Source organism: Bacillus sp. SIMBA_008 (assembly GCF_046535495.1).
Taxonomy (GTDB): domain Bacteria; phylum Bacillota; class Bacilli; order Bacillales; family Bacillaceae; genus Bacillus; species Bacillus subtilis.
The window spans coordinates 230686-461371 of the sequence record NZ_JAWRWL010000002.1 but is presented as its reverse complement, the minus strand read 5'-3'; the positions used below and the strand labels follow the sequence as shown (position 1 = coordinate 461371).

Below are 230686 nucleotides of genomic sequence, written 5' to 3'. Positions count from 1 at the left end.
TCACTGGTACAAGGTATTGATCACATTTACGCGGAAATTCAAAGAATGAGTGAAGAACAGCTTGCGATTTCTGAAGCTATTCAAAGCATTTCAGCCATATCACAGGAATCAGCTGCCGCAGCAGAGGAAGTGAACGCATCAACCGATGAACAGCTTGTCACCCTTGATAAAGTCAAACACTCAACGGAAACACTAAAACATGCAAGCCAAGAACTTATGAACACAATTGCAAAATTCACATTGTAATCCAATTACATCCCCAAACATCATTTGTTTTGGGGATTTTTTATGTTATAAGATGAATAGATATGGTAGTCTAAAAAATGAAGGAAAAATGATAAATTTTAACTAAAATCAAAACGAAACATCAGGGAGGAATGACCTTGAAAAAAACAATTGGTTTTATCGGTCTTGGAGTGATGGGAAAAAGCATGGCATCACATATTCTCAATGACGGCCATCCTGTATTGGTGTACACCCGGACAAAAGAAAAAGCAGAAAGCATACTTCAAAAAGGCGCGATCTGGAAAGATACGGTCAAAGATCTTTCGAAAGAAGCGGATGTTATCATCACAATGGTCGGCTATCCCAGTGATGTTGAAGAAGTGTATTTCGGAAGCAATGGAATTATTGAAAACGCAAAAGAAGGCGCATATCTTATTGATATGACGACATCTAAGCCTTCGCTTGCGAAGAAGATTGCTGAAGCGGCCAAAGAAAAAGCATTGTTCGCTTTAGACGCTCCTGTTTCCGGTGGAGACATCGGTGCACAAAACGGAACACTCGCGATTATGGTCGGTGGAGAAAAAGAAGCTTTTGAAGCCTGCATGCCGATTTTCTCTTTAATGGGAGAGAATATTCAGTATCAAGGACCGGCTGGAAGCGGACAGCATACCAAGATGTGCAATCAGATTGCAATTGCAGCCGGTATGATCGGTGTTGCTGAAGCGATGGCTTATGCCCAAAAATCAGGCCTAGAGCCGGAAAATGTTCTGAAAAGCATCACAACGGGCGCAGCCGGAAGCTGGTCATTGTCAAATCTTGCTCCCCGTATGCTGCAAGGCAACTTTGAACCGGGATTTTATGTGAAGCATTTTATTAAGGATATGGGAATCGCACTAGAGGAAGCAGAATTAATGGGGGAAGAAATGCCAGGCTTGTCGCTCGCAAAATCCTTATATGACAAGCTAGCTGCTCAAGGTGAAGAAAACAGCGGAACACAGAGTATCTATAAGCTTTGGGTGAAATAAAAAAAGATTGCCTGTACGAAACAGGCAATCTTTTTTTTATTATTTTCCGATGAATTGTTGTGTCCAGATGCTTCCAGACTCAACGTAGCCAACACCGATGTGAGTAAAGTTAGGGTTTAGAATGTTTTTTCTGTGTCCTTCACTGTTCATCCAAGCTTTTACTACTTCTTCTGGTGTCTTTTGGCCCTTCGCAATGTTTTCACCTGCTGTTTTGTAGCTGATTCCGAAAGATTTCATCATATCAAACGGTGAGCCGTATGTTGGGCTTTGGTGATCAAAGTAGTTTTTGTCCTTCATATCCTGAGATTTTGCTCGTGCAGATTTGCTTAACGTTTCATCAATTTGAAGCGGCTTTAATCCTTGTTTTTGTCTTTCTGCATTTGTAAGTTCAACAACTTTTTTCTCGTATGCACTTACAGATGAAGGTGCAGATGTTGTTGTGTTTGTTTTTTCAGCAGTTGCGGGTGCTTTAGAAGCAGTGTTTTGATCAGCAGCTGCTTTTTCAGTCGTCTTTTGTGCAGGTTTGGCCGTTTCTGTCTTTTGAACATCCTGAACTTTCACGTTAGATTGCTTCGCATGTTTTTGAAGAAACTGCTTAATCTCTTTTTCGTTTGCAGCGTTTAACGTTTTGATATTTGTGTTAATATGCAGTTTTTTCACTGCATCGTTAAGTGACATGTTTTGTACTGTGTTCCCCGTTTTTACTGTAACCACAGGCTGGCAGGAGAGTTCTTTCGCTGATGCTTGCTGTACGCCCCCGAATGTGAATAATCCAACCGCAGCGGCAGCAGATAAAATAAATGCTTTCTTCATTAGTTCGTAACCTCCTAGAGTTGTTTGTTTCTACAGAAAAATCATAACATAGCTTTTTTGTCATAAAGATTCCAGCACTTTCCTTTGACAAATAGAGATTGTCATTTTCGTAAAGTAAATCCTTGAATCACTGAGAATAAGGGAATCAGCGGTATATATGATTTTATCGTACCGTTACATAGCTTCCTTTTTTTTGAACCGTTAGTTATATTTTAATGTGTTTTTATATTGACAGCTTTTTTTACTCCTTTTCGCTGTAACAACTATTACAAAGGTGTTACAATTAATCTCAGTATATGTAAATATATTGAATGATTTGAGAGGGGTAACCAGAAGTGACTGAAATAGGACGTGAACCAAAGAAAAAGAGCAAAGGAAACAGAGCAATCAGAATGAACCTTTTTTTCCTAGCTGTCTTTGTTCTATTCACTGCATTAATTTTTAAGCTCGGGGTTGTTCAAATTGTTGAAGGCGAACAGCATGAAGAAGACGCTGAGAAATCAAATGCAAAAACAGCTTACTATCCTGCGCCTCGCGGGAAGATGTACGACAGAAATCAGAAAGTTGCTGTCGACAACCAGAGCGTTCCAGAAATTGTGTATGTATCAACATCTAGCACAAAAACAGAAGATAAAATCAAAACAGCGAAGCGGCTTGCTTCTTTCATTCATATTGATACCGAATTTTTGAAGGAAAGGGATCTTCGTGATTACTGGATCGCAGCTCATCCGAAAAAAGCCGCCGCTCTGCTTAAGGAATCAGAAAGCAATCTGAAAGGAGACCAGGCTTACAAGCTTCAAATAGAGCGTGTTCCGGATCAAGAATTAAAGGCTATTCAGCAAGATGACGAAGAAATGGAAACTGCTGCGATATATACAAGGTTTTCAAGCGGAAATGCTTACGAACCTCAAATCGTAAAGGCAATGAATCCAAATAAGAGCAATAGCAATGGAAAAAACGGAGCGCTGCTTGATGAGAAGAAAAACTCCTCGCAAAGACCAAAAAATGACTTAACATATGATGAAATTTCCATTGTTTCTGAGCATTTAGAAGAACTTCCGGGAATCGATATCGTAAACGATTGGACACGAAAATATCCTTATGACAAAACCCTTTATTCTGTTTTCGGGGGCGTCACGACACCTGATCAGGGCCTGCTGAGCGACCGGAAAGATTTCTACTTAACAAGAGGCTATGCGAATAATGACAGGGTGGGAAAAAGTTATTTAGAGTATCAATATGAAGAATATTTAAATTCGCATAAAGAAAAAGTGGAATACGTAGAAGATAATAAAGGAAATGTCGTCAGCCAAAAAACCATTGATAAAGGCAGCAGGGGATACGATCTTCAGCTTTCTTTTGACATGGAGCTTCAGGCAAAGGTAGAAAAGATCATTGAAGAAGAAGTAAGAAACAGCCGTGCACGCGGAAATTACATGCTTGACAGAGCCTTTGTCGTGATGATGGACCCGAATAACGGCGATATTTTATCGATGGCAGGGAAAAAGATAGATTTAAAAACCAACAAAATTGAAGATTATGCGATAGGGGCATTTACCACCCAATATGAAATGGGATCAGCAGTAAAGGGGGCCACCGTGCTAGCCGGCTATCAGGACGGGATCCCGCATTATAAATATTTTGTTGATACACCTCTTTATTTAGCAGGATACGGTAACAAACCGAAGAAATCCTACATGAACATGGGAACCATCAATGAATTAACCGCTCTGCAAAAAAGTTCAAACGTATATATGTTTAATGTTGCCATGCACATTGCCGGTGTCACATACAAGCCGTATGGACCTCTTCCTGCTGACCAGAAGGATTTAAACAAAATGAGAAATTACTACAGCCAATTTGGCCTGGGAGTAAAGACAGGTATCGATCTGCCGCAGGAATCAGCCGGTATGCAAACTACACCTGATGCGGTAGGGGGGTTAATTTTAGACTTGGCCATTGGACAATACGATACATATACACCGCTTCAAATGGCACAGTACATCTCATCAATTGCCAATGGGGGCTACCGTGTTCAGCCAAGAATTGTTACAAGTATCCATGAGCCCAGCAAAAAAGAAGGCCTTGGGAAGACCATTGAACAAAGAAAGCCAAACATTCTCAACAAAATTAACAACTCAGAAAGTGACATTCAGCAGGTGAAGACCGGAATGAAGCTAGTTACCACTTCAGGGACAGCAAAAAATACGTTTACAGAAGATGTATCAGGGAAAACGGGAACAGCGGAAACATTTTACTACGGCACGAATCGCAACTGGTGGGGGAAAAAAACATACAATCTGACTTTTGTCGGCTATTACCCATCGAAAAATCCAAAAGTGGCTTTTAGTGTTGTTGTTCCATCAGTAAATGATGATGATAAGATCAATAAAATTATTGCCAAAAGAGCTATCCACGCCTACGCAGAGCTCGAAAAAAAACACAGTAAAAAATAAAAAACAGGGTGCACAACGAAAAGATTGTGTGCCCTTTCTTTTATTCAAAAATTGACGTTCACCATAAGAATAGAAGGAGAATACTCATTTTCTAGCGAATCATACTAGGTAAAAGTCAATCTGTATATGTCGAAACACGATGATCATGCAAAGGAGGGATTCTGTGGAACAGGATACGCAGCATGTTAAACCACTTCAAACAAAAACCGATATTCATGCAGTCTTGGCCTCTAATGGACGCATCATTTATATATCTGCCAACTCCAAACTGCATTTGGGCTATCTCCAAGGAGAGATGATCGGATCATTCCTCAAAACGTTTCTGCATGAGGAAGACCAATTTTTGGTTGAAAGCTATTTTTATAATGAACATCATCTGATGCCGTGCACCTTTCGTTTTATTAAAAAAGATCATACGATTGTGTGGGTGGAGGCTGCGGTAGAAATTGTTACGACAAGAGCTGAGCGGACAGAACGGGAAATCATTTTGAAAATGAAGGTTCTTGAAGAAGAAACAGGCCATCAATCCCTAAACTGCGAAAAACATGAAATCGAACCTGCAAGCCCGGAATCGACTACATATATAACGGATGATTATGAACGGTTGGTTGAAAATCTCCCGAGTCCGCTATGCATCAGTGTCAAAGGCAAGATCGTCTATGTAAACAGCGCGATGCTCTCAATGCTGGGAGCAAAAAGCAAGGATGCTATTATTGGTAAATGGTCCTATGAATTTATTGAAGAAGAATATCATGATATCGTGAAAAACAGGATTATACGAATGCAAAAAGGAATGGAAGTCGGAATGATTGAACAGACGTGGAAAAGGCTTGATGGCACACCTGTTCATTTAGAAGTGAAAGCATCCCCGACCGTCTACAAAAACCAGCAGGCTGAGCTGCTGCTGCTGATCGATATCTCTTCAAGGAAAAAATTCCAAACCATCCTGCAAAAAAGCCGTGAACGATATCAGCTGCTGATTCAAAATTCCATTGATACCATTGCGGTGATTCACAATGGAAAATGGGTGTTTATGAATGAATCGGGAATTTCCCTGTTTGAAGCGGCTACATATGAGGATTTAATTGGCAAAAACATATACGATCAGCTGCATCCTTGCGATCACGAGGATGTAAAAGAGAGAATCCAAAACATTGCCGAGCAAAAAACAGAATCTGAAATTGTCAAGCAGTCCTGGTTCACCTTTCAGAACAGGGTCATCTATACGGAGATGGTCTGCATTCCGACGACCTTTTTTGGTGAAGCGGCCGTCCAGGTCATTCTTCGGGACATTTCAGAGAGAAAACAAACAGAAGAATTGATGCTGAAATCGGAAAAATTATCAATCGCAGGGCAGCTCGCGGCGGGAATCGCCCATGAGACCCGCAACCCTCTTACAGCGATCAAAGGATTTTTACAGCTGATGAAACCGACAATGGAAGGCAACGAACATTACTTTGATATTGTGTTTTCTGAACTCAGCCGTATCGAATTAATACTCAGTGAACTGCTCATGCTAGCGAAACCTCAGCAAAATGCTGTCAAAGAATATTTGAACTTGAAAAAATTAATTGGTGAGGTTTCAGCCCTGTTAGAAACGCAGGCGAATTTAAATGGCATTTTTATCAGAACAAGTTATGAAAAAGACAGCATTTATATAAACGGGGATCAAAACCAATTAAAGCAGGTATTCATTAATTTAATCAAAAATGCAGTTGAATCAATGCCTGATGGGGGAACAGTAGACATTATCATAACCGAAGATGAGCATTCTGTTCATGTTACTGTCAAAGACGAAGGGGAAGGTATACCTGAAAAGGTACTAAACCGGATTGGAGAGCCATTTTTAACAACAAAAGAAAAAGGTACGGGGCTTGGATTAATGGTGACATTTAATATCATTGAAAACCATCAGGGAGTTATACATGTGGACAGCCATCCTGAAAAAGGCACAGCGTTTAAAATTTCATTTCCAAAAAAATAAAACAACGGCTTAAACGCCGTTGTTTATCGTCTGCATTGCTTCACGTTTTTTTAATACAAATAATTCTAAACGGTCCAGGCCTTCTCTCAGCGTGTCCAGCGAGTACGCAAAAGACAATCTTACATATCCTTCACCATATGTTGAGAACGAGCTGCCCGGCACTAGTGCCACACCAGCGTCTTCCAAAAGAGCCATACTAAAATCAAATGAAGTCATTCCAAATGATTTAATAGAAGGGAAGATATAAAACGCACCGGACGGTTTAACTACGTCAAGTCCCATGGAAACAAGACGGTCATAAACATAGTCGAGACGTTTTTTGTATTGTTCTCTCATAATCAATGCATCGTCAAAGCCGTTTGTGACAGCTTCAAGCGCGGCTTTTTGAGAAATGGATGAGGCGCACGATACATTGTATTGATGAACCTTTAAAATGTGCTTTGCAATGTCTTTCGGTGCAAATAAAAATCCAATTCTCCAACCGGTCATGCTGTGTGATTTTGACAAGCCGTTAATGACAATTGTTTGATCCCGCAAATGGTTTGCGATGGAGTAATGCGGTCTGTCATATGTTAATTCACTGTATATTTCATCGGACAATACGAAGACATTTCTGCCTTTTAAAAGGGCTGCAATGCTTTTCAGTTCTTCTTCAGATAAAGTCACGCCGGTAGGATTTGACGGATAAGGAAGCACGACACACTTGGTGTTGGGTGTCAGAGCGTCTTCAATCAGCCGGGCGGTAAGCTTAAAGCCGTGTGACGTAGTATCAACAATGACAGGCTTGGCCCCGCACAAATTGATAATAGGTTCATAGCCTGGATAAATAGGCCCTGGCATAATGACTTCATCACCGGGAGATAAAATCGTCCGGAATGCAGCATCAATGGCTTGGCTTGCGCCTGTTGTGATGATAATTTCAGATTCAGCATCATAGTTGAAATCCGCTTTTTTCTTCATATAAAGCTGCACAGCTTGTCTCAGCTCCAGGTAGCCGGCATTCGGAGTATATGACGTCACGTTTTCATCAATGGCTTTTTTTGCGGCAGCTTTCACATGATGCGGTGTGAAAAAATCAGGCTGGCCGATTGTAAGTGAAATGACGTCTTCGTGTTGGGCTACAAGATTCGAGAATTTGCGTATTCCTGAAATTTCGATCTCTCTTGCTTTCGGATTCAGCAAATGTTCCATAATTCATCACCTTAACAAATATAATGAGTTTATCCTATTTTACCACTAGCTGATCATTTGTCACCTTTTTAACTGATATATTTCGATTGTATGCGCCTTTTTTCTAAACATACCTTTCTTTTCAGAAAAAAAGAAGACAACCAGCGATTTGATTGTCTTTATTGTATCATGTTCTATTATTGTTTATATGTGCCAATTTCATTAATAGCCATAATCAAAATGAAGGTCTTCGTGCCAAATCAGATACGGAGGATGCTCTTCTTGAAGGTCAGCTGATTCTTTCTTCATATTCAGGTAAGTTTCTTCACTGATATCCTCTAAAACAGTCATTTCGTTTTCTTTAAATATTACTAAGGTACCCATTATTTACACCCTTCTTTGGAAAAATCCTTGACTATTTTATCACTGTTAGTTGGAAAGTCAATGGTTATTAGGAAAAAAGTTTCTTTTTTGAGGAACTCGGCTTGTTGCCTTCGGAATTCGATTTTGAAGAGCTGCCATTCACTTTTTACAAATTACGCCGATATATACAGTACAATACTGAATGCGAATAGCGAGGGATTGAATTGTCGTTACAACAATACGAAATTTTATTGGATTCTGGTACAAATGAATTAGAAATTGTGAAGTTTGGCGTGGGTGAAAATGCTTTCGGAATTAACGTCATGAAGGTAAGAGAAATTATTCAGCCTGTCGAGGTGACATCAGTGCCTCACTCCCATCAGCATGTAGAAGGAATGATTAAACTCAGAGGAGAAATTCTCCCTGTGATCAGTCTCTTCTCATTTTTTGGAGTAGAGCCTGAAGGATCAAAAGATGAAAAATATATCGTGACTGAATTTAATAAACGGAAAATTGTTTTTCATGTCGGCTCTGTTTCTCAAATTCACAGAGTATCCTGGGAAGCGATTGAAAAGCCGACATCGTTAAATCAAGGAATGGAGCGGCACCTTACCGGGATTATTAAGCTCGAAGACCTGATGATCTTTTTGCCTGACTATGAAAAAATTATTTATGACATTGAATCAGATTCAGGTGTTGACACGTATAATATGCATACCGAGGGCTTCGATGAAAGAAGAACTGATAAAAAGCTAATCATTGTAGAGGACTCACCGCTTTTGATGCGCCTCTTGCAGGATGAATTAAAAGAAGCAGGGTACAACAATATCGCTTCGTTTGAAAATGGAAAAGAGGCATATGAATACATTATGAACCTTGCTGAAAACGAAACTGATTTATCAGAACAGATTGATATGATCATCACTGATATTGAAATGCCAAAAATGGACGGACACAGGCTCACAAAGCTGCTGAAGGAAAATCCGAAAAGCTCAGATGTGCCGGTTATGATTTTCTCATCGTTAATTACGGATGATCTGCGTCACCGCGGCGAAGTTGTAGGCGCAGATGAGCAAATCAGCAAGCCTGAGATCAGTGATTTGATTAAAAAAGTGGATACGTATGTTATTGAATAAATAAAAACAGCCGTTGCCAGAAAGAGGCACGGCTGTTTTTATTTTAAAAGTAACTCTCGCCAAGTTTTTTAAAGACCGGTTTATGGTAAGCTGGCTGCCGGCGATTTGGCACTAGCGGCTTTTCTTTCATGCCGACATATTCTTGCAATAGGTGTTTCGCTTTTGTTAAAGACATTTGAGCTTTAGGATTTCGGTACGATTGATTAAGTGTACCTAAATGCGGAAGATGTTCGAAGTCTTCTTTAGTTGGAGGCATGTGAAAATAGTAGTCTCCGATTGAGATAAGCACGTCCGATTGCTGTTGGCTGAACCTTGGATTTTTTGAAAAATGAAGCCCTATTTTCTTTCCTTTACCTTCTTTGACAAGCTTTTGCAAAGCCCGTTTTTTCAGCAGATATAGGTATTTAGGGTTGGGGGCGGTTTTTGCATGGCGGTTCACAGTGTAAACTGCTTTTGAAAGATTTTCTACGGTTGGCTGCAGATCTTTCGTATATGCATGGTCGTCCATTATTTCTCTCCTTTGCTCTTATCAATTTCTATATGTTTAGATTATACTTTTTTAAAGTTGAAATGCAAATATTGAATGTAAAAATGCGCTTTTTTCTAAGAAAAAAAGCGCATTTTTAACCTGCATTATACAGATCTTGCCTTCTTTTTCGGCTGTTCTTGAAATGATTCCTGAACATTCACTTCCACAGCCTGAGCACTGTATTTTGGCAGTGCAATAAAATAAAAAATAAAAACGAGCAGGATAATAACACCCATGCCGTAATAAAGATAATCAATGTTTGAAACAAACTTAGGGAATAACAGCGCGACTAAGCCAAGTGTCAAAGACTGTGCAAACATCATAAAAGGGTCCTGCATGCCGCTTACACGTCCCATCAGTTTTGGATGAACAATTTTTGGCATCCACCCTCCGATTGCAATGTTGATCGGTCCGATACACATTCCCAGTGCAAAAGCTGCCGCGTAATACACCCATAAAATATTGGTGTAGCCGAGGACGAAGATCAGCAAACCTGCAATGAAAATCGGTATCGACATTAAAAAGTGCGGCTTCACTTTTTTAGAGATGAGCGTGCCGATTACGCTTCCTGCCAGAAGCCCAAACCCGAGTGCGATCGTAAATACAGACGTATGCCATTCATAACGGTCAGGCGCCAATCCATATTTCATTGTAAACATCGGCAATACGGCGAATCCTCCATTGACAAATCCAAAAATGAAGAAGCCAAAAATAAGAGATGCCAGCAATTTGTTTTTTAAAATATAGAGGATGCCTTCTCTAAAGTCATTTATTGAATCCTTAACAGAAGTCTTTCTCCAGCTGAATGCACCGTTTGGCTGTCGGGCTTCTTTTGGAATCCGGCAGCTGCGGATCAGCAGCCCGGAAATGATAAAGCTGACAAAATCAAGAATAATGGCGCCTTCAATACCGATGGTGTTGTACATAAACGCGCCTATACCGACCCCAAACACCATAAAAATGCTAAAAAGCATCTGATTAAGTCCTGCCGCTTTCACATAATGCTCCTTCGGCAGAATGGCTTGTACCAAACTGTTTTCTGCCGGAAAGAAAAACTTTGTTACAGCGCTTCTGATAAATAAGATACAAAAAACAAGAGGAATATTGCCGGTAAATAAAGTGAAAAAAAGCACGACAGTCAGGCCTGCTCTGATCCAATCACAATTTTCTGCCACCTTTTTTCTGTCAAACCGGTCCGCGACGACTCCCACGATCAGAAATACAAATATGGTCGGAAGAGAATACATCAGCTCCGCCAAGGTCGTATATGAAGGCTGGCTGCTGAATCGGTCCAGCAAAAAAAAAGCAAAGGCCATGTTGCCTACTGTCGTGCCCATTTGAGAAGCGAGTGCTGCGAAAAATAGACGAACAAAATTACGATTTTTAAATATATCCATAAAAACGCTCCTTACCCTAAAGGTCCCACTTTATCATATTATAAACCGCCTGTTTTTGAAACAAATAAGAAAACATTACCGGTTAATCGTGACTCTCGTTCCGTTTGGCACAATTGAAGCAAGTTCGATCACGTCTTTGTTATGCATGCGAATGCAGCCTTTAGAAACAGCCTTACCAATCGAAGCGGGATTATTCGTCCCATGTATTCCGTAGTGCTGCTTTGAAAGGCTCAGCCAATAAGCGCCAAATGGGCCGCCGGGATTGCGCTGGCGGTTAATAATGTAAAACTCGCCAGTAGGCGTTTGCGTTAGTATTTTACCAACGGCGATGGGATAGGTTTTCATTACCCGATTATTTAGGAACAGCGTAAGGGTCTTCGCTCCGATTGAGACTGCGATATGATACGGAATTGTATAAGGGTCCGGCAGTCCGGGGATGACTATGGACTGTCCTGCGGTGAGCCCTGCCTGCAGTGACGGATTAGCCTGGAGTAATGCAGCCGTGCTGATTCTGAAATCAGCCGCGATGCTGTTCAGTGTATCACCTTGCTTCACCTGGTACGTAAGCAGTTTCCTCATCCTCCTTTTTTACTTATAAGTATTGATGGGGAGCCCATCCTGCTACATTAATTTGCTTTTTAAGGTGAAGACAGTGATTTCAGGCTTGGCCAGAAACCGCAAAGGCAGCCTGGTCATCCCGAGGCCTCGGTTTACGTAAATATGAGTGCTGCCCGTTTGATACATTCCCTCTGTGTAGACTTTTCCATATGGAGGCGTAATAATCGGTCCGTAAAAAGGCAGCTGAATCTGGCCGCCGTGTGTATGGCCGGAAAGCTGAAGGTTCACGGGATAATCTGTTGTTTTCAAGGCCGCATCAGGTTCATGGACGAGAAGAATGGAAAAAAGTCTGTCGCTCAGCCTTGAAAGGGTGCCTTCATAATCTGGGTTTCCCAGCATTAAGTCATCAAGCGAAGCAATCTCGATTTTGCTGCCATCTGCGAGTGACAATGTTTGATAGCCATTGCGATATACCGTGAAACCTCCGGCCGTCATCAGGCTTTTGTAAACGGCAGTTCCATAGCCTCCGTGATCATGATTGCCGTAAATACAAAGCTTGCCGAAGGGAGCATTAAGCTTTCTCAATAATGGAATGACTGCCTGGTGGTGCTGGTACGTATCAGGATTATCGATAATATCACCTGTAAAAACAATGAGATCAGGTTTAGATTCATTAATTGTAAGAATGACAGTTTTTAAATCTTCGAGAGTAAAGTAATCACTCAAGTGTGCATCGCTGAACTGCACGATTTTAAAACCGTCAAATCCGTGCGGGATGAGAGAGCTTTTTATTGTGTGTTCGGTTGTCTCGATCATATGCGGCTCGAGATACCTGGCATAGCCATATCCCCCGCCGGCCGTTAAAGCCCCGGCAGCAAGAGCGCCGAACATTCCTTTTAGAAATTGTCTTCTGGACATCTTTTTCATTTCAAACCAACCTTTAATAGAGTTTTTCTATTATATCATCTGTATCTGATAAAAATCTCATATGAGCATGTGCTGACAGAGGCAGGGATATAATGATAGAATATTATTGAATGAATAATCATTCATAATAGGAGGGATAAACATGGAAAAAAAGGCGGTAATTATTACCGGCGGGTCAAGCGGCATGGGAAAAGCGATGGCAAAAAAACAGGCTGAATTAGGGTGGCACGTTATGGTGACAGGGAGGAACCATGAGGCACTTGAGGAAACAAAAAAAGAAATTCAGACCTTTGAGGGACAGGTCGCTTGTTTTCAAATGGATGTCCGTTCCGATTCCGCCGCTTCAGACATGATTAAAGAAGCGGTAAAAGCCTTTGGCCGGCTTGACGCGCTGATTAACAACGCGGCCGGAAACTTTATTTGTCCGGCAGAAAAGCTGACGCCCAATGGATGGAAAGCCGTTATTGAGATTGTTTTAAACGGCACATTTTTTTGCAGCCAAGCAGCGGCAAGGCATTGGATTGACCAGAAGCAGCAGGGTGTCATTTTAAATATGGCAGCCACGTACGCTTGGGGAGCGGGAGCGGGGGTCGTTCATTCCGCTGCAGCCAAAGCGGGGGTATTGTCATTGACAAGAACGCTGGCCGTTGAATGGGGGAGCAAATACGGCATTCGTACAAACGCGATAGCCCCCGGACCGATTGAACGAACAGGCGGTGCGGAGAAGCTATTTGAATCGGAAAAAGCGATGGCCCGCACGATGAACAGTGTGCCGCTCGGCCGATTGGGCACACCGGAGGAAATCGCCGCTTTGGCAGCGTTTTTGCTTTCTGATGAAGCATCCTATATAAACGGGGATTGTATCACAATGGACGGGGGGCAATGGCTGAATCCTTATCCGTTTTAAAGAATATTAATCTTTGGATTCAATGTGGTATAATCAGACAAAGATAGAGAAGCAGGTGATAACATGTTGGATCCACTTGATATTTTAACGAACATTGATGATGTCCTTCCATATTACCAGGCGATTTTTAGTGCCGAGGAGCAGAAGGTTGTCGGATATGAGGTGCTTGGACGAATTTTGGCAGATTCAGAAATCCAAAGTCTCGGGCCCTTCTTTTTAGATGCGGGGATACCCGAAGAATATAAACTAGAGGTTGATAACAGAATTATCCGCCAGGCTCTTGACCGCTTTTTAGAGGCGGATTCTGATCTGCTGATTTTTATGAATCAGGATGCCAATCTGCTGATGCTGGATCATGGTGAAAGCTTTCTGGAGCTTCTGAAAGAATATGAAGCGAAGGGAATCGAACTCCACCGTTTTGTTCTTGAAATTACAGAGCACAATTTTGAAGGGGATATTGAGCAGCTCTACCATATGCTTGCATACTATCGTACATACGGAATTAAAATCGCAGTTGACAACATCGGAAAAGAAAGCAGCAACTTGGACAGAATCGCGCTGCTCTCACCAGATCTGTTAAAAATCGATTTGCAGGCGCTGAAAGTGTCACAGCCGTCACCGTCATATGAGCATGTGCTGTACAGCATATCTTTATTAGCAAGAAAAATCGGTGCGGCGCTGCTGTATGAAGACATTGAGGCGAACTTCCAGCTTCAGTACGCCTGGAGAAACGGAGGCCGCTATTTTCAGGGCTATTACTTGGTGTCTCCATCTGAAACGTTTCTAGAGAGAGATGTATTGAAACATAGACTTAAAACTGAATTTCACCAATTTATCACACATGAGAAAAAGAAACTGGAAACCGTCTATGAGCACTCTGAACAGTTTTACAAACGAGTGCATCAGGCTGTGACCTCTTTGAGAAAAAACAATCTGTCTTCTGATGATGACTTTATTAAAAAGCTGGCGGAAGAGCTGACAGATTGCAGCTTCAGGATTTACATGTGTGATGAAGAAGGCGATCAGCTGACGGGAAATGTGTTTAAGCAAGACGGAGAATGGATTTATCAGCCGGAATATGCGGAAAAGAACTGGAGCTGGCGCCCTTATTTTCTGGAGAACATTATGAGAATGAGAAATCTCAGAAAAGGTTTTTTCAGTGATCTGTACAGTGATTTGGAAACAGGTGAAATGATCAGAACGTTTTCGTATCCGATGGATGATCAGATGTATTTATTTATAGACTTGCCTTATTCTTATTTATATGAGCAGGACGGACTGATTTAACGGCTGAAAGGCCGTTTTTTTTTTATGAATTGAAAAAAATATCAAAAAACGATTGACATTGATACTGAGAATCATTATCATTTAATTATAGAGAGAAGCTACTCTCTGTTCCCCAACCCCTCTATCAGATCAAGATCCGAAAAAACTTGGCGCTACCCCCGCCAAGTTTTTTATTTGTCAAAGCATAGGACAATCCAATGAAACAATAAACCTAACTAGTGGTAAACGTTTAACACTGGGAGAAACATTCAGTGCCGAACACCCCTGACACTGCTGCACGGGTGAGGAGGAAAATTCGTTCTGAAATGTTTATTTCAGTTCCGTTGTTTGCCTCTATCCAGCATGACTCCCATTGATTATGGCCACGCGGGACTTCACCATAAAATTCAAAAGAAGGTTTTGACAAAGTTGCAAAAAGGCATTCTTAATGCTGCCAAAGATTCGAAAAAAATTATAATTGTGTGCATGACATTCAAAAAAAGCCTCAAACTAAAGAAAAATAGTTTTTTTCACTTTTTTTCTTTGCTTAAATTCAGCAGTGAAAATGCCATCCTGTCCGACTTTATGGTATGATGCTCAATAGAACTTGTATTATAATAAATACTTGTTGATTTGAAGTTGCTTTTTGAAAGGAGTCTTTTTTTAGAATGTCACAATTAATGGGTATCATCACACGGCTGCAAAGTCTGCAAGAAACAGCGGAAGCGGCTAACGAGCCAATGCAGCGCTATTTCGAAGTGAATGGTGAGAAAATATGCAGTGTTAAATATTTCGAAAAAAATCAAACGTTTGAACTGACGGTTTTCCAAAAGGGTGAAAAACCTAACACATATCCGTTTGATAATATCGACATGGTTTCCATCGAAATCTTTGAACTTCTTCAGTAAGATTCCTGAAATAGGGGGAACAAGCTTCCGCCTTTGCAAAAGTAATCGAAATAAACGGTAAGGAACATACTTGTTTCATGGTTGTAAATCCTTGAAAAGGAGTGTCGTGATGGCTGATTCTTTTCTGTTTTATAATCTTTCAGAAGCACAGATGACCTTTCAAGATGTGATGGAACGGCTTAAAGCCTTTGTTCAAAAGGACCCCCGTTCTTCTTATGTGTTATCGATCGGAACCGATTCACAGGTTTACCGCGACTACACAAAGTTTATTACCGCATTGCATTTGCATCGTACAGGCAAGGGAGCTTGGGGCTGCTTGAAAAATCATACAGTCGACAGACCCATACATAGCCTTCGGGAGAAGATTTCGTTAGAAACGGCGTACAGCCAAGAAACGGCCGCTCATATTCTTGATGGACACTTAATGGATATTACCGATCTGCTCCTGCCCTTTACCGGTGAGGGGGCGGATCTTACCTTTGAAGTTCACTTGGATATTGGGAAAAAAGGGCTTACAAAAGATCTGATCCAAGAAATGACTGGACGTATTACCTCCATGGGGATTGAGGCCAAAATAAAGCCGGATTCATACACTGCCTTCAGCTATGCAAATCGTTTCACAAAATAATTTGGCTGAAAAAGCCAAGGTAAATGTCGAATTATGCGGTTGACGTTTGTTATCTGATTACTTATTCTAGCGGTAGAGCTGAAAGTAAGTTGTCTTGCTTTCAGAGGTATTCAGTATAAAACAGGGGGCCTGATTGCGAATGAGTCTTATCGGTGAACGATTTACAGAAGAAGAACAAAAACTTCTGCTGAATATCCTGATCAACCATGAGTATGCCATCGAGCTATTAAGCAGTGAGATCAACGATATAGAGACAGGGACCAAAAACGTTGACGGAACCACCTATAAAAAACTTGTAACGCTATACGACCGATTTCGATTTGAAAATTAATGGGACACCCTATAATTGATACTCCACAAAGAGTATCTTTTTTATTGAAAGGAAACTTTTCGACAAATACTGATAAAGTTTATATTATTGCAATATAGGGAATGTATTGATGATGAAAATGAAAAGGGGTCGAAAACATGATAAGCTTACAATCAGATCAACTTCTTGAGGCAACAGTCGGACAATTTATGATTGAGGCGGACAAAGTAGCGCACGTGCAAGTCGGAAATAACCTTGAGCACGCATTATTAGTATTGACAAAAACCGGATACACAGCCATCCCGGTTCTGGATCCTTCCTACCGTTTACATGGCTTAATCGGGACAAATATGATCATGAACAGTATTTTTGGACTTGAGCGAATTGAGTTTGAAAAGCTTGACCAAATCACTGTTGAGGAAGTCATGCTGACCGACATTCCGCGCCTTCATATCAATGATCCGATTATGAAGGGATTCGGCATGGTCATTAATAACGGATTTGTCTGTGTTGAAAATGACGAGCAGGTATTTGAAGGGATTTTTACGAGAAGAGTCGTTTTAAAGGAATTGAATAAGCATATACGCTCGTTGAATAAGTAGGCTGTACGGCCTATTTTTATTATAGCTAGAGCGAAAAAGAAAGCGCATACATAATTTAAACGAGAATAGGGCTTGAATAAGAAACTAAGATTTTATTAGAATGGGAGATAAGAAAAACTTATTGATAACAAAAAGGAGGACGACATGCAGCTTCAAGAGCTTCATATGCTCGTAGTTTTAGCTGAGGAATTAAATATGAGAAAGGCGGCAGAACGGCTTTTTGTATCTCAGCCGGCTTTATCTCAGCGCTTACAAACCATTGAAAAGGCGTGGGGAACAAAAATCTTTTTAAGATCCCAAAAAGGATTAACGGTAACGCCCGCCGGTGAGAAAATCATTCAGTTTGCGAATGATGTGACATTAGAGCAGGAAAGAATAAGAGAAAATATTGACGAGCTTGAAGGTGAAATTCACGGCACATTGAAGCTTGCCGTCGCCTCCATAATCGGTCAGCATTGGCTCCCTAAAGTCCTGAAGACGTATGTTGAAAAGTATCCGAATGCAAAGATCTCGCTCATAACCGGGTGGAGCAGCGAAATGCTGAAAAGCTTGTATGAGGATCAGGTTCATATCGGCATTATAAGAGGCAACCCTGAGTGGAAGGGGCGCAAAGATTACTTAATGACAGATCATCTGTATTTAGTGGATACTGAAATTTCCTGCATCGAAGATATTGCCCATACAGAACGGCCGTTTATCCAGTTTAAAAGTGACAGCACTTATTTTCAGGAAATTCAGCACTGGTGGCATCAAAAATTTAAAACGTCGCCGAAACAGACGATATTGGTTGATCAGATTGAAACGTGCAAACAGATGGCACTGCACGGAATCGGTTATGCCATTTTGCCGTCTGTTACCCTTCAAAATGAAGATAAAGTGAATAAAATGCCTCTTTTAGACATGAAAGGGCATCCGATCGGTCGGGATACATGGTTATTAGGTTATGAGCCTGCCTTTGAACTGAAACAAGTTCAAGCTTTTGTACAAGTGATAAAGGATATGCTGGACCAGGAAAATCCATTTTAAAGACAGCGAGGTGCTGTCTTTTTTTTTATTTATCTGTTGACAATGAAAATCATTATCATTTAAAGTGATACATATGATATTGAAAATCATTATCAATTAATGGGGTGATAACATGGCTAAAGCCTTGATTACATATGCCAGCATGTCAGGAAATACAGAAGACATTGCCTTCATAATAAAAGATACGCTTCAGGAATATGAGTTGGATATCGATTGTGTCGAGATAGATGATGTGGATGTGTCTTGCTTAACCTCCTATGATTATGTACTGATTGGCACCTATACATGGGGGGACGGCGATTTGCCCTACGAAGCGGAGGATTTTTTCGAAGAGGTCAAACAGCTTCAGCTTCATGGTTTAAAAACAGCCTGCTTCGGGTCTGGCGATTATTCTTATCCAAAGTTTTGCGAAGCGGTGAATTTGTTCAATGCCATGCTGCAAGAGGCGGGAGCTGCTGTTTACCAGGAAACACTAAAAATTGAATTAGCGCCTGAAACAGATGAAGATGTGGAAAGCTGCCGAGCGTTTGCGAGAGGTTTTCTTGCATGGGCAGATTATATGAACAAGGAAAAAAGCCATGTTTCATAAAGGGGCAACTGCTGTTACGGCATCGGCGTTTTCTGGATATTTTGTGGCGGTACAAAGAGAAGGCATTTTTCATTACTCTTTGGAGCAGGGCTGGAGAAAGCTTTTTCGTTTGAAAAGTAAGATACACTGTATCAGCTACATAGGGCCTTACTTATTTGGCGTTGGTGAAAAGGGAACAGTCATTCGTTCGGCTGATGAAGGGAAAACCTGGACGATGTCGAGCTTTCCGACAAATGCAACAGTGTGGGCGATTACCGGCAGAAACAACGGGTTTGTCTGCGCCCACGGTAAGCATTGTATTTATGTATCGGATGATTTTGGTGTCTCATGGCGCGTAGCCAAACCTTTTGCCGAGTTTCATAATCCCCCTGTTATCCGGTCGTTATGCCTTCACGGGGGCAATCTTTTTATCGGCACGCAAATACACGAATATTTTGGCGGCATTTGGGCTTACGACATTAAGCGTGACACTGTCCAAGTTGTCAAAAAAGAAAAAAACCGGATGACGGCATCCATGCTCGTGTTTAATGAAAATTGGCTGGTGGCGGCGATGGGTTCTGTGAAAGGAAAGCACGGTGCTGTCACTGTAAGGAATCTTTTGAATGGTGAAGAATTTATCATTCAATCCAGCATGATCAGAAATGAAGAATCATTTCTTGATCTTTCAGAGGATGATGGCATTATATATGTCACTACAACACAAGATGAAAATGGTTTTTCGAGAATTTACCAGGTTGATCTCGAAGCCCGGTCGTTAAAATGGTTCGATACCATTAAGGGACATGGATGGAGAGTGGCCAATCAGAAAGAGAATTTCTTTTGCGCAGGCTTGTATGAATGTAAATTTGTCCAGCCGTACGAAGTTTCAGCAATGATTCATTAGAGGAGGAACAAGGAATTGGCGAAGATTTTGCTCGTTTATGCAACAATGTCAGGCAACACTGAAGCTATGGCAGATTTGATTGAAAAGGGGCTTCAGGAGGCGTTAGCAGAAGTAGACCGTTTCGAAGCAATGGATATTGATGATGCCCAGCTGTTTACCGATTATGACCATATCATAATGGGAACCTATACGTGGGGAGACGGAGATCTGCCTGATGAATTTTTAGATCTGGCTGAAGACATGGAGGAGATTGATTTTTCCGGTAAAACATGCGCTGTATTCGGTTCTGGTGATACAGCATATGAATTTTTCTGCGGAGCGGTTGATACGCTCGAAGCAAAAATAAAAGAATGCGGTGGCGACATTGTGCTGCCTTCGGTAAAAATCGAAAATAATCCAGAAGGTGAAGAAGAGGAAGAATTAATAAACTTTGGGAGACAATTCGCAAAGAAAAGCGGATGCGCTGTCTGATCACTCACTGGGAACTGCTAAAACGGCTGTTCCTTTTTTTCTTGTCTTTGTATCTTTCCTTTGATACAGTAATGAGGTAGAAAATCAGGAGGAGGACTATACATATGAAAATGATGGACGCAAATGAAATTATTTCATTTATTCAAAATAGTACAAAATCTACACCTGTAAAGGTTTACGTGAAAGGTGAGCTGGAAGGAATCAATTTCGGCGAATCTGCGAAAGCTTTTATCAACGGAAACACTGGTGTCGTTTTCGGTGAGTGGAGCGAAATCCAAACAGCAATCGAAGAAAACCAAAGCAAAATCGAAGACTATGTGGTTGAAAATGACCGCCGCAATTCTGCGATCCCAATGCTTGATCTTAAAAACATCAAAGCGCGTATCGAGCCGGGCGCGATCATCCGCGACCAAGTTGAAATCGGTGATAACGCAGTCATCATGATGGGTGCTTCTATTAATATCGGTTCAGTCATCGGCGAAGGCACAATGATTGATATGAACGTTGTGCTTGGCGGACGAGCTACTGTCGGAAAAAACTGCCATATCGGCGCGGGTTCTGTACTTGCGGGCGTTATTGAGCCGCCATCCGCTAAACCGGTTGTGATTGAAGACGACGTCGTAATCGGCGCAAATGCTGTTGTGCTTGAAGGTGTAACAGTAGGTAAAGGAGCTGTTGTTGCTGCGGGAGCGATCGTGGTAAACGACGTTGAGCCATACACTGTCGTTGCAGGCACACCAGCTAAAAAAATCAAAGACATTGATGAAAAAACAAAAGGCAAAACTGAAATCAAGCAGGAATTACGCCAGCTGTAAGGAAAAGTTTGATAAAAAAGGCGTGGATAATATATCCACGCCTTATTCGTATAGGCAGGAGGAATAGAAATGAAGAAAGAGGAGCTCATCGCAATTCGCAGAGATCTGCATCGTATACCGGAGCTTGGATTTCAGGAGTTCAAAACCCAGCAGTATTTATTAAATGTCTTGGAACAATATCCGCAAGACAGAATTGAAATTGAGAAATGGCGAACAGGGCTTTTTGTAAAAGTGAACGGGACGGCGCCGGAAAAAATGCTGGCGTACAGAGCGGATATCGATGCGCTTTCTATAGAAGAGCAAACTGGTCTTCCATTCGCATCAGAGCATCACGGCAACATGCACGCCTGCGGTCACGATTTGCATATGACGATTGCACTCGGCATTATTGATCATTTTGTTCACCACCCAGTCAAACATGATTTGCTTTTTCTGTTTCAGCCGGCAGAGGAAGGGCCTGGCGGTGCGGAACCAATGCTTGAGAGCGATGTATTAAAAAAGTGGCAGCCTGATTTCATCACTGCGCTTCATATTGCTCCAGAGCTTCCGGTAGGCACCATTGCGACAAAAAGCGGCCTTCTATTTGCGAATACATCAGAGCTAGTCATCGATCTGGAAGGCAAAGGGGGACATGCGGCATATCCGCATTTGGCTGAGGATATGGTTGTAGCAGCAAGTACACTTGTCACCCAGCTGCAAACGATTATCTCTAGAAACACAGATCCGCTAGACAGTGCTGTTATTACAGTTGGTACCATTACCGGAGGCTCGGCACAAAATATCATTGCAGAAACGGCCCACCTGGAAGGCACGATCCGCACGCTTTCTGAAGAATCGATGAAACAAGTAAAGGAACGGATTGAAGATGTAGTGAAAGGAATCGAAATCGGATTCCGCTGCAAAGGAAAAGTGACATATCCGTCTGTATATCACCAAGTTTACAATACGAGCGGATTAACAGAAGAATTTATGTCTTTTGTTGCTGAACATCAACTGGCGACAGTAATTGAAGCAAAAGAAGCAATGACTGGAGAGGATTTTGGCTACATGCTGAAAAAATATCCCGGCTTCATGTTCTGGCTCGGCGCTGATTCTGAACATGGGCTTCATCATGCTAAGCTGAATCCCGATGAAAATGCGATAGAAACAGCGGTTAATGTCATGACAGGTTATTTTTCTGTTTATGCCAATTAAGTACAAATGAAAGAATAAAATTCCATAAAATGAGCACTCTAGTAAACGGAGGTGTTCAAAAATGGCTAAAAAAATAGGAATTGAACAATCATTATCAGATGTAGAAGCTGCTTTAAAAGAAAAAGGATATGACGTTGTAATGATGAAAAGCCCTGCTGATGCTCAAGGCTGTGACTGCTGTGTCGTAACAGGTCTTGATAATAATGTGCAAGGGATAGCCGATACGGTAACACAAGCACCTGTCATTACAGCTTCCGGGATGACGGCTGAAGAAATTTGCAGCGAAGTTGAAAGCAGAATTCAGTAATATAAAAACCGAAGCAAAAAGCTTCGGTTCTTTTATTTATTCTGTTTCTTTAGGGAAAGCGCGGTCGAACGCGTTCTTTATTTCTTTTCTCAACACTCGTTCGACTCGCCACTGTTCCATATTTTCTGTTTTGGCAATGACCCTGATTACAATTTCAGAAGTCCCCAGTTCTTGAATCCCGATGACATTTGGTCCTTCTTTTATTTGTGGAAGAGCCGCTGCCGTTTCATCACAAACCTGCTGTAAAATATGAATCATTTCATCAATATTTCTTTCAGCCGGCACTTTAATGTCAACAAGAGCCTGCATGGTACCACGAGAATGATTGCTTACGTTTGTGATGTTTCTGTTGGGGATGTAATGCAGTGTTCCGTCAAAGCTGCGGATTTGAGTTGTCCTTAAGCCAACCTGCTCGACAATTCCGTCAAAGGTGGAAACGGTAATATAATCTCCGACATCCAATTGTTTCTCAAGCAAAATAAAAAAACCTGTCACGATATCACTGACAAGCCCTTGGGCGCCAAATCCGACAGCCAGGCCGACGATTCCTGCCCCCGCTAAAAGAGCGCTTGGATCATAATGAAACAAATCTAGAACCATGACGAAAAATATGAAAATCAATGTATAAGCAAATATGTTAAGAGTCAGGCTTCGGAGCGTATGTGCACGTCCGATAGACAAGCTATTCTGCTCCTCGAATTTTGCAAACAGATGTTTAATGATTTTCATGCCTAATGATCGAACGATAAAATAGAGCAATATCATAATGGCGAGTTTAATGAGCAGAACACCGGCATTTGTAATCAGTCCCGCCCAATCATATTGTTTAATAAAGTCCATGTTGAGCTCCTTTTCTAATTGATTGCTGCACATTGAGACTAGTTACCCTGTACATGACCATGTTAAACGTTTTATTCAAAAATGTCGAAGCCAAAGACATACATGATTTGTTAAAAATTGACTCAGGAAATCTGCTTTTATATAATGGCATTGCAATATAACTAAAAATGGTTAATCACCCTTTATTTTCATGCGATTTTGACCTTTAAGCCAAACAATAAATTGGAGGGATACATATGGCAGAACGTATGGTAGGTAAACAAGCTCCTCGTTTTGAAATGGAAGCAGTCCTTGCAAGCAAAGAATTCGGCAAAGTAAGTCTTGAGGAAAACATGAAAAACGACAAATGGACAGTGCTATTCTTCTATCCAATGGACTTCACTTTTGTTTGTCCGACAGAAATTACAGCAATGTCTGACCGCTATGACGAGTTCGAAGATCTTGATGCAGAAGTCATCGGGGTTTCAACTGATACCATCCATACTCATTTAGCTTGGATCAATACAGACCGCAAAGAAAACGGTCTTGGCCAGCTGAAATACCCGCTTGCTGCTGATACAAACCATGAGGTATCCCGGGAATATGGCGTTTTAATCGAAGAAGAAGGTGTGGCTTTGCGCGGATTGTTTATTATTAATCCTGAAGGGGAGCTTCAATATCAAACTGTTTTCCATAACAACATTGGGCGTGATGTTGATGAAACGCTTCGTGTTCTCCAGGCGCTGCAAACTGGCGGACTCTGTCCGGCTAACTGGAAACCAGGCCAAAAAACACTTTAATTCTTTCCAAGAACGAAAAGCGGTCTAGCATATTCGTTAGGCCTCTCTTTTAAAATAGGAGGGAAAAAGCAATGAAATTACGTCAGCCCATGCCGGAATTGACGGGAGAAAAAGCTTGGTTAAATGGTGAAGTGACGAGAGAGCAATTGATTGGGGAAAAGCCGACGCTTATTCATTTCTGGTCCATCAGCTGCCACTTGTGCAAAGAAGCGATGCCGCAAGTGAATGAATTTCGTGATAAATATCAAGATCAACTGAATGTTGTAGCTGTACACATGCCCCGTTCCGAAGATGATCTTGATCTTGGTAAAATTAAAGAAACAGCTGCTGAACACGATATCACCCAGCCGATTTTTGTTGACAGTGACCATGCTTTAACCGATGCATTTGAAAATGAATACGTACCTGCGTATTATGTGTTTGATAAAACAGGACAGCTCCGTCACTTCCAAGCCGGCGGGAGCGGTATGAAAATGCTTGAAAAACGTGTGAACCGCGTTCTGGCTGAAACGGAATAGGTATCTGACTAAATAGTATTTCCTAAAAACCTGATCACATCAGGTTTTTTATTTGTGCAAAAAGCAATGGAAGAAGAGTAAGAAGCTTATTTTTCCAAATTTGGGTATAGGAATTGATGGTTTGTTTGATTGATACGCTAGAAAACACAGCTAATTTTTGATGTTTTTCCTCAATTTTAGATAAATCTCATATCTCATAACTCGAAAATTGTAGATATTACACTAAATTTCTTTAAAGAAGTAAGTAAAATATATATTTTCAACATTATACCAAATAAACTAGAAAGCCCCTTAATCCCTTGAGAATAAAGGACTCTTTTGAAAAATAAAACATTTTCAGAAAATAAGGAATTTTTCATAGAGTAAATATAATAGTAAAATGCTAAAATAATAGTTGATAAAATTACTTTTGTAATCTAATATCTTAATTAAAGATGTTAATTTTGATAGGGGGTACATTGAGGAATGTTTAATGAAAGAGAAGCTTTGCGCTTGCGGTTAGAACAATTAAATGAAGCTGAAGTGAAAGTCATTCGTGAATATCAAATTGAACGTGATAAAATATACGCAAAATTAAGAGAGCTGGACAGAAATGGAAGCCCTTCCGAAATCAAAAAGGATTTCCGTTCTGAAAAAAAACCTGACTCTCTGCCGGTTCTCGCTGAGCTTGCGGCTCAGGAAATCAGAAGCTATCAGCCGCAATCACAGCAGCAGTCTGTCCAGCCTCAGCTTCAATCTATTTCCTCTCTTCCTGCCGGTATACCAGACGGAACAACACGAAGAAGAAGAGGAACGGCAAGACCGGGATCAAAAGCAGCTAAGCTGCGTGAAGCTGCTATTAAAACATTAAAACGCCACAACGCGGCGATTAAGAGCTCGGAGCTTCAAAAAGAGATTGAAAAAGAAAGCGGTCTTGAAATCCCTAATATGACAACGTTTATGCAAAGCTTAATTAAAATGTACCCGGAAGTGAAAAAGCCATATCGCGGGCAGTACATTTTAGAGGGTGAAATCGAATCTGCAGAATCAGCAAATGAATAAATATAAAGAAAAACTGCTTGGCATCGCTCAAGCAGTTTTTTTATTGAGGTTTTTTCTGTGAAGGTTTGTTTTCTTTTTCAAGATTAAGCTTATACACCCACTTTTGATAAGGCTTTTCTTCAGCGGCTCTGTTTCTCAGCTCTTCGATTGTATGGCTCTTGGCCTGGTCTGATGATTGGGCGTGGGCAAGCTGTTTTTGAAGCACATGTATCTGTTTGGTGACATCTTCAAGGATAGTCTCTACATGATTTGGCTGCGCGTAGGCCGCTGGAGCTTCTTCTTCCGTTTTTTCTTTTTGTTTCGTGCCGCCATCAATATCGGCAAAATGAGAAGCAATCCAGGCATCGCTTTCATCAAGTTGCCGTTTATACGATATAATAGTTTCGTGAAATAATTTTTCTTTCGTTTTTTCTATGTCTAGCAGTCTTTCTTTCGTTTCTATGATTCGATCTTTCATATGATCAACTTCTATTTTAATATGTTTTAGCTGATATTCTTTTTCTACCATTTGCTCTTTTAGACGCCCGTTTTCGGCTTTTATCAATTCGGCTTGCTGTTTTGCCTGAAGCAGTGCATTTTGTTCCTGCTCAATCGAGGCTTGAAGTTCGCTGATCCGTTTATGAAGATTTTTATTTTCTTCTTCGATTTTGACTTTAGCAATATGAAGTTTATGTTTTTCTTCGATTTCGGCTCTGCGTTTATAGGTTTCAGCAGATAGAAGCTCCTGCAAAACAACGATTTTATCAAGCAGTTCAGCTCTTATTTGATGCAGGGTTTGGCTGGTGTGGGAGGCATGTTTTTCTTTTGTTGACATATGTGTTAATTCGGCAGACAGCTGCTGGAGTTTTTCTTTCATATCGGTATTTTCTTTGAGCAGTTTGTTATTTTTCTGATGAAAGTAGCTTGCTTCAAGTTCAGCAATCAGCTTATGGCACCTTGAAAGCTCGGATTTTAAATAAAGGTTCTCCTGAGACACGTCGTGGAAAAAAGGACCTGATCTTTTCATTCGAACCATCTCCCTCATGATGTTAACACTACAATATGCAAATACTGAACAGCTATTCCTCTTTAATAAACAGACAAGCAGTAGCGTTGAGCCTTTGCTTTTGCTATGCTTTTAACGAAACTAGAGGTGAGATGATATGAAGCATGTAAACGTACTGTTGGCAGGGGGAGCCTCACGTCGCTTTGGAGAACCGAAGGCGTTTGTCAAATGGAAGGGCAGGATGCTTTACGAATGCGCTAAAGAGGCACTTGGAGAACAAACGGTTATCATCAGCCGTCCCGAATTTATTGATAGATTTCAAGAAAACGGTGAAAATGAAGTGTATCAAGATGCTGAGCCATTTCAAGGCATGGGGCCATTGGCTGGTATATATACCGCTTTTAAAAAGACAGACGGTGATCTTTATACTGTTCTTTCCTGTGACACACCGCTGATACAAAGAAGGACGATACTGGAGCTCAAACGTCTGATGACTGCCGGTGCTGACGCGGTAGTCCCAATTTCAGACGGACAAGTGCAGCCATTGATTGCGATTTACCACAAACGTATCATGCCGGTTCTATACGATCAGCTTTCTGAGAAGAGGTTGAGAATATCAGATTTATTAGGCAGAATTTCGGTTTGTTACGTACAGGCTGAAAATATCGGAGCAAACCCGGCAGAGTTTATCAACATTAATACACGTGATGATTTTAGCTGTTTGGAAGAAAAATCGAACTCCCTCAAGCGGGACTGACGGGGCAATAACATGATAAGATGACATAAAAGATAAGGAGAACAGGTTTGATGGAGGAACGTTATTCACGGCAAATCAGATTTAAGCAAATTGGGGAAGAGGGCCAGAAAAGACTGGCAGACAGCCATGTGCTGATTGTCGGAGCGGGAGCGCTCGGCACTGCAGGAGCTGAAGGGCTTTCGAGAGCGGGAGTCGGTACTATTACCATTATTGACCGTGACTATGTGGAGTGGAGCAATCTTCAAAGGCAGCAGCTTTATACAGAAAGCGATGCCAAACTCCGCATGCCGAAAGCCATGGCTGCCAAAGAGCATTTATCAGCGATTAACAGCGAGATACATATTGAGGCGTATGTTACCGAAGGAACAGCCGAAACGCTTGAGCCGCTAATTGAAAAAGCAGATGTCGTGATCGACGCGACAGATAATTTTGAAACCCGCATGCTGATAAACGATCTTGCCCAGAAAACAAAGACACCTTGGGTCTATGGCGCCTGTGTAAGCAGCCAGGGAATGTTCATGACTGTCATTCCCGGAGAAACCCCTTGTCTGTCTTGTTTGTTTGAGCAAATTCCTGTCGGCGGGGCGACGTGTGATACTGCCGGCATTATTCCGCCTGCTGTGCATATCGTTTCAGCATATCAGCAGGCTGAGGCATTAAAGCTGTTAACCGGCCAAAAAGAAGCAATACAGCGGGAGTTTGTGACATTTGATGTCTGGAACAATTCGCATATGAAGATTAACGTTAATCATGTACGCCGTGAGGAATGCCCATCTTGTGGAGCTAATGCGGTATATCCTTATCTTCAGGATTGGAACACACCAAAAGCTGCTGTACTATGCGGCCGTGATACAGTGCAGGTAAGGTCAGAATCATTAAAAAGAATCCCGAAACAGGAGCTCATTAAGCGGCTGAAAACAATCGGCAAGGTCGAGGCTAATGCGTTTTTGCTGTATATTTTTTACGAGGATTTCAGAATTGTCATTTTCAATGACGGACGGGCACTGGTGCATGGAACAAATGATGTGAAAGAAGCCAACTCCGTGTTGGCAAGAGTGATTGGACTGTAATAACAGGAGGGGTCAGAATGCTGGAGAAAAGAACACCGATACCGGTAGACGAGGCAGTTCGGCGTGTCTGCCATTTTCAAAAACAAGGTGAAACAGAATGGGTGGCGCTTGAAGACAGCCTTCATCGGTTTTTAGCCGAAGATATAACTGCGGATCACCACGTACCTGCATTTGATCGTTCGCCATACGATGGTTTTGCTGTCAGAGCGTGCGATACGGCAGAAGCTTCACGTGAAAACCCAGTTCGGTTTGAAGTTATTGACCATATTGGAGCGGGAGCAGTATCTGAAAAAAAACTTGGCCCGTTTCAGGCCGTGCGGATTATGACTGGCGCGCAAATCCCTGAAGGGGCAGATGCAGTCGTCATGATTGAACTGACTCAAACCTTTGAGGAGAATGGGAAGTCATTTATGTCTTTAAAACGCCGCTTTCAGACGGGGGATAATATTTCAAAAACAGGTGAGGACGCTCAAAAAGGGAGTGTTTTACTGACAAAGGGCACCCGGGTGACACCAGGAGTGACGGCTCTTTTGGCAACATTCGGATACGCATCTGTGCCTGTCGTGAGAAAGCCTGTAGTCGGGATTATCGCAACCGGTACCGAATTGCTGAATGTCAGTGATCCGCTGGAACCGGGAAAAATCCGCAACAGCAATGCGAGTATGGTATATGCGCAAGCGATAGAAGCAGGCGCAACACCGCTTTATTTAGGGAAAATCTCTGATGAACTGGATAAAAGCTTTGCTGCAGTTAAAGAAGCGATGAAAAAGGTGGACTTCCTGATCACAACTGGCGGTGTGTCAGTCGGTGACTTTGACTTTTTGCCTGCGATCTATGAAAAACTCGGAGCGGACGTGCTGTTTAATAAAGTTGCCATGCGCCCGGGCAGCGTGACAACGGTGGCGCATGCAAACGATATGCTGCTGTTTGGCCTTTCAGGTAATCCGTCGGCATGCTATGTCGGTTTTGAACTGTTTGTCAAACCGATAATCCAGACATGGCTGCTCAATGAAACACCGCATTCAATTTGTGCGGAAGCTGTTTTGACCAAGGATTTTCCGAAGCCGAACCCATTTACCCGATTTGTTCGTGCGCTCGTGCACCATCAGGAAGGGAAGCTGTTGGCGACACCCGTTGGCTTAGATAAGTCGAGCTCTGTCACATCACTTGCAGATGCCAATGCATTTATTATCCTGCCGGGCGGCACGCGAGGCTACGAATCTGGCAGAACGGTTCAAGTACTGCTCATCAGAGAAGAGAATGGAAGTGAATGGCCTTGGTCCGTCCTTTCCCGATCGTCCAAGTTGTAGGATTTCAAAACAGCGGGAAAACAACGTTTATTGAGCGCATTCTTGAAAAAGCCTCTGAACAGGGAGTCCATTTGGGCTGCCTGAAGCATCATGGTCACGGCGGTGAACCGCAAACGCTCACGGAAGGAAAAGACACGGACCGTTACAAGGCGGCAGGTGCTGATGTAACAGCGGTAGAAGGTGCTGGTGTGTTACAGCTGACTGCCCGCCGCAATTGGGATTTGGCACGGCTGATTGAGTTATACCAATTTCTCGAAACAGACTGTCTTCTGATTGAAGGCTTTAAAAAAGCCCCTTATCCTAAAGTGGTTATCCTAAGTGAAAAGGAAGATCTGGAAGCGCTGCAAGCAGTAAATATAATCGCCATCATCTATAGAAAAAAAGAGCATATGACAGAGCATCAGGGATTACCCGTTTTTCATGCGGATGATCCGGTTGCCGTGGATTTTGTGCTTTCACAGCTGAAGGGGGAATCTGCATAATGGAACGGTTTGAGATTACGAAAACACCCATTAATACTGAAAACATCATCAAAAAAGTGGAGAAACGGGAAGCAGGAGCCATTACAACATTTATTGGTACGGTTCGGGAATGGACAAACGGAAAAAGAACGGTTCGGCTTGAATATGAGGCATATGAACCGATGGCCGTGCAAATGCTTGCTCAAATCGGCGCTGAAATCGAAGAAAAATGGGAAGGTGCCTCAGCTGCGATCACGCACCGTATAGGTGTGCTCGATATCGGTGAAGCAGCGGTAGTGATTGCTGTATCTTCTCCCCATCGAAAAGCCGCATATGAAGCCAATGAGTATGCGATTGAACGCATTAAACAGATTGTGCCGATTTGGAAAAAAGAAATTTGGGAAGACGGTGAGCAATGGATCGGCGACCAGCTAGAAACAACAGCTTATCCGAACGGAAAACCAGACCTAAGCGAGGGAGAGCAGCATGATTAAAATTCTTTTATTTGCAGGACTGGCTGAACAGGCCGGTACACAAGCAATAGAAATAGATGTGGAACAAGCAACCACAGATGAAATAAAGACGAGTCTAAAAGAACAATACGGTCTTGAATCTATTGATACGGCTATGATTGCCGTTAACGAAAGCTATGTAAAAGAAAATACCTCTGTATCTTCGGGTGACACGGTAGCCATCATACAGCCGGTCAGCGGGGGATGAAAACCGGACGGCATTTCAGCCGTCCGGTTTTTCTGTATTTCATTGGCATATCCCCAAGTATCCCCAGCATACAATGATTTTCTGTAAGCGTTTATTCTACATATGTTACTCCCTATAAAGTAAGAGACTCACTCCATAATTAGACTGAAATTTTGAAAAATAATAGAAATTTATTTCGGGTATCGATATAGTGAAGATGATAAATGTTGGAAAGGTGCTGGATATGGAGACATTTAAAAGATTAAAAATGTATTATTGGCCGTACAGAAAAGTGTTTATGTGGTCGCTTCTAGCCATGCTTTTGATGACTGCAATTACTGTCGTTTATCCGATTATCCTGCAAATTACGATTGATGAGATCGTGCTGGGACGGCAGTATCAGCTTGCGGCGTGGGTCAGCTTAGGATTTATTGCGGTAATGGTTTTGAAAGGAATGGCTACCTTTTTTCATCAGTATTTAGGTGATATGTTCGGGATCAAATCCGTTTATCGGCTGAGAAATGGTCTGTATGAAAAACTGCAGCGGCTTTCTTTTTCTTACTATGATAACGCGAAAACAGGAGATTTGATGTCCAGGCTGACTGCTGATGTTGAAGGGCTTCGTTTTTTCTTATCATACGGTCTCGCTGAGCTCATTCGCTTCGGCCTGCTGGTAGCCATCAGCCTGTCGGTTATGTTTTACTATTCTGTTCCTCTCACGCTTGTGACAATAGCTGTTCTGCCATTTCTCGCGGTTGCGGTATACCGGTTTGACAAAAGAGTCCATCCCGCCTTCAGAGGCATCCGCAAATCGTTTGCGAAACTCAATACAAAAGTTCAGGAAAATATCAGCGGCATTAATACGGTTAAATCTCTTTCCAGGGAAGATTTTCAGATCAGCACTTTCAATAAAGCCAATGCAGAATACAGGGCGCAGTATTTACAAACATCATCCATCTGGTCTGCGTATTTCCCTTTAATGGAGTTCATTGGTAACATTTGTATTGTAGCTCTTCTCTCATACGGCGGTTACTTGGTTATGCAAAATCAGCTCAATCCCGGCGAGCTTGTTGCTTTCTTCAGCCTTGTCAATTATATGATGTGGCCCATTATGAACTTAGGTTTTGTCATCAATATGTTCTCTCAAGCAAAAGCGTCAGGGGAACGCCTGCTCGACATTCTGGAAAAAGAAGAAGACATTACAGATCCTCCTCATGCTTTGCATAAACAAAAATTAACCGGAGATGTCCATTTCAAAAATGTTTCTCTTGCATACGGGAAAGAACAAACAAACGCGCTATGCAATGTAAGCTTTGAGGCAAACAGCGGGAAGGTAATCGGACTGTTGGGCCCGACAGGTTCAGGCAAAAGCTCAGTGACACAGCTTCTCACCAGATTTTACAGTCCTGTTGGCGGAATGATTACCATTGATCACAAACCAATCACAGATTATTCGTTAAAAACCCTTCGCTCCAATATCGGGGTCGTACTTCAAGAATCCTTCCTGTTTTCATCTACGATTAGATCAAATATTTCGTATGGGTGGCCGGGTGCCTCAATGGAAGACGTCATCGAAGCGGCAAAAAGGGCGCAGGCTCATAGCTTTATTATGGAGCTTCCTGATGGGTATGACACCATGCTGGGAGAGAGGGGAATGGGGCTTTCCGGCGGGCAGAAACAGCGTATTGCCATTGCGAGAGCCATCTGCTTGAACCCGAGCATTTTAATATTGGATGATGCCACAAGCGCAGTAGATATGCAAACGGAGCACAGCATACAGCTTGCCTTAAAAGAAGTCATGAAAAACCGCACAACCTTTATCGTTGCTCACCGCATTTCTTCACTGAAACACGCCGATGAAATTCTCGTTTTTAATAAAGGACGCATTCGTGAAAGGGGAACACATCACGAGCTTCTTGAAAAAGGCGGCTACTATAAAAAGATTTACGATTTGCAATACCGTGATGTCAAAATGATTAATGAGCCGCATGAGGTTGGATAGGGAGGGGCCAAATGAAACAAACGAAAAAACAGGGGATTTTAGAGCGTTTCTATTACTCTTCAGATGAAATCATTGAAAAGCCGTTTAACTGGGCTCAAATGTGGCGGCTGCTGAGCTATGTCAAACCATATCGAAAAACAATTTTGCCGCTTTCTTTTCTCACCGTATTGATTGGCACTGCTGTGAAGCTTGTGATCCCCATTCTGATCGGCGTTTATGTTCTTGATCAAGCGATTACAGGAAGAAACTCGGAGCTGCTGATTCAGCTCATTTTTATTATTAGCGGTTTATATGTCCTCAATTACGCCGCCAATGTGTTAAGAATCAGGTGGATGAATCAGCTTGGCCAGCATGTCATTTACGATTTGCGACAGCATTTATTTACCCATGTGCAGCGCTTATCCCATCGATTTTTTGATCAGCGGTCGGCGGGATCGATCTTAGTCAGGATCATGAATGATATTAACTCTCTTCAGGAGCTCTTTACAAGCGGAGTCATCAATTTGTTGACCGACTTGCTGCTTCTGGCCGGCGTGATTATCATTTTGTTTACGCTGAGCCCTGAGCTGACTATAGCCATCATGGTGACATTGCCGATTATGTTTTTTATTTCAACAAGTCTCAGAAAAAAAATACGCCGATCCTGGCAAACGGTACGGCTAAAGCAATCGAAGCTCAACTCTCATCTAAACGAAAGCATTCAGGGCATCCGGGTCACACAGGCATTTACGCAGGAAGAAGAAAACATGGCGTATTTTGACGGTGTCAATCAGGAGAACTACGAATCATGGCGGGAAGCAACTAGAAAAAATGCCATGTTCCGTCCGCTTGTAGAAATGACGAATGCGATTGGGACGGCTGTCTTGATTTGGTATGGAGCCACACTCATCATGAATGAAACCATTACGATTGGCGTCTTCGTTTCTTTTGCTTTCTATCTGGGAATGTTTTGGGAACCTATTTCGAGACTGGGTCAGGTCTATAATCAGCTGTTAATGGGGATGGCATCATCAGAACGGATTTTTGAGTTTCTGGACGAACAGCCAAATGTCAAGGAGAAGCCGAATGCCATTCATAAGGAAAAGATAAATGGGGAGATCAGTTTTGAAGAGGTTGAGTTTTCGTATGATGAAAAACGAAAAGCCCTTCACGCCGTTTCTTTCTCTATTCCGGCGGGCTCAACGCTTGCGCTTGTCGGGCATACAGGGAGCGGGAAGACGACGATTGCCAATTTAATCAGCCGTTTTTATGATGCGACCGGAGGCACCATTAAAATAGACGGTATACCGATTAAGGATCTTTCCCTTGCCAGTCTGCGCTCTCAAATCAGCATTGTCCTACAAGATACATTTATTTTCTCTGGGACCATCATGGAAAATATTCGTTTTGGAAGGCCAAATGCTTCGGATGAGGAGGTGATGAAAGCGTCCCAAGCGGTCGGAGCGGATGAGTTTATTTCCGATTTAGCGGAAGGATACGCAACAGAGGTAGAGGAAAGGGGCAGCGTACTGTCTGCCGGTCAGCGTCAGCTCATTTCATTTGCAAGAGCATTGCTCGCCGATCCGGCTATTATCATCCTTGACGAAGCAACGGCAAGCATTGATACAGAGACAGAAGTAAAAATTCAGCAAGCGTTAAAAACACTTCTGAAAGGGCGTACAGCAGTGATGATCGCTCACAGATTGTCTACGATCCGCGACGCCGACCGCATCATTGTTCTTGATCACGGCAGGAAAATAGAAGAAGGGAACCATGATCAGCTGCTCACTAAAGGAGGCATTTATGCCGGGCTTGTGAAAGCGCAATACAGCACAGCGATAGAATAATATGAAAAGCCTTCAATATTGAAGGCTTTTGGAATTTTATTAGAAAAACATGAAACTTTTTGATATCTTTCCCGTACTATTTGTTAGATATTCTCAAGGAGGTTTTGAAATGGAAACGAATGTAGAAAAAAACAGCGGAACGGCGACTGAAAAGCCTTCACTTTTAGGAGTGATCACAAGTCCGTCCGTTCAATTTGAAAGAATAAGAGAAAGGCCGGCTGTATGGGGACCGCTTTTGATTGTTGCAGCAATTATCATCGTCGGTGCCGTGCTGCAATCACTTGGTACGGATTATAGTGAGCTTTTGAAAAGCCAGGATACGCAAGGGCTATCTGCTGAACAAATGGAAACTTTCGCAACAATAACCAAAGTTGGCGGAATGGTAGGCGCTATTATCGGCGGTATCGCAGCATTATTTATTGCCCCTCTTATTTATTGGCTCTGTGTAAAAATATCAGGCGGAGTTACGACATATAAAAAAATGCTTTCTCTCGGTCTGTTTGTCTCTTTAATTAGCAGTCTCGGATTATTGGTTAATGGAATCGTTGCTTTTACGACTGACGTGAATCCTCTTTACAGCACGACGTCACTGGCAGGGATTATCCCATCTGACGGGGCTCTCGCCAGTGTGTTAAATACCTTTGAAATTTTCAGCATCTGGAGCTTTGTATTATTAGCAATCGGACTTCACAAAACGGGAGGCATCTCCAAAAAAGCCGGATGGATTTCAGCAATCATTCTATTCGGAATTTTAGTTGTATTTTCGCTTTTTTCAGGTTTAATCAATTCTGTGGCGGGTGCATAAGCTCATGAAAAAAGTCTGGATCGGAATTGGAATCGCAGTTATAGTCGCTCTTTTTGTTGGAATCAATATATACCGGTCTGCCGCTCCAACAAGCGGCAGCGCCGGCAAGGAGATACAGACGGGGAGCGTTGAAGAAAATGAAATCTCATCAACGGTTATGGTTCCTGGCACGCTAAAATTTTCAAATGAACAGTATGTCTTTTATGAAGTGGATAAAGGGACATTAGAAGACATTAAAGTTAAGGCAGGCGATAAAGTTAAAAAGGGCACGCCTTTAGTCACCTATACAAATGAGCAGCTGAGCCTGGAAAAAGAACAGAACCAGTTAACGTCTGAATCCAACCGGCTTCAAATTGACCAAATTCAAGAAAAGTTAAAAGCCTTAGACAGCAAAGAAAGAGAACTGGAAAAACAGGTAGGAAAGAAAGAAGCAGAAAAACAAATCGAATCTGAACGGACAGAGCTTCAAATGCAGAAAAAAACAGCGGAGATCGAATTAAAACAAACCGAGCTTCAGCGGCAGTCACTTGCCAACCGGGTGTCAGATTTAGAAGTGAAAAGCGAAATTGAAGGCACCGTTATTTCTGTCAACCAAGAAGCGGCATCCAAAAAGTCAGATATTCAAGAGCCTGTCATACATATCGGCAACCCAAAAGACCTTGTCGTCTCAGGGAAATTGTCTGAATACGATACATTGAAAGTCAAAAAAGGCCAGAAGGTCACACTCACTTCAGATGTAATACAGGGTAAAACATGGAAAGGTACGGTTTCCGCAGTCGGGCTTGTTCCGGATCAGCAGGAGAGCGCTGCGGCACAAGGAACAGAACAGGCGGTCCAATACCCGCTTCAAGTGAAAATAAAAGGAAATCTTCCAGAAGGAAAGCCAGGCTTTAAATTTATCATGAATATTGAAACAGATAAACGGAAAGCAAATACGCTTCCTTCAAAGGCAGTCAAAAAAGAAGATGACCAATATTATGTGTATACAGTAAAAGACGGAAAAGCAAAGCGAGTTGATGTCAAAATCGGCGAAGTGACAGATGACCTGACAGAAATTAAAGAGGGGCTTACCCAAGATGATCAAGTCATTTTGAATCCATCTGATCAGGTGACTGACGGAATGGAAGTGAAATCTTAAATGATTCAGCTTTCTAATGTGCGAAAAAGCTACCAGATCGGAAAGGAAACGTTTGATGTTCTCCATTCTATTGATTTGGACATTCATCAAGGTGAATATGTCTCGATTATGGGACCGTCAGGATCAGGAAAATCGACGATCATGAATATTATCGGCTGTCTTGATCGGCCGACTTCCGGTACATATCAATTGGACGGCGAAGACATTTCTTCATATAAAGATAAAGAACTGGCGGCAGTCCGTAACCGGTCCATCGGTTTTGTATTTCAGCAATTTCAGCTTCTTCCGCGGCTGAACGCAAAAAAAAATGTCGAGCTGCCGATGATTTACTCCGGGATAGGCAAAAAAGAACGTCAAGAGCGGGCTGAGAGAGCATTGGAAAAGGTCGGGTTAGCCGATCGAATGCTCCACATGCCCAACGAGCTGTCGGGCGGGCAGAAGCAGCGGGTGGCGATTGCGAGGGCGATCGTGAATGAGCCGAAATTGATTTTAGCTGATGAACCGACCGGCGCGCTGGATACGAAAACAAGCGAGGCGATTATGGATCAGTTTACAGCATTAAATGCCGAGGGAACGACAATCGTTCTGGTTACTCACGAGCCTGAAGTAGCAGATTGCACGAATCGGATCGTCATGGTGCGTGACGGAAACATTGTTCCTGCCAGCTCCGGACAAAGGAGTGTGGGAGAATGAGCCTGTTAGAAAACATCAGAATGGCTCTAAGCTCTGTCCTTGCCCATAAAATGCGTTCGATCTTAACGATGCTCGGCATTATCATTGGTGTAGGCTCTGTCATTGTTGTCGTTGCGGTAGGACAGGGCGGCGAGCAAATGCTGAAGCAGTCGATCAGCGGCCCGGGAAATACTGTGGAGCTGTACTATATGCCTAGCGACGAGGAGCTTGCAAGCAACCCGAACGCCGCAGCTGAATCTACGTTTACAGAAAACGATATTAAAGGTTTAAAAGGAATAGAAGGCATTAAACAAGTCGTTGCTTCGACTTCTGAAAGTATGAAAGCGCGTTATCACGAAGAAGAAACCGATGCTACGGTTAACGGAATAAATGATGGATACATGAATGTCAATTCTTTAGAAATCGAAAGCGGCAGAACATTTACCGACAATGACTTTCTTGCGGGGAATAGAGCCGGAATCATCTCTCAAAAGATGGCTGAAGAACTGTTCGATAAAACCTCCCCTTTAGGTGAAGTTGTCTGGATAAACGGACAGCCCGTTGAAATTATCGGCGTGCTGAAAAAAGAAACAGGCTTGCTTTCTTTCGGTTTAAGTGAAATGTATGTGCCATTTAATATGATGAAATCCTCTTTTGGCACAAGTGATTTCAGTAACGTATCATTGCAGGTCGAATCAGCAGACGACATAAAATCGGCAGGAAAAGAAGCAGCACAGCTGGTAAACGACAATCATGGCACAGAGGATTCGTATCAAGTGATGAACATGGAGGAGATTGCGGCCGGAATTGGCAAGGTAACGGCAATTATGACGACGATTATCGGCTCAATTGCAGGTATTTCCCTTTTGGTCGGCGGAATCGGTGTCATGAATATCATGCTCGTATCAGTCACAGAACGGACACGGGAAATTGGAATCAGAAAATCCCTCGGTGCGACGAGGGGACAGATTCTGACTCAGTTTTTAATTGAGTCAGTCGTATTGACGCTGATTGGCGGTCTGGTCGGGATTGGTATTGGATACGGAGGGGCCGCGCTTGTTTCAGCCATTGCGGGCTGGCCGTCACTCATATCCTGGCAGGTTGTATGCGGGGGCGTGCTGTTCAGTATGCTCATTGGTGTTATTTTCGGCATGCTTCCTGCAAATAAAGCTGCAAAGCTTGATCCCATTGAAGCGCTGCGTTATGAGTAGCCTCATGCAACATGCATGAGGTTTTTTTATGTTTAGTGATTTCTACTATGAATATAAAAGACTTTTTTCATTAAAATAAGAAGAAAATGTCGTACAATTGTCCTTATTTTTGTCGAATTTACAGTTTACAAACCCTATAGACATACGTTAATATGGAGAAACGTGAAAGATTTTGATAGTTATTGAATGAATTTGAATGATTTTAGTTGCCTAAACCGAAAATAGCGTTTACAATGAAATTGTATTCAAAATGAATACGTTTTCATTAGGAGGTGAAGCATGCTAACTCCTGAACGGCATCAATTGATTATTGATCAAATAGAAAAGCATGATGTGGTAAAGATTCAAGAGCTTATAAATCTGACTAATGCTTCTGAATCAACAATCAGAAGAGATTTATCGACACTTGAAGAACGCGGTTTTTTAAAGCGCGTTCATGGTGGAGCGGCCAAGCTTTCCGATATCAGACTTGAACCCGATATGCTTGAAAAATCATCCAAAAACCTTCACGATAAACTGAAGATTGCTGAAAAAGCAGCTTCTCTTTTAGAAGAAGGGGATTGCATTTACCTTGATGCAGGCACGACGACATTGCACATGATTGATTTTATGGATAAAACCAAAGATATTGTCGTTGTCACAAACGGGGTAATGCATATCGATGCATTAATAAGGAAAGAAATTTCTTTTTATCTGCTTGGAGGATACGTAAAGCACAGAACGGGCGCGATTATTGGAGGCGCTTCACTGATTGCCATGGACCAGTACAGATTTGACAAGAGTTTTCTGGGGACAAACGGTGTCCATACAGAGGCTGGATTCACAACGCCGGACCCTGATGAAGCCCTTTTAAAACAGAAAGCGATCAAACAGGCAAAACACGCTTACGTCTTAGCAGACCCTTCGAAGTTCGGAGAAATTTCATTTTCGGCATTCGCCGGAATAGGCGACGCAACAATCATTACGACTGACGCTGAAGAGCTTACATTCGATAATTACCAAGAAAAAACTGTCGTAAAGGTAGTGAAACCATGATTTACACTGTAACACTTAATCCATCTGTCGATTATATTGTTCACGTTGAAGATTTTACTGTAGGAGGCCTGAACCGTTCTTCGTATGATACCAAGTATCCAGGGGGCAAAGGCATCAACGTATCGAGACTGCTGAAAAGACACCATGTGGCGTCTAAAGCGCTCGGATTCGTCGGCGGATTTACCGGAGAATATATCAAAACATTTTTACGGGAAGAAAACCTGGAAACAGCTTTTTCTGAAGTAAAAGGGGATACCCGTATCAATGTAAAGCTGAAAACTGGTGATGAAACTGAAATTAACGGGCAGGGACCGACAATTTCGGATGAAGATTTCAAAGCCTTTTTAGAACAGTTCCAATCTTTGCAAGAGGGAGATATCGTCGTTCTTGCAGGAAGCATTCCAGCTTCACTCCCTCACGATACTTATGAAAAAATCGCAGAGGCCTGCAAACAGCAGAACGCACGAGTTGTTCTGGATATCTCAGGCGAGGCTCTTTTGAAAGCAACAGAAATGAAACCATTTTTGATGAAGCCAAATCATCATGAGCTTGGAGAAATGTTCGGCACGACTATTACATCTGTTGAGGAAGCCGTTCCTTATGGGAAAAAGCTTGTAGAACAAGGCGCTGAACATGTAATTGTATCAATGGCCGGAGACGGAGCGCTTCTGTTTACGAACGAAGCTGTTTATTTTGCTAACGTGCCAAAGGGGAAATTGGTAAACTCAGTCGGAGCAGGGGATTCCGTTGTTGCAGGTTTCCTTGCCGGAATTTCCAAACAGCTGCCGCTTGAAGAAGCATTCCGCTTAGGAGTTACTTCAGGCAGTGCTACCGCGTTCTCTGAAGAACTTGGAACAGAAGAATTTGTCCAGCAGCTTCTTCCTGAAGTTAAGGTCACACGTCTATAGAGGAGGAAACACAAGTGAAAATAACTGAGCTTTTAACGAAGCATACGATAAAGCTTAATATTGAGAGCAAAGAAAAAGAAAATGTTATTGACGAAATGGTCACTGTTCTTGATAAGGCTGGAAAGTTAAATGACCGACAAGCCTATAAAGAAGCCATTTTAAATCGCGAAAGCCAAAGCTCCACGGGTATCGGTGAAGGAATCGCTATCCCCCATGCGAAAACGGCAAGCGTTATCAACCCGGCGATCGCGTTCGGACGTTCAAAAGACGGCGTCGATTATGAATCATTAGACGGCCAGCCGGCTCACTTAGTGTTCATGATCGCGGCGACTGAAGGCGCAAACAACACTCACCTTGAAGCATTGTCAAGACTTTCAACGCTGTTAATGCGTGAAGAAATCCGTAAGCAGCTCCTTGAAGCTGAGTCTGAAGATGCCATCATCGACATTATTAATCAGCACGATAAAGATGATGACGAAGAGGAAGAAGAAGAAGCGGCACCAGCACCTGCCGGAAAAGGAAAAATTTTAGCGGTTACTGCATGTCCGACAGGTATTGCCCATACATTCATGGCTGCGGATGCCCTTAAAGAAAAAGCGAAAGAGCTTGGAGTGGAAATTAAGGTCGAAACAAATGGGTCAAGCGGCATTAAGCACAAGCTCACTGCCCAAGAAATCGAAGATGCCCCTGCAATCATTGTCGCAGCGGACAAGCAGGTTGAAATGGAACGTTTTAAAGGCAAGCGCGTACTTCAAGTTCCTGTAACGGCGGGTATCAGACGTCCGCAAGAGCTTATCGAAAAAGCGATGAATCAAGATGCGCCGATTTATCAAGGCAGCGGCGGCGGTTCAGCAGCTTCAAACGACGATGAAGAAGCGAGAGGCAAGTCTGGAAGCGGTATCGGAAACGCGTTTTATAAGCACCTGATGAGCGGTGTCAGCAACATGCTTCCGTTCGTAGTCGGCGGCGGTATTCTCGTTGCGATTTCATTCTTCTGGGGAATTCACTCTGCTGATCCGAATGATCCTAGCTACAACACGTTTGCAGCAGCATTAAACTTTATCGGCGGCGACAATGCATTAAAACTGATTGTTGCAGTTCTGGCCGGTTTCATTGCGATGAGTATTGCAGATCGTCCTGGTTTTGCGCCTGGTATGGTCGGCGGTTTTATGGCTACTCAAGCGAATGCTGGATTCTTAGGCGGCTTAATTGCCGGATTCCTTGCCGGTTATGTTGTGATTTTACTGAAAAAAGTATTTACGTTTATCCCTCAGTCACTTGATGGATTAAAACCTGTTTTGATTTACCCGCTGTTCGGTATTTTTATCACTGGCGTATTAATGCAATTTGTCGTCAATACACCTGTAGCGGCATTTATGAATTTCTTAACAAACTGGCTTGAAAGCCTTGGTACTGGAAACCTTGTGTTAATGGGTATTATCTTGGGCGGCATGATGGCGATCGATATGGGTGGCCCGCTTAATAAAGCAGCCTTTACGTTCGGTATCGCCATGATCGATGCAGGCAACTATGCGCCTCATGCAGCAATCATGGCCGGCGGTATGGTTCCTCCGCTTGGTATCGCACTTGCAACAACCATTTTCAGAAACAAATTCACTCAGCGTGACCGTGAAGCTGGTATTACATGCTATTTCATGGGAGCTGCTTTCGTAACAGAGGGAGCGATCCCATTTGCTGCGGCTGATCCGCTTCGCGTCATACCAGCTGCTGTAGTCGGTGCAGCTGTTGCCGGCGGATTAACTGAATTCTTCCGAGTAACGCTTCCGGCGCCTCATGGAGGAGTATTCGTAGCTTTCATTACAAACCATCCGATGCTTTACCTTTTAAGTATCGTGATCGGTGCTGTCGTGATGGCAATTATCCTCGGTATCGTCAAAAAACCTGTTACAGAAAAATAAGAAAAAAAGCGTCCTTGGTTCGAAAGGACGCTTTTTCTTATCCGGCCGGCAGGGAGCGCGGTTAAGTTATGTATTTTATTCTTTTTTATGATAAAGTAAAAGAAGAGAAACAACTGACATAGCAATTGTCTAGGAGGAAACACTTTGACCGAGGAAAAAAATACGAATACTGAGAAAACGGCGAAGAAAAAAACCAATACGTACCTGGAATGGGGTAAAGCGATTGTCATCGCTGTTCTGCTGGCTCTCCTGATCCGTCACTTTTTGTTTGAACCGTATTTAGTTGAAGGTTCATCTATGTATCCCACATTACATGACGGAGAAAGGCTGTTTGTGAATAAAACAGTCAACTATATCGGCGAGCTGAAGCGCGGAGATATCGTTATTATCAACGGTGAAACTTCTAAAATCCATTATGTAAAAAGATTGATCGGAAAGCCTGGAGAAACCGTTCAAATGAAGGATGACACGCTTTATATAAACGGTAAAAAAGTAGCCGAGCCTTACTTGTCTAAAAACAAGAAGGAAGCAGAAAAACTTGGTGTCAGTCTGACAGGAGACTTTGGACCGGTTAAGGTTCCGAAAGGCAAATACTTTGTCATGGGAGATAACCGGCTGAATTCTATGGACAGCCGAAACGGGCTGGGACTGATCGCGGAAGATCGAATTGTCGGCACATCGAAGTTTGTCTTTTTCCCGTTTAACGAAATGCGTCAAACAAAATAAAAACGCCTTGCTGGCCTAGGACAGCAGGCGTTTTTATTTTGAAAAAGAAGCGACCAATGCAATGCATAAAACCGTGATGAACACTGAACCGATAATAGCTAGCACACTGAAGAAAAGGTGAACCTGTTTGTTCTCTTTTCCGCGCTTTTCTAAAAGCCGTTTAGAAAAAATGTGTGAAAATATGTAAATAAGGGCTATGCCTATATATAAGCCGATATCTTTGGCGGTAAAGCCTGTTACGGCAAGGTAAAAGCCCGTAAAAAAGATCAGTAAGCAATATTCAGTAAGTGTTAAAAGCCTCAACGTGTTCCTCCATGAGAGTGTGTAATTTTCCGAGCGGATGCATTCTCTCTCTTTAATTGTAACACAGCTGGCTGGTTTGGGTGTATAAGTGTTTTCTCTCTGTTTTATCAGGGAATCATTTCTCTTGCCCTGCATTCATGGTATACTTTTATTGATGATAGACATGATGGAGGATAATAAATGATTGCTGTAAATAATGTAAGCTTGCGGTTTGCGGATCGCAAGTTATTTGAAGATGTTAATATTAAATTTACCCCAGGCAACTGCTATGGGTTAATTGGTGCAAACGGTGCCGGTAAATCAACGTTTCTAAAGGTGCTGTCAGGCGAAATCGAGCCTCAGACAGGCGACGTGCATATGAGTCCTGGCGAGCGTCTTGCCGTCTTGAAGCAGAACCATTTTGAGTACGAAGAGTATGAAGTGCTGAAAGTAGTCATTATGGGCCACAAACGCCTGTATGAAGTCATGCAGGAGAAAGACGCTATTTACATGAAGCCTGATTTCTCAGATGAGGATGGGATTCGTGCTGCTGAGCTAGAAGGTGAATTTGCGGAACTGAACGGTTGGGAAGCGGAAAGTGAAGCTGCGATCCTGTTAAAAGGCCTTGGTATCTCAGAAGATCTGCACACAAAAAAGATGGCAGACCTCGGCGGTTCGGAGAAGGTAAAAGTTCTCTTGGCACAGGCATTATTCGGCAAGCCGGATGTTCTGCTCCTCGATGAGCCGACGAACCACTTGGACCTTCAGGCAATCCAGTGGCTTGAAGAGTTTCTGATTAACTTTGAAAACACAGTTATTGTCGTATCCCATGACCGCCACTTCTTAAATAAAGTATGCACGCACATTGCCGACCTTGATTTTAACAAAATTCAAATCTATGTCGGAAACTATGATTTCTGGTACGAGTCAAGCCAACTGGCGTTAAAGCTTTCTCAAGAAGCGAACAAGAAAAAAGAAGAGCAGATTAAACAGCTTCAAGAGTTTGTCGCTAGATTCAGCGCCAATGCGTCTAAATCTAAGCAGGCTACATCAAGAAAGAAACTTCTCGAAAAAATCACGCTGGATGATATTAAACCGTCTTCCCGCCGCTATCCTTATGTTAACTTCACGCCGGAACGGGAAATCGGAAATGATGTTCTTCGCGTGGAAGGCTTAACAAAAACAATTGATGGCGTAAAGGTGCTTGACAATGTCAGCTTTATTATGAATCGAGAAGATAAAATTGCTTTCACTGGCCGAAACGAACTTGCTGTTACTACGCTGTTTAAAATCATTTCCGGGGAAATGGAAGCTGACAGCGGAACGTTTAAATGGGGTGTTACCACATCTCAGGCGTATTTTCCAAAAGACAACAGCGAATATTTCGAAGGCAGTGATCTGAACCTTGTAGACTGGCTTCGCCAATATTCTCCGCACGACCAAAGTGAGAGCTTTTTACGCGGCTTCTTAGGACGCATGCTGTTCTCTGGAGAGGAAGTCCACAAAAAAGCAAACGTACTCTCCGGGGGAGAAAAGGTCCGCTGTATGCTGTCGAAAGCGATGCTTTCTGGCGCCAATATTTTAATTTTGGATGAGCCAACTAACCATTTAGACCTAGAGTCCATTACAGCGCTCAATAACGGCTTAATCAGCTTTAAAGGCGCTATGCTGTTTACTTCCCATGACCATCAGTTTGTGCAGACCATTGCCAACAGAATTATAGAAATTACACCTAACGGCATCGTCGATAAGCAAATGAGCTATGACGAGTTCCTTGAAAATGCTGATGTGCAGAAAAAATTGACTGAACTATACGCGGAATAAAAAAAGCAGAGATTTCTCTGCTTTTTTTGATACCTAAATATGAAAGGAGATCACAACATGAAATTTTTAGTTGTCGGAGCAGGTGGAGTAGGTGGGTATATTGGCGGACGGCTTTCGGAGAAAGGAAATGATTTGACATTTCTCGTGCGCCAAAAACGAGCTGAGCAGCTGAAAAAAACCGGGCTTGTCATCCATAGTGAAAAAGGGAATGTATCATTTCAGCCCGAACTAATCAGTGCCGGAGAAACAGGGCAATTTGATGTCGTTATCATTGCTTCTAAAGCATACTCGCTTGGCCAAGTGATAGACGATGTCAAACCATTTATCCATCAGGAATCTGTCATTATCCCTTTTTTAAATGGGTACCGCCACTATGAGCAGCTATTTGCGGCATTTTCAAAAGAACAGGTGCTGGGCGGCCTGTGTTTTATAGAAAGTGCTTTAGACAACAAAGGAGAAATTCATCATACGAGCACATCGCATCGTTTTGTATTTGGAGAATGGAACGGCGAGCGTACGGAGCGGATAAGAGCGCTTGAAGAGGCATTTTCAGGTGTGAAGGCTGAAGTCATCATTAGCGGGCATATCGAGAAGGACATTTGGAAAAAGTATCTCTTTATTGCAGCGCAAGCGGGGATCACAACGTTATTTCAACGACCGCTTGGCCCAATCCTCGCCACAGAAGCCGGACGTCACACGGCCCAAACTCTTATTGGGGAAATTTGCGCTGTTTTACGAAAAGAAGGTGTTCCGGCTGATCCGGATCTTGAGGAAGAGAGCTTTCGTACGATGACCAGCATGTCTTACCATATGAAGTCATCCATGCTTCGGGATATGGAAAACGGCCAAACGACAGAAGGCGACCACCTGCATGGATTTTTGCTTGAAAAAGTTAAACGTTTATCTCTCGCTGCACCAGTATTAGAAACCGTTTATGCGAATCTGCAAATGTATGAAGCAGAAAAATAAAAAAAGGAGGCGGAAAAGCCTCCTTTTATTTACTTAAAAAGCCCAATTTCCGTTTCTGAAGATAGGCTCTCTTTTCCCGTCTGCCGTAATTCCGTCAATATTCATATCCTTAGAACCGATCATAAAGTCCACGTGTGTAATGCTCTCATTTAGGCCTTCTTTGACAAGCTCTTCACGAGACATCTGCTTTCCGCCTTCAATATTAAAGGCATAGGCGCTTCCGATCGCCAAATGATTTGACGCGTTTTCATCAAACAGCGTGTTATAGAAAAGAATGTTTGATTGTGATATAGGCGAATCGTAAGGAACAAGTGCCACTTCACCTAAATAGTGAGAACCTTCATCTGTTTCCACCAGTTCTTTTAAAATATCCTCACCTTTTTCAGCTTTAATGTCGACTATACGGCCATTTTCAAACGTCAGGGTGAAATTTTCAATAATATTTCCGCCGTAGCTTAATGGTTTTGTGCTTGATACCACACCGTCAACCCCGTCTTTTTGCGGCAGCGTGAACACTTCTTCTGTCGGCATATTGGCCATAAACTCATGGCCGCTTTCATTCACGCTTCCCGCACCTGCCCAAACATGCTTCCTAGGCAGCTTAATTGTTAAATCAGTTCCTTCAGCTTGATAATGTAAGGCAGCGTAATGTCTCTCGTTCAAATGGTCAACTTTTTCATGAAGATTTTGGTCATGATTGATCCACGCCTGAACCGGGTTGTCTTCATTTACGCGCGTCGCTTTAAAAATTTCTTCCCACAGAAGGTGGATCGCTTCCTCCTCTGATTTGCCAGGAAACACCTTGTGAGCCCAGCCTGCTGATGCCGCACCTACGACAGTCCAGCTGACTTTGTCTGATTGAATATATTGTCTGTATGTATGTAATGCTTTGCCTGCTGCTTTTTGGAATGCCGCAATCCGTTTGGAATCTATACCTTTTAGCAAGTCTGGGTTTGACGACACAACATAAATGAAAGCAGCTCCATTTTTGGCAAGCTCTTCTCTGCCTTTTGCTTCCCATTCAGGATATTCTTCAAATGCTTCAAACGGCGCAAGTTCGTATTTTAATTTGGCGACTTCGTCATCCTGCCAATTCACGGTGACGTTTTTTGCGCCCTTTTCATATGCGTGTTTTACAATTAAACGGACAAAATCCCGAACGTCTGTTGAAGCATTTACGACTACATACTGGCCTTTTTGGACATTAACGCCGACTTCTACCGCCAGCTGTGCATATGTATTTAATTTCTGTGAAAATGAATCCATGAATCATTCCTCCAAGCTTTTTTCTCATCATATCAAATATGATCCTATAAAGGAAAGAAGGAGCCCAAAGTGAAAAACCCAAAACGACACGTCTTGGGTTTTTCAATATTATGGATGATTCAGTTTTACAGTGCCGCCTGCAGGCGAATGAGGCATATTTGCCAAAGAAATGCTCATGCCTCCAAGAATAATTCCGCTTAAAATGGCTGCGATCGCTACTCTTCTTCCTAAATCTCTTAGCATCTGTTTCCTCCTTAACGTTTCTCCATTTCCCACAATATGAAGGAAGTGAGGAAAAAAGAAGCAAGAAATTTGCCGCGTGTGAGAATTTTGCGGGTAAAGACTATTTAATTGCCTTTTGCAGCTTATCAATCACTTCTAAAGAACGGCCTGTGCCGATTGCTACAGATTCAAGCGGGTTTTGCGCCACGTGTACAGGCACGACAATCTCTTCTGTGAGCCATTCTTTAATTCCATTAAGGAGCGCGCCGCCGCCTGTTAAAATAACGCCGCGATCAACAATATCTCCGCTCAATTCAGGCGGACAGTCCTCAAGTGTCGCTCTGATGGCTTCAAGAATATGCAGGAGGGATTCACGCATTGCATCTTGAATTTCGTTGGATTGAAGCATAATGGTTTTTGGAAGACCTGTCACGAGGTCGCGTCCCCGAATTTCCATTGCCTCTGGTATATGTTCAATCAGAGCATGGCCAATTTCCATTTTTACCTGCTCAGCTGTGCGTTCGCCGATCAGCAAATTGTATTTTTTACGGACGAAAGAAACGATATCCTCATCAAGCTGGTCTCCGCCGATCCTGATAGAATGGCAGGAAACAACGCCACCGAAGGAAATAATAGCGACCTCTGTCGTCCCTCCGCCGATATCTACTACCACATTGGCAACCGGCTCATCAACCGGTAAATCCGCTCCGATGGCGGCTGCAACTGGCTCTTCGATTAAATGAACGTTTTTCGCGCCGCAATTTTTCACCGCATCACTGATGGCGCGGCGTTCTACTGCTGTTGAGCCTGATGGTGTGCAAACGACTACGTTCGGTTTTCTGAACGACATGCCGATGCTTTTTGCGGCTTTTTTCATAATGTGCTTTAGCAGGTCAGTTGTCATATCATAGTCTGCGATCACGCCATCTTTCATCGGTCTGACAGCGACAATTTTTCCCGGTGTTTTACCGATCATGTTTTTCGCATCAGCTCCGATTGCAAGCACTGCTTTTGTCGTCGTATCCACTGCGACAACAGATGGTTCATTTAGGATAATCCCTTTATTTTTGCTGTAAACAAGTATATTAGCTGTTCCTAAGTCAATCCCGATTTCAGTTGATTGAAACATGTTTTCACCCAATCTCTATCCTAATTTAATATGATTCTACATTTAAAGTTTCTCAGAAATACTGCGATTTTTGGGGGTGTGCGTCGGTAAAGAAATGTTTTTGTAAAAAATCAAGGAACTGTGTAACAGAAGTAATACATTTTTCAGTTTTATGGAAAAAATATCTTGTAATTCTTATAGAAAGCGGGAAACTTTTTCAAAGTTTCATTCGTCTACGATATATTGAGGTACATCCTTAAAACATTACATGAGAAAAGAAACATTTAAAGGAAGAAGGGTTTTTATGAAATCAATAGGTGTTGTGAGAAAAGTAGATGAATTAGGCCGCATTGTCATGCCGATTGAGTTGAGACGGGCATTGGATATTGCCATAAAAGACAGCATTGAGTTTTTTGTTGACGGAGATAAAATTATCTTGAAAAAGTACAAACCTCATGGCGTTTGTTTAATGACTGGAGAAATCACTTCAGAAAATAAAGAATACGGCAACGGTAAAATTACGCTAAGCCCTGAGGGTGCACAGCTGCTTCTCGAAGAAATTCAAGCCGCTTTAAAAGAATAAAATTATGCTAAAAAAGGCGGAGTGATATCACCTCCGCCTTTTTTGCGTGCCAATTTTTGATTACCGCCGCCTAAGATATGACATCAAGATATTTGGTAATGAATGATTTGGGATACTTTACATATTTTACTCAATTATTTGTCGAAGAATGGTACAATAAGTAGAGAAACACAAGCGGCAGGTGGTCATATGAGAAAATATCAAGCTCGTATCATTTCCATCATTTTGGCAATGATTTTTATAATGTTTTGGGATTATTTATTTTATTTTATAGGCAAAAACCCGATTAATTGGCCTGTTGATATTGTGTATACTGCAGTCACGCTGGTAAGTGTCTGGATGCTGGCTTATTATATTGATGAGAAACAGCAGCTGGTTAAGAAAATGAAGGATAACGAATGGAAGTATAAACAGCTTTCTGAAGAAAAAAACCGCATCATGGATAATTTGCAGGAAATCGTATTTCAAACGAATGCAAAAGGCGAAATTACATATTTAAACCAAGCGTGGGCATCAATAACCGGCTTTTCAATCAGTGAATGTATGGGAACAATGTATAACGATTACTTCATAAAAGAAAAGCACGTAGCCGACCACATTAACACCCAAATCCAAAACAAAGCGTCTTCTGGCATGTTTACGGCAAAATACGTGACAAAGAACGGCACGATTTTTTGGGGAGAAGTTCATTATAAACTTTACTATGACCGGGATGACCAATTTACAGGCAGCCTGGGTACAATGTCAGATATCACTGAGCGGAAAGAGGCTGAAGATGAGCTCATTGAGATTAATGAACGGCTGGCGAGGGAATCCCAGAAACTATCAATCACAAGTGAACTTGCCGCAGGTATTGCTCATGAGGTCAGAAACCCTTTAACATCTGTCAGCGGTTTCCTCCAGATTATGAAAACACAATATCCGGACAGAAAAGACTATTTTGACATCATCTTTTCAGAGATTAAAAGAATCGATTTAGTGCTCAGCGAGCTGCTGCTGCTTGCAAAACCGCAGGCAATCAGATTTAAAACACACCAGCTTAATGAGATCTTGAAACAAGTCACGACATTGCTTGATACCAATGCAATTCTGTCCAATATCGTCATAGAGAAAAATTTCAAAGAGACAGATGGCTGTATGATTAATGGAGACGAAAATCAGCTGAAGCAGGTCTTTATCAACATCATTAAAAACGGAATTGAGGCAATGCCAAAGGGTGGTGTCGTAACCATTTCAACTGCTAAAACCGCCTCTCATGCAGTGATAAGCGTAAAGGATGAAGGAAACGGCATGCCGCAGGAAAAGCTGAAGCAGATTGGCAAACCTTTTTATTCAACAAAAGAAAAGGGCACTGGACTGGGACTTCCCATTTGTTTGAGAATCCTGAAGGAACATGACGGGGAATTGAAAATCGAAAGTGAAGCTGGAAAAGGCAGCGTCTTTCAAGTGGTTTTGCCTTTAAAATCAGACAGCTGAGAGGAGAAAAATAAAGTGAACTCGCTTCTGTTTGTATACGGGACATTAAGAAAGCATGAAAAAAACCATCATTTGCTGGCACAATCGGCATGTATCAATGAGCAGGCGAGAACAAAGGGAAGTTTGTTTGCTGCAAAAGAGGGGCCCACAGCTGTTTTAAATGGTGAAGGCTATATATACGGCGAAGTATATGAAGCAGATGAATTGTGTATACATAAGCTCGATCAATTTTTTCAAGGATATCATAAACAAACGGTGTTTGTAGAAACGGATGTCGGGATTAAAAATGCGCTTATTTATTTTATGAACAAAGACGGGTTTGCCGGCTTTACGAAAATAAGCAGCGGCGACTGGAAAGAACATCAGATGATCAGCAAATCGAAAAATCCCATTTATTATTTTGCCTATGGATCATGCATGGATAATGCCCGCTTTCAAAAAGCGGGAGTCGATCACTATTTTCAAGATACAGTAGGAAGGGCTGTTTTAAAAGGATACACAACCCGCTTCACGCTAAAAAGGGATGACGGTTCAAGAGCGGACATGTTGGAAGACGGAGGAACAACAGAAGGCGTTTTATACCGTATCCCTTATTCTGCTCTCTCCTATCTATATAAAAGGGAGGGCGTCGAATCTCTTACGTATCGGCCGGCATTTGTAGACGTTGAAGCTGGCGGTAGGCACTACAAAGACTGCTTAACCTTTCTCGTCCTCCAAAAAGAAGCGGAAATTGCCCCGCCTCAGCACTATCAGATTGAAATCGAACGCGGAGCGGAGCTGTATTTGTCGCCTGAGTTTACTGAAAAGCTCAAGCGGCATATGAATTCGCTGCCAAAAGGATAACACTGTAACAAAAGAATATGATAAAATTTGATCAATATCATGTCATATAAAGGAGCACCACGATGAAAAAAGAATTTGCGGTAATTGGGCTGGGCCGTTTTGGTGGCAGTATTTGCAAAGCATTAAGCGAAGAAGGCGTCGAGGTTATGGCAATGGATATCGATGAAGATAAAGTCAACGAGTATGCCAAGATTGCATCTCACGCAGTTATCGGTGATTCGACAGACGAATCTGTCCTGAAAAATTTAGGCCTGCGAAATTTTGACCACGTTATTGTAGCAATCGGGGAAAATATTCAAGCGAGTATTTTAACGACACTCATTCTGAAAGAACTTGGCGTCCATACGATTACAGTTAAAGCGCAGAACGATTATCACGAAAAAGTGCTGTCTAAAATTGGCGCGGATCACATCGTCCACCCAGAACGCGATATGGCAAAACGAATTGCGCATAATATCGTGTCCAACAATGTACTTGACTATTTGGAGCTGTCTGAAGAGCATAGTCTTGTTGAAATCGTAGCTAACAGCCGCCTGGCTGGAAATACACTTCTCGATTTAGATATTCGCGCAAAATACGGTATTAATATCGTAGCCATAAAAAGGGGCAAGGAAGTCATCGTATCACCGCTTGCAACCGAAGTCATCCACCAAGAAGATATACTCATTGTTATTGGATCAGTTACAGACATCTCCCGTTTTGAAAAAAGAGTTCTTCATACTAAATAGCAGTCAAATAAGCCGTCCTCAAAGGGCGGTTTTTCATATTATCAGAATATAACAACTTTAATGAACTGAGCGCCAATTTCTTAAAATTTCATTGACTAAGCACAGGCGTTCCGATAGCATATTGTACCATATAATAAAAAAGAGGAGGGGCCTATTTGAATAAAGAAGCGCTAGTCAATAGGCTGAATGCTTCAGCCCAAAGACAAAAAGCTGATATCGTCATTAAGAACGGAAAAATCATGGACGTATATAATCAAGAATGGATATATGAAGATATTGCGATTACAGATGGAGTTATTGTAGGCCTCGGTGAGTATGAAGGTGAAAATACCATTGATGCAGAGGGACAAATGATTGTTCCGGGTTTTATTGATGGACATGTACATATTGAGTCGTCAATGGTTACACCGATTGAGTTCGCTAAAGCAGTGTTGCCTCATGGCGTGACGACGGTTGTTACAGATCCGCATGAGATCGCGAATGTGTCTGGTGAAAAAGGGATTGTGTTTATGCTTGAACAAGCTCGGCATACACCGCTGAATATCCATTTTATGCTTCCTTCCAGTGTGCCTGCCGCAAGTTTTGAGCGATCAGGCGCAATTCTTAAAGCTGCAGATCTCAAGCCTTTTTATGAAGAAGAAGAAGTATTAGGACTGGCTGAAGTTATGGATTATGTGTCGGTTCAGCAGGCTGAAGAAGACATGGTTCAGAAACTGCTCGATGCCCGTGTTGCAGGAAAACGGATAGACGGTCATTTAGCTGGTTTATCAACAGACCTCATTAACATTTACAGAACCGCATTTGTCTTAAATGACCATGAAGTAACATCGAAGGAAGAAGCCCTTGATCGTATCAGAAGGGGCATGTATGTCATGATGCGTGAAGGATCAGTCGCCAAAAACACGCTCAATGTGCTGCCGGCGGTGAATGAAAAGAACGCACGCCGGTTCTTTTTTTGTACGGATGATAAGCATGTGGATGATTTATTGTCAGAGGGAAGTGTAAACCATCAGGTGAAAATGGCGATTCAAGCCGGACTTGATCCGTTTTTAGCCTATCAATTAGGAAGCCTCAATGCGGCCGAATGCTACGGATTAGATACAAAGGGAGCGATTGCCCCGGGTTTTGACGCTGATTTGCTCTTTGTATCTGATCTGGAAAATGTCACTGTCACAATGACGATGGTAAAAGGGCAGACTGTTGCTGAAGACAGCAAAGCGGTCTATCATGATTATGCTTCAACTGCAGCACCAGATCAGGCACTGCTTGATTCTGTTAAGCTTGCTGATCCTCTTAACAAACAGGATTTTCATATGCCAATCGATTCAGAGCAGCAGATCAATGTCATTCAAATCATACCAAATCAGCTTGAAACAAGATTAGTACAAGTTCCGGCTCCTGTTGCCCGCGAATTTGAGCCTGACACTGAGCTTGATTTGTTAAAGATTGCAGTTGTTGAGCGGCATAAAGGATTAAAAGAAACCGGACTTGGTGTTGTGAAAGGTTTTGGATTCAAGAGCGGAGCGATTGCCACAACCATTTCACACGACTCCCATAATATTATTGCTGTCGGAACGAATGATGAGGATATCGCGGCGGCAGTTAATAAGCTGCAGGAAATTGGCGGAGGATTAACGATTATAAAAAATGGGGAAGAGCTCCATTCAGTACCGCTGCCGATTGCAGGGTTATTATCCGACCAATCTGCAGAGCAAGTGAATCAAAGCTTGCTGACGCTTCATGATAAATTGCCGTTAATCGGTTTCACAGGCGGATTTAATCCATTTTTGACATTGTCGTTTTTAGCGTTGCCTGTCATTCCTGATATTAAAATGACGACTACGGGCTTATTCGATGTAAAATCATTTCAACACATATCACTGCAATAAAAAGAGGCACTCCCTTAGGGAGTGCCTCTTTTTTTAAACCTCCATAATGATCGGCAGGATCATTGGACGGCGCTTTGTTTTTTCGTACAAGAAAGGTGCAAGCGTGTCTGTAATCTCGTTTTTGATTTCAGACCATTGAGTCGTTTTTCGTTCCATTACTTTTTGTAAGTGATTTGAAATGAGCTCTTGAGCGTCGTTGATCAAGTCGCCAGATTCTCTCATGTACACAAATCCTCTGGAAATCAAATCTGGGCCCGCTGAAATCTTGAAGTCGTCCATGTCAATGCTGACAACAACGATGACAAGTCCTTCTTCAGAGAGAATTCTGCGATCACGAAGTACGATATTGCCAATATCACCGATACCGCTTCCGTCAATGTACACTGAACCGGACGGGATTTTTCCTGCAACTGAAGCCTCGTCGCCTTTAAGCGCTAATACTTCACCATTATCCATGATAAAGCAGTTTTCCTCTGGGATGCCACAATCTGTTGCAAGTTTGACATGCATCTTTTGCATTCTGTACTCACCGTGAATCGGCATGAAGAATTTAGGCTTGATTAAACGAAGCATCAGCTTCTGTTCTTCCTGTCCGCCGTGACCGGATGTATGGATATCGTTAAGAGGGCCGTGAATAACCTCAGCACCCGCACGATACAGCTGGTTGATTGTTCGACTCACGCTGATTGTGTTGCCTGGGATAGGGGATGAAGAAAATACGACTGTATCCCCAGGATTGATTGAAATTTGGCGGTGTGTGCCGTTTGCAATTCTTGATAACGCCGCCATTGGTTCCCCTTGGCTTCCTGTACATAAAATTGTTACTTTATTAGCAGGCATACGATTGATTTCGTTATGCTCAATAAACGTATTTTTAGGACAGTTAATATAACCGAGTGTCTGTCCAATTTCGATAGCCGATTCCATACTGCGTCCAAATACGGCAACTTTTCTTCCATTTTGTACAGCAGCTTCAATTACCTGCTGCAAGCGGTGAATATTCGACGCAAATGTAGCGAAGATAATTCGGCCGTCCACCTTGCGGAAAATGTCATGAATGCTTTCTCCTACACGGCGCTCAGACATGGTAAACTCCGGATTTTCACTGTTTGTGCTGTCTGAAAGAAGGCACAAAACGCCTTCTTTACCGATTTCGGCCATTTTCGTTAAGTTTGCCGGCTCGCCGACTGGAGTAAAGTCGAATTTGAAATCCCCAGTATGTACGATGTTTCCGGGCGGCGTTTTTACAACAATGCCGTAGGAATCCGGAATACTGTGTGTTGTTCTGAAGAATGACACAGCCGTTTTGCGGAACTTTACAATATCATCCTCGCCGATAATGTTCAGTTTCGTCTGTCTCAATAATCCATGCTCTTCAAGTTTATTCCGAAGTAAGCCGATCGCGAGTTTTCCGCCGTATACAGGAATATTCACTTGTCTGAGCAGGTATGGAATACCGCCGATGTGGTCTTCGTGCCCGTGGGTGATAAAAAGCCCTTTAATTTTATCTTCGTTTTTGACTAAATACGTATAATCAGGGATGACGTAGTCAATTCCGAGCAGTTCGTCCTCGGGAAACTTGATCCCCGCATCAATCAGCACAATTTCATCCTGGAATTGCACCGCGTACGTATTTTTACCGATTTCGCCCAAACCTCCGAGGGCGAAAACAGCAGTCTGATCATTTTTTACAAATTTCATACCGCTCATAACTCCAATACTTTAAAATTTTCGCTCTGTTGTTCATATTCTAAGAATGCACCATCAACAGGTGTAATAAACTCAATATTAAATTTCTTTTCTTTCAGCTTTGTTCTGACGTCACGCTCAGATACGCCTTCAATATAAAGTGAATCTGTCTTTTCCCGAACAGGTACTTCGTCAGCCTTCTCTTGATAAAATACCTTATAAATCATTCCAAATCTCTCCTTAAATGCCGTATGTTAGACTCGCTCATTCTATTATATTCGAAAACGGAATATAAGGAAAGCCTTGAGCAAAATAAGGATCTCTCAAAAAGTGAAAGATCCCTTGTCAGGCAATTGCTTTCTTACGGAGCATTCCGTTCCATTGTCTTCTGAGTTTCTTTCTTAATTTACGCAGCATTAGCCAGTTCCTCCTTTATTAAAATATTTGTCCCAGAGTTCTTTTATACAAATAGTATACGGAGATTGAGGAAGACTTTTCGTGGTTATAAATGGAATTTAATATGATTTTTGAACGAAATTGTTTGCTGAATGACAATCTTTTTGTATGATGAGGGTGGGAATTGCAGACCAAGACGATAAAGGGGAAGTTGCGATGGATTCAAAATTAATCTTTTTTGATATTGACGGCACAATATATGATCATGATAAGAATATACCGGAAAGTACGAGAAAAACCGTGGCGGAGCTGCAGCGCCAAGGGCATCATGTGTTTATTGCCAGCGGCCGATCTCCATTTTTGGTTAAGCCGATTTTGGAGGAGCTGGGCATCCACTCATTTATTTCCTACAATGGACAGTTTGTTGTCTTTGAAAATCAAGTGATTTATAAAAATCCGCTGCCTAAAGATGCAATCAGGCGATTATTAAAGCAGGCGGATGAAGGCAAGCATCCTGTTGTGTTTATGGCTGAGGACACGATGAAAGCGACTGTTGCGGATCACCCTCATGTTCTCGAGGGAATCGGCAGCCTTAAAACCGATTACCCAGAGACCGATGACCTTTTTTATGAAGGAAAAGAAATTTTTCAGCTTCTTTTATTTTGTCAGGATGAAGAAGAAAAAGCTTATGCCGCTTTTCCTGAGTTTGATCTAGTTCGCTGGCATGAGCTATCGACTGATGTTCTGCCGCACGGAGGTTCGAAGGCAGAAGGAATCAAAAAAGTGATTGAGCGTCTTCCGTTTGATATCGGCGATACATATGCTTTCGGCGACGGATTAAATGATCTGCAAATGATTGAATATGTTGGGACAGGCGTTGCTATGGGAAATGCTGTTCCCGAACTGAAAGAAATCGCGGACTTTGTAACAAAACCGGTGGACGAGGATGGAATTGCATACGCTGTCAAAGAATTGGGCCTTTTAAAATAAAGAAACGGCTGGCATTGTGCCAGCCGCTTTTTCTATTAGCGCTCAATTGCGATTGCATTTTCAGGTTCTTTGAAAGGATTTTCCTTATCAATATGATCATAGAACATAACACCGTTCAAATGATCGATCTCATGCTGAAACACAATAGCCGGAAATCCTTTTAAACGAATATCAATATTTTCGCCTTCTAGTGTTGTTCCTTTTACTCTGATGCGAGAATAGCGGGGAACATAACCGGGAATCGCTTCATCCACAGAGAGGCAGCCCTCGCCGCTTGTTAAGTAGCTTTTTTCAACTGAATGGCTGACGATCTTAGGATTAAACAGAGCATAGCTGTATAATTTACCGGAAGCATCTTCCGCATGAACGGCGATCATTCGTTTTTTGATATTAATTTGAGGAGCTGCGAGTCCTACGCCAGGGCGCAGCTTGTATTTTTCGGCTAATTCAGGATTTTGGCTGTTTTTAACAAATTCGATCATGTCGGCCAGCTGCTGTTTTTCTGCATCAGTTGGAGGCAGCTCAACAGGTTCGGCAGTCTCTCTGAGGGCTGGATGGCCGTCACGTACGATGTTTTCCATAGTAATCAAGAAACTTCACTCCTAAAGCTTAATATGTAAATTATATCGGATTTCTTCACAAAGGTGCAACGAAACGAATGACCAGCCGTATATGGCTGGTCAATTTCATGCTGTGTGGTTAGCAACAGCCTCCGCCTAAATAAGCAGCTCCGACAATGATTAACAGAATGAATAAAACAACGATTAGCGCAAAGGTGCGGCCGTAGCCATATCCGCAGCCACCATATCCGTAACCACCATAACTGCAGCAGCCTCCGCCGTAACCATATCCATACATATTACATAACCTCCTCTTTTAATTACGCCAGAGCCTTTATAAGTAGGCATAGCGTCTAATATAACCTATGTAAAAACAAAAAAGTTGTATGGTCATCTGTCCTGATTTTTCACTTTTTTGATTTAATTTCAGTATTGCATTAATACAGCACGACTATTGCCAAATGTCCCCATGGATTCTATAGTAGAAATTGTCAAGATTGGGGGATTTAACGTGAAAGACGCTATAAAACGGAGGCCTGGAATCAAGATCGGAGCTTTTTGTGCCATGGCACTGATATTAACAGGATGCATGGGACAGGACCCGGTTGATTCACTTCATCATTCATTAGAAAAAGCCGCGGAATCGGAAAAGCCGTTTCAAGAAGAACAAAACACACTCAAAGAATTAGAGGCCAAAGAAAATCAGCTTTACGATAGTGTTATGAAGCTCAATATGGATGATTATAAAAAAATTGTTGCTTTATCTAATAAGGCGCTTGAAAATGTCAGCAAGCGCGAAGAACACCTAAAGCTTGAAAATGACAGCATGAAAAAATCGGAAACAGAATTTGAGGAAGCAAAAACGTCAGCGGAACATATTAAGGAAAAAGACATAAAAGAAAAGGCCGATGCCGCAGCAAACCATATGGAGAAAAGATATACATCATATGGCACTATGTATAAAGAGTATAAAAAAGCGCTTGAGCTTAATAAAAAACTGTATATGCAGCTGAAAGACAAAGACTTGACAAGAGATGATCTGGATCAGCAGATCGATAAAGTCAATGCTTCTTATGAAAAGATCCTTAAATATAGCGGAGAATTTAATGAACAAACCGAAAAATATAATAAAGCCCGGGAAGATTTATATGATGCTGCAGGCTATCGTGTGAAAAAGAGCTGACTCGATCAGCTCTTTTTTGAATGAAATGCGATTCGGATTTCATTCAAAATTTTCATTTCTATTGTAGTACAGCATAGTAAGGTATACTAGTACAGTTTTGGGCGCGGTTGGCATCTGTTTTTTTGTTGAAAATGTAAAGCGAATACATTTATTGAAAATCAGCGATGAAAACGATTGACGGTTCTTCTTTATTTGGTGTAAACTAATCCATGTTAAGCGGTGTTGTATTAGTTTTTTACAACTTCGAAATAATACAGTTCAAAGCAGAGTGTAACTATCCTACATAAAAGGTTTTGGCAAACTGGGGATCGGCTAAAATATAATACGACTTACTGCTGATACTTTAGGGTACCCTAAGTTTGTATGTATAAAAGGAATGCACGTCTAATGACTGTTTAAAAGAAAGGAAGAGGTGACTTAGTATGGCTGCAAAAACGAAAAAAGCTATCGTTGACAGTAAGAAGCAATTTGATGCCATTAAAAAGCAGTTCGAAACGTTCCAAATTTTAAATGAAAAGGGAGAAGTCGTGAATGAAGCGGCGATGCCTGATTTAACTGATGATCAATTAAAAGAGCTAATGCGCCGCATGGTATTTACGCGTGTGCTTGACCAACGCTCTATCTCATTAAACCGTCAAGGACGTCTCGGATTTTACGCTCCTACTGCGGGTCAAGAAGCTTCTCAGATTGCAACGCATTTCGCGCTTGAAAAAGAAGACTTTGTTCTTCCTGGATACCGTGATGTGCCTCAGTTAATTTGGCACGGCCTTCCATTATATCAAGCGTTTCTTTTCTCTCGCGGACATTTCAGAGGAAACCAAATGCCTGATGATGTGAATGCCCTTTCTCCACAAATCATTATCGGTGCTCAATACATTCAAACTGCCGGTGTTGCGCTAGGTCTTAAAAAACGCGGTAAGAAAGCTGTCGCAATCACTTACACTGGTGACGGCGGAGCTTCTCAAGGGGACTTCTACGAAGGAATTAACTTTGCCGGAGCTTATAAAGCACCTGCAATCTTCGTGGTGCAAAACAACCGTTATGCGATTTCAACTCCTGTTGAAAAACAATCTGCAGCTGAAACAATTGCACAAAAAGCTGTAGCTGCCGGTATTGTCGGCGTACAAGTAGACGGAATGGATCCGCTTGCTGTATACGCAGCAACTGCTGAAGCACGCGAGCGTGCAATCAACGGCGAAGGTCCAACACTAATTGAAACACTTACATTCCGTTATGGCCCGCACACAATGGCTGGTGACGATCCTACTAAATATCGTACAAAAGAAATCGAAAATGAGTGGGAACAAAAAGATCCGCTTGTACGCTTCCGTGCGTTCCTTGAAAACAAAGGCTTATGGTCTGAAGAAGAAGAAGCAAAAGTGATTGAGGATGCGAAAGAAGAAATTAAGCAAGCGATCAAAAAAGCTGATGCTGAACCGAAGCAAAAAGTAACTGATTTAATGAAAATCATGTACGAAAAAATGCCTCACAACCTTGAGGAGCAATTTGAAATTTATACACAGAAGGAGTCGAAGTAAGCCATGGCGCAAATGACAATGATTCAAGCAATCACGGATGCGTTACGCACAGAACTGAAAAATGACGAAAATGTCTTAGTTTTCGGAGAAGACGTTGGTGTAAACGGCGGCGTATTCCGTGCGACAGAAGGATTGCAAAAAGAATTCGGTGAAGACCGTGTGTTTGACACGCCACTTGCTGAATCTGGTATCGGCGGTCTTGCCCTTGGTTTAGGCTTAAACGGCTTCCGTCCGGTAATGGAAATCCAATTCTTCGGATTTGTTTATGAAGTAATGGATTCAGTTTCTGGCCAAATGGCTCGTATGCGCTACCGTTCTGGCGGACGCTGGACTTCACCTGTAACAATTCGTTCTCCATTCGGCGGCGGTGTTCATACTCCTGAACTTCACGCTGACAGCTTGGAAGGTCTTGTTGCACAACAGCCTGGTATCAAAGTTGTGATTCCATCAACTCCTTACGATGCCAAAGGACTTTTAATTTCTGCGATCAGAGACAATGATCCTGTTGTCTTCTTAGAGCATATGAAGCTTTACCGTTCTTTCCGTCAGGAAGTTCCTGAAGAAGAATACACAATTGAGCTTGGAAAAGCTGACGTGAAACGTGAAGGTACTGATCTTTCAATCATTACTTACGGCGCAATGGTTCATGAATCATTAAAAGCTGCTGAGGAGCTTGAAAAAGACGGCATTTCTGCTGAAGTTGTCGACCTTCGTACAGTAAGCCCACTTGATATCGATACAATTATCGCTTCTGTAGAAAAAACAGGACGCGCGATTGTCGTTCAAGAGGCACAAAAACAAGCCGGTATTGCTGCAAACGTAGTAGCAGAAATTAATGACCGTGCGATCCTGAGCTTGGAAGCACCTGTACTTCGCGTTGCAGCGCCAGATACAGTATTTCCTTTCTCTCAAGCGGAGAGCGTATGGCTTCCAAACCATAAAGACGTTCTTGAAACAGCAAGAAAAGTGCTTGAATTTTAATCAAACTGCATAATCGAGAGGGAAGATGAACGTTTTCCCTCTATTATATATCTGTTTTCAATGCTTACGATGTAAATTTTAAAATTGCTTAATCAAACTAGGAGGTCGAGAACTGTGGCATTTGAATTTAAACTTCCAGATATCGGGGAAGGTATCCACGAAGGCGAAATCGTAAAATGGTTTGTCAAGCCTAACGACGAGGTAGACGAAGATGATGTACTGGCTGAAGTCCAAAATGATAAAGCAGTAGTAGAAATTCCTTCACCTGTTAAAGGAAAAGTATTAGAATTAAAAGTTGAAGAGGGAACGGTTGCAACTGTTGGACAAACGATTATTACGTTTGATGCACCTGGTTACGAAGATCTTCAATTTAAAGGCAGCGACGAGTCTGACGATGCGAAAACTGAAGCACAAGTTCAGTCAACTGCAGAAGCTGGACAAGACGTTGCGAAAGAAGAGCAAGCTCAAGAGCCTGCAAAAGCTACTGGCGCAGGACAGCAGGATCAAGCTGAAGTTGACCCGAACAAACGCGTGATCGCTATGCCTTCCGTACGTAAATATGCTCGTGAAAAAGGCGTAGACATCCGTAAGGTTACTGGTTCAGGCAACAATGGACGTGTTGTAAAAGAAGATATCGACAGCTTTGTAAACGGAGGAGCGCAAGAAGCTGCACCGCAAGAAACAGCTGCACCACAAGAAACAGCTGCTAAACCGGCTGCTGCACCAGCTCCAGAGGGCGAATTCCCAGAAACACGCGAAAAAATGAGCGGTATCCGTAAAGCAATTGCAAAAGCGATGGTTAACTCTAAACACACTGCTCCTCACGTAACGTTAATGGACGAAGTGGACGTAACAAACCTTGTTGCACATCGTAAACAGTTCAAACAGGTTGCTGCTGATCAAGGAATCAAGCTGACTTACTTGCCTTATGTTGTAAAAGCTCTTACATCTGCACTGAAAAAATTCCCTGTTTTAAACACGTCAATTGACGATAAAACAGATGAAGTCATCCAAAAACATTACTTCAACATCGGTATCGCTGCTGACACTGAAAAAGGCTTGCTTGTACCGGTTGTGAAAAATGCAGATCGTAAATCTGTCTTTGAAATTTCTGATGAGATCAATGGCCTTGCAACAAAAGCTCGTGAAGGCAAGCTTGCTCCAGCTGAAATGAAAGGCGCATCTTGCACAATTACAAACATCGGTTCTGCCGGCGGACAATGGTTCACTCCGGTTATCAACCATCCAGAAGTTGCGATTCTTGGTATCGGACGCATTGCAGAAAAAGCGATTGTTCGTGATGGCGAAATCGTAGCAGCTCCAGTCTTAGCTCTTTCTCTCAGCTTCGACCACCGTATGATCGACGGAGCAACTGCGCAAAATGCATTAAATCACATCAAGCGTTTACTGAACGATCCACAATTAATTTTAATGGAGGCGTAATGTTATGGTAGTAGGAGATTTCCCTATTGAAACAGATACTCTTGTAATTGGTGCGGGACCTGGCGGCTATGTAGCTGCCATCCGCGCTGCACAGCTTGGACAAAAAGTAACAGTCGTTGAAAAAGCAACTCTTGGAGGCGTTTGTCTGAACGTTGGATGTATCCCTTCAAAAGCGCTGATCAATGCAGGTCACCGTTATGAGAATGCAAAACATTCTGATGACATGGGAATCACTGCTGAGAATGTAACAGTTGATTTCACAAAAGTTCAAGAATGGAAAGCTTCTGTTGTCAACAAGCTTACTGGCGGTGTAGCAGGTCTTCTTAAAGGCAACAAAGTAGATGTTGTAAAAGGTGAAGCTTACTTTGTAGACAGCAATTCAGTTCGTGTTATGGATGAGAACTCTGCTCAAACATACACGTTTAAAAACGCAATCATTGCTACTGGTTCTCGTCCTATCGAATTGCCAAACTTCAAATATAGTGAGCGTGTCCTGAATTCAACTGGCGCTTTGGCTCTTAAAGAAATTCCTAAAAAGCTCGTTGTTATCGGCGGCGGATACATCGGAACTGAACTTGGAACTGCGTATGCTAACTTCGGTACTGAACTTGTTATTCTAGAAGGCGGAGATGAAATTCTTCCTGGCTTCGAAAAACAAATGAGTTCTCTCGTTACACGCAGACTGAAGAAAAAAGGCAACGTTGAAATCCATACAAACGCGATGGCTAAAGGCGTTGAAGAAAGACCAGACGGCGTAACAGTTACTTTCGAAGTAAAAGGCGAAGAAAAAACTGTTGATGCTGATTACGTATTGATTACAGTAGGACGCCGTCCAAACACTGATGAGCTTGGTCTTGAGCAAGTCGGTATCGAAATGACGGACCGCGGTATCGTGAAAACTGACAAACAGTGCCGCACAAACGTACCTAACATTTATGCAATCGGTGATATCATCGAAGGACCGCCGCTTGCTCATAAAGCATCTTACGAAGGTAAAATCGCAGCAGAAGCTATCGCTGGAGAGCCTGCAGAAATCGATTACCTTGGTATTCCTGCGGTTGTTTTCTCTGAGCCTGAACTTGCATCAGTTGGTTACACTGAAGCACAGGCGAAAGAAGAAGGTCTTGACATTGTTGCTGCTAAATTCCCATTTGCCGCAAACGGCCGCGCGCTTTCTCTTAACGAAACAGACGGCTTCATGAAGCTGATCACTCGTAAAGAGGACGGTCTTGTGATCGGTGCACAAATCGCCGGAGCAAGTGCTTCTGATATGATTTCTGAATTAAGCTTAGCGATTGAAGGCGGCATGACTGCTGAAGATATCGCGATGACAATTCACGCTCACCCAACATTGGGTGAAATCACAATGGAAGCTGCTGAAGTGGCAATCGGAAGTCCGATTCACATCGTAAAATAATTTTCATATCAAAAACAGCCCTCGCTCAAAGCGGGGCTGTTTTTTTATTTTGACAGCACATGCTGTAATGGTTTAATGATGTCTTCTTTCTTTTTCACACATCCCTCGATTTTCACCACGACATGGCGCTGATCAACAACCATAAGGGTAGGGACAGTTTCAATCTCATCTTCCCAGCCTTCTTTTTTATCATAGACCTTCATTTTATCTATTTGCTCGGGATAATCTTTTTCTAAATCAAGCAGTGCATCGTAATAAGGCGCTTCCTGGTCTATTTGGTTCTCATCAGAAAAAAACAGGATTTGTGTATGATGAATGTTGTCAATCCGGCTTTTTTTCATCGGATTGATGGTGGAAAGCGTACAGCCCGATAAAGCAAATACTATTATCAGCATGGGGAATACCGCGCGATATCGCATCTATCTTCTCCTCTGTATAAACAGTAGTTAACTAGCTTTAGTTTATCACGAGAGGCGGCTTAATCTGCTTCTTGTTACCTAATTGTTATATAATTGAAACCGTTTTTAAAGTGAGATTACATATTATATCAATCGTTTAAAATAGCAACCTGGGGTATATTGAATTTTTTGCTGCATTCTTGGATGAAAGTTCAAGAAAACGTGAAATTACATTATGTGCTGTGGCATATATATCGAGTAAAGCTTCTGTATGAAGAAGATATTGTATGAGGGAAAATGGAAAAGCATGGTCTATATGATGATCTAAAATTAAATGTGTTATACAGTTTATTGTTGACATTTTAAATGTGACATATTAATATGATAACAACAAAAGAAATTAAGCGTTTTCAAATTTCAAAGAAATGGGGAATAAGAGATGGGTACGATTGTTTGCCAAGATTGCAACGAAGCCATTCATTACTTTGAAGATGAGAAAGTGACAACATTATACGGAACATGCTGCGGACAATGTCAATGTCCTGTTGATGAAGAGTAAAAAAAGCATGCGGCTTTAAGCCACATGCTTTTTATTTTTTATTGAATTGCTTTTTGTTCTTTGATGACTCGGATCATATGTAAAGTCGAGTCCTCAGGTCCTTGAACAGGGAGGCCTGCGTCAAGGTTTTTAAAAATGTAGCTGATGTTTTCTTCTGTAATAATTTCTCCAGGAATGAAGATTGGAATACCAGGCGGATATACCATGACAAATTCAGCAATAATCCGTCCGGATGCTTCTTTTAATGGGATGACTTCCGTATTTGCATAGAAAGCATCACGCGGAGTCATTGCCAATAAAGGTATTTCTGGAAGCAGAACCTCAGTTTGCTGATGTGTTACATCTTGTTCTGACATTTGCTGTGCGATCTCAGTTAAAGCTTCTACAAGCCGGTCTGCATCATTTTGGCTGTCACCAGGAGTGAAAATACACAAAATATTGTACAGATCAGAAAGCTCAACCTCAATATTAAAGGATTCACGAAGCCATTTTTCCACGTCATGTCCTGTCAGGCCAAGACTTTTCACAGAGATAATCAATTTTGTCGGATCATAGCTGTAAGCTGCTTTCGACCCAAGAATCTCAGAACCGACACAATAAATGCCTTCAATCTGATTGAGGCGATCTCTCGTCTGATTGGCAAGCTTGAGTGTTTCCTCAGCAAGCTGGCGGCCTTCTGTTGCAAGGCGTTTTCTGGCAACATCCAAAGAAGCGAGAAGCAAGTAAGAAGTTGACGTAGTTGTCAGCATGCTCAGGATGGATTGCACTCTGTCTTTAGATACAAGGCCTTCTCTCATGTTTAAAATAGAGCTTTGTGTCAGTGATCCGCCCAGTTTGTGGACACTTGTCGCTGCTATGTCTGCTCCTGCCTGCATAGCTGAAAGCGGCAATTCATCGTGAAAATGAATGTGAACGCCGTGTGCTTCATCAACAAGTACCGGCACATTGAACGAATGAGCGAGTTCTACGATGCTTTTTAAGTCGGCTGCAACACCGAAATATGTCGGGTTGATGACGAGAAGCCCTTTTGCATCCGGATGTTCGGTAATCGCCCGTTTAGCAGATTCAAGTGTAATGCCGTGGGAGATGCCCAACTCATTGTCAATTTCAGGATGAATAAAAATTGGAACCGCTCCGGAAAATACAATAGCTGTCATAATTGATTTATGAACATTTCTTGGAATAATAATTTTATCGCCAGGTCCGCAAACAGCCATTACCATTGTCATAATGGCGCCGCTTGTTCCTTGAACAGAAAAAAATGTATGATCCGCTCCAAATGCTTCAGCAGCCAGGTCTTGTGCTTGTTTAATAATGCCTTTTGGCGCGTGCAGATCGTCTAATGGTTCAATATTAATCAAATCTATGCTTAACGCGTTTTCACCGATAAATTGTCTGAATTCTGGGTCCATTCCTGCCCCTTTTTTATGGCCGGGAATGTGGAATTGAACAGGCTGTCTGCTTGCATGCTTTTTCAGTCCTGTGTATAAGGGTGTTTCATGTTGCGACAATTGTTTTCCCACCTTTGTAATCATACCTATGCATAATAGTGTGTATTAAAATCAGTTTCTCAACCGTTTTTTAGACGTAAAACAAATGAATTATATTATGAACTTGAAAGAATGTAAAGAACAATTTATGATCAAATGAAGATGCTTTCTCTTAAGGGAAGTAAATCTACAAGGAGTGAAGAAAATGGAGTATCAATATCCGATGAATGAAGATTGGACAACCGAAGAAGCAGTGGATGTGATTGCATTTTTCCAGCAGGTTGAGCTTGCATATGAAAAAGGGGCGGATCGTGAAGAACTGCTTAAAGCTTACCGCCGTTTCAAGGAAATTGTACCGGGGAAGGCCGAAGAAAAAAAGCTATGCGGCGAGTTTGAGGAACAAAGTACATATTCTCCTTATCGCACGGTCAAGCAGGCGAGAGAATCTGATCACGCGAAGATTAAGATGTAAGAAAAAGAGCCGGGGGATATCCCGGCTCTTTTTTATGCTTGTGATACTTTTTGGGTGAGACGGTACAGAAAAGCAAGCTGTTTAAAGGCATTGTCGATACGCTGAAGGAATTCCTGGTTATTCATATTCAGCACTTCTTCTTTTTGGAGCTGGATGCCGCATAACAGCTCGGCTTTCTTTACAGTCTGCAAACGCTCAAACAGTGTCTTCAGCTGTTCCTTGTCCATTTCAGACTGTTTATGTACTCCCGGTTTTGTGTGATCTGCAGACCAAACGAAGCTGTCAGGGATATTTTTCGTAATGGTTTCTTGGTTCATTTCAAGCAATTTGCCGTATTCTTCTTTGATAGGGGATTCATAAATAATCGCAAACCACACAAAGACGTGGCTTTCCCATAAACCAATTTGGAAATGCGGCAGTTTTTTATAGCCTCTTTTGCTGTTTGCGAACGCCACCCAGCTGTCAGCAGGGGGATTGACGGATCTTCTTGCATGCTTTGCCACATGCGGAAACATTTCATCTCCGGTTAAAGCTGATAAAGTTGGGGCAAAATGTTCGCCTAGAGCTGTAAGCTTCGGACGGACCGTCTCTTTTAATACTTCCATGCGCGCGTCTAAGCCTTCTATTGTAAATGTGTTAAAGTCTTCTTCAGTGAAACGCATTTGTGTCATGATTTTCCTCCTTCATGCTAAGTATACATATTTTATCACAGTTCATACGAGCTTCAAAAAGATTGAGCGCGTTTGAAGTAAGGGGAAATGTGGTAATAAACGAATAGGTAAACACACAATTTTCAGAATCATGTTGCGCGTAAATAGAACAATCATACGATATAAGAAGTAATCATTGTTGAATGGCAAAATGGGATGCTTTTTTACAAACAAATGATCTCTGGAAGGGGCGAAAGACAATGAGGCAAGTTGTAAAAGAGGGATTTAAGGAAGAGAAAAACAATCGTGTTGCTGTCTGGAGACTAGAGGTTGATTATGAATTGGCAACCCTATATGAAGCAATGCAGAAAGAAAATGAAGAGCAGATTGAACAAAGCAAAAACAAACTTGAGCGACTTAGAAAAGAATGGATTCGTCTTAACGGGTAAAAAAGCGATAGTGAAAACGAACCGCATGAATGGTTCGTTTTTACGTGAGAAGGGATATTTTTCATTTTCCTTGCTTTTTCATTGCCGTTATCAGTATCCTATAAAATAAAAGGTCTACATAGAAGAGAGGTACGAACGAATGACAAATTGGACGGAAATTGATGAGATTGCAAAGAAGTGGATAAGAGAAGCAGGCGCGAGAATTACACAATCCATGCATGAAAGCCTGACAATTGAAACGAAATCAAATCCGAATGATTTAGTCACCAATATTGACAAAGAAACCGAAAAGTTTTTCATTGATCGAATTCAAGAAACATTTCCGGGACATCGGATACTCGGTGAAGAGGGGCAAGGAGACAAAATCCACTCACTTGAGGGAGTCGTATGGATTATTGATCCGATTGACGGGACGATGAATTTTGTGCATCAGCAAAGAAATTTTGCGATTTCCATTGGGATTTTTGAAAACGGTGAAGGGAAAATCGGCTTAATTTATGATGTGGTGCACGATGAGCTGTATCACGCATTTAGCGGCAGAGGAGCTTATATGAATGAAACGAAGCTGGCTCCTTTAAAAGAAACCGTCATTGAAGAAGCGATTCTTGCCATTAATGCAACATGGGTAACGGAAAACAGAAGAATTGATCAAAGTGTGTTAGCGCCACTTGTGAAAAGAGTCAGAGGCACACGCTCCTACGGTTCTGCCGCTTTAGAGCTGGCAAATGTCGCGGCAGGAAGAATAGATGCTTACATCACGATGCGGCTTGCGCCATGGGACTACGCAGCCGGCTGTGTGCTGTTAAATGAAGTAGGAGGCACCTATACGACCATTGAAGGAGAGCCGTTTACCTTTTTAGAAAACCACAGTGTGTTAGCCGGAAACCCATCTATACATAAAACGATATTTGAAGAGTATCTTCATGCTCGGAAGTAGGCCATTTGAGCAGGATGATCTCAGCTTGTTAGAAAAGCTCGCGGAGGCTCATCCTGTATGGAAAGAGGAGGAGTTTGGAGATAAAGATGCAGAAGACTATATCATTTCCTACTCCATGTACAACGGTTTATGGCTTGTATGGGAAAAAGACGGTCTGCCTGTTGCCGTCAGCTACCATCTCGAGTGGTCTCCTTCAAACGGTAAGCCGTGGCTCGGAACGGTTCTGATTGACCCGGCTGAAGAAAAAAAGGGACATGCGAAGATGATCATTGAACAGATCAGCAAATTGCTTAGAGCGAAACATAAAGCGATGTTTGCGGGAGTTCCCATTGAGCGCAGGGAATGGATACTGTTTTTAAGCCAATGCGGCTTTGAACAGCTGAAAACGGAAAAAGATGAGAAAGGCAAATCATTTATGATCCTGGTGAAGCCTTTAGCAGAAGCTGCCATATGATAATGGCAGCTTATTTGTTGCATGCGGGTTCAATAAAAAGCCTCTCAAACATTGAGAGGCTTCTGATAATTTGAAAATTATTTTTTTACCGCATGAATATAATGAATCGTTTCAAACGCTGACAAATTGTCTTTTCGATTACTAAACAAAAGGTCATTAATGTCGTCTGGTGATAGATGTTCATAGATCAGTAAACCAGATGACTCTAACAGATGTTCAATCTCTTGATAAGTGAAACATGATTTCATCGGTTCCCCGCTTGCGGCAGCCATCTTCACCATATGTTCAACTCGATTCGACGTCCCTTTTGCTGTAAAAAGTGTTTCGTCCGCATAATCAAAAACAATAGAGCTTCCAGGCGGGACATGAGAAAATAAATTGCTGATCAAGCTTGCATTTTCTTCCCGTGTTACATAATAAGACACTCCGAGAAGGCTGAAGAATGTTTTTGTGTTTTTAAATCCTTCATCTAAGAGAGGATCATACGAAAACGTTTTGGTGAAATCCATAGGAACAAAATGAAGATGACCCGGAATTGTCAGATTTGCATCCTTCAGCTTATTTTTTTTGAATTGCTGTGTAGCCGGATGGTCAACCTCGAAAACCTGTAAGCTGTTTTCTAATTCTGGATGCCGAAAGCAGAAGGTATCCAGCCCCGCTCCAAGAATGACATACTGTTTTGCCCCCAGGATTAATTCGTTGTGCAAGACTTTTTCACAATAAGAAGCACGTGCTAGTGGCGTGGGAGACAGCTGGATTTGTGCAACCCATTTTAATATTTTTTCAGGATCATTTTGAAGACGTTCGGCGATCTCTTTGTTGAAAAACGATATTCCTTGAATCATATTTTTACTGATGTCGATAAACTCTTTTTCGTTAATGAGATCTTTTGCGATAAAATCATCAAAAATAAGAGGTGTGTCATATTTGCTGTGATAAGCACGGGCAAACGCTGAAATCAAAGACGTTAAGCTGGACTCATTTTTCCTCATGAAATGATCCTCCACAAAAAATAAGATTCTCCTGGCCAGGAGAATCTTATTATACATACAAATATATTAATAGTAAATTTTAGCATAAATAATTTTTTTTGTCAATGTTTTTGCTCTTAACTGGACGCGCGATCCTTCACATAGCCACGTGACCTGTAGCAGAATTCGTCTATCAATTATGTGGACTGAATCATTAGCTTTTATAAAATGCGCACTTGCGGCTGCATCCCTCTTTTTGCAAATCAGAAGCCGTTTCTGTCTCATGGCAGCATCTTTTCGTCATTGCTGCTGAAGAGAGTAATCAAGATATGTAACGAAAAAAAAGCCTGAGATTTCTCAGGCTTTTTCTAATATTACAATCCAACAGCATTCCAGGCTGCTTCAACTTTAGCGGCATCAGTTGAGCCGTAGAGGTCACGGGCAGACTGAATGAGAGCTGCCTTGGCATCTTTGAACGTGGAAGAAGGCGTGAGGTACGTTGTTAACGCACGGTAATAGATTTGCTGTGATTTAGATACACCAAGTTTTGTGATGGTGTTGTAAGCGGCTTTGTTTGGAATTCCGCTGTTTGTGTGTACACCGCCATAATCGCCTTCATCTGTGTTTGGAAGGTTTCGGTAATTGGCGTAATTGTCAGGCTGGTTGTATTTTGTAGGGTTGGACAGGCTGCGAAGAGCAGGCTGGCTGACCGTAATGTCTTCACCGATGTCCCAGTCTTCTGTATCGTTAAAATACCCGAATACGTCAGAGAAAGACTCGTTTAATGCACCTGGCTGATTTTCATAAATCAAGTTGGCTGTTTCTTGGGTGACGCCATGTGTCATTTCATGCGCTGTCACATCTAATGAGCCGGAAAGCGGAGAGAAGAATGAACCGTCGCCATCACCGTAAATCATCTGGTCTCCTGTCCATGCAGCGTTATTGTATTGAGTGCCGTAGTGAACGGAAGAAACGATTTTACTGCCTTTGTTATCATAGCTGTTTCGTTTAAAGTTTGAATAAAAATAATCGTACACTTTACCGAGGTTATAGTGTGCGTCAACGGCTGCCCGCTGTGATGAAGATGTAAATGTTTTCGTTGTGCTTGAGACAAGCGTGCCCGGAAGGCGGCTTTGTCTGTTTTGCAAATCATATGTGATGATTTGGGTGCCTGTTGGTTTTGAAAGATCTCTTAGAACATATTTTCCGCCTTCATAAGAGATGTTCAAAGGAACAGTTGCGCCCTTTAGAGTTGTTCCGCTTCCAGTGGCGGCGGCATGTTCTACTTTATTTTGCTGTTTTAAAATGCTGCCTGTTTCGGCGTCAACTAAGACTTCCCAGTTTGCAGGTTCAGGCTCGACATAGCGAATCGTCACGTCGTAAGCAAGACGATAGCTGCCGTCTTTTGTTTCTATCGCTTTTAATTCGGCTTTATTGCTGTTTTTGGCCGCTCCGTTAGAAACAGCGTCTGGTGATTTGCCGATAGCTTTGAAAGCGAGTGCCAGCGCTTTTTCAGAAGAGACTTTTTGGCTGTTATCTGTTTTTGCAGCAGATTGATTGTGTAATTCACCATTGACCGCATAGACATTATCGGATTTATCGACGTGAACGATCACTTGCGAATCTTTAATTGGCACTCCGTTAACGACAGGCGCATATCGAAAGTGCTTGTATCCAAGGGCATCAGTCGTGCTTTCAACAAGCTTCAGCCTTTTGGAAGGGTCACCTTTAAAAATGTTGCTGTTCTTTTTCAAAAACTGCTTGACAGCCTTGTCATTTGGTGCGGAGAGTTCTGATTGCGCAATTGCATTTTTGGAGAGGAAATTTGTTTGATTCTCTTTAAGCTGATGACCTTCAGCAGCCTGAACACCTGGCAGGCTGATTGATAAACTCATAAACGAAGCAGCGACAGCAACAGACAATTTCTTACCTAAACCCACAATAAATCCCCCTTTTTGAAAATACTGAAAACTTTATATTGTTATATTAAACTAGCATTCTGGAATACTCAACAAAAACTAACATAACTAGACAAAATTGATAGTATTGTCCTGTGTTTGTTTTTGTTGAATAATATCAAGATGAGTCAAGTGTCATGTGATGGTTCACTCAAGAGTTATGTTTTTTACATATCAAGGGGAAGATGAGATATTTTTGTTTCATCTTGAAACTTTTTGAAAAGTCCGCTGTCTAACCGAATGAGGCCTTAATAAGAAGTAAAGGATTGTTGTTCGTGTTGGAGTTATTCAGTCATTATGTATTGCATTTCGAACGTTATTTAATATTAAGCAGACAAAGCACCCTGCTGATTCAATGGTCAATTGTTGTTCTGGCGGGCTTATATCTTTTGGGGCATCATCCCAAAATAAACCGGCAGCGCACAATGTTCATGGCGGGTGTTATATTGCGGATTGTGCTGCTGGCGGGAGTGTCTGTTGAACTTATTCACCAGGTGCAATCAACAAACTTCACCAGCGCTTACTTAAGAGAGGACGGAAAAGAACTGCTGCCGCTGCTGCATTTTTTGTTATACGGATATGTGCTGCTGACGGCTTTTCACTATATGCTGATGCCGCGTGATCATGGCGGAAAGGGTAAGTTTTATACGTTCGACCTTGCCGTTGTCAGTTTGCCAATCGTACAAATGATATTCAGTTTCTTTACGTATTGGAAGGAAAATCCGGATGGAGTCGAGCCAATTGCATTCGTGTTTCTGTTTTTCATTATTACTCTTCCTATTGTGTTGAATGTTGTGTTATTTAAGCTGTATTGGAGAACAAATAAGATTTTACTAGGCTTATTTTATACGCTGATTATCGGACTGCTTGTCTTGCTGCTTGCGCCATATCCCAATCAAATCTCAAAAGATTATGGTGCAGTAATGCCATATACGATTTATTTGGCAATGGCGGGATTTTTGATGAGCTATCATCTGTTCCAAAAGTCAGGAAAGGTTTATGTGCGTGTGAATAAGTGGGTGACGATGGCTGTCCTGGTGTTTTTTGTCCTGCTGTTAAATCCGATATATAACATAGGAACGGCTGCTTTCGCTGTATCAAAGCCAGCAAATGTCCATGATTCATTCAATTTTGTCGGGGAGCACATTTCATCAGAAAAAGCGGAACAGATACTAAAGTCATTTTTTCCTACGGATGAAACACTTTATTTGCACGATACAAACATGGATGTGCATTATTTCTACTCATTTGAAAGCAAAGGTTATAAAGCTGAGGTAGATGAAGTATCGCAGCTGATTCGTAATTATGAATACTTACAAAAAGCACATGGGAAAAAGCTAACGAATCAGGAGTACAAGCGAAAGTCCATCGCTTTCCTTGAGCGACACGGACGTGTGTTACATAAGGATCTTATCGAAACAAAGGTATCGAATGAGGACGACCAGACAGTCGTACGTATATACCTGAAAAATCAACTGCATAAAAAAGATCATGCTGATGATGGCGCGGTATTTTATTGGGAAAAGGAAACCTTAATGGGTTTTAGTGAAGATCCATCGATTTACCAGCTCGACTCTCTTCTGCATGTTCATATAACGGAACAAGACATTCAAGACAAAGTGGAACAAATGTTTACAGCGCTGAACATCTCAAAACAGCCTTATCAGATCACTGATATTGAAAGCAATAGCCTGCTCGGAAGCATGGTGAGAGTGGAAACAAAAGGTGGAATTGTTTTGGAATTTGAGGGCGAATCAGGTTGTTTACATAGTCTTTCGCTTCCGATGAAAAAGAATATCTCAATGGCTAACAGCCGGATGCAGCATCAGATATTATCGATCTTCGATGCTCGTGGATCAGAAAAGAAGAAAAAAAGCAGTCAGGGTGACATGGTGATGTATACTGATTCTTCTAAAACATATGAGTTTTTTGAAGATCAAGGTCAGCTAAACGTTTATGTATATAGCGATACACCTGATCAGTCATTCCCTTATACGTATCGTAATGGAACATTGGCTTACGAAAAAGTAGCTTCTCTATATCAGGATGTCATTTACAAAAAGCGTATGCGTCCGATTATCGTTCAAAGAGGGGATGAACGGCATTATGCATGGCTGATCATTATTCAGCCGTTTGGTTCAAATCGCCATGATGCCTATGTAGTGGATGGAGAAACACAAGAGGTGAAAAGTCTTTATGAATCATAAAGAAAAAGAGTCTGTTTTTGTAGACTTATACGACCTGTATAAAGAAGGAGAGCTAGAGGATGAATCAATGGAATGGATGAAACAGCATGAATCCCTATTTCAAAAGAATGCGGAAGACTTAAAGAGTAAAACTTGTTTAAAGAGAAGTCCCGGTGCTGAAGAAGAAAGCCAAATCAGATATATGAAAGTATACCTGTCTTCCATGTATATCTGTTTCATTTTATTGGCCATTTGGATGACGGTGTGGTTTTACTTTTAATGAAGCATAGGGATTCCATTGAGGACTTGTATCGGCAGTATTATCAAGAAATTTTAAATTATTTATTCAGAAGGACTCATCATCTTGAAACAGCCAAGGACTTAGCGCAGGACACGTTTGTGAAAGCTCTTAATGGTCTGGCTTCGTTTAGGGGGCATTCTTCCATCAGAACATGGCTCTACACCATTGCGCATCATACCTTTATCAATTGGTACCGAAGGGATGTCAAATACCAATTTACTGAAATCAGCAAAAATGAAGGGTTAACGCAAACAACTTATGAGCAGCCTGAACAGTATCTGTCACGAACGGTGAAAAGCGAAACACTGCGGCAGGAGCTCCTGAAGTTAAAAGATCAGCATCAATCCGTTTTGATTTTAAGAAAATTCCAAGAGCTTTCTTATGAAGAAATCGCTGAGATATTGGGATGGAGTCTTTCTAAGGTGAAAACCACATTGCACCGGGCTAGATTAGAACTTAAGAAACACATGACGAAAAGTAGAGAGGAGGAGCGGATATGACCTGCTTTCTAGTAAGAGACCTGCTTCCTCTGTATCTTGAAGGTGATTGTAAAAGAGAAACGGAACACGTTATAGAAGAGCATTTAAAAATGTGCAGCAGCTGCAGAGACATGTATGACACGATGGCTGAGCCATTTGAATTGGAAAGCGAACAGGCCGTTGAGGAGGCTTATCTGCCGGAAGAAGAACTGCGTTTTAAACAGAGGTACTATGGATTACTGATCATGAAAGCTGCCTGCTGGTTTGGAGCGGCGGTTGCCATGATGCTGATCATCAAACTGCTGATATAAAAAAAGCGCTTGTCCGATTCCGGCAAGCGCTTTTTTACATTAAGCCTGGGGATGAATCATATCGTAAATAGCGGCAAGCTGTTCTTGTGACAGGGCACTGAAGAGTTTTTCATAAACGTCAGCTTGCAGTGGCGTTGCACCTGCTTGTAGCGCTGCGTCTTTATCATAGCTGTACACATCATCTTGTAGCACAATGGCTGCTTGAAGAATGTGAATCTTGAGAGAAACAGCGGAGAAAAATTGTTCAAGTGCAAGTGCTTCTTTTTCTGTGAAGCCAAGTTCAACTGCTTTTTCTGTATCAAATTTGTAATTTCCATCCTCGAGATACACACATTGTGAAACAATGCTGAAAAATTCTGATGTCGATTCCCAGAGTGTAGCAATTACCTGAGCCTCTTCTTTTGTCATTCCTAACTCGACAGCTTTTTCGCTGTCAAAATAATATACACCGTCTTGTTCGTAAATACATTGATTTAATATATCAATGAATGTATTGAGATCTTCGTTAGTGCTCGCCTGATGCTGGAGTTGAACAGCAGTGTTATCAACCGGTGTTTTTGCGCTGGCTGCATCAGGACCGAACGTTAATAGAGCAGCTGAGGTCATTGCGGCAGTCGTTAACATAGCTTTTTTTACAAATGTTTTCTTCATGTTTCTTCTCTCCCTTTTATGAATTGTGCTACAAATTCCATTATAGGGAGTAGTTTCCGGTGAAGGAATAGGCGCTATGGTATTTTATGTGTATCGTTGCCGAACTAATTTTTGAAGGCTGCACGTGTGATCGTTAGAACGATTGTCTATGTATGAAGGCTGTTTTGCATCTTCCTGACTAAGAAACAGGGGAGATAAGGCTTAAAGAAATGAAAAACACCGCTTTCTTTGCGGTGTTTTTTGATTACAATGTCGCCGGCGGGGCAATGCTTTTAATCAAGCAAGCCTTGTTCGCGCATTTTCTTTTTTAATGTAAATCCGCCGCCCATGACAGCGCAAACAAGTACAATGCTGGCGATAATGCCTGCAGGGCTTTTTTCAGCGATAAAGACGCCGATCAGCATAATGCTGAAAACCGCTGCAAATGCAAATAATAGTAAAAGCCAATTCATTTTTTTCATAAATTCCATCCCCTTTTACGTCTTATATTAAGTTTACAGAAAAACGTGACGCTTTTAAAGAGGATGTGTGATATAATATGAAAGTTATCTAATTTTTTTAGGAGATGAAAAAGTGAAACTTCGAAATGATCTTCGCAACATCGCGATTATTGCCCACGTTGACCATGGGAAAACGACTCTAGTCGATCAGCTTTTACATCAGGCTGGTACGTTCCGTGCCAACGAACAGGTTGCTGAACGCGCAATGGACTCTAATGATCTTGAACGCGAACGCGGCATTACAATATTGGCGAAAAATACTGCGATTAACTATAAAGATACACGTATCAATATTTTGGACACCCCTGGACACGCAGACTTTGGGGGAGAAGTAGAACGGATTATGAAAATGGTTGACGGCGTAGTGCTTGTCGTTGACGCATATGAAGGCTGTATGCCTCAAACTCGTTTTGTTCTGAAAAAAGCTCTTGAGCAAAACCTGAACCCTGTTGTTGTTGTAAACAAAATTGACCGTGACTTTGCTCGTCCAGAGGAAGTTATCGATGAAGTTCTGGATCTGTTCATTGAGCTTGATGCTAATGAAGAGCAGCTCGAGTTCCCAGTGGTATATGCTTCCGCGATTAATGGAACAGCGAGTCTTGATCCGAAACAACAGGATGAAAACATGGAAGCTTTATATGAAACCATTATTAAGCATGTTCCGGCACCTGTTGATAATGCAGAGGAGCCGCTTCAATTCCAAGTTGCCCTTCTTGACTACAACGACTATGTAGGCCGTATCGGAATCGGACGCGTATTCCGCGGCACAATGAAAGTCGGACAGCAGGTTTCTCTTATGAAGCTTGACGGAACGGCAAAGTCATTCCGTGTTACAAAGATTTTTGGTTTCCAAGGCTTAAAGCGTGTGGAAATTGAAGAAGCAAAAGCGGGAGACCTCGTTGCGGTTTCCGGGATGGAAGATATCAACGTTGGTGAAACGGTATGTCCTGTAGACCATCAAGATCCGCTTCCGGTGCTTCGCATTGATGAGCCGACACTTCAAATGACATTTGTCGTGAATAACAGTCCGTTTGCAGGCCGTGAAGGCAAATATGTAACGGCCCGCAAAATCGAAGAGCGTCTTCAATCACAGCTTCAGACGGATGTGAGCTTGCGTGTTGAGCCAACAGCTTCTCCTGATGCTTGGGTTGTTTCAGGACGCGGTGAGCTGCACTTGTCAATTTTAATTGAAAATATGCGTCGTGAGGGCTATGAGCTTCAAGTATCAAAACCTGAAGTTATTATCAAAGAAATCGACGGCGTACGCTGTGAGCCTGTTGAACGTGTGCAAATTGATGTTCCTGAAGAGCATACTGGCTCTGTCATGGAATCAATGGGTGCCCGCAAAGGCGAAATGGTTGATATGATCAACAACGGAAACGGCCAAGTCCGTCTCATCTTTACAGTTCCTTCCCGCGGATTGATCGGTTACTCTACAGAATTCCTATCATTAACACGCGGATTCGGTATTTTGAACCATACGTTTGACAGCTACCAGCCGATGCAGGCAGGCCAAGTCGGCGGACGCCGTCAAGGTGTACTTGTGTCAATGGAAAACGGAAAAGCAACATCATACGGTATTCAAGGAATTGAAGACCGCGGTGTCATCTTCGTTGAGCCGGGTACTGAAGTATACGAAGGAATGATCGTTGGAGAGCATAACCGTGACAATGACCTTGTTGTTAACGTCAGCAAAATGAAACAGCAAACAAACGTCCGTTCTGCGACAAAGGATCAGACAACTACAATTAAAAAAGCGCGCATCATGTCTCTTGAGGAGTCTCTAGAGTACTTAAACGAAGATGAATATTGTGAAGTAACACCTGAATCCATCCGTTTAAGAAAGAAGATCCTCAATAAGAACGAACGTGAAAAAGCAGCTAAAAAGAAAAAAACAGCAGGATTGTCTTAATTTCGTGCAGAATTTGAAAAGATAGAACCCGTACGTTTACAGGGGAGGGAATCTTTTTGAATGACGTAAGCGAACGCCTGTCGTTCTTCGCCGCTCTATATCAAGTAGACCGGCAGCCTGCGGCAGGCATGTGGCTGCTGTACGGCACGATTTTTGTGTTGGCCGTTATTGTATTTAAGCTTGGATTTGCTAAACGGCTTCCTGTATTAAAATCTGCAGTGGTGTATGTATTTTTGGCTTTGGGCTGCACTGTTTTGACTTTTTTAGGGGTGTTTTTGCCCGTGGCAGAAGGATTGGTCGTCGCTGCGCTGATTTTAATCATTTACAAAATCCGGCTGTATCAGTCGAAAAAAGGACAGTCTGCAAAATCATAAAAGACTCAGCTGAAAGCTGAGTCTTTTTTGTGTTCTGTATGGTTAAGCGGCCGCTTTATTTTTTGACTTTTTCTTTTTTCTGCTGTCCCGGGTGAAAAGTAAATTTTCCCGTTTTCAGCCGTTCCTCTGTTTTTTTGGCAATCCGATCGTGGCATTCCTGGCACATATATGTATGGATCGGGCGGTTTCGAAGCCGTTTCGCGATCAGGGTATCATCATCAATTGTTTCAATTTTATCGCAAATAGAACATTTGACCCTCATCATATCACCTCTTTCACTAACATCTATTATAGCACGGATCAGAAGCTGTCCAAAATAAGAAAAAGCTAAAGCGCAAGGCTATAGCTTAGTCATTGTTGTTCTTTTTCATATGATGATCAGATTGATCGTTTTGCTCCTTCTCCATTTCCTGTTGCTGTTTTCTATTTAATTGGTCATTTTGCTGCTTTGTTTGCGGTTCGTCTTCATTGTCAATCACGTCGTTAGGCACTTCGGGAAGCACTCGGCCGACAATTGCAGCTAATTCATCCAGTATGCCTGTTACCGGATGGCCCTCGCTGATTTCTCTGCTCATTTCGCGAAGGCGGCTGACCGTATCGGGATCAGCAATGACTACTGCGTTGGCGCCATATCGATCATTCTTTAGCGCCTGAGCTACAGAATATTTAATGGTTTCCACTTTGCTTCTGTCCAAAGTATCATCGACATCAATCCCAACAACAGCATAGCCTCCCAGCACAACGGCTGTTGCATCCTTGACGTCGGGGTTTTTTTCAGCAACGCTGACAAGATGCTTGGCAATATCCGTTCTTGTTCCATTGTCTTTTGTTTCTTGAGTTGTGTCCTTTACGTGAATCGGTTTAGTCTCCTGCTGTCTTGTTGATTCTTTTTCAACATTCTGGCCCTGTTTTCCTTGTTGATAGGCACAAGCGGACAGGATAAGTGTCAGCTGTATGATAATGAAAAGAATTCGCACTTGCGGGTTCCCTCCTTAAAATGCTTTCATTAATTTTATTGTTGAATTAACCTTCTATCTTTATGCACAAAAACATATATTTTAGCAGGCATTCACCTTTTTCATCAAAAGAGAAGCAGGAAGAACTTTGACCCTTATATCAGGAGGCTGAGACTTGAGTAAAATTTATGTGTTAGATACGAATGTGTTATTACAGGATCCTAACGCGATATTTTCTTTTGAAGAAAATGAGGTTGTCATCCCTGCTGTCGTTTTAGAAGAGGTTGATTCAAAAAAACGGTATATGGACGAAGTTGGGAGGAATGCAAGGCACGTATCTAAGCTAATCGATGCGCTAAGACAAAAGGGCAGGCTGCATGAGCATGTACCGCTTGACACCGGCGGCACACTGAGAATTGAACTGAATCATCGTTCGTTTCACCAGCTGCAAGAGATCTTTATTGAAAAGACGAACGATAATCGCATATTAGCCGTTGCGAAAAACTTAAGCCTCGAGGAAGAAACCAAGGAAAATGGCAGGCCGGTTATCCTCGTCAGTAAGGATGTACTGGTCAGGGTTAAAGCCGACGCAATCGGACTGCTTGCTGAAGATTTCTTGAATGACCGGGTTGTGGACAATGATGAAATGTACAGCGGCTATAAAGATTTATATATCAGCCAGCAGCTGTTCAGCTCTTTTTACGGAAAAAATCAAATTTCAGTAAACGATGTGAAACAGCATGCGTTTTATCCGAATCAGTTTGCTTTAATGAAGGATGAGCTAGGAGGATCCTCCTCGGCAGTCGGAATTGCAGATAAAACCGGAACGGTATTAAAAAGACTCGTATTTGATGATGAACATATATGGGGAATCAGGCCGAAAAATGTACAGCAGACAATGGCATTAGAGCTTTTGCTGCGGGAAGATATTCCGCTTGTCACCCTGATCGGCAAAGCGGGAACCGGCAAAACGCTCTTAGCTTTGGCGGCAGGGCTATTACAGACAGAAGACTTGGGAATATATAAAAAGCTGGTCGTCGCAAGGCCGATTGTTCCTGTTGGCAAGGACATCGGGTATTTGCCAGGCGAAAAAGAGGAAAAGCTAAAGCCTTGGATGCAGCCGATTTTTGACAACTTAGAGTTTCTGTTTAATGCGAAAAAACCGGGGGAGCTTGATGCTATTTTGGCGGGAATTGGCTCAATTCAGGTAGAGGCGCTGACTTATATCAGAGGGAGAAGCATTCCAGATCAATTTATTATCATTGATGAAGCGCAAAATTTGACCAGGCATGAGGTGAAAACTTTGCTGACGAGAGTCGGTGAAGGCAGTAAAATTGTCTTAATGGGTGACCCTGAACAAATTGATCACCCATATTTAGACAGTCTGAACAATGGTTTGGCCTATGTGGTTGAGCGGTTTAAAGGACAACCCATCTCAGGCAGCGTGAAGCTATTAAAAGGTGAGAGATCAGGTCTCGCCCAGCTCGCAGCTGATTTGCTGTAACATTTAAATGATTTCGATCTCTTTTACATCGGTAATCGGCTGTTTGTGATGGACCGGACCTTCAAAGTAAATATGCACGGGGCCGCCTTCTTGAATCGGCTTGCCTGCCTCACTGAAATGGACAATACTGTTCAGAGCGGTTTCCAGAGAAACGGCGGCCTTTCCCGAACTTGTGACAAATACACATTGTGTCGCAGAGCTGTTCGGCTCAGCATTTTTCAGGACAGTCCCAAGTCTCATTGCGAAACTGCCGTTCATCAGTTTTTGCTTCTCATATTGTTTTTCCGTCTTTAATGTAGGCGGCGCAATTCGCCCCTCTCTGATGACGCGTTCCGGATCAAGGTCGGATTCATCCCCGGCTGATTGTAAATATGTGTCTTGACTGTCCCCTTTGCGGTCAAACGAAAATTTGCGATCATCAAAAATCCATACGCTTGGATCAATGGTAATTGGATATGTAACATTGCCTTTTACTTGGATAACGCTCATGATATGACCCCCTTCTCTCAAAATTATAAAAGTTTTCGCATGAATTGTCACTTTGTGTACAAATTATGTGTATTGAAATGCTGAGGGAACGAGGGTGTTTGCATGGTATGCCGGCATAATGATGAGCTTGAAGCCTTAGTGAAAAAGGCGAAAAAAGTAACGGACAAGGGGGAGGTAGCCAGCTATATTCCCGCCTTGGCAAAAGCTGATAAACACGACCTGTCAGTGGCGATTTATTATTCCAATAATGTTTGTCTGTCAGCAGGTGACGTAGAAAAAACATTTACGCTTCAAAGTATATCGAAAGTCCTTTCCCTTGCTTTGGTGTTAATGGAATACGGCAAAGATAAGGTCTTCAGTTATGTTGGACAGGAGCCGACCGGTGATCCGTTTAATTCAATTATCAAGCTCGAAACAGTGAATCCGAGCAAGCCGTTAAACCCTATGATTAATGCCGGGGCATTGGTAGTGACAAGTCTGATAAGAGGAAGAACGGTAAAAGAGAGACTTGATTATTTGCTTTCTTTTATCAGAAGGCTGACAAACAACCAAGAGATTACATACTGCCGGGAAGTGGCTGAATCTGAATACAGCACTTCAATGATTAATCGGGCGATGTGTTATTATATGAAGCAGTACGGCATTTTTGAAGATGATGTAGAGGCAGTAATGGATTTATACACGAAGCAATGCGCGATTGAGATGAACAGCTTGGATTTAGCGAAAATCGGATCTGTATTTGCATTGAACGGCAGACATCCAGAGACTGGGGAGCAAGTCATCTCAAAAGATGTCGCTAGAATTTGCAAAACATTTATGGTGACGTGCGGAATGTATAATGCAAGCGGGGAATTCGCAATTAAGGTCGGAATTCCTGCGAAAAGCGGCGTATCCGGCGGGATTATGGGCATTTCGCCTTACGATTTCGGGATCGGCATATTCGGCCCCGCATTAGACGAAAAAGGGAACAGCATTGCAGGTGTAAAGCTTTTGGAAATAATGTCTGAGATGTACAGGCTGAGTATTTTTTAATTTATGTCATATGCTTAAATCCTCTTGCATTTTCTGTTGATACCCTTTATGATAAATAGAAGAATTAGGTACTCGCCTGGGGAACGGAGGGATACTTTTGGCTTCAGAGATGATAGTTGACCATCGGCAAAAAGCTTTTGAACTCTTAAAAGTGGACGCTGAGAAGATTTTGAAGCTGATCCGAGTACAAATGGATAACTTAACGATGCCTCAATGTCCTCTATATGAAGAGGTTTTAGATACTCAAATGTTCGGGCTTTCGAGGGAAATCGATTTTGCTGTCCGCCTGGGATTGGTTAATGAAAAAGACGGTAAAGACCTTTTATACACATTGGAGCGCGAATTGTCTGCTTTGCATGACGCGTTTACAGCTAAATAAATGATAAAACTCAAACTTATTAACAGTTTGGGTTTTTTTATAACCGCTATTTTTCTCTCATCTCATAAAAGACGGTCTTTTTTTACACATTCCTTCCGAATCGTATAGAGATTCTTCGTCTCGTTTGATAAATTGTAGTAAAATAAAAAAGATAAATACATAAAAACCATAGATAATGGAAGTTAGAAGCAGGGAAGAGGATGTTATGTTAAAAAAAATGCTAAAATCTTATGATTACTCACTGATATTCGCAATCGTTTTATTATGCGGATTCGGTTTAGTGATGGTATACAGCTCAAGCATGATTACGGCTGTCTCCCGGTATGGAGTAAGCAGTAATTTTTTCTTCATGCGGCAGCTGTTTGCTTTAATTGCGGGTGGCGCTCTATTTATTCTCATGGCGTTGTTTCCTTATAAAGCACTGGCCCATCAAAAGTTTCAGAAGGGGATACTGCTTGTATCTGTTCTTGCGCTTATCTCACTGTTTGTTTTCGGGCATGTTGCCGGAAACGCGCAGAGCTGGTTTAAAATCGGCGGAATGAGTATTCAGCCGGGGGAGTTTGTGAAACTGGTCGTGATTTTATACCTTGCAGCCGTATATGCCAAAAAACAAAGCTATATTGACCATCTATTAACAGGTGTGGCTCCTCCCGTAGTCATGACGCTTGTGATTTGCGGGTTAATTGCCATGCAGCCTGATTTCGGTACAGCCATGATTATAGGGCTGATTGCGACGTGCATGATCTTGTGCTCCGGCTTCAGCGGAAAGACGCTGGTGAGGCTGCTTTTGCTCGGCGGAATTGTTTTCATTTTAGTCAGCCCGATTCTCTATTTAAATCAGGATCAAATTTTAACCAAGGGCCGTTTGGCGCGTTTTGAGAGTCTTGAAGACCCATTTAAGTATGCAAATTCATCAGGTTTGCAAGTGATCAATTCTTATTATGCGATCAGCTCAGGCGGCATTTTCGGCCTGGGGCTCGGTGAAAGTATCCAAAAATACGGATATCTGCCTGAATCACACACTGACTTTATTATGGCTGTCATTGCAGAAGAGCTCGGCATTTTTGGGGTATTGTTTGTGATTTTCTTATTGGGTTTTGTCGTCATAAAAGGTTTTTATATTGCCAGAAAATGCGAGGACCCCTTTGGAAGTCTTCTGGCGATCGGCATTTCAAGCATGATTGCCATACAATCGTTTATTAACCTTGGCGGTGTCAGCGGATTAATTCCGATTACAGGGGTTACGCTGCCATTTATCAGTTACGGGGGCTCTTCTTTGGTGCTGCTGCTGGGAAGTATGGGGATATTAGCGAATATCAGCATGTTTGTGAAATATTCAGAGAATAAGAAAAAGAAAGAGCCCTTGGCGCCGAAGGGAATGAAAAAGAAACAGCTCAAAAAAACTGTTTATCAGTAAAAAACAAGTGTGTACAGGGGAAGGATATTCCGCTATGATAGATTATATTCCATTCGGGTAAGGGGGAGAAAAGTTTGTCTCAGCAATCGATACAAAAAGTATTAGTAGCAAACAGGGGAGAAATTGCAATCCGAATATTCCGGGCGTGTACCGAGTTGAATATTCGTACAGTTGCGGTCTATTCAAAAGAAGATTCCGGTTCCTACCATCGGTACAAAGCGGATGAAGCATACTTGGTCGGTGAAGGGAAAAAACCGATTGATGCTTACCTGGATATTGAAGGTATCATTGATATTGCGAAAAGAAACAAAGTCGATGCAATTCATCCGGGATACGGTTTCTTATCTGAAAATATTCATTTTGCGAGACGATGTGAAGAAGAAGGCATCGTATTCATAGGGCCAAAATCCGAGCATCTCGATATGTTTGGTGACAAGGTAAAAGCGCGTGAGCAGGCAGAAAAAGCGGGAATCCCCGTGATTCCGGGAAGCGACGGTCCTGCCGAAACGCTTGAAGCCGTCGAACAATTTGGACAAGCTAACGGTTATCCGATCATCATTAAAGCCTCGCTTGGCGGCGGCGGCCGCGGTATGCGGATTGTCAGATCTGAAAGTGAAGTCAAAGAAGCATATGAGCGTGCTAAATCAGAGGCGAAAGCAGCCTTTGGCAATGATGAAGTTTATGTAGAAAAATTAATTGAGAATCCGAAACATATTGAGGTTCAGGTCATTGGAGACAAGCAGGGAAATGTCGTCCATCTTTTTGAGAGGGATTGTTCCGTTCAAAGACGCCATCAAAAGGTCATTGAAGTGGCGCCGAGTGTCTCGCTGTCACCTGAATTAAGGGATCAAATTTGTGAGGCGGCAGTTGCGCTTGCTAAAAATGTAAACTATATAAATGCGGGGACGGTCGAATTCCTTGTTGCAAACAACGAGTTCTACTTTATTGAAGTAAATCCTCGCGTACAAGTTGAACACACGATAACAGAAATGATTACTGGTGTCGATATTGTTCAAACTCAGATCCTTGTTGCCCAAGGGCATAGCCTTCACAGCAAAAAAGTAAATATTCCTGAGCAAAAGGACATTTTTACAATCGGCTATGCCATTCAGTCACGGGTTACGACTGAGGATCCGCAAAATGACTTCATGCCTGATACAGGAAAAATCATGGCTTACCGCTCAGGCGGCGGTTTTGGTGTCCGTCTTGATACCGGAAACAGCTTCCAGGGCGCCGTGATCACACCATACTATGATTCACTTCTCGTTAAGCTTTCAACTTGGGCTTTAACGTTTGAACAGGCAGCTGCCAAAATGGTACGAAACCTTCAGGAGTTTAGAATCAGAGGCATAAAAACGAACATTCCGTTCCTTGAGAACGTTGCAAAACATGAGAAGTTCCTGACAGGGCAATATGATACGTCTTTCATTGATACAACGCCTGAATTATTTAAATTCCCTAAACAAAAAGACCGCGGAACGAAAATGCTCACTTACATCGGCAATGTGACAGTGAACGGCTTCCCTGGAATCGGGAAAAAAGAAAAACCGGCGTTTGACAAACCGTTAAGCGTAAAGGTAGACGTTGATCAGCAACCTGCCAGAGGAACAAAGCAAATTCTTGATGAAAAAGGTGCAGAAGGGCTTGCAAATTGGGTTAAGGAGCAGAAATCTGTCCTTTTAACTGATACGACATTCAGGGATGCCCACCAATCGTTATTGGCAACTAGAATCAGATCGCATGATTTGAAAAAAATCGCAAATCCGACGGCTGCGTTATGGCCTGAACTATTCAGTATGGAAATGTGGGGAGGCGCGACCTTCGATGTAGCCTACCGATTCCTGAAAGAAGATCCGTGGAAGCGTTTGGAAGATCTTCGCAAAGAAGTGCCGAATACCTTATTCCAGATGCTGCTTCGCTCATCAAATGCGGTCGGCTATACGAATTATCCGGACAATGTGATTAAAGAATTTGTGAAGCAATCAGCTCAATCCGGTATTGATGTGTTTCGTATTTTCGACAGCTTAAACTGGGTAAAAGGGATGACGTTAGCCATTGATGCTGTTAGGGATACCGGCAAAGTGGCAGAAGCTGCGATTTGTTATACGGGAGATATCCTTGACAAGAACCGGACGAAGTACGACCTTGCATATTATACATCGATGGCGAAGGAGCTTGAGGCGGCCGGAGCCCATATTCTCGGGATTAAAGATATGGCAGGGCTGTTAAAACCGCAGGCTGCATATGAACTCGTTTCTGCGTTGAAAGAAACGATCGACATTCCGGTTCACCTTCATACGCATGATACGAGCGGAAACGGTATTTATATGTATGCGAAAGCTGTTGAAGCCGGCGTTGATATCATAGACGTGGCGGTCAGCTCAATGGCGGGATTAACGTCACAGCCTAGCGCGAGCGGATTTTATCATGCGATGGAAGGCAACGACCGCCGTCCGGAAATGAATGTCCAAGGCGTTGAATTGCTGTCCCAATATTGGGAGTCGGTGCGTAAATATTATAGTGAATTTGAAAGCGGAATGAAGTCTCCGCATACTGAAATTTATGAACACGAAATGCCAGGGGGCCAATACAGCAACCTGCAGCAGCAGGCCAAGGGAGTAGGCCTTGGCGACCGATGGAACGAAGTCAAGGAAATGTACAGACGCGTGAACGATATGTTCGGTGACATCGTCAAGGTAACGCCTTCCTCAAAAGTTGTCGGAGATATGGCACTTTACATGGTGCAAAACAATCTGACTGAAAAAGACGTTTACGAAAAAGGCGAATCTTTAGATTTCCCTGATTCTGTCGTGGAGCTTTTCAAAGGAAATATCGGCCAGCCTCATGGCGGATTCCCGGAAAAACTGCAAAAGCTAATCTTAAAAGGGCAGGAGCCGATTACAGTCAGACCGGGCGAACTGCTTGAGCCGGTGTCATTTGAAGCGATCAAACAGGAATTTAAAGAGCAGCATAACTTGGAAATTTCAGATCAGGATGCTGTGGCATATGCCCTTTATCCTAAAGTCTTCACTGATTATGTGAAAACGACAGAAAGCTATGGAGACATCTCGGTATTAGATACACCGACATTCTTCTACGGCATGACATTAGGTGAAGAGATAGAAGTTGAAATTGAGCGCGGCAAAACGCTGATCGTTAAGCTGATTTCAATCGGTGAGCCTCAGCCTGATGCCACCCGCGTCGTTTATTTCGAACTCAACGGGCAGCCGCGTGAAGTAGTCATTAAAGATGAAAGCATTAAGTCTTCCGTTCAGGAAAGGCTGAAAGCAGACCGGACAAATCCAAGCCACATCGCAGCTTCCATGCCTGGAACAGTTATTAAGGTATTGGCTGAAGCAGGCACAAAAGTCAATAAAGGTGATCATTTGATGATTAATGAAGCGATGAAAATGGAAACAACGGTTCAGGCGCCTTTCTCAGGAACAATCAAGCAGGTTCATGTGAAAAATGGTGAGCCGATCCAAACGGGAGATCTGCTCCTTGAAATTGAAAAAGCATAATAAACAAAGAGTGTATATCATTTGATATACACTCTTGTTTTTTTATATAGAAAATGTGGAGTGAAACAGATGGTTAGAAGAGATATAAGGGGACTTCAGAGATTATACAATACTGTCACAAGCCCAAAATAAATAGAGGCTTATACAGCCAATATTTTAGATGCTTTGTAGTATGCCGTGCATATTTCTTTAAGCACTATCTGATTTAAAAGGCTTTAATACTTATGTTCGCGGGCTATAGATGCATATGAAATTTCTATAATCACGATGAGAAAGGGGACAGCCCGAAGTGAGCCGCTCACTGATCATCAAGTTCAGCGAAGGCTGGCGATTGAAACAATAAAGCGCCAAAACAAGACCTGAAAAAAGACCAAAGCCGCCTAAGGCTTTGGTCTTTAGTCCTTATGATTGACTAGATTCGTAACGGAAACGAGCAATCAATAATAAGAAGTAGCATAGAACGCCAAACAGACAGGCAATAAAGAACGAGTGGGCAAGTGCAAAGCCCAGAGCCAGTTCAGAGTATACGATCATAATCCCGGACAGTGCCTGTAATGTAATGAAAATAAGACATGAGATCCATCCCCAAAAGATCTGTTTTTGATCTTTATAGGAGATAATAGCATGAACAGCGGCAACAATAATCCATACAAATAACAGTAAGGCTGCTGCTCTGTGGCCCATTTGCACCCATTCATGGAATTGGGTCGGAAGCCCATTGTTCAGCGGGCTGCACAGCGGCACATCAGGACATGCCAGACTTGATTCAGTGTGTCTTACATATGCGCCTGTATACACAACGATATAGGAATATATTAAAATTCCTATCATGTGAAATTGCATCTTTTTGCCGATTTGAAGCGGCTTAACCAGTGTTCTGACTGATTTATCAGCTTCAAATATGAGCAATGTTAAAATAAGCACTGAAGCAAAAGAAATTAATGAGATGCCGAAGTGAAGCGCCATAATCAGCGCGTTCGAACCGAATACGACAGCCAATGCGCCAAGCAATGCCTGAAGAAATAAAAAGATAATTGACATGATCGCGAGAAACGTTGTTTCACGAAAAATCGGCGTGATTTTTCTCCATGACCAAAACGCAAGGCTTAACACAAGGACAATAGAGATTCCGCTTGCGAATCGGTGGCTCCATTCAATAATTGAAGCCGGATTCAGTTCAGGGAAAAAACGGCCGTGACACAGCGGCCACTGTCTGCCGCATCCTTGGCCGGAACCTGTTTTTGTAACGAGGGCACCCCCGATTAAAACAATTAGCATGACAAATGTCGTCAGAACACCGAGAGCTTTTAATGCTTTATTCATACAATATTCACCTTCTTAACATACTGCTGCAATTTTATATACGTTCCAAGTGTAAGCGAATATGTGTTTTGTGGCAATTCCCAGAGCCTTTTGTTCACAAAAATATAATAGAATGACGGCTTCTGGAAAATGTACACTTGATTATTCATGCCGGGTCTGATAGAAATAAGGTAAACGCAATGCCGATTTGGAGATTGCCTTCATCTTTGGTAAAATTCATAAAAAGTTCACAAATAAATTCCTGTTTGTCGTTTAATATTTAATAGGATGTTTTTTTACAAGATGTTATCTTGTATGATAGAGTTGCAGGTTATTTTATTCTCCTGCGTTAGGTTTGTAAGGGAGGTTTACGTTATGGCTAACTCCAGAATCTTAAATGATACAGCTATAGACGGACAAATTGAAGAAACAACGGCATGGAAAGATTTTCTGTCCCTTATTAAAATAGGGATCGTCAATTCTAACCTCATCACGACTTTCACTGGAATGTGGCTTGCACTGCATATATCCGGTTTAAGTTTTTTAGGTAATATAAACACCGTTCTTCTTACGTTAATCGGGTCTTCACTGATTATTGCGGGCTCCTGTGCGATCAATAACTGGTATGACCGGGACATTGACCATCTTATGGAGCGTACGAAAGTAAGACCGACGGTTACGGGTAAAATTCAGCCGAGTCAGGCGTTATGGTCTGGAATTTTGCTGGTTGCTTTAGGATTGATCATGCTGCTGATGACAACTGTCATGGCTGCTGTTATCGGTTTTATCGGAGTCTTTACGTATGTTGTATTGTACACAATGTGGACGAAACGCCGCTATACGATTAACACAGTAGTAGGAAGCGTTTCCGGTGCAGTGCCGCCGCTTATTGGATGGACGGCAGTGGAAGGGAATATCGGTGTCGTAGCATGGGTGTTATTCATGATTTTATTTATTTGGCAGATTCCTCACTTCTTAGCATTGGCTATTAAGAAAACAGAGGATTACAGAGCTGCAAATATTCCGATGCTTCCTGTCGTATACGGATTTGAAGTGACAAAAAGACAAATTATTGTGTGGGTTGCGTGCCTGATGCCGCTTCCGTTTTTCCTTGGTAGCCTGGGTCTTCCGATTGTGATTCTCGGCTTGCTGTTAAATATCGGCTGGCTGATTCTTGGCTTAATGGGATTCCGCTCCAAGAATATCATGAAGTGGGCAACACAAATGTTCGTTTACTCGCTTAACTACATGACAATCTATTTCGTTGCCATGGTTGTCTTGACGCTTTTCTAAAAAATAGATATGATGCTTGTTTTATCGCTTCAAAATAAACGATGACAACTAGTAAATGCCGCCTTGACCTCTTGTTTAATCAGGCGGCTTTACTTTTATACATAGATGGCATTTTGAGTAAAAAAACTCATAATTTAAGAGAAGAGGAAATGTAAGTGCTTTATTGGTGATAGGTTGGATGGCGATAGATTTCGATCCGCTTTCCGCCTTTGTATTGACCAGAAAAGGGGTTGGGTGAAATGGTAAAGCATTGGCGTCTTATTTTATTATTAGCCTTAGTGCCGCTTCTATTAAGCGGATGTGGAAAACCTTTTTTATCCACGCTCAAGCCTGCTGGCGAGGTGGCTGATAAACAGTATGACCTGACAGTGCTCAGCACATTGATTATGGTGGTTGTTGTTGCAGTAGTATCTGTTATCTTCTTTTATGTGATTGTGAGATTCAGAAGATCACGGGTCGGTGAGAACACGATACCGAAACAGGTAGAGGGGAATAAATTTTTAGAAATCACATGGACCGTGATCCCGATTTTGCTGCTCATTATTCTTGTGATTCCTGTTGTATTATATACGCTGGAGCTAGCGGACACATCACCAATGGATAAAAAAGGTCGCAAAGCTGAGGATGCTCTTGTAGTCAATGTTAGGGCAAATTTATACTGGTGGGAGTTTGAGTACCCTGATTACGGCATTATCACAAGCCAGGAGCTGATTGTACCGACAGATCAGCGTGTATATTTTAATTTAAAAGCCTCTGATGTAAAACATTCCTTCTGGATTCCTTCAGTTGGAGGAAAACTTGATACGAATACGGATAATGAAAATAAGTTCTTCCTGACATTTGATTCAAAACGAAGCAAAGAGGCAGGAGATATGTTTTTTGGGAAGTGTGCAGAGCTTTGCGGCCCTTCACATGCGCTGATGGATTTTAAGGTGAAGACAATGTCTGCAAAGGAATTTCAGGGTTGGACAAAAGAAATGAAAAACTATAAATCTACAGCAGAGAGCGATTTGGCTAAGCAGGGTGAAGAACTGTTTAAAGAGAAAAACTGCCTGAGCTGCCATGCGGTAGAGCCGAATGATAAGCGTGCAGAAGCCGCTAGAACGGCACCTAACTTGGCGACCTTCGGTGAAAGGACAAAAGTGGCAGGGGTGAAAGAGGCCAACAAAGAAAATGTGAAGGCTTGGCTGAAGGACCCTGACAGTATAAAGCCGGGGAACAAAATGACAGGCACATATCCAAAGCTCTCAGACAGCGAAACAGATGCGCTTTATGAATACTTAAAAGGCTTAAAAGCGGAAAGCAAGTAGGGAAGAAAGGGAGATATTGGGGGAGGTCACATATGTTGAATGCGCTTACAGAAAAGCGGACGCGCGGATCTATGCTTTGGGATTATTTGACGACGGTGGACCATAAAAAAATCGCGATTCTTTATTTAGTGGCAGGGGGATTCTTCTTTCTTGTCGGGGGAATTGAAGCGATGTTTATCAGAATTCAGCTTGCAAAGCCGGAAAATGCGTTTCTCAGTGCTCAAGCGTACAATGAAGTAATGACTATGCACGGAACGACGATGATCTTTCTGGCTGCGATGCCGCTCTTATTTGCCTTGATGAATGCGGTTGTGCCTTTGCAGATCGGGGCTCGGGACGTTTCGTTTCCATTTTTAAACGCGCTTGGTTTTTGGCTCTTCTTTTTCGGGGGCATTTTCTTAAATCTAAGCTGGTTTTTGGGCGGAGCGCCAGATGCGGGCTGGACATCATATGCCTCACTTTCGCTTCATTCTAAAGGGCACGGCATAGACTTTTTCGTCCTCGGACTCCAAATATCGGGGCTCGGGACGCTGATAGCCGGGATTAACTTTTTGGCCACGATTATCAACATGAGGGCTCCGGGCATGACGTATATGAGGCTGCCTTTGTTTACATGGACGACATTTGTGGCCTCGGCATTGATTTTGTTCGCGTTTCCGCCGCTTACGGTTGGATTGGCTCTCATGATGCTGGATCGGCTGTTCGGAACCAATTTCTTTAATCCGGAGCTTGGCGGAAATACGGTCATTTGGGAACATTTATTTTGGATTTTTGGCCACCCGGAGGTTTATATCCTAATTTTGCCTGCATTCGGTATTTTTTCTGAGGTCATCCCTGTGTTCGCCAGAAAGCGTTTGTTTGGCTATTCTTCAATGGTTTTTGCAATCGTGCTCATCGGCTTTCTGGGCTTTATGGTTTGGGTGCACCACATGTTCACGACTGGTCTCGGCCCAATTGCAAATGCGATTTTTGCGGTTGCAACAATGGCTATCGCGATTCCGACCGGGATTAAGATTTTTAACTGGCTGTTGACGATTTGGGGAGGAAATGTGAAGTATACAACCGCTATGCTGTATGCTGTCTCATTTATTCCATCCTTTGTGCTCGGCGGTGTGACGGGAGTCATGCTGGCAGCTGCTGCGGCTGATTATCAGTTTCATGATACGTATTTTGTGGTTGCGCACTTCCACTACGTCATTATTGGTGGCGTTGTATTCGGCCTTTTAGCCGGTGTTCATTTCTGGTGGCCGAAAATGTTCGGTAAAATTCTGCATGAAACGATGGGGAAAATTTCATTTGTATTGTTTTTTATCGGCTTTCACCTCACGTTTTTCATTCAGCATTTTGTCGGCTTAATGGGGATGCCGCGCCGGGTTTATACGTTTTTGCCAGGACAGGGTCTGGAAACCGGCAACTTGATCAGTACAATCGGGGCGTTTTTTATGGCGGCAGCTGTTATTCTTCTGCTGGTCAATGTTATATGGACATCGGTAAAAGGTGAATATGTAGGTGCTGATCCATGGCATGACGGACGTACGCTGGAGTGGACCGTTTCTTCACCGCCGCCGGAGTATAACTTTAAACAGCTTCCTTTTGTCAGAGGACTTGATCCGCTTTGGATTGAGAAGCAGGCAGGGCACAAATCAATGACGCCGGCGGAACCGGTTGATGATATTCATATGCCAAACGGCTCAATCCTGCCGCTCATCATTTCTTTCGGCCTTTTTGTCGCAGCGTTCGGGCTGCTGTACAGAAGTGATTACGCTTGGGGTCTGCCGGTGATCTTTATCGGGCTCGGCATCACATTTATTACGATGCTGCTTCGTTCAGTAATTGATGATCACGGCTATCATATTCATAAAGAGGAACTGCCGAACGATGATAAAGGGGTGAAGGCATAATGCAAGTTCAAGAAAAATTCACCGCAGAAACCTTTCCAGCATCTCCCGAAAAAGTAACCCTGGAAGGGAAAAATAAATTTTTAGGCTTTTGGCTTTTTCTTGGCGGAGAGACTGTTCTGTTTGCGTCTCTCTTCGCCACGTTTCTTGCGCTCCGGAATTCAAATGCCGGTGATCCGCCTACGACGGAAATGTTCGATGTGACACTTGTATTCATTGCCACAATGCTTCTATTAACGAGCAGTTTAACGAGTGTGTACGCGATGTACCACATGAAGAACTTTTCCTTCGGCAAGATGCAGCTTTGGCTGGGAATTACGATTTTATTGGGGGCGGGCTTTTTAGGACTGGAAATCTATGAGTTCAAGCATTACACCCATGAATTTGGCTTTACCATCACAAGCTCTGCCCTTGGTTCTGCGTTTTACACGCTTGTCGGTACGCACGGCGCCCACGTGGCATTTGGGCTTATGTGGATCAGCACGCTTATGATCCGCAATGCCAAGAGAGGGCTGAATCTGTATACGGCGCCTAAGTTTTACGTTGCCAGCCTTTATTGGCACTTTATTGATGTCGTGTGGGTCTTCATCTTTACCGTTGTATATTTAATGGGGATGGTGGGATAAACATGGTCGATAAAAAAAGCAGAGGGCATATTAATAGCGACCTTGAATTTAAGAAAAAAAAGCATGCCCGGGAGATGAAATATCAAGTCCTGTCTTTTGGTTTAATGATCGGTCTTACGATTGTTGCATTTCTGACTGTGGCCACGGACGGTGTCGGCAGCTGGTTTACGATTCCTTTCATTATTTTGCTAGCTGCAATTCAAGTCATCTTTCAGCTGTATTATTTCATGCATATGAATCAGAAAGGGCATGAGGCGCCGGCACTGTTTTTGTATTCAGGGGTGTTTGTCGCGTTTATCACTGTGCTTGCGTTTGTGACAATTATATGGTGGTAATTTGAAACAGCCGCCGGAGGTGAAGAAATGAATCAGTTGGAGATATTCGGGTTTCGCGCGATGTGGAGCCCTTATCTTTTTTGTATCCTGTTAGGCATTACGGCGCTTTATCTCTATTTTTACAGGCGAATGTCTTCAAAGCCAAATCGAATAACTGGTAAAGAGATGGTGTGCTTTCTGTCGGCGATGCTGTTTTTATATGCAGCCGAGGGAAGCCCGGTTGATCTGCTCGGACATATTATGTTCAGCGCACATATGGTGCAGATGGCCGTCCTGTATTTGGTTGTCCCGCCGCTGTTAATCGCGGGGATTCCTGCATGGCTCTGGGAAAAAATCATTTTCAGGCCTTCAATCAAACCGGTTTTTTCCTTTTTTACGACGCCTTTAATTGCTTTGCTTTTGTTTAACGGCATTTTTTCTTTATATCATGTACCGCTTATATTTGATACTGTCAAAACAGATCCGTTTTACCATACATTAATCACTTGGCTTATCTTTGTGCTTGCGTTCTTCATGTGGTGGCCGCTTGTTCATAAGGTTGAGCGTCTACGGCAGCTCAGCGGCTTGATGAAGCTGGGTTATATTATGGCGGACGGTATGCTGCTCACACCTGCTTGCGCCTTGATCATGTTCAGCGGTGCACCGTTATACGCCACCTATACAGATCCGGCTTTATGGGCTGAGGCAATGAGGCTTTGCGTGCCAGCGGATATGATGGGGCAGGTCCCATTAACAGGGCCAGAGATGTTGAATACACTGCCTTTGTTAGAGGATCAGCAGCTCGGAGCAGTCATGATGAAAATCATTCAGGAAATTGTGTACGGTACTTTTTTGGCCGTTATTTTTTTCCAATGGGTGAAGAAAGAAAGGGAAAAGGACGGGCAGGAGGAGCCGCCGTATATTCAGCAGACGATATCATAAAAGGTACAGCGAAATATGCTGTACCTTTTCGTTACATTTGAACTGTTTTTAACATGTTGGCTATGTCCTGAATCAGTGCCTTGCTTTTTGTCACAACCTGTACAGGAAACTCTTCCGTTTCTCCATATTCTACTCCATGAGGGTAGTAATGCTTTCCTAGGAGAGGGGACATTAATTGAATCACGGCGCGCCCGCTTCCGACATCGCCTTCTGCCGCAATACCTTGTATCCGCAGGTAAAACGTACCCTCAATCGTCGAAAACTTCTTGTCATAGGTGACTCTCTCGTAATCCCATTGACCCGCTCTGATAAGACCTTTGCTTTCCATTAAGTCGTCTAGCCAGCTGAGCTCAGCCTTAACCCCTTCAAGTCCGCTTTCAGTAAACTTCAACACTGACCCCTCCTTATAAAAATTACCTTTCCTGACAATCATAGTATGAAAGCGTTAAACTTTCAATGAATCTTCTTCTTTTGAAAGTATGCAAAAATTAAATTTTGACGACAATAGCACTAGACTAAAGGAGGTTAAACGGATGACAAAAATAAAAGATCTGATGACAGCCGACTTGCAATATTGCACGGTATTAGATAATGTATATGAAGCTGCAGTAAAGATGAAGGACGCAAATGTAGGAGCGATTCCGGTAGTTGATGAGGACGGGGAAACATTGGTCGGCATCGTAACCGACCGCGATCTCGTATTAAGAGGAATCGCCATCAAAAAACCGAACTCGCAAAAAATCACTGACGCGATGACCGAAAAACCTGTCAGTGTGGAGGAAGATGCTTCAGTCGATGAGGTTCTTCATTTGATGGCATCGCATCAGCTCAGAAGGATACCAGTTACAAAAAATAAAAAACTGACTGGAATTGTCACGCTTGGTGATCTTTCTTTATCTGAGCAAACGAATGAACGTGCCGGCAGCGCCTTATCGGATATTTCCGAAGGTGATAATAGAGAAGAAGGCTTTTTTCATTAACACATAAATCTTTGACATGTTAAATAGGCTGTATTGTAATGGGATGTAAGCAAAAGATTGTGAATCGCCACGGGGGTGATAGATTGAAAAATATATTGAGAGCAATGGTTATCCTTTTGATTATCTGCGGAACTTACGTTCTGTTTATTCAATATGGATCTGTTCCTGAAAAGAAATCAAATGACAGCGAGCCTCAGGTGTCGAATGAGGAAGCGCAAAGCGGCAAACGAATACATATGCCGACTTCAGGGTTATTGTCCTTCATGGGCAAGCCCGCCGATGAAGTAACGAAAAAGCTTGGGGAACCTGAACGTATTGACCCTTCGGCTTATGATTACGATTGGTGGGTATACAATCAAGGTAAGGATCAATATATCCAAATCGGGGTATTAAACAATAAAGTGGTCACATTATTCGCGGCGGGTAATGATATTAACGCCAAGCCTTTCAAAATTGGAGAATCAACTGGCGAAGTATTCAAGACCACCCAGGTGGCACCATTTGTGAATGTAGAGTATAAAGGAAATTCCTATCGGTTTGAATTTTCTGAAGAAGATATCAATACAAGACCGACTGTAAAGGTAGGAAAGATGTATGTCCAGCTGTATATGGACAAATTTGAAGGGAAGCTATCCAGCATCAGGGCGTTTGATGCGCAGACCTTTGTAAAGCAAAGACCTTATGAGGTAGTGTACCGCGGGGAATTAATTAAACCGAAAGCCGTTTCAGATGAGAAATGGAAAAAGATCCAAACAACGAGCGAAAAGCAAATCCTTGATTTGACGAATGTCATACGCGTTAAACATGGACTTGCGAAGCTTGAGTGGGATCAGCCAACGGCGGAAGTGGCATTTGGGCATAGTGAGGATATGAAGGAAAATAATTATTTCTCCCATGTCTCTAAAAAATACGGCTCGCTGAAAGACCGCTTAGAAGAAGGGCATGTTGACTTTCAGCAAGCTGGAGAAAATATCGCATACAATTATGTGGACGGTCCGGCTGCTGTAGAAGGCTGGCTGAATAGCGAAGGCCATCGAAAAGCGCTTCTGAATTCAGATTATACGCATCTTGGTGTCGGAGTAGACCGGAAATATTACACCCAAAATTTTATTAAGCGATGGTAATGAAAGCCGCGGACGAATGGTTCCCGGCTTTTTCTATTTCCATACAAGCTGGTCTGAATGAATGTGCTGATAGCTTACAGATAAGGCCGTTTCCCATCCCTTCAGTCAGGCTTTTTCACCAGTGTATAGGGATATCGCTAAAAATTCATTTGGGAATGAATATAGGCGAACACAATGCCCGACAAAACGATACATTGTAGTAGGTAACGATTTTCGGAGGGGGTGAGGATTGTGGCGAATCAACATGCCAATCATTCAATCAATGACTTTAAACAATTCGTCAAAAAGCATCCCAAGCTGATAAAAGAAGTGCGCAAAGAACAAAGAAGCTGGCAGGACGTATATGAAAATTGGGTCCTCTTCGGGGAGAGCGACCCGATTTGGGATCCGTATCGGGAACCGGAAGAAGCTTCTGAAGCTGTGCCTGAAACACCGCAAAAAAATGATTTTGTCTCGAAAATGGTGACAGCGGTGAAAAAGATGGATGTCAATCAAATGAACGAACAAATCAATAAAATGAGCCAGTCGATCTCATCGTTGCAAAGCCTTCTTAATACATTTTCCGGAAGCGGACAGAAGCATTCTCAGCCAGGCTCTGGACAGCATCCTTTTTCTTTTCGAAAGGATTAAAAAAGGGGAGCTCATATGCGCAAAGAGGTTCAGGAATATATTTTAGCAAACGAAGAACGGAAACGATTCATCAGAGAACAGCCGATATGGTACCGCAGGCTTTCAAGAAAACCGGATGATCTGTCCTCCTTTCAGCTTGAAATGATGAATTTTTATGAAAAAACCATTCCGCATCGGGTGAATCAGTTTACGAACGGGATTCAAATGGCGCAAATGATGATGCAAATGTTTCAAGCGATGCGGACAAAAGATTAAAAGGCCCCGAAAAAGGGTCTTTTTTCATGCGGACATAAGGTTTTGTATACGGCTGCGGTTAAGCATTTTCCAATTGGCTGGTTTCATGGTAAACTAACAACTGGAGGTGCATGTTATGTATGCGACGATGGAATCCGTGCGGCTTCAAAGTGAAGCTCAGCAGCTTGCCGAGATGATTCTGCAGTCGGAGACGGCTGAGAACTACCGCAATTGTTACAAGCGTCTCCAGGAAGATGAAGAGGCAGGTCGGATTATTCGTTCTTTTATCAAAATAAAAGAGCAGTATGAGGATGTACAGCGTTTTGGCAAATATCATCCTGACTATAGAGAAATATCCCGGAAAATGAGGGAGATCAAACGTGAGCTGGACCTGAACGATAAGGTGGCTGACTTCAAGAGAGCTGAAAATGAGCTCCAGTCCATTCTTGATGAGGTCAGCGTTGAGATTGGGACAGCTGTTTCGGAGCATGTGAAAGTTCCGACTGGGAACCCTTATTTTGACGGTTTGTCTTCATGCGGAGGCGGCTGCGGTTCAGGCGGAAGCTGCGGATGTAAAGTGTCCTGACGAGACTGGCCGTCTCGTCTTTTACATATAAGAGAAAACAGGCAGGTGATTGTATTGGAGAATAGGCGCCAGGGCATGGTTGTGTATCTGCACTCCCTAAAGCAGAGCAAAATGCTGAGGAAGTTCGGGAATGTGCACTATGTATCAAAACGATTAAAATATGTCGTACTGTACTGTGATATGAACCAAATTGAAAAAACAATGGACAAGATTGCGTCTTACTCATTTGTGAAAAAAGTGGAGCCTTCTTATAAACCGTTTTTAAAATTGGAATTCGAGTCAAAGCTTGATAAGGCAAAAGAATACGATTATAAAATCGGCATATAGCTATAAAAAAATCCCCGCAGGCATCTGCGGGGTCCTTCTATTCCTTAATATGTTAAGGAGAAGGCAAAGGGAGAGGAGAAACCGGAGGAAGAACTTATGGGGAAACGTAAGTCTTCTCCGCGGTTGGCAACAACATCCTCTAGATGCTGTTGCTTATAGTATGGACAAGGATCATGCTGCCTATACACCTGTTTATCAAGATTAGCGTTCATTGTTTGGAAGAATGCTTTATGTTAAGATAGGATTGATTTTTTTCTATGTACATAGCGGCGTCCGGCCGAATAAAGAAACAAAATAGCTTTTAGAAAAAGTGGTGTGGAACATGAGAGTAATTTCTGGATCAAAAAAAGGCCGTTCACTAAAGGCTGTACCCGGAACATCAACAAGACCGACAACCGACAAAGTGAAGGAATCCATTTTCAATATGATCGGCCCTTATTTTGACGGGGGCAGGGGACTTGACTTATTCGCAGGGAGCGGAGGTCTTGGAATCGAAGCGCTTTCACGCGGGTTTGAGCATTGTATATTCGTTGACCGTGATTTTAAAGCGATTCAAACGGTAAAATCTAATTTGAAAACGCTGGAGCTTACAAAACATGCACAGGTATACCGCAATGATGCGGAACGTGCTTTGCACGCTGCTGCTAAAAGAGAAACCGGCTTTCGCGGAATTTTTCTCGATCCGCCGTATAAGGAACAAAAGCTGAAAGCACTTTTAACGCTGATTGACGAATATCAAATGCTGGAAGAAGACGGCTTTATCGTCGCTGAGCATGACAGAGAGGTCGAGCTTCCCGAAACCGTAGGAGATCTTGTGATGACAAGAAAAGAAACCTATGGGTTAACAGGTGTGGCGATTTATAAAAAGAGGGGGTAGTGAGGTGGCGAGTATAGCTGTCTGTCCCGGCAGTTTTGATCCGGTGACCTACGGGCATCTGGACATCATCAAACGCGGGGCGCATATTTTTGAACAAGTGTATGTATGTGTGCTGAATAATTCTTCAAAAAAGCCTTTGTTCAGTGTGGAAGAACGGTGTGAGCTTCTGAGAGAAGTGACAAAAGACATTCCGAACATAACAGTTGAAACATCGCAAGGCCTGTTAATTGATTATGCAAAAAGAAAAAATGCGAAAGCGATTTTAAGAGGCTTGAGAGCTGTATCTGATTTTGAATACGAGATGCAGGGGACATCAGTAAACCGTGTGCTTGATGAATCTATTGAGACATTTTTTATGATGACAAACAATCAATATTCGTTTCTAAGTTCAAGCATCGTAAAAGAAGTGGCAAGATACAACGGCTCGGTATCAGAGTTTGTACCGCCGGAAGTAGAGCTGGCGCTTCAGCAAAAATTCAGACAAGGATGAGGGTTTTGACTCATCCTTTTTTTGTTCCGTTTGTCAGTCTGTAAGAAAAAATGATAATGTACGTAAACAGCGCGCATAGTGTGACTGCAGGTCCGATCTGCACAAGTAGATTCCAGCCGTTTATAAAGGCAGTTGGCATGTCACTGCTGTTAAGAGATTTAAATACATACTGATATGGATCATGCCATGCCGTGTAAAGAGGTTTCCATAAAAGCATGACGAAGACAGCGGCATAAACGCCCTGCAGCAAACGTGCGATAAAGAATGGTTTAAATCTAATGTCGGTTTCCGATAAAATACCTGCCACCTGAGCTTGTACGGAAAAGCCGCTAAACCCGAGAATAAAGCTGACGATAATGGCTTTTTGCAGAAGAGAAACATCTGTCTCGCTGACAAGCTTGCTGCCTAATGTAATTTCAAACATCCCTGATAAAAGCGGAATGTCCAATTGAGTCGGAAGCTGAAACAAAGTCAGTGCTCCTTTTGTGAAAACAGACAAAACATCAGTCAGCTGGACCACTGACAACAGTCGATTGAAGACAGAAAATAAAATAATAAAGCCGCCTACCATAAGAAGCGTTTGAACAGAAGACGTCACGGCGTCGCCTAAAATTTTCCCCAAGGGCCGTTTTTCTGCAAGTCTGGCGGTATGAAGAGCGTGTAAAGCATCTTTGACTGAAGGGAAAGGTATCGTTTTCTTTCTTCTGAGTTGCTGCTCTTCCTTGCGGCCATAGGAACGCATTGTTAAACCGACGGCAAGATTCCCCAAATAGTGTGCTGAAGCTAATAAAATGCCTAGTGACGCGTTTTGAAAGAAACCGACGGCAACAGCGCCGAAAATAAAGAGCGGGTTTGAAGAATTGGTAAACGACGCGAGCCGTTCTGCTTCTACTCTTGAAATCTGATTTTCCTGCCGCAGACGGGCAGTGAGTTTTGCGCCCGCTGGGTTTCCTGATGCCATTCCCATAGCAAGAACGAAGCCGCCGACACCCGGCACGCGAAAGATCGGCCGCATAAAAGGCTCAAGCAAAACACCGACAAACCGCACAATGCCAAAGCCGATTAAGAGTTCGGACAGAATAAAAAATGGCAGCAATGACGGAAACACAACCTCCCACCACATAGACAGCCCGGTTTTAGAGGCTTCGAATGAAGCCTGTGGATGTGAGATGACAGTCGCTGTTAAAAAAAGAAAAAACGAGGCAATCAAAAGTGTATTAATCTTCGACAAGTTCATTCTTACCTCCCCGATGCTAAAAATGCCCAATGACATGTATATCATGATAAAATAATGTATGATGTAAAACGGCCAAGCAGTACCTGTCCTCTTGATTCTTTGTACTAATATACGAGCATAGGGGTTCAGTTTAGACCATAGAATTCGGTATACAGGGAATTCAGGCAGGAGGTTAACGCTTTGGCCAAACCTAAAATCGGGTTAGCGTTAGGATCGGGAGGGGCCAGAGGGCTCGCTCATCTCGGTGTGCTTTCCAGTTTACATAAGCACCAAATTGAAGTGGATATGATTGCAGGAAGCAGCATGGGCGCTTTGGTGGGCAGTTTTTACGCCGCCGGACATGACGTGGCAACGATGAAAAAAGTAGCCAAAGCCTTTAAACGAAGGCTTTATGCTGATTATACGGTTCCGAAACTCGGTTTTTTAAAAGGTGACCGCGTCAGACAGCTTGTGCATGCTTATACATTCGGAAAACCGATTGAAGAGCTCCAAATCCCGCTGGGCATTGTTGCGTGTGATCTACAGACGGGAGAAAAGATTGTGTTCCGAAAAGGATCAGTGTCAGATGCAGTGAGGGCCAGCATCAGCATCCCGGGTATCTTTATTCCGCAGCGGCTGGACGGACGCCTTCTTGTAGACGGCGCGGTCGTCGATCGAATTCCGGTTTCTGTTGTGAAAGACATGGGAGCTGATATTATCATCGCTTCGGATGTTTCCAGGGTTCGAAAAACTGAAACAGCAGTGCATATTTTTGATGTGATTATGCAAAGTATGGATATACTGCAAAATGAATTAGTGCGGCATCAAACAATTGCCGCAGATATCATGATTCGCCCTTCCCTTGAAACATACAGCTCAAGCTCGTTTGCCAATATTGAAGAAATGATATCGGCAGGCGAAGAGGCGACAAACCGAATGATCAGCAAGATAAGAAAAGAAATAGAGAATTGGGAGGGCTCATAATTTGCTACGTAAAAAACATTTTAGCTGGATGCTCGTCATCCTCATACTGATCGCCGTTTTATCATTTATAAAACTTCCATACTATATTACAAAACCGGGAGAAGCGACAGAGCTTGCTTCATTGATAAAAGTGGAGGGAGGCTACCCGGAAAAAGGAAGCCTGTCCTTAATGACTGTTAAAGTGGGACCGGCTAATCCGTTTACATATGTGTGGGCAAAGATGCACCCTTATTATGAAATTGTTCCTGATGAGAGCATTAAGGAGGAAGGCGAGTCAGATAAGGAGTATATGAAAAGACAGCTCCAAATGATGAAAAGCTCGCAAGAAAATGCGGTTATAGCCGCCTATCAAAAGGCAGGAAAAAAAGTCAGCTATTCCTTTAACGGCATATACGCAAGCTCTGTTGTAGAAAACATGCCGGCAAAAGGGAAAATAGAAGTCGGTGATAAAATCATCAGCGCAGACGGCAAAAACTATCAGTCTGCTGAAAAGCTGATTGATTATATCAGCAGCAAAAAAGCGGGAGATAAAGTCACGTTAAAGATCGAAAGAGAAGAAAAAGAAAAGCGTGTCATCCTTACGTTAAAACAATTTCCTGATGAGCCGGATCGGGCAGGAATCGGAGTTTCGCTTTATACAGACAGAAACGTGAAGGTAGAGCCTGATATTGATTTTGAAATTGAAAATATTGGCGGCCCGTCAGCAGGGTTAATGATGTCCCTTGAAATCTATAATCAGCTGACAAAACCAGACGAAACAAAAGGCTACGATATTGCGGGAACAGGTACCATTGATGTTGATGGGAAAGTAGGCCCGATCGGCGGCATTGATCAAAAAGTCGTCGCCGCAGACAAAGCCGGAAAAGACATTTTCTTCGCGCCAAATCAAAACGGCGCCAGCAATTCCGATTATAAGAACGCAGTAAAAACAGCAAAAGATATTGATTCAAATATGAAGATTGTGCCTGTTGATACCATGCAGGATGCGATTGATTATTTGAATAAGCTGAAAGCGAAAAGCACCTGATTCTCAGGTGCTTTTTCTATACATTTAAAAAGTGTTGTTCATCTTCATCATATCGAATCGGTGCATGTCCGTATTCCTGCAGGTCAAACTCAGTTCTCAGCGGCTCTTCTATTGGCAGGCTGTAAATCCTGCTTGCTTTTACGTCCAGATCGAGAGCTGGATGGGAGAAAGAGGACAGTTTGCTGACAAGCGGAACAGACAGTGCTTTTTTCTTTTCGGATAAATAAGCCTGTCCTTTTTTCGTCATGCCGAGAAGCCTGATATACGGCGCCTTATCGTTGTCAAGCAGCTTTTGCATATCCTGTTTTTTTGTTCTGGTTAAAATGTGTGTATTCATCCGCTGGAGCCTTGTCCACGTATAGCGTTTTGTTTTCAGCAGTTCCATAAATTCCTGATAGGAGCTGGATTTTCTGATCGAACGAAGAATTCTGTGCTCTAAACCTTCCTCCACCTCGTATACTTGCTGTAATTCCTGTGCCGTTACAGTTGAAAGGCTGTATTTTAAGTAAGAAAAGTAGCTCTCAGGTGTATGCCACAATCCGAAAGATTTGCGGTAAGCTGCTAATTCACGTGCAGATGCAGCAGGGAGAAAACGAAGGCAGGCTTCGAGATTCTGGCCAGTCATCGCTTTTCTGATGCTTGTGGCGCTTGCGATGTGGTTTTCGCCTTCAGGGAGATCGGCATCATGATAGTCCGAAGAGATGCGTGCCGTGGTATAAGGTTTCATAGGGTATCCCCCGGTTAGAATCGAAGTCACATACTGGTATCCCAAAATGTTATTTGGTTTTGACAAGTCAAGTGCACTTTCGGTATGCAAAATGGAGCTGAAGGCGCTAGCCGCCGCTGCTGGGTAACTCGTCCCCGTTTTAAGTTCTTCTTTAATTCGGTCATCAAATATATGTTTATGCTCATCAATAAGCTGTGCTGTTTCTAAAAACGGCTTGATATCCCCATTTTCACTCCCGAAAAACAGCGCCTCACATTCAAGTTCGTTCAGGATGGAAACACTGCCGCGTGCAAAAATGTCTGCTTTTTGCACGGCATAAAGATAAGGCAGCTCAATGACAAGATCAACTCCGCTTTGCAGCGCCATTTTTGTTCGGGCCCATTTTGACACAACAGCCGGTTCCCCGCGCTGTAAAAAATGCCCGCTCATGACCGCGATAGCCGTGTCACATCCGGTTTGCCGCTTTGCTGTTTGGGCATGATAAAGGTGACCGTTATGAAAGGGATTATATTCAACCACCAATCCGACAGCTTTCATATTTTTTCCGCCTTTCTTGCTATGTTTAAAAACGTATGGTACATTTGCAAATGAAAACTCTTACGCCTTATTTTTGTTTTAAGTGTATGCATAGCATATTTCGCTGTCAACGATACTTCAATGGCAGCATTATGCTGTAAAGAAAAAATATTGACAAAAACAATCTTAAAAGCTATAATCATGTTTGTTGCTTTCCTGAGGTGATACAAATGAAATGGACGATTTATCAGCTGCATCAAATGCCAAAACAAAGTTTTGAGTTTGATGAAACAGTTGAGTTAAATGAGCTGACAAAGCTGAATTCTGACATTCGCCGCATTTCTCCCGTCCGGGTGAAGGGCAGAGCGGATATCAAATCCAAACAGGTTTCGTTTGATTTTACAATTTCAGGCGAAATGATTTTGCCATGCTCAAGAACACTCGTTGATGTCCCGTATCCATTTGAAATTTCAACAAAAGAACTGTTTATATTTCATCACACGGATGATATAGAAGATGATGACGTTCATATTGTTGAGGACGATACTATCGACTTAACTCCGATCGTGAAAGAAGAAATTCTTTTAGAAATCCCTATGCAAATCTTTTGTGAATCTGAACAAGAAAAAGGAGCTGCTCCTCAAGAAGGAAAGGATTGGCAAGTCATTTCGGAAGAAGACAAGAAGAATCAAGTTGATCCGAGACTTGCAGCCCTTGAAAAGCTCTTAAAACAAGATGATGAATCTTAACTCTTTAAGGAGGTGGGAATAATGGCTGTACCTTTTAGAAGAACTTCTAAAATGAAGAAAAGATTGCGCCGTACACATTTCAAACTTAATGTACCTGGTATGACAGAATGTCCGTCATGCGGAGAGATGAAGTTGTCTCACCGTGTATGCAAAGCATGCGGATCATACAACGGCAAAGACATAAATGTAAAAAGTAACTAATAAGAAAAGCGCGGGGTGAAAGCCCTGCGCTTTTTCTTTTTCTCTTCCTGTCAGCTTGCGGAAAATTTGTGAGTGCAAATAGTCTATCTAATCTATTACCGGCATATGTATGAGATAAATAAGCTGACATGGAGGGAGATTGAATTTGACCATTACAAGACAAGATGCTTGGACTCAGGATGAGGATTTGCTGCTGGCAGAAGTGGTGCTTCGTCATATTCGAGAGGGAGGAACACAGCTTTCAGCCTTTGAGGAGGTTGGAAGGGCGCTGACCAGAACCGCGGCAGCCTGTGGTTTCAGGTGGAACTCGTATGTGAGAAAACAATACCAGTCAGGTATAGAGCTTGCAAAAAAGCAAAGGAAAGAACTGAGAAAGCAAATCGGCGTTCATTCGGTCAATATGCCGAATTCCATGAAGCAGACTGCCTCGGCATCGTCAGAAGGAAAACGAGATTTGTCCATTCAGGATGTCATTCAATTTCTCGAACAATTCAAAGAAGCACCGTCTGCACAAGAATTTCAGCTTGAAAGGGAAAAATTGAAGGAGCAAATCCAATCGCTGCAAAAAGAGCTTGAGGATTTGCGGAGTGAAAATCAGACATTGCGGAATCAGCTAGAGATGACAGAAGAGGATTACAAGGCACTGATCGATATCATGGATCGGGCCAGAAAAATGGTTGTTTCGAAGGAAGACGGAAGAATGAAAAAAACGGCTCAAGAAACATAAAGAAACGCCTGAAATGAACCGGCCCTATAGTAAGAATAGGCCGGTTGTTTTGATTTCTATGCAGACTCTCCTGGTGTCATTTCGCGATCCATATCAGGATGCCAGATGAGCGGGTTTTCCCCTTTGTCCCGCGCCATATCATACTTAACAGTTTTAAAGTTCATTTTGTTCCAAAATTCCGCTGATTTCATTCTCGGATTTGTCCGGATCGGCATTTTGAATGATTTTGCAAATTCAACCAAGGCTCTCCCATATCCCCTGTTCTGGTAGCCCGGAAGAACCTCAAGCTTCCACAGCTCCAAATAATCCTGGCGGTTGTCAAAATAGGGATTCGATTTGCCGTTAACTTGATACAGACTCATTCGTGCTACAAGTTTATCGCCAAAATAAATCCCGTAAAAAGGCGAGGTGCTGTCATTTTCAATAATATTATCCTGAAGTTCTTCAAGCATTGAAAGCTCCTGAATGCCGTATTCTTTGAATTTCTTGAATTCTTCCAGCGTTTTATAGTTGATAAGCAGACGTTCTACCTTTGTCAAACAAATCTCCCCCTTTGTTGTTTCTACATATATTGTAAACGCTTTATTTAAAAAATCCAAATATTTAAACTTTAATTTTAAGCACATGGGATCTTTGAGAAGTAATTTCTTCTTACTTCTGCTATGATAATACGTAAATGCTAAATTGGGTGTGACATCATGAAAATTGGAATTATCGGCGGAGGCTCCGTCGGTCTTTTATGCGCCTATTATTTGTCACTTTATCACGACGTGACTGTTGTGACGAGGCGGCAAGAACAGGCTGCGGCCATTCAGTCTGAAGGAATCCGGCTTTATAAAGGCGGGGAGGAATTCAGGGCTGATTGCAGTGCGGACACGAGTATCAATTCGGACTTTGACCTGCTTGTCGTGACAGTGAAGCAGCATCAGCTTCAATCTGTTTTTTCGTCGCTTGAACGGATCGGGAAAACGCATATATTATTTTTGCAAAACGGCATGGGGCATATCCACGACCTAAAAGACTGGCACGTTGGCCATTCCATTTATGTTGGAATCGTTGAGCACGGAGCTGTAAGAAAATCGGATACAGCTGTTGATCATACAGGCCTAGGTGCGATAAAATGGAGCGCGTTCGACGATGCTGAACCAGACTGGCTGAACATCTTGTTTCAGCATAACCATTCGGATTTTCCGATTTATTATGAGACGGATTGGTACCGTCTGCTGACGGGCAAGCTGATTGTAAATGCGTGTATTAATCCTTTAACTGCGTTATTGCAGGTAAAAAATGGAGAACTGCTGACAACGCCAGCTTATCTGGCTTTTATGAAGCTGGTATTTCAGGAGGCATGCCGCATTTTAAAACTTGAAAACGAAGAAAAGGCTTGGGAGCGGGTTCAGGCCGTTTGTGGGCAAACGAAAGAGAATCGTTCATCCATGCTGGTTGACGTCATTGGAGGCCGGCAGACGGAAGCTGACGCCATTATCGGATACTTATTGAAGGAAGCAAGTCTTCAAGGTCTTGATGCAGTCCACCTAGAGTTTTTATATGGCAGCATCAAAGCATTGGAGCGAAATACAAACAAAGTCTTTTGAGCTTTTTCGGTAACATGCTATACTCATTTCGGATCACTAACTATTTATTGGAGAAAGGAAGTTCTAGAAGATGCAGCTAACTGAACTTTCCATCAAAAATCAGAATGTGTTTGTACAGCACTATATAGATGGCAAAGAAGAAATGTCTTCTTTTTTTGATTACAGTATTCATCATAAGGACATGTGGCGAGAAAGACTGGAAGACTTATCTTCTCGGTTTTTCGCAAGAGAGGAATTGGCGGCGTACTTAACCTCTTACCATAATAAATTCGGTTCAAGTGCGATGCAGTCTGCTATTGAGAAGCTGAAGGACCCGTCAAGTGCCGCTGTAGTCGGCGGACAGCAGGCAGGACTTTTAACAGGACCGCTTTACACCATACATAAAATCATTTCAATCATTGTTTTAGCAAAGCAACAAGAAAAGGAACTGCAAGTGCCTGTCATACCAATCTTCTGGGTGGCTGGAGAAGACCACGATTTGGATGAGATTAATTTTGTTCACACATCTGAAGAGAATGGGCCTGTGAAAAAAAAGCTGCCTCAGTCTTATTGGAAGAAATCATCAGCAGCGAGTACATCGCTTGATCAGGAAAAGTGTGCCGCGTGGATAGATGATGTTTTTGCCGCTTTTGAAGAAACAGACCATACGAATACACTTCTCGACAATGTGAAACGATGTTTAAGGGAATCTGTTACGTTTACTGACTTCTTTGAGCTGTTGATCGCGGATTTGTTCCAAGAAGAGGGCTTAGTTTTATTAAATTCTGGAGATCCGGGGATTAAAAAGCTGGAAACGGCCATGTTCCAAAAGATTCTTCGAGAAAATGATGAACTCGCCCGCGCTGTATCAGATCAGCAGGCCTTCATGCGTCAAGCAGGCTACAAACCGATTATCGAGTCCGGAAAAGAGCAGGCGAATCTGTTTTATGAATACGAAGAAGAGCGTTTTTTAATTGAAAAAGACAACGGCCGATTTGTCATCAAAGAGCTTGATCTAGGATGGACGAGGGATGAACTTCATACACATATGGAAGAACATCCAGAGCGTTTCAGCAACAATGTTGTAACGAGACCGTTAATGCAGGAATTTCTCATTCCGACTTTAGCATTTATTGCAGGGCCTGGGGAAATCAATTATTGGGGCGAGCTCAAACAGGCATTTGCGGTGATGGGCTTCAAAATGCCTCCTGTCATGCCAAGGCTGAACATTACGATACTTGAGCGGCATATTGAGAAAAAACTGGTTGAACGGAATATCTCATTACAAGACGCGATTGAGCGCGGAACGGAGAATCAAAGAGAGACATACTTCGAGCGCCAGATTCCGGAAGAGTTTACGGCGGTGATGGATCAGGCGAAAAGCCAAATTGAAGCGATTCACAAAACGGTCCGGCAGGAGGCGTTAAAGGTTGATCAAAGCTTGGAACCTTTACTCCTGAAAAATGCCGCTTTTATACAGGATCAGCTTCAATTCTTAGAGCGCACGGTGATGAAGCGAATTGAAGAAAAAGAAGGCTACGTCTTGAAGGATTATGAAAGAATTCAAAATAGCATTAAGCCGCTTCTTGCGCCGCAAGAAAGGATTTGGAATATCATGTATTATTTGAACAGGTACGGTCCAAAATTCTTCACGACATTCAAGAATCTGCCATTTTCTTTTCAAAATCAACATCAAGTTGTCAAACTTTGAAATAAAGTTTTAAAGAACCCTGACTAGTTCAGGGTTTTTTTTTATGGGTAAACAGTGTAAAATGAAGTTGTGGAGCGAAGTGGTGAATAGTGGTGAGTTAAGGAGAGAAAGTGGGGCAAGAGATCATGTTTATGGGTGAATATCAGCATACCATCGATGCGAAAGGCCGCATGATCGTACCCGCTAAATTCAGAGAAGGCCTAGGTGAGCAATTTGTGCTGACTAGAGGACTTGACCAATGTCTCTTCGGCTACCCTATGCACGAATGGAAACAAATTGAAGAAAAACTAAAAGCTCTTCCTCTCACAAAGAAAGATGCCCGCGCGTTTACCCGTTTCTTCTTTTCAGGGGCGACTGAATGCGAACTGGACAAGCAAGGCAGGGTAAATATCGCATCATCTCTATTGAATTACGCCAAACTGGAAAAAGAATGTGTTGTTATCGGGGTTTCTAATCGAATTGAATTGTGGAGTAAAGTAATTTGGGAACAATACACAGAAGAGCAAGAAGATTCATTTGCTGAAATTGCTGAAAACATGATTGGGTTTGATATATAATGATTCTTCGTGTATAACACTCTAAAAACAATTTCAATTCATCCTGATAAAAGGTGGGACCAACACAATATGTTTCAACACAAGACAGTACTTCTTCGTGAAACCGTAGACGGACTTAATATTAAACCAGACGGTACATATGTAGACTGCACACTCGGCGGAGCTGGGCATAGTACATACTTATTGCAGCAGTTATCCGAGAAGGGGCGTTTAATCGCTTTTGACCAAGATGATACGGCATTACAGCATGCTAAAGAAGTGTTGTCCGATTATAAAGGACAGCTCATTCTGATTAAAAGCAATTTCAGGTATTTAAAAGAATGTTTGAATGAACAAGGCATTACAGAAGTAGACGGCATTTTATTTGATTTAGGGGTGTCCTCTCCGCAGCTGGATACACCGGAGCGCGGATTCAGTTACCATCATGACGCACCGTTGGACATGAGGATGGACCAGTCGGCTACGCTTTCGGCGAAAGAAGTCGTTAATGAGTGGCGCTATGAGGATCTCGTCCGTATTTTCTTTAAATACGGAGAAGAGAAGTTCAGTAAACAGATCGCCAGAAAAATTGAGGAGGCAAGAATGAAGTCTCCTATTCAAACTACGGGCCAACTGGTCGATCTAATAAAAGACGCGATTCCCGCTCCAGCGAGAAGGAGCGGCGGACATCCCGCTAAACGCGTGTTTCAGGCAATCAGAATTGCCGTAAACGATGAACTTAGGGTGTTTGAAGAAGCTTTGGAGCAGGCAATTGAGGTTCTGAAGCCAGGGGGCAGGGTATCGGTCATTACCTTCCACTCGCTAGAAGACAGAATTTGCAAAACCACTTTTAAAGAAAAGTCGTCGCTTCCGGAACTTCCTCCGGGGCTTCCTGTTATACCGGAAGAGTTTGAACCGGAGCTGAAGCTCATCACACGAAAACCGATTACGGCATCTCAAGAAGAGCTTGAAGAGAACAACCGGGCTCGTTCTGCCAAGCTTCGGATTGCTGAAAAAAGAAAATAACGAAACGCGAACGCAAAATTAAAAGGAGGTCATCAGCCTATGAGCAATTTAGCTTACCAACCAGAGAAACAGCAGCGGCATGCGATCAGTCCTGAGAAAAAAGTGATTGTCAAGAAAAGGGCTTCCATTACTCTCGGAGAAAAAGTGCTTCTTGTCCTCTTTGCTGCGGCGGTGCTCAGCGTATCGCTTTTGATCGTATCGAAGGCGTATGCGGCATATCAAACCAATATTGAGGTTCAAAAGCTTGAGGAGCAAATTTCATCCGAAAATAAGCAAATTGGTGACCTCGAAAAAAGCGTTGCTGATTTAAGCAAACCGCAGCGCATTATGGACATTGCGAAAAAGAACGGCTTGAATTTAAAAGATAAAAAAGTGAAAAACATACAGGAATGATTCAAATGCCAAAAAAGAATAAATTTATGAATAGAGGAGCAGCGATTCTAAGTATTTGTTTCGCTCTCTTTTTCTTTGTCATCCTGGGGAGAATGGCATATATTCAAATAACCGGAAAAGCGAATGGCGAAGTGCTTGCGACAAAAGCGACAGAGCAGCATGAAAAGAAACGGACCATCGAAGCGAGCCGCGGCTCGATTTTAGACCGAAAAGGAAAAGTCATTGCCGAGGACACAGCGACGTATAAATTGATTGCGATTCTCGATAAAAAAATGACCACTGATGTCAAGCATCCTCAGCATGTTGTAAACAAAGAAAAAACGGCGGAAGCATTGTCTAAAGTGATAAACTTGGACAAGGCCGACATCCTTGATATCTTAAATAAAGATGCAAAACAAGTCGAGTTTGGCTCAGCTGGCCGGGATATTACGTATTCACAAAAGCAAAAAATTGAAAAAATGAAACTCCCGGGCATTTCATTTTTGCGGGATACAAAACGCTACTATCCAAATGGTATTTTTGCATCCAATTTAATCGGCTATGCCGAGGTTGATCAAGACACAAATGAAATTTCCGGCGCGATGGGGTTAGAAAAAGTGCTGGATAAGTATTTGAAGGAGCGCGACGGATATGTGACATATGAAAGCGACAAATCCGGCTGGGAGCTCCCGAACAGCAAAAATAAAATTACAGCGCCAAAAAATGGTGACAATGTATATTTAACCATTGACCAGAAAATTCAAACCTTTTTGGAAGACAGCATGACAAAAGTGGCGCAAAAGTATAATCCGAAAAAAATCATGGCCGCAGTCGTTGATCCGAAAACGGGCAAAGTCCTTGCCATGGGACAGCGCCCAAGCTTTGATCCGAACAAGCGCGATGTGACAAACTACTATAATGATTTGATTTCATATGCGTATGAGCCCGGATCAACGATGAAGATCTTTACACTCGCTGCTGCGATGCAGGAAAACGTGTTTAATGCGAACGAAAAATATAAATCAGGTACGTTTGAAGTTGGCGGGGAACCTGTCAGGGACCATAATAGAGGTATAGGCTGGGGGCCGACAACCTATCATGACGGCGTCCTTAGATCGTCAAATGTTGCATTTGCGAAACTGGCGAAAGAAAAGCTGGGATATGACCGTCTTAATCAATATTTACACAAATTCAATTTTTATCAAAAAACAGGTATTGATTTGCCAGGAGAAGTCTCCAGTAAAATCAACTTTAAATATGAATTTGATAAGGCGTCAACCGCATACGGACAAGCGTCTGCAGTCACACCAATTCAGCAGCTTCAGGCCGCAACGGCAATTGCGAATGACGGCAAAATGATGAAACCTTATGTGATTGACCATATCGTTGATCCCGATAAAGATAAAACCATCTATCAAAATAAGCCAGAATCAGCCGGAACCCCAATTTCTGCAAGCACAGCGAAAAAGGTGCGGGATATATTGGGAGAAGTTGTTACGTCGAAAATCGGAACAGGGCAAGCCTATAAAATCGAAGGATTTGATGTTGCCGGGAAAACAGGTACTGCGCAAATAGCCGGTAAAGGCGGATATCTAGACGGAACAGATGACTATATCTTTTCGTTTATGGGTATGGCACCAAAAGATGATCCTGAGCTTTTAATTTATGTTGCTGTACAGCAGCCGCAACTCAAAGCAGGACAAAGCAGTTCAGATCCGGTATCAGAAATCTTCAACCCGACAATGAAAAACAGCCTGCACTACCTGAACATTGAACCAACTGAAAAATCTGACTCAGATAAGGAAGAAACAAAAGCGCAGACAATGCCTGATTTAACAGATCAAACGGTAGCTGCTGCTCAAAAGAAAGCAAAAGAGGAGAATCTCACACCAATTGTCATTGGCAGTGATGTCGCTGTAAAAGAACAGTATCCGAAAGCGGATGAGGAAGTTCTCACCAATCAAAAGGTCTTCCTGAAAACGGGCGGCAAAATCAAAATGCCTGATATGACAGGGTGGTCGAGAAGAGAGGTTCTTCAGTACGGCGAGCTCGCGGGAATTCATATTGAAGTAAGCGGACAAGGCTACGCTGTCAGCCAAAGTGTTAAGAAAGACAAAGAAATCAAAGACAAAACCGTAATCAAGGTTAAGTTTAAAAATCCTGATTAAAAAGAAAGCCTGCGTTATGCAGGCTTTCTTTTTTTATGCCTTCAGGGGAGCATCGTTCTACCTGTCCAATTTCAGGCATAAAATGAAACAAGCCTAAATAAGGAGTGAACGGTCTCTTGCGCGTCTCGAATGTAACGGTTAGAAAACGTTTATTATTTGTTTTGCTTTTTGGCGTGATCGTGTTTCTGATCATTGATACAAGGCTGGGGTATGTTCAGTTTGTGATGGGCGAAAAACTGACTTCGCTAGCGAAAGATTCCTGGAGCCGGAACTTGCCGTTTGAGCCGGAGAGAGGCGAGATTCTGGATCGGAATGGTGTGAAGCTCGCAACAAACAAAAGTGCGCCGACCGTATTCGTCGTGCCGCGCCAAGTTCAGAATCCGATGAAAACGAGCAAGCAGCTTGCGGCGGTGCTCAATATGTCAGAAGAAAAAGTATATAAACATGTGACAAAAAAAGCGTCAATCGAAAAGATCACTCCTGAAGGGAGAAAAATTTCAAATGAGAAGGCGAAAGAAATCAAAGCGCTTGATTTAAAAGGTGTGTATGTTGCGGAGGACAGTATCCGTCATTACCCGTTCGGCAGCTTTTTATCTCATGTGCTTGGATTTGCAGGAATTGACAACCAAGGGCTCCTTGGACTTGAAGCCTATTACGACGATGATTTAAAAGGGGAAAAAGGTTCTGTTAAGTTTTATACAGATGCCAAGGGTAAAAAAATGCCTGATGAAGCGGATGACTATACGCCGCCTAAGGATGGGCTTGATATGAAGCTGACGGTTGATTCAAAGGTCCAGACGATAATGGAAAGAGAGCTTGATAACGCTGAGGCCAAATATCATCCGGACGGCATGATTGCCGTAGCCATGAATCCGAAAAACGGAGAAATTTTGGGGATGTCTAGCAGGCCTGATTTCGACCCTGCTGATTACCAATCTGTTGATCCGTCCGTCTACAATCGAAATCTGCCAGTATGGAGCACGTATGAACCGGGATCTACCTTTAAAATTATTACACTTGCAGCAGCCCTTGAAGAGCAAAAAGTAAATTTGAAACGGGATCAATTTTATGATAAAGGGCATGCGGAAGTGGACGGAGCGAGACTGCGGTGCTGGAAAAGAGGCGGGCACGGGCTGCAGACGTATCTGGAAGTTGTGCAGAACTCCTGCAACCCAGGGTTTGTTGAATTAGGCGAGCGCTTAGGAAAGGAAAAGCTTTTCAAATATATCAAAGACTTTGGTTTTGGACAAAAAACGGGGATTGATCTCCAAGGCGAGGGAACAGGCATCTTATTCCCGCTTGAGAGAGTGGGCCCGGTGGAGCAAGCAACTACGGCTTTCGGACAGGGAGTATCCGTCACGCCGATTCAGCAGGTTGCAGCAGTATCCGCCGCTGTAAACGGAGGAACCCTCTACACACCTTATATTGCAAAGGAATGGATCGATCCTGTTACGAAGAAAACGGTCAAAAAACAATCACCAATCGCAAAGAAACAAGTCATTTCTGAGGAAACATCCAAACAAATCCGCTATGCTCTAGAAAGCGTCGTCGCAGAAGGAACCGGCCGCAATGCATTTGTAGAAGGATATCGTGTCGGAGGAAAAACGGGGACTGCGCAAAAGGTTAAAGATGGAAAATACCTTGAAAACAACCATATTGTATCATTTATCGGTTTCGCGCCAGCTGATGATCCGAGTCTAGTCGTCTACGTTGCGGTGGATAACCCGAAAGGCACGATTCAATTTGGCGGAACGGTTGCAGCGCCTATTGTCGGAAATATTATGAGAGACAGCCTGCCGGAACTTGGTGTGAAGCCCCGGAAAAATCAAATCGAGAAAAAATACCAATGGAACGACACAAAAACAATAGAAGTTCCGAATGTTGTAGGGATGTCTGTCTCAGATCTTGAGTCACTATTGGTGAATCTCAATGTGGATGCTTCTGGGAAAGGGAGCAAAATCGTTAAACAATCGCCAGCTGCCGGAACGAAAGTAAAAGAAGGCTCAAAGATACGCGTGTATTTGACTGAAGAAGATGAAAAGGAGGCAGCCGATTGATTCGGACTGCCTATTCTTTTATTGCAGAAAAAATGCTGATATCTTTCAAGATTAGCTGGATGTATCCTTTTATTTACGCTAAAATATGAACTGTATGCTTAAAATCATTACCACATCATTTGATGTGACTTCAATGATAAAAAGAACGAATTAGAATGTTGAGAGGTTTGATACGATGAAACTTACAAAGCTGCTTACATACTTAACAACCGAACCTTCTGTAAACGACTCACAAGACCCTGAAATAACTTCAATTGAGATGGACTCCAGAGAAGTAAAGAAAGGGAGTCTTTTTGTATGTGTAAAAGGGTATACGGTGGATGGCCACGATTTTGCGCAAAAAGCAGTAGAAAACGGCGCAGCGGCTATTGTGGCAGAAAGAAAGGTCGATGTGGATGTTCCTGTTATTATTGTCCGGCAGTCCCTTCGCGCGCTCAGCGTTTTGTCTGATGCGTTTTACGGACAGCCGACGAAGAAGCTTCAGCTGATTGGGATAACGGGAACAAACGGCAAAACATCAACGACCCACATGGTCGATGAGATTCTGAAAAAAGCGGGAAAACGCACAGGCTTGATCGGTACAATGTACATGAAAATCGGAGACGAAACACTTCCTGTTAAAAACACGACTCCGGAAAGCGTCACGCTGCAGAAAACGTTTAAGAAAATGAATGACAAGCACGTTGACACTGCAATCATGGAGGTTTCTTCCCACGCTTTGTCTTTAGGACGCGTCCATGGCTGTGATTATGATATTGCCGTGTTTACAAATTTAACACAGGACCATCTGGACTATCATAAAACGATGGATGAGTACCGGCATGCAAAAAGCTTGCTCTTTTCCCAACTTGGCGGGGCTTTCAACCATGAACATCCAAAGCGTGCCGTCCTGAATGCTGACGATGAGGCGAGCGCTTATTTTGAAAAGGTAACAGCTGCGCATATCTCTACATACGGAATTAAAAACGATGCTGATGTGATGGCGAAGAACATCAGTATCACTGCACAGGGCACAAGCTTTGATCTCGTGACAAACAAAGGCACCAAACACATCACGATGTCTCTCGTCGGACAATTTAATGTGTATAACGTGCTGGCCGCTGTTGCGACATGTATTGCAGCAGGCATACCGTTTGAAATCATCACTGAGGCTGTTGAAGAATTGCATGGTGTAAGAGGCCGTTTTGAATTGGTCAATCAGCAGCAGGAGTTTCCTGTCATTGTAGACTACGCGCACACACCGGACAGCCTTGAAAATGTGCTGGAGACATGTAGAGATATGACGGAAGGAAAGCTATTTGTCGTTGTCGGCTGCGGAGGAGACAGAGATAAGACGAAGCGCCCGAAAATGGCTAAAATTGCTGTGGAGCTGGCTGACGAGCCGATTTTCACGTCAGATAACCCGAGAAGCGAAGATCCTCGCGCGATTTTAAGAGATATGGAAGCCGGAGTAGAGAACGCATACTATCACAGTATTGCAAACCGCGAGCAGGCGATCTTTTTCGCAATTGCCAATGCCAAAAAAGGCGACGTTGTCCTCATTGCCGGAAAAGGACATGAAACCTATCAGCAGATCGGAAATGAAACTTTCGATTTTGATGATGCTGAAGTAGCGGCGAGAGCCATTGTTGAACTCAATAAGAATAAGACGAATTCATAGAAAAGAGATGTTACTGAATAATGGAGCTTGAAAAGATTTTTCATATGGAAAAAAATCATGAATATGATAACTACGTATGTCGTTTGAAAGAAACAGGAGGAGAAAAGGACAATGCTTGAGCAAGTCATTCTGTTTACAATTTTAATGGGGTTTTTAATTAGTGTTCTGCTCTCTCCGATTCTTATTCCGTTTTTAAGAAGATTAAAATTCGGCCAGAGTATTAGAGAAGAAGGACCGAAATCACATCAGAAAAAATCAGGGACACCGACAATGGGCGGGGTCATGATCATACTTTCTATCATAGTGACAACAATTGTTATGACACAGAAGTTTTCAGAAATAAGCCCCGAAATGGTGCTGCTTCTGTTTGTTACGCTAGGCTACGGTTTGCTTGGCTTTTTAGATGATTACATCAAGGTTGTCATGAAGCGCAATCTTGGATTGACATCAAAGCAAAAGCTGATCGGACAAATTATTATTGCAGTTGTATTTTACGCCGTGTATCATTACTACAATTTTGCGACGGATATTCGCATTCCTGGAACTGACTTATCATTTGATCTTGGCTGGGCTTACTTTATCCTTGTGCTCTTTATGCTTGTCGGCGGATCAAACGCAGTTAACCTGACTGACGGCCTTGACGGGTTATTATCCGGTACTGCGGCGATTGCCTTTGGCGCCTTTGCCATTTTGGCATGGAATCAGTCTCAATATGACGTAGCGATTTTCTCAGTTGCCGTTGTCGGTGCAGTTCTGGGCTTCCTTGTATTTAATGCTCATCCGGCTAAAGTTTTTATGGGAGATACGGGATCGCTTGCATTGGGAGGAGCCATCGTTACCATTGCCATTTTAACGAAATTAGAGATCCTGCTGGTTATCATCGGCGGTGTATTCGTTATCGAGACATTATCCGTTATTTTGCAGGTCATCAGCTTTAAAACGACAGGTAAACGAATCTTTAAAATGAGTCCGCTTCATCACCATTATGAGCTTGTCGGCTGGTCTGAATGGAGAGTAGTCGTGACGTTTTGGGCTGCGGGACTTTTGCTTGCCGTTTTAGGAATTTACATCGAGGTGTGGTTATAAGTGGGAAATGATCAATTTTTACAGAAACAGCATTTTTTAATCCTTGGGCTTGCGAAAAGCGGATATGCGGCGGCCTCCATTCTTCATGAAAAAGGCATTTATGTTGCAGTCAATGACCAAAAGCCTTTTGAAGAAAATGAACCGGCACAAAAGCTTTCTGAAAAAGGAATCGAAGTTGTTTGCGGAGAGCATCCAGTTTCTCTGTTCGATCAGCATCAAATCACGATTCTGATCAAAAACCCGGGAATTCCTTATGAAAATATTATGGTTCAGGAAGCGGAGAAAAGAGGCATTCCGGTTTGGACGGAAATTGAGCTCGCTTACTACCTGACCAGCGCCAAGTTTATCGGGATTACCGGATCGAACGGTAAAACGACCACGACAACGCTAATTTACGAAATGCTCAAAGCTGGCTCGCAAAAAGCACTGATTGCCGGAAACATCGGCACAGTCGCAAGTGAGGTTGCCTATCATGCTGATGGAGATGAATGGATCGTTACTGAACTGTCTTCGTTTCAGCTGATGGGAACACACGCTTTCAGACCGGAAATCAGCCTGATTTTAAATGTATTTGACGCCCATCTGGATTATCACCATACGCGCGAAAACTATGAAAAAGCGAAACAGAAAGTATACCTTCATCAGACTGCTTCAGATAAAGCCATTGTCAACCAGGATGATGAAACCGTCGTGCGTCTTGCTGAAGCCGGAAAAGCCGAAATCGTCCCATTTTCAGTCAGCAAAACGCTTGAACAGGGCGCATATGTAAAAGACAGTATGATTATGTTTAACGGCGAAGCCATTCTTCCTTTGGAAGAGGTTGTGCTGCCCGGTGCTCATAACCTGGAGAACATTTTAGCAGCTATTGCAGTTGTGAAAACGGCAGGAGCATCCAATGAGGCGGTTAAAAAGGTGCTGACAAGCTTTACTGGTGTGAAGCACCGCCTCCAATATGTCACAACTGTGAATGGCCGCAAATTTTATAACGACAGTAAAGCAACAAACATTCTGGCGACAAGCAAGGCGCTTTCAGCTTTTGATAAGCCGGTCATTCTGCTTGCGGGCGGACTGGATCGCGGAAATGGTTTTGATGACTTGAAACCTTATATGAAGCATGTCAAAGCAGTGCTTACATTTGGCCAGACGGCGCCAAAACTCGAGAAACTCGGCAATGAACTGGGAATACAACATGTCAAACGTGTCGATAATGTTGAACAAGCAGTATCTGCGGCGTTTGCGCTCTCAAATGAAGGAGATGTCATCCTGCTGTCACCCGCGTGTGCGAGCTGGGATCAATTCAAAACATTTGAAGAACGCGGTGACATGTTTATAGATGCCGTGCATATGCTTAAGTAAGGGCTTGTCTTGAAGTAAATCGGCAGCCCTAATGACTTTAAGCTTGGGGTGTCGATTGCTTTGACTACTAAAAAAACATCGCCTGATTTGTTATTGGTCATCATTACGTTATTATTATTAACAATCGGATTAATTATGGTGTACAGTGCGAGTGCGGTATGGGCGGATTATAAATTTGACGACTCATTCTTTTTCGCGAAACGGCAGCTTTTGTTTGCGGGAATCGGCGTCATTGCTATGTTTTTTATCATGAATGTCGATTATTGGACTTGGAGGACATGGTCCAAATTGCTGATGGTTATCTGCTTTTTCCTTCTGGTGCTTGTTTTGATACCGGGCGTCGGAATGGTGCGGAACGGTTCAAGAAGCTGGATCGGAGTCGGAGCATTCAGCATACAGCCTTCAGAGTTTATGAAGCTTGCGATGATTGCATTCCTTGCTAAATTTCTCTCTGAAAAACAAAAAAACATCACATCGTTCAGACGGGGGTTCGTCCCTGCACTTGGCATCGTGTTTTCAGCATTTTTGATTATCATGTGCCAGCCTGACCTCGGAACGGGGACAGTAATGGTCGGAACTTGTATTGTCATGATTTTTGTAGCCGGTGCGCGGATCGCCCATTTCGTCTTTCTCGGCCTGATCGGCCTCAGCGGATTTGTCGGGCTCGTACTATCAGCTCCATATCGGATTAAGCGGATTACCTCATACTTAAATCCATGGGAAGACCCGCTCGGAAGCGGATTTCAGATCATTCAATCGCTTTATGCAGTGGGGCCCGGTGGGTTGTTCGGAATGGGGCTCGGACAAAGCAGACAGAAGTTCTTTTATCTGCCTGAGCCGCAAACAGACTTTATTTTCGCCATCTTGTCAGAGGAGCTGGGCTTTATCGGGGGAACACTTATTTTGCTCCTCTTCAGCGTCCTGCTGTGGAGAGGAATCAGAATTGCGCTTGGTGCCCCTGATCTGTACGGAAGCTTTGTCGCAGTCGGCATTATTTCAATGATTGCCATTCAAGTCATGATCAATATCGGCGTAGTCACGGGCCTGATTCCTGTAACAGGCATCACGCTCCCGTTTCTGAGCTACGGAGGCTCTTCATTGACTCTAATGCTGATGGCAGTTGGTGTGCTGCTGAATGTAAGCCGCTACTCGAGGTATTAACGAATGTATGTCCAAGCTTCCTGTCTAACATGAAGCTTGGAAACAATTGATGCGATAACCCTGTCCAACAAAACAGGGTTATCGTTATGTTATAGAGAAACTTAGACTGGGGGAAAAAAGAAATGCGAATTGCAATAAGCGGAGGCGGTACAGGGGGACATATTTATCCTGCTCTTGCTTTTATTAAAGAAGTGCAAAGACGTCATCCTAATGTGGAATTTTTATATATCGGAACAGAAAACGGGCTAGAGAAAAAAATTGTTGAGCGGGAGAATATACCGTTTCGTTCAATTGAAATTACAGGATTTAAAAGAAAATTGTCATTTGAAAATGTCAAGACTGTGATGCGTTTTCTGAAGGGCGTCAAAAAGAGTAAATCGTATTTAGCGGAATTTAAGCCCGATGCCGTAATTGGAACGGGCGGTTATGTATGTGGGCCGGTTGTCTATGCCGCTGCGAAAATGGGAATTCCGACTATTGTCCACGAACAAAACAGCCTGCCGGGCATCACGAATAAGTTTCTTTCAAAATATGTTAATAAAGTAGCGATTTGTTTTGAAGAAGCGAAATCACATTTTCCTAGCGAGAAAGTTGTATTTACGGGAAACCCGAGAGCCTCTGAAGTCGTCTCAATAAAGACGGGACGATCAATGGCTGAATTTGGGCTTTCTGAAGTCAAAAAAACGGTCTTAATTTTCGGCGGAAGCCGAGGCGCTGCACCGATTAACCGCGCTGTCATTGACATGCAGGATGCGCTGAAAACAAGAGACTATCAAGTGCTGTATATCACCGGTGAAGTTCACTATGAAAAAGTAATGAATGAGCTGAAAAGCAAGGGTGCCGCTGATAATATGGTCACAAAGCCGTTTCTTCATCAAATGCCTGAGTATTTAAAGGCCATTGATGTCATTGTGGCTAGAGCCGGTGCGACAACGATTGCCGAAATTACTGCTCTCGGAATCCCAAGTGTTCTGATCCCGAGTCCATATGTGACAGCGAATCACCAGGAGGTCAATGCGAGGTCTCTTGGCCAGCATGATGCGGCGATTGTACTGAAAGAAACAGAGCTCAGCGGGGAGAAGCTGATTGAAGCGCTAGACCGGATTGTACTGAATGAGCAAACGTTAAAGGAAATGAGCGAACGAACAAAGTCACTCGGTGTTCCTGACGCGGCTGCCCGTTTATACAGCGTACTCGAGGAATTAAAAAAATAGTAGAAAAGCAAATGGAATGCGGAGGTTTACGATGGAGAAAGTGATACAGGAATTAAAAGAACGCGAAGTCGGCAAGGTTCTTGCAAATGAACCACTCGCGAATCATACAACGATGAAAATCGGCGGACCTGCGGATGTATTGGTCATTCCAAGCAGTGTGGATGCTGTTAAAGACACCATGGACGTGATTAAAAAATATGATGTGAAGTGGACAGTCATCGGCCGCGGATCAAATCTTCTTGTTTTAGATGAAGGAATTAGAGGCGTAGTAATCAAGCTGGGTGCGGGTCTTGACCATTTGGAGCTTGAAGGGGAGCAAGTAACAGTCGGAGGCGGTTATTCAGTGGTCCGCCTTGCTACATCATTGAGCAAAAAAGGCCTGTCCGGTTTGGAATTTGCTGCCGGCATTCCAGGATCAGTCGGCGGAGCGGTTTATATGAATGCCGGCGCTCACGGTTCTGATATGAGCGAGATCCTCGTCAAAGCGCATATTTTGTTTGAAGACGGAACGATTGAGTGGCTGACAAATGAGCAGATGGATTTCAGCTACAGGACATCTGTACTGCAAAAGAAACGCCCGGGCGTTTGCCTTGAAGCTGTTTTGCAGCTGGAGCAGAAGGATAAGGAATCAATCGTTCAGCGAATGCAAAGCAATAAAGACTATAGAAAAAATACACAGCCGTATTCAAGTCCTTGTGCGGGAAGCATATTCAGAAATCCGCTTCCCAATCATGCCGGGAACCTTGTAGAAAAAGCAGGCTTGAAAGGATATCAAATCGGCGGTGCAAAGATATCGGAGATGCACGGAAACTTCATCGTCAATGCGGGGGGAGCATCAGCAAAAGATGTGCTTGATCTCATTGACCATGTGAAAAAGACAATCCGTGAAAAATACGAGATTGATATGCACACAGAGGTTGAAATCATCGGCGGAAATCGCTGATTCAAGTTCTGACTGAAGCTGTTCATATGATATACTGTAAGCAAACGACAAACGGCATCATAGTATGCCGTTTGTTTTGGAATAGACAGACTTTTAACAGCTGTTTCATTTGAATGAGGTGAACAGGCAATGAACCCGGGTCATGACCGAGAAAAAATCGTTAACATTGAAGAGCGGATCCCTAAAATTAAAGAGCAGAGGAAACAAAAGGCAAACCGCCGTCTCATTTCATTTATTATGCTCTTTTTTATTATGGTGCTGATCATTGTGTACCTGCAAACACCAATCAGTAAAGTATCAACAATCTCTGTTACAGGGAATGAAAATGTATCAAAAAAGGAAATTATCGACCTTTCCGATATTAACAGCGGAGATACTGAGTTTTGGAGTTTGGACAAGCAAAAAACAGAAAAGAAGATTCAGCAAAATAAATTAGTGAAAAAAGCGGAGATCAGCAAATCGCTTCCTAATAAAATCAACATTGCAATCGAAGAATATAAAGCGATTGCTTATTTAGAAAAAGACGATGTGTACTATGAAGTGCTTGAAAACGGCTCAGTTCTGCCAAACGAAGTAACGCCGGATGATGCCGGACCGATTTTAGTGAATTGGACAAACGCGAAGAAGCGGTCTCAAATGGCCAAGCAGCTCGATGCGTTGTCAAATTCGTTAAAACAGTCGATTTCAGAGATATATTATACGCCTGTAAAAATGGATGAAAACCGTATTAAGTTGTACATGAACGACGGTTATGTTGTCACTGCATCTATTAAAACGTTTGCAGACCGAATGAAGACGTATCCTTCTATCATTTCTCAGCTAAGCAGCAATAAAAAAGGAATCATTCATTTAGAAGTTGCCACCTATTTTGAAGAGTTTGGGAAAAACGATAAAGCTGCTAAAAAGGAAGATGAAAATTGAGGGGCAAATCAGCAGTCCTTCTTTCCTTGATTATGCTTATCGCAGGCTTTTTGATTTCATTTTCTTTTCAAATGACAAAAGAAAACAACAAAAGCGCGGCTGAGACGGAAGAGTGGAAAAAAGAATATGCGCTGAGAGATGAACTTCTGAAACAAGAGAAAGAAAATAAGAAGCTTGAAAAAGAATTATATCAAAAGCAAAACAAAGTCCGCCAGGCGGAAAATAAGCTGAAGAAAGAGAAGACGGAATACTATAATGTCCTCGAAGATACAGAAAAATACAGGATGTATATTGGGGAAGTCGGTGTGCAGGGAGAAGGCGTTGAGGTGACATTGGAAGATGCGTCATACATACCGGAAGGGGAGAATGTGAATAGTTACATCGTTCACGAAAGCCATATCTTCCAAGTAGTAAACGAACTGTATATCTCAGGAGCGGCAGCTGTCGCCGTTAATGGACAGCGTTTGACGCATGATTCGTATATCAAATGCAATGGTCCTGTGGTAACGGTAGACGGGGTGCAGCATCCCGCTCCGTTTACGGTATCCGCTATTGGAGATCCAGATGTCCTGCTGCCCTCGTTAAATATCGCAGGAGGCCTAATTGATCAGCTGTCAATGGATCATATTTCTGTGTCGGCAGAAAAAGAGAAAAACGTACAAATGAAACCGATTCTGAAAACGAAGGAATGACTGAAAAAGCGGGTGAAATAGATTGAAAATAAAGCGTTCCTTCATAAGCATCAGTGTGCTTATGGTCATCTTCGGCCTGATGATATCTGTTCAGTTTAATTCGTTAAAGCACCCCAAAGTCCGGGATACAAGAGATATGTGGGATATTAGGGAAGAGCTGACATCAGAGCAGAAGAAGCAGGAAAAGCTGCTGGCTGAAATAAACAAATATGACAAACTGCTGAATAGCTATTCGCAAACGAAAGAAATGACAAAAGAAACCGCGCTAAATAATACCTTGCAATCCTTAAAAAAAACAGCCGGCATGACCGATATAACAGGTAGCGGAATTGTCATTACGATTTCCCCGCTTTTTTCTGAAAGCTTAACAGGAGAGCCGGTCGAAAATCCGCCTCCGGATTTGCTGAAAAAGCTGATTAATGAACTCAACTCCTACGGTGCAGAGCATATCTCGATTAACGAGCGAAGAGTTGTGAATCATACAGTCATCAGAGATATAAACGGCACTACAAAAATAGACGGATACGCCCTTGACGATTATCCTTTAACAGTAAAAGTGCTTGCCAAAGATCCGGACATGTTACACAGCAGAGTGAAGGGGTCAGGCCTTGAGGATCTTTTTGCATCTGAAAATTTAGCATTAAAAGCCGGTAAATCTGAAAGCAAACTAACATTAAAAGCATATGACAGACCACTGGACGTACAACAGCTGAAACTGCTTAAAGACTGAAAAGGAGGAGAATTGTCATGTGGCTGCCCGTGTTGGGACTGGTGCTCGGAATAGCGATTGGACTAATGACAAACTTAACGATACCGAGTGAATACTCAAACTATTTATCGCTTGCGGTGCTTGCCGCACTTGATACATTAATCGGCGGAATCAGGGCGCATTTACAAGGTACATATGATGAAATGGTATTTGTTTCCGGTTTCTTTTTTAATATTATATTGGCAATAAGTTTAGCTTTTCTGGGAGTCCATCTTGGTGTAGACTTGTATTTAGCAGGTATATTCGCATTTGGAGTCAGATTATTTCAGAATATAGCCGTTATCAGAAGAAATCTACTAACAAAGTGGACTCTTTCTAAAAAAAATAAAAAAAATGTGATATAAAAGAGGATATACATAGGATATAACGAATATTTTCAATAAACATAAAATGTGAAAAGCACATAAAAATATTCTGTTGTTATTTTTTGTTACACACTTGTAAAGCCACATTCATTGTATTGTTGTTCCGCAAATAATAGAATAGAAATGATCGAAATGTGAGGAGGTGCCATAGAATGAACAACAATGAACTTTACGTCAGTCTTGACATCGGTACGTCCAATACAAAAGTGATCGTCGGAGAAATGACAGATGATTCCCTTAATATTATCGGTGTGGGAAATGTACCGTCTGAAGGGTTGAAAAAAGGCTCAATCGTTGATATAGATGAGACCGTTCATTCTATAAGAAAAGCGTTTGACCAAGCTGAAAGAATGGTAGGTTTTCCGCTTAGAAAAGCTATTGTCGGCGTTAATGGAAATTATATCAATATTCAAGATACAAACGGTGTTGTAGCAGTTTCCAGTGAAAATAAAGAAATTCAGGTTGAAGATGTACGCCGTGTCATGGAGGCGGCACAGGTTGTTTCCGTACCGCATGAACAGCTGATTGTTGACGTCATTCCTAAACAGTTTATCGTAGATGGAAGAGATGAAATCACCGACCCGAAAAAAATGCTGGGTGTGCGTTTAGAAGTAGAGGGCACCTTGATCACCGGTTCAAAAACAATCTTACATAACTTACTCCGCTGCGTTGAAAGAGCTGGTATTGAAATAACTGATATTTGCCTTCAGCCGCTGGCAGCCGGTTCTGCTGCATTATCAAAGGACGAGAAAAACCTTGGTGTGGCTCTCATTGATATAGGGGGAGGGTCAACAACCATTGCCGTATTCCAGAACGGACATCTCACTTCTACCCGTGTCATTCCTCTCGGAGGCGAAAATATCACCAAAGATATCTCCATCGGATTGAGAACGTCAACAGAAGAAGCAGAACGCGTGAAAAAGCAATTTGGACATGCCTACTATGACGAAGCCTCGGAAGATGAAATATTTGAGGTAACCGTTATAGGCACCAATCAAAAACAAACATTTACACAGCAAGAAGCAGCGAATATCATTGAAGCGAGAGTAGAGGAAATTCTTGAAATTGTTTCAGAAGAGCTTCGCAGTATGGGAATTACCGATCTGCCGGGAGGCTTCGTGCTGACAGGAGGACAAGCAGCTATGCCGGGTGTCATGTCTTTGGCACAGGATGTGCTGCAAAACAATGTCAGAGTGGCAAGCCCGAATTATATCGGTGTAAGAGATCCTCAATATATGACGGGAGTGGGCCTGATCCAATTCGCCTGCCGGAATGCAAGAATCCAAGGCAGAAAAATAGGCTTTAAGATGCCTGAAGAAGCGATACAGGAAATCGCAGTCTCATCATCTGAGGAACAAGAGCAGCATCATCACCAAAATGAGGTGCAGCAGCGGCCAAAAGGAAAACAAAAAACACAAGCCGAACATAATAAACAGAGCAAAATGAAAAAACTATTAAGCATGTTTTGGGAATAGATAGATAGTCATTCGGCAGATTAGGAGGATTTAGCATGTTGGAGTTCGAAACAAACATAGACGGCTTAGCATCAATTAAAGTAATCGGAGTAGGAGGCGGCGGTAACAACGCCGTTAACCGAATGATTGAAAATGAAGTGCAAGGAGTAGAGTATATCGCGGTAAACACGGACGCTCAAGCTCTTAACCTGTCAAAAGCAGAAGTGAAAATGCAAATCGGCGCAAAGCTGACTAGAGGATTGGGAGCAGGTGCGAATCCGGAAGTCGGGAAAAAAGCCGCTGAAGAAAGCAAAGAGCAGATTGAAGAAGCACTTAAAGGTGCTGACATGGTATTCGTGACAGCTGGTATGGGCGGCGGAACAGGAACAGGTGCCGCACCGGTTATCGCACAAATCGCGAAAGACTTAGGCGCATTAACAGTCGGCGTTGTGACAAGACCGTTTACCTTCGAAGGACGCAAAAGACAGCTTCAGGCTGCAGGCGGAATCTCGGCAATGAAAGAAGCGGTGGATACACTGATCGTGATCCCGAACGACCGTATCCTTGAAATTGTTGATAAAAACACACCGATGCTTGAAGCATTCCGTGAAGCGGATAACGTACTTCGCCAAGGGGTTCAAGGTATTTCTGACTTAATTGCTACACCTGGTCTTATCAACCTTGACTTTGCTGATGTGAAAACAATCATGTCAAACAAAGGATCTGCTTTGATGGGTATCGGTATTGCTACTGGGGAAAATCGCGCGGCAGAGGCAGCAAAAAAAGCAATTTCCAGCCCGCTTCTTGAAGCGGCCATTGACGGTGCGCAAGGTGTCCTCATGAACATCACTGGGGGAACTAACCTCAGCCTATATGAGGTTCAGGAAGCAGCAGACATCGTCGCTTCGGCATCTGATCAAGACGTAAACATGATTTTCGGTTCTGTTATTAATGAGAATCTAAAAGATGAGATTGTGGTGACAGTGATTGCAACCGGCTTTATCGAACAAGAGAAGGACGTGACGAAGCCTCAGCGTCCAAGCTTAAATCAAAGCATCAAAACACACAATCAAAGTGTTCCGAAGCGTGAGCCAAAACGTGAGGAGCCTCAGCAGCAGAACACAGTAAGCCGTCATACTTCACAGCCGGCTGATGATACGCTTGACATCCCGACATTCTTAAGAAACCGTAATAAACGCGGCTAATGTAAAGGACAAAATCGTTTTCGATTTTGTCCTTTTTTGTTTTTCTCTTCACACTTTCCTTCTTATAAAGTCTTTTTCCCTATTACTTCCTTCGCTTAGTAACAAAACAGATAATTAGACCTATTTATTTTTGTGACATTTTTATCATTTTCATATATATGGAAATTGAATGACATGAAACGACAATATCTGTAATTCAGATTGTCTACAGTTAATATACAGCGATGTTCTGACAAACCATTCATTATTAAAAGGAGGGACGACACTTTTTTTAAAAAGCATGTTGAAAAAGGGGGATGAAAATGAAGAAAAAAACGAAAAACAGACTCATCAGCTCTGTTTTAAGTACAGTTGTCATCAGTTCACTGCTGTTTCCGGGAGCAGCCGGGGCAAGCAGTAAAGTCACCTCACCTTCTGTTAAAAAGGAGCTTCAATCTGCGGAATCTATTCAAAACAAGATTTCGAGTTCATTAAAGAAAAGCTTTAAAAAGAAAGAAAAAACGACTTTTCTGATTAAATTTAAAGATCAGGCTAACACAGAAAAAGCGGCAAAAGCGGCTGTTAAAAAAGCGAAATCGAAGAAGCTGTCTGCCGCTAAGACGGAATATCAAAAGCGTTCTGCTGTTGTGTCATCTTTAAAAGTCACAGCCGATGAATCCCAGCAAGATGTCCTAAAATACTTGAACACCCAGAAAGATAAAGGAAATGCAGACCAAATTCATTCTTATTATGTGGTGAACGGGATTGCTGTTCATGCCTCAAAAGAGGTTATGGAAAAAGTGGCGCAGTTTCCCGAAGTGGAAAAGGTGCTTCCTAATGAGAAACGGCAGCTTTTTAAGTCATCCTCCCCATTTAATATGAAAAAAGCACAGAAAGCTGTTAAAGCAACTGACGGTGTGGAATGGAATGTAGACCAAATCGAAGCCCCAAAAGCTTGGGCACTTGGATATGATGGAACTGGCACGGTTGTTGCGTCCATTGATACCGGGGTGGAATGGAATCATCCGGCATTAAAAGAGAAATATCGCGGATATAATCCGGAAAATCCTAATGAGCCTGAAAATGAAATGAACTGGTATGATGCCGTAGCAGGCGAGGCAAGTCCTTATGATGATTTGGCTCATGGAACCCATGTGACAGGCACGATGGTGGGCTCTGAACCTGATGGAACAAATCAAATCGGTGTAGCGCCTGGCGCAAAATGGATTGCTGTTAAAGCGTTCTCTGAAGATGGCGGCACTGATGCTGACATTTTGGAAGCTGGTGAATGGGTTTTAGCACCAAAGGACGCGGAAGGAAATCCCCACCCGGAAATGGCTCCTGATGTTGTCAATAACTCATGGGGAGGGGGCTCTGGACTTGATGAATGGTACAGAGACATGGTCAATGCCTGGCGTGCGGCCGATATTTTCCCTGAGTTTTCAGCGGGGAATACGGATCTCTTTATTCCCGGCGGGCCTGGTTCTATCGCAAATCCGGCAAACTATCCGGAATCGTTTGCAACTGGAGCGACTGATATCAATAAAAAGCTCGCTGACTTTTCTCTTCAAGGGCCATCTCCATATGATGAAACAAAGCCGGAAATATCTGCACCGGGCGTAAATATTCGTTCATCCGTTCCCGGTCAGACATATGAGGATGGATGGGACGGCACATCAATGGCAGGGCCGCATGTATCCGCTGTTGCTGCACTGCTAAAACAGGCGAATGCCTCACTTTCTGTTGATGAGATGGAGGATATATTAACCAGCACGGCTGAACCGCTCACGGATTCAACATTTCCTGATTCACCGAATAACGGATATGGCCATGGTCTGGTGAATGCTTTTGATGCTGTATCCGCTGTTACAGATGGTTTAGGGAAAGCGGAAGGACAAGTTTCTGTAGAGGGGGATGACCAAGAGCCTCCTGTCTATCAGCATGAGAAAGTAACTGAAGCCTATGAAGGTGGCAGCCTGCCATTGACTTTGACAGCTGAAGACAATGTGAGTGTGACATCTGTAAAGCTGTCCTACAAGCTTGATCAAGGTGAATGGACAGAAATAACAGCTAAACGAATCAGCGGTGATCATCTAAAAGGAACGTATCAGGCAGAGATCCCAGATATAAAAGGAACTAAACTAAGCTATAAGTGGATGATTCACGATTTTGGCGGTCATGTCGTTTCGTCTGACATATACGATGTAACAGTGAAACCAAGCATCACGGCGGGATATAAGCAGGACTTTGAAACTGCACCCGGCGGCTGGGTTGCGAGCGGAACAAATAATAACTGGGAATGGGGAGTTCCGTCAACTGGCCCAAATACAGCAGCATCCGGAGAAAAAGTATATGGAACGAATTTGACAGGAAATTATGCCAACTCAGCAAACATGAACCTTGTTATGCCTCCTGTTAAAGTACCTGATTCAGGAAGTCTGTTCCTTCAATTTAAAAGCTGGCACAATTTAGAGGATGATTTTGATTACGGCTACGTTTTTGTTCTTCCGGAAGGTGAAAAGAATTGGGAGCAGGCTGGTGTCTATAACGGAAAGACATCAAGCTGGACGGACGAAGAAATTGATTTATCGGCTTATAAAGGTCAAAACATTCAAGTGATGTTTAACCTTCAATCAGATGAAAGCATTGCAAAAGAGGGCTGGTACATTGATGATGTAGTGCTTTCTGACAAATCAGCCGGAAAAACAGTCAAAAAGAATAAGCTGGGCGTCGAAAAGCCGTCTGGAAAGCAAAAGAAAAAGCCAGTAAATCCGAAAAAGGCTAAGCCATCTGCAAACACAGCGGTAAAACATCAGAACAAGGCTATACAGCCTCAAGTTTTGCCGCTCAGGGCACAAGTCAGTGTAGTGGAAACAGGAAAATCAACATATTCAGATCAATCCACAGGGCAGTACACGCTGAAGCACAAAGCGGGAGACTATACGCTTATGGCAGAAGCATATGGTTATCAGTCGAAAACACAAAAAGTGTCTTTAAAGACGGATCAGACGACACAAGCTAATTTTACGTTAGAAGAGATGAAGAAGGGCACATTAAAAGGCACGGTCATCAATAAAACGACAGGAGAGCCGGTAAAAGGCGCTTCCGTTTATGTTGTAGAGGATGCTGCGGTGGAACCGGCTATGACAAACGATAAAGGTGAATATACGCTGGAGGCCTATGAAGGCGCTTATACGATTAAAGTCGCTGCACCGGGTTATTACAGTGATGAATTTTCCGTTGAGTTAAAAGGTGATGTTACAAAAGAAACTGCATTGAAGCCTTTCGTCGGTTATCCGGGTGAAATTGCATATGATGACGGAACAGCGGAGAATGCCAATTCCTATTTTGCTGCCGGTAACGGATGGGCGGTAAAAATGACGCTCGCTGACGGCAAGGACAAAGGCATGCTTACAGGAGGGCTGTTCAGATTCTGGGACACAGAGTTCCCTGATCCCGGCGGCACAGAGTTTAAGGTTGAGGTATACGATGCCACAGGAAAAGACGGAGCACCGGGCAAGAAAATTGCAGGGCCATTTAACGCGGAAGCTCTTCGCAATGGCGAGTGGACTAAGGTAGATCTCAGTTCAAAAGGGATTATGGTCGATAAAGATTTTTATCTCGTATATATCCAGTCGAAACCTGACCCGTATTCACCTGGACTGGCAATGGATGAAACCGGCAAGAATTCCGGCCGCAACTGGCAGTATATAGGTGGACAATGGGAGCCGGGTGACGAAGCAGACGGCAACTATATGATTCGCGCATTAGTTAATTATGAAGCTGCTGTACCTGAGATTACTTCACCGACAGACAAATCATACACAAATAAGGATAGCGTCACTGTAAAAGGAAACGCTTCTCCTGGTACAACGGTACACATTTATAATGGAGAGAAAGAAGCAGGAGAAACAAAAACTGCCGCGGATGGCACGTTCCATGCAGGCATCACACTCAACAAGGGTGAAAATGAGCTGACGGCAATTGCATCAACTGACAACGGAACAACAGATGCCTCCAGCCCAATCACGGTCACGCTTGATCAAGAAAAGCCTGAGTTAACGCTGGACACTCCAAAGGATGGCGGGAAAACAAATAAAGAAACGCTGACTGTCAAAGGGGCTGTATCCGATGACAATCTGAAAGACGTCAAGGTGAATGGCAAAAAAGCAACAATAACCGATGGTTCATACTCAGCCCGGATTCTTTTGGAGAATGGAAGCAATGAAATCAAGGTGATTGCTACAGACTTAGCAGGCAACAAAACGACGAAAAAGGCTGTCATTGATGTCAATTTTGATAAGCCTGTCATTTCCGGCTTAATTCCGGGAGAGGATAAAAACTTAAAAGCCGGTGAATCTGTGAAAATCGCTTTCTCAAGCGCTGAGGATTTAGATGCAACGTTTATCATTCGTATGCCGCTGACAAATGCAAGAGCGAGTGTGCAAAACGCCACCGAACTCCCGTTAAGAGAAATTTCTCCGGGAAGATATGAAGGCTATTGGACAGCCACTTCTTCTATTAAAGCAAAAGGAGCAAAAGTAGAAGTGATCGTAAGAGATGATTATGGAAATGAAACAAGAAAAACTGCGAATGGAAAACTTAATATCAACACAGAAAATTAAGTGGAAAAAAGCTGCCGTCATTGGCAGCTTTTTTATATATCCTCTCATTACACTTCCTCGACAAATTAAGCAGATTTCCCTGAAAAATTGTATTTTCCTCTCAACATTAATTGACAGACTTTCCCACAGAGCTTGCTTTATACTTATGAAGCAAGCAGGGAACAGCGTGAGGCAAGAAAGAAAGGAGTCAGATGTGAAAATCTATTTAGATGTCATTTGGCTGTTAAACTTTTGTTTTGATGCACTTTTGCTTTTGCTCACGGCATTTATTTTAAAAAGGCATGTAAAAAAAAGAAGACTGGTAGGCGGAGCGTTCATCGGTTCCAGTATTGTCCTTTTGATGTTTACTCCTTTTTCGCCGATTGTTGAACATCCGGCTGGGAAGCTAGCTTTTTCAGTTGTGATTGTGGTGGTGACATTTGGCTTTAAAAGATTTCGGTTTTTCTTTCAAAATTTGTTTTCCTTTTATTTTGCCACTTTTTTAATGGGGGGAGGAATTATAGGAGCCCATTCTTTGCTGCAGTCAAATTCTATTGTTCAAAACGGTGTCATGATTACCAATCAAACAGGGTTTGGAGACCCGATCAGCTGGTTGTTTATTGTTGGTGGCTTTCCAGCATTATGGTTTTTTTCTAAAAGAAGAATTGAAGATATTGAAACAAAAAACATTCAATATGAGGAACGAGTCAGCGTGCAGGCAGATTTGGGCAGCCAAACACTTCATGTCAGAGGCCTGATTGATTCCGGTAATCAGCTGTACGATCCTCTTACAAAAACACCGGTAATGATCATTTACATTGATAAACTGGAGCCGATTTTCGGAACAGCCGAAACGATGATCATTCGAAACACAGACCCATTGGAAGCCATCGAACAGCTCGATGATTCCTTTCGCTTTTTAGATAAAATGAGGTTGATTCCATACAGGGGAGTTGGTCAGCAAAATCAATTTTTATTATGCGTTAAACCGGATCACGTAACGATTATGACAAAAGAAGAAATGATCTCTGCAGATAAATGTTTAATCGGCATCAGCACAACAAAGCTGTCGGCAGATGGAGAGTTTGACGCGATTATTCATCCGAAAATGCTTTCGGGCAAGGCTGTCAAACACGTTTCATAATGTTCGCAAATGTCCGTTACTTATCATACTCAAACGGCGTGACATTTAGAAGGGAGAGGAAGATGAAAAAACTGAAATTACGGTTGACGCACCTCTGGTATAAGCTGCTGATGAAACTTGGGCTGAAAAGTGATGAAGTCTATTACATAGGCGGGAGTGAAGCCCTGCCGCCTCCATTATCTAAAGATGAGGAGCAGGTTTTGTTAATGAAGCTCCCAAACGGCGATCAGGCGGCGCGCGCCATTCTAATTGAACGCAATTTGCGTCTGGTCGTATATATCGCCCGTAAATTTGAAAATACGGGAATTAATATAGAGGATTTAATCAGCATCGGTACCATCGGTCTAATCAAAGCTGTGAATACATTCAATCCAGAAAAGAAAATCAAGCTTGCTACCTATGCCTCCCGGTGTATAGAAAATGAAATCCTGATGTATTTAAGAAGAAATAACAAAATCCGTTCAGAGGTTTCCTTTGATGAACCGCTTAATATTGATTGGGACGGCAATGAGCTTTTGCTTTCTGATGTGCTCGGCACTGACGATGACATCATCACTAAAGACATAGAAGCTAACGTCGATAAAAAGCTTTTGAAAAAAGCGCTTGAACAGCTTAATGAGAGAGAAAAGCAAATTATGGAGCTGCGGTTTGGGCTTGTCGGTGAAGAAGAAAAAACCCAAAAGGATGTAGCGGATATGATGGGGATTTCTCAGTCTTATATTTCGCGGCTTGAGAAAAGAATTATAAAAAGATTGAGAAAAGAGTTCAACAAAATGGTGTGAAAAATTTTATGGTTAGAACCCCTTGATTTTACAGGGATTTCCTGATTTCGACAGTTTTTCGGTCTGAGTGCAGTGCATATTTTTCCCACCCAAGGAGATACTTAACGTTGTACAGCAGCTCCTGTAGGGAGGGAAAAAAGTGTCGAGAAATAAAGTCGAAATCTGCGGGGTGGATACCTCCAAATTACCAGTACTCAAGAATGAAGAGATGAGAAAGCTGTTTAGGCAGCTGCAGGATGAAGGCGATGATTCAGCAAGAGAAAAGCTTGTAAACGGGAACTTGCGTCTTGTCTTAAGTGTCATTCAACGATTTAATAACAGAGGGGAGTATGTTGATGACTTATTTCAAGTCGGCTGCATCGGACTAATGAAATCCATTGATAATTTTGACCTAAGCCACAATGTTAAGTTTTCAACATACGCTGTACCTATGATTATCGGAGAGATCCGCAGGTATTTACGTGATAATAACCCGATCCGTGTCTCAAGATCACTCCGGGACATCGCTTACAAGGCGCTTCAGGTAAGAGAGCGGTTAATCAGTGAGACAAGCAAGGAGCCGACTGCAGAAGACATCGCAAAAGTTCTTGAAGTACCGCATGAGGAAATTGTATTTGCGCTTGATGCCATCCAGGATCCGGTTTCTCTATTTGAACCGATCTATAACGACGGCGGAGACCCGATCTATGTGATGGACCAAATCAGTGATGAGCGTAATACAGATTCACAATGGATTGAAGAGCTGGCTTTAAAAGAGGGCATGAGAAGGCTGAACGATAGGGAAAAAATGATTTTGAGAAAGCGATTCTTCCAAGGGAAAACCCAAATGGAAGTCGCCGAGGAAATCGGAATTTCTCAAGCGCAGGTGTCCAGACTTGAAAAAGCGGCTATCAAACAAATGAATAAAAATATTCATCAATAATGAAAAGCCTTTAAAACGATGTTGTTTTAAAGGCTTTTCTATTGATTACGGATGGTTTACGTTTTGGGAAAAGTAAGGTATCCTAGTTCGTACAAAGTTTTATGAAAATTAAAACAATTATAAAAGGCAATAAAGAGGAGGACCACGATGATTTTGCAGCTTGACAATGTCTCACTAAAACGGAATGGGAAATGGATACTGAGAGATATTCATTGGAAGGTGGAAGAAAAGGAAAATTGGGTGCTTTACGGCCTAAATGGCGCCGGGAAGACAGCGCTGTTAAATATGCTTTGCTCTTATTATTTTCCAACATCAGGCGAGATGCAGGTGCTTGGCCATGAATTTGGCAAAACAGAGCTTGGGGAAAAGCTCAGACGTAAAATTGGCCTCGTCTCAGCAGCTCTTCAGCAAAAATTGTATCCGGCAGATTCAGCCTTTGAAATTGCTTTGAGCGGAGCTTACGCTTCGATTGGGTTATATGAAACGCCAAGTAAGAAAACCAGGGAAAAAGCGATTGGTTTGTTAGAGGACTTGGGAGCAATTGAATATGCCGATCGCCGCTATGAAACCCTTTCTCAAGGGGAAAAACAAAGAGCGTTGATTGCTAGAGCACTAATGGCCGATCCGGAGTTGCTGATACTGGATGAACCAGTCACAGGATTGGATTTTATTGCCCGGGAAAAGCTGTTAGATACGATTACATACATTGCAAACAAAGAAAATGCACCATCTATCCTTTATGTGACTCATCATGCTGAAGAAATTTTGCCTGTCTTTGATAAAGCCCTTTTATTAAAACAGGGAGAGGTCTTTGGATCCGGAGAAATAAAGGAAATGCTTACTGATCAAATACTTTCCGCTTTTTTTGATACGCCAATCCATGTATTATGGAATCAGGATCGGCCGTTTTTAACTAGAGCTGAGCCGATAACGAATGCCTGACAAATATATATAGATTCATCCTAGGGGTGCTTTGCGAAGCTGAGAGAGACTTTGTCTCAACCCTTTTGACCTGATCTGGATCATGCCAGCGGAGGGAAGCGGTGAAAAGGGGAGTACATCGGACTCCGATTGTTTTTATTAAGCCGTTTCATCACATTTGAAACGGCTTATTTGATTTTAAAGAATAGGAGCGGATTTACATTGGATCAACAAATAGACTCTTTGCAAAAAAAAGTGGAAGAACATAAGGAGGAGCTTATTCAGCTTGCGAAAACGCTAATTTCTTATCAAACACCTGCTCCGCCTGCAAGAAATACAGAGGGCATTCAGTCATGGATTGCGGGATATTTAAATGAATTGGGATTCTCGATCGACAAATGGGATGTGTACCCTGGAGATCCCAATGTTGTAGGGAAGCTAAAAGGAACAGATTCAGCAGATTATTATAGCCTGATTATCAATGGCCATGTAGATGTGGCAGAGGTAAAAGAGGATGAAGAATGGGAGCATGATCCATTTCATCCAATTGAAAAAAACGGTCTCTTAATCGGTCGAGGCGCTTCCGATATGAAGGGCGGAATGGCTTGTGTGTTGTTTGCTGTCAAATTGATTCGTGAAGCAGGCATTGAACTTCCCGGTGATCTGATTCTGCAATCGGTTATCGGGGAGGAAGTTGGAGAAGCCGGCACGCTTGAATGCTGCAAGAGGGGCTACCACGCTGATTTTGCAATTGTCGCGGATACGAGCGATATGCATATTCAAGGCCAAGGCGGTGTCATTACAGGCTGGATCGAAATCAAAAGCAGTCAAACATTTCATGATGGAACGAGACGGAATATGATCCACGCAGGGGGAGGAACATTCGGAGCAAGCGCAATTGAAAAAATGGCGAAAATCATTGCGGGGCTCGGTGAACTTGAGCGCCACTGGTCTATTATGAAAAGTTATCCCGGCTTTAAACCTGGAACAAATACAATTAACCCGGCTGTTATAGAAGGCGGCAGACATGCGGCTTTTATAGCGGACGAATGCCGGCTGTGGATCACAGTCCATTTTTATCCGAATGAAACTCATGACCAAGTGGCAGCGGAAATAGAAGATTACGTCAATCGGCTGAGTGACAGTGATATTTGGCTTAGGGAAAACCGCCCTGTATTCAAGTGGGGAGGCTCATCTATGATAGAAGACAGAGGAGAAATTTTTCCGGCATTGGAAGTTGACCCTGGCCACCCAGGCGTCTTAGCGCTAACTGCCTCTCATGAGAAAGTGAAACGGGAGTGTCCAATTATTGACGTTTCTCAATCAGTTACAGATGGCGGATGGCTGTATGATGCCGGTATTCCATGCGTAATATACGGTCCTGGAGATCTGCACAATGCACACTCTGTGAACGAGAAGGTATCGATTGAGCAGCTAGTAGAGTATACAAAAATTATACTCGATTTTATCATCAGCTGGTGCAGCCGGAAAAAAGAACAATGACATGAAAATTTCTTCTTGCTGACAAGGTTCAGCCTGCCCGTTCATATACTTGAACAAAAGGACGGAAAAAGGACGTGATGGAATGATCAGCATTTCAGAATTTCAGGTAAAGGATGTCGTCAATGTCTCAAACGGAAAAAAGCTGGGGAGTATTGGTGATATTGATATCAATGTGACCACTGGTAAAATTCAGGCGATCATACTAGGAGGAAATGGGAAAGTTCTCGGATTTTTTGGAAAAGAAGAGGAATTGGTCATTCCATGGCGAAATATAGTAAAAATCGGGGAAGATGTAATCTTGGTCCGATTAAGTGAACCACATGCATAAACCTGCTTGTCTGCCGCAGATTGGCAAATGCCGGAAGTCTCGATTCTTCCGGCACATTTCATTTAGAAATATGCAAATCGGCGCTCAACGTATGCAGTAAGATGTGGTAAAATAAGTGGGAAATTCCGCTTTTTTAAATGTTTGTCGAAAGGTTGGATCATCATGAATACATATCACCCATTCAGTCTTACCACACCCTCGACACTCATGATACAAGACTGGGCTCAAACGAATCAAAACAACAAAGAGGTCATTGCCGGATTTACGACAAAAAACGGCGGTGTCAGCCAAAAGCCTTTTGAATCGTTAAATACAGGATTGCACGTTCATGACAAAGATGCAGATGTAGTTAAAAATCGTGAATATATTGCCGATATGTTTAATACTGATTTGCAGTCTTGGGTATTCGCTGATCAGACACATGATAATCGCGTTCAGAAAGTGACGCAGAGGGATAGGGGAAAAGGCGCCCGTGAGTATCACACGGCTCTAAAAGCAACGGACGGGCTCTATACAAATGAAAAAAATGTATTTTTAGCATTATGCTTTGCTGATTGTGTGCCTCTTTTCTTTTATGATCCGGTTAAGTCGCTTGTCGGAGTCGCCCATGCCGGGTGGAAAGGCACCGTCAAACAGATTGGCAGAGAAATGGTGAAACAATGGACTGAGAAGGAAGGTTCAAATCCCTCAGATATTTACGCTGTTATTGGCCCGTCTATCAGCGGTGCATGCTATACGGTAGACGACCGCGTAATTGATGCTGTCCGCGCATTGCCGGTTTCAGCAGACCTTGCCGTTAATCAGACGGCAAAGGCACAATATCAGCTTGATCTGAAAGAGCTGAACCGTCTTATACTGATGGACAGCGGTTTGGCAAGTGAACAAATTTCTGTCAGCGGTTTATGCACGGAAAGCGAGCCGTCTCTTTTCTATTCTCACCGCCGCGATCAGGGGAAAACTGGACGGATGATGTCCTTTATCGGAATGAAGGAGGCATAAAAGATCTTGCGTGTTGTTGATAATTTACGACATATAAACGAACGAATAAACGAAGCATGTAACAGATCGGGCCGCAGCTCCGATGAAGTTACGGTTATTGCAGTCACTAAATATGTATCGCCTGAAAGAGCACAGGAGGCAGTAGATGCTGGCATCACCTGCCTCGGAGAGAATCGGGATGCGGAACTGCTCCGCAAACAGGAATTGATGAAAGGGAATCCGGAATGGCATTTTATCGGCAGTCTGCAATCAAGAAAAGCAAAATCTGTCGTCAATTCGGTTTCCTATATCCATTCCCTAGACCGGCTCTCATTAGCGAAAGAAATTGAAAAACGGGCTGAAGGTACTGTACGATGCTTTGTGCAGGTCAATACCTCTCTTGAGCCTTCTAAACACGGCATGAAAAAAGAAGAAGTCATTCCATTCATACAGGAGCTTTCCGGTTTCGAACATATCCTTGTTGCCGGGCTGATGACAATGGCTCCGCTGACTGATGATCAAGATCAGATCAGAAGCTGTTTCAGGTCGCTGAGAGAACTCCGTGACCAGGTTCAGAAGCTGAACCAGCCGAACGCTCCGTGTACTGAACTGTCGATGGGCATGTCAAATGATTTTGAAATTGCAATTGAAGAAGGAGCTACTTATATTAGAATCGGCTCATCGTTAGTCGGAAATGAAACAGGGGGTGTACAGCAATGAGTATGAAAAATAAACTGAAAAACTTTTTCTCAATGGAAGATGAAGAATACGAATATGAATATATTGAGACAGAGCGGGAATCTCATGAGGAGCATGAGCAAAAAGAAAAGCCGGCTTACAACGGGAATAAACCTGCGGGCAAACAGAATGTAGTGAGCTTGCAAAGTGTTCAGAAATCCTCTAAAGTGGTGTTGAGTGAGCCGCGCGTTTATGCGGAGGCGCAGGAAATAGCCGACCATTTGAAGAACCGGCGGGCAGTTGTCGTCAATCTTCAGCGGATACAGCATGACCAGGCGAAGCGGATTGTTGACTTTTTAAGCGGAACCGTTTATGCCATCGGCGGCGATATTCAAAGAATCGGCTCAGATATTTTCCTCTGCACGCCTGACAACGTAGATGTATCAGGCACAATTTCTGAGCTCATATCTGAAGACGAACATCAGAGGTGGTAAAGCGAGATGATCCTTTATCAAGTTTTTTCGGTTTTAAGCTTATTAATCACAATATACTCATTTGCCCTGATCATATATATTTTTATGTCATGGGTGCCGAGTACGAGGGAAACAGCAGTCGGGCGTTTTTTGGCTTCGATTTGTGAACCATATCTCGAACCATTCAGAAAAATCATTCCTCCGATTGCAATGCTGGATATTTCACCAATCGTAGCAATACTTGTGCTTCGGTTTGCGACAACCGGCTTGTGGGGGCTTTATCGCATGATTGCGTTTTAATGTGACAGTTTGATAGGGGCTTGGCAGCAGCCAAGCCTCTTTACATAGAAGGGAAAGACGATGAGCGATATATATCAGCACTTCAGAAAAGACGAGCGGGCCTTTATTGATCAAGCGCTCGAATGGAAAAGAATTGTCCAGGAGCAGTACAGGATGAAGCTGACCGACTTTTTAGATCCCCGAGAGCAGGTCATCCTCTCTGCTGTTACGGGACAGGCAGATGTCGGGCTTGCCTTTTCCGGCGGCTATGACAGAGCGGAGCGGAAACGGGCGATTCTGTATCCAGAGTACATTACTCCGGAAGAATCAGATTTTGAACTGCAGGCGTTTAACGTCCGTTATGCTGACAAGTTTGTCTCAGTAGATCATCGTTCTCTGCTTGGTGCATTAATGGGCATAGGATTAAAGCGGCAAAAATTCGGTGACATCGTGTTTTCTGAGACAGCAGTGCAATTGATTGTCTCAGCCGATACCGCTGATTTTGTGGCTGCACAGCTGACCCAAGCAGGCAAAGCGGCGGTCAGCCTAGAGAAAATCGACTTGTCAGACCTTAACATTCCAGCAGTTGATGTCGAAATAAGAGATGACACGGTTTCTTCTTTAAGGCTTGACGCCGTCTGCGCCTCTATGAGCAGGCAATCCCGCCAGAAATCACAGACGCTTGTGAAAAACGGCCTTGTGAAAGTGAACTGGAAGGTGGTTGAAGATCCTTCATACATAGTCGCGGAAGGGGACATGCTGTCAATCAGAGGTTTTGGCCGGTGCAGCTTAACAAAAATCGAAGGGAAAACCAAAAAAGACAAATGGAGAGTTACGTTTGAACGACAAAAATAGTCGGTTTTTCAGTTTTTTTCTCCATCTGTGCGAAATTTGTTTTATAATGTGAACTAGATAACCGTACTGAAATGTAAAAATGGAGGTGGCATCATGCCATTAACGCCAAATGATATTCACAACAAGACGTTTACAAAAAGTTTTCGCGGATATGATGAAGATGAAGTAAATGAATTCCTAGCCCAAGTCAGAAAAGATTACGAAATTGTTCTCCGCAAGAAAACTGAGCTTGAAGCGAAAGTCAATGAACTAGATGAAAGAATCGGACACTTTGCCAATATTGAGGAAACATTGAATAAATCAATTTTAGTTGCTCAAGAAGCGGCTGAAGACGTAAAACGCAATTCTCAAAAAGAGGCAAAGCTGATTGTTCGGGAAGCGGAGAAAAACGCTGATCGCATTATCAACGAATCGTTATCAAAATCAAGAAAAATTGCAATGGAAATTGAAGAGCTGAAAAAACAGTCTAAAGTGTTCAGAACACGTTTCCAAATGCTGATTGAAGCTCAGCTTGATCTTCTGAAAAATGACGATTGGGATCATCTCCTTGAGTATGAAGTCGACGCTGTATTTGAGGAAAAGGAATAAATTCTCTGATTATCTTGACATTTTCTTAGCTTGTCGAATATAATACGTTCATAAATTCAGATGAAAAAACGGTTGAAAGGGACAGTCATGTTTCCTTCAGGCCTTCATAGCGACCCGGAGATGGTGAGAGTCCGGGATGGCCGGAATCATGTAGATCAGCCCTTTAGTTTCCTTGCTGAACTCACAGTAGGTTAGGACGTTCATCACGTTACGATGCTCAAGAGGAAAAAGTGTATGCTTGCTTTTTCTAAAAGGGTGGTACCGCGAGATAAGCTTTCTCGTCCCTTATGGGATGAGAGGGCTTTTTTTATTTTCTGAAAAAATGCAGTGGAGGAATGAAAATGGATTTTAAAGACACGCTCTTAATGCCGAAAACAGATTTCCCGATGCGTGGAAATTTGCCAAACCGTGAGCCTGACATTCAAAAAAAATGGGAGGAAGAGGATATCTATCGTCTTGTTCAGGAACGGACGAAAGACCGCCCGAAATTTGTTTTACATGACGGACCTCCGTATGCAAACGGCGACATCCATATGGGCCATGCACTTAACAAGATTTTGAAAGACTTCATTGTCCGCTATAAATCAATGAGCGGCTACAACGCACCGTATGTGCCGGGCTGGGATACACACGGATTGCCAATTGAAACAGCTCTGACAAAAAACAAAAAGGTCAACCGCAAAGAAATGTCAGTAGCGGAATTCCGCAAACTATGCGAAGAGTACGCTTGGAAGCAAATCGAGGGACAGCGTGAGCAATTCAAACGTCTTGGTGTCCGCGGTGACTGGGAAAACCCATATGTGACATTAAAACCGGAATACGAAGCGCAGCAAATCCGCGTATTTGGTGAAATGGCAAAACGAGGCTACATTTACAAAGGCCTTAAACCGGTTAACTGGTCACCTTCAAGTGAGTCTGCTCTGGCTGAAGCCGAGATCGAATATCAAGACAAACGTTCAGCATCTATTTACGTCGCTTTTGGTGTAAAAGACGGAAAAGGCGTTCTTGAAAACGGCGAGCGCATCATCATTTGGACAACAACGCCTTGGACAATTCCGGCGAACCTCGGAATCTCAGTGCACCCTGATCTTGAGTACAGCGTGATTGCAGTAGGTGATGACCGCTTTGTCGTAGCAAGTGCATTAGTCGAAAATGTTGCATCGGCATGCGGATTTGATCAGTATGAAGTGACAAGAACGGTCAAAGGGAAAGACCTTGAGAACATTATCGCTGAACACCCGCTATATGGCAGAGACTCTCTCGTTATGCTTGGTGAACACGTAACAACTGATGCCGGAACAGGCTGTGTTCATACAGCGCCAGGACATGGGGAAGATGACTTTATCATCGGCCAAAAATATGGTTTAGATGTGCTTTGCCCGGTCGATGAAAAAGGTGTAATGACAAGCGAAGCTCCTGGCTTTGAAGGCATGTTCTATGATGATGCAAACAAAGCGATCACACAGCAGCTTGATGAAAAAGGCGCACTTGTGAAGCTTGAATTCATTACTCATTCTTATCCGCATGATTGGAGAACGAAAAAACCAACCATTTTCAGAGCGACAGCGCAATGGTTTGCGTCTATTAAAGATTTCAGATCAGACCTGCTGGATGCCATTAAAGAAACCAAATGGGTTCCTGAATGGGGCGAGCAGCGTTTGCACAACATGGTTCGGGACCGCGGAGACTGGTGTATTTCCAGACAGCGTGCGTGGGGTGTGCCGATTCCAGTATTTTACGCTGAAAACGGAGAACCGATTATTACAGATGAAACCATTGAACATGTTTCTGAATTGTTCAGACAGCACGGATCAAACATTTGGTTTGAAAAAGAAGCAAAGGATCTTCTTCCGGAAGGCTTTACGCATCCTGGCAGCCCGAACGGCACATTTACAAAAGAACAGGATATCATGGATGTTTGGTTTGATTCAGGCTCTTCACATCAAGCAGTGCTTGAAGAACGTGATGACCTCGTTCGCCCGGCTGATTTATACCTAGAGGGATCTGACCAATATCGCGGCTGGTTTAACTCTTCTCTTTCTACAGCAGTAGCCGTAACAGGGAAAGCGCCGTATAAAGGTGTGCTCAGCCATGGGTTCGCACTGGATGGAGAAGGACGCAAGATGAGTAAATCAATCGGTAACGTTGTTGTTCCGGCTAAAGTCATGAAACAGCTTGGTGCCGACATCTTAAGATTATGGGTATCTTCGGTGGATTATCAGGCGGACGTTCGCGTGTCTGACGCTATTCTGAAGCAAGTTGCGGAAGTATATCGTAAAATCCGCAACACGTTCCGTTTCCTTCACGGCAACCTTTTCGATTTTGATCCAAAAACAAATGCGGTGGCTGTCGAAGATCTTCGTGAAGTGGATCAGTATATGCTGATTAAGCTGAACAAGCTGATTGATAAAGTGAAAAAAGCGTATGATGAGTACGAATTTGCGGTTGTGTATCACAGCATTCATAATTTCTGCACAATCGAATTGAGCTCATTCTACCTTGATTTTGCAAAAGATATTGTCTACATCGAGCATGCGGATCATCCGGATAGACGCAGCATGCAGACAGTATTCTACGAAACGCTTCTTGCATTAGTGAAGCTTTCAGCGCCTATCCTTCCACATACGGCAGACGAATTGTGGTCTCATTTAACATTTGTTGAAGAGCAGAGCGTTCAGCTGACCGATATGCCGGAAACAATCGCGGTTCCAAACAGTGAAGCGACTGAAGAAAAATTTGACCGCTTTATGGCTCTTCGTGATGACGTGTTGAAAGCATTAGAAACTGCGCGAAATGAAAAAATTATCGGTAAATCTTTGGAAGCAAACCTGAAATTGTATCCAAACAAAGAAAACAAGGAGCTCTTGGCTTCCATAAAAGAAAACCTTTCTCAGCTGTTTATTGTGTCTGAACTGACAATCAGCGAAGAAAATGAAGCGCCGAACGATGCGCAAAGCTTTGCGACGGGTAAAATCGCTGTCGAGAAAGCGGAAGGCGAAATGTGTGAGAGATCTCGTGTGATTTCAAAAGATGTAGGGGCAAATCCGAAATATCCTACACTTTCATTACGCAACGCTGAAATCGTTGAAAAATACTATCAAAAATAATGCAAAAGAGCCCGGCGTAAAAGCCGGGCTTTTTTTGTGCCAAGAGTGACATCCTTTAGAACGAAAGGAAAAATCTTATGGGCTTTAGATCATCATTCACAGGCAACAATAAAGATACTACGTTAAGAGCAGGAGTTGTGAAGAATGAATGATCAACTGACCGCAATTTATACGGAACTTCTTCTGATGAAAGAAGAATTACAGTCGAGATTATTTGAGTATTCTTGCTTTCAGGTTTCTACAAGCCCGCAAGCAGCAATCAATCAAAAACAAAAAGCAACTCTGATCTATCATATTAAAGAAGAACTTCAAGACGTTCTCCTTGCATTGTCCAAAATCGAAAACGGCACATTCGGATACTGTGAAGAAACTGGGGCCCCCATTCCTCTTGCAAAGCTGGCAGTGCTGCCGACGGCCCGAACAGCAAACGATTTTCTTTATTCTGTCCAATTTGAGAAAAAAACGCTTCCGATATGGAAATCAACGGATATCGAATATGGTCAGGCACTGTATGAATAACAGTGTCTGTCCGGTTAATATGCCTGATATTTCTTTACTCCAGTGCTTTTTATTGATAAAATGCATAATGGATTAAAGTAACCGTAAACTGGAGGAACGTTTGTGCTGTATTATATGATTGCACTACTTATTATTGCAGCCGATCAATTGACAAAATGGCTAGTTGTTAAGAACATGGAACTTGGCCAAAGCATTCCGATCATTGATCAGGTATTCTATATCACCTCCCATCGCAATACGGGTGCTGCATGGGGGATATTAGCGGGTCAAATGTGGTTTTTCTACCTCATAACAACCGTTGTTATTATTGGTATTGTTTATTACATACAGCGTTATACAAAGGGACAAAGGCTTCTTGGCGTTGCCCTCGGACTTATGCTTGGCGGTGCCATCGGCAACTTTATCGATCGGGCTGTCAGACAGGAAGTTGTGGATTTTATCCATGTTATTATTGTCAATTACAATTACCCGATATTTAACATCGCGGACTCTTCACTATGTGTCGGCGTAATGCTTTTATTTATACAAATGCTGTTGGACAGCGGGAAAAAGAAAAAGGAGCAATAGCATGAATCAAATTGATATAACCGCTTCAGAAGAACAAAAAAGTGAGCGGATTGATAAATTTTTGGCATCGACTGAGAATGATTGGTCAAGAACCCAGGTTCAGCAATGGGTAAAAGACGGACAGGTTGTCGTGAACGGAAGCGCGGTGAAAGCGAATTATAAAATTCAGCCGGGTGATCAGGTGACCGTCACTGTACCTGAACCGGAAGCGCTCGACGTCCTGGCAGAGCCTATGGATCTGGATATTTATTATGAGGACCAGGATGTGCTGGTCGTCAACAAACCTCGCGGAATGGTTGTTCACCCAGCACCCGGGCATCTTACGGGCACACTTGTAAACGGTCTTATGGCTCATTGCACAGACCTTTCCGGAATAAATGGTGTGATGCGCCCGGGTATTGTTCACAGAATCGATAAGGACACGTCCGGTTTATTAATGGTGGCGAAAAATGATATGGCGCACGAGTCACTCGTAAACCAATTGGTCAACAAAACGGTCACGCGGAAATATACGGCGGTTGTCCACGGGCTTATTTCTCATGATGACGGCACAATTGACGCGCCGATCGGACGGGATAAAAAAGACCGTCAAAGCATGACTGTGACACGTGATGGCAAAAACGCTGTCACTCATTTTCATGTGCTTGAGCGTTTTCAGGATTTTACGTTAGTGGAGTGCCAGCTTGAAACAGGGAGAACCCATCAAATTCGTGTTCATATGAAATATATCGGATTCCCATTAGCAGGCGATCCGAAATACGGCCCAAGAAAAACAATCGACTTTAATGGCCAAGCGCTTCACGCGGGAGTTTTAGGTTTTGACCATCCACGAACAGGAGAATATGTCGAATTTGAAGCGCCGCTTCCCGAGGATATGGCAGAATTAATCGAAAACCTCAGAAAAAACGGTTGACAGAGGGTTTCTTTTCTGAAATAATAAACGAAGCTGAATAGATTCTTTAAAACAGTCCAGAGAGGCTGAGAAGGATAACGGATAGACGGGATGCGTGTATAGGCGCGCACCTTGTCCTAAAACCCCTCTATGCTCTGGCAGGAGGGGTTTTTTCTTCTATATGAACTGTGAGGTGTCACACATTGAATCAAAAAGCTGTCATTCTCGACGAACAGGCAATTAGACGGGCGCTGACCAGGATTGCTCACGAAATGATCGAACGCAATAAAGGAATGAATAACTGCATTCTTGTCGGCATTAAGACAAGAGGGATTTACCTGGCAAAACGCCTTGCGGAACGCATTGAACAGATTGAGGGAAATCCTGTTACAGTCGGTGAAATTGATATTACTCTTTACAGAGATGATCTTTCTAAAAAAACAAGCAACGATGAACCGCTTGTAAAAGGTGCAGATATTCCGGTAGATATTACAGATCAAAAAGTCATTCTCGTTGATGATGTTCTGTATACCGGAAGAACAGTCAGAGCAGGAATGGATGCGCTTGTTGATGTAGGCAGACCTTCCTCCATTCAGCTTGCAGTGCTTGTGGACAGAGGACACCGGGAGCTGCCGATCCGAGCGGATTATATCGGGAAAAACATCCCGACATCAAAGTCTGAAAAGGTTATGGTACAGCTTGATGAGGTAGACCAAAACGATCTCGTCGCCATTTATGAAAACGAATAATAGATCACCTTTTTAAGGGCAATCCAGAGAGGTTGCAAAGAGGTGCACAACAAAGGCCCAAAAAGTATTCGGCAGGTCTTTGTATGCCTCTTTGCGTAAAAAAGCAAAGAGGTTTTTTTATACAGTCATTGAGTCATCCTAAAATGAAAGTCAACAATCAGGGGGAAATCATCATGAGTAAGAAAAAAGTAAATTTAGGGGTCAGGGATGTCCCGACACCTTTCTCTTGGGTTTCATTCAGCCTTCAGCATTTGTTTGCCATGTTTGGCTCAACCATTTTGGTTCCGAAGCTCGTCGGAATGAGTCCTGCTGTGGCGTTGGTGACAAGCGGCATCGGAACACTGGCGTACCTTCTTATTACCAAAGGACAAATTCCGGCGTATCTCGGTTCATCCTTCGCCTTTATTTCTCCGATCATTCTGGTAAAAGCGACCGGCGGGCCGGGAGCGGCAATGGTTGGAGCGTTTCTTGCAGGGCTGGTGTACGGGCTGATTGCCTTATTGATTAGGCAGCTTGGAACAGGATGGCTGATGAAGATTCTCCCGCCTGTAGTCGTAGGGCCTGTTATTATCGTCATCGGGCTGGGACTGGCAAGCACTGCAGTAAACATGGCGATGTATGCTGATCCGAACGCGAGTGAGTTGGTCTACAGCTTAAAGCACTTTAGTGTCGCAGGAGTTACGCTGGCAATTACGATTATTTGTGCGATTTTCTTACGAGGGTTTTTAAGCCTGATTCCGGTTCTGATCGGAATCATCGGCGGATACCTGTTTGCCCTTACTCAAGGGATTGTCAACTTCCAGCCGGTGCTTGACGCGAAATGGTTTGCAGTGCCTGAATTTATCATTCCGTTCAAAGATTATTCACCGTCAGTTACGCTCGGCATCGCAGCCGCAATGGTTCCTGTCGCATTTGTCACAATGTCAGAGCATATCGGCCACCAAATGGTGCTGAGCAAGGTTGTCGGACAAGACTTCATTAAAAAGCCAGGTCTTCATCGCTCTATTATGGGTGACAGTGTGGCGACAATCCTCGCTTCCCTGATCGGCGGCCCTCCGACAACGACTTACGGAGAAAACATTGGCGTGCTGGCCATCACAAGAGTATTCAGCGTCTTTGTCATCGGGGGCGCGGCAGTGATTGCCCTTTGCTTCGGCTTTATCGGCAAAATTTCAGCGCTGATCAGTTCAGTGCCGTCAGCGGTCATGGGAGGCGTCTCCTTCCTGCTGTTCGGAATCATTGCTTCAAGCGGCCTGAGAATGCTGATTGACAACAAAATTGATTATGAAAACAACAGAAACCTCATTATTACATCAGTTATCCTTGTCATCGGTGTAGGAGGCGCTTTTATCCAAGTGTCTCAGGGCGGATTCCAAGTGTCAGGAATGGCGCTTGCCGCAATTGTCGGTGTCATCTTAAACCTGATTCTTCCGCAGGCGAAGGAAGAGCAGGCAGACACATCTGAACAACATCATATTTAAAACCTTTTAATGAAAGTCCAGAGAGGCTTGGAAGGGTTATGAAGAGAAGGAAGCTTCAATGCTGCCCTCTATTTAACCATACCCCGAGTCTATCTTAGACCGGGGTTTTTTTTCAGCCTTAAGTTGAAAAGAGAGGGGAAAGAACATGAAGCATTTAACGACGATGAGTGAACTTAGCACTGAGGAAATCAAAGATTTGCTTCAAACAGCACAAGAGCTCAAAAGCGGAAAAACAGACAATCAGCTTACAGGAAAGTTTGCAGCAAACCTGTTTTTCGAACCGAGCACGAGAACGCGGTTCAGCTTTGAGGTCGCAGAAAAAAAGCTGGGCATGAATGTGCTTAACCTTGATGGAACAAGCACAAGCGTGCAAAAAGGCGAAACCTTATATGACACGATCCGGACGCTTGAATCAATCGGTGTGGACGTCTGCGTCATCAGGCACAGTGAGGATGAGTATTATGAAGAGCTTGTCAGCCAGGTGAACATTCCGATTCTGAATGCGGGAGACGGGTGCGGCCAGCATCCAACACAATCACTGCTTGATTTAATGACGATTTATGAAGAGTTCAATACGTTTAAAGGGCTTACCGTCTCCATTCACGGCGACATCAAGCATAGCAGAGTGGCAAGGTCAAATGCGGAAGTGTTGACAAGATTGGGTGCCCGGGTCCTATTTTCCGGCCCTTCGGAATGGCAGGATGAAGAAAATACATTCGGCACGTATGTCTCAATGGATGAAGCAGTTGAGTCTTCCGATGTTGTCATGCTGCTGCGCATTCAAAATGAACGACATCAGTCCGCTGTCAGTCAGGAAGGCTATTTAAACAAATACGGCTTGACCGTAGAACGGGCTGAGCGTATGAAGCGGCATGCGATCATCATGCATCCTGCTCCGGTAAACAGAGGAGTGGAGATTGATGACAGCTTAGTAGAAAGCGAAAAATCAAGAATCTTCAAGCAAATGAAAAATGGCGTATTTATCAGAATGGCAGTGATACAGCGTGCCTTACAAACCAATGTGAAAAGAGGAGAAGCAGCGTATGTCATATCTCATTAAAAACGGCTGGATACTAAACGAAAATGGTGAAAAAACACAAGCGGATATCCGAGTGACTGGAGAAACCATCACCGCAATCGGCAAGCTTGATGCAACGGATAATGAAACGGTAATTGATGCAAAAGGTTTGCTCGTTTCACCTGGGTTTGTTGATCTCCACGTGCATTTCAGAGAGCCGGGCGGAGAGAAAAAAGAAACTATTGAAACCGGGGCAAAAGCAGCGGCGCGCGGCGGCTATACTACAGTAGCAGCAATGCCGAATACGCGGCCGGTTCCTGATACAAAGGAGCAGATGGAATGGGTGCAAAACAGAATTAAAGAAACATCATGCGTAAGAGTTCTTCCATATGCATCCATTACGATCAGACAAATCGGCGATGAAATGACAAACTTTGAAGCGTTAAAAGAAGCCGGGGCATTTGCTTTTACAGATGACGGCGTTGGTATACAGACAGCAGGAATGATGTATGAAGCGATGAAACGGGCAGCCGCAATTGACAAAGCGATTGTTGCACATTGCGAGGACAACTCCTTAATTTACGGAGGGAGCGTACATGAGGGGACATTCTCCAAAGCGAACGGGCTAAACGGCATTCCTTCTGTGTGTGAATCGGTTCATATTGCTCGCGATGTGCTGCTGGCTGAGGCGGCAAACTGCCATTATCATGTATGCCATATCAGCACAAAAGAATCTGTCAGAGTTGTACGCGATGCGAAAAAAGCGGGAATCAGAGTGACAGCAGAAGTATCGCCGCATCATTTGCTGCTTTGTGATGAGGACATCCCGGGGCTGGACACAAACTATAAAATGAATCCTCCGCTCCGCAGCCCAGAAGACAGAGCTGCTTTAATTGAAGGTCTTTTAGACGGAACAATTGATTTTATCGCAACAGACCATGCACCGCATACGGAAGAAGAGAAGAACACAGAAATGAAGCTGGCGCCATTCGGAATTGTCGGCTTAGAAACAGCATTCCCGCTTCTTTACACACACTTTGTCAAAAATGGCAGCTGGTCACTGAAGCAGCTGATTGACTACATGACAATCAAGCCATGCGAAGCGTTCGGTCTCCCATATGGAACATTACAAACGGGGCAAGCTGCGGACATTACGTTAATCGATTTAGAAAAAGAAGCAGTTATAGACAAAGACACGTTTTTATCAAAAGGAAAAAATACACCATTCAACGGCATCAGCTGCACCGGCTGGCCGGTCGCTACAATTGCGGCAGGGAAGCTTGCTTATGAAGAGGGGAGACTTGTCAAATGAAGAGACGATTAGTACTGGAAAACGGAGCGGTATTCGAGGGGGAAGCCTTCGGAAGCTTAGAACACAACATGGGAGAAGTCGTTTTTAATACTGGGATGACAGGCTATCAGGAAATTTTATCTGACCCTTCTTACTGCGGACAGATCGTAACATTAACATACCCGCTTATCGGAAATTACGGCATTAACCGTGATGATTTTGAATCTATTACCCCTTTTGTGAAAGGGCTGATCATCAAAGAATTATGTGAGCTGCCTTCCAACTGGCGTTCAGCATACACCTTAGACGAGTATTTAAAAATGAAAAACATTCCCGGACTCCAGGGGATTGATACAAGGAAGCTGACAAGAATGATCCGCACGGCAGGCGCGCTAAAAGGAACATTCGCTTCATCTGATGAAGATATCGAAGCAGTGCTGAAAAGACTGAACGAATCGGAATTGCCAAGAAATCAAGTATCCCAAGTATCAGCAAAAACAGCATATCCGAGCCCGGGAAGAGGCAAACGCATCGTCTTGGTTGACTTCGGCATGAAACACGGAATTCTAAGAGAGCTGAACAAACGGAAATGTGACGTCATCGTTGTGCCTTACAACATTACAGCGGAAGAGGTGCTTCAGCTGAAACCGGACGGTATCATGCTTTCTAACGGACCTGGAGACCCGAAGGATGTGCCTGAAGCGATTGAAATGATTAAAGGTGTTCTTGGAAAAGTGCCATTATTCGGAATATGTCTTGGCCACCAATTATTCGCGCTGGCGTGCGGGGCGAATACTGAAAAAATGAAATTCGGACACAGGGGCTCAAACCACCCGGTAAAAGAGCTGGCTACAGGAAAAGTTGCCTTAACATCTCAAAACCATGGATATACAGTTTCGTCTATCAGTAAAACAGAACTGGAAGTGACGCATATCGCAATTAACGACGATACGATTGAAGGGCTGAAGCATAAAACATTGCCGGCATTTACGGTTCAATATCATCCCGAAGCCTCACCTGGTCCTGAGGATGCCAACCACCTATTTGACAGATTCATCGAAATGATCGAAACAACAGAGAAAGAAGGGGAAGCGGTATGCCAAAACGCGTAGACATTAACAAAATTTTAGTAATCGGATCTGGACCGATCATCATCGGCCAAGCAGCAGAATTTGACTATGCGGGAACACAAGCCTGTCTTGCTTTGAAAGAAGAAGGTTATGAAGTCATCCTTGTCAACTCAAACCCTGCCACGATCATGACAGATACAGAAATGGCTGACCGGGTTTATATCGAACCGCTCACACCTGAATTCCTGACACGAATCATCAGAAAAGAGCGCCCAGATGCCATTCTTCCTACACTCGGAGGCCAAACCGGTTTGAATCTTGCGGTTGAGCTTTCTGAAAGAGGTGTTCTGGCAGAATGCGGCGTCGAAGTGCTTGGCACAAAACTGTCTGCGATTCAGCAAGCTGAAGACCGTGACTTGTTCAGAACATTAATGAATGAACTGAATGAACCGGTGCCTGAAAGTGAGATTATCCACTCCCTCGAAGAAGCGGAAAAATTCGTCAGTCACATTGGATTCCCTGTCATTGTCCGCCCGGCATATACACTAGGCGGAACAGGCGGAGGCATCTGCTCGAATGAAACAGAGTTAAAAGAAATCGTTGAGAACGGCTTGAAATTAAGCCCGGTACACCAATGTCTGCTTGAAAAAAGCATCGCCGGCTATAAAGAAATTGAGTATGAAGTCATGAGAGACAGCCAGGATCACGCCATTGTCGTTTGTAACATGGAAAACATTGATCCGGTTGGAATCCATACTGGTGACAGTATTGTTGTCGCGCCGAGCCAAACGCTCAGCGATCGCGAATATCAGCTCTTGCGGAATGTATCGTTAAAACTGATTCGCGCGCTTGGGATCGAAGGCGGATGTAACGTGCAGCTCGCTTTAGACCCAGACAGCTTCCAATATTACATTATTGAAGTAAATCCGCGTGTTAGCCGTTCATCTGCCCTTGCATCAAAAGCAACGGGGTACCCGATTGCAAAGCTCGCTGCTAAAATTGCAGTCGGACTTTCATTAGATGAAATGATGAACCCGGTGACAGGAAAAACATATGCAGCATTTGAACCTGCTCTTGACTATGTCGTATCCAAAATTCCGCGCTGGCCGTTTGATAAGTTTGAATCAGCAAACAGAAAGCTTGGCACGCAAATGAAAGCGACTGGTGAGGTCATGGCGATCGGCCGCACGCTTGAAGAGTCATTGCTGAAGGCTGTGCGTTCACTGGAAGCTGATGTGTATCATCTTGAATTGAAGGACGCCGCTGACATTTCAGATGAACTTCTTGAAAAGCGAATTAAAAAGGCTGGTGATGAACGCTTATTCTACTTAGCTGAAGCGTATAGAAGAGGCTACACGGTAGAAGACCTCCATGAATTTTCCGCTATCGATGTCTTCTTCTTGCATAAGCTGTTCGGAATCGTACAGTTTGAAAAAGAATTGAAGGCGAATGCGGGCGATACAGATGTGCTGAGACGGGCAAAAGAACTCGGCTTCTCTGATCAGTACATCAGCCGCGAGTGGAAAATGAAAGAATCCAAGCTTTACAGCTTGAGAAAACAAGCGGGGATTGCGCCGGTATTCAAAATGGTAGATACATGTGCGGCGGAATTTGAGTCAGAAACGCCATACTTCTATAGCACATATGAAGAAGAAAATGAATCTGTCGTTACAGATAAGAAAAGTGTGATGGTGCTTGGTTCGGGTCCGATTCGAATCGGTCAGGGTGTCGAGTTCGACTATGCGACGGTTCACTCTGTATGGGCAATTAAACAAGCAGGCTATGAAGCCATTATTGTCAATAACAACCCGGAAACCGTTTCAACAGACTTCAGCATCTCAGACAAGCTGTATTTTGAACCGCTTACGATTGAAGATGTTATGCACATCATTGACCTCGAACAGCCAATGGGCGTTGTCGTACAATTTGGCGGACAAACTGCGATTAACCTTGCTGACGAGCTTTCTGCACGCGGAGTGAAAATCCTTGGAACTTCATTAGAAGATTTAGACCGTGCGGAAGACCGGGATAAATTTGAACAAGCGCTTGGAGAACTTGGTGTTCCTCAGCCGCTTGGCAAAACAGCGACATCAGTTGATCAGGCGGTAAGCATCGCGAGTGATATCGGTTATCCGGTACTGGTGCGTCCTTCCTATGTACTTGGCGGCCGGGCGATGGAGATTGTGTACCATGAAGAGGAGCTGCTTCATTACATGAAAAATGCAGTCAAAATCAATCCGCAGCACCCTGTATTAATTGATAGATACTTGACTGGAAAAGAAATTGAAGTCGATGCAGTATCCGACGGTGAAACAGTCGTCATTCCGGGAATTATGGAGCACATTGAACGTGCGGGCGTTCACTCCGGAGACTCAATCGCTGTTTATCCGCCTCAGTCTCTCACAGAGGACATTAAGAAAAAAATTGAACAATACACGATCGCATTGGCTAAAGGGCTGAATATTGTCGGTTTGCTCAATATTCAATTCGTCTTGTCGCAAGGTGAGGTGTACGTGCTAGAAGTGAATCCGAGATCAAGCAGAACCGTACCGTTTTTAAGCAAAATTACGGGTATCCCAATGGCGAATCTCGCAACAAAAATCATTCTTGGTCAAAAGCTGGCTGCGTTTGGCTATACAGAGGGCCTTCAGCCTGAACAGCAAGGTGTATTTGTAAAAGCGCCGGTCTTCTCCTTTGCCAAGCTGAGAAGAGTGGACATTACGTTAGGGCCTGAAATGAAATCAACAGGTGAAGTCATGGGGAAAGATTCGACACTTGAAAAGGCGCTCTACAAAGCCTTGATTGCTTCAGGTATTCAAATCCCGAACTACGGTTCCGTGCTTTTAACAGTAGCTGATAAGGACAAAGAAGAAGGGCTTGCCATTGCTAAGCGGTTCCACGCGATCGGCTACAACATTTTAGCGACGGAAGGAACGGCAGGCTACCTGAAAGAAGCTTCCATTCCAGCGAAGGTCGTCGGAAAAATCGGTCAGGATGGCCCGAACTTGCTTGACGTCATCAGAAACGGAGAAGCGCAGTTTGTCATCAATACGCTGACAAAAGGAAAGCAGCCGGCAAGAGACGGTTTTAGAATCAGACGTGAATCAGTAGAAAATGGTGTTGCCTGCCTAACATCTTTAGATACGGCAGAGGCGATATTACGAGTGCTGGAAAGCATGACATTCCGTGCTGATCAAATGCCGGCAGTCAACACAAATCAGGAGGCGGCAGTCACTATATGAAAAAAGCGTATTTGACAGTATGTTCTAACCAGCAAATTGCAGACCGGGTGTATCAAATGGTTCTGAAAGGGGAGCTTGTCCAAGGGTTTACAACCCCGGGACAGTTCCTTCATCTTAAAGTGAGCGAAGCGGTTACGCCTCTTTTGAGAAGGCCGATCAGCATCGCAGATGTCAACCTTGAAAAAAATGAAGTCACCATCATTTATCGGGTAGATGGGGAAGGGACAAGACTCTTGTCACTGAAGCAGCAGGGAGAACTTGTGGATGTCCTCGGGCCTTTGGGAAATGGCTTTCCTGTTAATGAAGTTCAACCCGGAAAGACGGCTTTGCTGGTAGGAGGCGGAGTAGGTGTGCCGCCTCTCCAAGAGCTGTCGAAACGCTTGAATGAAAAAGGGGTTAATGTCATCCACGTTTTAGGATTCCAATCGGCAAAGGATGTTTTTTACGAGGAAGAATGCAGGCAGTACGGAGACACGTATGTGGCAACAGCTGACGGAAGCTACGGGGAAACCGGATTTGTCACAGATGTGATTAAACGGAAAAATCTAGAGTTTGATATCCTCCTCAGCTGCGGGCCGACACCGATGCTCAAGGCGTTAAAACAGGAATATGCCCATAAAGAAGTATATCTGTCCATGGAGGAACGAATGGGCTGCGGAATCGGCGCATGCTTCGCGTGTGTGTGCCATACAAACGAAAGTGAGACATCCTATGTAAAAGTATGTCTCGACGGGCCTGTATTTAAAGCTCAGGAGGTGGCGCTGTAATGCTAGAGGTGAAATTGCCGGGACTTGATTTGAAAAATCCAATCATTCCTGCATCAGGCTGCTTCGGGTTTGGAAAAGAGTTTTCACGTTTTTATGATTTGTCTTGTCTTGGAGCTATCATGATTAAGGCTACGACAAAGGAGCCGCGCTTCGGGAATCCGACGCCGCGGGTAGCTGAGACTGGTGCTGGAATGCTCAATGCGATCGGTCTCCAAAATCCGGGGCTGGATAGCGTGTTGCATAATGAGCTGCCGTGGCTTGAGCAGTTTGATACGCCGATCATTGCCAATGTCGCAGGTTCTCAAGTCGAGGATTATGTTGAAGTCGCAGAGCATATCAGCAAAGCGCCTAATGTTCATGCTCTTGAATTGAATATTTCCTGCCCGAATGTGAAAACAGGCGGAATCGCTTTTGGCACGAATCCTGAAATGGCTGCCGATTTGACAAAAGCGGTGAAAGAGGTTTCGGATGTACCCGTTTATGTAAAGCTTTCCCCGAACGTGGCTAATATCACAGAAATTGCCTTAGCGATCGAGGAAGCGGGAGCGGACGGTCTTACGATGATCAACACACTAATCGGCATGAGACTCGATTTAAAAACCGGCAAACCGATATTAGCGAATAAAACAGGGGGACTTTCAGGCCCTGCTGTGAAGCCGGTTGCCATTCGCATGGTGTATGAAGTCAGCCAGGCGGTCAACATCCCGATTATCGGAATGGGAGGCGTGCAAACGGCTGAAGATGCCCTGGAATTTCTTCTCGCGGGAGCAAGCGCAGTCGCTGTCGGAACAGCAAACTTTGTGAATCCTTTTGCATGTCCAGAGATTATTGAACAGCTCCCATCTGTTTTGCTCCAATACGGCTATCAATCAATTGAAGAATGCATCGGAAGGAGCTGGAATCATGAAAAACAACCTGCCCATCATCGCGCTTGATTTTGCGTCAGCTGAAGAAACACTTGCGTTCTTAGCGCCTTTTCAGCAAGAACCGTTATTTGTAAAGGTTGGGATGGAGCTTTTTTATCAAGAAGGGCCATCTATCGTGAAACAACTAAAAGAAAGAAACTGCGAGCTATTTTTAGATCTAAAGCTTCATGACATCCCGACTACTGTAAACAAAGCGATGAAGCGCCTTGCCAGTCTTGGAGTAGACCTCGTCAATGTTCATGCTGCTGGGGGCAAAAAAATGATGCAGGCAGCTCTCGAAGGCTTAGAAGAAGGTACGCCGGCTGGAAAAAAACGTCCGTCACTTATCGCGGTAACCCAGCTGACAAGCACATCTGAACAAATCATGAAAGATGAACTGCTGATCGAAAAGTCTCTGATTGATACGGTTGTGCACTACAGCAAACAGGCGGAAGAAAGCGGACTGGATGGAGTGGTCTGCTCTGTTCATGAAGCAAAAGCCATTTACCAAGCGGTGTCGCCTTCATTTCTGACTGTCACTCCGGGGATCAGAATGTCAGAGGACGCTGCGAATGACCAAGTCCGCGTAGCGACGCCTGCCATTGCAAGAGAGAAAGGTTCATCAGCGATTGTAGTAGGACGCTCGATTACAAAAGCGGAAGACCCGGTAAAAGCCTATAAGGCTGTCAGACTTGAATGGGAGGGAATCAAATCTTGAAACAAATCATCGCAAAACATCTATTAGACATCCAAGCTGTATTTTTACGCCCGAACGAGCCGTTCACATGGGCAAGCGGCATTTTATCACCGATCTACTGTGACAACCGCCTTACGCTATCTTTCCCAGAGGTCAGAAACGATGTTGCTTCAGGTATCAGCAAGCTTGTCAAAGAGCATTTTCCTGAAGCTGAAATGATTGGGGGAACAGCAACTGCCGGTATTCCTCATGCTGCTCTTGCGGCTGACCGTTTGAATCTTCCGATGTGTTATGTGAGGAGCAAGCCGAAGGCGCACGGAAAAGGCAATCAGATTGAGGGAGCTGTGCAAGAGGGGCAAAAAACAGTTGTCATTGAAGACTTAATTTCCACAGGAGGCAGTGTGCTTGAAGCTTGTGCAGCTTTACAAGCGGCCGGCTGTGAAGTGCTTGGTGTCGTCTCAATCTTTACGTACGGACTTCCTAAAGCGGAGGAAGCCTTCGCAAAGGCAGAACTGCCATACTACTCATTAACTGATTATGATACGCTCACAGAGGTCGCGCTTGAAAACGGAAATATTCATTCAGATGATCTAAAAAAGCTGCAAACATGGAAACGAAATCCCGAGTCAAAAGATTGGTTTAAAAAATAAAAAATAAATTCAAATGATGTAAAGAGGCTTCAAAGCCTTGATGTACTTGAAAACAGGCTGTGAGGCCTGTTTTTTTATTAATCCTATAAAAAAAGTCGGGTTGACTTATGTTAGAATTGTGCTAAAATTTACTACAAATCTAAAAACTTATCAAGAGCGGCTGAGGGACTGGACCTATGAAGCCCGGCAACCTGCATAGTTTGTAAGGTGCTACTTCCAGCAAAATGAATTCCATTTTGAAAGATAAGGGCTACATGCTGTTCCTGTCTTTCTTTCCGCCGGATTGAAAGTTTTTTATTTTAAGAGGTAAAAAGGCTATCTGTATATCAGCAGCCGCGAATCACATTACATGGGAAAAGACAACCGGCAGAAAGCTACTGTTTGTTTGTCTCCGAAAGGAGGAAAGAAGAAATGTTAACGTATGATAATTGGGAAGAACCAACGATTACATTTCCGGAAGACGATCCTTATAAAGGAGCGCTGTCAGTTTTAAAATGGGCATACGGCCATTACGGCGATCAGCTTGTTTATGCCTGCAGTTTCGGAATTGAGGGAATCGTTCTGATTGACTTAATTTATAAAGTGAAAAAAGACGCAGAGATTGTGTTTCTTGATACAGGACTTCATTTTAAAGAAACCTATGAAACAATTGAACGAGTGAAAGAGCGTTATCCGGGTCTTAATATCATCCTGAAAAAACCAGACCTCACCCTTGAGGAACAAGCCGAAGAACATGGTGACAAACTATGGGAAAGAGAGCCGAATCAGTGCTGCTATCTTAGAAAGGTCGTTCCTTTAAGAGAGGCGCTTTCAGGACATCCAGCCTGGCTTTCCGGCCTGCGCCGTGATCAAGGGCCAAGCCGTGCCAATACGAATTTCTTAAACAAAGATGAAAAATTCAAGTCAGTAAAAGTTTGCCCGCTTATCCATTGGACTTGGAAAGACATTTGGAGATACACATCCCGGAATGAACTGGACTACAATCCGCTTCATGACCAAGGATATCCAAGTATTGGCTGTGCGCCTTGCACTGCTCCCGCTTTTACAGCAGAGGATTTGCGCTCAGGCAGATGGAATGGTATGGCGAAAACAGAATGCGGACTGCATGAATAAGGAGCTGCAAAATGGAATTAGCCGCTATTTTATTTAGCTTGTTTTTCGCGATGAATATTGGTGCAAGCGGCGCTGCAGCTTCGATGGGGGTTGCTTACGGCTCCGGAGCCATCAAAAAGAAAACCTACGCTTTGATCCTATGCGCAGTCGGTGTCTTTGCCGGGGCGGTCATTGGCGGAGGCGAGGTTGTAAAAACAATCAGCTCCGGCATTATTCCTGAGCAGACGATTACACTGACGATTGTTTGCATCATTATTGGAGCTGCTGCCCTGTCGCTCTTTACTGCTAATCTGCTCGGCATTCCTTTGTCGACAAGTGAAGTAACAGTCGGCGCGGTTGTCGGCGTGGGAGTGGCTTATAAAGTATTGTTTGTGAACAATCTTCTGATCATTGTGTCATTTTGGGTTTTTGTCCCGCTGTTCGCTTTCGGCTTCACCTATTTCGTATCTAAGCTGTTTCGTTATTTTAAGATTGAAGTAAAATCTTCTAAAAAACAAAAAATCCTCGGCATTGTTTTGTTAGTTGCCGGATTTTTCGAAGCATTCTCTGCCGGCATGAATAACGTGGCGAATGCTGTTGGCCCGTTAGTAGCTGCCGATGTGCTTGATGTCGGAAAAGGAACCTTGTATGGAGGAGCTTTTGTTGCTCTTGGCGCACTGTTATTAGGCCGGCGTGTGCTAGAAACAAACGGGAAGAAAATTACGAGATTCTCCAAAGGGGAAGGCATACTCTTATCCGGCACAGGAGCGGGACTGGTGATCATCAGTTCTGTATTTGGGATGCCGGTGCCCTTGGCGCAAGTCACATCATCGTCTATTATCGGAATAGGCATGGCAAAAAACGGTCCGAACGTGTTCCATAAACAAGTTGTTCAAACGATGCTGAAGGTATGGATCGTATCGCCGTTTTTATCTTTATCGATTTCTTATCTGCTTGTATCCTTGTTTTTAAAAGCAGATTATTATTCGATCTTTATCATGGTAAGTGTGCTTTTAGCGGCGGGCGGTGCCGTCAGCCTGACAAAGGCCATTCGCAAAGAGAGACGCTCAGTCCACGAACAAGGCGGGGGAATCTGATCATTAATCTGAGTAATTTTATAAGTTAACTAGGAGGAGATGGATATTATGAGCTTAGCACCACACGGAGGAACATTAGTAAACAGAGTAGATGAATCATATGATGTGAGCGGCATTCAAAAAGAAATTGAACTTGATTTAATTTCTTTCGCGGATTTGGAATTGATCGGTATCGGTGCATACAGCCCGATTGAAGGTTTCTTTAATGAAAAAGATTACGTATCTGTAGTCGAAAACATGCGTCTTTCTTCCGGCGTTGTCTGGTCTCTTCCGATCACGCTTCCGGTCGATGCGCAAAAAGCAGCGGAACTGTCACTTGGTGAAACGGTAAAGTTAACGTATGAAGGAGAAACATACGGCGTTATCCAAATCGAAGACCTGTACGTGCCTGACAAACAAAAAGAAGCTGTCAATGTGTACAAAACAGATGAACAGGAGCATCCTGGTGTTAAAAAGCTGTTCAGCCGCGGCAATACATATGTCGGCGGGCCGATTACGTTGATTAAAAAAGCTTCAAAACAGTTCCCTGAATTTACATTTGAACCGTTAGAAACGAGACGCCAGTTTGCGGAAAAAGGCTGGGAAACCATTGTCGGTTTCCAAACAAGAAACCCTGTTCACAGAGCGCATGAATACATTCAAAAAACGGCTCTTGAAACAGTAGACGGCTTGTTCTTGAATCCGTTAGTAGGTGAAACAAAATCTGATGACATTCCAGCTGATGTACGGATGGAAAGCTACCAAGTGCTTCTTGATCATTATTACCCGAAAGATCGCGTTTTCCTTGGTGTCTTTTTAGCGGCGATGCGTTATGCAGGCCCAAGAGAAGCAATTTTCCACGCGCTTGTCAGAAAGAACTACGGCTGCACACATTTCATCGTCGGCCGTGATCATGCAGGTGTAGGTGACTATTACGGAACATACGAAGCACAGGAGCTGTTTGACACATTTAAACCTGAAGAACTCGGGATTACGCCGCTGAAATTTGAGCACAGCTTCTTCTGTAAAAAATGCGGAAATATGGGAACAGCGAAAACATGCCCTCATGGCAGAGAGCATCACGTCATTTTATCAGGCACTAAGGTAAGAGGTATGCTGAGAGACGGTGTGCTGCCGCCTGCTGAATTCAGTCGAAAAGAAGTCGTAGAAGTGTTAATCAAAGGGATGAAGAAAAAAGAAGAAGTAGGCGTATCTTAAGGAGGACTGGCAGTGACAAATCGCGATATTGTATGGCATGAAGCCTCTATCACAAAAGAAGAGTACCAGCAAAAAAACAAGCATAAAAGCTCCATTCTCTGGCTGACAGGGTTAAGCGGCTCAGGCAAATCAACCATTGCCAACGCCGCTGCGAGAGAATTGTTTGAGCAAGGCTACCAAGTGATTGTGCTGGACGGGGATAATATCCGTCACGGCTTAAATAAGGATCTTGGTTTTTCTGATGAAGACCGAAAAGAAAACATCCGCCGAATCGGAGAGGTGGCAAAGCTTTTTGTTCAGCAGGGAACCATTGTGATTACTGCTTTTATCTCTCCTTTCCGCGAGGACAGACAACAGGTTCGCGAGCTTGTGGAAGCGGGCGAATTTAATGAAGTCTACATTAAATGCGACCTTGATATTTGTGAACAAAGAGATCCGAAAGGACTTTACAAAAAAGCAAGAAACGGAGAGATTCCGTTCTTTACAGGAATTGATTCACCTTATGAAGAACCGGAAGCACCAGAGCTCGTTCTTGATTCAGGACAGCATGACCGTGAAGCGTGTAAAAATCAGCTGATCGAGTTTGTTAAACAAAAATTGAGCTGAATATGATCTGCTGCGTTCTTCTCAGATGCCGGAATGCAAGCGAGAACATCATCACAGCGAATGCTCTGGAAGAACTCGAATAGATCGGGGGAAATACGATGGGGAAAGTATATATTGTAGGAGCGGGTCCCGGTGACCCTGATCTGCTGACAATTAAAGCGCTGAAAGCCATTGAAAAAGCTGATGTCATCTTATATGACAGATTAGTAAATAAAGAGATTTTACAATATGCCAAAGAGCAAGCAGACCTGATCTACTGCGGGAAGCTTCCAGATTTTCATACGATGAAGCAGGAAACCATCAATCGATTTCTTGTGAAGTATGCGCAAAAAGGGAAAATGGTTGTCAGACTGAAAGGCGGAGACCCTTTTGTGTTCGGCAGAGGAGGGGAAGAAGCGGAATGCCTCTCTGAAAATGGAATTCCGTTTGAAATCATCCCCGGCATTACGTCTGGAATCGCGGCAGCCGCTTATGCCGGGATTCCTGTTACTCATCGGGAGGCGGGCTCTAACGTCGCTTTTGTAACGGGTCATTATAAAAAAGAAGAAGATTTTGAGGAAAAGTGGAAAGCGCTGGCTACAGGAATTGATACACTTGTCATCTATATGGGTATCAAAAACGTGCAGCAGATTGAAAGAAAACTCCTTGAAAACGGCAGGGACGGTTCTACGCCGGCAGCCTTTATTCATTGGGGAACAACGGACAAGCAAAAATCTGTTTTTTGTACAGTTGAAACCCTTTCAGAAACGGTGATAAAAGAAAACATTACAAATCCGAGTTTAATTGTCATTGGAAATGTTGTAAATTATCACTATAAGCTGGAATGGTTTGAATCTGAACTGAAAAAACAAGATTTAAGCGAGGCGTTGTAAAAATGAAACAAGCAATTTTATATGTCGGCCACGGCAGCCGGGTCAAAAAAGCGCAGCAAGAAGCCGCAGCCTTTTTGGAAGGATGCAAGGCTCACATCTCTGTGCCAGTACAAGAAATCAGCTTTTTAGAGCTTCAGGAGCCGACAATTGAGACAGGATTTGAAGCATGTGTGAAGCAAGGCGCCACTCATATCGCAGTGGTGCCTCTGCTTCTTTTAACAGCTGCGCATGCAAAACATGATATTCCGGAAGAAATTGCCCGTGCTGCATCTCGATATCCGTCAGTCCGCATTTCATACGGAAAGCCGATCGGGATTGACGAAGAAGTAGTCAAGGCTGTATATCACCGAATGAAAGACATAGGTGTTCCATATGAAAATGCCAGAGTGGTACTCATCGGAAGGGGAAGTTCAGATCCAGATGTCAAAAGAGACGTAACCGGTATTGCTAAGCTTCTTCAGGAAATGATTCCAGTCAAGGAAGTCATTCCGTGCTTTTTGACAGCATGCGGCCCTAATTACAAAGAGGTTTTTTCAGAACTTAAAAAAGATGACGGCATAACAACCTTTATCGTTCCATATTTGCTCTTTACGGGTATGCTGATGAATGAAATCGAACGAGAGGTTCAGAAATTAAAAGCTCATAATCCGAACGTCTACCTCTCTTCCTATATCGGTTTTCATCCTCATGTGAAAAACGCATTTTTGAACCGTGTGAGAGAAACTGCGGCAAATCCTGAGGGGCAATTTGATTTTGATGGAGGTTCATATGCTTCCGCTGCACATTAGCCTGGAAAAGAAGAAGGTTGTGATTGCGGGGGGCGGCAGCATCGCTCTCAGAAGGCTGAAAACGGTGATTTCTGAGGGAGCTGATATAACGCTCGTCAGTCCGGATGTTGAACCGGAAATCAAGCAAATGGCAGAAGAGCGACGTATCAAATGGGAAAAACGGACAATTGAAAAAGAAGATTATCTCAATGCTTTCTTAATTATTGCTGCGACGGATAATGCGGCAGTGAACAAAGAAATTGCCCAATCCGCTTCGCCTTTTCAGCTTGTCAATTGTGTCAGTGACGCTGAGCTTGGCAATGTATATATGCCGAAAATCGTCAAAAGAGGGCATGTCACTGTGTCTGTTTCTACAAGCGGAGCCAGTCCAAAGCACACGAAAGAGCTTGCTGAAAACGTGGATAAGCTGATTGACGGCGATTTTATTGCTGAAGTGAACAGGCTTTATCAGGTGAGAAGAAAGAAATAAGCCAGAGCATACAAATGCTCTGGCTTTTCTTTATGCGGCTCAGCTTTTTTTGAGCTTGATGACAGTATCAGCATCAGGCGTGACAAAGACGGTATGCTGGCTGTCATAGGTGACGAAACCGGGTTTCGCGCCGTTTGGTTTTTTGACATGTCTGATTTTTGTATAATCTACAGGCACTGAACTTGAATCTTTAGCTTTTGAAAAATAAGCTGCAATTGTCGCGGCTTCCATGATTGTTTGCTCATCCGGTTCGCTGCTTCTGATCACAACGTGGGAGCCTGGAATGTCCTTCGTGTGAAGCCAGATATCGTCTCTGGCCGCCACTCTTGTCGTTAAATATTCATTTTGACGATTGTTCTTACCCACTAAAATTGTCAGCCCTGAGGTGGATTCATATGTTTCTAACACCGGATTGTGCGGTTTTTGCTTTTTCTGGCCTTTTTGCTGCTTAGGGCGTAAATATTTGCCCTCTACAAGCTCTTCCCTGATTTCGCTGATATCCCGGGGAGAAGCGGACGAAAGCTGCTGAATCAGCTGATCAAAATATTCGATCTCTTCCTGTGCCAGCCTGATTTGCTCCTCGACAACCGCGACCGAATTTTTCGCTTTCTGATACTTCGTGAAATAGGCCTGTGCGTTTTCAGAAGGCGTTTTGTTCGGGTTTAAAGGAATCGTGATTGTCGGGCTTTCTTCATCATAATAATTGATGACCTCAGCCTGTTTATCACCTTTTTTCAGCATATATAAATTAGCGGTTAAAAGCTCCCCGTAAAGCTGAAATTCCTTCGCGTTTTCCGAATACTCCAGGGTTTTCTCTAATTTTTTAATTTTGTTGGCATTCTTCTTCCGTTCGTTCACAACAAAACGCTCAAGATCCTGAGCCTGCTGTTTGACCCGGTCTCGTTCAGCTTTTCCGAAATAAAAACGGTCGAGCAGTTCGCTTAATGAATCAAAACGGCGCGCTTCGCCCCTTAGATGAGTCAGCTCCAGCAGATAAAAATATTCCTTTCCGTTTACAGTCGTAATGTTGGGAATGAAACGGTGCTCTTTCACTTCGGCAAACAGTGCCAGCAACGCTTTTGGCAGTGTGACTTTGTTGGCAAGGCCTGCTCTGTGAACTGCTTCTTTGGCGAAAAGCGGAGACACGCCTGAAAAGTGGTCGACAATTTGTTTATCAAGCCTTCCTTCTTGAAAGCTGAGGTGACGCAAAATATCATCTTCTGACACCTCAAGAGGCGATATTTTGTCCTGAGCAGGCGGAAGCTTATAATCTTGGCCGGGCAGTACTGTACGGTAGCTGTTCATTGACGGTGATAAATGCTTAAGTCCGTCGATAATCACATTTTCTGCTGCGTCAGTCAAAATGATATTGCTGTGGCGGCCCATAATTTCTACATAAAGCTTTCGTACGGTTTCATCGCCAATTTCGTTTCGGCTTTTGATATGAAAAATCATAATGCGGTCTAAGCCCGCTTGTTCAATTTTCTCAATGAATCCGCCTTCGATATGCTTTCTCAGCAACATGCAAAACATTGGCGGTTCGCTTGGATTTTCATAAGCTTGTGCCGTGATATGCACCCGTGAATAGCTCGGATGTGCCGATAATAATAGTTTTTGGTTTTTTCCCTTGGCACGGATGTGGAAAATCACATCGTGCTTATATGGCTGATGGACTTTTGTAATTCGTCCGCCCATTATTTTCTCGTTAAGTTCGTGAGTCATTCCGTATGTAAACATGCCATCAAACGACATATGCAATACACCCTCTCATTCTTCCTGCATTCGATAATTATAGCATGAAATGGGACGAGTCAGAATAAGCATGCTTATAGAGTGATATCTCTATAAGAGAGCAGGGGAGTGGACGAGCGGAATGAAGTTTCATGAAATGGGACAAACAGATTTACTAGAGGCAACCAATACGTCCATGAAACAAGGATTAACAGAAAAAGAGGTAAAAAAACGCCTTGACAAGCATGGACCAAACGAGCTGCAAGAAGGGAAAAAAACTTCAGCGCTTCTCTTGTTTTTCGCGCAGTTCAAAGATTTTATGGTGCTTGTGCTTCTGGCGGCAACGTTAATCTCAGGATTTCTTGGTGAATATGTAGATGCGGTTGCGATTATTGCGATTGTGTTTGTGAATGGCATACTCGGTTTCTTTCAAGAAAGGCGTGCTGAGCAATCTCTTCAGGCTTTAAAAGAGCTTTCAACACCGCATGTCATGGCACTCAGGGAAGGAAGCTGGACAAAGATTCCTTCTAAGGAACTGGTGCCGGGTGATATTGTGAAATTTACGAGCGGGGACAGAATTGGCGCAGACGTTCGAATTGTTGAAGCGAGAAGCCTTGAAATAGAAGAATCAGCGCTGACCGGGGAATCAATCCCGGTTGTGAAGCATGCTGATAAATTGAAAAAACCTGATGTTTCACTTGGCGATATTACCAATATGGCATTTATGGGAACGATTGTGACCCGCGGCAGCGGTGTCGGGGTTGTCGTCGGGACAGGAATGAATACGGCTATGGGGAAAATTGCCGACATGCTTGAATCGGCAGGGACATTGTCAACCCCGCTGCAAAGAAGACTGGAGCAGCTCGGGAAGATTTTGATTGTTGTTGCATTGCTTCTGACCGTACTTGTCGTTGCTGTCGGTGTTATTCAGGGTCATGATCTATACAGTATGTTTTTAGCAGGTGTCTCGTTAGCGGTAGCCGCTATTCCAGAGGGGCTGCCGGCGATTGTGACAGTGGCGCTTTCGCTTGGTGTACAGAGGATGATTAAACAAAAATCCATTGTTAGAAAGCTTCCTGCTGTTGAAACGCTTGGGTGTGCGTCTATCATTTGCTCAGATAAAACAGGGACAATGACCCAAAACAAAATGACAGTGACGCATGTCTGGTCCGGAGGGAAAACATGGAGAGTGGCAGGGGCCGGCTATGAACCGAAAGGAAGCTTCACACTAAACGAAAAAGAGATCAGTGTCAATGAACATAAGCCGCTTCAGCAGATGCTTCTGTTCGGAGCGCTTTGTAACAACTCCAATATTGAGAAAAGAGACGGCGAATATGTGCTTGACGGAGATCCGACAGAGGGAGCGCTGCTCACCGCGGCAAGAAAAGGCGGTTTTTCAAAGGAGTTTGTTGAATCTAATTACAGAGTGATTGAAGAATTTCCGTTTGATTCCGCACGGAAAATGATGACTGTCATCGTAGAGGATCAAGACAGAAAGCGCTATATCATTACAAAAGGTGCGCCGGATGTACTGATGCAGCGATCTTCCCGTATTTATTATGATGGCTCAGCGGCTCTTTTTTCAAATGAAAGAAAAGCAGAAACAGAGGCGGTATTAAGACATTTGGCATCACAGGCGCTCAGAACGATAGCGGTCGCCTACAGGCCGATAAAAGCAGGCGAAACACCGTCAATGGAGCAGGCGGAAAAAGATCTGACCATGCTTGGCCTTTCAGGTATCATTGATCCCCCGCGGCCGGAAGTCAGACAGGCGATAAAAGAATGCCGTGAAGCGGGAATTAAGACCGTTATGATAACAGGTGATCATGTAGAAACCGCTAAAGCGATAGCGAAAGACTTGCGCCTCCTTCCGAAAAGCGGCAAAATCATGGACGGCAAGATGCTGAATGAACTTTCTCAAGAAGAGCTTTCTCATGTGGTGGAGGATGTATATGTATTTGCCCGCGTTTCCCCTGAACATAAACTAAAAATCGTAAAAGCCTATCAGGAGAACGGGCATATTGTGGCGATGACGGGAGACGGCGTCAATGATGCTCCTGCCATTAAACAGGCTGATATCGGCGTCTCTATGGGCATTACCGGGACAGATGTGGCCAAAGAAGCATCATCTCTTGTTCTCGTAGATGATAATTTTGCGACGATTAAATCAGCGATAAAAGAAGGCAGGAACATCTACGAAAATATCAGGAAGTTTATCAGATACCTGTTGGCGTCTAACGTCGGAGAAATCCTTGTCATGCTGTTTGCGATGCTGCTGGCCCTTCCTTTACCGCTCGTTCCGATTCAGATTTTGTGGGTCAACTTGGTGACGGACGGATTGCCGGCAATGGCGCTCGGCATGGATCAGCCGGAAGGAGACGTCATGAAGCGCAAGCCCCGTCATCCGAAAGAAGGGGTATTTGCCCGCAAGCTAGGATGGAAGGTCGTTTCCAGAGGATTTTTAATCGGAGTTGCCACTATTTTAGCGTTTATCATTGTGTACCACCGCAATCCGGAAAACTTGGCTTATGCCCAGACGATCGCGTTTGCCACATTGGTGCTCGCTCAGCTTATTCACGTGTTTGACTGCCGCAGCGAAACTTCTGTTTTCTCTAGAAATCCGTTTCAAAACCTGTATTTAATCGGCGCGGTATTGTCATCCATTTTGCTGATGCTTGTAGTAATCTACTATCCGCCGCTTCAGCCGATTTTCCATACTGTAGCCATCACGCTGGGGGACTGGATGCTCGTCATCGGTATGTCCGCCATCCCTACTTTTTTGCTGGCGGGGTCACTTTTAACAAGAAAAAAATAAATTCATATGATATAATCTTAGGGGTAATAGCGTGTCTATTGCCCTTTTATTATGAGAACAGGGAAGAATTGGGTGTTTTAAAATGATACGAAGTATGACAGGCTTCGGCAGTGCAAGCAAAACACAAGACGATCTCTCTGTAAGCGTTGAACTTAAATCTGTGAACTACAGATTTAAAGAAGTGAACGCTCGTTTGCCAAGGCCTTTGCTATATTTTGAAGATAAGCTGAAACAGACCATTCTGCAGCATATTCAGCGCGGAAGAATTGAGCTTTTCGTATCCGTTGACAGCGATATGCTTGTTGAGAAAAGGCTTGAAATTGATTGGCCGCTGCTCGATGAGTTTGTCGCAGCCGCGAGAGATATGAAGAAGCGGTATCAATTGTCTGCAGAGCCCGATGTAATGGATTTCTTTAAGCTTGATCATGTCGTCCAGGTTCATGAAGAACAGACGCAAAATGACAAGCTGGAGGCGTTGATCATCGATGCTGCAGAAGAAGCGGTAAAAGGTCTCTGTGAAATGCGTGAAAAAGAGGGGCTGCTCTTAGCGAAAGACTGCCTGATGCATATTGATCAGCTTGAAGAGCTGGTGAGAGAAACTGAATTGCTGGCTGCAGATGTCGTATCTCGTTACCGGGAACGGCTGTACGCCAGAATCAAAGAATGGACTGAAGACGTATTAGACGAGAGCCGGCTTGTAACAGAATGCGCTATTTTTGCAGACCGCTCTGATATCACTGAAGAGATTACAAGACTGAAGAGCCACTTCGCCCAGTTTCGTGATATATTAGCTAGTGGCGGAGCTGTCGGGCGCAAACTCGACTTTCTTGTTCAGGAGCTCAATCGGGAAGCAAATACGATCGGCTCAAAAGCAAATGATCATCAGATCACAAAGCTTGTCGTTGAAATGAAAAGTTCTATTGAAAAAATAAAAGAACAAGTGCAAAATATAGAATAGTGACTGTGCGTATTGTTTACAGACGGTCTTACTAGGCTAAACTAGAGACGTCTATTTTACAGGGGGAACGTAGAAGATGACGATTAAACTGATTAATATCGGATTTGGCAATATCATCTCCGCCAATCGGATGATTTCGATTGTCAGCCCGGAGTCTGCGCCAATCAAACGGATGATTCAGGATGCAAGAGACCGCGGAATGCTAATTGACGCTACATACGGACGAAGAACCCGTGCAGTTGTCGTCATGGATAGTGATCACATTATCTTATCTGCCGTCCAGCCTGAGACAGTTGCACACAGACTTTCTGTTAAAGAAGAAATTATGGATGAAGGGCAGGGGTAATTGCCGCATGAAAGAAAGAGGGTTATTAATCGTTCTCTCAGGTCCCTCAGGAGTTGGTAAAGGAACGGTTCGACAAGCGATCTTTTCGCAGGAAGACACAAAATTTGAATATTCGATTTCAGTAACCACAAGAAGTCCAAGAGAGGGCGAAGTGAACGGAGTCGATTATTTTTTCAAAACAAGAGACGAATTCGAGCAAATGATTGCGGACAACAAGCTGCTTGAATGGGCAGAGTATGTCGGCAATTATTACGGCACGCCAGTCGATTATGTTGAACAGACGCTTCAAGATGGAAAAGACGTCTTTTTAGAAATTGAAGTTCAAGGGGCTCTTCAAGTGAGAAATGCTTTCCCGGAAGGCCTGTTTATTTTCCTTGCGCCTCCAAGCCTTTCTGAACTGAAAAACAGAATCGTGACACGAGGCACAGAAACAGACGCTCTGATTGAAAATCGAATGAAAGCCGCAAAAGCTGAGATCGAAATGATGGATGCTTATGACTATGTCGTTGAAAACGATAATGTCGAAACGGCTTGCGATAAAATCAAAGCAATCGTTCTTGCTGAACATTTGAAGCGTGAACGCGTTGCACCAAGATATAAGAAAATGCTGGAGGTTGAATAATCAATGTTAGATCCGTCAATTGATTCTTTAATGAATAAATTAGATTCAAAATATACGCTGGTGACTGTTTCTGCGAGACGCGCACGTGAAATGCAAATCAAAAAAGACCAAATGATTGAACATACGATTTCACACAAATATGTAGGCAAAGCTTTAGAAGAAATTGATGCAGGCCTGCTTTCGTTTGAAAAGGAAGACCGCGAATAGTAGCACAAGTAGCAACCTATATCATGTAGGTTGTTATTTTTTTCCGTGTGGTTTTGTAAAGTGCAGAGGGGGAGAATTCATTGCTTAACAATCGAAATGTGTTACTTTGCGTGAGCGGAGGCATCGCTGTTTATAAAGCCTGTGCGTTAACGAGCAAGCTGGTTCAGGCAGGAGCAAATGTCAAAGTGATTATGACTGAATCCGCTTGCCGATTCGTTTCACCGCTGACATTTCAGGCATTGAGCCGCCACGAAGTCTATACAGATACATTTAAAGAACAAAATCCAAGCGTTATTTCTCATATTGATGCTGCAGACTGGGCTGACTTGATTATCGTAGCGCCGGCTACGGCTAATGTGATTGGAAAACTGGCAAACGGCATCGCTGATGATATGCTGACGACAACATTGTTGGCAGCAACGGCTCCCGTTTGGATCGCGCCGGCGATGAACGTTCATATGTATGACCACCCGGCAGTCAAACGAAACATTTCTGTTCTTTATCAGGACGGTTATCGTTTTATTGAGCCAAGTGAGGGCTATTTAGCATGCGGTTACGTAGGAAAAGGCAGATTGGAAGAGCCGGAAAACATCGTAAAGCTGGCCGAAAAACATTTTGCTGAAGAAACATCCGCTCCTTTAGAAGGCAAGCATGTGGTCATTACAGCCGGTCCAACGCGGGAAGCGGTTGATCCTGTCCGGTTTTTTACCAATAAATCGACGGGCAAAATGGGCTACGCACTAGCGGAGGCTGCTGTTCAGCTCGGCGCACGGGTAACCTTAATTTCTGGGCCTGTTTCACTTGATCAGCCTAAAGGCCTTGCTGAGTTTATCACTGTTCAATCGGCTGCGGATATGCGCGAAGCTGTGCTCTCTGTGTATGACGCAAGCGATATAGTCATTAAAACAGCTGCGGTAGCCGATTTTACGCCGAAAACAGTATTTGACCATAAAATGAAAAAACAAGAAGGCGGCATGACCTTAGAACTGAAAAGAACAGTCGATATTTTGAAAGAATTGGGCGAGAAAAAGAAAGAGCAAATCTTGGTCGGATTTGCCGCCGAAACACAAGACATTGAACACTATGCACGTAAAAAGCTCGCCGCTAAAAACCTTGATTTGATTGTGGCAAATGATGTGAAAGCAAATGGGGCCGGTTTTGGTGCTGATACGAATATCGTGACAATCTTTTTCAAAGACGGGCATAAACGCGAACTCCCGATTATGTCTAAGCTCGATGTTTCTTTTGAAATCCTTCAGGAGATCGCAGCCCTCTCAAAACAAACCGGAGAGCGCTCATGAATTTTGCAGAAGTCATCGTTGATGTCAGCACCAAAAATATAGACAGGCCTTTTGATTATAAAATCCCAGACCATCTGAAGGGCATGATCAAAACGGGGATGCGGGTCATTGTTCCGTTTGGCCCCCGTAAGATTCAAGGGTTTGTGACAGCAGTCAAAGAAGCATCTGACCTATCGGGAAAATCTGTCAAGGAAGTAGAGGATTTATTAGATCTTACACCTGTTCTGACAGAGGAGCTTATGGATCTGTCATCATGGCTGTCAGACAAAACGCTGTCTTTTAAAATAACGGCGCTTCAAGCAATGCTGCCTGCCGCCTTAAAAGCGAAATATGAAAAAGAATTAAAAATTGCACACGGCACCGATCTTCCGCCGCAAGTGGAACGGCTGTTTTCTGAAACAAAGACGCTGCTGTATTCAGATATATCCGATCATGATACGCTGAAACTGATTCAAAGGCATGTTCAAAAAGGGGCCATTGACGTGACGTATAAAGTCGCGCAAAAAACCAATAAAAAAATGGTCAGGCATATTCAGGCAAATGCGAGTAAAGAAGAGCTTGCTAAGCAGGCTGAGGGATTGTCCCGACAAGCAGCAAAACAGCAGGCGATTCTTCACTTTCTCATTTCTGAGCCGGAAGGTGTGAAAATTCCTGCAACGGAATTGTGCAAAAGAACGGACACGAGCTCTGCAACCATCAAAAACCTTATCCAAAAAGGGCTTTTGAAGGAAAGCTATGAAGAGGTTTACAGAGATCCCTATCAGGACAAAATGTTCAAAAAAACAGAGCCCCTGCCGCTGACAGACGAACAGAGGGCTGCCTTCGAGCCCATACGCGAGACATTGGACAGCGATGAGCACAAAGTGTTCCTCCTTCACGGCGTGACAGGAAGCGGAAAAACCGAAATTTATCTGCAATCAATTGAAAAAGTACTGGCGAAAGGAAAAGAAGCCATCGTCCTCGTACCCGAAATATCGCTGACGCCGCAAATGGTCAACCGCTTCAAGGGCCGCTTCGGCTCCCAGGTGGCAGTCATGCACAGCGGTTTATCCACAGGAGAAAAATATGACGAGTGGCGTAAAATCCACCGGAAGGAAGTACGGCTTGTCGTCGGTGCCAGATCCGCGATTTTTGCTCCGTTTGAAAATCTCGGAATGATAATCATCGATGAAGAGCACGAGTCTTCCTATAAACAGGAAGAAATGCCGCGCTATCATGCGAAAGAGGTGGCAATCAAGCGGGCTGAGCATCACAGCTGCCCGGTTGTATTAGGGAGTGCTACGCCGACATTAGAGTCATATGCAAGAGCGCAAAAGGGCGTATACGAGCTTCTTTCACTGAAGCACCGTGTTAACCACCGGGTGATGCCTGAGGTTTCGCTTGTCGATATGAGAGAGGAGCTTAGAAACGGCAATCGCTCGATGTTTTCAGTTGAATTGATGGAAAAGCTTGAAGAAACGATTGCCAAGGGTGAGCAGGCGGTGCTGTTTTTAAATAAGAGGGGCTATTCTTCCTTTGTGATGTGCAGGGATTGCGGCTATGTCCCGCAATGCCCGCACTGCGACATTTCCATGACGTATCATCGTTACGGCCAAAGGCTGAAATGCCATTATTGCGGACATGAAGAGCCTGTTCCGCACACTTGTCCTGAATGCGCAAGCGAGCATATCCGCTTTTTCGGAACGGGAACACAGCGAGTGGAGGAAGAGCTGACAAAAGTGCTGCCAAGTGCGAGAGTGATTCGGATGGATGTTGACACGACATCACGGAAAGGCGCCCATGAAAAATTACTGTCAGCTTTCGGAGAAGGAAAAGCGGATATTCTTCTCGGAACGCAAATGATTGCGAAAGGGCTTGATTTTCCGAATGTCACGCTTGTCGGAGTGTTAAGTGCTGATACAACACTTCATATTCCTGATTTCAGATCGGCTGAAAAAACATTTCAGCTGTTAACGCAAGTCAGCGGCCGGGCAGGCAGGCATGAAAAGCCCGGCCATGTCATCATTCAAACATATACACCGTCTCATTACAGTATCCAGCTGACGAAGACACACGATTATGAAACGTTCTATCAGCATGAAATGGCCCACAGGAGAGAGCAATCCTATCCGCCATACTACTATTTGGCTCTTGTGACTGTTTCTCATGAGGAAGTGGCGAAAGCAGCGGTTACAGCTGAAAAGATCGCTCATTTTTTGAAAGCAAACTGCGGAGCTGACACGAAAATTCTCGGACCTAGTGCGTCGCCGATAGCCAGGATCAAAGATAGATATCGCTATCAATGCGTGATAAAATACAAACAGGAAACCCAGTTATCCGCTTTATTGAAGAAGATACTGGAACATTATAAACGCGAAATTGAACAAAAACATGTAATGATTTCAATTGATATGAATCCTTATATGATGATGTAAGATCTCACGTCTTGGAGGGTAACAAATTGGCGGTAAAAAAGGTCGTCACACATCCTGCGGAGGTTTTGGAAACACCTGCGGAAACCGTGACTGTTTTTGATAAAAAATTAAAAAAACTGCTTGACGATATGTACGACACCATGCTTGAAATGGATGGAGTCGGACTGGCAGCGCCCCAGATCGGCATTTTAAAAAGAGCGGCCGTCGTAGATATCGGGGATGACAGAGGGAGAATTGATCTCGTTAATCCTGAAATTTTAGAAAAAAGCGGCGAGCAAACCGGAATTGAAGGATGCTTGAGCTTTCCTGGCGTCTATGGTGATGTCACACGTGCCGATTATGTCAAAGTGCGCGCGTTTAACCGTCAGGGAAAACCATTCATTCTGGAAGCGCGAGGCTTTTTAGCAAGAGCCGTGCAGCATGAAATGGACCACTTAGACGGTGTGCTGTTTACATCTAAAATAAGTAAATACTATACAGAAGATGAACTAGCGGATATGGAAGGATGATTTGATGACGAGAATCGTATTTATGGGAACGCCGGATTTTTCAGTTCCTGTTTTAAGAACCCTGATTGAGGACGGATATGAAGTAGTGGGGGTCGTCACACAGCCGGACCGTCCGAAGGGCAGAAAAAAAGTCATGACACCTCCTCCGGTAAAGGAAGAGGCATTGCGTCACGGCATCCCGGTTCTTCAGCCGGAAAAAGTCAGATTGACAGAAGAAATTGAGAAAGTGCTGGCCTTAAAGCCTGACCTGATTGTAACGGCGGCATTCGGACAAATTTTGCCTAAAGAGCTTCTCGACAGTCCAAAATACGGCTGCATTAACGTTCACGCATCCCTTTTGCCGGAACTGCGCGGCGGTGCTCCGATCCATTATTCCATTCTGCAGGGAAAGAAGAAAACCGGGGTTACCATTATGTATATGGTAGAAAAATTGGATGCGGGCGATATGATCTCAAAAGTGGAAGTGGACATTGAAGAAACCGACAATGTCGGAACACTGCACGATAAATTAAGCGAGGCTGGCGCGAAGCTGTTGTCTGAAACGGTTCCAAACGTCATTGCCGGCAGCATATCACCTGAAAAGCAGGATGAAGAGAAAGCGACATACGCGCCTAATATCAAAAGAGAGCAAGAGCTTCTCGATTGGTCCAGAACGGGCGAAGAGCTTTACAACCAGGTCCGCGGCTTAAATCCATGGCCTGTTGCTTATACGACGCTAAACGGACAAAACTTGAAAGTATGGGCGTCGAAAAAAATACCGGCACCAACAACAGCTGAGCCCGGCACAGTCGTTGCGGTTGAAAAGGAAGGGATTATCGTTGCCACAGGTAACGATACGGCTCTGTTATTAACCGAACTCCAGCCGGCAGGCAAGAAACGAATGAAAGGCGAAGACTTTGTGCGAGGAGCTCATGTTGAAGCCGGTGATGTGTTAGGAGTAAACAATGAAAAAAACTAGTGTTCGTGACATCGCCCTTGAGGCGCTGATCAAATTAGAACAAAACCAGGCATACAGCAACCTGCTGCTGAAATCGGTCATTAAATCAAATGAACTGAGTGATCAGGACAGAGGGCTTTTGACTGAACTTGTCTATGGTACATTACAAAATAAGATCGCGCTTGATTATATGCTTAAACCGTTTATCAATAAGCCTCAAAAGGTAAAGCCGTGGGTGATTCAGCTTCTTCGCCTATCCTTATATCAAATGGAGTATTTAGAGAAGATTCCAGACAGGGCAGCCATCCATGAAGCGGTTGAGATTGCTAAAATCCGCGGACACAAAGGCATTGCTTCTTTTGTCAATGGCGTGCTTCGTTCTATCCAGCGCGAAGGTGTTCCATCCTTTGACGCCATCGAAGATCCTGTACGCAGGCTGGCGACAGAAACAAGCCATCCGGAATGGCTTGTGAAAGAGTGGGCGGATGCGTATGGGTTTGACGCGGCCGAAAAGATTTGCCGTATCCACCTCATTCCGCCGAAGCAGACGCTGCGTGTCAATCAAATGAAAGCAGACAGAGCTGAGCTGCTTGACCAAATGGCTGCTGAGGGAATCGAAGTTGAAAAAGGCGATCTCGCTGAAGATGCTGTGAAGCTCTTAAAGGGATCAATTGCCGGAACTCATTTCTTCCAAAACGGCGAAGTATCCATCCAGGATGAGAGCTCCATGCTCGTCGCCCGCGCCCTTGATCCTAAGCCTGATGAAACAGTGCTTGACGCGTGTGCGGCGCCTGGCGGCAAGTCAGCTCATATCGCAGAATTAATGAAGAACAAGGGGAGCGTTACGTCGCTTGATCTTCACAAACATAAAGTGAAGCTGATCAAAGAAGCGGCAAACCGTCTTGGCCTGACAATCATTCATGCGGAGACAATGGATGCGAGAAAAGCGGGGGAAACGTTTGAAAACGAACAGTTTGACCGGATATTGGTTGATGCTCCGTGCTCAGGTTTCGGTGTTATCAGAAGAAAGCCGGACATGAAATACACGAAAAAGCCTGACGACAGCGCGCGTCTAGCTGAAATCCAGCTGTCGATCCTGAGGGAAATCGCACCATTAGTAAAAAAAGGTGGCACTCTTGTCTACAGTACGTGTACAATGGACCGGACAGAAAATGATGAAGTAATACATGCGTTTATACAAGAACATCCTGATTTTGAACCCGATTTGTCTCTTGAAAAGCGGCTGCCTGAAAAGGTGAGACCCTTTGTTCGGGATGGAAGGCTTCAAATCCTTCCTCATTATTTCGGAACAGATGGTTTCTTTATTTGCAGCATGAGAAAGAAGGGATAAGCAATGGCAGAACTTAATAAAACAAAAGTAAGAAAAGAATTGCGGACAGATCGTCCGTCGATTTATTCTTTTGAATTAGATGAAATTAAACAATGGCTGACAGACAACGGAGAGAAACCGTTCCGTGCGGCTCAGATCTTTGAATGGCTATATGAAAAACGCGTATCTTCTTTTGAAGAAATGACAAACCTCTCAAAGGATCTGCGTGAGAAATTAAACACTCACTTTGTGTTAACAACGCTGAAAACGGCTGTTAAACAAACCTCTCAAGACGGTACGATGAAGTTTTTGTTTGAGCTTCATGACGGTTATACCATCGAAACCGTTTTAATGAGACACGAGTATGGCAATTCTGTATGTGTAACGACACAAGTCGGCTGCCGTATTGGCTGTACATTCTGCGCGTCAACGCTTGGAGGCTTAAAACGAAACCTTGAAGCGGGGGAAATTGTCGCTCAAGTAGTCAAAGTGCAAAAAGCTCTTGATGAAACGAATGAACGTGTCAGCTCTGTCGTGATCATGGGAATCGGCGAACCTTTTGATAACTTTAACGAAATGCTCGCTTTCTTGAAAATTATTAACCATGACAAGGGCCTGAATATCGGTGCTCGCCATATTACGGTCTCTACGAGTGGAATCATCCCGAAAATTTACGAATTTGCTGATCAGCAAATGCAGATTAACTTTGCAATTTCTCTGCACGCGCCGAACACAGAAATCAGAAGCCGTTTGATGCCGATTAACAGAGCATATAAACTGCCTGATCTAATGGAAGCCGTTAAATATTATATTAATAAAACAGGACGCCGCATCAGCTTTGAATACGGGCTGTTCGGAGGCGTAAACGACCAGGTGGAACACGCCGAAGAGCTTGCCGACTTGCTGGAAGGAGTCAAATGCCACGTGAACTTGATTCCGGTAAACTACGTGCCTGAACGGGACTATGTGCGCACACCGCGTGATCAGATTTTTGCTTTTGAAAAAACGCTGAAATCCCGCGGAGTAAATGTCACAATCCGAAGAGAGCAAGGACATGACATTGACGCAGCCTGCGGTCAGCTTCGCGCGAAGGAGCGTCAAGACGAGACGAGGTGATGAGGGTTGTTAACAGCCTTAAAAACAGATACAGGAAAAATCCGCCAGCATAATGAAGATGATGCGGGGATATTCAAGGGGAAAGATGAATTTATATTAGCGGTTGTCGCTGATGGCATGGGCGGCCATCTTGCTGGAGATGTTGCGAGCAAGATGGCTGTGAAAGCCATGGGGGAGAAATGGAATGAAGCAGAGACGATTCCAACTGCGCCCTCGGAATGTGAAAAATGGCTCATTGAACAGATTCTTTCGGTAAACAGCAAAATATACGATCACGCTCAAGCCCACGAAGAATGCCAAGGCATGGGGACGACGATTGTATGTGCGCTTTTTACGGGGAAAACGGTTTCTGTTGCCCATATCGGAGACAGCAGATGCTATTTGCTTCAGGACGATGATTTCGTTCAAGTGACAGAAGACCATTCGCTTGTAAATGAACTGGTTCGCACTGGAGAGATTTCCAGAGAAGACGCTGAACATCATCCGCGAAAAAATGTGTTGACGAAGGCGCTTGGAACAGACCAGTCAGTCAGCATTGACACCCGTTCTTTTGATATAGAACCCGGAGACAAACTGCTTCTATGTTCTGACGGACTGACGAATAAAGTGGAAGGCACTGAATTAAAAGACATCCTGCAAAGCGATTCAGCTCCTCAGGAAAAAGTAAACCTGCTTGTGGACAAAGCCAATCAGAATGGCGGAGAAGACAACATAACAGCAGTTTTGCTTGAGCTTGCTTTACAAGTTGAAGAGGGTGAAGATCAGTGCTAATCGGCAAGCGGATCAGCGGGCGTTACCAAATTCTCCGCGTTATAGGCGGCGGGGGAATGGCCAACGTTTATTTAGCTGAGGATATCATTCTAGACCGTGAAGTCGCAATTAAAATCCTGCGGTTTGACTATGCAAATGACAATGAATTTATCAGACGTTTCCGCAGAGAAGCCCAATCCGCATCAAGCCTCGATCACCCGAATATTGTCAGCATTTACGATTTGGGCGAGGAAGATGATATTTATTATATTGTCATGGAATACGTTGAAGGCATGACGCTTAAAGAATACATAACAGCAAATGGGCCGCTTCACCCTAAAGAAGCGCTGAACATCATGGAGCAAATTGTCTCAGCCATCGCTCATGCCCATCAAAACCAGATTGTTCACAGAGACATCAAGCCGCATAACATTTTGATTGATCATATGGGAAATATCAAAGTAACGGATTTTGGAATTGCGACGGCACTAAGTTCGACCACAATCACCCATACCAATTCAGTTCTGGGCTCGGTCCATTACTTATCACCTGAACAGGCCCGGGGTGGCTTAGCCACAAAGAAATCGGATATTTATGCGCTTGGAATCGTTCTATTTGAGCTTTTAACCGGCCGTATTCCGTTTGATGGAGAGTCAGCAGTCAGCATCGCCTTGAAGCATCTTCAAGCGGAAACTCCTTCGGCAAAAAGGTGGAATCCATCGGTCCCCCAAAGCGTTGAAAACATCATACTCAAGGCAACTGCCAAAGATCCTTTTCATCGCTACGAAACGGCTGAAGACATGGAAGCAGACATAAAAACAGCTTTTGATGCCGACAGACTCAATGAAAAGAGATTTACGATTCAAGAAGATGAAGAAATGACAAAAGCGATACCTATCATTAAAGATGAAGAACTTGCTAAAGCTGCTGGCGAAAAAGAAGCTGAAGTGACAACCGCACAAGAAAACAAGACAAAGAAGAACGGCAAAAGAAAAAAGTGGCCGTGGGTTTTGCTCACGATATGCCTCGTTTTTATCACAGCTGGAATTCTTGCTGTCACTGTTTTTCCGTCGCTTTTCATGCCTAAGGATGTCAAAATACCTGATGTCTCCGGAATGGAATACGAAAAAGCCGCAGGGCTATTGGAAAAAGAAGGTTTACAGGTTGATTCCGAGGTGTTGGAAATCTCAGATGAAAAAATTGAAGAGGGCCTGATGGTAAAAACGGATCCTAAAGCGGATAGCACAGTCAAAGAAGGCGCCACGGTCACCCTTTATAAGAGCACCGGAAAAGCAAAAACGGAGATCGGTGATGTGACAGGCCAAACGGTCGACCAGGCAAAAAAAGCGTTGAAGGACCAAGGGTTTAAACATGTAACAGTAAATGAAGTGAATGACGAGAAAAATGCGGGCACTGTCATTGACCAAAATCCTTCAGCAGGGACTGAGCTTGTCCCGAGTGAAGATCAAGTCAAACTTACAGTCAGTATCGGACCCGAAGACATTACGCTTAGAGACTTGAAAACCTATAGTAAAGAAGCAGCGTCTGGATATCTGGAAGACAACGGATTGAAGCTTGTAGAAAAAGAAGCATACTCAGATGATGTTCCAGAAGGACAGGTTGTCAAACAAAAACCAGCAGCAGGTACGGCAGTAAAGCCGGGAAACGAAGTTGAAGTGACATTCTCTCTCGGACCAGAGAAAAAACCTGCGAAAACAGTGAAAGAAAAGGTCAAGATCCCCTACGAACCAGAAAATGAAGGGGACGAGCTTCAAGTGCAAATCGCGGTTGACGATGCAGATCACAGCATCTCTGACACTTACGAAGAATTTAAGATAAAAGAGCCGACTGAACGAACGATCGAACTAAAGATTGAACCCGGCCAAAAAGGGTACTATCAAGTAATGGTAAACAATAAAGTTGTCAGCTACAAAACCATTGAGTATCCGAAAGATGAATAACAAGGAGGGAAAATATGCCTGAGGGCAAAATTATTAAGGCGCTAAGCGGCTTTTACTATGTACTGGATGAATCAGAGGATTCAGATAAAGTAATACAATGCAGAGGAAGAGGCATTTTCAGAAAAAACAAAATTACCCCTCTTGTCGGTGATTACGTTGTGTACCAGGCTGAAAATGACAAAGAAGGATATCTTATGGGAATTAAAGAAAGAACCAATGAGCTTATCAGGCCGCCAATTTGCAACGTTGATCAAGCGGTCCTTGTTTTCTCAGCGGTTCAGCCTTCTTTCAGCACGGCATTGCTTGACCGCTTCCTGGTTCTCGTTGAGGCCAATGATATTCAGCCGATTATATGCATTACTAAAATGGATCTGATTGAAGATCAAGATACAGAAGATACGATACAAGCCTATGCAGAAGACTATCGGAATATTGGTTATGACGTATACCTTACCTCCTCTAAGGACCAAGACAGTTTAACGGACATCATCCCGCATTTTCAGGATAAAACAACGGTATTTGCCGGTCAGTCCGGTGTTGGGAAATCCTCGCTTCTCAACGCGATCAGTCCGGAGCTCGGATTGAGAACCAACGAGATTTCCGAGCATTTGGGCCGCGGGAAACACACAACCCGCCACGTGGAGCTGATTCACACGTCCGGAGGTTTGGTTGCAGATACGCCGGGATTCAGCTCGCTTGAATTTACAGACATTGAGGAAGAAGAGCTGGGCTATACCTTCCCTGATATCAGAGAAAAAAGCGCTTCATGCAAATTTAGAGGCTGTTTACATCTGAAAGAGCCGAAATGCGCGGTGAAACAAGCTGTTGAAGACGGGGAATTAAAGCAGTATCGCTATGACCATTATGTTGAATTTATGACGGAGATTAAAGACAGAAAGCCGAGGTATTAGCATAATGATAAAGGTTGCACCATCTATTCTTTCCGCTGATTTTGCCGCTTTAGGCAATGAGATTAAAGATGTAGAAAGAGGCGGAGCCGATTGTATTCATATTGATGTTATGGACGGCCATTTTGTCCCGAATATCACAATCGGTCCGCTGATTGTAGAAGCGGTCCGACCGGTAACGGATCTGCCGCTTGATGTCCATTTAATGATAGAAGAACCGGATCGTTATATCCCGGCTTTTGCGAAAGCAGGCGCAGATATCCTGTCTGTGCATGCTGAGGCATGTCCGCACCTGCACCGTACCATCCAGCTCATTAAAGAGCAAGGAGTGAAGGCCGGAGTAGTTCTAAACCCGCATACCCCTGTACAAGTCATCGAGCATGTTTTCGACGATCTCGATCTTGTTCTTTTAATGACGGTGAACCCGGGCTTCGGCGGGCAGAAATTTATTCATTCAGTCCTTCCTAAAATAAAAGAGGTTAAGCGAATGGCGGATGAAAAAGGAAAAAAAGATCTGTTAATTGAAGTAGACGGCGGCGTCAACAAAGAAACCGCTCCGCTCGTCATTGAAGCGGGCGCAAATTTACTCGTTGCCGGTTCAGCTGTTTATGGGCAGTCTGACCGCAAAAAAGCAATTTCTGAAATCAGAGGAAGCAAATAAGCAGCTTTAGAAAAGAGCTGGGCATACAATAGCCTAAGCTCTTTTTCCTGTATGCAGAGAAAGGAATCAGAGATGAAAACAATTAATATCGTTGCGGGAGGCCCGAAAAATCTCATCCCCGATCTAACCGGCTATACGGATGAACACACGCTTTGGATCGGTGTTGACAAAGGCACCGTCACTCTCTTAGATGCAGGGATCATACCTGTTGAAGCCTTCGGAGATTTTGACAGCATAACCGAGCAAGAACGCCGGCGAATAGAAAAAGCCGCTCCCGCCCTTCATGTGTATCAAGCAGAAAAAGATCAAACAGATTTAGACCTCGCCCTTGATTGGGCGCTGGAAAAGCAGCCGGATATTATTCAGATTTTCGGCATTACAGGCGGCAGAGCTGATCATTTTTTAGGAAACATTCAGCTTCTGTATAGAGGTGTAAAAACGAACATAAAAATTAGGCTGATAGACAAACAAAATCATATTCAAATGTTCCCTCCTGGTGAATATGATATTGAGAAGGATGAAAATAAGCGATATATCTCCTTCATACCGTTTTCCGAAGACATACATGAGCTGACCCTGACCGGTTTTAAATATCCTCTAAATAATTGTCATATTACGCTCGGTTCAACACTATGTATTAGTAACGAACTCATTCATTCACGAGGTACTTTTTCGTTTGCAAAAGGCATATTAATAATGATAAGAAGCACGGATTAAGCATGTGCTTTCATTCAATTGCTGAAAACAATGAACAAGGCGGTTACGGGACGTTATAGGAGGGGACAAAAATGAAATTTTACACCATTAAATTGCCGAAGTTTTTAGGAGGAATTGTCCGGGCGATGCTGGGCTCATTTAGAAAAGATTAAGGCCCAGGGGTTCAAAGCCCTCTTTCACCACATAAAAACGCCTGCCACATATCGGGGCAGGCGTTCATTTTGTTATACACGCTCAACTTTACCGGATTTCAAAGCTCGAGCAGATACATATACTTTTTTAGGTTTTCCGTTCACAAGGATACGAACCTTTTGAAGATTCGCGCCCCAAGTGCGCTTAGAAGCGTTCATTGCGTGAGAACGGTTATTCCCAGCTGTTGTTTTTTTACCTGTGATAACGCATTTACGTGCCATTTGTTTCCCTCCTCACTTGCACAAAACATCTACTTTTTAACATTCATATAATCTTAGATGCTTTCGATATGGATACTTTAAATAATTTACCACAGCTAAAAAACGTTTGCAACTATTGTTTCATCATCTTTCAAGAAAATTCACTTGACATCTTGCGGAAACAGCAGCGCTATAGTATATGTAGAGGTACGGCCAGCGATTATTGCCTGGTCTTTTCATAATGGAAACCATATAGTAGAATAGCTGTAACTCTATGCATTCGAAGGAGGAACTAGTGTGTCCATTGAATTAAGAACGAAGTACGGACAGATTGATATATCTAATGAAGTCATCGCGATGGTTGCAGGAGGCGCGGCGGTTGACTGTTACGGCATTGTCGGCATGGCCTCTAAAAACCAGATTAAAGACGGACTGACTGAAATCCTTCGGAAAGAGAATTTCAGCAGGGGTGTCCAAGTTCGCCAAGAAGGAGAACAGATACATATCGACATGTATATCATTGTCAGCTACGGCACGAAAATTTCTGAAGTGGCACATAATGTCCAAACAAAAGTAAAGTACACAGTAAATCAAACCATCGGACTGGCAGTGGATTCTGTCAATATTTATGTCCAAGGCGTACGAGTGACGAACCCGTAGTTAGGAGGAGTAGGATTGTCTATCAGAACATTAGACGGCAGAACCTTTGCCGAGATGATTCTTGCGGGAGCGCAGAATCTGTCTCAAAACGCCAGTGCAGTTGATGCACTGAACGTGTTCCCGGTGCCGGACGGTGATACGGGAACAAATATGAACCTGTCGATGACTTCCGGAGCAAGAGAAGTTGAACAAATGGATACGGATGATATCGGGAAGGTGGGCTCCGCGTTATCTAAAGGGCTGCTCATGGGAGCACGCGGAAATTCAGGAGTTATCCTATCCCAATTGTTCCGCGGATTTAGCAAAAACATTGAAACGAAAAAAGAAATTAATGCACTTGAGTTTGCCGCTGCGCTGCAAGCAGGTGTAGACATGGCGTATAAAGCTGTCATGAAACCTGTAGAGGGCACCATTTTAACAGTTGCAAAAGACGCTGCAAAAAAAGCAATGATCTTAGCAGAAAAAGAAACCGATATCACTGCGCTGATGACTGCAGTGACAGAAGAAGCAGAGGCGTCTTTAAACCGCACCCCTGAATTGCTACCTGTCCTAAAGGAAGTAGGAGTTGTCGATAGCGGGGGCAAAGGCCTGCTCTGTGTGTATGAAGGTTTCCTTGCTTCATTAAAAGGTGAAACTGTACCTCAGAAAGCAGTTCTTCCGTCACTTGACGACATGGTCAGCGCAGAGCATCACAAGAGCGCGCAAAGCATGATGAATACCGAAGATATTGAATTTGGATTCTGTACCGAAGTGATGGTTAGGCTTGATCAGACAAAAAGAGAGTTCGACGAAGGCACGTTCAGGCAAGACCTCAGCCAGTTCGGAGATTCTCTGCTTGTGATTGCGGATGAATCGCTGGCGAAGGTTCATATTCATGCTGAAGAGCCGGGAAACGTGTTAAACTACGCCCAGCATTACGGTGAATTGATCAAAATAAAAATAGAAAATATGAGAGAACAGCATACCTCTATCATCAGTCAAGAAAGCAAACCTGCAGACAACGAAACACCGCCGGCAAAACAGCCGTATGGCATTGTGACTGTAGCGATGGGAGAAGGAATTGCAGACCTATTTAAAAGCATTGGCGCTTCTGTTGTGATTGAAGGCGGCCAGACCATGAACCCAAGCACTGAGGATATTGTTGATGCCGTGAAGTCTGTAAATGCAGATACGGTATTTATCCTGCCTAACAACTCCAACATTATCATGGCTGCTAACCAAGCGGCCAGCGTAGTGGATGAACAGGTTTTTGTCATTCCTGCTAAAACGGTTCCGCAAGGGATGTCAGCTCTGCTGGCTTTTAACCCGGATCAAGAAGCTGAAGCGAACGAGGCCAATATGCTAAGCGCCATTCAGCAAGTAAAAAGCGGACAGGTGACGTTCTCAGTCAGAGATACTCATATTGACGGTAAAGACATTAAAAAAGGCGACTTTATGGGCATTCTGAATGGAACGATTATCGGCACTTCTGAAAATCAGCTGTCAGCCGCGAAAATGCTGCTGTCAGAAATGATCGGAGAAGATGATGAAATCGTGACCATTCTATATGGTGAGGATGCGTCTCAGGAAGAAGCTGAGCAGCTTGAAGCGTTTCTCAGTGAAAAGTACGAGGAGATTGAGGTTGAGATCCACAATGGGAAACAGCCTCTGTATTCGTATATAGTTTCAGCAGAATAGAAGGGCAATTTGCCCTTCTATTCTTATGTCTGCTTTTAAGTGCGGCAGCGCTGTAACGCGCCCGCTTGCCATTTTATATCTGATCAATTAGTCTAGAAGCAAAGCGCTAATAAGCTCTGGTTCATAAGGAGGAATAGCATGAAATACAGAAGCGTTTTTGATATTATCGGCCCGGTTATGATCGGTCCGTCCAGCTCTCATACAGCGGGAGCTGCTAGAATCGGGAGAGTGGCCAGAAGTTTATTTGGCAGAGAGCCTGAGCGCATCATTGTATCTTTTTACGGCTCGTTTGCGGAAACGTATAAGGGCCACGGCACAGATGTCGCGATTATCGGCGGATTGCTTGATTTTGATACATTCGATGAACGGATTAAAACCGCTATACAAATTGCAGAAGCTAAAGGAATTGATATAGAGTTTCGGGTAGAAGATGCAGTCCCGGTCCATCCGAACACAGCAAAAATCACCATTTCTGATGAAAAGGGTGAGCTGGAACTGACGGGTATTTCGATTGGCGGAGGAAAGATTGAAATCACAGAATTGAATGGTTTTGAGCTCCGGCTGTCAGGAAATCATCCGGCCATATTAGTTGTTCATAATGACAAGTTTGGCACAATTGCCGGTGTTGCCAATGTTCTGGCGAAATTTTCAATTAACGTAGGACATATGGAAGTAGCCCGGAAAGATATCGGCCAGCTTGCGCTGATGACAATAGAGGTCGATCAAAATATTGACGACCACATTCTCGACGAGCTGTCGAAGCTGCCGAATATTATTCAAGTGACAAAGATTGCTGACTAGCGAAAAGGGTCAGGAGGAGCCAGTTATGTTTCGTAATGTAAAAGAATTAATTGAGATTACTAAAGAAAAACAAATATTGATCTCTGATGTGATGATAGCTCAAGAGATGGAAGTAACAGAAAAAACAAAAGAGGACATTTTTCAGCAGATGGATCATAACCTGTCTGTTATGGAAGCGGCGGTTCAGAAAGGACTCGAGGGAGTTACGAGCCAAACGGGCTTAACAGGCGGAGATGCCGTTAAATTGCAGGCCTATATTCGATCAGGAAAAAGCCTGTCTGGCCCGCTGATTTTAGATGCTGTATCGAAAGCCGTTGCAACAAATGAAGTAAATGCAGCCATGGGAACCATCTGTGCGACACCGACTGCAGGTTCTGCCGGTGTGGTGCCCGGTACGTTATTTGCTGTAAAAGAAAAGCTGAATCCAACAAGAGAACAAATGATCCGCTTTTTGTTTACAGCCGGGGCTTTCGGATTTGTCGTGGCTAATAACGCAAGCATTTCCGGCGCCGCCGGAGGATGTCAGGCAGAGGTTGGATCAGCTTCAGGCATGGCGGCTGCGGCCATTGTTGAAATGGCAGGAGGAACACCCGAACAAAGCGCGGAAGCCATGGCCATTACATTAAAAAATATGCTAGGCCTCGTGTGCGACCCTGTTGCAGGGCTTGTTGAGGTGCCTTGCGTGAAACGGAATGCGATGGGCGCGTCAAATGCGATGATTGCCGCTGATATGGCATTGGCGGGCATTACAAGCCGTATTCCATGTGATGAGGTTATCGATGCCATGTATAAAATAGGCCAAACGATGCCAACTGCACTTAGAGAAACAGGCCAGGGCGGTTTAGCGGCAACACCGACAGGAAGAGAATTAGAGAAAAAAATTTTCGGAGGAGCGCTAGGTTCACGTGAAACAACATCAGCAAACTAGTATAGCTAACATTAAGGGTATTGGGCCGGAAACAGAAAAAACATTACACGAACTTGGTATTTATGACATTTCTGATCTTCTGAATTATTTCCCTTATCGCTATGATGACTACGAGCTGAGGGATTTAGAAGAAGTAAAGCATGATGAAAGAGTCACAGTCGAAGGGAAGGTTCATTCAGAGCCTTCTCTTACCTATTACGGAAAAAAACGAAACAGGCTGACATTCAGGCTTCTGGTCGGCCACTATTTAATCACAGCCGTATGTTTTAACAGGCCTTACTTGAAGAAGAAGCTTTCGCTCGGTGCTGTTGTGACGGTCTCAGGTAAATGGGACAAGCACCGCCAAACCATCTCTGTTCAGGAGTTGAAAAACGGGCCGCATCAAGAAGACAAAAGCATTGAACCAGTGTATTCTGTGAAAGAAAATGTTACCGTCAAAATGATGAGGCGCTTTATTCAGCAGGCGCTGACCCAATATGCAGACTCACTTCCTGATCCTCTTCCGGAAAAGCTAAGAAAAAGCTATAAACTGCCTGACTATTATCAGGCGTTAAAAGCAATGCACCAGCCTGAAACAAGGGAAGCATTAAAGCTTGCCAGACGGCGGTTTGTTTATGAAGAATTTTTGTTGTTTCAGTTGAAAATGCAGGCGTTCCGAAAGGCGGAAAGAGAGCAGACACAAGGGATACGGCAGCGTTTTTCAAACGAAGAACTCATGAGATTTATCAAAAGCCTCCCGTTTCCCCTCACAAACGCCCAGTCACGCGTTCTTCGCGAAATAACAGCAGACATGTCTTCTCCATACAGAATGAACCGTCTTCTTCAAGGGGACGTTGGATCAGGAAAAACGGCAGTCGCCGCCATTGCACTGTATGCCGCGATCCTATCCGGATACCAAGGAGCGCTCATGGTGCCGACAGAAATTCTGGCCGAGCAGCATGCTGATTCGCTCGTTTCGCTATTTGAAAAATGGGATGTCAGCGTTGCTCTTTTGACAAGCTCTGTTAAAGGAAAGCGGCGAAAAGAACTGCTTGAGCGTCTTGCGGCGGGTGAGATTGATATTCTTGTAGGAACCCACGCTTTAATCCAAGACGAGGTGGAGTTTAAGGCGCTGAGTCTCGTTATTACAGATGAACAGCACAGATTTGGAGTTGAGCAGCGCAAAAAGCTTCGGAACAAAGGGCAGGATCCCGATGTTCTCTTTATGACAGCCACTCCAATCCCAAGAACATTAGCGATCACAGTGTTCGGTGAAATGGATGTATCTGTCATTGATGAGATGCCGGCTGGACGAAAGCGAATCGAAACCTATTGGGTAAAACATGACATGCTGGATCGTATTTTGGCATTTGTCGAAAAAGAATTAAAGCAAGGCAGGCAGGCTTATATCATCTGTCCGCTGATTGAAGAATCAGACAAGCTTGATGTGCAAAACGCCATTGACGTGTACAATATGCTTTCTGATATTTTTCGGGGAAAATGGAAGGTCGGCCTTATGCATGGGAAGCTGCATTCCGATGAAAAAGACCAGGTCATGAGAGAATTCAGCGCAAATCACTGTCAAATTCTCGTATCAACCACTGTTGTGGAGGTTGGCGTGAATGTTCCGAATGCAACGATTATGGTGATTTATGACGCCGACCGTTTCGGACTATCACAGCTTCACCAGCTGCGCGGCCGTGTTGGACGGGGTGAGCATCAATCTTTCTGTATTCTGATGGCTGATCCAAAATCAGAAACCGGGAAAGAACGGATGAGGATCATGTCGGAGACCAATGACGGTTTCGAGCTGTCTGAAAAGGATCTGGAACTGAGAGGTCCCGGTGATTTCTTCGGGAAAAAACAAAGCGGAATGCCGGAATTTAAAGTGGCGGACATGGTTCATGATTACAGAGCGCTTGAAACGGCAAGGCAGGATGCTGCGAATCTTGTGGCTTCTGACGCGTTCTGGAAGGAGCCGGAATACGCTGTGTTAAGAGATGAATTGCTGAAGAGCGGAGTAATGGACGGGGAAAAATTAAGCTGAGTATCAGAAGTTTTTGGTGTTCAGCCAGAAACAATCGTTGCATTCCAATCTATGAAATTATATACTACTATTAGTACCTAGTCTTAATTGTCCGGATGGTGTTTAGATATGAGAAGAAATAAGAGAGAACGCCAGGAATTACTTCAGCAGACGATTCAAGCAACCCCCTTTATTACAGATGAAGAACTAGCGGGTAAATTCGGGGTGAGCATCCAGACGATACGTTTGGACCGCTTAGAGCTTTCCATACCTGAACTGAGAGAAAGAATTAAGAACGTGGCAGAGAAAACACTTGAGGACGAAGTGAAGTCCCTGTCACTTGATGAAGTTATCGGAGAAATTATTGACCTTGAGCTGGATGATCAGGCGATATCCATTTTAGAAATAAAACAGGAGCACGTGTTCAGCCGGAATCAGATTGCGAGAGGACACCATTTATTTGCACAGGCGAATTCTTTGGCCGTTGCAGTCATTGATGACGAGCTGGCGCTGACTGCCAGTGCAGACATCCGCTTTACAAGACAGGTAAAGCAGGGTGAACGTGTCGTAGCAAAAGCGAAAGTGACGGCTGTCGAAAAAGAAAAAGGAAGAACGGTTGTCGAAGTGAACAGCTACGTTGGCGAAGAAATTGTTTTTTCTGGACGCTTTGACATGTATCGTTCAAAACATTCATAAAGGTGGAGCATGCATGAGAATAGCTGTAGATGCAATGGGAGGAGACCACGCTCCCAAAGCTGTTATTGACGGAGTTATAAAAGGTATAGAGGCATTTGATGATCTCCATATCACACTTGTCGGTGACAAAACAACGATAGAATCACATTTAACAACTACATCAGATCGCATCACGGTGCTGCACGCAGATGAAGTGATTGAGCCTACGGATGAACCTGTCCGTGCCGTGCGAAGAAAAAAGAACTCATCTATGGTTCTTATGGCGCAGGAGGTTGCGGAAAACAGAGCTGACGCCTGCATTTCAGCAGGAAATACCGGTGCATTAATGACAGCCGGTCTCTTTATTGTCGGAAGAATTAAAGGAATTGACCGTCCGGCGCTTGCCCCGACACTTCCGACTGTTTCGGGAGACGGATTTCTTCTCCTTGATGTCGGCGCCAATGTCGATGCCAAACCGGAGCACCTCGTTCAATATGCCATCATGGGTTCTGTTTATTCTCAGCAAGTGCGCGGTGTCACTTCACCGAGAGTCGGACTTTTAAATGTCGGAACAGAAGATAAAAAAGGAAACGAACTGACGAAGCAGACGTTTCAAATTTTAAAAGAAACAGCAAACATCAATTTTATCGGAAACGTGGAAGCGCGAGACCTTTTAGATGATGTGGCGGACGTTGTAGTAACAGACGGCTTTACCGGGAATGTTACACTCAAAACGCTGGAAGGCTCTGCGTTGTCTATTTTTAAAATGATGAGAGACGTAATGACGTCTACTTTGACATCCAAGCTTGCAGCAGCTGTGCTGAAACCAAAATTGAAAGAAATGAAAATGAAAATGGAGTATTCGAATTATGGCGGAGCAAGTCTTTTTGGCTTAAAAGCGCCTGTGATCAAGGCGCACGGCTCTTCAGATTCAAATGCTGTATTCCATGCGATTCGGCAAGCAAGAGAGATGGTCAGCCAAAATGTGGCTGCGCTCATTCAGGAAGAAGTGAAAGAAGAAAAAACAGATGAGTAGTCTGGAGGTTTTTACATCATGAGTAAGATTGCATTTTTATTCCCTGGTCAGGGATCACAATTTATCGGCATGGGAAAAGAGCTTTATGAGCAGGTGTCTGCTGCAAAGCGTCTGTTTGATGAAGCCGATGAAACGTTGGAAACAAAACTCAGCTCGCTTATTTTTGAGGGGGATGCTGAAGAATTAACACTTACATACAATGCGCAGCCTGCTTTGCTTACGACAAGCATCGCTGTTCTTGAGAAATTTAAAGAATCTGGCATTACACCTGATTTCACAGCAGGACACAGCCTTGGTGAATATTCTGCACTGGTTGCGGCTGGCGCTCTGTCTTTCAAAGATGCTGTTTATACCGTCAGAAAACGCGGAGAGTTTATGAATGAAGCGGTACCGGCTGGCGAAGGAGCAATGGCTGCGATTCTCGGCATGGATGCTGAAGCATTAAAGCAAGTAACCGATAAAGTCACAGAGGAAGGCAACCTTGTACAGCTTGCGAATCTCAACTGTCCTGGCCAAATCGTCATTTCCGGAACAGCTAAAGGGGTTGAGCTTGCATCTGAACTGGCAAAAGAGAACGGCGCAAAACGCGCAATTCCGCTTGAAGTAAGCGGTCCGTTCCATTCTGAACTGATGAAACCGGCTGCTGAAAAGCTGAAAGAGGTATTGGACGCCTGTGACATAAAAGACGCTGACATTCCGGTCATCTCAAATGTTTCTGCTGACGTGATGACTGAAAAAGCAGATATCAAAGAAAAACTTATTGAGCAGCTTTACTCTCCGGTTCGTTTTGAGGAAAGCATTAACAAGCTGATCGCAGAGGGTGTTACGACTTTTATTGAAATCGGTCCCGGAAAAGTGCTTTCAGGCCTTGTGAAAAAAGTAAATAGACGGTTAAAAACAATTGCTGTATCAGATCCGGAAACGATCGAGCTGGCAATTCAAACGCTTAAGGAGGAGAATGATAATGCTTAATGATAAAACGGCTATTGTCACTGGCGCATCCCGCGGAATCGGCCGCTCAATCGCCCTTGATCTGGCAAAAAGCGGAGCAAATGTTGTCGTGAACTACTCCGGCAATGAAGCGAAAGCAAATGAAGTGGTAGATGAAATCAAATCAATGGGCAGAAAAGCAATTGCTGTAAAAGCGGATGTATCAAATCCCGAAGATGTACAAAACATGATAAAAGAAACATTGTCTGTTTTTTCTACGATTGACATTCTAGTTAATAATGCGGGAATTACAAGAGACAATCTCATCATGAGAATGAAAGAAGACGAATGGGATGACGTCATTAACATTAACCTGAAGGGTGTTTTCAACTGCACAAAAGCTGTTACAAGACAAATGATGAAACAGCGTTCAGGCCGCATTATTAACGTATCGTCTATCGTCGGCGTCAGCGGAAACCCTGGACAGGCCAACTACGTGGCTGCAAAAGCCGGCGTCATCGGTTTAACCAAGTCTTCTGCTAAAGAGCTCGCCAGCCGAAATATTACGGTAAACGCAATAGCGCCAGGATTTATCTCAACTGATATGACAGATAAACTTGCAAAAGACGTTCAAGACGAAATGCTGAAACAAATTCCGCTCGCGCGCTTTGGCGAACCTAGCGATGTCAGCAGTGTTGTCACGTTCCTAGCTTCAGAGGGAGCCCGTTATATGACAGGCCAAACGCTTCATATTGACGGCGGAATGGTGATGTAAGTTTTTTCTCGAAAATTTCATCATAGTTTCTCTAGTTTTTTAAAAACGAATCCACTATAATACTTGAGGGGAGGTGAATTGCTATGGCAGACACATTAGAGCGTGTAACGAAAATCATCGTAGATCGCCTTGGCGTTGATGAAGCAGACGTCAAACTTGAAGCTTCTTTCAAGGAAGACTTAGGTGCTGATTCCCTAGATGTAGTTGAGCTTGTTATGGAACTTGAAGACGAGTTTGATATGGAGATTTCTGACGAAGATGCTGAAAAGATTGCAACAGTCGGCGACGCTGTGAACTACATACAAAACCAGCAATAAGCTGATGCTAAAAGTCCCGCCGAAACGCGGGGCTTTAGCCCTTTATTCGTGCAGTTATTACAGCATGCCGCTTTTACGCGCGCTGTATCCGGTTTAGTCAGAGAAGCGCGGTGAACCTGATGTGCCTATGGAGGTTACTATGTCAAAACACTCACATTATAAAGATAAAAAAAAGTTCTATAAAAAAGTAGAACAATTTAAAGAGTTTCAAGAACGGATTTCGGTTCACTTTCAAAATGAAAAGCTTTTGTATCAAGCATTTACACATTCATCTTATGTGAATGAGCATCGGAAAAAGCCGTATGAAGATAATGAAAGGCTTGAATTTTTAGGTGACGCTGTTTTGGAACTGACGATCTCCAGATTCTTATTTGCCAAATACCCGGCTATGAGTGAAGGAGATTTGACGAAATTGAGAGCCGCAATTGTTTGCGAACCGTCTCTCGTTTCATTGGCTCACGAGCTGTCATTCGGCGATCTTGTCCTGTTGGGTAAAGGCGAGGAAATGACAGGCGGAAGAAAGCGTCCTGCTCTATTGGCGGATGTTTTTGAGGCATTTATCGGAGCCTTGTACCTTGACCAAGGATTAGAGCCGGTCGAAAGTTTCTTAAAAGTTTATGTGTTCCCTAAAATTAACGATGGTGCTTTTTCTCATGTGATGGATTTCAAAAGCCAGCTGCAGGAATACGTGCAACGGGACGGCAAAGGCTCTCTGGAGTATAAAATCTCTAACGAAAAAGGACCTGCGCACAACCGTGAATTTGAAGCCATCGTATCTCTAAAAGGTGAACCACTCGGAGTCGGAAACGGCCGTTCAAAGAAAGAAGCCGAACAGCACGCTGCTCAGGAAGCTTTAGCTAAATTGCAAAAACACCATACGAAACAATAAAATCCCCCTTATGACTCAGGGGGATTTCAGTATGTATGCCGTCTTATTTCACCAATGTTTATGATAGAATTGAAATACTTATTACATAAGGAGGATCGCTATGTTCCTCAAACGTTTAGACGTTATAGGATTTAAATCATTTGCAGAACGGATTTCCGTAGACTTCGTTAAAGGCGTGACAGCGGTTGTCGGGCCGAACGGAAGCGGAAAAAGCAACATCACGGATGCCATTCGCTGGGTTCTCGGCGAACAATCGGCACGCTCTCTTCGGGGCGGAAAAATGGAGGACATTATTTTTGCCGGGAGTGATTCAAGAAAGCGATTAAATCTAGCTGAAGTTACGCTTACTCTTGATAATGATGATCATTTCTTGCCAATTGACTTCCACGAGGTGAGTGTCACAAGACGTGTGTACAGATCAGGTGAGAGTGAGTTTCTGATTAACAATCAGCCGTGCCGCTTGAAGGATATTATTGATTTATTTATGGATTCTGGCCTTGGTAAAGAAGCATTTTCTATTATCAGCCAAGGGAAAGTGGAAGAGATCCTGAGCAGCAAAGCGGAGGATCGCCGCAGTATCTTTGAAGAAGCGGCCGGGGTGCTTAAATATAAAACGAGAAAGAAAAAAGCAGAAAATAAACTGTTTGAGACACAGGACAATCTAAATCGGGTAGAAGATATATTACATGAGCTTGAAGGACAGGTTGAACCTCTAAAAATTCAAGCTTCAATAGCGAAAGACTACCTTGAGAAAAAGAAAGAGCTGGAGCATGTTGAAATTGCGCTGACTGCCTATGATATCGAAGAGCTGCATGGTAAATGGTCGACTCTTAAAGAGAAAGTGCAGATGGCAAAAGAAGAAGAGCTTGCTGAATCGTCTGCTATTTCTGCGAAAGAAGCAAAGATTGAGGATACAAGGGACAAAATACAAGCGCTTGATGAGTCAGTAGATGAGCTCCAGCAAGTTTTACTGGTAACTAGTGAGGAGCTGGAAAAGCTTGAAGGCCGTAAAGAAGTCCTGAAAGAACGAAAGAAAAACGCTGTGCAAAACCAAGAACAGCTTGAAGAAGCCATCGTTCAGTTTCAGCAAAAAGAAACGGTTCTGAAAGAAGAGCTTTCGAAGCAGGAAGCTGTCTTCGAAACGCTTCAGGCTGAGGTGAAGCAGTTAAGGGCGCAAGTAAAAGAAAAACAGCAGGCTCTCAATCTTCACAATGAAAATGTCGAAGAGAAAATCGAGCAGCTGAAAAGTGATTATTTTGAGCTGTTAAACAGCCAGGCTTCGATACGCAACGAACTCCAGCTTCTTGATGACCAGATGTCCCAATCCGCTGTCACATTGCAGAGACTCGCGGACAACAATGAAAAGCACCTGCAGGAACGGCGTGATATTTCTGCGCGTAAAGCCGCATGTGAAACGGAATTTGCCCGAATTGAGCAGGAGATTCACAGTCAAGTCGGTGCATATCGTGATATGCAGACAAAATATGAGCAGAAAAAGCGTCAATACGAAAAAAATGAATCCGCTCTGTATCAGGCATACCAATACGTTCAGCAAGCGAGATCAAAAAAGGACATGCTTGAGACGATGCAGGGAGATTTTTCTGGCTTTTATCAAGGTGTTAAAGAAGTGCTAAAAGCGAAAGAGCGCCTTGGTGGAATTCGCGGAGCGGTTCTTGAGCTGATTTCTACAGAACAGAAGTATGAAACGGCCATTGAAATAGCGCTCGGCGCTTCTGCTCAGCATGTCGTGACCGACGATGAACAATCTGCCCGAAAAGCGATTCAATATTTAAAGCAGAATTCCTTCGGCCGGGCGACGTTTCTGCCTCTTTCTGTTATTAGAGACCGCCAGCTTCAAAGCCGTGACGCGGAAACAGCCGCCCGACATTCATCATTTCTCGGGGTTGCCAGTGAACTTGTCACATTTGATTCTGCGTATCGAAGCGTCATCCAGAATCTTCTTGGAACCGTTCTGATCACAGAGGACTTAAAGGGTGCAAACGAGCTTGCAAAGCTTCTCGGGCACCGGTACCGCATCGTAACCCTTGAGGGAGATGTTGTGAACCCCGGTGGTTCAATGACGGGCGGCGCGGTTAAAAAGAAAAATAACTCCCTCCTTGGAAGAAGCCGGGAGCTAGAAGATGTGACGAAACGGCTCGCTGAAATGGAAGAGAAAACAGCACTGCTTGAACAAGAGGTCAAAACCCTTAAGCAATCCATTCAGGATATGGAGAAAAAACTGGCTGACTTAAGAGAAACCGGGGAAGGCTTAAGGTTAAAGCAGCAGGATGTGAAAGGCCAGCTGTACGAACTTCAAGTTGCCGAGAAAAATATCAATACCCATTTAGAGCTCTATGACCAAGAAAAATCTGCTCTGTCTGAAAGCGATGAAGAGAAAAAAGCACGCAAACGCAAGCTTGAAGAAGAGCTCTCTGCCGTATCTGAAAAGATGAAACAGCTTGAAGAGGACATAGACAGACTGACAAAACAAAAACAAACGCAATCCTCAACGAAAGAGTCTCTCTCCAACGAGCTGACTGAGCTGAAGATCGCTGCGGCCAAAAAAGAGCAGGCTTGCAAGGGGGCAGAGGACAACCTTGCCAGATTAAAGAAAGAGCTCACTGAAACAGAGCTTGCGTTAAAAGAAGCAAAAGAAGACTTAAGCTTCTTAACGTCAGAGATGTCATCTAGCACCAGCGGCGAAGAAAAGCTGGAAGAAGCAGCAAAACATAAATTGAATGACAAAACGAAAACGATCGAACTGATTGCATTAAGGCGCGATCAGCGCATCAAGCTTCAGCATGGGCTTGATACGTATGAGCGTGAGCTGAAAGAAATGAAACGTCTGTATAAACAAAAAACAACGCTCTTAAAAGACGAAGAAGTCAAACTCGGACGGATGGAAGTCGAGCTTGATAATTTACTCCAATACTTACGGGAGGAATACAGCTTGTCCTTTGAGGGGGCAAAAGAGAAATATCAGCTTGAAACTGATCCAGAGGAAGCCAGAAAGCGCGTGAAGCTGATTAAACTCGCAATTGAAGAGCTGGGTACCGTGAACCTCGGAAGCATAGATGAGTTTGAGAGGGTCAACGAACGGTACAAGTTTCTGTCGGAACAAAAAGAAGATTTAACAGAAGCGAAAAATACCTTGTTCCAAGTGATTGAAGAAATGGATGAAGAAATGACGAAGCGCTTTAACGACACATTCGTCCAAATCCGCTCACACTTTGATCAAGTTTTCCGCTCCTTATTCGGAGGAGGGCGAGCTGAACTGAGGCTCACCGATCCTAACGATCTGCTTCATTCAGGAGTCGAGATTATCGCTCAGCCGCCGGGGAAAAAGCTGCAAAACTTAAATCTCCTGTCAGGCGGAGAGCGTGCGCTTACTGCTATAGCGCTCTTATTCTCAATCCTAAAGGTTCGTCCAGTGCCGTTTTGCGTTCTTGACGAAGTAGAGGCTGCGCTCGACGAAGCGAATGTGTTCCGATTTGCGCAGTATTTAAAAAAATACAGCAGTGATACCCAGTTTATTGTGATTACCCACAGAAAAGGAACGATGGAGGAAGCGGATGTGCTTTATGGCGTAACCATGCAGGAATCCGGTGTTTCCAAGGTAATCTCCGTTAAGCTGGAAGAAACAAAAGAATTCGTTCAGTAACGAGGAAAGAGGTTAAAAGATGAGCTTTTTTAAAAAATTAAAAGAGAAAATCACAAAACAGACAGATTCCGTATCTGAAAAGTTTAAGGATGGCCTTGAAAAAACAAGAAACTCCTTTCAAAACAAAGTGAATGATCTTGTATCCCGTTACCGTAAAGTGGATGAGGATTTCTTCGAAGAGCTTGAAGAGGTTCTTATCAGCGCGGATGTCGGTTTTACAACCGTTATGGAATTAATAGATGAACTGAAAAAAGAAGTCAAACGCAGAAATATTCAAGATCCAAAGGAAGTCCAGTCAGTGATTTCTGAGAAACTGGTCGAGATTTATAACAGCGGAGATGAGCAAATTTCAGAACTGAACATCCAGGATGGGCGTTTAAACGTAATCCTTCTGGTAGGTGTAAACGGCGTCGGGAAAACAACAACGATCGGAAAGCTTGCCCATAAAATGAAACAAGAAGGAAAATCTGTCGTACTTGCCGCCGGAGACACTTTTAGAGCGGGAGCCATTGAACAGCTGGAAGTATGGGGAGAGCGTACAGGAGTGCCTGTCATTAAGCAGACGGCCGGAAGCGATCCGGCAGCGGTCATCTACGATGCTGTTCATGCTGCGAAAGCAAGAAATGCCGATGTATTAATTTGTGATACGGCAGGGCGTCTCCAAAACAAAGTAAATCTCATGAAAGAGCTTGAAAAAGTGAAACGTGTTATCGAAAGAGAAGTTCCTGAAGCTCCGCATGAGGTGCTGCTTGCCCTTGATGCCACGACCGGCCAAAATGCAATGGCTCAGGCAAAAGAATTCTCTAAAGCAACAAATGTTACCGGCATTGCTTTAACGAAGCTTGACGGTACGGCAAAAGGCGGTATCGTCCTTGCGATTCGCAACGAACTTCACATCCCGGTTAAACTAGTCGGTTTAGGAGAAAAAGTTGATGATCTCCAGGAATTTGATCCAGAATCCTATGTGTACGGACTCTTTTCAGATTTAGTGGAAAAAGCCGACGATTAAGAAAAAGGCCCCAACATCTTGGGGCCTTTTTCTTTTTTATCTTCTTACTTGATAGGCGAAATGATAAAGGCTGTTATCAGTGGATACCAGTCTTGACTCACCAGAAAAAACTCTGAATGGGATGATGTCATAGTAATGAACGGAAACAGATGTGTAATACGTATAGTAACCAGCAGCTGGCCCCAAATACATTGGAACCTCAAATGTTCCGTTTGCATCAGTCGTTCCTGAAGCAGTTTGTGTTGTGTTTCCGACCTTCGTGTCCGCTTCAAATCTTACGGGCGCGTTTGGCACTGGCTGTCCGTTTTGGTCGAGTAATTTGCCGCTTACTGTAATATTGTACTTGACTCGCCAATATTGACCTTGTCCGTAATTGATTTTACCGTATACCCCTCCATCTGTGCTGATATTTGTGATTGAGGCCTTATAAGGTGCCTCAGCAGCGTCTGCTTGCTGTGCCGGGAAACCTATTGTAAACAGGGCTGCCAGACATAACATAAACAATAAACCGATTTTTTTCATAAAAATCCTCCTTAAAATAGGGTTCATATACAATATCGGAATAAATTGGATGATATTTAGCGTATTTTGGAAAAGTTAATCGCGGCTTTGACAAGATAAAAACTTGACAGTGTCATTAAAACCGTGTAAACTAAGTTATCGTAAAGGGATTTGACTTAACAAAGGGGAGAGCTCAAATGTCACTCGAAAAGACAACGAGAATGAATTATCTGTTTGATTTTTATCAGTCGTTGTTGACGTCAAAACAGAAGAGCTATATGTCGCTTTATTATTTGGACGATTTCTCCCTAGGCGAAATAGCCGAAGAATATGAGGTTTCAAGACAAGCTGTTTATGATAACATCAAACGAACAGAAGCAATGCTTGAACAATATGAAGAAAAGCTGCTCCTTTTGAAAAAGTTTCAGGAGCGTAAAGAGATGTTTAATAAGCTGAAGGAGCTTGCTTCCGGTTCAAAAGAAGAGGAAGAAATTACAGCTCTGATTGAAGCGCTTGAGAAATTAGATTAGGAGGCGGCAAACTATGGCATTTGAAGGATTAGCCGACCGACTGCAGCAGACGATTTCTAAAATCCGCGGAAAAGGGAAAGTCAGCGAACAAGATGTAAAAGAGATGATGCGTGAGGTCCGTCTTGCGCTGCTTGAGGCTGACGTTAACTTTAAAGTAGTCAAGGATTTTGTCAAAAAAGTAAGTGAACGCGCTGTAGGCCAAGACGTCATGAAAAGTCTGACGCCCGGCCAGCAGGTCATTAAAGTTGTTCAAGAGGAACTGACTGAGCTGATGGGCGGCGAAGAGAGCAAAATCGCCGTCGCAAAAAGGCCGCCGACTGTTATTATGATGGTCGGTCTCCAAGGTGCCGGTAAAACGACAACAAGCGGTAAGCTTGCGAATCTGCTGCGCAAAAAGCATAATCGCAAACCGATGCTGGTTGCTGCCGATATTTACCGCCCAGCCGCAATTAAGCAGCTGGAAACACTCGGCAAACAGCTTGATATGCCTGTTTTCTCTCTTGGCGATCAGGTCAGTCCTGTAGAAATAGCTAAACAGGCTATTGAGAAAGCCAAGGAAGAACATTATGACTACGTCATTTTGGATACGGCAGGGCGCTTGCATATCGACCATGAACTGATGGATGAACTGACCAACGTCAAAGAAATCGCGAATCCGGAAGAAATTTTCCTGGTTGTCGATTCAATGACCGGTCAGGACGCTGTGAATGTTGCCAAAAGCTTTAATGAACAGCTCGGTTTAACCGGTGTTGTGTTGACTAAGCTGGATGGAGACACACGCGGCGGGGCTGCGCTTTCTATTCGCGCTGTCACAAACACGCCAATTAAGTTCGCAGGTTTGGGCGAAAAGCTTGATGCGTTAGAGCCGTTCCATCCTGAACGCATGGCATCAAGGATTCTCGGCATGGGCGACGTGCTGACATTGATTGAAAAAGCACAGGCCAGCGTTGATGAAGACAAAGCCAAAGAGCTGGAACAAAAAATGAGAACGATGAGCTTCACATTGGACGATTTTCTGGAGCAGCTCGGGCAAGTCAGAAACATGGGGCCGCTTGATGAGCTTCTGCAAATGATGCCGGGTGCAGGTAAAATGAAAGGCCTGAAAAACATCCAAGTTGATGAAAAACAGCTGAATCATGTGGAAGCAATCATTAAATCAATGACTGTTCTTGAAAAAGAACAGCCGGATATCATCAATGCCAGCCGGCGGAAGCGGATTGCAAAAGGAAGCGGGACATCCGTACAGGAAGTCAACCGTCTGCTTAAGCAGTTTGATGAAATGAAAAAAATGATGAAGCAGATGACAAACATGTCAAAAGGCAAGAAAAAAGGGTTTAAGCTACCTTTTATGTAATCGGTTATACATGATAAAACCGTTGTTAAGAAAAAACACTTTACAAACACTTTTATCATTGTTAATATACTATCTTGTTGAAATATTTTCGGAGGTGCTAGTAAAATGGCAGTAAAAATTCGTTTAAAACGTATGGGAGCAAAAAAATCTCCTTTCTATCGTATTGTTGTAGCAGATTCTCGTTCACCACGTGACGGCCGTTTCATCGAAACAGTCGGAACTTACAACCCGGTTGCAAAACCAGCGGAAGTAAAAATTGACGAAGAGCTTGCTCTTAAATGGCTTCAAACTGGAGCGAAACCATCTGATACAGTTCGCAACTTGTTCTCTAGCCAAGGAATCATGGAAAAATTCCACAACGCTAAACAAGGCAAGTAATGACTGATCAACACTTGGAAGATTTGATTGTCCACATTGTGACGCCGCTTGTTGATCATCCAGATGACATTCGCGTCATAAGAGAAGAAACCGATCAAAAGATTGCGCTGCGCTTATCTGTCCATAAGTCAGATACCGGTAAAGTTATCGGAAAGCAAGGCCGGACTGCAAAAGCGATTCGAACAGCTGTATTTGCAGCTGGCGCACAGTCTTCTAAGAAAGTTCAATTTGAAATATTTGACTAAAAGGGAGAGGGCCGGCACCTCCCCTTTTTTTACACGCAAAAAAAGGGTAAACTGATAGAAGCTTAGGCAAAATAGAAAAGCCTGGGCGAGTAAAAGTTTTAAAAGCGGGGAGCTTGGTGCGATGCAAATTATTCACCGTGTAGCCGTTATGCAAGTCTTAACCGAGCGCAGTAAAGAAAAGCTTTTAGCTTCTTTTGCCGAAAAGAAACAAATGCTTGAACGAGAATGCAGCCAGCTCTATTTTCAGCTTAGAAAACATGAGAAAGAACAGCAAAACCCTGATATGATTGAACAATTTAAAAAGGCAATAGAAAAGCGAAAAGATGATATAAAAATCATTGATTTTCAAATTGCTCAAGTACATACATTGCCGCTTGGCAGTGAGTTGAAAGAAAAGGAAGTCGATGCGCTGCTGACGATTGAAGCCGGGGATGACTGGCATGAGAAAACAGCAGCGAACACCATCGTCATAAAAGACGGAAAAGTAATTGAAATTCGCCAGAGGTGATCATATGACAAAGCGATGGTTTAATGTAGGCAAAATCGTAAATACCCACGGAATCAAAGGCGAAGTGCGGGTGATTTCAAAAACAGATTTTGCCGAAGAACGATACAAGCCGGGAAACACGCTGTATTTGTTTATGGACGGCCGTAACGAACCAGTGGAGGTAACGGTAAACACACATAGACTGCATAAGCAATTTCATCTCCTGCAGTTTAAAGAAAGACAAAACCTAAATGAAGTAGAAGAGCTGAAAAACGCAATCATTAAAGTTCCTGAAGAAGAATTAGGAGAGCTGAATGAGGGTGAATTTTATTTCCACGAAATTATTGGGTGTGAAGTATTTACTGAAGAAGGCGAACTCATCGGAAAGGTCAAAGAAATTTTGACGCCTGGAGCCAATGACGTTTGGGTCATCGGAAGAAAAGGAAAAAAAGACGCACTCATTCCTTACATTGAATCAGTGGTCAAACATATCGATGTCAGGGAAAAGAAAATTGAGATTGAACTGATGGAAGGGTTAATAGACGAATGAAAATCGACTTTTTGACGCTGTTTCCCGAAATGTTTGAAGGCGTGCTCGGCTCATCGATTCTTCAAAAAGCCCAGGAAAAAGATGCGGTGCAGTTTCAAGTCGTAAATTTCCGGGAGTACTCTGATAACAAGCACAATACTGTTGATGATTATCCTTATGGCGGAGGGGCAGGCATGGTTCTCAAGCCCCAGCCTGTTTTTGACGCGGTCGAGGACCTGACATCAAAGGCAGCCGCTGCTCCGCGTATTATCCTCGTATGCCCGCAAGGTGAGCGTTTTACCCAAAAAAAAGCCGAGCAATTAGCTAAGGAAGAGCATTTGCTGTTCATTTGCGGCCACTATGAAGGCTATGATGAACGCATTCGCGAGCACTTGGTAACGGATGAAATATCAATTGGCGACTTTGTTCTGACGGGCGGTGAGCTCCCTGCAATGATGATCGCAGACAGTGTGGTCAGACTGCTTCCGGGTGTACTGGGTAAAGAGGCTTCCCATATTGAGGATTCCTTCAGCACCGGACTTTTAGAGCACCCGCATTATACAAGACCGGCAGATTACAAAGGTTTAAAAGTGCCTGAAACACTCTTGTCAGGAAACCATGCAAAAATTGAAGAATGGCGGAATAAAGAATCGATCAGAAGGACCTACCTAAGACGTCCGGATCTGTTGAAAGACTACCCGCTTACAGAGCAGCAAAGAAAGTGGATTTCTGAATGGGAAAAAGAATAGATTTTATTGCATAGGCTATGAAATTGTGATAAGATACTACTTGTGGCTTAAGCGGGCTTATCCGCTGCAAGCTTGAAAACGATGTTCCGCTGTGCCGGTTTTTGTGGCCAAGAGCATCTGTTGGAAGGAGTTGAAAACGATGCAAAAACTAATTGAAGATATCACAAAAGAACAGCTTCGTACTGATCTTCCTGCGTTCCGTCCTGGTGACACTTTACGTGTACACGTTAAAGTTGTTGAGGGTAACCGTGAGCGTATCCAGATCTTTGAAGGTGTTGTGATTAAGCGTCGTGGTGGTGGAATCAGCGAAACGTTCACAGTTCGTAAGATTTCTTACGGTGTTGGCGTTGAACGTACTTTCCCAGTACACACACCAAAAATCGCGAAAATCGAAGTTGTACGTTACGGTAAAGTACGCCGTGCTAAACTTTACTACCTGCGTGAACTTCGCGGAAAAGCGGCTCGTATTAAAGAGATCAGACGATAATGATAACGAACGAAAAGAGCTTGTTACCTGTAACAAGCTCTTTTTTTATACAGAATTTGAAAATGCCGGACAGGCATCGTAAAATACATAAAGGACAACAATGAATCATGCATACTGAAGATAAAGGCGGTGTTCGTGTCACATGACAATTCAATGGTTCCCGGGCCATATGGCAAAAGCAAGAAGGGAAGTAACCGAAAAATTAAAATTAATCGATATCGTATATGAATTGGTAGATGCCAGAATTCCAATGTCATCAAGAAACCCAATGATTGAAGATATTCTAAAAAACAAGCCGCGAATTATGCTGTTAAACAAGGCTGACAAAGCAGATGCGGCAGTTACACAGCAGTGGAAAGAGCACTTTGAGAAGCAGGGGATCCGCTCTCTGTCTATTAATTCTGTAAATGGACAAGGGTTAAATCAAATTGTGCCTGCATCAAAAGAGATCCTCCAAGAAAAATTTGACCGGATGCGTGCGAAAGGTGTGAAGCCGAGAGCGATTCGCGCTTTGATTATCGGCATTCCAAACGTCGGAAAATCAACGCTCATCAACCGGCTTGCAAAGAAAAACATAGCAAAAACGGGAGACAGACCTGGTATTACGACTTCTCAACAGTGGGTCAAAGTTGGGAAAGAATTAGAGCTATTAGATACACCGGGAATTTTGTGGCCTAAATTTGAGGATGAGCTTGTCGGTTTGAGACTGGCAGTCACCGGGGCTATTAAAGACTCGATTATCAATTTGCAGGACGTGGCCGTGTTTGGTCTTCGTTTTCTCGAAGAACATTACCCAGAACGGCTTAAAGAGCGTTATGGCCTTGATGAGATCCCAGAGGACATTGCCGAGCTGTTTGATGCAATAGGTGAAAAGCGAGGCTGTCTCATGAGCGGTGGGCTCATCAACTACGATAAGACGACTGAAGTCATCATTCGCGATATTCGCACTGAAAAGTTCGGCAGGCTGTCATTTGAACAGCCGACGATGTAAAGGCGCGCAGAAATGCGGGTCTTTATTTTTTCTTGGCTGAACCGATACATACAGTAAGGGAGAAGAGAAAGTGAATACATTAACCGTAAAGGACATTAAAGACCGTTTGCAGGAAGTGAAGGATGCACAAGACCCATTTATTGCCCAGTGCGAAAACGACCCGAGAAAAAGCGTTCAAACGCTTGTAGAGCAATGGCTTAAAAAGCAAGCGAAAGAAAAAGCGCTGAAAGAACAATGGGTGAATATGACTTCCTATGAAAGGCTGGCAAGAAACAAGGGATTTCGCTTGATTGCAGGTGTTGACGAGGTCGGCCGGGGGCCATTGGCAGGACCAGTTGTCGCCAGCGCAGTCATCCTTCCAGAGGAATGTGAAATACTTGGGCTGACAGACTCCAAAAAGCTTTCAGAGAAAAAACGCGAGGAATATTACGAGCTTATTATGAAGGAAGCACTGGCGGTCGGGATAGGAATTGTAGAAGCTACTGTGATTGATGAGATCAATATATATGAAGCTTCAAAAATGGCAATGGTGAAAGCGATACAGGATTTGTCGGATACACCTGATTATTTGCTTGTTGACGCAATGACACTTCCGCTCGACACGGCTCAGGCGTCAATTATAAAAGGCGATGCCAAAAGCGTGTCTATTGCGGCAGGTGCGTGTATCGCAAAAGTGACGAGGGACCGAATGATGAGCGCTTATGCCGAAACGTATCCCGTGTACGGCTTTGAAAAAAATAAAGGCTATGGGACAAAAGAACATTTGGAAGCTCTTGCTGCATACGGCCCAACTGAATTGCACCGCAAAACTTTCGCTCCTGTTCAATCTTTCAGATAAATCACCATGGACAAGGAGGCACCTTTTTAAAATGAACATACGAAATGATGTGCAAAAGGCGCTGCAGCACCTTTTCGGGCGTACAGCCGTCCCGCAGGAAACATCAAAAGTAAACGAAGCGCTAAACGGGGAGAAGCGTCTCCTCTTAGGAAAAGTGCTTCGTTTACTAGGAGATCAGCATGCCCTGATCCAAGTCGGCAATCAAACTGTTCAGGGAAAACTTGAAACTCAGCTTCGTCCTCAGGCATACTATTGGTTTTCCTACGAAAAAAAAACGGCAGAGCAAACAGGCCGTCTTCAGGTCGTTCAAAGCTTTGATCAAAATCCTAAAACCATTCAGGATGCAGCTGGCAAACTTTTAAATGCTATTTCAGTGAAGACGTCAAACGCAGCTCTCATGATGACAGGAGCGATGCTGAAAAGCAAAACACCCGTAACAGAAAATGATATCAAAACAGCTGTCCGCTGGATGGACACGCTGCCTTCGCAAGACACAAAAAAAGCAGTTGAAACGGTTCTCTTCGCTTTAAAGCGTGATCTTCCCATTCACTCCGAGATTTTGAATGGTGTTCACGCTGTGAAATCGCCTGTTCCGTTGCATCAGCACGTATCCCAGCTGCTACAGGCAATCGACCAAAACCCTCAGCAGAGCCAAATGATGTCAAAGCTAAAGGAAGCAGTTAAGGTGCTTTTAAATAGTGAAATCGATGTCCATGCAGAACGGCTGATTGATAAGCTTATTTCTTTAACCGACAATACGAAAGCACCTTCTCCGACGAATACAGCTGGAAGTAGGGAGCTTAGCACACCAGCTGGCTCCCCCGGAAAAGCCAGCCTGCCGATTGCAAATCACACAGCAGAACAGGGAAGCATACAAGAAGAGCCTGTTAAAACAGCAGCAGACATTCCAATTAAAGAAGCCCGCCAGCTGCTCGTGAAGCTGACGGAATCTGCTGAAAAAAACAGTCTCCAAATTGTGAAAGAAGCAGCAAATTGGATTAAAGCGGCTGCTTCATCGGGTGATAGTAAGTCACTTGCAGCTTCAGCTGTTTTACAAGCGGCACAAGTCACAGACCAGGAAGCCGAAGTCTTTTTAAAGGCTGTTCAGCAGACAGCACCCCATTTGGCGGATAAGGCAGATGTTCTTTCTTTCTTATCCAAAGTGAAAACGGCAATCGGCGCAAGGGACGAGGTTGGGTTCATTAAAGCGTTTGAACAAGGAAGCGCAGTCACATCTGGCGAAATGCAATCCATCAAGCTGGCTCTTTCTGCCTTAAGAGCATCGCATGAGGTAGCCGAACCAGTCAAACAAGAAGCCGATCAGCTTTTTCATAAATTAAATGGCCAGCTTTTCATGCAGCAGGACCATCCATCATACAGCCAAATTGTAATGTCATTTCCGATGTTTTCGAAGTCAGGGGTTCAGGACATGACTGTTCTGTTTAAAGGAAAGAAAGAAGCGGATGGAAAGCTTGATCCTTCCCATTGCCGCCTTTTGTTTTTGCTGCAGCTTGATACACTAAAAGAAACCGTCGTTGATTGCTTGGTACAACAAAAAGTCATGACCATTACAATAGAGACTGATTTCGAGCTGCAGGCTGCGATCGATCCGATGGTGCCCGCGCTTAAACAGGGGCTAAAGGAAATGGGGTACAGCCTTTCAGGGGTAAACGCTAAAAAAAGGGTTCACACCGAAGAAAAGGCTTCAATCGATCAATATATAACAAGTATCAGTGATCAGGAAGTGGATGTGAAAATATGAAAGAGCAGACACCGATCAGAAAAGCTGTTGCTCTCCATTATGACGAACAAAAAGACAAGGCGCCGAGAGTGATTGCCACAGGGAAGGGCCATGTAGCTGACAACATTATCAAAGAAGCGAAAAAAGCAGGGGTCCCGATTCAAGAAGATCGGACCCTTGTCGAATTAATGCGCCATTTGACGGTAGATGATCAAATTCCTGAAGCTCTTTATGAAACGGTAGCCGAGATTTTTTCATTCATTTACAAATTGGACGAAAGCGTAAAAAACAAAAAATAGCTAAAATATTCCCCATCCTCCTTTGAAATTTATGTTTTTAATAAAGTAAAAGTTTGAATGTTTAGAAGGATTAAAAGATTTTGCATCGAACTGTAGACAATTCTTCCAGTATTATTATAGAATGAAAGCGCAGTCTATTTTAGTTTTGTTACATAAGTTAGGAGGATGGGAAATGAATATCCATGAGTACCAGGGAAAAGAAGTCCTCAGAAAATATGGGGTATCTGTTCCTGAAGGTAAAGTGGCTTTTACAGCAGAAGAAGCAGTTGAGAGTGCAAAGAGCTTATCCAGCTCGGTTTATGTCGTAAAGGCTCAAATTCATGCTGGCGGTCGAGGCAAAGCTGGTGGGGTAAAAATAGCAAAATCATTAGACGAAGTAAAAGCGTATGCCGAAGAACTATTAGGGAAGACCCTAGTTACACATCAGACGGGTCCGGACGGCCAAGTAATAAAACGCTTACTTATTGAAGAAGGCTGCGATATTAAAAAAGAATATTACATCGGTCTAGTGCTTGACCGCGCCACTTCAAGAATCGTTTTGATGGCTTCTGAAGAAGGCGGAACGGAAATTGAAGAGGTTGCGGAGAAAACACCGGAAAAAATCAAAAAAGCTGTCATTGATCCGGCTGTTGGCCTTCAAGGCTATCAAGCCAGAGAAATTGCATTCGCTATTAATATTCCAAAAGAGCTCGTGGGAAAAGCTGCTAAATTTATGCTTGGACTATATAAAGCGTTTGTTGAGAAAGACTGCTCAATCGCCGAAATCAATCCGCTTGTTGTTACCGGCGACGGAAATGTGATGGCGCTTGATGCAAAATTGAATTTTGACAGCAATGCGTTGTACCGACAAAAGGACATTATGGAATACAGAGATTTGGATGAAGAAGATCCGAAAGAAATTGAAGCGTCCAAATATGATCTAAGCTACATTTCCCTTGATGGAAATATCGGCTGTATGGTAAACGGCGCGGGACTTGCAATGTCTACGATGGATATTATCAAGCATTATGGAGGAGAACCGGCCAACTTCCTTGATGTGGGCGGCGGTGCAACCGCTGAAAAAGTCACGGAAGCATTTAAAATCATTCTTTCTGATCAAAACGTTAAAGGGATTTTTGTCAACATTTTCGGCGGCATTATGAAATGTGATGTCATCGCAGAAGGGGTTGTTGAAGCGACTAGACAAGTTGGTTTGACATTGCCGCTTGTCGTCCGTCTTGAAGGCACAAACGTGGATCTAGGGAAGAAAATCCTTAGTGAATCAGGATTAAACATTACATCTGCGGAATCAATGGCTGACGGCGCGCAGAAAATCGTATCCTTAGTTTAAGAAAGAATGAAAGGCAGGGGACCAAATAATGAGTGTTTTCATTAATAAAGATACAAGAGTTATTGTGCAAGGGATTACAGGTTCTACCGCTTTATTTCATACGAAGCAGATGCTTGAATACGGCACAAATATCGTTGGCGGTGTAACACCTGGAAAAGGCGGAACAGAAGCGGAAGGTGTTCCTGTATTTAATACAGTGGCTGAAGCAGTTCAAACAACCGGCGCTAACGCGTCTGTTATATATGTGCCCGCACCGTTTGCAGCTGATGCGATTATGGAAGCGGTAGATGCGGAGCTTGATCTCGTGATTTGTATCACAGAACATATCCCGGTTTTGGATATGGTGAAGGTCAAACGCTTCATGGAAGGCAAGAAAACGAGACTGATAGGGCCGAACTGTCCTGGTGTCATTACGCCTGAAGAATGTAAAATCGGCATTATGCCCGGATACATCCATAAAAAGGGTCATGTAGGCGTTGTATCACGTTCAGGAACATTAACATACGAAGCGGTGCACCAGCTCTCAGAAGCGGGTGTAGGGCAATCTACAGCTGTTGGAATCGGCGGCGACCCTGTAAATGGAACAAACTTTATTGACGTTTTAAAAGCGTTTAACGAAGATCCTGACACACACGCAGTCATCATGATTGGCGAAATCGGCGGTACGGCCGAAGAGGAAGCGGCAGAGTGGGTAAAAGCCAACATGACAAAACCGGTAGTCGGTTTTATTGGCGGTAAAACAGCACCTCCTGGGAAGCGCATGGGGCATGCAGGCGCCATTATTTCCGGCGGGAAAGGGACAGCTGATGAAAAAATCAAAACCCTTAATGCATGCGGAATCGAAGTTGCAGAGACACCTTCTGTCATGGGTGAAACCTTAATCAAGGTGCTGAAAGAGAAGAACTTGTTCGAAACTTGTAAAACGCATTAATAAAAAAGGGACAGCCGTCAAGGCTGTTCCTGCTTTTTCTAACAAAAGGAGGTCAATCTATTGGATCAGGCCGCTGTCTGCCTAACGATTTGCAGAATCAATCAATTATTATCCCCATCCCTTCTATTAAAATGGTGGAAAGCCGATCCGTCTATGTCGCTGACATCACCCGTGTTACAAACGGTTACTCGTGATCAAATAAAAGCAGCTGCATTAAAAAACGAAATAGAACAATTTTATCCAAAGCTCCCGCGTGTACTTGCTGCTTATCGTGAGCAAGGCATTAACACCATCCCTATTTCTTCAAAGCAATATCCTTTCTGGCTTAAAAGCATTTATGATCCCCCTGCCGTACTGTTTGCAAAAGGTGATATGACTCTTCTTTCGAAAGGGAGAAAAATTGGAATTGTAGGCACAAGAAATCCAACAGCTTATGGGAAACAAGTTGTCAATCATCTTACAAAAGAGATCTGTCGTAAAGGTTGGGTGATTGTCAGCGGACTGGCGTCTGGGATAGACGGAATGTCCCATGCTGCAAGTATTAAGGCGAAGGGGCGGACAATTGGCGTCATTGCAGGCGGATTTCAACACATTTATCCCCGAGAAAACCTTCAGTTAGCAGATCACATGGCTAAACACCATATCCTGCTGTCAGAGCACCCACCTGAAACTAAACCCCAAAAATGGCATTTCCCTATGAGAAACCGTATTATCAGCGGACTAAGTGAAGGCGTTATTGTCGTTCAGGGCAAAGAAAAAAGCGGTTCGCTGATTACTGCCTATCAAGCATTGGAACAAGGGAGAGAGGTATTTGCCGTACCCGGTTCATTGTTTGACCCTTACGCCGGAGGTCCTATAAAACTGATCCAGCAGGGGGCTAAAGCCATATGGTCAGCAGAGGATATTTTCGAGGAACTTCCTGAGAGAAACGTTCAATATACGGAACCCTTTTGAATTATCGTTTGACAAACGGTATTGTAATATTTAATAATAGTGAGGATTTAAAGTTGCATATTGTTTTCTATTTAATTAATGACGTTCATGATAAAGAATGAAATGTTGAAAGCCAAATAAAGACAGCTGCAAAAATAAAATTGAAATATCTTGAAAAGAGAGAGAACACCTCTTGAGGGGGATGAAAATGTCTGATTATCTAGTCATCGTGGAATCGCCCGCTAAGGCGAAAACGATTGAACGTTACTTAGGTAAAAAATATAAAGTAAAAGCATCAATGGGACATGTCCGGGATCTTCCAAAAAGTCAAATGGGAGTTGACATAGAACAGAATTTTGAACCGAAATATATTACCATTCGAGGTAAAGGCCCGGTATTAAAAGAGCTGAAAACGGCTGCGAAAAAAGCCAAAAAAGTGTATCTCGCAGCTGACCCCGACAGAGAAGGGGAAGCGATTGCATGGCATTTGGCACACAGTCTTGATTTAGATCTCAACTCAGACTGCCGTGTGGTGTTTAACGAAATTACAAAAGACGCTATTAAGGAATCGTTTAAGCATCCCCGCATGATCAATATGGATTTAGTGGATGCACAGCAAGCGAGACGTATTTTAGACAGGCTTGTCGGATATAAAATCAGTCCAATCTTATGGAAAAAAGTCAAAAAAGGGCTTAGCGCAGGACGCGTGCAATCCGTTGCCCTCCGTTTGATTATTGACCGTGAAAAAGAGATTAACGACTTTAAGCCTGAGGAATATTGGACAATTGACGGTACGTTCTTAAAAGGTCAAGAAACCTTTGAAGCGAGCTTTTTCGGGAAAAACGGCAAAAAACTTCCTTTAAATAGTGAAGCTGATGTAAAAGAGATTCTTTCTCAGCTCAAAGGGAATCAATATACAGTTGAAAAAGTAACCAAAAAGGAACGCAAACGTAATCCTGCTTTGCCTTTTACCACTTCTACCCTGCAGCAGGAAGCGGCTCGCAAGCTCAATTTCAGAGCGAAGAAAACGATGATGATTGCACAGCAATTATATGAAGGAATTGATTTAGGAAGAGAAGGAACGGTTGGTCTGATCACGTATATGAGAACGGATTCAACCCGTATTTCAAATACGGCTGTTGATGAAGCAGCTGCATTTATTGATCAGACATATGGAAAAGAGTTCCTAGGCGGAAAACGGAAGCCTGCGAAAAAGAATGAAAATGCCCAGGATGCCCACGAAGCAATTCGGCCGACATCAGTTCTTAGAAAACCAAGTGAATTAAAAGCAGTCCTCGGCAGAGACCAAATGAGACTGTATAAATTAATTTGGGAGCGTTTTGTTGCCAGCCAAATGGCACCGGCTGTTCTCGATACAATGAGTGTCGACCTGACAAACAACGGTTTGACATTTCGTGCAAATGGAAGTAAAGTCAAGTTTTCCGGGTTTATGAAGGTGTATGTTGAAGGAAAAGACGATCAAATGGAAGAAAAAGACCGGATGCTGCCTGACTTACAAGAAGGCGACACGGTATTATCAAAAGATATAGAACCTGAGCAGCATTTTACCCAGCCGCCTCCGCGATATACTGAGGCCCGGCTTGTTAAAACCCTTGAAGAACGCGGTATCGGCCGTCCATCCACATATGCTCCGACACTTGATACTATTCAGCGGCGCGGCTACGTGGCATTGGATAATAAACGTTTCGTTCCGACTGAATTAGGTCAGATCGTTCTTGACTTGATCATGGAGTTTTTCCCTGAGATCATTAACGTTGAGTTTACAGCTAAAATGGAGAGAGATCTTGATCATGTTGAAGAAGGAAATACCGAATGGGTCAAGATTATCGATAATTTCTACACCGATTTTGAAAAACGCGTGAAAAAAGCCGAATCGGAAATGAAGGAAGTTGAGATTGAACCAGAGTATGCTGGAGAAGATTGTGAATTGTGCAGTTCTCCAATGGTATATAAAATGGGACGGTACGGTAAATTCTTAGCTTGCTCCAACTTCCCTGACTGCCGGAACACGAAACCGATTGTGAAACAAATTGGTGTGAAGTGCCCGAGCTGCGGAGAAGGAAACATTGTTGAGCGAAAATCGAAAAAGAAACGGGTGTTTTACGGCTGTGACCGTTATCCGGACTGTGAATTCGTATCATGGGACAAACCAATTGAACGAAAATGCCCGAAATGCGAAAAAATGCTCGTCGAGAAAAAACTCAAAAAAGGTATACAAGTCCAATGCGTGGAATGCGATTATAAGGAAGAACCACAGAAGTAGCGGTGAGCAGGGTCTTGCTCACCTTCTTTGTGTGTTAAAAGAAGGCCTTGAATAATAAACTAGGAGATGTGAAAGATGAACCAACAAACAGTGAATGTAATCGGAGCCGGACTCGCAGGAAGTGAAGCAGCATGGCAGCTTGCCAAACGTGGGATTCAAGTCAAATTGTATGAAATGCGGCCAGTTAAACAAACGCCTGCGCACCATACAGATAAATTTGCTGAGCTTGTCTGCAGCAACTCTCTTCGCTCTAATACACTTGCTAACGCTGTCGGTGTATTAAAGGAAGAAATGCGTGCGCTTGATTCAGCCATTATCGCTGCGGCTGACGAATGTTCGGTGCCTGCCGGGGGCGCTCTTGCAGTAGACCGTCATGAATTTGCCGCAAGTGTGACAAATCGGGTGAAAAATCATCCAAACGTAACCGTTATTAATGAAGAAGTGACTGAAATTCCTGAAGGCCCTACTATCATCGCAACGGGTCCGTTAACATCTGAATCGCTGTCTGCCCAGCTGAAGGAGCTGACTGGAGAGGACTATTTATATTTTTATGACGCAGCGGCGCCAATTGTAGAAAAAGACAGCCTTGATATGGATAAAGTGTACCTAAAATCCCGTTATGATAAAGGTGAAGCAGCATATTTGAACTGCCCGATGACAGAAGAAGAGTTTGACCGTTTTCATGAAGCATTAACATCAGCAGAAACAGTGCCGTTAAAAGAATTTGAAAAAGAGATTTTCTTTGAAGGCTGCATGCCGATTGAAGTTATGGCAAAACGGGGTAAGAAAACAATGCTTTTCGGTCCGATGAAACCGGTTGGTCTAGAGCATCCTGTTACAGGAAAACGCCCTTATGCCGTCGTTCAGCTCAGACAGGATGATGCTGCGGGAACACTTTATAATATTGTAGGATTCCAGACTCATTTAAAATGGGGAGACCAAAAGGAAGTTCTCAAGTTGATTCCAGGACTTGAAAATGTAGAAATCGTCAGATATGGCGTGATGCACAGAAACACATTTATTAACTCTCCAAGCCTGTTAAAGCCGACTTATCAATTTAAAAACCGCAGTGATCTGTTCTTTGCAGGCCAAATGACGGGAGTAGAAGGATATGTGGAATCAGCTGCCTCAGGACTTGTAGCAGGCATTAATGCGGCGAAGCTTGTATTGGGAGAAGAGCTTGTGATCTTCCCTCAGGAAACAGCAATTGGCAGTATGGCACATTATATTACAACAACAAACCAGAAGAACTTCCAGCCGATGAATGCAAACTTTGGGCTTTTGAAAGAATTGCCAGTTAAAATTAAAAATAAAAAAGAACGAAATGAACAATACGCGAACCGTGCGATTGAAACAATTCAAACAATTTCGAAAACAATATAGGTATTGATTGCAACCTGAGCGCGATTTGTGATACCATTTAAAAGCCCTTCCTGGGGAGGTATTAGGCATGGAGAATGTTAAGAATTTCGTAAAGTTATTCGTTGAATATTTACAAATTGAAAAAAATTATTCACAATATACTATTGTGAATTATGTGGATTCAATTGAAGAATTCGAGACTTTCCTGCGCGTTCAAGGTATAAATGGATTTGAAGAAGCTGCATATCAAGATACTAGGATTTTTTTGACAGAAGCCTATGAAAAAGGTTTATCGAGAAGAACAATAAGCAAAAAGATATCTGCATTAAGAAGCTTTTATAAGTTTCTGATGCGGGAAAAGCTTATTGAAGAAAATCCGTTTCAGCTTGTTCATCTGCCAAAACAGGAGAAACGGATACCGAAGTTTCTATATCAAAAAGAGCTTGAGGAGCTGTTTGAAGTTTCAGATATAAGCCAGCCGGCCGGAATGAGGGATCAAGCTCTGTTAGAGCTGCTCTATGCCACTGGAATGAGGGTCAGTGAATGCTGTTCCTTAACTATTAACGACGTTGATTTATTTATGGACACTGTGCTTGTTCACGGTAAAGGCAAGAAGCAGCGTTATATCCCCTTTGGGTCTTATGCCCGCGAAGCGTTGAAGGTATACATGAATAGCGGAAGACAGTGCTTGCTGATGAAGGCAAAAGAACCTCATGATCTATTATTCGTAAATCAAAGAGGCGGACCGCTTACAGCCCGTGGCATCAGACATATTTTAAGCGGGCTTGTTCAAAAAGCGTCAAGCACTTTACATATCCATCCGCATATGCTTCGACATACGTTCGCCACGCATCTGTTAAATGAAGGAGCGGATTTGAGAAGCGTTCAAGAACTGCTCGGGCATTCCAATCTGTCTTCTACACAGATATACACGCACGTTTCGAAGGAAATGTTGAGAAACACATATATGTCTCACCATCCAAGAGCATTTAAGAAAAATTAAAGGAGGCCCTTTATGTCATCTTTTCATGCGACCACAATATTTGCCGTACAGCATAAAGGACGAAGCGCTATGTCCGGAGACGGCCAAGTAACATTTGGTCAGGCTGTTGTCATGAAACACACGGCACGGAAAGTGAGAAAACTGTTTAACGGCAAAGTTCTTGCTGGCTTTGCGGGATCTGTTGCAGACGCTTTCACTTTATTCGAAAAGTTTGAAGCTAAGCTTGAAGAATATAACGGCAACTTAAAACGGGCGGCTGTTGAGCTTGCGAAGGAATGGCGCAGTGATAAAGTGCTAAGAAAGCTCGAAGCCATGCTGATTGTTATGAATCAGGATACTTTGCTTCTCGTATCGGGAACAGGCGAGGTGATCGAACCAGATGACGGCATTCTCGCGATTGGATCAGGAGGCAATTACGCTTTGGCAGCGGGAAGAGCACTGAAAAAGCATGCCGGTGAAAGCATGTCTGCAAGTGAGATTGCCAGAGCCGCGTTAGAAACAGCAGGCGAAATTTGTGTTTACACGAACGATCAAATCATACTGGAAGAGCTTGAATAGAAAGGACTTGAGGCGCATGGAAAAAAAACCGTTAACTCCTAGACAGATTGTAGATCGGTTAGACCAATATATTGTCGGTCAGCAAAATGCGAAAAAAGCTGTCGCCGTGGCATTAAGAAACCGCTATAGAAGAAGTCTTCTGGATGAAAAGCTGAAGGACGAGGTCGTTCCGAAAAACATTTTAATGATGGGTCCTACCGGCGTCGGGAAAACTGAAATTGCCAGACGAATCGCTAAGCTTTCAGGTGCGCCATTTATCAAAATTGAAGCTACTAAATTTACCGAAGTCGGCTATGTAGGCAGAGATGTTGAATCAATGGTCAGAGATCTTGTGGAGACTTCTGTTCGGCTTATAAAAGAAGAGAAAATGAATGAAGTAAAGGAACAGGCAGAAGAAAATGCAAACAAACGCATTGTTCGTCTGTTAGTTCCCGGGAAGAAAAAACAATCTGGCGTTAAAAATCCGTTTGAAATGTTTTTTGGAGGCAGCCAGCCGAATGGTGAAGATGAGGCGGAGAGCCAGGAAGAAGCAAACATCGAAGAAAAAAGAAAACGAATGGCACATCAGCTGGCTTTAGGAGAGCTCGAAGACTACTATGTAACAGTAGAAGTCGAAGAACAGCAGCCTTCTATGTTTGACATGCTGCAGGGCTCAGGTATGGAGCAGATGGGTATGAACATGCAGGATGCGCTGAGCGGATTAATGCCAAAGAAAAAGAAGCGGCGCAAAATGACAGTCAGAGAAGCCAGAAAAGTCCTGACGAATGAAGAAGCAAGCAAACTCATCGATATGGATGAAGTCGGCCAGGAAGCTGTTCAGAGAGCAGAAGAGAGCGGGATTATCTTTATTGATGAGATTGATAAAATCGCAAAGAACGGCGGTGCATCTTCTTCTGCCGATGTTTCAAGAGAAGGCGTTCAGCGGGATATCCTGCCGATTGTTGAGGGTTCAACCGTTGTCACAAAATATGGTTCTGTAAAAACAGACCATGTATTATTTATTGCAGCAGGAGCGTTTCATATGGCCAAACCGTCTGATTTGATTCCTGAGCTGCAGGGGCGTTTCCCGATTCGTGTAGAACTGAACAAACTCACGGTAGACGACTTCGTGAGAATTTTGGTTGAGCCGGATAATGCGCTGCTGAAACAATATCAGGCATTATTGCAGACAGAAGGTATATCTCTTGAATTTTCTGACGAAGCTATTCATAAGATTGCTGAAGTTGCTTATCATGTGAACCAGGACACAGATAATATCGGTGCGAGACGCCTTCATACAATACTTGAACGCCTATTAGAAGATTTGTCGTTTGAAGCTCCAGATGTAACGATGGAGAAAATAACGATTACACCACAGTATGTCGAAGAAAAGCTCGGAACGATAGCCAAAAACAAAGATTTAAGTCAATTTATATTGTGAAAAATTTAATATGAGGAATGTTTAGGAGGATTATTTATCATGGCTTTATTACAAAAAACAAGAATTATTAACTCCATGCTGCAAGCTGCGGCAGGGAAACCGGTAAACTTCAAGGAAATGGCGGAGACGCTGCGGGATGTAATTGATTCCAATATTTTCGTTGTAAGCCGCAGAGGGAAACTCCTTGGGTATTCTATTAACCAGCAAATTGAAAATGATCGTATGAAAAAAATGCTTGAGGATCGTCAATTCCCTGAAGAATATACGAAAAATCTGTTTAATGTCCCTGAAACATCTTCTAACTTGGATATTAATAGTGAATATACTGCTTTCCCTGTTGAGAACAGAGACCTGTTTCAAGCTGGTTTAACAACAATTGTGCCGATCATCGGAGGCGGGGAAAGATTAGGAACACTTATTCTTTCACGTTTACAAGATCAATTCAATGACGATGACTTAATTCTAGCTGAATACGGCGCAACAGTTGTCGGAATGGAAATCCTAAGAGAAAAAGCAGAAGAAATTGAAGAGGAAGCAAGAAGCAAAGCTGTCGTACAAATGGCTATCAGCTCGCTTTCTTACAGTGAGCTTGAAGCAATTGAGCACATTTTTGAGGAGCTTGACGGAAACGAAGGTCTTCTTGTTGCAAGTAAAATTGCTGACCGTGTAGGCATTACCCGTTCTGTTATTGTGAACGCACTCAGAAAGCTGGAGAGCGCCGGTGTTATCGAGTCTAGATCATTAGGAATGAAAGGTACTTATATCAAGGTACTAAACAACAAATTCCTAATTGAATTAGAAAATCTAAAATCTCATTAATCACAAAAAGAACCCTTTTTGAGGGTTCTTTTTTTATTTCAAATAAAGGAAATCAATAAGCTTTATTTCCTGGGTTGAAAGTCTTTCTATGTAATACTTTTAATAAATTTTGCATTTTTCTTCAAAAAGTTTCAAAAATGCCGAAAAGAAAGGAGAAAAAACAGAAATTCTGTTATTTTCAGGCTTATATCAAGGCGAGAAATGTAGTTCTAACAATCTAGGACTTTATACCTAGTTGCAAAATAGATAATTGTGAGGACATTTTTTTACACGAACTTCATAGACTTTATGCCTGTTATTTCTTACAATAAGCATATAGTTTTACAATTCTCGACAAGGATATTGAGGGTGAAAAAAACTGAAATGGAGGTAAGTGGATTTGAGCTTATTTTCTGGAACGATACAAAATCTTGAAAATGCCTTGAGTAGAGCGGATATTAAGCAAAAAGTCATAACTAATAATATCGCCAATATAGATACACCGAACTATAAGGCGAAAAAAGTCTCTTTCCAAAATTTATTAGATCAAGAATCCTCGCGTCTTGAAGCGATAAAAACAGACTATCGTCATGTTGATTTTTCTAATACTGATTCGAATTATTCAATTGTTGCGAGAGGAGATACATCGTATCAGCAAAACGGAAACAATGTTGATGTTGACAAAGAGATGACAGAATTGGCGCAAAATCAAATCAACTATCAAGCTTTGGTTGAAAGAATGAACGGTAAATTTAATTCGCTGAAGACCGTATTAACAGGAGGAAAATGATGACAGCTTTTCATAGCTTAAATGTTTCAGCATCGGCTTTAACAGCTCAGCGAGTCAGAATGGACGTTGTATCATCTAACTTAGCAAATATGGATACGACAAGAGCTAAGCAGGTGAATGGAGAGTGGGTGCCTTACAGAAGAAAAATGGTCTCCCTTCAGTCAAAAGGTGAATCGTTCTCTTCCATTCTCAATTCTCAAATGAGCGGAAGCGGGAATGCTGGAAACGGTGTGAAGGTTTCAAAAATTACGGAGGATGATTCGGATTTTAATCTTGTCTATGATCCGACAGACCCTGATGCAAACGCTGAAGGATATGTACAAAAGCCTAATGTTGATCCATTAAAGGAAATGGTTGATCTTGTCAGCAGCACCAGATCATACGAGGCGAATGTCACGGCGATGAATGCCACAAAGGGAATGCTGATGAAGGCGTTAGAAATCGGAAAGTAGGTGAATGAATGTGATTAATGCAATTTCTCCTTTTCAGGTTCAAAATACTCAAAACACTCAAAATGCAACAAATCAAGTAAACAATAGCCAAAAAACAGATTCTTCAAATCAAACAAGCTTTTCGGAGCTTTTAAAAAACTCTATTAGTTCGTTAAATGAGTCCCAAGTAGCTTCTGACAACATGACTAATGCCTTGGCTGCAGGAAAAGATGTAAATCTTGATGAGGTCATGATCGCTGCTCAAAAAGCCAGCATCTCTCTAACTGCAGCAACAGAGTTCCGCAATAAAGCTGTGGAAGCTTATCAGGAGATTATGAGAATGCAAATGTAGGGGGTCTGACGATTTAGAGAAAGAGTGGAATGACCGGGGGTTAACATGAATCGTACTCTAATGCAAATGAAAAACAAAACGAGTGAGTTTTGGAAAAATAGATCTAAATTACAAAAGATTTTAATGGTTAGTGCTTTAGCGGCAATTATTATTATTGGAATTATTATTAGTGTTTTTGCTTCGAATTCTAAAATGGCGCCGCTGTACAAAGATTTGTCTGCCGAAGAAGCAGGACAAATCAAAGAAGAATTGGATGCAAAAAAAGTGCCAAACGAACTTTCGAATGGCGGTACAGTGATTAGTGTTCCGGAGGATCAGGTTGATTCTTTGAAAGTGCAGATGGCTGCAGAAGGACTTCCTAAAACGGGATCAATTGATTATTCGTTTTTTGGACAGAATGCCGGCTTTGGTTTGACAGACAATGAGTTTGATATGGTGAAAGTGAAAGCTACACAGACAGAACTGTCAAACTTGATCAATGAAATGGACGGTATTAAAAATTCAAAAGTAATGATTAATCTCCCGAAAGACGCTGTGTTTGTCGGTGAGGAGCAATCTGCAGCATCTGCATCAATCGTTTTGCAGATTCAACCGGGTTATACACTTGATCAAAGCCAAATCAACGGATTATATCATCTGGTATCTAAAAGCGTGCCAAACCTAAAAGAAGATAACATCGTCATCATGGACCAAAATTCTACATACTACGACAAATCAGACAGCGATGCAGGGTCCTACGCGGATAGTTATTCTTCTCAGCAAGGAATTAAGTCTCAAGTTGAAAAAGACATTCAAAAACATGTACAGTCATTGCTGGGTACGATGATGGGCCAAGATAAAGTCGTTGTCTCCGTTACAGCAGACATTGATTTCACAAAAGAAAATCGGACAGAAGACATTGTCGAGCCTGTGGATAAAGAAAACATGGAAGGTATTGCAGTCAGCGCTGAAAAGGTATCTGAAACATATCAGGGCGACGGTGCAGCCAACGGCGGAACTGCCGGAACCGGCGAGGAAGATGTTACAAATTATAAGGCTGACGGTGAAAATACCGAAAGCGGGAACTACGAAAAAAACAGCAACAAAATCAATTACGAGGTTAACCGAATTCATAAAGAAATCGCTGAAAGTCCTTATAAGGTCAGAGATTTAGGGATTCAAGTAATGGTAGAGCCGCCTGATGCCAAAAACACTGCGTCGCTATCAACTGAAAGACAGGATGATATACAAAAAATCCTTTCAACTGTAGTCAGAACATCTTTGGATAAAGATGAAACGCAAAATCAGAATTTATCTGATGCTGATATCAATAATAAGATTGTTGTTTCCGTTCAGCCATTCGACGGAAAAGTCAATTTGGATACAAATACGGAAGAATCCTCAGGTATCCCGCTGTGGGCATATATTGTAGGCGGTGTTTTAATCGCAGCGATCATTGTTCTGATCATTATGCTTATCAGAAAGAAACGGGCGCAAGAGGATGAATTTGAGGAATATGAGTATGAGGTTCCTCAAGAACCAATCAATTTGCCTGATATCAACGAAGAGGAAAATGAAACAGCGGAATCAGTCAGACGAAAACAGCTTGAAAAGATGGCGAAAGACAAGCCGGAAGATTTTGCAAAACTGCTGAGAAGCTGGCTGGCCGAGGATTAGGAGGAATTAGAAATGGCGAGACGTGATCAAGATAAGCTTACAGGAAAACAAAAAGCAGCCATTCTCATGATTTCCTTGGGGTTAGATGTGTCAGCTTCTGTCTATAAGCACTTAACCGATGAAGAAATTGAAAGGCTTACTCTGGAAATATCAGGTGTTCGAAGCGTCGATCATCAAAAAAAGGATGAAATCATAGAAGAATTTCATAATATAGCCATTGCGCAAGATTATATTTCTCAAGGCGGTTTAAGCTATGCAAGACAAGTTCTGGAAAAGGCGCTTGGAGAGGATAAGGCGGAGAACATTCTAAACAGGCTGACTTCTTCTTTGCAGGTTAAACCATTTGATTTTGCCAGAAAAGCGGAGCCTGAACAAATTTTGAATTTTATCCAGCAAGAGCATCCGCAGACGATGGCGTTAATCTTGTCTTATTTGGATCCAGTGCAGGCTGGGCAAATTTTATCCGAGCTGAATCCTGAAGTACAGGCTGAGGTTGCGAGAAGAATCGCGGTCATGGATAGAACGTCTCCAGAAATAATTAATGAGGTAGAACGGATTCTGGAACAAAAATTATCTTCTGCATTTACTCAGGATTATACACAAACAGGCGGAATTGAAGCTGTTGTGGAAGTGTTAAACGGGGTAGACAGAGGGACAGAGAAGACGATCTTGGATTCATTGGAAATTCAGGATCCCGATCTTGCTGAAGAGATTAAAAAGCGGATGTTTGTCTTCGAAGATATTGTCACACTTGATAACCGTGCCATTCAGAGAGTCATTCGCGATGTTGAGAACGACGATTTGCTCCTTTCATTAAAGGTTGCAAGCGAGGAAGTCAAAGAAATTGTATTCAACAATATGTCACAGCGTATGGTTGAAACCTTCAAAGAAGAAATGGAATTTATGGGCCCTGTACGCTTGAAAGATGTAGAAGAAGCTCAATCGAGAATTGTAAGCATCGTCAGAAAGCTTGAAGAAGCCGGTGAAATTGTGATAGCAAGAGGCGGAGGGGATGATATTATTGTCTAATATCATTAAACAAGAATCATCTATTTCTCCACAAAAGGAAAAAAGAAAACTTTCTATACAAGAGGTGCGTATTGATCATTCTCACCTTTTGCAGGCTGAAGAGAACCCGGAGGCGCTTATGGCCCGAGTGAAAGAGGAAGCTGATCGGATTTCTGAGCAGGCAAACAGTCATATAGAAAATATTCGCCGTCAAATTGAACAGGAGAAAAACGATTGGGCGGCTGAAAAACAGAAGCTTATTGAAGAAGCAAAAGCCGAGGGCTTTGAACAAGGAGTAGCGCTGGGCAAAGCTGAGGCAATGAAACAGTATGCAGAACTGATCGGCCAAGCAAACAGTATAACTGAAATGTCCAGAAAAGCTGTTGAGGACAAGCTTGAAGACGCTAATGAAGAAATCGTTGAGCTTGCCGTTGCCCTAGCAAAAAAAGTTTGGCAGCAAAAGTCTGATGATAAAGAGGCTTTCCTCCTGCTTGTACAACAGGTTATAAACGAAGTGAAGGAATATGACGATATATCAATTTATGTTGATCCATATTACTATGAGACAATCTTTCAGCAAAAAGATGAAATCCAGCAGCTTCTTTATAAAGAATGCCGGCTTGGCATATATGCTGATGAAAAAGCTCAAAAAGGAACCTGTTATATTGAAACTCCTTTTGGCAGGGTAGATGCGAGTGTTGACACACAATTGATGCAATTGAAAGATAAACTTCTGACAGCGCTGGAAGCAGGTGCAGCTGAATGAAGACACAGAGTCTGATAGATTGTATAGAAATGACAGACTCGTATAAACGGTACGGAAAAGTCAAGCGGGTCATCGGCCTGATGATTGAATCAAAAGGGCCAGCAAGCTCAATTGGCGACGTGTGCCTGATTTATGCAAAAGGACAATCTGGGAAAGTCATTAAAGCTGAGGTAGTCGGCTTCCAGGAAGAAAATATTTTGCTTATGCCTTATTTAGAGGCTGCGAGCATTGCACCTGGCAGCATTGTAGAAGCTACTGGGGAATCACTTCGGGTTAAAGTTGGAACCGGACTGATTGGACAAGTCATCGATGCTTTTGGAGAACCGCTTGACGGAAAACTTCTGCCTAAAGGGCTTTCGCCTGTATCAACGGAGCAATCACCGCCCAACCCGATGAAACGGCCGCCTATCCGTGAAAAGATGGGTGTTGGAGTCAGATCAATTGACAGCTTGCTGACAGTCGGTAAAGGCCAGCGGATTGGAATTTTTGCAGGAAGCGGTGTCGGAAAAAGCACCTTAATGGGGATGATCGCCAAGCAGACAGAGGCTGACTTAAACGTCATTGCACTTGTCGGAGAACGCGGACGAGAGGTTCGGGAGTTTATTGAAAAAGATCTGGGGAAAGAGGGGCTGAAACGATCGATTGTAGTCGTTGCCACCTCAGACCAGCCAGCATTAATGAGATTGAAAGCGGCATATACAGCGACTGCAATTGCCGAGTATTTCCGAGATAAAGGCCAAAATGTCATGTTTATGATGGATTCTGTTACAAGGGTGGCAATGGCGCAGCGAGAGATTGGACTGGCTGCAGGAGAGCCTCCGACGACAAAAGGTTATACACCTTCAGTGTTCGCTATTTTACCTCGTTTACTAGAACGAACAGGTGCAAACGAGCATGGAACCATTACGGCATTTTATACAGTGTTGGTAGACGGGGATGACATGAATGAGCCGATTGCCGATACCGTACGCGGAATTTTAGACGGACATATTGTGTTGGACAGGGCGCTTGCCAATAAAGGCCAGTTTCCTGCAGTTAACGTACTAAAAAGCATCAGCAGGGTGATGTCAAACATTTCAACAAAACAGCATCTGGATGCGGCAAATAAATTCCGTGAACTTTTATCGACATATCAAAATTCGGAAGATCTCATTAATATCGGAGCTTACAAAAGAGGATCATCCAGAGAAATTGATGAAGCGATACAATTTTATCCGCAGCTTATTCAATTTTTAAAGCAGGGAACAGACGAACCGGCTTTATTGGAAGAAAGCATTGCTGCATTAACTAGTTTGACAGGAAATGAGGAATAAACGTGGCTTATCAATTTAGATTCCAAAAGCTGCTGGAACTAAAAGAAAATGAAAAAGACCAATCCTTATCCGAGTATCAGCAATCAGTTTCTGAATTTGAAAACGTTGCTGAAAAATTATATGAGAATATGAGCAAAAAAGAATTGCTGGAACAAAATAAGGAAAAGAAATTAAAAAGCGGCATGAGTGTACAAGAAATGAGGCACTACCAACAATTTGTCTCAAATCTTGATAATACGATCTATCACTATCAAAAGCTTGTCATTATGAAAAGAAATCAAATGAATCAAAAACAAGAAATTTTGACAGAGAAAAACATTGAAGTGAAAAAGTTTGAAAAAATGCGTGAAAAACAGTTTAAAATGTTTGCTCTTGAAGATAAAGCTGCAGAAATGAAAGAAATGGACGATATTTCGATTAAGCAGTTTATGATTCAAGGCCATTAGGAGCGAATGTAATGTCCGGCAAAAAGAAAGAATCAGGTAAGTTCCGTTCGGTTTTGCTTATCATTATCCTCCCGCTGATGTTTCTATTAATCGCAGGGGGGATTGTTCTTTGGGCTGCTGGTATCAATGTCTTAAAGCCGATACAGGATGCTGCGGCAAAAACGCCGGTTCTTAAAGAATTGGTCCCTGAAACCGAAAATAAAAAAGGCGCAGCATCAAGTAAGGATAGCAGTAATACGGCAGCTCTGGAAAAGACCATTAAGGATCAAAAAAGTGAAATCAGTATATTGAATAAAGATTTAGAAACAAGTAAATCAGAAATCGATAGGCTCAATCAAAAGATCCGTTCACTTGAAAAGACGGCTGAGGATCAAAAAAAGTCATCAGAAGATCATACTGAAGGATCAGCAGACTCGAAAGCTTCTTCTGAAAATGACAAAGTGATCAGTGTGTACAAAAGCATGGACAGCGGAAAGGCTGCTAAAATTATTGCCCAATTAAAGGAGCAAGAAGCACTGAAAATATTGAATGGCCTAAGCAAAAAGCAGCTTGCTGACATATTGGCGAAAATGACTCCTGAGCAAGCAGCAACCTATACAGAAAAAATTGCTGCCAGCCAAGAATAGGGGGAATGAAAGGTGAAGCTGCTTGAATTAGCCGGACCTTTGCTGCAAACCACAACGGGTTCTGCCGCTAAAAACATGAAAAGTAGCCAAGGAGTTTTTCAAAACTGGCTTATGTCTGAGGCTGGATTGAAGGAACTTTCAGAACAAGGAAAGGGTACTCCTAATTCCGAAGATCAGCTTTTAGCAGATGCGCTTAAAAAGATCGGTGACTGGCTAAATGCAAGTCCTGAAGATCAAGACAAACAAAATGCGGATCTTTTGCAAACATTAAGCAAACTGACAGGGAAGCAATTGGATGCGAATGCTCTGCAAATGTTGCAAAATCTTTTGCAAGCAGTTGAATCAAAAATGTCAGGCGGGACGGATCAATTGCTCACAGAAACGGAGAAAATCTTTTCAGAAGCTAAAACGGCTCTGAGTGCCAATGCTTCTGCTTCTGACATTAATGGAGCACTGAAGTCTGATACAGAGCAATCAAATCAGGAAAATGAAGTATCCGAGCCTGCTAAAGAGCTTATCTATATCCAGATGTTCATTAGCCAGCTCGTAGAAGGGAATAAGCTGACTGATCGCGGGAATGGCAATGAAGCTCATGCCATTTACCAAAATGGAGATCAATTCCTTTCTGCATTAGAAAAGAAGGGTGTATCTCAACAACTAATTCAGGATCTTAAACAGCAAATATTCACTAAAGCTGAGTCAAGTTCAAAACTTTACTCGATGACAGCGTCAGAGCTGAAAAGTTTTCAAAGCTTAATGGATCAAATGTCTATGCTTCCTCAAAAAGGGACCAAAGAATGGAGTTTAGCTGAAAGCCAGCTGAAAGCCTTCTTGTTATCGAAATCATCCGAATCATCACAAGACTTTGGGAAGAGTGTTCTCACACCGCTCTCGCAGAGTTCATCCAGCAAAAATGCATCGGATGTTTCTGGAAGTATTCAGCCTGTAGATAGTAAATCAGGACTCCAAATGCTGTTTTCGGGGTATCGGGGCATAGGAGGAGTTCAAACACTTGATCTGCAGCAGATGTCATCTGATATACCAAATGCCGAAACAAAAACGGTGGCTGATCAAGTGATTAATGCGTGGAAGCAGATGAAATATACGCCTTTCGGCAGATCGAC

235 protein-coding genes, 2 riboswitches and 1 other annotated feature (2 of these 238 running past the window's edge) are annotated in these 230686 nt (G+C 43.3%); of the genes, 199 read left to right on the top strand and 36 right to left on the bottom strand.

Going from position 1 to position 230686, the window contains the following annotated elements:
* Together mcpC and SB658_RS07760 are read left to right on the top strand one after the other, a co-directional pair.
* A protein-coding gene (gene mcpC, locus SB658_RS07765; RefSeq protein WP_032677375.1) for a methyl-accepting chemotaxis protein McpC crosses the window boundary here: on the top strand, positions 1–246 show its end. The gene continues 1722 nt to the left of window position 1, outside the view; only the last 246 of its 1968 coding nucleotides appear in the window; its start codon lies beyond the left edge, outside the window; its stop codon occupies positions 244–246.
* A gap of 137 nt (positions 247–383) precedes the next feature.
* Positions 384–1250 carry an NAD(P)-dependent oxidoreductase gene (locus SB658_RS07760; protein ID WP_003245029.1) on the top strand — a complete coding sequence of 289 codons (867 nt, stop codon included), beginning with the start codon at positions 384–386 and terminating at the stop codon, positions 1248–1250.
* Positions 1251–1289: 39 nt separating this feature from the next.
* On the opposite strand, the gene SB658_RS07755 is transcribed toward SB658_RS07760, so the two are convergent.
* A complete protein-coding gene (locus tag SB658_RS07755; RefSeq protein WP_003232419.1) occupies positions 1290–2063 on the bottom strand; it encodes a CAP domain-containing protein in 774 nt (257 codons plus the stop codon).
* A 335-nt stretch (positions 2064–2398) separates the two neighbouring features.
* On the opposite strand from SB658_RS07755, the gene SB658_RS07750 reads away from it, so the two are divergent.
* Together SB658_RS07750 and kinA are read left to right on the top strand one after the other, a co-directional pair.
* Positions 2399–4519 (top strand): peptidoglycan D,D-transpeptidase FtsI family protein, encoded by a 2121-nt coding sequence (locus SB658_RS07750; protein ID WP_032725601.1) that lies wholly within the window; start codon positions 2399–2401, stop codon positions 4517–4519.
* 163 nt (positions 4520–4682) lie between these two features.
* The gene (kinA, locus tag SB658_RS07745) at positions 4683–6503 is read left to right on the top strand and encodes a sporulation histidine kinase KinA (protein WP_410601430.1); all 1821 of its coding nucleotides are present in this window, start codon (positions 4683–4685) and stop codon (positions 6501–6503) included.
* A gap of 9 nt (positions 6504–6512) precedes the next feature.
* On the opposite strand, the gene SB658_RS07740 is transcribed toward kinA, so the two are convergent.
* Both SB658_RS07740 and SB658_RS07735 read right to left on the bottom strand, forming a co-directional pair.
* A complete protein-coding gene (locus SB658_RS07740) occupies positions 6513–7694 on the bottom strand; it encodes an aminotransferase A (protein WP_014476653.1) in 1182 nt (393 codons plus the stop codon).
* A 201-nt stretch (positions 7695–7895) separates the two neighbouring features.
* The gene (locus SB658_RS07735; RefSeq protein ID WP_003245246.1) at positions 7896–8057 is read right to left on the bottom strand and encodes a hypothetical protein; all 162 of its coding nucleotides are present in this window, start codon (positions 8055–8057) and stop codon (positions 7896–7898) included.
* Between the two features lie 203 nt (positions 8058–8260).
* On the opposite strand from SB658_RS07735, the gene cheV reads away from it, so the two are divergent.
* Positions 8261–9172: a chemotaxis protein CheV gene (gene cheV, locus SB658_RS07730; protein WP_014476655.1), complete on the top strand. Its 912-nt coding sequence runs from the start codon at positions 8261–8263 to the stop codon at positions 9170–9172.
* Between the two features lie 43 nt (positions 9173–9215).
* Here the strand turns inward: cheV and SB658_RS07725 are convergent, their stop codons facing one another.
* The 4 genes from SB658_RS07725 to SB658_RS07710 all read right to left on the bottom strand — a co-directional run bounded on the left by SB658_RS07725 (position 9216) and on the right by SB658_RS07710 (position 12583).
* Entirely contained in the window at positions 9216–9680 is a 465-nt protein-coding gene (locus SB658_RS07725) for a YkyB family protein (protein WP_085186138.1), read from the bottom strand.
* 125 nt (positions 9681–9805) lie between these two features.
* Positions 9806–11098, bottom strand: a complete 1293-nt coding sequence (locus tag SB658_RS07720; protein ID WP_144500795.1) for an MFS transporter — start codon at positions 11096–11098, stop codon at positions 9806–9808.
* Positions 11099–11173: 75 nt separating this feature from the next.
* Positions 11174–11668 (bottom strand): L,D-transpeptidase family protein, encoded by a 495-nt coding sequence (locus tag SB658_RS07715; protein WP_072174092.1) that lies wholly within the window; start codon positions 11666–11668, stop codon positions 11174–11176.
* 51 nt (positions 11669–11719) lie between these two features.
* Positions 11720–12583: a metallophosphoesterase gene (locus SB658_RS07710; RefSeq protein ID WP_029727008.1), complete on the bottom strand. Its 864-nt coding sequence runs from the start codon at positions 12581–12583 to the stop codon at positions 11720–11722.
* Between the two features lie 142 nt (positions 12584–12725).
* Between SB658_RS07710 and fadH the strand changes: the two genes are divergently transcribed.
* The 13 genes from fadH to SB658_RS07645 all read left to right on the top strand — a co-directional run bounded on the left by fadH (position 12726) and on the right by SB658_RS07645 (position 22489).
* A complete protein-coding gene (gene fadH / locus SB658_RS07705; RefSeq protein ID WP_003232398.1) occupies positions 12726–13490 on the top strand; it encodes a 2,4-dienoyl-CoA reductase in 765 nt (254 codons plus the stop codon).
* A gap of 63 nt (positions 13491–13553) precedes the next feature.
* Positions 13554–14777 (top strand): EAL domain-containing protein, encoded by a 1224-nt coding sequence (locus tag SB658_RS07700; protein WP_021479390.1) that lies wholly within the window; start codon positions 13554–13556, stop codon positions 14775–14777.
* Positions 14778–15424: 647 nt separating this feature from the next.
* Positions 15425–15664 (top strand): YkuJ family protein, encoded by a 240-nt coding sequence (locus SB658_RS07695; protein WP_003218671.1) that lies wholly within the window; start codon positions 15425–15427, stop codon positions 15662–15664.
* 109 nt (positions 15665–15773) lie between these two features.
* Entirely contained in the window at positions 15774–16292 is a 519-nt protein-coding gene (locus SB658_RS07690; RefSeq protein WP_003232389.1) for a ribonuclease H-like YkuK family protein, read from the top strand.
* Positions 16293–16425: 133 nt separating this feature from the next.
* Positions 16426–16623 (top strand): AbrB antirepressor AbbA, encoded by a 198-nt coding sequence (gene abbA, locus SB658_RS07685; protein WP_010886502.1) that lies wholly within the window; start codon positions 16426–16428, stop codon positions 16621–16623.
* Positions 16624–16760: 137 nt separating this feature from the next.
* Complete coding sequence (gene cbpB, locus SB658_RS07680; RefSeq protein ID WP_003218674.1) at positions 16761–17204, top strand: cyclic-di-AMP-binding protein CbpB; 444 nt, start codon at positions 16761–16763, stop codon at positions 17202–17204.
* A 144-nt stretch (positions 17205–17348) separates the two neighbouring features.
* A complete protein-coding gene (gene ccpC / locus SB658_RS07675) occupies positions 17349–18230 on the top strand; it encodes a transcriptional regulator CcpC (protein WP_003232387.1) in 882 nt (293 codons plus the stop codon).
* Positions 18231–18342: 112 nt separating this feature from the next.
* Positions 18343–18819: a flavodoxin gene (locus SB658_RS07670; RefSeq protein WP_029727011.1), complete on the top strand. Its 477-nt coding sequence runs from the start codon at positions 18343–18345 to the stop codon at positions 18817–18819.
* Positions 18809–19702 carry a hypothetical protein gene (locus tag SB658_RS07665; RefSeq protein WP_029727013.1) on the top strand — a complete coding sequence of 298 codons (894 nt, stop codon included), beginning with the start codon at positions 18809–18811 and terminating at the stop codon, positions 19700–19702. Before SB658_RS07670 ends, SB658_RS07665 begins: the two co-directional genes overlap by 11 nt.
* A gap of 15 nt (positions 19703–19717) precedes the next feature.
* Positions 19718–20173: a flavodoxin gene (locus SB658_RS07660; protein ID WP_144500794.1), complete on the top strand. Its 456-nt coding sequence runs from the start codon at positions 19718–19720 to the stop codon at positions 20171–20173.
* A gap of 104 nt (positions 20174–20277) precedes the next feature.
* On the top strand, positions 20278–20988 hold the full coding sequence (dapD, locus tag SB658_RS07655) for a 2,3,4,5-tetrahydropyridine-2,6-dicarboxylate N-acetyltransferase (protein ID WP_003218680.1): 711 nt from the start codon (positions 20278–20280) through the stop codon (positions 20986–20988).
* A gap of 69 nt (positions 20989–21057) precedes the next feature.
* Positions 21058–22182 carry an N-acetyldiaminopimelate deacetylase gene (locus SB658_RS07650; protein WP_021479383.1) on the top strand — a complete coding sequence of 375 codons (1125 nt, stop codon included), beginning with the start codon at positions 21058–21060 and terminating at the stop codon, positions 22180–22182.
* A gap of 61 nt (positions 22183–22243) precedes the next feature.
* Positions 22244–22489: a YkuS family protein gene (locus SB658_RS07645; protein WP_003232382.1), complete on the top strand. Its 246-nt coding sequence runs from the start codon at positions 22244–22246 to the stop codon at positions 22487–22489.
* Between the two features lie 36 nt (positions 22490–22525).
* Here the strand turns inward: SB658_RS07645 and mscT are convergent, their stop codons facing one another.
* Entirely contained in the window at positions 22526–23329 is an 804-nt protein-coding gene (gene mscT, locus SB658_RS07640) for a small-conductance mechanosensitive channel protein MscT (protein WP_003244994.1), read from the bottom strand.
* Between the two features lie 236 nt (positions 23330–23565).
* On the opposite strand from mscT, the gene ahpA reads away from it, so the two are divergent.
* From ahpA to rok, 3 genes are all read left to right on the top strand, one after another.
* Positions 23566–24108, top strand: a complete 543-nt coding sequence (gene ahpA / locus SB658_RS07635; RefSeq protein WP_003245371.1) for a biofilm-specific peroxidase AhpA — start codon at positions 23566–23568, stop codon at positions 24106–24108.
* A 71-nt stretch (positions 24109–24179) separates the two neighbouring features.
* On the top strand, positions 24180–24626 hold the full coding sequence (ykuV, locus tag SB658_RS07630; RefSeq protein WP_015252187.1) for a thiol-disulfide oxidoreductase YkuV: 447 nt from the start codon (positions 24180–24182) through the stop codon (positions 24624–24626).
* Positions 24627–25091: 465 nt separating this feature from the next.
* Entirely contained in the window at positions 25092–25667 is a 576-nt protein-coding gene (gene rok / locus SB658_RS07625; RefSeq protein WP_003232378.1) for a transcriptional regulator Rok, read from the top strand.
* A gap of 40 nt (positions 25668–25707) precedes the next feature.
* Here rok and cse15 read toward each other — a convergent pair whose 3' ends face one another.
* Positions 25708–26673, bottom strand: coding sequence for a spore protein Cse15 (gene cse15, locus SB658_RS07620; protein WP_029727015.1), 966 nt, complete (start codon positions 26671–26673; stop codon positions 25708–25710).
* A 136-nt stretch (positions 26674–26809) separates the two neighbouring features.
* On the opposite strand from cse15, the gene SB658_RS07615 reads away from it, so the two are divergent.
* The 16 genes from SB658_RS07615 to sipT all read left to right on the top strand — a co-directional run bounded on the left by SB658_RS07615 (position 26810) and on the right by sipT (position 43191).
* The gene (locus tag SB658_RS07615; protein ID WP_021479380.1) at positions 26810–27409 is read left to right on the top strand and encodes a molybdenum cofactor guanylyltransferase; all 600 of its coding nucleotides are present in this window, start codon (positions 26810–26812) and stop codon (positions 27407–27409) included.
* 50 nt (positions 27410–27459) lie between these two features.
* The gene (locus SB658_RS07610) at positions 27460–28479 is read left to right on the top strand and encodes a molybdopterin-synthase adenylyltransferase MoeB (protein WP_410601423.1); all 1020 of its coding nucleotides are present in this window, start codon (positions 27460–27462) and stop codon (positions 28477–28479) included.
* 17 nt (positions 28480–28496) lie between these two features.
* Positions 28497–29789: a molybdopterin molybdotransferase MoeA gene (locus tag SB658_RS07605; RefSeq protein ID WP_021479378.1), complete on the top strand. Its 1293-nt coding sequence runs from the start codon at positions 28497–28499 to the stop codon at positions 29787–29789.
* On the top strand, positions 29750–30271 hold the full coding sequence (gene mobB / locus SB658_RS07600) for a molybdopterin-guanine dinucleotide biosynthesis protein B (RefSeq protein WP_003232370.1): 522 nt from the start codon (positions 29750–29752) through the stop codon (positions 30269–30271). The genes SB658_RS07605 and mobB overlap by 40 nt, the downstream gene beginning before the upstream one ends.
* Positions 30271–30744 (top strand): molybdenum cofactor biosynthesis protein MoaE, encoded by a 474-nt coding sequence (locus tag SB658_RS07595; RefSeq protein ID WP_003232367.1) that lies wholly within the window; start codon positions 30271–30273, stop codon positions 30742–30744. Before mobB ends, SB658_RS07595 begins: the two co-directional genes overlap by 1 nt.
* Positions 30737–30970: a molybdopterin converting factor subunit 1 gene (moaD, locus tag SB658_RS07590; protein ID WP_144500793.1), complete on the top strand. Its 234-nt coding sequence runs from the start codon at positions 30737–30739 to the stop codon at positions 30968–30970. Before SB658_RS07595 ends, moaD begins: the two co-directional genes overlap by 8 nt.
* Before the next feature lie 223 nt (positions 30971–31193).
* Positions 31194–32951, top strand: coding sequence for an ABC transporter ATP-binding protein (locus SB658_RS07585; protein WP_072175383.1), 1758 nt, complete (start codon positions 31194–31196; stop codon positions 32949–32951).
* Between the two features lie 11 nt (positions 32952–32962).
* Entirely contained in the window at positions 32963–34777 is a 1815-nt protein-coding gene (locus SB658_RS07580; protein ID WP_144500792.1) for an ABC transporter ATP-binding protein, read from the top strand.
* Between the two features lie 109 nt (positions 34778–34886).
* Positions 34887–35582: a YknW family membrane protein gene (yknW, locus tag SB658_RS07575; RefSeq protein WP_021479374.1), complete on the top strand. Its 696-nt coding sequence runs from the start codon at positions 34887–34889 to the stop codon at positions 35580–35582.
* Positions 35583–35586: 4 nt separating this feature from the next.
* On the top strand, positions 35587–36720 hold the full coding sequence (locus SB658_RS07570; protein ID WP_032725618.1) for an efflux RND transporter periplasmic adaptor subunit: 1134 nt from the start codon (positions 35587–35589) through the stop codon (positions 36718–36720).
* Positions 36721–37413, top strand: coding sequence for an ABC transporter ATP-binding protein YknY (yknY, locus tag SB658_RS07565; protein ID WP_003232356.1), 693 nt, complete (start codon positions 36721–36723; stop codon positions 37411–37413).
* Positions 37410–38603: a sporulation-delaying-protein transporter subunit SkiZ gene (gene skiZ, locus SB658_RS07560; protein ID WP_015252177.1), complete on the top strand. Its 1194-nt coding sequence runs from the start codon at positions 37410–37412 to the stop codon at positions 38601–38603. Before yknY ends, skiZ begins: the two co-directional genes overlap by 4 nt.
* 279 nt (positions 38604–38882) lie before the next feature.
* Positions 38883–39638: a DeoR/GlpR family DNA-binding transcription regulator gene (locus tag SB658_RS07555; RefSeq protein WP_014476685.1), complete on the top strand. Its 756-nt coding sequence runs from the start codon at positions 38883–38885 to the stop codon at positions 39636–39638.
* Positions 39635–40546 carry a 1-phosphofructokinase gene (pfkB, locus tag SB658_RS07550; RefSeq protein ID WP_021479372.1) on the top strand — a complete coding sequence of 304 codons (912 nt, stop codon included), beginning with the start codon at positions 39635–39637 and terminating at the stop codon, positions 40544–40546. The genes SB658_RS07555 and pfkB overlap by 4 nt, the downstream gene beginning before the upstream one ends.
* 14 nt (positions 40547–40560) lie before the next feature.
* Positions 40561–42465: a PTS fructose transporter subunit IIABC gene (locus SB658_RS07545; protein ID WP_043857425.1), complete on the top strand. Its 1905-nt coding sequence runs from the start codon at positions 40561–40563 to the stop codon at positions 42463–42465.
* 144 nt (positions 42466–42609) lie between these two features.
* A complete protein-coding gene (gene sipT / locus SB658_RS07540; protein ID WP_003232348.1) occupies positions 42610–43191 on the top strand; it encodes a signal peptidase I sipT in 582 nt (193 codons plus the stop codon).
* Positions 43192–43224: 33 nt separating this feature from the next.
* On the opposite strand, the gene SB658_RS07535 is transcribed toward sipT, so the two are convergent.
* Positions 43225–43494 (bottom strand): hypothetical protein, encoded by a 270-nt coding sequence (locus SB658_RS07535; RefSeq protein ID WP_003232345.1) that lies wholly within the window; start codon positions 43492–43494, stop codon positions 43225–43227.
* A 180-nt stretch (positions 43495–43674) separates the two neighbouring features.
* Between SB658_RS07535 and SB658_RS07530 the strand changes: the two genes are divergently transcribed.
* Positions 43675–45297, top strand: a complete 1623-nt coding sequence (locus SB658_RS07530) for an ABC-F family ATP-binding cassette domain-containing protein (protein WP_003232344.1) — start codon at positions 43675–43677, stop codon at positions 45295–45297.
* A 57-nt stretch (positions 45298–45354) separates the two neighbouring features.
* Positions 45355–46266 (top strand): ketopantoate reductase family protein, encoded by a 912-nt coding sequence (locus SB658_RS07525; RefSeq protein WP_144500791.1) that lies wholly within the window; start codon positions 45355–45357, stop codon positions 46264–46266.
* 33 nt (positions 46267–46299) lie between these two features.
* Here the strand turns inward: SB658_RS07525 and SB658_RS07520 are convergent, their stop codons facing one another.
* The 3 genes from SB658_RS07520 to mreBH form a co-directional block, all read right to left on the bottom strand.
* Positions 46300–47532, bottom strand: coding sequence for an aminopeptidase (locus SB658_RS07520; RefSeq protein ID WP_144500790.1), 1233 nt, complete (start codon positions 47530–47532; stop codon positions 46300–46302).
* Between the two features lie 108 nt (positions 47533–47640).
* The gene (locus SB658_RS07515) at positions 47641–47775 is read right to left on the bottom strand and encodes a protein YkpC (protein WP_003238865.1); all 135 of its coding nucleotides are present in this window, start codon (positions 47773–47775) and stop codon (positions 47641–47643) included.
* 100 nt (positions 47776–47875) lie between these two features.
* Positions 47876–48883 (bottom strand): cell shape-determining protein MreBH, encoded by a 1008-nt coding sequence (mreBH, locus tag SB658_RS07510; RefSeq protein WP_003245743.1) that lies wholly within the window; start codon positions 48881–48883, stop codon positions 47876–47878.
* A 283-nt stretch (positions 48884–49166) separates the two neighbouring features.
* Between mreBH and abhA the strand changes: the two genes are divergently transcribed.
* From abhA to ade, 5 genes are all read left to right on the top strand, one after another.
* Entirely contained in the window at positions 49167–49445 is a 279-nt protein-coding gene (abhA, locus tag SB658_RS07505) for a transcriptional regulator AbhA (protein WP_003244728.1), read from the top strand.
* Between the two features lie 189 nt (positions 49446–49634).
* The gene (kinC, locus tag SB658_RS07500) at positions 49635–50921 is read left to right on the top strand and encodes a two-component sensor histidine kinase KinC (protein ID WP_021479369.1); all 1287 of its coding nucleotides are present in this window, start codon (positions 49635–49637) and stop codon (positions 50919–50921) included.
* Between the two features lie 15 nt (positions 50922–50936).
* Entirely contained in the window at positions 50937–51764 is an 828-nt protein-coding gene (locus SB658_RS07495; RefSeq protein ID WP_046160350.1) for a gamma-glutamylcyclotransferase family protein, read from the top strand.
* A gap of 62 nt (positions 51765–51826) precedes the next feature.
* The gene (gene ktrC / locus SB658_RS07490; protein ID WP_003222311.1) at positions 51827–52492 is read left to right on the top strand and encodes a Ktr system potassium transporter KtrC; all 666 of its coding nucleotides are present in this window, start codon (positions 51827–51829) and stop codon (positions 52490–52492) included.
* Positions 52493–52647: 155 nt separating this feature from the next.
* Complete coding sequence (gene ade / locus SB658_RS07485) at positions 52648–54381, top strand: adenine deaminase (RefSeq protein ID WP_015715822.1); 1734 nt, start codon at positions 52648–52650, stop codon at positions 54379–54381.
* Between the two features lie 33 nt (positions 54382–54414).
* Here ade and rnjA read toward each other — a convergent pair whose 3' ends face one another.
* The gene (gene rnjA / locus SB658_RS07480) at positions 54415–56082 is read right to left on the bottom strand and encodes a ribonuclease J1 (protein ID WP_003245660.1); all 1668 of its coding nucleotides are present in this window, start codon (positions 56080–56082) and stop codon (positions 54415–54417) included.
* A gap of 5 nt (positions 56083–56087) precedes the next feature.
* On the bottom strand, positions 56088–56297 hold the full coding sequence (rnpZA, locus tag SB658_RS07475) for an RNA polymerase subunit omega 1 (protein ID WP_003222303.1): 210 nt from the start codon (positions 56295–56297) through the stop codon (positions 56088–56090).
* Positions 56298–56682: 385 nt separating this feature from the next.
* Between rnpZA and SB658_RS07470 the strand changes: the two genes are divergently transcribed.
* Positions 56683–57456 carry a Cof-type HAD-IIB family hydrolase gene (locus tag SB658_RS07470; protein ID WP_015715823.1) on the top strand — a complete coding sequence of 258 codons (774 nt, stop codon included), beginning with the start codon at positions 56683–56685 and terminating at the stop codon, positions 57454–57456.
* 35 nt (positions 57457–57491) lie between these two features.
* Here SB658_RS07470 and def (SB658_RS07465) read toward each other — a convergent pair whose 3' ends face one another.
* Together def (SB658_RS07465) and SB658_RS07460 are read right to left on the bottom strand one after the other, a co-directional pair.
* Positions 57492–58046, bottom strand: a complete 555-nt coding sequence (def, locus tag SB658_RS07465) for a peptide deformylase (protein ID WP_015715824.1) — start codon at positions 58044–58046, stop codon at positions 57492–57494.
* Between the two features lie 109 nt (positions 58047–58155).
* Positions 58156–58314, bottom strand: a complete 159-nt coding sequence (locus SB658_RS07460) for a YjcZ family sporulation protein (protein WP_003232317.1) — start codon at positions 58312–58314, stop codon at positions 58156–58158.
* Positions 58315–58527: 213 nt separating this feature from the next.
* Here SB658_RS07460 and SB658_RS07455 point away from each other — a divergent pair, with 213 nt between their 5' ends.
* The 5 genes from SB658_RS07455 to lpdA all read left to right on the top strand — a co-directional run bounded on the left by SB658_RS07455 (position 58528) and on the right by lpdA (position 64578).
* Positions 58528–59199: a YkyA family protein gene (locus SB658_RS07455; protein WP_009967146.1), complete on the top strand. Its 672-nt coding sequence runs from the start codon at positions 58528–58530 to the stop codon at positions 59197–59199.
* Between the two features lie 422 nt (positions 59200–59621).
* Positions 59622–60737 (top strand): pyruvate dehydrogenase (acetyl-transferring) E1 component subunit alpha, encoded by a 1116-nt coding sequence (pdhA, locus tag SB658_RS07450; protein ID WP_003222294.1) that lies wholly within the window; start codon positions 59622–59624, stop codon positions 60735–60737.
* A 3-nt stretch (positions 60738–60740) separates the two neighbouring features.
* Complete coding sequence (pdhB, locus tag SB658_RS07445) at positions 60741–61718, top strand: pyruvate dehydrogenase complex E1 component subunit beta (protein WP_014113660.1); 978 nt, start codon at positions 60741–60743, stop codon at positions 61716–61718.
* A 114-nt stretch (positions 61719–61832) separates the two neighbouring features.
* Complete coding sequence (gene pdhC / locus SB658_RS07440) at positions 61833–63161, top strand: pyruvate dehydrogenase complex dihydrolipoyllysine-residue acetyltransferase (protein WP_003232311.1); 1329 nt, start codon at positions 61833–61835, stop codon at positions 63159–63161.
* A gap of 4 nt (positions 63162–63165) precedes the next feature.
* Positions 63166–64578, top strand: coding sequence for a dihydrolipoyl dehydrogenase (gene lpdA / locus SB658_RS07435; protein WP_003232309.1), 1413 nt, complete (start codon positions 63166–63168; stop codon positions 64576–64578).
* 44 nt (positions 64579–64622) lie between these two features.
* On the opposite strand, the gene slp is transcribed toward lpdA, so the two are convergent.
* Positions 64623–64997 (bottom strand): peptidoglycan-associated lipoprotein Slp, encoded by a 375-nt coding sequence (gene slp / locus SB658_RS07430; protein ID WP_003245672.1) that lies wholly within the window; start codon positions 64995–64997, stop codon positions 64623–64625.
* 418 nt (positions 64998–65415) lie between these two features.
* Between slp and SB658_RS07425 the strand changes: the two genes are divergently transcribed.
* The gene (locus tag SB658_RS07425) at positions 65416–65535 is read left to right on the top strand and encodes a GapA-binding peptide SR1P (protein ID WP_003232305.1); all 120 of its coding nucleotides are present in this window, start codon (positions 65416–65418) and stop codon (positions 65533–65535) included.
* 38 nt (positions 65536–65573) lie between these two features.
* On the opposite strand, the gene speA is transcribed toward SB658_RS07425, so the two are convergent.
* Complete coding sequence (speA, locus tag SB658_RS07420) at positions 65574–67046, bottom strand: arginine decarboxylase (protein WP_015715827.1); 1473 nt, start codon at positions 67044–67046, stop codon at positions 65574–65576.
* A 184-nt stretch (positions 67047–67230) separates the two neighbouring features.
* Here speA and SB658_RS07415 point away from each other — a divergent pair, with 184 nt between their 5' ends.
* Positions 67231–67497, top strand: coding sequence for a UPF0223 family protein (locus SB658_RS07415; protein WP_003245382.1), 267 nt, complete (start codon positions 67231–67233; stop codon positions 67495–67497).
* 32 nt (positions 67498–67529) lie between these two features.
* Here SB658_RS07415 and SB658_RS07410 read toward each other — a convergent pair whose 3' ends face one another.
* Positions 67530–68168 (bottom strand): YktB family protein, encoded by a 639-nt coding sequence (locus tag SB658_RS07410; RefSeq protein ID WP_015715828.1) that lies wholly within the window; start codon positions 68166–68168, stop codon positions 67530–67532.
* A 239-nt stretch (positions 68169–68407) separates the two neighbouring features.
* Here SB658_RS07410 and SB658_RS07405 point away from each other — a divergent pair, with 239 nt between their 5' ends.
* From SB658_RS07405 to SB658_RS07395, 3 genes are all read left to right on the top strand, one after another.
* Entirely contained in the window at positions 68408–68596 is a 189-nt protein-coding gene (locus tag SB658_RS07405) for a hypothetical protein (protein WP_009967148.1), read from the top strand.
* A 139-nt stretch (positions 68597–68735) separates the two neighbouring features.
* The gene (gene suhB, locus SB658_RS07400) at positions 68736–69533 is read left to right on the top strand and encodes an inositol-1-monophosphatase (RefSeq protein WP_003232297.1); all 798 of its coding nucleotides are present in this window, start codon (positions 68736–68738) and stop codon (positions 69531–69533) included.
* 25 nt (positions 69534–69558) lie between these two features.
* Positions 69559–69987 (top strand): GNAT family protein, encoded by a 429-nt coding sequence (locus tag SB658_RS07395; protein ID WP_074794300.1) that lies wholly within the window; start codon positions 69559–69561, stop codon positions 69985–69987.
* A 77-nt stretch (positions 69988–70064) separates the two neighbouring features.
* On the opposite strand, the gene SB658_RS07390 is transcribed toward SB658_RS07395, so the two are convergent.
* Both SB658_RS07390 and nprE read right to left on the bottom strand, forming a co-directional pair.
* Positions 70065–70979: a class I SAM-dependent methyltransferase gene (locus tag SB658_RS07390; protein WP_015715830.1), complete on the bottom strand. Its 915-nt coding sequence runs from the start codon at positions 70977–70979 to the stop codon at positions 70065–70067.
* A 353-nt stretch (positions 70980–71332) separates the two neighbouring features.
* A complete protein-coding gene (nprE, locus tag SB658_RS07385) occupies positions 71333–72898 on the bottom strand; it encodes a neutral metalloprotease NprE (RefSeq protein WP_003245026.1) in 1566 nt (521 codons plus the stop codon).
* A 284-nt stretch (positions 72899–73182) separates the two neighbouring features.
* On the opposite strand from nprE, the gene SB658_RS07380 reads away from it, so the two are divergent.
* Genes SB658_RS07380 through ylaD form a run of 4 tightly spaced genes read left to right on the top strand, consistent with a single transcriptional unit; the run spans position 73183 to position 76193 of the window.
* Positions 73183–75123, top strand: a complete 1941-nt coding sequence (locus SB658_RS07380; RefSeq protein WP_080010587.1) for a hypothetical protein — start codon at positions 73183–73185, stop codon at positions 75121–75123.
* Positions 75113–75382, top strand: a complete 270-nt coding sequence (locus SB658_RS07375) for a hypothetical protein (protein ID WP_003232287.1) — start codon at positions 75113–75115, stop codon at positions 75380–75382. The genes SB658_RS07380 and SB658_RS07375 overlap by 11 nt, the downstream gene beginning before the upstream one ends.
* Positions 75382–75903, top strand: coding sequence for an RNA polymerase sigma factor YlaC (gene ylaC, locus SB658_RS07370; RefSeq protein ID WP_003232285.1), 522 nt, complete (start codon positions 75382–75384; stop codon positions 75901–75903). The genes SB658_RS07375 and ylaC overlap by 1 nt, the downstream gene beginning before the upstream one ends.
* Complete coding sequence (ylaD, locus tag SB658_RS07365) at positions 75900–76193, top strand: anti-YlaC sigma factor ylaD (RefSeq protein ID WP_003232283.1); 294 nt, start codon at positions 75900–75902, stop codon at positions 76191–76193. Before ylaC ends, ylaD begins: the two co-directional genes overlap by 4 nt.
* Before the next feature lie 39 nt (positions 76194–76232).
* Here ylaD and SB658_RS07360 read toward each other — a convergent pair whose 3' ends face one another.
* Positions 76233–76844, bottom strand: coding sequence for a hypothetical protein (locus tag SB658_RS07360; RefSeq protein ID WP_003232282.1), 612 nt, complete (start codon positions 76842–76844; stop codon positions 76233–76235).
* 272 nt (positions 76845–77116) lie between these two features.
* Positions 77117–77305 carry a YlaF family protein gene (locus SB658_RS07355; protein WP_003245500.1) on the bottom strand — a complete coding sequence of 63 codons (189 nt, stop codon included), beginning with the start codon at positions 77303–77305 and terminating at the stop codon, positions 77117–77119.
* Between the two features lie 112 nt (positions 77306–77417).
* On the opposite strand from SB658_RS07355, the gene typA reads away from it, so the two are divergent.
* The gene (gene typA, locus SB658_RS07350; protein ID WP_003232278.1) at positions 77418–79256 is read left to right on the top strand and encodes a translational GTPase TypA; all 1839 of its coding nucleotides are present in this window, start codon (positions 77418–77420) and stop codon (positions 79254–79256) included.
* Between the two features lie 56 nt (positions 79257–79312).
* On the top strand, positions 79313–79630 hold the full coding sequence (locus SB658_RS07345) for a YlaH-like family protein (protein WP_003232274.1): 318 nt from the start codon (positions 79313–79315) through the stop codon (positions 79628–79630).
* 55 nt (positions 79631–79685) lie between these two features.
* On the opposite strand, the gene SB658_RS07340 is transcribed toward SB658_RS07345, so the two are convergent.
* Complete coding sequence (locus tag SB658_RS07340) at positions 79686–79895, bottom strand: YlaI family protein (RefSeq protein WP_003232271.1); 210 nt, start codon at positions 79893–79895, stop codon at positions 79686–79688.
* An 82-nt stretch (positions 79896–79977) separates the two neighbouring features.
* Positions 79978–80607 carry a YhcN/YlaJ family sporulation lipoprotein gene (locus SB658_RS07335; RefSeq protein WP_003232269.1) on the bottom strand — a complete coding sequence of 210 codons (630 nt, stop codon included), beginning with the start codon at positions 80605–80607 and terminating at the stop codon, positions 79978–79980.
* A 154-nt stretch (positions 80608–80761) separates the two neighbouring features.
* Here SB658_RS07335 and SB658_RS07330 point away from each other — a divergent pair, with 154 nt between their 5' ends.
* Entirely contained in the window at positions 80762–82090 is a 1329-nt protein-coding gene (locus tag SB658_RS07330; protein WP_003245272.1) for a PhoH family protein, read from the top strand.
* Between the two features lie 3 nt (positions 82091–82093).
* Here the strand turns inward: SB658_RS07330 and SB658_RS07325 are convergent, their stop codons facing one another.
* Positions 82094–82579: a hypothetical protein gene (locus tag SB658_RS07325; protein ID WP_003232265.1), complete on the bottom strand. Its 486-nt coding sequence runs from the start codon at positions 82577–82579 to the stop codon at positions 82094–82096.
* Between the two features lie 102 nt (positions 82580–82681).
* Here SB658_RS07325 and glsA point away from each other — a divergent pair, with 102 nt between their 5' ends.
* The 4 genes from glsA (at position 82682) to pyc (ending at position 88928) form a co-directional block, all read left to right on the top strand.
* Complete coding sequence (glsA, locus tag SB658_RS07320) at positions 82682–83611, top strand: glutaminase A (protein ID WP_003232263.1); 930 nt, start codon at positions 82682–82684, stop codon at positions 83609–83611.
* Between the two features lie 97 nt (positions 83612–83708).
* Positions 83709–83990 carry an Fpa/YlaN family protein gene (locus SB658_RS07315; RefSeq protein ID WP_029726524.1) on the top strand — a complete coding sequence of 94 codons (282 nt, stop codon included), beginning with the start codon at positions 83709–83711 and terminating at the stop codon, positions 83988–83990.
* Positions 83991–84195: 205 nt separating this feature from the next.
* Positions 84196–85407 carry a cell division protein FtsW gene (gene ftsW / locus SB658_RS07310; protein ID WP_029726523.1) on the top strand — a complete coding sequence of 404 codons (1212 nt, stop codon included), beginning with the start codon at positions 84196–84198 and terminating at the stop codon, positions 85405–85407.
* Between the two features lie 74 nt (positions 85408–85481).
* Positions 85482–88928, top strand: coding sequence for a pyruvate carboxylase (gene pyc / locus SB658_RS07305; RefSeq protein ID WP_029726522.1), 3447 nt, complete (start codon positions 85482–85484; stop codon positions 88926–88928).
* A gap of 402 nt (positions 88929–89330) precedes the next feature.
* Here the strand turns inward: pyc and ctaA are convergent, their stop codons facing one another.
* Complete coding sequence (gene ctaA, locus SB658_RS07300; RefSeq protein ID WP_029726521.1) at positions 89331–90251, bottom strand: heme A synthase CtaA; 921 nt, start codon at positions 90249–90251, stop codon at positions 89331–89333.
* Positions 90252–90605: 354 nt separating this feature from the next.
* Between ctaA and cyoE the strand changes: the two genes are divergently transcribed.
* From cyoE to ctaG, 6 genes are all read left to right on the top strand, one after another.
* Positions 90606–91523 (top strand): heme o synthase, encoded by a 918-nt coding sequence (gene cyoE, locus SB658_RS07295; protein WP_003232250.1) that lies wholly within the window; start codon positions 90606–90608, stop codon positions 91521–91523.
* A gap of 239 nt (positions 91524–91762) precedes the next feature.
* On the top strand, positions 91763–92833 hold the full coding sequence (coxB, locus tag SB658_RS07290) for a cytochrome c oxidase subunit II (RefSeq protein WP_014663859.1): 1071 nt from the start codon (positions 91763–91765) through the stop codon (positions 92831–92833).
* Between the two features lie 32 nt (positions 92834–92865).
* Positions 92866–94734, top strand: coding sequence for a cytochrome c oxidase subunit I (gene ctaD, locus SB658_RS07285; RefSeq protein WP_003232245.1), 1869 nt, complete (start codon positions 92866–92868; stop codon positions 94732–94734).
* Complete coding sequence (gene ctaE / locus SB658_RS07280; protein ID WP_003232244.1) at positions 94734–95357, top strand: cytochrome c oxidase subunit III; 624 nt, start codon at positions 94734–94736, stop codon at positions 95355–95357. Before ctaD ends, ctaE begins: the two co-directional genes overlap by 1 nt.
* Positions 95358–95359: 2 nt before the next feature.
* Positions 95360–95692 (top strand): cytochrome c oxidase subunit IVB, encoded by a 333-nt coding sequence (gene ctaF, locus SB658_RS07275; protein WP_003232242.1) that lies wholly within the window; start codon positions 95360–95362, stop codon positions 95690–95692.
* A 27-nt stretch (positions 95693–95719) separates the two neighbouring features.
* Complete coding sequence (gene ctaG / locus SB658_RS07270; RefSeq protein ID WP_003244967.1) at positions 95720–96613, top strand: cytochrome c oxidase assembly factor CtaG; 894 nt, start codon at positions 95720–95722, stop codon at positions 96611–96613.
* Positions 96614–96644: 31 nt separating this feature from the next.
* Here ctaG and SB658_RS07265 read toward each other — a convergent pair whose 3' ends face one another.
* Positions 96645–97007, bottom strand: coding sequence for a YugN family protein (locus SB658_RS07265; RefSeq protein WP_003232238.1), 363 nt, complete (start codon positions 97005–97007; stop codon positions 96645–96647).
* 139 nt (positions 97008–97146) lie between these two features.
* On the opposite strand from SB658_RS07265, the gene SB658_RS07260 reads away from it, so the two are divergent.
* From SB658_RS07260 to coaD, 8 genes are all read left to right on the top strand, one after another.
* Positions 97147–97593, top strand: a complete 447-nt coding sequence (locus SB658_RS07260) for a CBS domain-containing protein (protein ID WP_003221362.1) — start codon at positions 97147–97149, stop codon at positions 97591–97593.
* An 83-nt stretch (positions 97594–97676) separates the two neighbouring features.
* On the top strand, positions 97677–98717 hold the full coding sequence (locus SB658_RS07255) for a CAP domain-containing protein (RefSeq protein ID WP_015483195.1): 1041 nt from the start codon (positions 97677–97679) through the stop codon (positions 98715–98717).
* Between the two features lie 231 nt (positions 98718–98948).
* Positions 98949–99347, top strand: a complete 399-nt coding sequence (ylbD, locus tag SB658_RS07250; RefSeq protein ID WP_003232233.1) for a YlbD family protein — start codon at positions 98949–98951, stop codon at positions 99345–99347.
* 15 nt (positions 99348–99362) lie between these two features.
* A complete protein-coding gene (locus tag SB658_RS07245; protein ID WP_003232231.1) occupies positions 99363–99602 on the top strand; it encodes a YlbE-like family protein in 240 nt (79 codons plus the stop codon).
* A gap of 115 nt (positions 99603–99717) precedes the next feature.
* A complete protein-coding gene (ricF, locus tag SB658_RS07240) occupies positions 99718–100167 on the top strand; it encodes a regulatory iron-sulfur-containing complex subunit RicF (RefSeq protein ID WP_003221370.1) in 450 nt (149 codons plus the stop codon).
* Positions 100168–100221: 54 nt separating this feature from the next.
* Positions 100222–100494 (top strand): YlbG family protein, encoded by a 273-nt coding sequence (locus SB658_RS07235; RefSeq protein WP_015715839.1) that lies wholly within the window; start codon positions 100222–100224, stop codon positions 100492–100494.
* A gap of 322 nt (positions 100495–100816) precedes the next feature.
* Positions 100817–101371, top strand: coding sequence for a 16S rRNA (guanine(966)-N(2))-methyltransferase RsmD (gene rsmD / locus SB658_RS07230; protein ID WP_015483196.1), 555 nt, complete (start codon positions 100817–100819; stop codon positions 101369–101371).
* 4 nt (positions 101372–101375) lie between these two features.
* Positions 101376–101861: a pantetheine-phosphate adenylyltransferase gene (coaD, locus tag SB658_RS07225; RefSeq protein ID WP_003245283.1), complete on the top strand. Its 486-nt coding sequence runs from the start codon at positions 101376–101378 to the stop codon at positions 101859–101861.
* Positions 101862–101871: 10 nt separating this feature from the next.
* On the opposite strand, the gene spoVV is transcribed toward coaD, so the two are convergent.
* Positions 101872–103098 carry a dipicolinic acid transporter SpoVV gene (spoVV, locus tag SB658_RS07220; protein ID WP_014479716.1) on the bottom strand — a complete coding sequence of 409 codons (1227 nt, stop codon included), beginning with the start codon at positions 103096–103098 and terminating at the stop codon, positions 101872–101874.
* Positions 103099–103278: 180 nt separating this feature from the next.
* Between spoVV and SB658_RS07215 the strand changes: the two genes are divergently transcribed.
* Both SB658_RS07215 and ddcP read left to right on the top strand, forming a co-directional pair.
* Entirely contained in the window at positions 103279–104061 is a 783-nt protein-coding gene (locus SB658_RS07215; RefSeq protein WP_003232221.1) for a patatin family protein, read from the top strand.
* 1 nt (position 104062) lies between these two features.
* The gene (ddcP, locus tag SB658_RS07210; RefSeq protein ID WP_032725643.1) at positions 104063–105088 is read left to right on the top strand and encodes a protease DdcP; all 1026 of its coding nucleotides are present in this window, start codon (positions 104063–104065) and stop codon (positions 105086–105088) included.
* Between the two features lie 16 nt (positions 105089–105104).
* On the opposite strand, the gene SB658_RS07205 is transcribed toward ddcP, so the two are convergent.
* Together SB658_RS07205 and SB658_RS07200 are read right to left on the bottom strand one after the other, a co-directional pair.
* The gene (locus SB658_RS07205) at positions 105105–106352 is read right to left on the bottom strand and encodes a nucleotidyltransferase (RefSeq protein WP_144500789.1); all 1248 of its coding nucleotides are present in this window, start codon (positions 106350–106352) and stop codon (positions 105105–105107) included.
* Complete coding sequence (locus SB658_RS07200; protein WP_103803451.1) at positions 106349–106534, bottom strand: hypothetical protein; 186 nt, start codon at positions 106532–106534, stop codon at positions 106349–106351. The genes SB658_RS07205 and SB658_RS07200 overlap by 4 nt, the downstream gene beginning before the upstream one ends.
* 27 nt (positions 106535–106561) lie before the next feature.
* Here SB658_RS07200 and SB658_RS07195 point away from each other — a divergent pair, with 27 nt between their 5' ends.
* The 3 genes from SB658_RS07195 (at position 106562) to gerR (ending at position 108008) form a co-directional block, all read left to right on the top strand.
* On the top strand, positions 106562–107080 hold the full coding sequence (locus SB658_RS07195) for a YceD family protein (RefSeq protein ID WP_014479718.1): 519 nt from the start codon (positions 106562–106564) through the stop codon (positions 107078–107080).
* A 21-nt stretch (positions 107081–107101) separates the two neighbouring features.
* Positions 107102–107281 (top strand): 50S ribosomal protein L32, encoded by a 180-nt coding sequence (rpmF, locus tag SB658_RS07190; RefSeq protein ID WP_003154457.1) that lies wholly within the window; start codon positions 107102–107104, stop codon positions 107279–107281.
* Positions 107282–107426: 145 nt separating this feature from the next.
* Entirely contained in the window at positions 107427–108008 is a 582-nt protein-coding gene (gerR, locus tag SB658_RS07185; RefSeq protein ID WP_014479720.1) for a sporulation-specific transcriptional regulator GerR, read from the top strand.
* Positions 108009–108064: 56 nt separating this feature from the next.
* Here the strand turns inward: gerR and SB658_RS07180 are convergent, their stop codons facing one another.
* A complete protein-coding gene (locus SB658_RS07180) occupies positions 108065–108547 on the bottom strand; it encodes an N-acetyltransferase (RefSeq protein WP_003244940.1) in 483 nt (160 codons plus the stop codon).
* Between the two features lie 159 nt (positions 108548–108706).
* Between SB658_RS07180 and SB658_RS07175 the strand changes: the two genes are divergently transcribed.
* From SB658_RS07175 to sirC, 53 genes are all read left to right on the top strand, one after another.
* Entirely contained in the window at positions 108707–109603 is an 897-nt protein-coding gene (locus tag SB658_RS07175) for a 2-dehydropantoate 2-reductase (protein ID WP_015252144.1), read from the top strand.
* A 70-nt stretch (positions 109604–109673) separates the two neighbouring features.
* The gene (gene bshC, locus SB658_RS07170) at positions 109674–111293 is read left to right on the top strand and encodes a bacillithiol biosynthesis cysteine-adding enzyme BshC (protein ID WP_046381003.1); all 1620 of its coding nucleotides are present in this window, start codon (positions 109674–109676) and stop codon (positions 111291–111293) included.
* A gap of 125 nt (positions 111294–111418) precedes the next feature.
* Entirely contained in the window at positions 111419–111850 is a 432-nt protein-coding gene (gene mraZ, locus SB658_RS07165) for a division/cell wall cluster transcriptional repressor MraZ (RefSeq protein WP_003221402.1), read from the top strand.
* 69 nt (positions 111851–111919) lie between these two features.
* Positions 111920–112855, top strand: a complete 936-nt coding sequence (gene rsmH / locus SB658_RS07160) for a 16S rRNA (cytosine(1402)-N(4))-methyltransferase RsmH (protein ID WP_014479723.1) — start codon at positions 111920–111922, stop codon at positions 112853–112855.
* Positions 112856–112894: 39 nt separating this feature from the next.
* Positions 112895–113248: a cell division protein FtsL gene (gene ftsL, locus SB658_RS07155; RefSeq protein WP_003232200.1), complete on the top strand. Its 354-nt coding sequence runs from the start codon at positions 112895–112897 to the stop codon at positions 113246–113248.
* A 5-nt stretch (positions 113249–113253) separates the two neighbouring features.
* Positions 113254–115395 (top strand): penicillin-binding protein 2B, encoded by a 2142-nt coding sequence (gene pbpB / locus SB658_RS07150; protein ID WP_434781020.1) that lies wholly within the window; start codon positions 113254–113256, stop codon positions 115393–115395.
* Between the two features lie 116 nt (positions 115396–115511).
* Entirely contained in the window at positions 115512–117452 is a 1941-nt protein-coding gene (locus tag SB658_RS07145; RefSeq protein WP_003245048.1) for a stage V sporulation protein D, read from the top strand.
* 175 nt (positions 117453–117627) lie between these two features.
* On the top strand, positions 117628–119112 hold the full coding sequence (locus tag SB658_RS07140; protein ID WP_041850857.1) for a UDP-N-acetylmuramoyl-L-alanyl-D-glutamate--2,6-diaminopimelate ligase: 1485 nt from the start codon (positions 117628–117630) through the stop codon (positions 119110–119112).
* A 111-nt stretch (positions 119113–119223) separates the two neighbouring features.
* Positions 119224–120198, top strand: coding sequence for a phospho-N-acetylmuramoyl-pentapeptide-transferase (mraY, locus tag SB658_RS07135; protein ID WP_003232192.1), 975 nt, complete (start codon positions 119224–119226; stop codon positions 120196–120198).
* Positions 120199–121554 carry a UDP-N-acetylmuramoyl-L-alanine--D-glutamate ligase gene (gene murD / locus SB658_RS07130; protein ID WP_015715846.1) on the top strand — a complete coding sequence of 452 codons (1356 nt, stop codon included), beginning with the start codon at positions 120199–120201 and terminating at the stop codon, positions 121552–121554. It begins immediately after the preceding gene.
* A 60-nt stretch (positions 121555–121614) separates the two neighbouring features.
* A complete protein-coding gene (gene spoVE, locus SB658_RS07125) occupies positions 121615–122715 on the top strand; it encodes a stage V sporulation protein E (protein WP_003244810.1) in 1101 nt (366 codons plus the stop codon).
* A gap of 122 nt (positions 122716–122837) precedes the next feature.
* Positions 122838–123929 (top strand): undecaprenyldiphospho-muramoylpentapeptide beta-N-acetylglucosaminyltransferase, encoded by a 1092-nt coding sequence (murG, locus tag SB658_RS07120; RefSeq protein WP_080529286.1) that lies wholly within the window; start codon positions 122838–122840, stop codon positions 123927–123929.
* A 31-nt stretch (positions 123930–123960) separates the two neighbouring features.
* Positions 123961–124872, top strand: coding sequence for a UDP-N-acetylmuramate dehydrogenase (murB, locus tag SB658_RS07115; RefSeq protein ID WP_144500786.1), 912 nt, complete (start codon positions 123961–123963; stop codon positions 124870–124872).
* A 129-nt stretch (positions 124873–125001) separates the two neighbouring features.
* Complete coding sequence (gene divIB, locus SB658_RS07110; protein WP_021479335.1) at positions 125002–125793, top strand: cell division protein DivIB; 792 nt, start codon at positions 125002–125004, stop codon at positions 125791–125793.
* Positions 125790–126485, top strand: coding sequence for a DUF881 domain-containing protein (locus tag SB658_RS07105; RefSeq protein ID WP_014476745.1), 696 nt, complete (start codon positions 125790–125792; stop codon positions 126483–126485). The genes divIB and SB658_RS07105 overlap by 4 nt, the downstream gene beginning before the upstream one ends.
* 22 nt (positions 126486–126507) lie before the next feature.
* Positions 126508–127215: a DUF881 domain-containing protein gene (locus SB658_RS07100; protein ID WP_032725658.1), complete on the top strand. Its 708-nt coding sequence runs from the start codon at positions 126508–126510 to the stop codon at positions 127213–127215.
* Between the two features lie 17 nt (positions 127216–127232).
* Positions 127233–127598, top strand: a complete 366-nt coding sequence (locus SB658_RS07095; RefSeq protein WP_003238683.1) for a small basic family protein — start codon at positions 127233–127235, stop codon at positions 127596–127598.
* A gap of 173 nt (positions 127599–127771) precedes the next feature.
* A complete protein-coding gene (gene ftsA, locus SB658_RS07090; RefSeq protein WP_003232169.1) occupies positions 127772–129094 on the top strand; it encodes a cell division protein FtsA in 1323 nt (440 codons plus the stop codon).
* A 35-nt stretch (positions 129095–129129) separates the two neighbouring features.
* Entirely contained in the window at positions 129130–130278 is a 1149-nt protein-coding gene (gene ftsZ / locus SB658_RS07085; protein WP_003232167.1) for a cell division protein FtsZ, read from the top strand.
* Positions 130279–130580: 302 nt separating this feature from the next.
* A complete protein-coding gene (locus SB658_RS07080) occupies positions 130581–134882 on the top strand; it encodes a bacillopeptidase F (RefSeq protein WP_124059835.1) in 4302 nt (1433 codons plus the stop codon).
* Between the two features lie 193 nt (positions 134883–135075).
* Positions 135076–136005, top strand: a complete 930-nt coding sequence (gene spoIIGA, locus SB658_RS07075; RefSeq protein ID WP_003232163.1) for a sigma-E processing peptidase SpoIIGA — start codon at positions 135076–135078, stop codon at positions 136003–136005.
* Between the two features lie 62 nt (positions 136006–136067).
* Entirely contained in the window at positions 136068–136787 is a 720-nt protein-coding gene (gene sigE, locus SB658_RS07070) for an RNA polymerase sporulation sigma factor SigE (RefSeq protein WP_003221446.1), read from the top strand.
* Positions 136788–136926: 139 nt separating this feature from the next.
* Entirely contained in the window at positions 136927–137709 is a 783-nt protein-coding gene (gene sigG, locus SB658_RS07065; protein WP_009967190.1) for an RNA polymerase sporulation sigma factor SigG, read from the top strand.
* Between the two features lie 147 nt (positions 137710–137856).
* On the top strand, positions 137857–138651 hold the full coding sequence (locus tag SB658_RS07060; RefSeq protein WP_021479328.1) for an ABC transporter ATP-binding protein: 795 nt from the start codon (positions 137857–137859) through the stop codon (positions 138649–138651).
* Between the two features lie 12 nt (positions 138652–138663).
* Positions 138664–138765, top strand: a riboswitch (TPP riboswitch).
* An 87-nt stretch (positions 138766–138852) separates the two neighbouring features.
* A complete protein-coding gene (gene ylmB, locus SB658_RS07055) occupies positions 138853–140133 on the top strand; it encodes an N-formyl-4-amino-5-aminomethyl-2-methylpyrimidine deformylase (protein WP_072175967.1) in 1281 nt (426 codons plus the stop codon).
* A gap of 82 nt (positions 140134–140215) precedes the next feature.
* Positions 140216–140461 carry a YlmC/YmxH family sporulation protein gene (locus SB658_RS07050; protein ID WP_003232153.1) on the top strand — a complete coding sequence of 82 codons (246 nt, stop codon included), beginning with the start codon at positions 140216–140218 and terminating at the stop codon, positions 140459–140461.
* Between the two features lie 162 nt (positions 140462–140623).
* Positions 140624–141460 (top strand): peptidoglycan editing factor PgeF, encoded by an 837-nt coding sequence (gene pgeF, locus SB658_RS07045; protein WP_072174067.1) that lies wholly within the window; start codon positions 140624–140626, stop codon positions 141458–141460.
* 6 nt (positions 141461–141466) lie between these two features.
* A complete protein-coding gene (locus SB658_RS07040) occupies positions 141467–142159 on the top strand; it encodes a YggS family pyridoxal phosphate-dependent enzyme (RefSeq protein WP_003245324.1) in 693 nt (230 codons plus the stop codon).
* On the top strand, positions 142156–142611 hold the full coding sequence (gene sepF, locus SB658_RS07035; RefSeq protein WP_003244791.1) for a cell division protein SepF: 456 nt from the start codon (positions 142156–142158) through the stop codon (positions 142609–142611). The genes SB658_RS07040 and sepF overlap by 4 nt, the downstream gene beginning before the upstream one ends.
* Before the next feature lie 6 nt (positions 142612–142617).
* Positions 142618–142890: a YggT family protein gene (locus tag SB658_RS07030; protein ID WP_003221463.1), complete on the top strand. Its 273-nt coding sequence runs from the start codon at positions 142618–142620 to the stop codon at positions 142888–142890.
* 60 nt (positions 142891–142950) lie between these two features.
* Complete coding sequence (locus SB658_RS07025; protein ID WP_015383612.1) at positions 142951–143724, top strand: YlmH family RNA-binding protein; 774 nt, start codon at positions 142951–142953, stop codon at positions 143722–143724.
* Between the two features lie 93 nt (positions 143725–143817).
* Entirely contained in the window at positions 143818–144312 is a 495-nt protein-coding gene (divIVA, locus tag SB658_RS07020; RefSeq protein WP_003221468.1) for a septum site-determining protein DivIVA, read from the top strand.
* Between the two features lie 62 nt (positions 144313–144374).
* Positions 144375–144601, top strand: a binding site (T-box leader).
* A gap of 52 nt (positions 144602–144653) precedes the next feature.
* Positions 144654–147419 (top strand): isoleucine--tRNA ligase, encoded by a 2766-nt coding sequence (gene ileS / locus SB658_RS07015; protein WP_015715852.1) that lies wholly within the window; start codon positions 144654–144656, stop codon positions 147417–147419.
* Between the two features lie 144 nt (positions 147420–147563).
* On the top strand, positions 147564–147938 hold the full coding sequence (gene ylyA / locus SB658_RS07010; RefSeq protein WP_003245479.1) for a sporulation-related RNA polymerase-binding protein YlyA: 375 nt from the start codon (positions 147564–147566) through the stop codon (positions 147936–147938).
* Positions 147939–148040: 102 nt separating this feature from the next.
* The gene (gene lspA, locus SB658_RS07005; protein WP_144500783.1) at positions 148041–148505 is read left to right on the top strand and encodes a signal peptidase II; all 465 of its coding nucleotides are present in this window, start codon (positions 148041–148043) and stop codon (positions 148503–148505) included.
* Position 148506: 1 nt separating this feature from the next.
* The gene (locus tag SB658_RS07000) at positions 148507–149418 is read left to right on the top strand and encodes an RluA family pseudouridine synthase (RefSeq protein ID WP_003245307.1); all 912 of its coding nucleotides are present in this window, start codon (positions 148507–148509) and stop codon (positions 149416–149418) included.
* Between the two features lie 182 nt (positions 149419–149600).
* On the top strand, positions 149601–150146 hold the full coding sequence (gene pyrR, locus SB658_RS06995) for a bifunctional pyrimidine operon transcriptional regulator/uracil phosphoribosyltransferase (RefSeq protein ID WP_003232127.1): 546 nt from the start codon (positions 149601–149603) through the stop codon (positions 150144–150146).
* Positions 150147–150319: 173 nt separating this feature from the next.
* The gene (gene pyrP / locus SB658_RS06990; protein WP_003221479.1) at positions 150320–151627 is read left to right on the top strand and encodes a uracil permease PyrP; all 1308 of its coding nucleotides are present in this window, start codon (positions 150320–150322) and stop codon (positions 151625–151627) included.
* A 145-nt stretch (positions 151628–151772) separates the two neighbouring features.
* Positions 151773–152687 carry an aspartate carbamoyltransferase catalytic subunit gene (locus tag SB658_RS06985; protein ID WP_003245123.1) on the top strand — a complete coding sequence of 305 codons (915 nt, stop codon included), beginning with the start codon at positions 151773–151775 and terminating at the stop codon, positions 152685–152687.
* A complete protein-coding gene (locus SB658_RS06980; protein WP_144500782.1) occupies positions 152671–153957 on the top strand; it encodes a dihydroorotase in 1287 nt (428 codons plus the stop codon). Before SB658_RS06985 ends, SB658_RS06980 begins: the two co-directional genes overlap by 17 nt.
* Complete coding sequence (locus SB658_RS06975; protein ID WP_144500781.1) at positions 153954–155048, top strand: carbamoyl phosphate synthase small subunit; 1095 nt, start codon at positions 153954–153956, stop codon at positions 155046–155048. Before SB658_RS06980 ends, SB658_RS06975 begins: the two co-directional genes overlap by 4 nt.
* The gene (carB, locus tag SB658_RS06970) at positions 155033–158248 is read left to right on the top strand and encodes a carbamoyl-phosphate synthase (glutamine-hydrolyzing) large subunit (protein WP_124059837.1); all 3216 of its coding nucleotides are present in this window, start codon (positions 155033–155035) and stop codon (positions 158246–158248) included. Before SB658_RS06975 ends, carB begins: the two co-directional genes overlap by 16 nt.
* Entirely contained in the window at positions 158245–159015 is a 771-nt protein-coding gene (pyrK, locus tag SB658_RS06965; RefSeq protein WP_124059838.1) for a dihydroorotate oxidase B electron transfer subunit, read from the top strand. The genes carB and pyrK overlap by 4 nt, the downstream gene beginning before the upstream one ends.
* On the top strand, positions 159015–159950 hold the full coding sequence (locus SB658_RS06960; protein ID WP_029317780.1) for a dihydroorotate dehydrogenase: 936 nt from the start codon (positions 159015–159017) through the stop codon (positions 159948–159950). The genes pyrK and SB658_RS06960 overlap by 1 nt, the downstream gene beginning before the upstream one ends.
* Positions 159919–160638 (top strand): orotidine-5'-phosphate decarboxylase, encoded by a 720-nt coding sequence (gene pyrF / locus SB658_RS06955; RefSeq protein ID WP_003232107.1) that lies wholly within the window; start codon positions 159919–159921, stop codon positions 160636–160638. Before SB658_RS06960 ends, pyrF begins: the two co-directional genes overlap by 32 nt.
* On the top strand, positions 160635–161267 hold the full coding sequence (gene pyrE / locus SB658_RS06950) for an orotate phosphoribosyltransferase (protein ID WP_284690837.1): 633 nt from the start codon (positions 160635–160637) through the stop codon (positions 161265–161267). The genes pyrF and pyrE overlap by 4 nt, the downstream gene beginning before the upstream one ends.
* A 144-nt stretch (positions 161268–161411) precedes the next feature.
* Positions 161412–161517, top strand: a riboswitch (SAM riboswitch).
* Positions 161518–161678: 161 nt separating this feature from the next.
* Positions 161679–162380, top strand: coding sequence for a phosphoadenylyl-sulfate reductase (locus tag SB658_RS06945; RefSeq protein WP_029317783.1), 702 nt, complete (start codon positions 161679–161681; stop codon positions 162378–162380).
* An 11-nt stretch (positions 162381–162391) separates the two neighbouring features.
* The gene (cysP, locus tag SB658_RS06940) at positions 162392–163456 is read left to right on the top strand and encodes a sulfate permease (protein ID WP_041351107.1); all 1065 of its coding nucleotides are present in this window, start codon (positions 162392–162394) and stop codon (positions 163454–163456) included.
* Positions 163457–163504: 48 nt separating this feature from the next.
* Positions 163505–164653: a sulfate adenylyltransferase gene (gene sat / locus SB658_RS06935; RefSeq protein ID WP_014479751.1), complete on the top strand. Its 1149-nt coding sequence runs from the start codon at positions 163505–163507 to the stop codon at positions 164651–164653.
* A 12-nt stretch (positions 164654–164665) separates the two neighbouring features.
* Complete coding sequence (cysC, locus tag SB658_RS06930) at positions 164666–165259, top strand: adenylyl-sulfate kinase (protein ID WP_015252120.1); 594 nt, start codon at positions 164666–164668, stop codon at positions 165257–165259.
* Positions 165260–165357: 98 nt separating this feature from the next.
* Entirely contained in the window at positions 165358–166131 is a 774-nt protein-coding gene (cobA, locus tag SB658_RS06925; protein WP_014479752.1) for a uroporphyrinogen-III C-methyltransferase, read from the top strand.
* Between the two features lie 2 nt (positions 166132–166133).
* Complete coding sequence (gene sirB, locus SB658_RS06920) at positions 166134–166919, top strand: sirohydrochlorin chelatase (RefSeq protein WP_124059840.1); 786 nt, start codon at positions 166134–166136, stop codon at positions 166917–166919.
* Entirely contained in the window at positions 166900–167388 is a 489-nt protein-coding gene (gene sirC, locus SB658_RS06915; protein ID WP_041335922.1) for a precorrin-2 dehydrogenase, read from the top strand. The genes sirB and sirC overlap by 20 nt, the downstream gene beginning before the upstream one ends.
* Before the next feature lie 39 nt (positions 167389–167427).
* On the opposite strand, the gene rqcH is transcribed toward sirC, so the two are convergent.
* On the bottom strand, positions 167428–169140 hold the full coding sequence (gene rqcH, locus SB658_RS06910; protein ID WP_185157706.1) for a tRNA modification protein RqcH: 1713 nt from the start codon (positions 169138–169140) through the stop codon (positions 167428–167430).
* 121 nt (positions 169141–169261) lie between these two features.
* Here rqcH and SB658_RS06905 point away from each other — a divergent pair, with 121 nt between their 5' ends.
* The 17 genes from SB658_RS06905 (at position 169262) to spoVM (ending at position 186823) form a co-directional block, all read left to right on the top strand.
* A complete protein-coding gene (locus SB658_RS06905; protein WP_124059842.1) occupies positions 169262–171934 on the top strand; it encodes a calcium-translocating P-type ATPase, SERCA-type in 2673 nt (890 codons plus the stop codon).
* 82 nt (positions 171935–172016) lie between these two features.
* Positions 172017–172892: a YicC/YloC family endoribonuclease gene (locus SB658_RS06900; RefSeq protein WP_009967215.1), complete on the top strand. Its 876-nt coding sequence runs from the start codon at positions 172017–172019 to the stop codon at positions 172890–172892.
* 76 nt (positions 172893–172968) lie between these two features.
* Positions 172969–173238, top strand: coding sequence for an extracellular matrix/biofilm regulator RemA (gene remA, locus SB658_RS06895; protein ID WP_003154355.1), 270 nt, complete (start codon positions 172969–172971; stop codon positions 173236–173238).
* 7 nt (positions 173239–173245) lie between these two features.
* Positions 173246–173860: a guanylate kinase gene (gene gmk, locus SB658_RS06890; RefSeq protein WP_003232083.1), complete on the top strand. Its 615-nt coding sequence runs from the start codon at positions 173246–173248 to the stop codon at positions 173858–173860.
* A 3-nt stretch (positions 173861–173863) separates the two neighbouring features.
* Positions 173864–174067: a DNA-directed RNA polymerase subunit omega gene (gene rpoZ, locus SB658_RS06885; RefSeq protein ID WP_003221520.1), complete on the top strand. Its 204-nt coding sequence runs from the start codon at positions 173864–173866 to the stop codon at positions 174065–174067.
* 80 nt (positions 174068–174147) lie between these two features.
* Positions 174148–175368, top strand: a complete 1221-nt coding sequence (gene coaBC, locus SB658_RS06880) for a bifunctional phosphopantothenoylcysteine decarboxylase/phosphopantothenate--cysteine ligase CoaBC (RefSeq protein ID WP_041519285.1) — start codon at positions 174148–174150, stop codon at positions 175366–175368.
* Positions 175365–177782, top strand: coding sequence for a primosomal protein N' (gene priA, locus SB658_RS06875; protein ID WP_144500780.1), 2418 nt, complete (start codon positions 175365–175367; stop codon positions 177780–177782). Before coaBC ends, priA begins: the two co-directional genes overlap by 4 nt.
* A 26-nt stretch (positions 177783–177808) precedes the next feature.
* Complete coding sequence (gene def, locus SB658_RS06870) at positions 177809–178291, top strand: peptide deformylase (protein ID WP_015383630.1); 483 nt, start codon at positions 177809–177811, stop codon at positions 178289–178291.
* Positions 178292–178295: 4 nt separating this feature from the next.
* Entirely contained in the window at positions 178296–179249 is a 954-nt protein-coding gene (gene fmt, locus SB658_RS06865) for a methionyl-tRNA formyltransferase (RefSeq protein ID WP_144500779.1), read from the top strand.
* On the top strand, positions 179236–180579 hold the full coding sequence (gene rsmB / locus SB658_RS06860; RefSeq protein WP_021479311.1) for a 16S rRNA (cytosine(967)-C(5))-methyltransferase RsmB: 1344 nt from the start codon (positions 179236–179238) through the stop codon (positions 180577–180579). Before fmt ends, rsmB begins: the two co-directional genes overlap by 14 nt.
* Positions 180580–180582: 3 nt before the next feature.
* Positions 180583–181674, top strand: a complete 1092-nt coding sequence (gene rlmN, locus SB658_RS06855) for a dual-specificity RNA methyltransferase RlmN (protein ID WP_144500778.1) — start codon at positions 180583–180585, stop codon at positions 181672–181674.
* 6 nt (positions 181675–181680) lie between these two features.
* Complete coding sequence (gene prpC, locus SB658_RS06850; RefSeq protein ID WP_014479762.1) at positions 181681–182445, top strand: protein-serine/threonine phosphatase PrpC; 765 nt, start codon at positions 181681–181683, stop codon at positions 182443–182445.
* On the top strand, positions 182439–184385 hold the full coding sequence (prkC, locus tag SB658_RS06845; protein WP_144500777.1) for a serine/threonine protein kinase PrkC: 1947 nt from the start codon (positions 182439–182441) through the stop codon (positions 184383–184385). Before prpC ends, prkC begins: the two co-directional genes overlap by 7 nt.
* A gap of 14 nt (positions 184386–184399) precedes the next feature.
* Positions 184400–185296, top strand: a complete 897-nt coding sequence (rsgA, locus tag SB658_RS06840; protein ID WP_144500776.1) for a ribosome small subunit-dependent GTPase A — start codon at positions 184400–184402, stop codon at positions 185294–185296.
* A 4-nt stretch (positions 185297–185300) separates the two neighbouring features.
* Positions 185301–185954 carry a ribulose-phosphate 3-epimerase gene (gene rpe / locus SB658_RS06835; protein ID WP_014476784.1) on the top strand — a complete coding sequence of 218 codons (654 nt, stop codon included), beginning with the start codon at positions 185301–185303 and terminating at the stop codon, positions 185952–185954.
* Between the two features lie 72 nt (positions 185955–186026).
* Complete coding sequence (locus SB658_RS06830) at positions 186027–186671, top strand: thiamine diphosphokinase (RefSeq protein WP_014479765.1); 645 nt, start codon at positions 186027–186029, stop codon at positions 186669–186671.
* Positions 186672–186742: 71 nt separating this feature from the next.
* Positions 186743–186823 carry a stage V sporulation protein SpoVM gene (gene spoVM, locus SB658_RS06825; RefSeq protein WP_003221545.1) on the top strand — a complete coding sequence of 27 codons (81 nt, stop codon included), beginning with the start codon at positions 186743–186745 and terminating at the stop codon, positions 186821–186823.
* A gap of 72 nt (positions 186824–186895) precedes the next feature.
* Here the strand turns inward: spoVM and rpmB are convergent, their stop codons facing one another.
* On the bottom strand, positions 186896–187084 hold the full coding sequence (gene rpmB / locus SB658_RS06820; protein ID WP_003221548.1) for a 50S ribosomal protein L28: 189 nt from the start codon (positions 187082–187084) through the stop codon (positions 186896–186898).
* Between the two features lie 276 nt (positions 187085–187360).
* Between rpmB and SB658_RS06815 the strand changes: the two genes are divergently transcribed.
* The 13 genes from SB658_RS06815 to ftsY all read left to right on the top strand — a co-directional run bounded on the left by SB658_RS06815 (position 187361) and on the right by ftsY (position 202426).
* Positions 187361–187723 carry an Asp23/Gls24 family envelope stress response protein gene (locus SB658_RS06815; protein ID WP_003232054.1) on the top strand — a complete coding sequence of 121 codons (363 nt, stop codon included), beginning with the start codon at positions 187361–187363 and terminating at the stop codon, positions 187721–187723.
* Positions 187724–187738: 15 nt separating this feature from the next.
* Positions 187739–189400: a DAK2 domain-containing protein gene (locus SB658_RS06810; RefSeq protein WP_003245033.1), complete on the top strand. Its 1662-nt coding sequence runs from the start codon at positions 187739–187741 to the stop codon at positions 189398–189400.
* A 138-nt stretch (positions 189401–189538) separates the two neighbouring features.
* Positions 189539–190201, top strand: coding sequence for an L-serine ammonia-lyase, iron-sulfur-dependent subunit beta (gene sdaAB / locus SB658_RS06805; protein ID WP_003232050.1), 663 nt, complete (start codon positions 189539–189541; stop codon positions 190199–190201).
* Positions 190202–190226: 25 nt separating this feature from the next.
* Positions 190227–191129, top strand: a complete 903-nt coding sequence (gene sdaAA, locus SB658_RS06800; RefSeq protein ID WP_003232049.1) for an L-serine ammonia-lyase, iron-sulfur-dependent, subunit alpha — start codon at positions 190227–190229, stop codon at positions 191127–191129.
* Positions 191107–193155, top strand: a complete 2049-nt coding sequence (gene recG, locus SB658_RS06795; protein ID WP_021479307.1) for an ATP-dependent DNA helicase RecG — start codon at positions 191107–191109, stop codon at positions 193153–193155. Before sdaAA ends, recG begins: the two co-directional genes overlap by 23 nt.
* 108 nt (positions 193156–193263) lie before the next feature.
* The gene (fapR, locus tag SB658_RS06790) at positions 193264–193830 is read left to right on the top strand and encodes a transcription factor FapR (RefSeq protein ID WP_003232044.1); all 567 of its coding nucleotides are present in this window, start codon (positions 193264–193266) and stop codon (positions 193828–193830) included.
* Between the two features lie 13 nt (positions 193831–193843).
* A complete protein-coding gene (plsX, locus tag SB658_RS06785; RefSeq protein ID WP_003232041.1) occupies positions 193844–194845 on the top strand; it encodes a phosphate acyltransferase PlsX in 1002 nt (333 codons plus the stop codon).
* An 18-nt stretch (positions 194846–194863) separates the two neighbouring features.
* Positions 194864–195817, top strand: a complete 954-nt coding sequence (gene fabD, locus SB658_RS06780; RefSeq protein WP_144500775.1) for an ACP S-malonyltransferase — start codon at positions 194864–194866, stop codon at positions 195815–195817.
* Positions 195810–196550: a 3-oxoacyl-[acyl-carrier-protein] reductase gene (gene fabG / locus SB658_RS06775; protein WP_003232035.1), complete on the top strand. Its 741-nt coding sequence runs from the start codon at positions 195810–195812 to the stop codon at positions 196548–196550. The genes fabD and fabG overlap by 8 nt, the downstream gene beginning before the upstream one ends.
* Positions 196551–196633: 83 nt before the next feature.
* Positions 196634–196867 carry an acyl carrier protein gene (gene acpP / locus SB658_RS06770; RefSeq protein ID WP_003154310.1) on the top strand — a complete coding sequence of 78 codons (234 nt, stop codon included), beginning with the start codon at positions 196634–196636 and terminating at the stop codon, positions 196865–196867.
* A gap of 139 nt (positions 196868–197006) precedes the next feature.
* Positions 197007–197756, top strand: a complete 750-nt coding sequence (rncS, locus tag SB658_RS06765; RefSeq protein WP_003232030.1) for a ribonuclease III — start codon at positions 197007–197009, stop codon at positions 197754–197756.
* A gap of 100 nt (positions 197757–197856) precedes the next feature.
* Entirely contained in the window at positions 197857–201417 is a 3561-nt protein-coding gene (gene smc, locus SB658_RS06760; RefSeq protein WP_144500774.1) for a chromosome segregation protein SMC, read from the top strand.
* Between the two features lie 19 nt (positions 201418–201436).
* Positions 201437–202426, top strand: a complete 990-nt coding sequence (gene ftsY / locus SB658_RS06755) for a signal recognition particle-docking protein FtsY (protein WP_003232026.1) — start codon at positions 201437–201439, stop codon at positions 202424–202426.
* 36 nt (positions 202427–202462) lie between these two features.
* Here the strand turns inward: ftsY and SB658_RS06750 are convergent, their stop codons facing one another.
* Complete coding sequence (locus SB658_RS06750; protein ID WP_003245834.1) at positions 202463–202948, bottom strand: Ig-like domain-containing protein; 486 nt, start codon at positions 202946–202948, stop codon at positions 202463–202465.
* A gap of 176 nt (positions 202949–203124) precedes the next feature.
* Between SB658_RS06750 and SB658_RS06745 the strand changes: the two genes are divergently transcribed.
* From SB658_RS06745 to SB658_RS06595, 31 genes are all read left to right on the top strand, one after another.
* Positions 203125–203457: a putative DNA-binding protein gene (locus SB658_RS06745; protein WP_003238590.1), complete on the top strand. Its 333-nt coding sequence runs from the start codon at positions 203125–203127 to the stop codon at positions 203455–203457.
* Positions 203458–203470: 13 nt separating this feature from the next.
* Positions 203471–204811, top strand: coding sequence for a signal recognition particle protein (ffh, locus tag SB658_RS06740; protein WP_003232020.1), 1341 nt, complete (start codon positions 203471–203473; stop codon positions 204809–204811).
* A 105-nt stretch (positions 204812–204916) separates the two neighbouring features.
* On the top strand, positions 204917–205189 hold the full coding sequence (gene rpsP / locus SB658_RS06735) for a 30S ribosomal protein S16 (RefSeq protein WP_003220815.1): 273 nt from the start codon (positions 204917–204919) through the stop codon (positions 205187–205189).
* Positions 205189–205434, top strand: coding sequence for a KH domain-containing protein (locus tag SB658_RS06730; RefSeq protein WP_014476792.1), 246 nt, complete (start codon positions 205189–205191; stop codon positions 205432–205434). The genes rpsP and SB658_RS06730 overlap by 1 nt, the downstream gene beginning before the upstream one ends.
* Before the next feature lie 121 nt (positions 205435–205555).
* Positions 205556–205942: a YlqD family protein gene (locus SB658_RS06725; protein WP_014476793.1), complete on the top strand. Its 387-nt coding sequence runs from the start codon at positions 205556–205558 to the stop codon at positions 205940–205942.
* A 4-nt stretch (positions 205943–205946) separates the two neighbouring features.
* Positions 205947–206471 carry a ribosome maturation factor RimM gene (rimM, locus tag SB658_RS06720; RefSeq protein ID WP_003232013.1) on the top strand — a complete coding sequence of 175 codons (525 nt, stop codon included), beginning with the start codon at positions 205947–205949 and terminating at the stop codon, positions 206469–206471.
* On the top strand, positions 206468–207199 hold the full coding sequence (gene trmD / locus SB658_RS06715; RefSeq protein WP_003232011.1) for a tRNA (guanosine(37)-N1)-methyltransferase TrmD: 732 nt from the start codon (positions 206468–206470) through the stop codon (positions 207197–207199). Before rimM ends, trmD begins: the two co-directional genes overlap by 4 nt.
* 139 nt (positions 207200–207338) lie before the next feature.
* A complete protein-coding gene (gene rplS, locus SB658_RS06710) occupies positions 207339–207686 on the top strand; it encodes a 50S ribosomal protein L19 (protein ID WP_003220825.1) in 348 nt (115 codons plus the stop codon).
* Between the two features lie 142 nt (positions 207687–207828).
* Positions 207829–208677 (top strand): ribosome biogenesis GTPase YlqF, encoded by an 849-nt coding sequence (gene ylqF / locus SB658_RS06705; protein ID WP_003232007.1) that lies wholly within the window; start codon positions 207829–207831, stop codon positions 208675–208677.
* A 70-nt stretch (positions 208678–208747) separates the two neighbouring features.
* Positions 208748–209515: a ribonuclease HII gene (gene rnhB / locus SB658_RS06700; protein WP_003232005.1), complete on the top strand. Its 768-nt coding sequence runs from the start codon at positions 208748–208750 to the stop codon at positions 209513–209515.
* A gap of 31 nt (positions 209516–209546) precedes the next feature.
* The gene (locus SB658_RS06695) at positions 209547–211277 is read left to right on the top strand and encodes a hypothetical protein (protein ID WP_410601381.1); all 1731 of its coding nucleotides are present in this window, start codon (positions 209547–209549) and stop codon (positions 211275–211277) included.
* On the top strand, positions 211274–211555 hold the full coding sequence (locus SB658_RS06690) for a FlhB-like flagellar biosynthesis protein (RefSeq protein WP_003232001.1): 282 nt from the start codon (positions 211274–211276) through the stop codon (positions 211553–211555). The genes SB658_RS06695 and SB658_RS06690 overlap by 4 nt, the downstream gene beginning before the upstream one ends.
* Before the next feature lie 172 nt (positions 211556–211727).
* Positions 211728–212885, top strand: a complete 1158-nt coding sequence (sucC, locus tag SB658_RS06685) for an ADP-forming succinate--CoA ligase subunit beta (protein ID WP_003244732.1) — start codon at positions 211728–211730, stop codon at positions 212883–212885.
* A 28-nt stretch (positions 212886–212913) separates the two neighbouring features.
* Positions 212914–213816 carry a succinate--CoA ligase subunit alpha gene (gene sucD, locus SB658_RS06680; RefSeq protein ID WP_003238566.1) on the top strand — a complete coding sequence of 301 codons (903 nt, stop codon included), beginning with the start codon at positions 212914–212916 and terminating at the stop codon, positions 213814–213816.
* Between the two features lie 60 nt (positions 213817–213876).
* Positions 213877–214770, top strand: coding sequence for a DNA-processing protein DprA (dprA, locus tag SB658_RS06675; protein ID WP_003245871.1), 894 nt, complete (start codon positions 213877–213879; stop codon positions 214768–214770).
* 187 nt (positions 214771–214957) lie between these two features.
* The gene (gene topA / locus SB658_RS06670) at positions 214958–217033 is read left to right on the top strand and encodes a type I DNA topoisomerase (RefSeq protein ID WP_038428950.1); all 2076 of its coding nucleotides are present in this window, start codon (positions 214958–214960) and stop codon (positions 217031–217033) included.
* A 75-nt stretch (positions 217034–217108) separates the two neighbouring features.
* Positions 217109–218416 carry an FADH(2)-oxidizing methylenetetrahydrofolate--tRNA-(uracil(54)-C(5))-methyltransferase TrmFO gene (gene trmFO, locus SB658_RS06665; protein WP_003244725.1) on the top strand — a complete coding sequence of 436 codons (1308 nt, stop codon included), beginning with the start codon at positions 217109–217111 and terminating at the stop codon, positions 218414–218416.
* A 67-nt stretch (positions 218417–218483) separates the two neighbouring features.
* The gene (xerC, locus tag SB658_RS06660; protein WP_410601378.1) at positions 218484–219398 is read left to right on the top strand and encodes a tyrosine recombinase XerC; all 915 of its coding nucleotides are present in this window, start codon (positions 218484–218486) and stop codon (positions 219396–219398) included.
* A gap of 12 nt (positions 219399–219410) precedes the next feature.
* Entirely contained in the window at positions 219411–219956 is a 546-nt protein-coding gene (clpQ, locus tag SB658_RS06655) for an ATP-dependent protease subunit ClpQ (RefSeq protein WP_003238555.1), read from the top strand.
* Between the two features lie 16 nt (positions 219957–219972).
* Positions 219973–221376 carry an ATP-dependent protease ATPase subunit HslU gene (gene hslU, locus SB658_RS06650; RefSeq protein WP_003245556.1) on the top strand — a complete coding sequence of 468 codons (1404 nt, stop codon included), beginning with the start codon at positions 219973–219975 and terminating at the stop codon, positions 221374–221376.
* A gap of 39 nt (positions 221377–221415) precedes the next feature.
* Positions 221416–222195 (top strand): GTP-sensing pleiotropic transcriptional regulator CodY, encoded by a 780-nt coding sequence (codY, locus tag SB658_RS06645; RefSeq protein WP_003220850.1) that lies wholly within the window; start codon positions 221416–221418, stop codon positions 222193–222195.
* 379 nt (positions 222196–222574) lie between these two features.
* The gene (gene flgB, locus SB658_RS06640) at positions 222575–222964 is read left to right on the top strand and encodes a flagellar basal body rod protein FlgB (protein WP_144500773.1); all 390 of its coding nucleotides are present in this window, start codon (positions 222575–222577) and stop codon (positions 222962–222964) included.
* Positions 222964–223416: a flagellar basal body rod protein FlgC gene (gene flgC / locus SB658_RS06635; protein WP_003245521.1), complete on the top strand. Its 453-nt coding sequence runs from the start codon at positions 222964–222966 to the stop codon at positions 223414–223416. The genes flgB and flgC overlap by 1 nt, the downstream gene beginning before the upstream one ends.
* 10 nt (positions 223417–223426) lie before the next feature.
* On the top strand, positions 223427–223747 hold the full coding sequence (fliE, locus tag SB658_RS06630) for a flagellar hook-basal body complex protein FliE (RefSeq protein WP_003238544.1): 321 nt from the start codon (positions 223427–223429) through the stop codon (positions 223745–223747).
* Between the two features lie 45 nt (positions 223748–223792).
* Complete coding sequence (gene fliF, locus SB658_RS06625; protein WP_010886506.1) at positions 223793–225403, top strand: flagellar basal-body MS-ring/collar protein FliF; 1611 nt, start codon at positions 223793–223795, stop codon at positions 225401–225403.
* Between the two features lie 12 nt (positions 225404–225415).
* Positions 225416–226432 (top strand): flagellar motor switch protein FliG, encoded by a 1017-nt coding sequence (gene fliG, locus SB658_RS06620; RefSeq protein ID WP_003231981.1) that lies wholly within the window; start codon positions 225416–225418, stop codon positions 226430–226432.
* Entirely contained in the window at positions 226425–227177 is a 753-nt protein-coding gene (gene fliH / locus SB658_RS06615) for a flagellar assembly protein FliH (RefSeq protein WP_003244804.1), read from the top strand. The genes fliG and fliH overlap by 8 nt, the downstream gene beginning before the upstream one ends.
* Positions 227174–228490 carry a flagellar protein export ATPase FliI gene (gene fliI, locus SB658_RS06610; RefSeq protein ID WP_015715886.1) on the top strand — a complete coding sequence of 439 codons (1317 nt, stop codon included), beginning with the start codon at positions 227174–227176 and terminating at the stop codon, positions 228488–228490. The genes fliH and fliI overlap by 4 nt, the downstream gene beginning before the upstream one ends.
* Before the next feature lie 2 nt (positions 228491–228492).
* On the top strand, positions 228493–228936 hold the full coding sequence (gene fliJ, locus SB658_RS06605; protein ID WP_003231977.1) for a flagellar export protein FliJ: 444 nt from the start codon (positions 228493–228495) through the stop codon (positions 228934–228936).
* An 11-nt stretch (positions 228937–228947) separates the two neighbouring features.
* Positions 228948–229562 (top strand): MotE family protein, encoded by a 615-nt coding sequence (locus SB658_RS06600; protein WP_003231975.1) that lies wholly within the window; start codon positions 228948–228950, stop codon positions 229560–229562.
* A gap of 12 nt (positions 229563–229574) precedes the next feature.
* Positions 229575–230686, top strand: the 5' portion of a protein-coding gene (locus SB658_RS06595; protein WP_015715887.1) for a flagellar hook-length control protein FliK. The gene runs 352 nt beyond the window's last position; only the first 1112 of its 1464 coding nucleotides appear in the window; its start codon is at positions 229575–229577; its stop codon lies beyond the right edge, outside the window.

Bases quoted from the DNA above. Each gene is read 5' to 3' on its own strand.
- ctaE (WP_003232244.1), top strand. From the start codon at position 94,734: ATGCAAGTTCAAGAAAAATTCACCGCAGAAACCTTTCCAGCATCTCCC.
- remA (WP_003154355.1), top strand. From the start codon at position 172,969: ATGACGATTAAACTGATTAATATCGGATTTGGCAATATCATCTCCGCC.
- ykuV (WP_015252187.1), top strand. From the start codon at position 24,180: ATGAAATTACGTCAGCCCATGCCGGAATTGACGGGAGAAAAAGCTTGG.
- SB658_RS07200 (WP_103803451.1), bottom strand. From the start codon at position 106,534: ATGATTATAGCTTTTAAGATTGTTTTTGTCAATATTTTTTCTTTACAG.
- SB658_RS07615 (WP_021479380.1), top strand. From the start codon at position 26,810: ATGAAGCATGTAAACGTACTGTTGGCAGGGGGAGCCTCACGTCGCTTT.
- rnpZA (WP_003222303.1), bottom strand. From the start codon at position 56,297: ATGATTTATAAGGTATTTTATCAAGAGAAGGCTGACGAAGTACCTGTT.
- SB658_RS07405 (WP_009967148.1), top strand. From the start codon at position 68,408: ATGAGGCAAGTTGTAAAAGAGGGATTTAAGGAAGAGAAAAACAATCGT.
- ylaC (WP_003232285.1), top strand. From the start codon at position 75,382: ATGAAGCATAGGGATTCCATTGAGGACTTGTATCGGCAGTATTATCAA.
- ahpA (WP_003245371.1), top strand. From the start codon at position 23,566: ATGGCAGAACGTATGGTAGGTAAACAAGCTCCTCGTTTTGAAATGGAA.
- acpP (WP_003154310.1), top strand. From the start codon at position 196,634: ATGGCAGACACATTAGAGCGTGTAACGAAAATCATCGTAGATCGCCTT.
- yknW (WP_021479374.1), top strand. From the start codon at position 34,887: ATGGAAACGAATGTAGAAAAAAACAGCGGAACGGCGACTGAAAAGCCT.
- plsX (WP_003232041.1), top strand. From the start codon at position 193,844: ATGAGAATAGCTGTAGATGCAATGGGAGGAGACCACGCTCCCAAAGCT.
- SB658_RS07080 (WP_124059835.1), top strand. From the start codon at position 130,581: ATGAAGAAAAAAACGAAAAACAGACTCATCAGCTCTGTTTTAAGTACA.
- SB658_RS07695 (WP_003218671.1), top strand. From the start codon at position 15,425: ATGTCACAATTAATGGGTATCATCACACGGCTGCAAAGTCTGCAAGAA.
- SB658_RS07410 (WP_015715828.1), bottom strand. From the start codon at position 68,168: ATGACACAAATGCGTTTCACTGAAGAAGACTTTAACACATTTACAATA.
- suhB (WP_003232297.1), top strand. From the start codon at position 68,736: ATGACAAATTGGACGGAAATTGATGAGATTGCAAAGAAGTGGATAAGA.
- sirB (WP_124059840.1), top strand. From the start codon at position 166,134: ATGAAACAAGCAATTTTATATGTCGGCCACGGCAGCCGGGTCAAAAAA.
- SB658_RS07050 (WP_003232153.1), top strand. From the start codon at position 140,216: ATGATCAGCATTTCAGAATTTCAGGTAAAGGATGTCGTCAATGTCTCA.
- SB658_RS06600 (WP_003231975.1), top strand. From the start codon at position 228,948: ATGTCCGGCAAAAAGAAAGAATCAGGTAAGTTCCGTTCGGTTTTGCTT.
- SB658_RS06725 (WP_014476793.1), top strand. From the start codon at position 205,556: ATGCAAATTATTCACCGTGTAGCCGTTATGCAAGTCTTAACCGAGCGC.
- SB658_RS07375 (WP_003232287.1), top strand. From the start codon at position 75,113: ATGAATCATAAAGAAAAAGAGTCTGTTTTTGTAGACTTATACGACCTG.
- mraY (WP_003232192.1), top strand. From the start codon at position 119,224: ATGCTTGAGCAAGTCATTCTGTTTACAATTTTAATGGGGTTTTTAATT.
- ricF (WP_003221370.1), top strand. From the start codon at position 99,718: ATGTATGCGACGATGGAATCCGTGCGGCTTCAAAGTGAAGCTCAGCAG.
- SB658_RS07095 (WP_003238683.1), top strand. From the start codon at position 127,233: ATGTGGCTGCCCGTGTTGGGACTGGTGCTCGGAATAGCGATTGGACTA.
- trmD (WP_003232011.1), top strand. From the start codon at position 206,468: ATGAAAATCGACTTTTTGACGCTGTTTCCCGAAATGTTTGAAGGCGTG.
- ctaG (WP_003244967.1), top strand. From the start codon at position 95,720: ATGAATCAGTTGGAGATATTCGGGTTTCGCGCGATGTGGAGCCCTTAT.
- rsmD (WP_015483196.1), top strand. From the start codon at position 100,817: ATGAGAGTAATTTCTGGATCAAAAAAAGGCCGTTCACTAAAGGCTGTA.
- rsgA (WP_144500776.1), top strand. From the start codon at position 184,400: ATGCCTGAGGGCAAAATTATTAAGGCGCTAAGCGGCTTTTACTATGTA.
- SB658_RS06690 (WP_003232001.1), top strand. From the start codon at position 211,274: ATGAAAGAGCAGACACCGATCAGAAAAGCTGTTGCTCTCCATTATGAC.
- SB658_RS07650 (WP_021479383.1), top strand. From the start codon at position 21,058: ATGAAGAAAGAGGAGCTCATCGCAATTCGCAGAGATCTGCATCGTATA.
- mreBH (WP_003245743.1), bottom strand. From the start codon at position 48,883: ATGTTTCAATCAACTGAAATCGGGATTGACTTAGGAACAGCTAATATA.
- cse15 (WP_029727015.1), bottom strand. From the start codon at position 26,673: ATGAAAAGATCAGGTCCTTTTTTCCACGACGTGTCTCAGGAGAACCTT.
- SB658_RS07735 (WP_003245246.1), bottom strand. From the start codon at position 8,057: ATGGGTACCTTAGTAATATTTAAAGAAAACGAAATGACTGTTTTAGAG.
- glsA (WP_003232263.1), top strand. From the start codon at position 82,682: ATGGTATGCCGGCATAATGATGAGCTTGAAGCCTTAGTGAAAAAGGCG.
- sucD (WP_003238566.1), top strand. From the start codon at position 212,914: ATGAGTGTTTTCATTAATAAAGATACAAGAGTTATTGTGCAAGGGATT.
- ylaD (WP_003232283.1), top strand. From the start codon at position 75,900: ATGACCTGCTTTCTAGTAAGAGACCTGCTTCCTCTGTATCTTGAAGGT.
- SB658_RS07415 (WP_003245382.1), top strand. From the start codon at position 67,231: ATGGAGTATCAATATCCGATGAATGAAGATTGGACAACCGAAGAAGCA.
- SB658_RS07325 (WP_003232265.1), bottom strand. From the start codon at position 82,579: ATGAGCGTTATCCAAGTAAAAGGCAATGTTACATATCCAATTACCATT.
- clpQ (WP_003238555.1), top strand. From the start codon at position 219,411: ATGTCATCTTTTCATGCGACCACAATATTTGCCGTACAGCATAAAGGA.
- abhA (WP_003244728.1), top strand. From the start codon at position 49,167: ATGAAATCAATAGGTGTTGTGAGAAAAGTAGATGAATTAGGCCGCATT.
- SB658_RS07740 (WP_014476653.1), bottom strand. From the start codon at position 7,694: ATGGAACATTTGCTGAATCCGAAAGCAAGAGAGATCGAAATTTCAGGA.
- ktrC (WP_003222311.1), top strand. From the start codon at position 51,827: ATGAAAAAAGAATTTGCGGTAATTGGGCTGGGCCGTTTTGGTGGCAGT.
- sepF (WP_003244791.1), top strand. From the start codon at position 142,156: ATGAGTATGAAAAATAAACTGAAAAACTTTTTCTCAATGGAAGATGAA.
- SB658_RS07605 (WP_021479378.1), top strand. From the start codon at position 28,497: ATGCTGGAGAAAAGAACACCGATACCGGTAGACGAGGCAGTTCGGCGT.
- SB658_RS07595 (WP_003232367.1), top strand. From the start codon at position 30,271: ATGGAACGGTTTGAGATTACGAAAACACCCATTAATACTGAAAACATC.
- ylqF (WP_003232007.1), top strand. From the start codon at position 207,829: ATGACAATTCAATGGTTCCCGGGCCATATGGCAAAAGCAAGAAGGGAA.
- SB658_RS06945 (WP_029317783.1), top strand. From the start codon at position 161,679: ATGTTAACGTATGATAATTGGGAAGAACCAACGATTACATTTCCGGAA.
- fliG (WP_003231981.1), top strand. From the start codon at position 225,416: ATGGCGAGACGTGATCAAGATAAGCTTACAGGAAAACAAAAAGCAGCC.
- ctaF (WP_003232242.1), top strand. From the start codon at position 95,360: ATGGTCGATAAAAAAAGCAGAGGGCATATTAATAGCGACCTTGAATTT.
- rok (WP_003232378.1), top strand. From the start codon at position 25,092: ATGTTTAATGAAAGAGAAGCTTTGCGCTTGCGGTTAGAACAATTAAAT.
- SB658_RS07340 (WP_003232271.1), bottom strand. From the start codon at position 79,895: ATGATGAGGGTCAAATGTTCTATTTGCGATAAAATTGAAACAATTGAT.
- fmt (WP_144500779.1), top strand. From the start codon at position 178,296: ATGACGAGAATCGTATTTATGGGAACGCCGGATTTTTCAGTTCCTGTT.
- SB658_RS07515 (WP_003238865.1), bottom strand. From the start codon at position 47,775: ATGCTAAGAGATTTAGGAAGAAGAGTAGCGATCGCAGCCATTTTAAGC.
- SB658_RS07390 (WP_015715830.1), bottom strand. From the start codon at position 70,979: ATGAGGAAAAATGAGTCCAGCTTAACGTCTTTGATTTCAGCGTTTGCC.
- sdaAB (WP_003232050.1), top strand. From the start codon at position 189,539: ATGAAATACAGAAGCGTTTTTGATATTATCGGCCCGGTTATGATCGGT.
- xerC (WP_410601378.1), top strand. From the start codon at position 218,484: ATGGAGAATGTTAAGAATTTCGTAAAGTTATTCGTTGAATATTTACAA.
- priA (WP_144500780.1), top strand. From the start codon at position 175,365: ATGAATTTTGCAGAAGTCATCGTTGATGTCAGCACCAAAAATATAGAC.
- sucC (WP_003244732.1), top strand. From the start codon at position 211,728: ATGAATATCCATGAGTACCAGGGAAAAGAAGTCCTCAGAAAATATGGG.
- mraZ (WP_003221402.1), top strand. From the start codon at position 111,419: ATGTTTATGGGTGAATATCAGCATACCATCGATGCGAAAGGCCGCATG.
- rplS (WP_003220825.1), top strand. From the start codon at position 207,339: ATGCAAAAACTAATTGAAGATATCACAAAAGAACAGCTTCGTACTGAT.
- pgeF (WP_072174067.1), top strand. From the start codon at position 140,624: ATGAATACATATCACCCATTCAGTCTTACCACACCCTCGACACTCATG.
- pdhA (WP_003222294.1), top strand. From the start codon at position 59,622: ATGGCTGCAAAAACGAAAAAAGCTATCGTTGACAGTAAGAAGCAATTT.
- ctaA (WP_029726521.1), bottom strand. From the start codon at position 90,251: ATGAATAAAGCATTAAAAGCTCTCGGTGTTCTGACGACATTTGTCATG.
- sat (WP_014479751.1), top strand. From the start codon at position 163,505: ATGAGCTTAGCACCACACGGAGGAACATTAGTAAACAGAGTAGATGAA.
- ffh (WP_003232020.1), top strand. From the start codon at position 203,471: ATGGCATTTGAAGGATTAGCCGACCGACTGCAGCAGACGATTTCTAAA.
- fapR (WP_003232044.1), top strand. From the start codon at position 193,264: ATGAGAAGAAATAAGAGAGAACGCCAGGAATTACTTCAGCAGACGATT.
- cbpB (WP_003218674.1), top strand. From the start codon at position 16,761: ATGATAAGCTTACAATCAGATCAACTTCTTGAGGCAACAGTCGGACAA.
- SB658_RS06960 (WP_029317780.1), top strand. From the start codon at position 159,015: ATGCTAGAGGTGAAATTGCCGGGACTTGATTTGAAAAATCCAATCATT.
- pyrF (WP_003232107.1), top strand. From the start codon at position 159,919: ATGAAAAACAACCTGCCCATCATCGCGCTTGATTTTGCGTCAGCTGAA.
- sigE (WP_003221446.1), top strand. From the start codon at position 136,068: ATGAAAAAACTGAAATTACGGTTGACGCACCTCTGGTATAAGCTGCTG.
- SB658_RS07670 (WP_029727011.1), top strand. From the start codon at position 18,343: ATGGCTAAAGCCTTGATTACATATGCCAGCATGTCAGGAAATACAGAA.
- coxB (WP_014663859.1), top strand. From the start codon at position 91,763: ATGGTAAAGCATTGGCGTCTTATTTTATTATTAGCCTTAGTGCCGCTT.
- ftsW (WP_029726523.1), top strand. From the start codon at position 84,196: ATGTTAAAAAAAATGCTAAAATCTTATGATTACTCACTGATATTCGCA.
- carB (WP_124059837.1), top strand. From the start codon at position 155,033: ATGCCAAAACGCGTAGACATTAACAAAATTTTAGTAATCGGATCTGGA.
- rpoZ (WP_003221520.1), top strand. From the start codon at position 173,864: ATGTTAGATCCGTCAATTGATTCTTTAATGAATAAATTAGATTCAAAA.
- SB658_RS07525 (WP_144500791.1), top strand. From the start codon at position 45,355: ATGAAATTTTTAGTTGTCGGAGCAGGTGGAGTAGGTGGGTATATTGGC.
- SB658_RS07530 (WP_003232344.1), top strand. From the start codon at position 43,675: ATGATTGCTGTAAATAATGTAAGCTTGCGGTTTGCGGATCGCAAGTTA.
- SB658_RS07610 (WP_410601423.1), top strand. From the start codon at position 27,460: ATGGAGGAACGTTATTCACGGCAAATCAGATTTAAGCAAATTGGGGAA.
- divIVA (WP_003221468.1), top strand. From the start codon at position 143,818: ATGCCATTAACGCCAAATGATATTCACAACAAGACGTTTACAAAAAGT.
- SB658_RS07520 (WP_144500790.1), bottom strand. From the start codon at position 47,532: ATGGATTCATTTTCACAGAAATTAAATACATATGCACAGCTGGCGGTA.
- SB658_RS07720 (WP_144500795.1), bottom strand. From the start codon at position 11,098: ATGGATATATTTAAAAATCGTAATTTTGTTCGTCTATTTTTCGCAGCA.
- SB658_RS07585 (WP_072175383.1), top strand. From the start codon at position 31,194: ATGGAGACATTTAAAAGATTAAAAATGTATTATTGGCCGTACAGAAAA.
- ccpC (WP_003232387.1), top strand. From the start codon at position 17,349: ATGCAGCTTCAAGAGCTTCATATGCTCGTAGTTTTAGCTGAGGAATTA.
- SB658_RS07000 (WP_003245307.1), top strand. From the start codon at position 148,507: ATGAATCAAATTGATATAACCGCTTCAGAAGAACAAAAAAGTGAGCGG.
- sdaAA (WP_003232049.1), top strand. From the start codon at position 190,227: ATGTTTCGTAATGTAAAAGAATTAATTGAGATTACTAAAGAAAAACAA.
- SB658_RS07030 (WP_003221463.1), top strand. From the start codon at position 142,618: ATGATCCTTTATCAAGTTTTTTCGGTTTTAAGCTTATTAATCACAATA.
- mobB (WP_003232370.1), top strand. From the start codon at position 29,750: ATGGCCTTGGTCCGTCCTTTCCCGATCGTCCAAGTTGTAGGATTTCAA.
- mscT (WP_003244994.1), bottom strand. From the start codon at position 23,329: ATGGACTTTATTAAACAATATGATTGGGCGGGACTGATTACAAATGCC.
- rnjA (WP_003245660.1), bottom strand. From the start codon at position 56,082: ATGAAATTTGTAAAAAATGATCAGACTGCTGTTTTCGCCCTCGGAGGT.
- rimM (WP_003232013.1), top strand. From the start codon at position 205,947: ATGACAAAGCGATGGTTTAATGTAGGCAAAATCGTAAATACCCACGGA.
- SB658_RS07260 (WP_003221362.1), top strand. From the start codon at position 97,147: ATGACAAAAATAAAAGATCTGATGACAGCCGACTTGCAATATTGCACG.
- SB658_RS06745 (WP_003238590.1), top strand. From the start codon at position 203,125: ATGTCACTCGAAAAGACAACGAGAATGAATTATCTGTTTGATTTTTAT.
- SB658_RS06980 (WP_144500782.1), top strand. From the start codon at position 152,671: ATGTCATATCTCATTAAAAACGGCTGGATACTAAACGAAAATGGTGAA.
- SB658_RS07425 (WP_003232305.1), top strand. From the start codon at position 65,416: ATGGGTACGATTGTTTGCCAAGATTGCAACGAAGCCATTCATTACTTT.
- dapD (WP_003218680.1), top strand. From the start codon at position 20,278: ATGAAAATGATGGACGCAAATGAAATTATTTCATTTATTCAAAATAGT.
- SB658_RS07175 (WP_015252144.1), top strand. From the start codon at position 108,707: ATGAAAATTGGAATTATCGGCGGAGGCTCCGTCGGTCTTTTATGCGCC.
- SB658_RS06905 (WP_124059842.1), top strand. From the start codon at position 169,262: ATGAAGTTTCATGAAATGGGACAAACAGATTTACTAGAGGCAACCAAT.
- rsmB (WP_021479311.1), top strand. From the start codon at position 179,236: ATGAAAAAAACTAGTGTTCGTGACATCGCCCTTGAGGCGCTGATCAAA.
- SB658_RS07555 (WP_014476685.1), top strand. From the start codon at position 38,883: ATGCTAACTCCTGAACGGCATCAATTGATTATTGATCAAATAGAAAAG.
- SB658_RS07665 (WP_029727013.1), top strand. From the start codon at position 18,809: ATGTTTCATAAAGGGGCAACTGCTGTTACGGCATCGGCGTTTTCTGGA.
- murB (WP_144500786.1), top strand. From the start codon at position 123,961: ATGGAGAAAGTGATACAGGAATTAAAAGAACGCGAAGTCGGCAAGGTT.
- cyoE (WP_003232250.1), top strand. From the start codon at position 90,606: ATGGCTAACTCCAGAATCTTAAATGATACAGCTATAGACGGACAAATT.
- hslU (WP_003245556.1), top strand. From the start codon at position 219,973: ATGGAAAAAAAACCGTTAACTCCTAGACAGATTGTAGATCGGTTAGAC.
- ftsA (WP_003232169.1), top strand. From the start codon at position 127,772: ATGAACAACAATGAACTTTACGTCAGTCTTGACATCGGTACGTCCAAT.
- ylyA (WP_003245479.1), top strand. From the start codon at position 147,564: ATGAATGATCAACTGACCGCAATTTATACGGAACTTCTTCTGATGAAA.
- SB658_RS06985 (WP_003245123.1), top strand. From the start codon at position 151,773: ATGAAGCATTTAACGACGATGAGTGAACTTAGCACTGAGGAAATCAAA.
- fliI (WP_015715886.1), top strand. From the start codon at position 227,174: ATGAAGACACAGAGTCTGATAGATTGTATAGAAATGACAGACTCGTAT.
- pfkB (WP_021479372.1), top strand. From the start codon at position 39,635: ATGATTTACACTGTAACACTTAATCCATCTGTCGATTATATTGTTCAC.
- SB658_RS07245 (WP_003232231.1), top strand. From the start codon at position 99,363: ATGCGCAAAGAGGTTCAGGAATATATTTTAGCAAACGAAGAACGGAAA.
- SB658_RS07690 (WP_003232389.1), top strand. From the start codon at position 15,774: ATGGCTGATTCTTTTCTGTTTTATAATCTTTCAGAAGCACAGATGACC.
- kinC (WP_021479369.1), top strand. From the start codon at position 49,635: ATGAGAAAATATCAAGCTCGTATCATTTCCATCATTTTGGCAATGATT.
- SB658_RS07755 (WP_003232419.1), bottom strand. From the start codon at position 2,063: ATGAAGAAAGCATTTATTTTATCTGCTGCCGCTGCGGTTGGATTATTC.
- fadH (WP_003232398.1), top strand. From the start codon at position 12,726: ATGGAAAAAAAGGCGGTAATTATTACCGGCGGGTCAAGCGGCATGGGA.
- ileS (WP_015715852.1), top strand. From the start codon at position 144,654: ATGGATTTTAAAGACACGCTCTTAATGCCGAAAACAGATTTCCCGATG.
- SB658_RS07140 (WP_041850857.1), top strand. From the start codon at position 117,628: ATGAAACTTACAAAGCTGCTTACATACTTAACAACCGAACCTTCTGTA.
- cysP (WP_041351107.1), top strand. From the start codon at position 162,392: ATGGAATTAGCCGCTATTTTATTTAGCTTGTTTTTCGCGATGAATATT.
- SB658_RS07700 (WP_021479390.1), top strand. From the start codon at position 13,554: ATGTTGGATCCACTTGATATTTTAACGAACATTGATGATGTCCTTCCA.
- fliF (WP_010886506.1), top strand. From the start codon at position 223,793: ATGAATCGTACTCTAATGCAAATGAAAAACAAAACGAGTGAGTTTTGG.
- ftsZ (WP_003232167.1), top strand. From the start codon at position 129,130: ATGTTGGAGTTCGAAACAAACATAGACGGCTTAGCATCAATTAAAGTA.
- rpe (WP_014476784.1), top strand. From the start codon at position 185,301: ATGATAAAGGTTGCACCATCTATTCTTTCCGCTGATTTTGCCGCTTTA.
- slp (WP_003245672.1), bottom strand. From the start codon at position 64,997: ATGCGATATCGCGCGGTATTCCCCATGCTGATAATAGTATTTGCTTTA.
- rsmH (WP_014479723.1), top strand. From the start codon at position 111,920: ATGTTTCAACACAAGACAGTACTTCTTCGTGAAACCGTAGACGGACTT.
- pdhB (WP_014113660.1), top strand. From the start codon at position 60,741: ATGGCGCAAATGACAATGATTCAAGCAATCACGGATGCGTTACGCACA.
- SB658_RS07725 (WP_085186138.1), bottom strand. From the start codon at position 9,680: ATGGACGACCATGCATATACGAAAGATCTGCAGCCAACCGTAGAAAAT.
- SB658_RS06730 (WP_014476792.1), top strand. From the start codon at position 205,189: ATGACTGATCAACACTTGGAAGATTTGATTGTCCACATTGTGACGCCG.
- SB658_RS07645 (WP_003232382.1), top strand. From the start codon at position 22,244: ATGGCTAAAAAAATAGGAATTGAACAATCATTATCAGATGTAGAAGCT.
- rpmF (WP_003154457.1), top strand. From the start codon at position 107,102: ATGGCTGTACCTTTTAGAAGAACTTCTAAAATGAAGAAAAGATTGCGC.
- rlmN (WP_144500778.1), top strand. From the start codon at position 180,583: ATGGCAGAACTTAATAAAACAAAAGTAAGAAAAGAATTGCGGACAGAT.
- cobA (WP_014479752.1), top strand. From the start codon at position 165,358: ATGGGGAAAGTATATATTGTAGGAGCGGGTCCCGGTGACCCTGATCTG.
- sirC (WP_041335922.1), top strand. From the start codon at position 166,900: ATGCTTCCGCTGCACATTAGCCTGGAAAAGAAGAAGGTTGTGATTGCG.
- flgC (WP_003245521.1), top strand. From the start codon at position 222,964: ATGACAGCTTTTCATAGCTTAAATGTTTCAGCATCGGCTTTAACAGCT.
- murG (WP_080529286.1), top strand. From the start codon at position 122,838: ATGCGAATTGCAATAAGCGGAGGCGGTACAGGGGGACATATTTATCCT.
- SB658_RS06750 (WP_003245834.1), bottom strand. From the start codon at position 202,948: ATGAAAAAAATCGGTTTATTGTTTATGTTATGTCTGGCAGCCCTGTTT.
- fabD (WP_144500775.1), top strand. From the start codon at position 194,864: ATGAGTAAGATTGCATTTTTATTCCCTGGTCAGGGATCACAATTTATC.
- SB658_RS06900 (WP_009967215.1), top strand. From the start codon at position 172,017: ATGATACGAAGTATGACAGGCTTCGGCAGTGCAAGCAAAACACAAGAC.
- SB658_RS07025 (WP_015383612.1), top strand. From the start codon at position 142,951: ATGAGCGATATATATCAGCACTTCAGAAAAGACGAGCGGGCCTTTATT.
- fabG (WP_003232035.1), top strand. From the start codon at position 195,810: ATGCTTAATGATAAAACGGCTATTGTCACTGGCGCATCCCGCGGAATC.
- SB658_RS07570 (WP_032725618.1), top strand. From the start codon at position 35,587: ATGAAAAAAGTCTGGATCGGAATTGGAATCGCAGTTATAGTCGCTCTT.
- SB658_RS07360 (WP_003232282.1), bottom strand. From the start codon at position 76,844: ATGAAGAAAACATTTGTAAAAAAAGCTATGTTAACGACTGCCGCAATG.
- skiZ (WP_015252177.1), top strand. From the start codon at position 37,410: ATGAGCCTGTTAGAAAACATCAGAATGGCTCTAAGCTCTGTCCTTGCC.
- yknY (WP_003232356.1), top strand. From the start codon at position 36,721: ATGATTCAGCTTTCTAATGTGCGAAAAAGCTACCAGATCGGAAAGGAA.
- moaD (WP_144500793.1), top strand. From the start codon at position 30,737: ATGATTAAAATTCTTTTATTTGCAGGACTGGCTGAACAGGCCGGTACA.
- SB658_RS07205 (WP_144500789.1), bottom strand. From the start codon at position 106,352: ATGAAAGCTGTCGGATTGGTGGTTGAATATAATCCCTTTCATAACGGT.
- topA (WP_038428950.1), top strand. From the start codon at position 214,958: ATGTCTGATTATCTAGTCATCGTGGAATCGCCCGCTAAGGCGAAAACG.
- SB658_RS07710 (WP_029727008.1), bottom strand. From the start codon at position 12,583: ATGAAAAAGATGTCCAGAAGACAATTTCTAAAAGGAATGTTCGGCGCT.
- spoVV (WP_014479716.1), bottom strand. From the start codon at position 103,098: ATGAACTTGTCGAAGATTAATACACTTTTGATTGCCTCGTTTTTTCTT.
- SB658_RS07195 (WP_014479718.1), top strand. From the start codon at position 106,562: ATGAAATGGACGATTTATCAGCTGCATCAAATGCCAAAACAAAGTTTT.
- ftsL (WP_003232200.1), top strand. From the start codon at position 112,895: ATGAGCAATTTAGCTTACCAACCAGAGAAACAGCAGCGGCATGCGATC.
- SB658_RS06830 (WP_014479765.1), top strand. From the start codon at position 186,027: ATGAAAACAATTAATATCGTTGCGGGAGGCCCGAAAAATCTCATCCCC.
- SB658_RS07580 (WP_144500792.1), top strand. From the start codon at position 32,963: ATGAAACAAACGAAAAAACAGGGGATTTTAGAGCGTTTCTATTACTCT.
- trmFO (WP_003244725.1), top strand. From the start codon at position 217,109: ATGAACCAACAAACAGTGAATGTAATCGGAGCCGGACTCGCAGGAAGT.
- spoVM (WP_003221545.1), top strand. From the start codon at position 186,743: ATGAAATTTTACACCATTAAATTGCCGAAGTTTTTAGGAGGAATTGTC.
- SB658_RS06975 (WP_144500781.1), top strand. From the start codon at position 153,954: ATGAAGAGACGATTAGTACTGGAAAACGGAGCGGTATTCGAGGGGGAA.
- SB658_RS07060 (WP_021479328.1), top strand. From the start codon at position 137,857: ATGATTTTGCAGCTTGACAATGTCTCACTAAAACGGAATGGGAAATGG.
- SB658_RS07460 (WP_003232317.1), bottom strand. From the start codon at position 58,314: ATGTATGGATATGGTTACGGCGGAGGCTGCTGCAGTTATGGTGGTTAC.
- rncS (WP_003232030.1), top strand. From the start codon at position 197,007: ATGTCAAAACACTCACATTATAAAGATAAAAAAAAGTTCTATAAAAAA.
- ctaD (WP_003232245.1), top strand. From the start codon at position 92,866: ATGTTGAATGCGCTTACAGAAAAGCGGACGCGCGGATCTATGCTTTGG.
- rpsP (WP_003220815.1), top strand. From the start codon at position 204,917: ATGGCAGTAAAAATTCGTTTAAAACGTATGGGAGCAAAAAAATCTCCT.
- gmk (WP_003232083.1), top strand. From the start codon at position 173,246: ATGAAAGAAAGAGGGTTATTAATCGTTCTCTCAGGTCCCTCAGGAGTT.
- rqcH (WP_185157706.1), bottom strand. From the start codon at position 169,140: ATGTCGTTTGATGGCATGTTTACATACGGAATGACTCACGAACTTAAC.
- ftsY (WP_003232026.1), top strand. From the start codon at position 201,437: ATGAGCTTTTTTAAAAAATTAAAAGAGAAAATCACAAAACAGACAGAT.
- pyrP (WP_003221479.1), top strand. From the start codon at position 150,320: ATGAGTAAGAAAAAAGTAAATTTAGGGGTCAGGGATGTCCCGACACCT.
- codY (WP_003220850.1), top strand. From the start codon at position 221,416: ATGGCTTTATTACAAAAAACAAGAATTATTAACTCCATGCTGCAAGCT.
- rpmB (WP_003221548.1), bottom strand. From the start codon at position 187,084: ATGGCACGTAAATGCGTTATCACAGGTAAAAAAACAACAGCTGGGAAT.
- SB658_RS06695 (WP_410601381.1), top strand. From the start codon at position 209,547: ATGAACATACGAAATGATGTGCAAAAGGCGCTGCAGCACCTTTTCGGG.
- pyrK (WP_124059838.1), top strand. From the start codon at position 158,245: ATGAAAAAAGCGTATTTGACAGTATGTTCTAACCAGCAAATTGCAGAC.
- SB658_RS07470 (WP_015715823.1), top strand. From the start codon at position 56,683: ATGGATTCAAAATTAATCTTTTTTGATATTGACGGCACAATATATGAT.
- pbpB (WP_434781020.1), top strand. From the start codon at position 113,254: ATGCCAAAAAAGAATAAATTTATGAATAGAGGAGCAGCGATTCTAAGT.
- divIB (WP_021479335.1), top strand. From the start codon at position 125,002: ATGAACCCGGGTCATGACCGAGAAAAAATCGTTAACATTGAAGAGCGG.
- smc (WP_144500774.1), top strand. From the start codon at position 197,857: ATGTTCCTCAAACGTTTAGACGTTATAGGATTTAAATCATTTGCAGAA.
- lpdA (WP_003232309.1), top strand. From the start codon at position 63,166: ATGGTAGTAGGAGATTTCCCTATTGAAACAGATACTCTTGTAATTGGT.
- bshC (WP_046381003.1), top strand. From the start codon at position 109,674: ATGCAGCTAACTGAACTTTCCATCAAAAATCAGAATGTGTTTGTACAG.
- SB658_RS07355 (WP_003245500.1), bottom strand. From the start codon at position 77,305: ATGAAAAAAATGAATTGGCTTTTACTATTATTTGCATTTGCAGCGGTT.